Consider the following 230,686-nt stretch of genomic DNA (forward strand, 5'->3'; position numbering starts at 1 on the left):
GGAGGCGGAGGAGATGCCCGCCCTTTAACGTCCGAAGCTGCGGGCAGGGCGTTATGGCAAGGGCAGCTCCTGCTGCTGGTTGGCCAACATTCCCTCGTCGCCGCAGCACGGACACCATAACAGGGACGAGGCCGGGCGCAAGCGCTTTTCCATCCCAGCGCCATGTGCCGATCTGCCCCACCCCCGGCCTTCCACGGGCACGCTGAAGCCCGAGCCACGCCGCTCAAGGGCGAAAGGCCGTTTCCCAAGCGGGAGCCTCGGCTTTCCCCCTTGCCCGCCACGGCGCCACCGGCTTCGGACGCTTGCCGGTCAGGCTCGATGGGCGGGGCTGGTGGTGTTTGATGCGCAGCGTTCCACAAAGTGGTTGACGCATGCGTCATATGCATCTACACAAAGTGGACACAATAGCAAGGAGGCCACAACATGGCGAGAGACAAAACTGTAGCGGATGTGCTGGCGAGGCAGCTCGAGAGTTTGGCAAGTCTGGTCAGAAACATGCTGATCGACAACCCAAACCTGAAGGCCAAAGATTGGAACACTGAGCCGTACTATTTCCGTGAGTATCCGCGGACATCACAATTCGTACGTGAGGTGCTGGCAGGGCAAGCCAACACTATTCTCGATCGGGTGGACACAATTCAGGGGATCGTCGCCGACATGACGGGGGACATCGACCTGTACCTACCCGACCAACGATTGATGTCAAAAGCAGAACCAGCTTTGGACGCAGAGCTTCTTGAGGCTCTCACTTCGCTGTGGGCAGTCGTTGAGAAGGGCGCGAGCTACGAGGATTCGCACGCCATCGCGGGAAGGGTCAAGACTGTGCTCGCGAAAGCCACGGGCGAGGCCGCATGACCCCCGCCGTCAACTTCGACCCGATTCCACCCGCCGAGCTGAAGCCCATCGTGGATGCTTGGGGCGGGGTGGAGCCCTTTGCCCGCGTCATCCATGCGAAGCCCCGCACGGTGAAAGCCTGGCTCTACGACGAGCGGAAGCTGAAAGGCCCGGTCGCGTTGCTGGTTCGACAGCTTGGCTTCCCGCCCAATAAAAAGACGGGGGATGAACCCCGGCCAAACCTCAAACCTCAATCTAAGGAATCGACAATATGTCACTACATCAAATCGAAATCAACCGACTTTGCAAGTCCCCCTCGAACGTCCGCAAGACGAACCCGAAGGCCGCCCAGGAGGAGCTAAAAGCCAGCATCCTCGCGCACGGCCTCATGCAGAACCTGGTCGTGACCGACGCCGGTGACGGCAGCTACCACGTCATCGCCGGTGCCCGCCGCCTCGAAGCCCTGCAGGAGCTGGTAGCGGAAGGTAAGCTCAAAGGCGGCACCATCCCCTGCCAGATCGTGACCGAGGGCGACGCGGTCGAGATGAGCCTGGCCGAGAACACGGTGCGACAGGCGATGCACCCGGCGGATGAGTTCGAGGCATTCGCCGCGTTGTCCGACCAGGGCCAGACCGCCAGCCAGATCGCCGAGCGGTTCGGCAAGAGCGAGAAGCACGTCCTGCAGCGGCTCAAGCTGGGGCGTGTCGCGCCGGAGCTGGTGGAGGAATACCGGGCGGAGAACTTGAAGCTCGAGGTCCTGGAGGCTTTCACGATCACGGACGACCGGAAGAAGCAGCTCAAGGTCTACAAGCAGGCGAAAGACGGTTGGCAGATCCATCATCCGCGCGAGATCCGTGGCCTTCTGACAGAATCGACCACCAAGGCGGATAGCAAGCTCGCCAAGTTCGTGACACTCGAAGCCTACGAGGCGGCTGGCGGAACGACGAAGACCGACCTGTTCGGCGAGGACGTCTATCTGGAGGACACCGCTCTGCTCCACCGCCTGACCGGTGAAAAGTTGGAAGCCGAGGCCGAGGCGTTGCGGGCTGACGGTTGGGGGTGGGTGGAAGTGACGTTCGATGACGACTACAGCTTCACTCGCCGGTGCGGGCGGATCGAGGCCGTTCCGCTGGATGCGCCTGCCGAGTTGATGGCCGAACAGAAGGCTGTTGAAGCAGAGATCGAGGCCATCGAGCGGGAATGGGACGAAGCCGACGAGGATGACGACGCACTGCTCGATGCCATAAGTGAAAGGCGGAACGCGGCCGAAGCCCGCCAAGAGGCCATCGAAGCCAAGCTCGAATCCTTCGTCGACTTCCTGCCACTGGAGAAGAAGCTGGCCGGATGCTTCGTGTCCATCGGTTGGGGTGGCAAGCTCGACATCGAGAAAGGCCTGGTGAAACCCGAGGACAAGAAAGTGGTCGCCAAGGGCCAGCCCGATGCAGACGCAGACGACGAACCGGAAGACAAGCCCGGCCTCTCGCAGGCGCTGATCGACGACCTGAAGCGGTACCGGACGCAAGTGGCCCAGGTGGCGTTCGCCGAGAACCCGGCCATCGCCTTCGACCTGCTGGTCTTCACGGCCGCCAAAGCGGTTATCGGCAACAGTTCGATCTTCGACGGGCCTGACGTCCATTTTCGGGAAAATCATCTCCGGCCGAGCGTTGAGCCCGACACCGCCGCCACCGAACGGCTGGACGCCATCCGCGAGGCCCTGCCGCTGGCATGGCTTAAGGAGAAGACCGAGCCGCAGCAGTTCGCCGCCTTCCGCAAGCTCGCGGACGAGGACAAGCACCGGCTGATGGCCTACTGCACGGCGATGACCCTGCAGGCGAAGCTGGCGCCCGGCGAAGGCAAGCAGAAATCGGCCTACGACACGGCCCTCGGGCTCACGGGCGTGGACGTGGCCGGATATTGGCGGCCGACCGCTGCGAACTTCCTGAGTCGGATCAAGCGGGAGCAGTTGCTGGAGATTGGGCGGGAAGTGCTGATCCAGGGCGAATCATGGGCGATCGCCATGAAAGACGCCAAGAAAGCGGCTTTGGTTGCGGAGCTTGACGCGGCGTTCGCCAAGTCGGGCAACCCGGACACGCGGGATGCGATCCGGGAATGGCTGCCCGAGGGCATGGCCATCGCCAAGCCGGAGCCGGTGGCCGTGAAGGCGAAGAAGGGCAAGCAGGCGGCATAACATGAACCGGGCGGCGTGGAGAGCGTCGCCCACCACTCAGCAAGGAGGCGACACTATGGAAGACACGAAACACACACCGGGACCCTGGGCTTGGTTCGGCACAGCGTCCTGCGAGGATCTGTGGCTGGGCACTGCTCACAGTGGGCGCATCTACGTCATGGGATTCAAACGATGGGGCAGACAGGGGGCACAGCCGATCTTTCAGGTCAAAGGCAAAGGCATGGTTCCAGCCAAAGAGCTGGTGCAGTTTGAAGTCGGCAATCGCGAGGTTGTCGGCATGACTCAGGCGAAATCGGAGAGAAGTGTTTACCGCCACCATGTGCGAGGAATAGCTCATCCAGACGCCCGCTTGATTGCCGCAGCGCCGGAGCTGCTGGAAGCATTGGAGGATGTCTTGTCCAAGATAGAGCAAGCGAATTTGGGTCATATTCTTGGGAATACCAAAGGATATGCCGCCATCGCCAAAGCCAAGGGCAAAGCCGCCTGATGCTGGTGGGGCGGCTCCGATCGCCCCATTCAGCCAACTGACTCACAACCGGGCGGCCCGCTGTGCCGCCAAAACCAAGGAAGGAACGACCATGAATAAGGAATGCAGAAGTTGGCTACCGGAGTTCGGACAAGACAATGAATGCTGCGAAGGCAAGGTTATCGACGTTGACGTTTGGACGGAGCAAGGCTTTGGGGATATGGCATATCCGCCATGCCCGATCTGTTCCAAGTCGGATTTCGACAATCACATAAATGATCTGCTGGCCGACAACTGCCACGAGGATGCCGCAGCTTTGGTGCACGCTTCAAGAAATGCCATTGCCAGACTTGAGCAGGAACAAAGAGCGCGAGCTGCGAGAAAGGAACGACCATGACCATCACAAAAGAAACCCGCGACGCTCTCGAGCGGCTCCGAAAGGAGCAGGAAGCCCAAACCCGCAAGATACTGGAGCAGAAACGATGACCGATACAACCCTCGCCACCAGCCTCACGGCCACCATCGCCGATGCGTTCGGCTTGACCACGCCCGAGCGGGAGCATCTCGGCGGGCTATTACGGGAGGGGCTGGGGCAGGCTGAGCCCGCCACCCCCGGCGAGGCGGTGGAGGCAGTTAAGTTTCCAGTCATGAAAACGGGAAGGGTTGGTGAGCCTAGAACCATGATCCCGTGGGAGGTAGCAGAGAAAGCGTATGCCGTGTATTGCAAGCATGGTGGGAGTGGACAATCCATCAAAGGGGTTGCTGAGCGCGGCGGCTTCTATGAAGGGGAAATGGATAAATTCTATCCGGCGTGGCGGGAAGAGGCCGCACGCGCCGCCCTTCCTCTTATGCAGGAAAGTGAGGTTAATACGAACGGGTTGAAGCCATGCCCTATATGCAAGGCAACTCCTCGCCGCAATGGCCGAACTAACGCCGGTGGCGTTCTTTGCGCTCAAGCTAATCATCGCGTACAGACCTACGGCAGATCGCAAGAGGAGGCGGATGCGGAATGGAATCGCTTTACCCTTCCGGCTCAGCCAGCCCAGCCCGCCGTCAAGGAGATCCTGCGCGAATACTACAAGCGCATCGGGTACGGCCACTTGCACGATGAAACGCTCGACGCCCAGACCGACATGAAGCGGGTGGTGGAGTTGATCCTGAAAATCGCCCATGCCCCCGACGAGGTTGACAACCCCGCCCGGGACGGTCTACTGGTAGCGAAAGAGGATTCCGCTTCATGATTCAGACCGTCATCGAGATCATCCGCGCCACCCGGCTTGACCTCTCCACCGAGAAGCGTGCCCAAGCCGACCTCGAGCAAGCCTTCGTGAAAGCGGGGATCGCCTTCGAGCGGGAAGTCCACCTGACCCAGGCCGACATCATCGATTTCTTGGTGGAAGGACTCGGGATCGAACTCAAGGTGCGGCGGGACGGCAAGAAGACGATCTACAAGCAGCTCTGCCGCTACGCCCGCCACCCGCGCGTCGACCAGCTCCTGCTCGCCTCGAACCTGAGCATGGGCCTTCCGGCCGCGATCGAGGGCAAGGACGCGTATTTCGTGAAGCTGGGCGAGGCCTGGCTATGAGGGCATACGGCAGCGTCTCGCTCTCCCCCGACCAGACCGAGTGGATCATCACCCGCGCCGAGCCCCACATCTCCATCCGGCTGAAGCAGATCTTCCCCAGTATCCCGAAGGCCGCGGTGCCCCCGTACCGGTTGCCCCACAGCATCGTGACCGACACCGACCTCGACTGGTTCATGCAGCGCTACCCGCTGGAGATTTCCGAGGCAGACAAAGGAGCGCTCACGCTCGGCTGCGAGTCGCTCCGCCAGCGCCAGGCGGAGATGGAACGCATCCTAACGCCGGACTATGCCCCGACCGGCGGAGCCGCTCTCCGAGAAGGGCAGCAGCTCCGGCTCTACCAATGGCAGGCCATCGAGGTGCTGAGGCGTCGCGGCCGCCTGCTGCTCGGCGACGAGGGCGGCCTCGGGAAGACCTACACCGCCGCCGGCTTCATGGTCGCGGAGCCGGGGGCGTTGCCCGCGGCGGTCGTCTGCGACGCCCACATGCAGCGGCAGTGGAAGGAGAAGATCGAGGCGTTCACGCACCTGCGCGTCCACCTCATCAAGAAGGCCAGGCCCTACAGCCTGCCGCAGGCCGACGTGTACGTCTTCCGGATCAGCCAGGTCGGCGGTTGGGCGGACATCTTCGCCACGGGGTTCTTCAAGTCCGTCACCTACGACGAGCCCCAGTCGCTCCGCACCGGGGCCGGAACCGCGAAGGGGGCGGCCTGCAAGGTGCTCTCGGCGAACACGAACTACCATCTCGGGCTGACCGCCACGCCGATCTACAACTACGGCGACGAGATGTGGCATGTGATGCAGTTCATCGACGATACGGCCTTGGGGCAATGGCCGGAGTTCGAGAGGGAGTGGTGCGACGCGATCGGCAACGGCAAGTACCGGATCAAGGACCCGAAGGCCCTCGGCACTTACTTGCGCGAGCAGTACGTCATGCTCCGGCGGCTGAAAGGCGACGTCGGGCAGCAGCTCCCGCGCGTGTCCCGCGTGGTCGAGCACATCGACTACGACGAGAAGGCGGTCTCGGCGGTCGAAGACCTGGCACGGGCGCTGGCGATCAAGGCGACCACCGCGAGTTTCGTCGAGCGTGGGAACGCCGCGCGCGAGCTGGACATCATGATGCGGCAGACCACCGGCGTCGCCAAGGCGAAGACCGTGGCCGCGTTCGCCCGGATGATGGTCGAGGCGGGCGAGGCGGTGGTTTTGTGGGGCTGGCACCGCGACGTCTACGACATATGGAACGACGAGCTGGCCGACCTGAACCCCGCCATGTACACGGGCAGCGAGAGCGCCAGCCGGAAAGAGACGGCAAAGGCCCGGTTCCTCTCCGGCGAGACTAACGTACTGATCATGTCCCTCCGCAGCGGGGCGGGCGTCGACGGCCTGCAGCACCGCTGCGCCACGGGGATTTTCGGCGAGCTGGACTGGTCACCCGGGATCCACCAGCAATGCGTCTGGCGGCTTGACCGCGAGGGCCAGCAGAGCCCGGTCACGGTCTTCTTCCTCGTGACGGATGACGGCAGCGACCCGCCGATGATGGACGTGCTCGGAATCAAGGCGTCCGAGGCGCAGAACATCGTCGACCCGCACCTCGGCGTTGAGATCAAGGAAAACGATACCGGCCACCTGCGGAAGCTGGTCGAGCGGTACCTGGAGCGGAAGGCCGGGGCGGCGTGAGCTACGACCCACCCCGTCAGAAGTCCAGCAGCTCATACTTGGCGGGCTTGCGGAGCTGACTCTCGCTCCACCGCATGAATGCCGCCCGTACAAGCAGCAGGACCGCCCCGATCGCCAGGGCAATGGTGATCAGGATGCCGCCGGTTACGATCGTCGCAATGAAGCCTCCCGGCTCGTCATCGAGGCCAGCCGAATAGGCTTTCGTTCCTCCGAGAGCCGCGGACATGCCCATGCTCCCAGCGATGATATGAAGTACGGGCATAAGCTGCGAGACGGCAACGATCCACCCGCCGATCACCACGGCCCAACCTCCCTTCCGGGAAGCCGATACGGCCATGGCTCCGAGTGCGAGCATGAGCAGGATGGCCAGGATCATCCCGCCCTTTCCAGCCTTCTGCGTGAGCCCAGCGGCTAGAAACAAGGGCACGGGCAGGTTCGCGCAGAAGACGGCGATCCAGGCCACGATCATCGGCCCTTTTGATCGGGCAATCTTCCCGTCGGCCACGTCGCGGAAGTAGGGGTCGAGGGCCATGGTCAGTGCTCCGGCATGTCGGGGATGATGGGGCGATTCTAAGCTGGAGCCTCGTTGCTTTGCAATGCAAAGTGGCGATTTCCGTCGAGTTGCCTGTGGGTGCCAGAGCGAGGCTTGGTCCCCGTGGTCGTTGAAGCCGTCGTCGATCCGGAGTGACGTCTGGAGCCGCCAGCACTGTCCATGAGGTGCGGAGCGGCTAGAGCCCGCGACTGTGACCGCAAGTATTCACCAGCCACACGACACGCCTCCCTGCCCCGAAGCACGAACCTAGTAAGCCCGGTCAGCACGGCCATCAGGCAAGAGGTATCCACGGTACTCCCGCCTTGTCTGGAACGCGTCAGACGTCCTGGGAGGGCAGACTGGATCAGTCGCCGTGCCGGTAAAGCTGCCATGACGGTTTCCGCTGCGCGGACCCTCCGTCATTCGCTTGACCGTCGCAGAGCTCACGGCTGGCCCGATCCTGATCGCTGCCCACGGACGCAATGAGGCGTCCAGCAACAACACAGGAGATCATCATGAACACTCAACCCATCGGCATCTTACAGACCAGCTACACCGTATCGATCACCTTCGTCGACAAGCCGGACGACGCTTCACGGGCACGGCTGAAAAGCTCCGGATACCAGTTCGACCGAGGCCGCTGGTTTAAGAACCAGTCGGACAGCAAGCCGGTGACGCAAGAAGACATCATCGCCATCACGGCGGCGAACTAACCGACCGGGGGCCGGTGCGAGCCGGCCTCCAACTCGAATCAACTCCAAGGAAGGAACACCATCATGGCATCACCAGCTCACAGACTCAAAGACGGCTGCCTCTCCGTCGTCATCTGGAGGAACACCAGCCACAGCGGCTCGACTTATTACACCGCCAACCCAGTGCGATCCTACAAGCAGGGCGAAGAGACCTGGAAAGAGACCGACTCACTCAATGGAGACGACTTGCTCGCGATGGCCGAGCTTCTCCGCGAAGCCTACGCCTGGATCAGGATGCAAAAGCGGGCCGATGCGGCTGGCGTGAAGCAGGCCGCGAGGGTGACGGCACGGTAACCATTGACATTAACCGGGGCGGGTGCAAACTCGCCCCCAACATCAGGAGGATATATGCAAAACGACATCGACGACGAAACCCTGAAAGCGGCGATCATCGCCTGCCGGCCCTTCGTGTACCTGGAAGATCTGAAGAAGCGTGTTGCCGCTCATCTCGGCAGGCCGGAACTGTACACGGGAGAGCGTAACGAGTTCGGCATGCGGGTCTACCGAATCAGCGGCCGGATCGACCGCGAAGAGACGCAGGCGCGAATCGCCGGGATGGGCTTCAGGGAAGCCGACACCGAAATGCTCGAAAGCTTCGTGGGCCGTAAGGTGGAGATGCTGATGGGAGTGGGCGGCATCTTCGGGGAGCACATTCAGAAGGGCACGATCAAGCCGAATGGCCGGGGAGGTTACCTGTTTATTCCGAAGGGCAGCCGGACGAAGGGCTACGTCGCCACCTACCTGAGGCTGGAGACCGGCGACACGTCCGGGCTGGCCAGGTCGGTGATCGTCGTGCAGGAGGGGTGACCGCAGGCGTGGGGTGGCTCCGGTGGGGTCGCCCCGCATGACGCATAAAATAATGATTGCGTTAATAGGAATAGCGATGTAAAACAAAATTACAAACACAGCAAGGAGGCTGACATAATGACAAACACTAAACACACACCAGGGCCTTGGGAAATTTTGGCGCACAGTAATATGACCGTTGTTGCGGGACGAAGAGTTGTGGCAAGTTGCGGTGGATACTCTGACAATCAGAGATTCGAAGCGGTAGAGCTTGAAAATCATGCCAACGCCCGCCTGATCGCCGCAGCACCGGTCTTACTCGACGCCTGCCAGAACGCCTTCGATGCCTTGGAATCGGCAGTCGCTAGAGACCCGGAAGGGAATGAGGCGCGGGTGCTTAAACTTCTCCGCACTGCCATCTACACGGCGATACCCGCATGACCGAGCACAAACCCGGGCGCCCGACCTCCCCCTGCGCCAAGTGCGGAGGGAGCGACCGCTACGCAGGAGGCAACTGCAAGCCCTGCTACCGCGAGTATATGCGGGAGTACCGAAAGCGGTGGATCGCGAAACGGCGGCAGGCGATGAAGGCCGAGTCAGGCAGCTGACTTGGAGGAGACGCGCAAGCAATGGTGCCTGGCGATGGAGAACGATACAGAAGGGAGTTAGAATATTATGCCACAACCTGAACACCTCACAAAGCAACCCCGTGTTGTTATCACGAATCCTGTCATGGGGATTTACCTCGGCAACTGCCTCGGGCTGGGATTCTGGACGCTCTTGGATACCGCAGGCCAGCAGGAGGCAGTGACCTTTTCGAGCAAGCAGGAAGCCTTCAGCCACATACAAAGCTGGGATAGCGAGGATCGAGCCCTCGATTACCGTTGCGTCCAGGTGCCAACGCAACGGGAGTACGCAACCGTTTCCGAACTCGCGAAGGCGGGATTGACTCACCTTCTCGGCGACATGCTGGCGAATATTTCAGCTATAACAGCAACTGCATAAATGTCAGGATACCGGACGGAAAGAGAGGTGACATGTGGAGAAAAATACAAGGGGTCGAGAGCCTTGAAGAAGCGATCAAAGCCATTGCGAGCGGGGTAGCAAAATCCGTCAGGGCGACGGTGGAGTACGAGGGCCGGGAATACACGGCGACGTTCGAGCCCAAGATACCGGACGCAACGCCGGTACAGCCTGTAGCGAGCGCCCCGGCTTTACCATCCTCGTTCGACGCGATGCGGCTCTCGCGGGAGCTCGGAAGCCTTCTGCTTGGTCCCGAGGGGATGATGGCCGTCGACGAACTGCCCTGGCTCACCCTGCCGCCGGGCTACTCGTTCAAGGTGACGTTCCCGTTCAGCGGCGCGGCGGCGAGGTTCCGGGTGTGCAGGACTGACCAGCCGGAACGCATCATCAGCGTCTACCTCGACACCAGGGACGTGCTGGGTTACGTCGGCCAGCCTTACTGGGAGGCATACCCGATCGCTGGCGAGACCGCCCGGTTCCTGCTGGCCGAGTCGGAAGAACTGGTTGCGGCTATTGTTGGTGAGCTGGAGGGTGACGTGCCCTTGGGGGAGCCGGCTCCCGTTTGATCGCGGCCTCGCGTCAGCTCACGGACCGCTAGAAAGCTGAACCTCTTGCGTTCGGCAGCTCCTCTGATACGGCCCGTCGGAAGAGGCTGGCCGGATCGCCGCGGTTCTACTACGCTTGTCCCCGAGCCGCCCATAATCGGGCGGCATTCCCCCTCTTCTCTCCAGCTTGGGAGGACAACTCGTGGGCAAGTTCAAAGGACGGCGCGCCGCGATCTTCATCGCGGCAGGCCTGCTGATCGCGGTCATGCTCCAGGCCCGCGCCGAGGAGCCGAAACAGGCCGATGCCAAGCTGGCCAAGGATCTGATCGGGACCTGGACCCTGGAAGAGGCGAAGACGCCGGGCAGCCCGTCCGGGGTCGGCAGCCGACTCAAGTTCTTCACCGGCACCCACTGGATGATCACCCAGCCCGATCCCAAGACCGGCAAGGTCATCTTCCACCACGGCGGCCGCTACACGCTGGACGGCGACACCATGGCCGGGACCGTCGACTTCGCCAACGAGAACACGGCCGCGATGATCGGCCAGACGCACAAGTTCAAGATCAGCGTCGAGGGCGACGTCTACAAGCAGACCGGCCTGGATTCCGAGTTCACCGAGACTTGGAAGCGGGTGAAGTAACGTTCGTGATAGATGCGTGCAGCCGAAAGGCACCAGGGCCGGGGCGGCGTTTCAATGCCGTTCCGGCTCTGAGGCTGGGCGATACGCCGAGCTTCGAGCAATCCGCCCCGAAACCACCTCACCCAGCCCCATCGGACCCCGCAACCGGACAAATCTCCATCCCCCGGATCAGGCCGCGCTCGAACGTGAAGCGATGGCCCACCAGCTCATCGGCCAGCACAGCCCCGGCCAGGTCGCGCACCACCATGTGCACGTCGACCAGGATGCGGCCGTCGCCCTCCGGATGGAAGGCCACCGGCTCCACGTGGGGGTCGATCTCGCCCCATTGCTCGGCCCAGTAGGCACCCACAGCCTGCGGGCCCAGGACGGAGCCGCCCTTGAACGCGCGCGGCCAGGCCACGTCGTCGGTCATGAGGGCGACCGCGGCGTCGATGTCGCGCGCGTTGAAAGCCGCGTAGATCGCGTGGAGCAGGTCGATTTCGGGCGAGGGGTGGTCGGGCATGTTGGTGAAGGTTCTTTCCGTTCGGGGTGATTACCTGCTGGAGTCGGGCGTGGTGGTATTTTGAACGATGGCCTGATGCTCGCGACCCCGAACAGCATCTTCCTTGATTGACACAATGCCGAGCCGCGAGCCCAGCCATCCGCCGATCGACTGTCCACCCCGCTCACCTGCTCTTCTCGACATACCCTTCCTTGACCTTCTGAGCAATGATCTTGGCGGTCTCGGCGGCCGCCTTCTCGGGGCTGTCGAACGTCTTGGTCTTCGCCTGGCCGTTGGAGCCGAGCTTGCCCCACCGGGTCGTCATCTCGCTGCCCTCGCAGGCGACCTCCCAGAACTTGCCCGAGCCTTCACTGGTGAACTCGAAATAACGCTTCCCGGATGCCCCATCGGACGTTGAGGCAGGAGCGGATGCGCCCGCGGGGAGGACGTAGCCCGACCGGGGCGTGTCACGCTCGTCGTTCCAGATGAGATACGTGTCCTCACCGATCGTCGCGGCTCCACCTTCCAGGCCGTCGGCGAGATAGGCCAGGTACGCGGCGAGCCCGGCGGCTGCAAGGTTCTCCGGCCCGGTCTCGTGGCTGAAGTTGACCAGCTGCCCGACCTTGCCGCCCTCGGCCGGCGCCAGGTCGATCACCGTGTAGTCGCCGCCGCCGCTGTTCGTCAGCGGGATCCAATGAGGGTGGAAGTGGACATGCTGGATCGGTCCAACCGGCTCCATGTCGGGCTCGTCGAACTCCGTCTCGGCGAGGATCTCCTTCCACATCCGGACCTCCCCCTGCATTTGCTCGAGGGAGAGGTAGTCGCCCGAGGGGAAGAGCCGCATGACCCCGCTGCCGTCGTGGATCAGGTACGAAGCCCGCACGGCCTCGGGCAGTTCCAAGGCCAGGGCCCTCTCGGCCTCGGCAATGGCTTCGGGCGTCGCACCTGGGTGCATTTTCGCGGCCAGCGTCGGGGCGTTATTCTTCAGCCAGGCATCGATCCGCCGCCACGATGACTCGACCGAGGCCCGGACTTTCGGGTCGATCGACCGGTCGCCCGCCGGCTGCACCTCGACGCCCTCGGGCCGCAGGGGAAGCTTGGCGATGATCTTGGAGATGGGAGGCTTGCGCGGCTTCATCTTCCTCGGCTCGTCGGCGTTGGTGATGACCAGGCCCCCGCCGATTTCCTCCCAGGCTTCGGCCCATTCCTCAAGCCGAGCGGCTTCGTCATCGCGGCCATCCTCCTCTGCCTCTTCGGCCGCCTCACGAATGGCGCTCTCGATATCGGAGTGGAGGCGATTCGCCTGATTCAGAAGGCTGAAGAACGGCCGGGATGCCTGATTCAGCTCCTCCAAGGCGGCCTTGACCTTGGAGTTGTAGGCGTCGATCGCGGCGGCGTATACCGGTTCCTGCTTGGCGATGGCCTGCCGGAGCTCCTCAAACTTCGCCCGCTGGTCTTCGGTCAGCTCTTTCATCGTGAACCCCGGCCGCCTTGTCTCTGGGGAAACCGGCGACGATTCTGCCACGGGGGACGACGGGAGGCAATACGCTTAAAAGAATCGGCATTAATGTCTTAGGAGTGACGGAAAGTGCTTGATCCGAAGATTATTCGGCGCCATGCAGGAGGGGCGAGGCGATGATGCCTGGCGGAATGGAAAGGCTATATCGATGTTTTGGAGACGCAATAAGCCCTCAACACCACAACGGCCCGAACCGAAGTTCGAATTCCTTATCGGAACGATCCGGGTTTCTCAGTCTCCTGACGGTAAATGGCGTATCCAGCGATACGGGTTGCCTGTTCAGGCCGAGGAGCCTTACTACATTCCGGCATGGGCGGGAATCATCTGGCCGCCTGGCAATCAACGGGGTTTCGAGAGTGAGGAAGGCGCGATTGCTGCTTGGCATGCCTATGCAGCCCGTCAGAGCCAGCCCGACAGGATCCTCTTCATCCCTCGATCAGGGGAAAACGGAGCGGGGGCCGCATGACCCCTACCGAAGTCCGAGCTATCCGCGACCAGCTCGGCAGCACCAGGGCCATGGCCGCGCGGCTCCACGTCACCGAGCGGGCCGTGCAGCTCCAGATGAAGCGCGGCATCAAGCGTCGGTCGACCGCGGAGCAGGTGCGGGCGCTGTTGGAGACGCCCCGGTGAGGATCGTGTCCGAGGCCGAGTTCCATGCCCGCCTGGTCGAGGTGTTGGCCGCACTGCCCACAGCCGAGATTGGCGCATCACTTCGCCGGGTCGACCAACAGCGGCTTGAATTCTTTCATCTCCTGCTTGATGCCCGATAGGCGGGCCTGATCCGCCTGGGCCGAGGCGGGCGAGACATAGCCCTTCTTCTGCATCGCCCTGCTCCACTTGGCGCGTTCCTCGGCACGGGCGAGGTCGGATCGCAGCAAGGCCAGCCGCGTACGCTCGGCCACGATCATCTTCTGCCGTGCAACACCCAGGACAATGGCAAGCAATGCCAGGGCGAGCATTAGGTAGCGGATCGACAAACGTGGTGGCTTCATGATCGGCCTTTAGGCTTGGGTTATGCGCGGATCATGACCTGGCCCGATAATCCATTAGGTCGTGACCAAGCTCGCCGTGACTAGCGAGAAGCCGCGCGATGGTCTTCTTAAAGTGAAATAGCGTCAGCCGCATCTCTGCCGGCCCTGAAGGCTCGATTGGAAAGTGAGGCAAGGGCGATGCCTTCCTGCGGCACTCCACACTCCCGCGCCCCCTTATTTGCCCTGCTCGTAAATCATTTTGTAGCTAAACCGGACACCCCGATAGAAGCCTCGGTTCGTATGTTCCTGGACTGGTTTCCCGAAGTCTTCGGGTCGGAACAATTCAGTGATTTGATCAGTAACCTGAAGTATGCCAGCCAATCCTTCGCGCGTGATGAATAGAAACGTCGCCTCTTTCTCCGGGTTGTAGAGGCCGGTCTTCGGGTCGCGGTACATGAGATACTCGCCCGCCGGGCGGCTCAAGTCGGGCATATTACCGCTGCGAAGCCCGGATGCCATCATCCCGAATCCACTTTCATCTACCTGCCACGCGCGAAGACCGATGCCTCTGAGGGCGAAGTAAGCTCGGTCAGAACCCGGTGGCCGGTACTCCGCACCCTCCAGGTCGAATCCGCCTTTGGCCGCCCATGCGGCAACGGTTTCTGCTGCGGTTGTCTTAGCGTCCCCTAGTCCATCAGTCCATTTGGATTCCCGACCCGTATCGAGGTCCTTAAATGTCACCAAGTGGTCCAGGGGCTGAGGGGGGCCGATGATTACCCCGACCCAAGCGTTCGAGTCCCTGACCTTCTCGCCGGTCGGGAATAGCTGGCCAACTGGCGTTTCAGCCTTGGGCAGGGCGGCAAAGGTAGGCAAACCCACTTTGGAGAAGGCAGGATCATCCGTAAAATCCATCCAGGCCGTTTCCCACCAGTTGGCCCATCGCAGGGCCAGCTCGTGGAAAAGCTGACGCTGGAGTCGTCGCTGTAATTCGCCTCCGTCGAGGCTGATATGATTCAACTGATCCTCGCCGAACCGTTTGCCGGTTATCGCTTGCAAGGCGCCCATGATCTCGCGAAATGGCATCCCAAAGCTGAATTCATCACCCTCATCTTTCTTGCTCAAATCGTGGCGTTGCAGAAATTCGAGAAGTTTATCATTCGTCGTTTTAAGACCGTAATCGCTTCCCTCATCGACAAGCGTCCTTGGGATCGCCCGGATCAATGCCGGTACCGCCCGTGGGTCGCCTATCGCCCGAAGGGTAAATCCGAGCGCGCGGAGCGGCCGATTCTCGGTCGTGCGATCGAGTTCCTCGATCAGCGGCAAGACGGCAGGCTTCCCGATCGCCGCCAGATCTCGCATAGCCACACCCCATATATTCTCCCGGTCGATGTTCAAAGTTCGGAGGCTCTCGATCAACTGCCGGATTCGTTCGCGGTCCGCTGCATTCGCGGCCGGTTCTATTTGCTTTTCGAGAGCGACGGCGTTCGGGGCCGAGTTGTCGATTTTCCCCCGGAGGACCGGTACAGGCGTGTCCGAATCAGCCGCCTGTGACGTTAGGATCGCCCCGGCTACCGACAGGCTCCCGGCTGCTATGAGCATCGCTGCTAGAGACTTGACCATCACCATCTCCTTCAACGTGGATTGGACCAGCAGGCTGACCGCGGTCGGAATTGCCAGGGCGAGGCGTCCGGTCGCCAGCGCGGCCGTCGTTTCGATGAGTGCCAAAGGCGTGGTCGCCTGGAGTCCGGACAGGCCCAGCGTGCAAGTCGCCGGGGAATAGCCTCGCCTTGTCAGGCGTGAGCGCAAGATGTCGCGTGCCCTGCTCAGCCGGCTGCCAGCGGTGCCGTCGGCGCAGCCCATGCGGGACGCGGCCTCCTTGAGGGTGAGGCCCTCGAGCAAGCAGAGGATGACCGACTCCCGCAGCCTGACGGGAAGACGGCCGACTTCCTCATCGAGGACGCCTCGCAACTCAGCGATCTCGGCCGCATCTGGCGACTCGGAATACGGGCCGTCAGGGTCCGGCACGGCAAAGGAAGTCCGACCCCGGGCGGATCTGGCCCTCCCCGCGACGCGGCGGCTGACCCCATAGAGCCACCGGCCGAGCGAGTCCTGGACGCGAATCGCACCGGCGCGGCGGGCGAGCACGAGGAAGGTCGCCTGGAAGGCATCCTCGGCGGCCTGCTCGTCGCGGAGGATGCGGCGGCAAACTCCCAGCACCATCGGACCGTGGCGGGCCACGAGGGCGGCAAAGGCCATCTCGGCTGAGTCGCCACGCGACGAGATGAACCGCTCGACCAGTTGGGCGTCCGACATGCCCGCGACCGATCCCGAGCCGAACAGGACGCCGAGATGCCGCAATTGGTCGCCCGAATATCCGCTCGCCATGAACCGCTCCTCCAGTGATTCGCTCCATCCCTACCATGCGGCGAGCCGGCGATCTCTTCCGTGGATTCTTGAAAATCTGGCGGCGACTCCAAACCAAAACTACCGACCGGGCGTCTCCCCCGCGAGCGGGGGCCGGCGTGCTCCGGGTTCCGTCGCCCAGGCGGGCGACCGGCTGACGCCGCCTCCGCTTACCTGACGCGAACCAGGTGGCAGCCGCCCCCTCGCCTCCAAGGGGCAAGGCTGCGCTTCCGCTCCGACAATCTTCCCCTGCCGCTCTCGCGCCATTCCTCGCGGGCAAGATTCTCTCCGCTCCACCCCTGTTCCGGCTCACCCCCGGCCTTCGCCAGGCGGGCAGAAGTTCAGGCGTGCTACCCGCCGCTGAACTTCGCTATCAACAACCCACCTGAAAGGCCAGCACCATGAATTACAACGTTCAAAATCACATCGTCCACTGCAAGCGCGAGCCGTTCGACGTTTACATCGGGCGTCCGGGCAAATGGGGCAACCCGTTCTCAATCGGCAAAGACGGGACGCGAGAGCAGGTAATTGCTAAATACGAGGCGTGGCTCAAGCGTCAGTCTGGTCTGATGGCGGCATTGCCCGAGCTACGGGGCAAGGTGCTGGGATGCTGGTGCGCTCCGCAGGCGTGTCATGGCGACGTGTTGTCACGGCTGGCGAACGAGGGCGTGTTGATTTGCCGAGAGGCTGAAAGTGAGCCTGCCAGCGAAACCGTTTCCCTTTCCGGCTCAGCAACTTAACGCTTGCACGAAGGGGCGAGCGTGATACAACGAAAAGGCCGGGTGGACGCCCGGCCTCAACACATACAGCAAGGAAGCATTACCATGGGGCAACAGCAAAGCCAAGCGGTAAATTTCGTTTACAAAATGCCAGATGGAACGAAAGTTCCTGCCATTGACGTGCTGCTCAATCTGGATTCTCTTCCCGCCTATCAGGCTAAACGCGATACGAGCAGCGGGAAATCAAGGGTTGCGAAGAAATTAGCCGATTTTAGGCGAGTATGGGCTGGTATAAGTGCGAAGAAGCCGGGCGAACCATTCAGCTACGAGGAATGGCTTGAACATCGTTTCCATAACCACTCACCTTATTTCGATGCCGTCGCCGACACAGCCTCGATGGTTTGGTCTTGTGGAAATCGACTCATAAATCAGGATTTGGAGTCTGTGCGGGTGCGGGTCAGACTGCATAGGGAATATGAACGCCCTCACCCCATTCAGATCCACTACAAGTTCGATGTCGAGGTTGACGGCACATTTTTCGATTACTCGGAGCCTTGCGCAATCAGCCTATCGTCAGCGGAGATGGAACGCCTCACCGGGCTTTATGTCAAATGGGAGGTGGAGCAAGGTTACCACTTCGCCGACTACGCAGCTCGCGGGTTTCGTACATAAGGAAACGGCGGGGCATGCCACCCCGCCGCCACCCAAGTCAGCGATCTAACTCACCCCAAAAAATCCGTCGCGCGCTCGCGTCCCGCTCGCTCAACCCTTCTTCACATCAATCCGCATCGCCGCCACCGCGAACTCGTCGCCGTTCGCATCCATCGTCCCGCCCGCCCCCTTCTCCCTCAACCCATCCCGCTCGATCACCTGCCCAATCATCTGGGCCTTGATCCGCTTGTGCAACGCTCTCAAAGTCCCCCCTTCCCCGGCCTCCAGCGTCACCGTCACCAGGTCGCGTTTGACGAACACGATCACCAGCTTGCGGTAGTGCGGGAAGTCCGCCTCGACGTCGTCGATGAAGTGGTACGGGATCGAGAGCGACCGCCCGTTCTTCTGAACGAACTCGATGAACGCCTTCCGCTTGCCCTTGTCGAGCGAGACGCCCTCGCCGTCGTCTGCCCTGGGCACGGCCTCCAGTGGCCTCAGGTTTTCGACATGCCCCATCCCGTTATCGCTCGATGCCTTCCCGAGCAGCCTGTCGCGTGCGGAGCTCATGTTGCACCCCATCGGTTTGCGGTTGCCGCCAGAACGCCTTCTTCCTGACCAGGGACAGATGACGCTTCATCGCTTTGCCCCAGCCCGCGAGCAGCTTGGGCGTGGAGACCTTGACCGGCTTCTTCGCGCGCGGCTCCGACTCGCCCGGGGGACGCACGCCGGTAAACTCCCGCAGGATTTTGAGAGGATGCCCTGGCGGCAGTCCCTTCGCGTCGCCCGCGATCCGGAGCTTCTCGCCCGCCTCGTCGGCTTCTTTGACCATCGCGTGGAAGGCCGGGAAGGCGAGTTTCGCTGCGTCGGGCAGCTCGGGGGTTTTGTGCTTCTCCCAGACGATCCGGCCGCGGCGGGCGAAGTCGATGACCTCTGCTTCCATGTCGAGCGAGGCCTGCGTGGAGACCATGCCGTTGCCTTGGACCACGTCGGGCAGCTCGGGGAGTGCGGCCTTCAGGCCGGGCAGACTGACTTCGCCGACGCCCCGCTTGAGGGCCAGCGTCATGAGCCGCTCCTCGGTCACGCGGCTTTCGGCCTGGAGGAGGGTGTCGAGGGCGGCGGCGAGGTGATGGGCGTCTCTTTCCGGAAGCGAGGCCGGTACCGCCTCAACTGCCTTCCAATGCGTCTCGGCGATGGCGTTCAGCTCGTAAGCCGTGAGCTTGCCCTCCCATTCCTCCCGCAGCTTCGCCGGGTCAAGGGCGTCCCGCTTCTTCTCGCGGGTGAGCACGGCCAGGGCGGCACGGCCTTTGGGGCTCCTGATATGGGCGAGCCTGCCTTCCAGCTCTTTCAGCTTGGAGGTATCGGTCGTGCCCTTGATCTGTTCGCTCAGGGCCGCGCCCCGCAACGCCTGCTCCTTGTCGATGTCCCCACGTCTCGCTGACAGCTTGCGGCAGGCGGAGTCCGGCACGCCGACGATGCGAAAGTTGTCCTTTGTCGGCTCGGTCTGGTAGCCCCTCGCCCGCAGGCCCCTCGCCACCTCGTTGTGGAACGCAGCCGTGAGGAAGGCGGAACTCTCCACGACCGGTCGCATCTCGGGGGCGAACCATTTGCCCTTGAAGGAGACGGCGTTCAGGATCGTGTTGTGGATATGGTCGCCGGGGTCACGCCCTCGCGTGATGTCGTGGTAGAAGGGGGCGGAGAGCATCGAGCCGGTCTCGACCATGACGCCCCTGACCCGGGCAACCATCCGCTCCTCGGCCAGCTCCATAGTGGTGGCATTGGCTCCGGCGATCACCTCCCGGATCGAGTCGTCGGCGAGCGCCCGGAGCACGGCGGTGGGCTTGTTGACGCTCAGCGTGATGTCGTGGAGGCAGCGGCGGTTCACCCGCTCCTTCTGGGAGAGCTTCTCCCCCTTCGGCCCCCTGCCCCGGACGGCTTTCCGCCAGTCGGCCATGTCGGCAGGGCCGGACAGCCCGAGATTGGCGGCGTCTTTCCCCTGCCAGTCCCCCACCGTCTCCAGCTCAGAGCCCGCGTGCCCGTAATAGGCGATGCAGCCCTCGGCGCTGGTGCAGGCGGTGTAGTTCATCATGGGGTATAGGCTCCGGCGGGTCAGTCAGTTGACCGTCGGAATCCTACACATAAGCGCGGTTCGGGCAAGAATCAATTTCGGTGTACACCCTACGCGAGTCCGATCATTTCACCGTGGAAAGGCCTACCCGTCACGACCTTACACCGCCGTGGAAGAAGTCACCCGATTGAGGTAGGCGTATTCTCCAAAATGTTCCCTTGCCGCCGCGTTGTAGGCGCGCGCGGCATCCAATTCATCGACGAAAGTTCCAAGAAAGAGCCTCTTGCCGCGGGGGTAGCTAGGTGGCTTGATAACTGCTTTCCACCTGCCCGATTTTTTCTCTAGGTGCACCCCTTTGAATGATGAACTTCCGGCCTTCAGCCTCCGAAGGTTGCAATTATTCTGGGCAGTGGTGGCGATGCGAAGATTGGAGCGTCTGTTGTCCCTCGTGTAATTGTTACGGTGATCTACAACCAGTCCAGGAGGGCAGCTCGTAATATATCTATGATAACTGACCACTTTCCCGTTCACCGAGCCATGAGTATACGGCATTTGGTTTCTGTTCGTCTTGGCGACATACCATTTATGCTGGATGAACCATTCGAATCGATCCGTATCGATTATGGTAAATTCCCCCTTGGGTAGCAGCATACAGATCGACTCTCCCCAATCGACGCCCTCAAGGTCACGATCAAAGTCAAAGGCGGGCGGGAGCATCCGCTCAGTTGGTGATCTATCCCGATGACGAACACCGTTCCTGGCCTTTGGCTGTTTCGACCTTGCGGGCTCTCGTTTTGCAGCTAACTCCTCTCGCTTGACGGAAAGCGCCTGCCTTCTTTGCTCAGCCTCTTCGCTTACTGTTGGTTTTAGGTCCAGATGAAGAGGATTGACACAAAAGGCTGTATCGCAAATACGCCAAATTCGCCTCCCCTTTGGAATCGGGCCGTGCAGAAGCGTGAATGAAAATCGCGGCGCCGAATGGCTTTTGAACCCTATCGTGAATCGACCATGTCCTGATTCGTGTCGAACACCGATCCACACCCAGCAGTGTGTTCCCGGGTCAACACGATACAGCTGATGGAATCGACCTTCGGGGGTTCCCTGAGTGTACTGTTTTCTAGGCACGCCACCTGAAAGGCATTGTTGATAATGCCTATGGCAAAAATTACGCGCCTTATGCCTCACTCCACAACCATTTACACTACAGATTCTCATCTAAATTTGATAGCATAGACTTCTTACTTTCGCAAGGAACATTAGATGTGTAACTATTAAAAGCTTCGAGGTATCCGTTAGTTGAGGTGTTGAGACTTGAAAATCACCCGAAACACCGCCTCACCTGCTGCAAGTCAAGCGCCTCCGCATCAAGGCAGCGTCCTCTCCAGCAGGAGTGCCATAGACCACGCCATGGAGCCGACGAAGAGCATCACGAGCAACGCCGTGAGCTTCCGCGTCCAGGTGGTGCCGTCGCCCGAGAGGATGAGGCAGGAAGGCACGCAGGCCAGCAGGACGATTGCGAAGGCGAGGAGGACGTAATAGGCGAGGTGGGCCAAGTTCAGAACTCCCGGTAGCCGCGACGCTGCGCGATGATCGCCCGCTTCAGCTCCCAGAGGGATTCGCGCAGCTCCTCGATCGCGGCCTCGGCCGTCATGCCCTCGCCCGGGCCGAGCCGCACCCGGGTGAGCACGTCCGGCTCGGTGCCTTCGAGCAGGGTCACGGCGTTCATGGCCTGCGTGAGGATCGTCTTTGCCTGGGCCACGGGCGATAGGTCGTTGAGGGGGTGGACGGACATCAGCGGATTCCCGTCACCAGGCCGAGGGCGAGCCCGGCGGCGGAGCAGAAGGCGTAGAACCAGGCGAGGGCGCTCCGGTTGATGCCATTGCCGATCTGATTGCGGCCTGTCTGAAATGCCATGGCCTTATTTCCTGAAAAGGAACATTGAGGCCATCCAGGCGATAAGAACGAGCGCCAAGCCAACGAGAATCAGGGTTTCCGTGCCAATATCTGCCCCGAGGGTGTAATTCTTCGCCGCATAGGGCCCGCCTTGCGTGATCACGTTCTGTTTCATTTCTTCCTCCTTGGTTTGATCGCTGCAACCTGCTGTTCGCAGCCGGGGGTGGCGTGGCACTTGGCGAACACCTCACCCCAATCCGCATCATTAATCGCCTTCTCCGCTTCGTCCTCGGGAGAAAGCCGCTTTGGCTTCGCGTGCGCGGCCTTGACTGCCTTTGGAACGCCGGAATAGCCGGAGTCGGATTTTTGCTCCTCGGCGCCAATCTCCAGGGCCAGTAAACCTCCTGCAACGAACAGCACGCAGAGCATGGTGTTCCGGTCGCTCATGTGGAAGCTGAACGGCTTCTTGTCGTAGGGGCGGATTTTGGGATAGGTCTTTATCTTCCTGCTCATCGCCCCGCACTCCCCGCAACCCCGCGATGCCATCCCGTCATCCGGCTGGCGGTCTCCTCCGCCTGGTAGGTGATGGCCAGGTCGACCGAGAGCGCGATGATGATGGCGAGGAGCACGATATACGGCATCGCGTACCAGACCTCCTGCCAGGCGGTGCGGAAGGGCGAGAGCACGGGGCGGGCTTCGGCGTCGCCGGACTTTATTTCCCGCGGGGCGGGCGTGTAGTGCGTATGCATGATGACCTCCATGTAACTGTTGACAGCACTGTTTGTAGCATGCCATTATCTGGCGCGCAAGCATTAATTTGACAGAGGCGTCTAATGAACGATCAACCAAGCAGCCTGGAAGGGCTTCTCACGGCCGAGGAGGCGGCGAAGCTGTGCGGCTTCACCCGGAGCAACCTGTATTACTACCTGGAGGGCGATGACAAGCCGCCCAAGCGGATGTGGAACGGCCGGGTGTACTATGTGCGGGATCAGCTGGTCGCGTGGAACGAGCGGAGATTGGCGAGGCAAGGCTGAATGCCGCGACGCATCTATTCGCTTGCTTTCCGACGCCGATTGCGCTATGGAAGGCAAACCCCTCGCCGAGCCTTCCCCATGACATCATCGCACCCCTGGCCCCTCTCGGAAGTCACCCCCGAGGAGGCCGAGCAGATCCTGAAGCTCCCGCCCTCCTTCCGCGACAAGCGCATCGTGCGGCTCAAGGCCGACATCGCCAGCAAGGCGCACGAACGCCGCCAGAAGCTCCGCGCCATGGAGCCGGCCGCATGAAGGAGGATCCATTGCAGGTCGCCCGTGAATTCCTGCCCGGCTTCGACATCGCCACCAACACGATCGACGGCCGCTGGCACCCCCTCGACGAGATCATGCGCAAGACCAACCGGGCCATCGTCCGGCATAACCGCATCCAGCGCGAAATGGGCAAGCCCGAACGCCCGCAGGTGGCCCACAACCCGTCCTGGCTCTACGTCAGGCAATTGCCGGCGCGCTACGCGGAAGGGGCCGAGCCGCAAGTCGGGTGGGGCAACAACCGCATCCCGCAGATGGATTAGGGCATGACGAACCGGAGGATTGCCGCGTTGCAACGGAAGCGTGAGACGGTGCTGGCCATGAAGGAGGCGCGGAAGACGAATGCGGAGATCGCCGCCGCAGTCGCTATGAGCACGCCCTGGGTCAAGCAAACCTGGGCCGACCTGCGGAAGGTCGACCCCCGCGCGGCGGGGGTGAAGCCCTTGCGTGGCGGAAGCAGGCCGAGGCCTCCGCAGGTTGCCGAGTATCCGGCCGCGGCAAAACGGACCGCGCCGCGATGGGATTTCAGCCGCGAGAACCTCGACCTCCCGGGCGGCGAGGCGGCCCGATGAACTGCAACTGCCTCCGCTGCCGGATCTTCGACTTCCTCGACACGCCCGCCGAACTGTTGGCGATGGTCGCCGGGCTCTGGACCTGCGCCATGGCGTGGATCTGCGGGGTGGAGATCTACATGGACGAGGATGGGGGCGACTGAGATCACCATCCCCCGCTGGCATCCGGCGACGGTGAACCAGCTACTGGGCGGCCACTGGAGTAAGGGCCACCGCCTCAAGAAGCGCGACCGGCAGATGATCTGGGCTTACGCGCAAGGCAAGCCGAAGGCGACCGGCAAGCGGCTCGTGGAGCTGACGATCATCCTGAAGCCGAAGCAGCGGGGCTCCGATCCGGATGCGTTTTTTAAGAGCCTGGCCGATGCCCTCGTCCATGCGGGTCTGCTGAAGGATGACAACCGCCAGGGCGTGGAGCTGGCGCCGGTGGCCTACGAGCGGGGCACGGAGGCCGATTGGGGCACGCGGATACGGCTGACGGATATCAGCCCGCCTTGACCGAGTCAGTCGGCTGACTGGCCTCTCCGAACTCGTATCCGACGATCTCCCAGAACTTGCCCACCTTCTTCACCTCGATGTGGGTGGGCACCGGCAGCGACGGGGCCAGTTCCAACGCCTCGGCCACGGTGTTCGGCGTGCGCGAGCCTGGCATCCGCTTCGCCCACCACCAGGCCGCCTGCACGCGCAGCTGTCCGGAACGCTCGAAGTGGATCCATTCGGAATGGCTGGACACGCCGCAGAGATATTCCACCCGGAGCGAATCCCGCTTCCCCGCCTTGATGTGACGGTAATAGGCGACCTTGTAGACTTGCACCTTCTTGGGCTTTATCTGGGAGGAGAGGATCGCTGCTCCGCTGGCATTGGCGGAGAGGCTGGTCTGGTTGGCCGGGAACTCATGGTCGCATTCCGGGCAGGTGCGCAGGCCGGCGATGATCTCCGATTTGCATTCGGGGCACTCCTTCATCGGCGCGGCCGACTTCTCGCCCGGGGCACGCTTCTTCCTGTCGGCGATCTCGATCCGGTCCACCGGGCCCAGCGCCTCGACCACGCCGCCGAAGTCGAGCACCACGGCGTCCTTCTTGCCCTGGTGCGTACGCATCGCCCGGCCGCAGCACTGGATGTACAGCACCGGACTCCGCGTCGGTCGCATGAAGGCCAGGAGATCGATGGCCGGGTTGTTGAAGCCGGTCGTTAGCTGGGCCACGTTCACCAGGCATCGCAGTCCGTCGCCCTCGTAGGCCTTGAGGATGGCGTCCTGCTCCCCCGTCGAGAGCTTGCTGTGGACCGCCTCGCAGGTGATGCCGTGCTCGCGGATCACGTCGCGAATGTGCTCGGCGTGCTCGACCCCGGCCGCGAAGATCAGCCATTTCCGCCTGAGCCTCCCGTGCTCGACGATCTCGGCAACGCAGGCGCGCGTGATCTCGTCCTTGTCTACCGCCCTGGCGAGCTGGCCGGGCACGAAATCGCCGCCGCGCTCTGGGACGGAACTGGTGTCCATCTGCGTCTTCATGGGCGGGGTGAAGACCGGGCAGAGGTGGCCCTCCTCGATCAGCCGGGTCATCGGGATCTCGTAGGCGATGTCCGTGAACAGCGGATTATCGCCGCGATGGAGGAAGCCCTTGCCAGCGCGGAAGGGCGTGCCGGTGTACCCGATCACCTTGACGTGCGGGCTGGCCCGCCGGAGGTCGTCCAGGAACCGGCGGTACATGGTGTCGTTCTCCGGGCTGATCAGGTGGCATTCGTCCACGAGCACCAGGTCGATGGTGCCGCGAATCTCGAAGGCCCGCTTGTAAATGCTCTGGATGCCGGCATAGATCACCTGCCCGGATAAGTTCTTATGCCCCAGCTTGTCGCTATAAAAGGAGATGTCCGCCTCCGGCCACTGGCCGAGCAATTCGGCCGCATCCTGGGTGAGGAGCCGCGAATCGTGGGACAGGACGATGAACCGCGTGTCCGGGAACATCAGGCAGGCCCGGCGGATGAACTCGGCCATCAGCAGGCTCTTGCCCGCGCCGACCGGCGCGACGACCAGCGGGTTGCCCGATTTCTTCTCGAAGTAGTCGAACGTGGCTTGCGTGGCGAGCTCCTGATAATCCCTGAGAATCTTCACGCCGCCTCGCTATCGCCGACGAATTATAAAGCTATCGAGAAAAGCTCTCGCTTTATCGTCTATTTGGGGGATCAGCCGGGCGATTACGTCTTTAATTTCATCCAGATTGCCAGCTGCTTCAAGCTGCTTGCGCAACGTAAAACTGTCGTAGATTTTTCTGGCCTCAAACACACCGCATTCGAGCTCGGTTCTCAGTCCTTGGATGGCCATCGACCCGCAGCGTGGCGGATGCGAGTCGTTGACATCCCACCTGTTACCACAGTCGCAGACCATCTGGTCGCTCGCTTGATACGCTTTACATTCCATATTCCCTCTCATGCTTCGCTGTCAATGAACTCGCTTCCGTCTCTCATCCGGTACCGCACCCAGGAATCACCCGCGTCCAGCACTTCGCCCGCCACCAGGCCCGGGATGTAAAGATGGACCGGGCAACCCTCACGCTGGTCGTCGACCGTGAGCGGCTTGTCCCAGCGGGCGCAATGCCATCCCCCCTGCTCCACTGGCGTCGAATGAAGGCAGGTCCGGCAGTTGCGCAACGGCGGCACGTCGTCGTGGCAGATGCCGGTGAATTTGCAGTAGCGGCAATCCTCGCAGTCGGACGAGGAGCCGATGCGGATGGGCGGCTCGGACGCCTTGATGATCCGCTGGGCCTTGGCGCGGAGCTGCAGGGCGAAGGCCGTATCCGCCTCGGTGCGCAATCCCAGCCAGTCACGCCCCCCCGGAGTGGAAACAACGGTATAATGGCGAGTGAGGCCGCGATAATACATATAGAGTACGGCTTGCGCGTAATAGACCGGGTTCCACACCCGGAGGGCCGCCTTCTGGCCCACCTTGCGGATGATCGCCTTCAGCTCGTTGAACTTCTTCTCTCTTGTGGCCTTCACCTCCAGGATGTGGCGCGTCTTCGGCGCCTGGAGCAGGCCCAGGATCTCGCCGTCCTGGCCGCCGCTGAAATGCCCGTCGAGGTCGCGATGGCGGATCTGCTCCCCGGTGGCGGGGTCGCGGTCGACCACGGTGAGCTGGGACGCCAGCTTCAGCCTCGCGATCACCAGGTCTTCGGTGCGGTGCCCGTCGTCGAATAGCTTGAGCGTCTCGGCGTCGAAGGTCTCGCGCCAGGCCCAGCGGAACCGATAATAAAGCATGCGCGAGCAGGCCTCCCCGACGCTGGACATCCCGATATATCCGCGGGGCAGTTCCTTGAGCGACTCGGCCTCGAGGGCGCGATCGGCGGCATCGAGCGTGGGGTCGCGCTCGTCGGGGTTGGGGAGCTTTGCCATGGGCGATCGGCGCGGAGTTGCCCCCGCGCCTTTCCCTCTACGCGGCCGGCTTGCGCCAGGAGGGCCCGCCCGCCTGCGGCGCGGCCGACTGGCCCGCAGGTGCGTTGCCGGTTGCAGCGGCCGGTGCGGAAGCCCCGGGCTTGAGCTGGGCCTTGAACGCCTTCACGTCCACACCCGCCGGATAGTAGCCCGAGACCCGGTTACGCATCCGGTCGGAGTTCTTCTCCTTGCCGACATACATGTCGATCTGGACCTCCTTGCCGACGAGCTGCTGGTCGTCCTCGAGGACCGGGATGCCCGCCGCCTTGCCGAGCTTGCCGAGCTGCTCCAGCCCGATCCGCTGCGCCTCGGCGCTGGGGTTCATCAGGTTGAAGGTATCCCAGAACTTACGTCCGGCATGCTCCTGCGGGGCGGTGATGTCGAACTCCGCCTCCACATAGATTCCGTCCTTCTTGTTGGTTTCCTTCTGCTGCGCGCGGATGATGACCGCCGAGTAGACGCCGTTGGGGAGCGGGTCGCGGTTGCCCCCGGTGTTGTACTCGACGGTATTGGTATCGATAGCCTGGCCGATGAATGCCATGGTCTTTTCCTTTCTGTTTGTTGGGTGGGTGGTGGTTACGCTTCCGTTCCTTCGTCCGCCGGTGGCGGCGCGTCGGGCAGGAAACGCTTGAGGTAGGGGATGTGCTGCGCGAGCACCCCCCAGGTGTTGCCGTCGAGCGGTAGGCTCTCCGGCAATCCGTAGCGGTTCTTCGCGGCGAAGGCGGGCTTCTCCTGGGTATGCAGGGCACGCATCCCGCTCCCCACCGCCCGCTTCCTCGTCTGCTTGAACCCCATGTCTTCCTGCGTGACGCTGGTCTTGTAGTTCGCGAACAGCACGCAATCGCTGTGCTCCTGCATCAACGCGCCTGCGCCTTCGCCCTTCTTGTTGATGTGCAGCTTGATCGCATATCGGTCGTAGGCGTCGGTGTCGGGGGCCTCGAACCGCTTGACCGATGAGTGCGCCGTCTGGACGATCATCATCTGCTTGGCGTCGCGGATGGCGTTGATCCCGTCGATGTATTCGCGCCAGATCGCCAGCGCCATGTCGTACCCCTTGCCATAAGGGATGTCCTCGAGGGTATTCACGCGTTCCAGCTCGCACACGCGCTTCCAGATGAGCGGCTCCAGCCAGTCGAGCGAGTCCACCACCAGGGTGCTGAAGTCGTGCTCCTCGTTGATGAGCGAGTCCATCGCCTCGACGACCTGCTGATAGGAGCGAGCGAGCGGGAAGCTCGGCACGTCGATCACGCCCAGCCCATCCTCGGTGGGCAGGAAGATCGGGTCCGGCGCGCTGGAGCCGAAGCTGGTCTTTCCGATGCCCTGGACGCCGTAGATCAGGATGCGGGGGGGCGTGGCCGAGGCGCCGCGTTTAATGGAGGCCAATGATATTGCCATGATGATTACTCCTGCTTGGTTGCTTTGATTGAGAACTCGGCCAGTACGTTTTCGCCGCCCGGACTGCCGATGGGCCGCGTCGATTCAAGGCGGGCGTGGTAGATTCCCGCCGGTGCCTCAATGGATCTGCCGAAGTGCTTCCTCGCCGCGGCGATGGCCTGCCCGGTCGTCGTGGTAGCCAGGTTGGTGACGCCCACGAAGAAATCGCAATCACCCGCCGACTCGCGGGCGGAGATCGGCTTGTGGTCGCTGAACCGCACCCGGAACGGCGCATGACCGGGGCGGCCCACGGTGATGTATTTGGAGACCGTCCTCCGCGCCTCATACAGCGTGAGCGTATAGCCCTCCGCCATCATGACCTCGCAGAAGATGATCCACCGGGCCTTGCCGAATCCCGCGAGGATCGACCGCTTCGATCGCTTCGCCAGCAGGGGCGGGGTGACGATGTCATTGTTGGCCTTGCGATGCTTGTTTCGCATTGCTGCACTCCCTTCTATTCATTTCATTTCTGTGATGCAGCTTCCTGCTGCGATCCGGACATTAGATGCATAATAATTCAATGTCAACCCATTATTTCCCACTTGCTCCCATCAATAATTCGCATTATGGTTCGGCCATCCCGTTCTGAATAAAGAGGAGAATCATCATGCAAACCACCGCCGACGGCTTCGAGCCGCTGCTGACGCCCGCGCAGGTGTCGGAGATATTGAACGTCGACGTGCTCACGCTGAAGGCGTGGCGCACCGAGAAGCGGGGCCCCGGATGGGTCAAGCTAGGGGGTGTGCAGAACAGCCCGGTCCGCTACCCCAGTTCGCGGGTGGCGGAATACATCAGGGGCCTGCCCGAAAGCCCGTCCGAGTGACCGACCCGGACGAGAAGGAGCGCATCGCCCTGCTGGCCGGCGGGCGGATGGGCGGTGAATATCTCGACTCCCTCGGCGTCTCCGACCTGGCCGCCCTCGACGACGGCCGGTGGCTCCAGTTCCTCCGCTGCGTGGTCGGCGGCTACGCCGACGCCATGCACCAGTTCCACCTCGCAACCGACGGCCTCCCCGATGTCGCACCCCCGCTCTAGCAGCTTCTACCAGTCCTCATTCGGCAAGTTCATCGCCTGGCACCTCCAGTACGGGTTCGCCGTCTTCCCGATCCACGGGATCACCGCCGCCGGCAACTGTACCTGCCACAAGGGCGAAGCCTGCGGCCATCCGGGCAAGCACCCGTTCTCCGCGCACGGGTTCAAGGACGCGAGCAAGGACCCGGAGGTGATCGCCCGGCAGTTCGATTGCAGGGAGGACCTGAACGTCGGGATCGCCACCGGCAGGGGATCCGGCATCGTGGTCATCGACCTGGACGGCGAGGAGGGCGAGGCCAGCTGGCAGGGCATCACCGGCGCGCATCCCGGCTCGCCCCCGCCGCCCGGCATGGTGTTTCTCACCGGCAAGGGGCGGCACCTGCTCTTCCGCCACCCCGTCACGGCGGTCAAGAGCCGGCAGAAGCTGGCCGGGTACGAGGGGATCGACGTGCGGGCGGACGGCGGCTACATCGTTGCACCCCCCTCCACGCACCATTCGGGCCGGAAATACCGGGTGGACGGCGAGACCTACAAGCTCGGCATCCCGCACGCCCCGTCCTGGCTGCTCGCCATGCTGATGGCGGAGGCGCCCCGGAAGGAGCGGGAGGCGGACTATTCGGCGACCAGCGGCGCGGTGCCGCAGTGGGAGCCGGACGAGGTGCGGGCGATGCTCGACGCACTCGACCCCAGCATGGGCTACCAGGAGTGGATCGAGATCGGCATGGCGCTCCATTCGGGGGGCTTCCCGCTCTCGATGTGGGACGGCTGGAGCAGCCGGGGCCGCCAATACAAGCCGGGCTGCTGCGTCTCCCACTGGCGGAGCTTCAAGCCGGGCGGCATCACCATGGGGACGTTGGTGGAGCGGGCACGCTTGCGCGGCTGGAAGCCGCAGGCCATGGAGCGGGCCGAACGCGAACCGGCGGACATCGCTTGCGTCATGCCGCTGGTGGAGAAGGCGCGGGCCCGGTGGCTTGCGGAGAAGGCGGGGGAGGCGGGCGCCGACCCCGAGACCGGCGAGCTCCCGGGTGCAGAACATCCCGGACAGTTCGGCTTCGATCCGATGGATTTGCCCGGCATGATCGGCGACACGGTGCGCTGGATCGCCCGCCACGCCATCTACGAGCTGCCGGAGCTGGCCCTGCTCAATGCCCTGGCCTTCGCGGGGGCCTGCATGGGAAGGCGATACGCCTCGCCCATGGATACCCGCACCAACATCTACCTCGTCGGCGTCGATACCAGCGGCGGGGGGAAGGATTTCTCGCGCAAGATGATCCGCAAGCTGGCCGTCCGGTCGGGGCTCGGCACCTTCCTCGGCTCCAACGATATCCGCTCGGCATCAGGCCTGGCGCGCGACCTCGAGGGGAGGGCGAGCCAGCTGATGATGCTCGACGAGTTCGGCATGATGCTGCAGGCGCTGAACGACCCCAAGTCGCCGCCCTACCTGCGGGAAGTGACCAAGCTGATCATGATCTGCTACAGCGCCAGCAACAGCGGCCACGACCACGGCACCTACGGCGACGCCAAGCAGAAGCCGATCACGCTGAACGAGCCGAACCTGTGCATCTACGGCACGACCACGCTGTCCAGCTACGTGCCCGCCCTGAAGAAGAGCGCCGTGGAGAGCGGCAGCCTGAACCGGTTCATCGTCATCCCCAACACGGTGGAGGTCTTCGTCAAGCGGAACGTGCCGCCGGTCGACTTCCCGCAGCACCTGATCGAGGCCTGGGCCCGCCTGGAGCTCACCGCGGCCGACGGGCTGGGGGCGGGGAACTCCTGCCTCCTGACCGGCAAGCAGACGCTGGTGGAGTGGGGCGTCGGCGTGGAAGAGGAAGTCTACCAGATGCAGGTGGCCCAGCTGGAGAAGACGAAGAGGGGCGAGCCGCTCTGGGGGCGGTACGTCGAGAACGCGATCAAGGTGGCGATGATCTTCGCCGTGGCGCGCGACACGAGAGAGCCGGTGATCAGCATGGCGGACCTCGACCTCGGCAAGGCGATCGTGGGCCGTTCGGTGCGGTACATGGAGGAGCTGACGCGGGAGCACATGGCGGAGAACGAGCACGAGGCGAACGGCCACGAGATGCTCCGCTTTATCAAATCGCATGGCCGCAAGGGAGTCGGCCGGAGCGTCCTGCTCCGCCAGTTCCGAAAGCTGAAGCGCCGGGATATGGACGAACTGCTCGGGGCGCTCCTGGAACAGGGGGCGGTGGAGATCGTCGAGCCGGAGATGAAGCCTGCCAACCGGCCCCCCGTCCTCTACCGGGCGATTTGACGGGATTTTGGAGGGTGCCGGTGGGTAGTTCCCGGTCGGCAATCTTTGGCCAGACCCCGAGCAGGCGATTTTCGTCCCGGCCCAGACCCGGCGATATCTTTGGAAGCAAGTACCCGGCTTTGGAAGGAACTACCCGGGATTTTTTGTTGTTTTCCAACTGGTTGTGCATCAGCTTTTGACTTATGGCCTTATCGCCATAGCCAGACACCCATCCTGAAAAATCCTTTTATGGAAAATTTATACAGGGGTGACTGGTAGGCTGGCGGGAACTAACTAGATTACTATTATTTATAATATTATTATATTGTATTTATTATATTTATTGTCTTATTCTTCTAGATTGAGTTCCATCCAGTTCTTTCCAGGGCTAGGCCAGAAGTACCTTCCCAATAATGATTTAATTCACTTGATTTCTTGGATGCAATGGAATATAGCAATAAGGACGAACGGCAAGCGAAAGGGGTAATAATGACAAAAACGTGGAATTTGCCAATCGGCACACAACAAGACATACACTCGGAGGCGGCGGTGACATGTTTTGGGTTCCGTTCGCGGAATCGGCTGAGCAGGAGGGAATTGTCCGATGTCCTGAATTTGCCTTTCAACACGGTGGATGAGCTCGAGGATTTCCGATTCGGGAACGTTTCTTATGATATCGCGCACGGGATCATCAAGCACCTCTCTTGCGAGACTTCCGGCCTGACGGAATGCCTCGAACTCCGCCGGTTCTTGGCTTCGACCATGGCGGTAGATGAAACGCAAAATCACGCGAACGAGATGGTTGATTTTATATCGCGCCGGCCTGGCGGGGCTTGCCGGAGCGATCTTTTGCGGAGATTCCGCCGTCTGAACCGTGCTCAGCTTGATTTGGTATTAAACAGCTTAATCGACAAGGGATTGATTGAAGCTCTCGAATATGACCCGGCGACCATGTCGACGGGTGGAAGGCGCCCCGTCGTTTACCGTGGCGTTTCGCCTGTGCCCCGCTCATGAACGTACACGCCGCCCGCCCCGCCTGCTATCTCACCGCCGAGCCTGAGCCTCGCGATGCCGCTTTCCGCGAGCAGGCGATGTGGTGCTACACCACGATCGAAGAATCCCAGCGGCTCACCCCCGGATGCACCGGCTGCCGCAGGTTCAAGGAAGAACGCCAACCCGAAAGGACACACCCATGCTGATCACCATTCTCACCCTGGCCGCCATCCTCGCGGCCTTCGGCCTCCCCTACCTGAACCGCCAGCATAAGCGGCACATGGCCTCGCTCACACCGGAGGAGCGGGCCGAATACGACCGCGAACTCGAGGCCGATCTGTGCATGTGGTAGCGGCAATGAAGCTGCGCAGGATCAGGAAGCGAATCTGGAAGCTGCAGGGGATGCATTTCGTGTCCCGGCTGGAGGGCGGGAAGGAAGCCGGCGGCTATCACGTCATTCGCCATGGCTGGCTCACGCCGGTCGACAATCTGCTCGCGAAGATTCAGCGATACTGCCCCTGGGCGGGATAACTTTCCCATAAACGGGCGTTGACTATCCTGGGGCGAACGTGCTATGCATGGCAAACCCCTCCCGCATGAGCCGCCATGCCTCCCATCACTCTTCCCCTGCACTCCCCCAGCCTCTGCCCGCAAGCCGGGCCCTCCGCATGATCGAGGACGTCGTCTCCGACACCTGGCTGCAACGCCACAAGCTCCCCCGCCCCACCGCCCCGGGCCTCTACGAATCCGACACCGCGTGGATCCGGGTCGATTGCGCCCGGAGGATCACGCACGCGGCGAGCAAGGACCCGAGCCTGTTGTCCTGGATGCTCGCGAAGGGCCAGGTCGAGCCCCAGGCGGAATGGTACGGCAAGGTCTATCTCGACTGGCGCTCGGCCCACTACGCCAAGGCGGAGGCCGCACGCTACAGCGACGCGGGGTGCGGCGATCCCGACGCCTGGGGCAAGGAGGACCGGTACTGCAAGCTGCTCCGCGCCCTGAAGGCGAGCCAGGTCTTGCGCTACGTCAACATCGTCGTCGCCTCGCGGCCCCTGGACCGGGACCTGGATGCATTCGTGGACGACCCCTCGCCCTTCGTCGACGCCGTCGAATGGCTGATGGCCGCCATGCACCGGATCAACGAGGATGCGGATGCCGCGCTGGAAGCATCAAAAAAAGCTTGCGCGTAAAATTTCCATCTGATATTCTGCCTCTCGTAAGAGGATTCCGCGCGCCCGCAGATTGGGGCGACGAATCCGAGTGAAACCACCCGCGAGAGGCGGGATTTTTTGTATTTATGGCCAGCGAACTCACACCTAAACAGCAGCGATTTGTTGAAGAATACCTCATCGACCTGAATGCAAACCAGGCGGCGATTCGCGCCGGTTATGAGTTGCATTCCTGCGGGTCAGAGGTCGGGTTTTATGTTTACCTGCTCGTTGACAGCCGTAACGGGGAAATCTTCTATGTGGGGAAAGGTAAGGGCCAAAGATTCAAGGCTCATGAGCGTGAATGGCGGATGGCGAGGTATTTGAACACGGACAAATGCGATCGTATCGGTGAGATCGTCCGTGACGGCGGAAGGGTCATCGCTTACCGATTCGCGGAAGGGATGGACGAAATGACCGCCTTCGCCACCGAACGGCTGCTCATTAGCGGGATTGGCATTGATCGACTCACCAACGCGGCTCGCGGACAGGCGGCGGAAGCGGAGCGGTGTATAGAGCATGCCAAGCACTTGCTCACCCGGATCAAGAGCTTCGACCGGTGGATGGCGGAGAGGCCAAGGACTGATTTTGAGCAGTCGCTCTACCACGGCGTAGTAGAGGGCTACCGCGCTATCGCATCGGGTGAATGGCACCAACGATCGCAACAATTCGCCCACGCTCTCGGAGCGCGAGGTATCTAAATTAGATAAAAATAGATCATATGGCAAAAGGGACGAAGACGGGCGGCAGACGCAAGGGCAGCATCAACAAGAGCCGCGCCAAGATCATCGAGGGGGCCAAGCAGGGCGGCGAGATGCCGCTCGACTACATGCTCCGCGTGATGCGAGATCCCACCGCCGACGACAGCCGACGGGATGAGATGGCGAAGTCCGCCTCACCCTACTTCCACAGCAAGATGCCCACGGCTCTGGTCACGCCACCCGCCCCGACGGCCGTGATCAGCGAAGACGACGAGAGCCTGCTGAACCAATATCTCCATGGCCTGCATGACGAGGCCGACCAAGACTGAGGCGTTCGACGCCCTCCTGAGGACACGGCTCGCGGCCTTCACGCGCAAGGCCTTCTCCACGGTCGACCCGAGCACGCCCTACAGCCACAACTGGCACATCGACTTGATTGCGGAGTATCTCGAAGCCTGCACCAGGCGCGAGATCAAGCGGCTGATCATCAACATCCCGCCGCGGAACATGAAGAGCATCAGCGTCACGGTGGCGTGGCCCGCATGGCTCCTCGGGCTGAATCCGGCGGAACGCATCATCGCGGCGTCGTTCGCCTACAAGCTCTCTCTCAAGCTGTCCGTCGACACCCGGCTGATCATGGGCTCGGAATGGTACCGGCGGATATTTCCCGGCACCCAAATCTCCGGGGATACAGACACAAAGGAAAAATTCATCACCACCCGGCGGGGAATGCGCCTCACCAGCTCGGTGGACGGCTCCCCCATCGGGGAGGGTGGCGACTTCCTGATCGTGGACGATCCGCTCTCAGCGACGGCGGCGATTTCCGACACGCAACGCGAGGCCGCGAACGTCTGGTTCGACCAGGGGTTTTCCACCCGCCTCAACGACAAGAAGAACGGCGTCATCGTCCTGGTGATGCAACGGCTCCATACCAACGACCTGACCGGGCACCTGCTCGAGAAGGGCGGCTGGGAGCATCTGTGCCTGCCCGCCATCGCCGAGAAGAACGAGACGATCACCTTCGGGCGCGTCAGCGTGACCCGTAAGGAGGGAGAGGCGTTGCACCCCGGCCGCGAAGACCTGGAGGTGCTCGCCCGCCAGAAGATCGCGCTCGGTTCCTACGGATTCGCCGGCCAGTATCAGCAACGCCCCGCACCCGCCGAGGGCGGCATCTTCAAATCCGCCTGGCTCCGCCGCTTCCGCGAGCCGCAGGAGAAATACCTCCGGATCGTCCAGAGCTGGGACACGGCCTACAAGCCCGGCCAGCTCAACGACCCGAGCTGCTGCACCACCTGGGGCGAGAAGCCGGACGGCTTCGACCTGCTCCACGTCATGGTCAAGCGGCTGGAATACCCCGAGCTGAAGAACAAGCTGATCCTCCACGCCGCCGAGTGGCAGGCCGACGCGGTCCTGATCGAGGACAAGGCATCGGGCCAGAGCCTGATCCAGGACTTGCGGAGGGACACGCAACTGCCCGTCATCGCCATCCTGCCGAGGGGCGACAAGGAGACGCGGGCGAGCGCCGTGAGCGCGCTGGTGGAGGCCGGCAAGGTCTTCGTGCCCGAACAGGCCGCCTGGCTAACCGATTTCGAGATGGAACTGATGACTTTTCCGAACAGCGTGCATGACGACCAGGTGGATTCCCTGAGCCAGTTCCTGGAATGGTCCAAGGGCAAGCCCGCCGAATTTCGCATCCGCAGCCTCTGATGGCCTGGCCGTTCCGCACCAAGACCCAGAACCCGCCCGAGGAGAAGGCCCTCTCCATGGGCGGCTGGTATTTCGGGAGCCGCCTCCTCACGCCCGCCGCCGCCTCCTACGGCCGCCTGGCCAAGGAGGGATACGGCGAGAACTCGGTCGCTTTCGCCTGCGCCAACAAGATCGCCAGCTCCGCCGCTTCCGTCGAGCTGCACCTGTTCCGCAAGAAGAACGGCAAGACCGAACGGGTCGAGGAGTCGGAGCTGCTCACGCTGCTGGACCGGCCGAACCCGCTCCAGTCGGGGCGCGAGTTCCTCGGCCACCTGGCCAGCTATTTCGCCCTGTCGGGCAACGCCTACATCCACGGGGCCGCGGGCCTGAAGTCCAGGCCGAAAAGCCTCTACCTGCTCAGCCCCGGCCACGTCGAGGTCGAGGCGGGCCCCTACATGGGCATCCCCAAGGAATACGTCTACAAGCCCAACGCGAACACAAGGCTGGTCTACCCGGTGGACCAGCTCACCGCCCGCTCCGAGATCCTCCAGGTCAAGACGTTCAACCCGCTCTCGCCGTGGTACGGCATGGCGCCGATGGACGCGGCCGCACTCTCGATCGACCTGCACAACGCGGGCAACGTCTGGAATTACAGCCTGCTCAAGCAGGGCGCAAGGCCATCCGGCGCGTTGCTCATGAAGGGCGGCGACGGCAAGCCGGTCTCGCTCACCGAGGAGCAGTTCGCCCGCACCAAGCGGCAGGTCGACGAGCAGTTCTCTGGCTCCGGCAACGCCGGACGTCCCCTTCTCCTCGAAGGCGGGATGGAATGGCAGGAGATGAGCATGTCCCCCAAGGACGTGGATTTCCTCGAAGGCAAGCACTCCGCCGCCCGTGAGATCGCGCTGGCGTTCGGCGTGCCGCCGATGCTGCTCGGCATACCGGGCGACGCCACCTACTCGAACATGGCCGAGGCAAGGCTCGCGCTTTACACCGACACCGTGCTGCCGCTTTTGCAGCTGATCATCGGCGGCCTGAACCGCTGGCTGACCCCGCTCTACGGAGAGGGGCTCTACCTCTGGTACGACGAGGAGATGATCCCGGCCCTGGAGCCGCTGCGCAAGGATAAGAGCGAGCGGATCAACGCGGCGACCTACCTGACCATCGACGAGAAGCGTGCCGCGATGGGCTACGACGACTACGTGCCGACCGGCTCGCCCGGGGGCACCATCCTCGTGCCAACGAAGACGGTGCCGCTGGAGCGGGCGGGGAAGGAAAAGCCCAAGGAGCCGGATGAGCCGCCCGAGGACGCAGATTGAACAACACCCCGCCACCGTGCGGGGTTTTTTATTACCCACGGCAAGGATGCTGACATGGAACGCAAGGAATTCTTCATCGAGGGCCTGAAGGCCGAGGACGATGCCCGCACCGTCGAAGGCTACGGCTCGATCTTCGACAACGAGGACAGCTACGGCGACATCGTCATGCCGGGCGCGTTCGCCCGCTCGATCAAGTACCGCAAGCCCGCCATGCTCTGGCAGCACCGCTCCGACATGCCGGTCGGCGTGTGGGACCTGGTCGAGGAGCGAGGCAAGGGCCTGTTCCTGAAAGGCCCGATGCTCGACACCACGCTCGGCATCGACGCCTACAAGGCCGCCAAGGCGGGGGCGGTGACCGGTCTGTCCATCGGCTTCACCACCAAGCGCTACGAGATCGACGAGAAGAAGGGCGTGCGCAAGCTGCTCGAGGTCGAGCTGTACGAGGTCTCGCTGGTCACGTTCCCGGCCAACGAGAAGGCGAATATCACCCGCGTCAAGTCGGCCGACGGCACGCTCAAGACCGAGCGGGAGATCGAGGAATACCTCCGGGACGGAGGTCTGAGCTGGCGCGAGGCCAAGGCCTTCGTCGCCGGTGGTTACAAGGAGATCGCGGGTCGCCGGGACGGCGAGGGGCAGGACCTTGAGTTAATCAACCTGATGAACCAATTTAAATTATAGGTATTTTTATGGATTTGGAGACAAAAACGGCCATCGGCGAGGCGTTGAACGCGTTCGAGGGGGTCAAGACCGAGCTGCTGGGGATCAAGAAGCAGGCCGGAGACCTAGATGCCGAGACAAAGGGCCGCTTCGAGAAGATGGCGGCCGAGATCACCAAGGGCGTCGAGGCGAGCCTGAAGGCGGAAGCCAAGGCACGCGAGGCCGAGGAGGCCGTCAAGGCCCGCGACGCTGCGGACAAGATCCTCGAAGTCGAGCGCAAGGCGATGGAGGAAAAGATGGGGCTCCTCGAAGCCGCATTCAACCGCCCCCTCGCAGCGGCGCCGAGCTTCCAGGAAAAGACCCGCGAGGTGGCCCAGACCCGCAACAAGCTGTTCAACGCGTTCGCACGCCGCGACTTCGGCAACGAACAGGTCTACTTCGACCAGTTCCTGAAGAAGGAGATCCCCGACGAGGCCGAGCGCAAGGCGATGTCGGTCAACAGCGACCCGGACGGCGGCTACCTCGTCGACCCCGAGTATGGCGGGATCATCAAGACCTTCGAGTACGAGACCTCGCCGCTCCGCCAGGTGGCCCGCACCATCACCATCGGCACCGACGCGATCGAATGGGTGCTCGACAATGACCAGGCCGACGCCGGATGGGTGGCCGAGACCGCGCCACGCCCCGAGACCGGCACCCCCCGCCTGGGCGTGCTGACCATCCCGACGCACGAGATCTACGCCCAGCCGAAGGTGACGCAGAAGTTCCTCGACGACGCCAAGATCGACGTGGAATCCTGGCTCTCGGGCAAGGTGGCCGACATCTTCACCCGCAAGGAGAACACTGCGTTCATGGTGGGCGACGGCAACGGCAAGCCGCGGGGCTTCCTGACCTACAACGCCGGCACCGACCCGTCGCAGCGACAGATCCAGCAGATCAACAGCGGCAACGCCTCGAACTTCAACTGGCAGTCGCTGATCGCGCTCCAGTTCTCGCTCAAGGACCCCTACCAGGCGAACGCCTCGTTCATCCTGAACCGCACCGCCATGGGCGCCCTGCTCGCCACCGCCGGCAGCGACGGGCATCCGATCTACACCAGCGTGGTGGACCCGGCCAACGGCTACCTGCGCGAGCGGATCAACGGCAAGAAGGCCCTGTTCGCCAGCGACATGCCCGAGATGGCCGCGAATGCGCTCGTCGCCGCGTATGGCGACTTCCGCCGCGGTTACCTGATCGTCGACCGCATGGGTATCCGCGTGCTGCGCGATCCGTACACCGACAAGCCGTTCGTGAAGTTCTACACGACCAAGCGCGTCGGCGGCGAGGTGATCAACAGCGAGGCCATCAAGCTGCTGAAGGTCGCCGCGTAGTCCAACCCATCATGAGGGGGCGGCTCGCCCGCCGCCCCTTCCCCTATACCAAGGAGTTCCCCATGCCCAATCGCTCTTCCCTCGCCTTCAACACCGAGATCAAGCCGCTGCTGCTGCCCGCCAACCGGACGGCGACCGCGACCTCCGCCGCGCTCGATTTGCGCCATGCCGACGACGTGGCGCTCGTCTTCGTCGCCGGTGCGCCGGGCGACACGTTTTCCGGCTCCGTGAAGGCGGAATTCGAGGTGCAGGAGACCAACGACGACCCGACCGGCTCGCCCGTCTGGACCGCCGTGGCCAACGCCGACCTCACCTATTCCGAGGCGGGCACCAACGTCGGCACCGCCAAGGTGGTGGACGCCAACGGCAAGGCCAGCCTCGGCTACAAGGTGGGCTACAAGGGCTCGAAGCGGTGGATCCGCGTGATCGACCGCCGCACCGGCACCCAGTCCACCGGGACGCCGACAACCATCATCGCCCTGCTCGGCCGCCTGCGCGTCGGCCCCGCCGCATAACCACGGGAGGGGCGGCTCCGGCCGCCCTTCGCCCAACACACGAGGATCACCATGACCACCAAGAAGACTTACAAATTCCTGAAGCCCGCCCAGGGTGTGCGCGAGGGTGACGTCTACCCGACGAAATTCCAGAAGGACGACATCGCCGAGCTGGACGAATCCCTGGCCGAGCAGTTCTACCACCAGGCGGCGATCACCGAGGTCGCGCCCGGCTCCAAGGCCAACCCCGCCGACTCCCGCGAGACCAAAATCTCCGGCCCGGCGGAGTCCAAGGAAGGCGAGGCGGGCGTGCCCACCTCCACCCAGCACATCGAGGAGCTGAACAGCGTGGCGCGTGACCATTACGGCCTCGACACCGACACCACGATGTCCCGCTCCGAACTGAAGCAGGCCGTGGATGAGGCGGGCGCGGGCAATGACGTCGATCTGCCCAAGTCCGAAGCCGAGCCGCTCACCACGCAGAACGCGACCAAGCCCAAGAACAAGAAGTAATGCCCCTCCGCCACGCGCAGACCGTCATCATCCCCCCGGCCATCGAGCCGGTCTCGGTGGCGGAGATGCGGGCGTACGCGAAGATCGTCGACGTCGTCGCCGACTCCGCCATCGCCGATCTCATCGCGACGGCCCGCGCGGCGGCGGAGCTCTACACCGGCCGGGCGTTCATCACGCAAACGATCCGCATGACCCTGCTCGGCTGCTCAGCCGGCAGGGCCCCGTGGTTCCCCGGCCATTTCCAGCTCCCGGTCGATTATTTCGACGGGGCATTCCCCGATTGCCTCGCGCTCCCCACCGAGCCGGTGCAGTCGGTCACCTCGATCACCACCTTCGACGGCTCGAATGTCGGGACGATCTACCCGCCCGCCAATTACGGCCTGTTCGGCAACCGCATCGCGCTGAACGCCGGGTATTACTGGCCGTCTCCTTTGCGCATCCATTCCCCCGCCGAGATCGTGTACGTCGCGGGCTACGGCGACATGCCCCAGGACGTGCCCGCACCCATCCGCATGGCGATCAAGATCCAGGCCCGCGGCATGTTCGATTCGGACTCGGGCGGCAAGGTGAAGATGTATAAGGCCGGCGACGGCACCATCGAATATTTCGAGGGCGGGGGAGACGTGAGCACCACGGTTGCCTCGCTCCTCGCCCCCTACCGCATCATCCGGCTCTGATGTCCGCGTCGATCCCGAGCCTGCCCTTCCTGTTCCCCCGGACGATCACGATCCGCCGCCAGCAGGACGACGACTCCCCTGGCGAGCAGGTCTACAGCGGCCTGCTGGAGTCCAAGGAAGATGTCATCGCATCGAACATCCCGGCGCGCATCCAGTCCGATCGCCAGGGCGGCACGCCCGAGGCCAAGCTCCCGGCCGACGCCGCGGGCCAGAGCATCTGGAAGATCATCTTCAAGGCCGACCGCGGCCTGGTCCGGACGCGCGACATCATCGTCGACGACCTGGGGCAACGCTACCAGGTGATCTCGCCCTACTGGGGGCCGCTGGTCACCACCTGCAGGGTGCAAATACTGGAGACGTAACGTGGCCGATTTACATCACGTCGAATCGGCCCTGGTCTCGCTCGTCACGCAGATCGCCTATCCCGAAGGCACGGCCAGCCCATCGGTCGCGGGCGTGCCCGTCAAGGTCCACAGGGGCTGGCCGATCCCGGCCCAGCTCGACAAGGATTTGAAGGCCGGCAAGGTCACCGTCTCGGTCTATCCGCAGGCAGCCGAGAAGCGCACCACCCGGTACGCGCGGGAATGGCAGCAGCTGAGCGTCCCGGAGATCACGCTGGCGGCCACGGCCACCGAAAACGGCATCACCTTCGCCGGCACCCCGGCCAGCCCGCTCAACGCGGCGGCGCGGGTCAACGGCATCGACTACATCTATGCGGTCCAGCCGGGCGACAGCTTAAGCAACATCGCCACCGGCCTGGCCTCGCTCATTGACCCGGACCTGAACGCCACCAGCGCCGGGCCAAGCATCACAATTGCCGGCGCGCACAAAATCGACGCCCGCATCGGCGGGGTCGGCAAGATCATCCGCGAGATCCGCAGGCAGAAACGCACCTTCCAGGTCACCTGCTGGTGCGCCACGCCCGCCGCGCGCGACGAGGCGGCCGAGGCCATCGACATCGGCCTGGCGGACATCGACTACCTGCTCCTGCCCGACGGCTCGTCCGGGCGGCTGCTCTACGAGCGCAGCCACGTCATGGACGGCTCGCAGGCCGAGGGGCTCTACCGCCGCGACCTGTTCTACTCGGTGGAATACGCCACCACCCAGGCGCAGGACGCCGCGCAGATCGTGGCCCCCCTGCTCCGCATGCGCGACGCGGCCGGTGCCGTGCCGCAAGACACCGTGGCGATCGAGGACGACGGCTCGCTGCTCACCGAATCGGGGGATTTGCTCCTGTTCGACGCCCTCCGCGCGGCCAGCATCCGGCTCGAATCCGGCGCCTATATGCTGCTGGAGAATGGCGGGCGGCTCCTGCTTGATCCGGCCATCCCGCACGATGCCAGCCTCCAACTGGAGCTGGGCAGCTTCCTGCTCCTGGAGAGCGGCGCTCGCCTGCTGCTCGGCTCTATCCCGGGCGCAACCGGCAGGATCACGCTCGAATCCGGCGGCAGCCTCCTCACCGAGGCCGGGATGGCGCTCGCGCTCGACGGCTACTTCCCGGCGATCCCGGCCGTGCCGCTGTTCGCGATCCGCACGGAGATGGGCGGACGCCTGCTCGCCGAAGACAGTTCTCAACTATCACTTTGAAGGTTCGAAGATGGCCGATACCAAGATCTCCTCGCTGACCGTGACCAACTCGCTGACGGGCGCCGAGCTCGTGCCGATGGTGAAGGACGGCGTGACCGTGGCCAGCACGACGGCGCAGATCGCGACCCTGGCGCCGGACTCGGGCGTGACCCCAGGCAGCTACACCAACGCGAATATCACGGTCAACGACAAGGGGCAGGTCACCGCGGCGGCAAGCGGAACCGGCGGAGGGGGCGGCGGGATCACGGCCTTGACGGGGGATGTGAGCGGCAGCGGCACGGGATCGGTTTCCGTGACGGTGACGAAGATCAACGGGCAGACGCCCGCGGCGGTGTCCATCAGCGGCTCTTATAACGATTTGAACAATAAGCCGACGCTCGCGGCAGTTGCGACGACCGGCGCTTATGCCGACCTGTCCGGGAAGCCGGTGCTGGCCACCGTGGCAAACTCCGGGCAGTATGCCGACCTGTCGGGCAAACCCACGCTTGGCACCGCCGCCGCCCTTGCAGCCGGTTCCGCGAACGGCGTTGCGACGTTGGATGGCAGCGGCAAGATCCCCAATTCGCAAATCCCCTCTTCGCTCCTCGACGGCCTCCACTACGCGGGGCTCTGGAACGCCAATTCCAACACGCCCGCCCTTTCGTCCGGCGCAGGCACGGCCAATACCATGTATAAAGTCAGCGTGGCCGGGACGACCGCCCTGGACGGCATCTCCCAATGGGATGCGGGCGATTACGCCCTGTACGACGGCACCGCATGGGGCAAGGTGGATGGCCCCGGCTCCGAGGTGACCTCCGTGGCCGGACGAACCGGCAACGTGACGTTAACCGTGGCGGATATCACGGGTACGCTGCCGGTGACGAAGGGCGGCACGGGGAAGGCAACGCTCGGCTCGGGCAAGATCATCGCGGGGAACGGCACATCCGCCGTGGCCGAGCTGACGGCGGGCGACAATCTGGCGGTGACCTCCACCACCATCAACACGGTGAATCGCCCGAAACGACTCCAGATCGTCGGCACCAAGGGCGGCATCCCCAACTCTGCGCGCACCGGAACAACCGGAGGCAGGAGCGACACCCGCATCGAATCCCGGATGAAGATATTTAATAACAACCCATCGGTGAGCATCGCATCGCTCAGGGTTGGCGTTTTCGGCTACACCATGATCCCGGCAGCAGCCCCGGCGGCCTTGGCCGCCGACATGACGGCGGAAGCGGCGCTCGAATTGGTGAGCCCCTCCATCGTCAAATCCTTCTACTTCGGCAGCAGCCGCATCGGGAACGTGCCTTCCGGCATCCCGCTGATGCTCAGCGACCCCCATGTGTTCGAGTTGCCCCCGGCAACCTCCGCCAATGTTGCCTCTGGCGCTAATGCGGCATTCCTGCGGGCGGGATTCACGGTGGCCAGTTCCGCCAGCAACCTGCCCACGGACGCTAATACTCAGGCCAGCACCGACAATGCCGTGGTATCGGCCAACTCGGCTTCTCAGGTATTGGCCACGGGAGCGCTAGGACTCGGGTCGACCCCCGGCATCAACGTGATACCGCCAAAGCTCCTCATGCTGGGCATCCCATCGTCCGCAGTCCCGGCCTTCCTCATCTTCGGGGATAGCATCGCCACCGAAACAGCAGACACATATAACGCGACCGGCGACATCGCATATATTGCCCGCGCCATATCCTCGGCTGGCTACTATTACGCCAAGGAGACGGTGGGTTCCGACAGGTATTCCTTCAGCCTGCAAACGACCGGGCCGGAGAAGGTGGCGCTGGTGCAATACGCAACGGACATCATCGACGAGATGGGCGTCAACGATTACGCCAATGGCGCGAGCATCACCAGCCTCAAAACATGGAGCCTTGAACTTTGGGGCAGGTGGAAGCGCATCAGCGGGCCATACGGCAAACCCCCGCGCATCCACAAATGCTCGCTGACCGAGATAACATCCAGCAGCAATAGCTATGTTGACCCCGCCGGGCAGACCATCCCATACGGAGCGGGCAACGCACGCCAGCTCTACAACACCTGGGTCGCATCCATTGCCGGCCAGAAAATTGACCCGGTTACCGGCAACCTCGATCCTACCAATGGCGTGGTTTTGCTTGACGGATTCATCGACGTGCGTCCTGCGTTCGAAGACCCGCTCAATCCCGGAAAGTGGGTTACCAACGGCACCGCCAACTACGCAACCAATGACGGCATCCACCCGAAACCGGCACTGCACGCCGCGGCCGCCGCCATCGTCCTGGCTTATATCCAGGCGAATATCACAGGAGTTTGAGGAGAGCATCATGACGAAACACATCACCGTCGTACATCACAAGGCCATCGGCAATTTCGGGGTCACCCATGTTTCGGGCAAAGGCTACAAGGACATCATCCGCACCCTCTCCGGCGATTACCCCGGCCTGAAGGCGACGGGAATGACCGGCAAGCAGACCGTCATGGATATCGGCGACCCCAACTGGCACGTCGAAGTCATCGAGATTCCCGCGGATGCAACGGAACTGCGGATCGGCTTCGATGGCGAGAAATTCCTGCTCGATGACGAACAATCCACCACGGTGGCAATACCTCGTTGAGATGATCTATCCCGCCCCATCGCCCACCCCATCCACCCACCAGGAGTAACGCCACATGACCATCGTCCAGCAGGGGGCCATCAACACCACCGCCCAGCTCGTGCCCGATCTGCTCGTCCAGATCGTCCCGCCCTCCAACTACCTGCTCAACGGCGTGCCCACCAACGTGCTCGGTATCGTCGGCACGGGCACCTGGGGGCCGGTCAACAGCCCGACCGACGCCTCGGGCGTGACGGATGGCACCCAGCTCTTCGGCAGGCCGCAGGTGCGCAAATACGACCTCATGACCGCCGTGGCGGCTGCGGCACTCCAGGGGGCGAATGCCTTCAAGCTGGTGCGCGTGACCGACGGCACCGACACGGCCGCGTCGGGCAATCTGGCGCAGGGCGGCGTGGGGAGCGCCACGGTGGCGGCGGGCGGCTCCGGCTACTCGGTCGGCAACCAGATCAATCTCGCGGGCGGCGCGGTGCTGACCGTCGCCACGGTGTCTTCCGGTGCGGTGACGGGCGTGACGGTGACCACCCCCGGCTCCTACGGCACCCCTCCGGCCAACCCGGTGCCGCAATCCAGCACCAGCGGCTCGGGCACGGGGGCGACGTTCAACCTCACCTTCCCCACCGGCCTCACGCTCAACGCGAAATACACCGGAACCACCGGCAATGCGCTGGTCGCAACCTTAAACGTAGGCTCGGCGGCCAACAGCTACAAGCTGACCGTGTCGCTGCCCGGACTGCTGCCAGAGGTCTACGACAACATCACCGGCTCCGGCAACGCGCTCTACCAGGCCATCGCCGCCGCCGTGAACCTGGGCGCGAACACGCTTCGGGGCAAGTCGGAGATCGTCACCGCCTCGGCGGGCGCGGCCACGGGCGCACCGGCACCCTCCACCATCGCCTTCTCGGGCGGTACGGACGGCGCGACCACCATCACCTCGGCCACGCTCGTCGGCCAGGACATCATCCCCCGCAAGGGCATGTATGCGTTGCGCGCGACCGGCGCCAGCGTCGCCATGCTCGCCGACGCGGACGATTCGACGCAGTGGACGCTCCAGCAGGCGTTCGGGCTCTCCGAGGGCATCTACATGATCGCCACCAGCCCGGCCGGCGACACGATCTCCAATTTCGCCGCCACCATCGCCTCCGCCGGGATCGACGGCTATTCCGCCAAGGTGATGTTCGGCGACTGGGTCTACATCAACGACAACGTGAACGGCGTGACGCGGCTGATCTCGCCCCAGGGCTTCGAGGCGGGCAAGCTCGCGGCTTTATCGCCCGAGCAGTCCAGCCTGAACAAGCCGCTGAACGGGATCGTCGCCACCCAGAAGACGTTCGCCAACCAGAAATACAGCGGTGCCGAGCTGCAGGCGCTGGCCCTGGCCCGCGCCGACCTGATCACCAACCCGGCGCCCGGCGGCAGCTACTTCGCCGCCCGATTCGGCCGCAACAGCTCCAGCAACGCGGTGATCCACGGCGACAACTATACGCGGATGACCAACTACATCGCCTCGACGCTCAACGCGGGCATGGGGATTTACATCGGCCAGCTCCAGAGCGACACCACCCGCCAGCGCGCCAAGGCCACGATCGACAACTTCCTTCAAGCGATGTACGAGCAGGGGATGATCGAGGACTGGCAGGTGATCCTGGACAAGTCGAACAACCCGCCCAACCGGGTGGCGCTGGGCTACATGCAGGCGGACGTGAAGGTGCGGTATCTGTCAATCATCGAGTATTTCATCTGCAACTTGGAAAGTGGACAGAGCGTGCAGATCACCCGCTCCAACGCCCAGCCCGCCGCTTAAACCCATAAGGAGACCCCGCGATGCCAGTTAATTCCTTCACCATCGGCAAGGACATCAGCTTCACGCTGGTCACGTCCAAGGGCACGCTCGTCATCGACGGGCTGACCGAATACTCGATCAAGCCGAAGAATACCATCCTCAATCACAAGGACCTGAACGGCGAGCAGGAGCACGGCGTCATCCCCGACGGCTGGGACATCTCGATCAAGCTCGACCGCAAGAACCCCGCCCTCGATAACTACTTCGCCCAGGCCGAGGCCGACTACTACGCCGGGATCAATAACCCGGCGGGCACCATCATCGAATCGATCCAGGAGAAGAACGGTTCGGTCAGCCAGTTCCGCTACACCAAGGTCATCGTCGTGTTCGACGATGCCGGGGGCTACAAGGGCGACTCCCTCGTCCCCCAGTCCCTGATGTGCCACGCAACCCGCAGGATCAAGGTAGCATAAATGCCGAAAGTCACATTCCAGCCCCACCCGGAGGCCGAGACCCCGTCGCAATCCATCGTCAAGGCCGCGAACCAGGTCCTGACCGTCACCGATGCGCTTGGTCGAGAAATAGGCATCCGCAAGCTGAACGCGCTGGACCGGATCAAGATGTTCGAGGTCGTAGGCTCGGAGAACAGCAGCAATCAGGCCTACATGATCTACGCCAGCGCCGCCTGCCATGCGGCCAGCATCGACGGAGAGGCCGTATCCCGCCCGGCCACCCGGCTCCAGCTCGAAGCGTTGGTCAAGCGGCTTGACGAGGAGGGCATCGAGGCCATCCTGGGCGGGCTGCAGGAGCAGTATGCGGCGAAGGAAGCCGCCGGAGAATGACGCCGGAGATCGACAAGATCAGGGCGCTGGTCGAGAACGGCGAGCTGAACAACCGGCTCTACCTGGTCAAGAACAACGTCGATTTCGATGTGGCCTTCTCGCTCGAGGACCACCAGGTCACGGCCTGGGCCATCATCTTCGGCCGGATGGACGGCGGGGAATGGGACTGGGCATCAATGTCCTGGAAAACAGACAGATGAGTTCGTTCAGCTCCCTTGGGCATCTGGCCGCCCATTTCGCCGAGATCGCCTTGAAGCAGCATGAGATGGAGCACCACGCCCTCGAGAAAGTCGGCAAACTGGTCGAGAAACGCGCCAAGGCGAAGATCGGCGAGTACCAGGACGAGGCCGGGCCGTTCATCGCGTGGCCGGAGCTGGCGGATTTCACCAAAGAGGATCGCCTCAGGCAGGGGTTCAGCGAGAACGACCCCCTGCTCCGCACCGGGGCCATGCGCGACAGCATCGGGCACCAGGTCGCGGGCAGCGAGGTGCATGTCGGCTCCAACAGCGACATCGCCGTCTACCAGGAACTGGGCACGAGCAAGATCCCGCCCCGCTCCTTCCTCGGCGGCGCGGCGGTCGACGAGACCAAGAGAATCAGGGAAATCATCGGCGAGGAGGCGGTCGCCTCGCTCGTGGGGGAGAAAGTGTTCGGCGGGAAGATGAAGATCGATGTTTGACGCCTACAAGGTCGGGATCACCGTCGCGCTGACCAACAAGGTCAGCCAGGGGCTGATGCTGATCGGCCGCGACCTGGCCAAGACCGACGCGCAGGCGCTCAAGCTAAAGACGACGCTCAACCAGATCAAGCTGCTCGGCGTCGGCGGCGCCATTCTCGGCACGGCGGGCTATGCCGGGCTGCACGCCCTGGGCAAGACGCTCGAAGCCGCGAAGGAATACCAGCAGGCGCTGGGGCAGTTCAAGGCCATCGGCCTGGGCGACGCCATCAACAAGGACGCGGACAAGTTCGCTCGCGGCAGCTCCGTCATCGGGGCTTCCGCCACCGACCTGATCCGCACCACCCGCGACCTGCACACGGCGCTCGGCGATTATGACATGGCCAAGCAGCTCGCCCCGCAGGTGGCCCAGATGAAATTCGCCAACGAGGCGGTATTCGGCGCAAAGGGGATGGATTTCGGCCATGCACAACTCCAGGCCATGGAGAAGATCATCGAGATGAAGGGTGGCTTCCACGGCCCTGCCGAGTTCATGAAGCAAGCCGACATGATGCAAAAGGTCATATCGGCAACCGGCGGCATGGTGAAGCCCTCCGATTACCTCGCCTTCATCAAGACATCCGGCGTGTCGGGCAGGTTGCTCGATAACGAAAGCTTCTATTACGCCATGGAGCCCCTGATCCAGGAGATGGGAGGGAATCGCGTCGGAACCGGCACCATGAGCGCGTATAATAACCTCGCACAAGGGCGCTCTACGGTCAGGGCGGCCAAGGAGATGATGAAATATGGCCTGCTGGATCCCAGCATGGTCGAGTACAACAAGATCGGCACTATCAAACAAATTCGTCCCGGCGCGTTGAAGGGCATGGATGAATACACCTCCAATCCCTACGGATGGATGCAGCACACGCTGATACCCGCGTTGGCGTCGAAGGGCGTGACGTCCGAGAAGGACGTGCTCAACGCGATGGGCGCCATCTTCGGCAACCGCACCGGCTCCAGCCTGTTCAGCCTGATGTACCTCCAGCAGGAGAAGATCGAGAAGAACATGGGCATCAGCAAAGGGGCCATGGACACGCGCCAGCTCTACGCCCTCGCCCTCAAGACGCCCGACGGTGCGGAGAAGGCCCTCGGTGCGGCATGGGCCAACCTCAAGATTGCCATGGGAGAAAGCCTCTGGCCGATCATCATCCCCGGCATCAACAAGCTGGCGGACGGGTTGCGCTCGCTCGGCCAATGGGTCAACCGGCATCCTGTGCGTTTCGACTACCTGATCAAGGGATTCGCGGGGCTTTCGGCTGCTCTGGCCTTCGGGGGCGTGGTGCTCACGCTCGCCGCGGGATTCAAGGCCATGGGGCTTGCCCTTGGTGTGGCGGGCGGGACCGGTGGCGTCGTCGGCTCCATCGGGGCATTAGCCTTGAAACTGGGGCTCCTGAGCACCGCCGCATTGGCCGTGCTAGCCATCGTTGAGCATCAGAAAGTAGCGAATGAAATCGACGACTTCGCGCCGGGCATCGGCGACTGGTGGAATAAGGAAACGTCGAATATGCCGGAAGGATGGCTCAGGCGAGTGGTGCGTGGCGAGGGGACGAGCGCCGTACCGCCGCCATCCAAGAATGCTCAGGCAACCATCGAAGTGCAAGTGAAAGATCCGCATCAATTGGCCAGCGTTGTGACGCAAGTGCAATCCAAGTCCGCAAGCCGCCCCATGTCGAGCCCCGGCAGCTTCGATGGCCGGATGACCCCGATGTGGGGCGGCTTCTGATGCCCATCACCCTCACGCTCGGCGACGTCAGCTTCCGTGGCTTCGAAATCCCGGAGAGCATCGACTTCGGCGGCGAGCAGGCGCTCGTCGTCCACAAATTGCCCGGCGGCGCGCGCACCATCGACGCCATGGGCCGCGACGACCGGGAAATCCCCTGGTCGGGCCGGTTCCGGGGCTTCGACGCCGAGTCCCGCGCGAAACAGCTGGACGCCTACCGCATCGCGGGCGAGCCGCTCACCCTGACGTGGGGCGGGTTCCGCTACCGGGTGGTGGTGCGCTCGTTCGAGGCGAAATTCCACCAGCCGTTCGAGATCACGTATTCGATCACCGTCTGCGTCGCCGGCGACGACCTCAACCCGCCCCCTCCCCCGCCCGCCCTGAGCGATGACCAGATCGTGGACAATGACCTGCAAACCTGCTCGGAGATTAGCGAGGATATCGACGATCCGGAGGTCAAGGCCTCGGTCGGGAAGCTGTCGCGCAATACGAACCCGGACTTTTCCACCTTCGACGCCAATATGAAAGCGTACACGACGAACCTCGCCCTGACGGCCACCGGGGAGTCACAAGCCCGGACCGAGTCATCCCTGCCCGGCCTCGGCTCTTTCCTGCCCGGCGGCGATCCGCAAGACATCGCCGCCGGCCTGGGATCGCTCGCCCACGGCTTCGACCAGCTCAAAGACGTCCACCAGCTCAAGAGCGTGCTGGGCCAGGCCGCGAAGAATCTGGCCGTCTCCATCGGGCCGATCAAGACAACGACTTATGGCGGATAGCCAGCCCTGCCAGGCGTCGAGCCTGCTGGGGCGGATGGGGAAAAATCTGGGAGGGTGACTGCATGTGTCTTTGACTTTGCTGCACATCAGGCGTAGGGTGTGCTGCAAATTCCGAAGGAGCTGGAGTGTGAGTCTTTGCGATAACTGTTACAGCCCTGGCTCATGTTGCAAAAGCCTGCGACTCATCAGCGAAAACCCTGAAACAGGGGAGTTATACCCGAGGACTTTCTGGGACGATTCTTCCATAGATGAACAGACCAAGGATTGGGCGAACTTTCCGTTCACTCCCAATGAAAAGCTCAACACGTATACAGAAGAAGGATCAGGGCGAACCTACAGCGAGTGGAATTACAATTGCCGCAACCTTCTGCCATCGGGCAGGTGCGGCGATTACGAAAATCGCCCGGAGCTTTGCCGCATCTATGAACCTGCCAGCGATGGGCTTTGCGTTCACTATCAGGGCGCGGAAGGAACCGGCGAGGGTTTGTAAGCCGGATCTGTTGTTAATCTCATTTTGAACAGGCACTTCATTCATGAAAACCATAGCAGTCGGCGGGGGCAATCTGTACCAGATCGCGCTCCAGGAGCTTTCGGATGCAACCCAGTGGAACCGCATCGCCGAGGCCAATGGCCTGATCGACCCGGTCATCACGGGCATCATGACGCTCAAAATACCCCCGGTGGACAAGGACGCGGGCGGCGGGGTCTATGCCGCTTAGCCCCGCCCATCCCGGGGGCATCGTCCGCAAGCCGCGCCCGGAAGTCGCCGTGAACGGCGTGAGGCTGCCCGCCAGTGCCGTCATCTCCGTCGAGGTCACCAACTCCAGCCACTTCACCGCCGATACCTACCGCGTCCACCTCTCCATCTCCGGCCTGCCTCCTGCCTTTGGACCGGCCTACTGGGCGGAATCGCAGGATGACCTGGTCTCGGTCGCCGTTTCCATCGACGGCGGAATCCCGCAGCAGCTGATCCTCGGCCAGGTGGACGACGCGGAGATCGACCTGGTGGGCCGCACCATCTCCCTCACGGGCCGCGACCTGTCCAGCCGCTTCCTCGACGCGAAGACCGCCGAGAAGTTCCAGAACCTGACCGCCTCGGACATCGCCCTGCAGCTCTCGCTCCGCCAGGGCCTCGACGCGGACGTGGTGGCGACCTCCGCGCGGGCGGGCACCTACTACGAAATCGACCACGCGGTGCTCACCCGCGAACAGACCGAGTGGGACCTGCTCGTCTACCTCGCCGAGAGGGAGGGCTTCGACGTCTGGGTTTCGGGCACCACGCTCCATTTCCGGCCCGCCCCGGTCGAGGCCAGCACCCCCTATGTCCTGTTCTGGTCGGAGCCAAACGCCTTGGATGGCGGCACCTTCGCCAGCAACGCCACCGATATCCGCCTGCAGCGATCGCAGACCCTGGCCAAGGACATCATCGTGATCGTCCGCAGCTGGAACCAGAAGCAGCAGAAGGGCTTCAGCGAGAAGGCCAGCGCCTCCCAGGCGAAGGGCCAGCGGCGCGGCGGCAAGGCGCAAGTCTACACCTTCATCCGGCCGAACCTCACGCCAGACCAGGCGCTCGCCTTGGCAAAATCCCTCGCCGAGCAGATCACCCGGCACGAGCGGCTGCTCTCGGCCAGCCTGCCGGCCGACAACATCCTGTCCACCCGCACCATGGTGCAGCTGGTGGGCACGAATACCGCCTTCGACCAGCTCTATTACCCGGACACCGTGACCCGCCGCCTTTCGATGCAGGAGGGCTACCGCATGGAGCTGCGGGCGAAGAACCACTCCACGCTCAGCGACGTCGCCCTATGATGCACGAGATGCTCAACATCGCCCGGCGCGAGGCGGAGCGGGTGATGGCGCAGCGCTCCGGCGTGCGCATCGGCGTGGTGACCGGCTACGACCCGGAGAATTACTGCGCCAAGGTGGAGATCCAGCCCGAGCGGGTCGAGACCGGCTGGCTGCCGATCAGCACGCCGTGGAGCGGAAACGGATGGGGCGAATACTGCCCCCCGACCCCGGGCGACGTGGTGGACGTGCATTTCCAGGAGGGCGGCAAGGAGGCCGGGTTCATCGGCAACCGCCACTACGGCGACCGGTTCCGGCCATTGGCCGTGCCCTCCGGCGAACGCTGGACGGTGCACCAGTCGGGCAGCTGCCTGAAGTTCCACAACGACGGCAGCGTGGAGATCTCCTCTCCGACGCGGATCGCATCGACCGCGCCCCGCTGGGACCACACGGGCGAGTTCAACGCGACGAGCTTCTATGCGCAAGGCGTCTCCGCCATCGCCGACGGCACCTACCGCACGGGGCTCGGGCTCTCGCAGGACGGATATATCACGACCAAGGGCGGCATGATCGTCGCCATCATCGAGGCGCAATGACCACGCTAAAGACATATATCGACGAGATCCCGGAGATGATACCCACGTCGGTGGACCAGCTGGAAGGCGTCGGGGCGCTGGCGAAGATGAACTCCGTCAGCCTGTCCGGCGCGGCGATCACCGGGACCCTGCCGCCGTCGAAGCTGAGGAATTTCACCGGGGATGTGACGGGTTCCGGCTATAACCTCACCCTGTCCAGCAGCGGGGTCACGCCGGGGACATATACCAACGCCACCCTGACCGTGGACGAGAAGGGGCGGGTCACCTTCGCCTCCGGCGGTTCATCCGGCGCAGTCGCCAGCGTATTTGGGCGCACCGGGGCGGTCACCCCGCAATCCGGCGATTATTCCATCGGGCAGATCACCGGAGCCGGGGCGCTTGCATCGCTCGGAAGCATCGACCTGGGCGGAGAGAACGCCACCGGGACGCTCGCGGCCGCGCGATTGGGCGGCTTCACGGGGGATGTGTCCAGTTCGGGCTACGCGGTCACCATCGCCGCCAATAAGGTCACCTATGGGAAGATCCAGCAGGCTTCCGGCGGCACATTGCTCGGAAACCCCACGGGATCGGCCGCCAATGTCCAGGAAATCGCCATAGGGGCCGGGCTGGCCTTCTCCGGCTCTACGCTAGCCGCCACCGGCACGCCGACCGTGGAAGTGACCACCTCGCCCTACCAGATGGCGCCGAACACCCGCTACATCGTCAACATGCCCACCCTCTGCACCCTCATCCTGCCCACCACGGCGGCGCAAGGTTCATCCATCCTGATCGACGGCAAGGGCGCTGGCGGGTGGAAGGTGGCGCAGAATGCGGGTCAGGCCATCCACACCTATTCCGACACCACGACCGGCACGGCCGGCTCGCTCTCCTCCTCGTCCCGCTACGACAACGTGGTGCTGGTCTGCATCACCGCCAACACCGAATTCGAGGCGACGGCGCGCAACGGCAGCCTGGTGATCACATGACCCAGTTCCTGCTCGCCACGCCCAACGGGATCGTCTTCCGCAACAACGACGCGGTGAGGGTCTCGAATACCGCGCTCGAGACCACGCTCCTCGCCGGGCAGCTCTCGGCCGGGATGCTGTCGATGAACAACCGGGTCAAGTTCACCCTCATCTGCTCCCTGAGCACCGCCGCCCTGCTCCCGGGAACCCTGACAATCCGGGTGAAATACGGCTCGGGCGTCCTGACGCTCGGCGGCGGGGCGCTGGCATTGCTGGGAGGTGCGACTAATACGCCGTTCAAGGTGACGGGGCGCATCGCCAACAAGGCGAACGCCGCCAGCCAGATCGCTTACGGGGAGATCACGCAGGCATCCGGGGGGCTGACCTTATCGCAGCCGGTCAGCCAGCAGGTCGCCAATTTCTCGGTGGATTCCACCCTTACGCAGAATGTGGCCATCACCGCCCAGTTCAGCCTGGCGTCCGCGTCCAACATCCTCACCGTGCAGGATTTCGAGATGGAGATCAGCTGATGCCCGACGCCGCGCACTACTTCAGCTACGACCTGGCGCTCTCCGCCACCGGCGACCTGCTGGTCGCGGACGGCCTGGAAGAGAGCAAGCAGCGCGTCCTCCGCAGGCTGCTCACCAACATCCGCGACTACCTCTGGCAGCCGGGATACGGCGCTGGGCTGCCGTCCTACATCGGCCAGCTCCTCGACGAGGCGGAGCTGGGGGCCCTCATCAAGGCGCAGATGTACCTGGAGGCGAGCGTTTCGCACGATCCTGAGCCGGTCGTCACCTTGCGCGCCATCCCCAACGGGATCTCCGCCCAGATCCGCTACACGGTGGCCGCGACCGGGCAGGGTGCCTACCTGAATTTCGACGTAACCCCAGACAACGGATAGCGGATGGCCCTGACCACCTACAATTTCACCCGGCTGGTCTCGAACATCGCCACCGCCATGCAGGCCTCCGCGTCCGCCTCGCTCGATTTCACGCCCGGCTCGGTGCTCCGCGCCCTCTGCGAGGCGATCTCCGGCACCGTCCTCTGGCTCCAGGCGATTATCCTCCAGCTGCTCACGCTCACCCGGGCGGCGACCAGCAAGAATGCCGACCTCGACAGCTGGATGGCCGATTACGATTTCACCCGGCTCCCGGCGAGCTATGCCACCGGGCAGGTGACGTTCTCCCGGTTCACGCCCACCCAGCAGGCGGTGGTGCCGATCAACGCCTCGGTGCAGACGGCGGACGGCTCGCGGCGCTTCTTCGTCACGCTCGACGCCGGTAACCCGGCCTACAATCCCTCGCTCGGCGGGTATGTGCTGGGGGCGGGGATCGCCTCGGTTTCCGTGCCGGTGCAGGCCGTGGACGCGGGCATCGGCGGGAATGTGCTTGCCGGCTCGATCGCCGTGCTCTCCACCCCCATCCCCGGCGTGGACACGGTGGCCAACGGCGTGGCCTTCGCCAACGGCATCGACGCCGAGTCCGACCCGGCTTACCGCGCCCGCTTCGTGCTCTACCTGGCCTCGCTCTCCAAGGCCACCAAGACCGCGATCCGATACGCCGTCACCAGCTTGCGCCAGGGGCTCGCCCTGACCATCACCGAGAATTACGACTACGCGGGCAATTACCGCCCGGCCAGTTTCTACGTGGTGGTCGATGATGGCACCGGCTACCCCTCCTCCGACCTCCTGACGAATGCCGGGAACGCCATCGAGGCGGTGCGGGCGGATGGCATCACCTTCGCCGTGTTCGCGCCCGCCGTGGCGACGGCCAATGTCGGCGTGACGGTCGCGACCGCCCCGGGCTACGATCACAACGACGTGGTGGGCGCCGTCGGCACGGCGCTCACCCGGTTCATCAACGCCCTGCCGCTGGCCACCGGCCTGCCCTACACGCGGCTGGCCAGCGTGATCTACGGCGTGCCCGGCGTGGTCAACGCCTCGAGCATCCTGCTCAACGGCGGCACCGCCGACCTGGCCGCGGACCAGAAGACCAAGGTGCGCGCCGGCACCATCACGGTCGCCTGACGATGGCGATCGGCGACAAGAACGACTTCCTCTCCCGCATCAAGGCCCTGCTGCCTCGCGGCTGGTTCGGCGACGAGACCCCGATCCTCGACGCCGTGCTCTCGGGCATCGGCAAGGCGCTGGCGGACGTCTACGGCCTGATCGGATATGCCCGGCTGCAAACCCGCATCGCCTCCGCGACGGACGGCTTCCTCGACCTGGTCTCGCTCGACTTCTTCGGCGACACCCTGCCCCGGCGCAACGGCGAGTCGGACGGCGCGTTCCGGCAGCGGATCAAGGCCCAGCTGCTCCTGGAGAAGGGCACCCGCCGCGGCCTGGTCCGCGCGCTGGAGATCCTCACCGGCCGCACGCCGCTCGTCTTCGAACCCGCCCGCCCCGCCGACACAGGCGGCTACAACGCCGGGGTCATGGGCTACAACCTGGCCGGGGCCTACGGCTCGCTCGCCCTGCCCGCGCAAATCTTCGTCACCGCCTACCGCCCGATGGGCGCGGGCGTACCGAACGTCGCCGGATACGGGGACCCGCAAGGGGCCTACAACACCGGCAGCCAGGTCCAGTACGCGAGCCGCGACATGATCGCGGGCGCCGTCACGGACGAGGACATCTACAAGGCCATCGACGGCGTGATGCCCGCGGGCACGACCGCGTGGAGCCGGATACTCAGTTAACCCCAACCCACAAGGATTTCCATGGTCGATAGACGCATCATCTACCCGGGTTCCATCCCGCTCGACACCGACCAGCTCCAGCAGAGCCAGGACACGATGGTCGCGCTGGGCTACCTGGCGCAGGCCATCCTCGGCGTCTCCACGTTTGTGGACGGCCTGGCCTGCATCCCCACCACCCCGGCCAGCCTCGGCGTGCTGGTGACCACAGGCTCCATCTACGCTTTGCAGAACCTCGAGTCATCCTCGTACGGCAGCCTGGCGGCGGACACCACGCACCAGATCGTCAAGCAGGGGATCATCAAGGGGGATACCGCGTTTTCCTGCCCCGCGCCCGCCACCTCCGGGCAATCCGTGGTCTACCTGGTGCAGGCGCAGTACCAGAACATCGACGGCGGCTCGACAGTCCTGCCCTATTACAACGCGGCCAACCCTTCCGTGCCCTACAGCGGCCCGGCCAACAGCGGCACCGCACAGAACACGGTGCGCCGCGGCGTTTGCGTGCTCAACCTGAAGGTGGGGGTGGCGGCCACCACGGGGACGCAGGCCACGCCGACGCCGGACGCGGGCTATACCGCCCTCTATGCCATCACGGTGGCCAACGGGCAGAGTACCGTGACCAGCGGAAACATCGTGCGCGTGGCGGGCGCGCCGTTCCTGGACAACAAGCTCGCCGTCCTGGCACCGCTGGCCAGCCCTGCGTTCACGGGCACGCCGACAGCCCCCACGCCCGCCTTGGGCGACCTGTCCACCCTGATCGCCACCACGGCGTTCGTGAAGAATTTGAGCGCCAGCTCGCTCACTTCGCCCGGCTATCAGAAATTCCCGAACGGGCTCATCATGCAATTCGGGACGGCCTTCTCGGTAGCGGCGGGCAACCACGTGGATGTCACCTACGCGGTCGCCTTCCCCACGGCATTCCTCGGCGGGTTCACCACCGCCCTGATCGATTCGGATTCGACCAGCGGCAGCTTCAGCACCGGCTTCAGCAACACGCTCCTGAACCCGAAGACGCAGGCATCGATCCGCAACCTGAGCCCCAGCGGCTCCTTCAACATCTCCTATCTAGCACTCGGGTATTAATATGATCTATTTTTCCAAGGCGACCGGCGGATTCTACCGCGACGACATCCACAGCGAGATCCCCGGGGACCGGGTGGAGATCACCGAGGAGCAGCACCTGGCACTCCTGAAGGCGAATTCGGAAGGCAAGGTGATCCGGGGCGATGAGGAAGGGTTTCCCGTCGCCGTCGAACCCGCTAAGCGGCCGAAGACGACGCGGCAGCAGATCGCGGAGCTGGAGGCGGCGATCACCCCGCGCCGCATGAGGGAGGCCGTCATGGGGACGGACGGCGGATGGCTCAAGGCGCAGGAAGGCAAGATCGCGGCCTTGCGCAAGAGGCCGAAGCCCGAATCCGCTTCCAAATAGAAATGAACACGTGATATATTGTACCGGAACGACATGGAGAGCCCCCACGCAATGGAACAGACCGACCTCTCCAACATCATCTACCGCCTCGATCAGGTGGAGAGGATGCAGAACGCCCATACCGCGCAGAATGTGGAGATCCGCGTCGAGCTAGGGAGCGTGAAGACGGAACTCGGCGGCGTGAGGGAGCAGGCCAAGGCGCACAGCGAGGCGAGCACCAAGGCCATCGCCGAGCTGAAGCAGCAGTTCACCGACACGCTCGTGACGACCCAGACGCTGATCGCCAACACCGGCAGGGAATTGCAGCTCTCCATCGACAAGATCATCTCCGCCCTCGACCTGGACAAGGACGCGAACGCCGGGCGGTCGCTCCGCAGCAACCTGGATTTCCTGAGCAGCTTGAGGGCCGGGCACCAGGACACGATCACCTGGACGAAGCGCGGCCTGATCACCCTCATCCTGACGGGGGTGGGTACGATCATCATCATCGGCGCCAAGAAGGCGTTGACCCAATGAGCACCAGCCATGGAGGGGGCCGACCCATGACAATCACCAAGAAACGCGCCGGTACCAAGCGGTGAGGACGAACGAGGCGGGGCTCGCCCTCATCAAACGGTTCGAGGGGTTCCGGTCCAGGCCCTATAAGTGCCCGGCCGGCGTCTGGACGATCGGGTACGGGCACACGCGAGGCGTCACAGCCCGCACACCCCCGGCCACGATGGAGCAGGCGGAGGAGTTCCTTCGCCTTGACCTGGCCGATTCCGAGCGGATCGTGGGCAATTTCACCCGCGCCGTCCTGAACGAGAATGAATTCTCGGCCCTGGCCAGCCTGTGCTTCAATATCGGCTCGGGAAATTACCTCAAATCCACTCTCCTGGCCAAGCTCAACGGCGGCGACCGCATTGGCGCGGCAAATGAGTTCCCCCGCTGGAACCGGTCGAACGGGGCCATTCTCCCGGGGCTCGTGAGCAGGCGCGCCGCCGAGCGTGAACTCTTCCTCCGGCCGGTCGCATGACGGGCCGCTGGCGGGAGTTCATCGAGGACGACGACGGGCGCGGCAGCTCCACCCGGCTGTCCATGGTCTACGGGATCGCGGTCGGCAGCTTCGTGGTCGTCTGGCTGACCGTCCACGCCACCCTCAGCAACGACATCTTCCTCACCTTCATGCTCGCCAGCGGCGGCGTCTACGGCTTCGGCAAATGGCGCGAGAGCCTGGTGCAGCAGGAGCAGATCAAGGCCGATTCGCCCAATCCTCCGCCGGTCATCGTGCCCCCGGTCGCGGCGCCGGGCCCGACCACCGTGATCCAGGTGGGGCCGGGCAAGCCGGAGGCGGTGAAGGACCTGAACGTGAAGGCGGAGGGCGATCTGAACGTCACCACGCTGGGAGAGAATCGATGATGCTCCGCATCCTGGGCTGGGCGTGGGGCAATCGCATACTCGTGCTTGCCTGTGCGGCCATCGGGGTCGTCTACTTCCTCGGCAGGCACCACGGGGGCGTCGCCGTGCAGGCCCGGTGGGACATTGACAGGCCATTGGAGGAAGCCCGCATTCGCAAGGAAGAACGCGAGCATTGCGCGAAGAATCAGAAAATCACGGAGGAAACCAGCCATGGCTACCAGGAGAAGCTTACGGATCTCAACGCTCGCTACGATGCTGCTATTAAACGCCTGCGCACGGGATCAACCCCAGCCCGCGTGCCAACTCCCCCCGCTCCCGACGGACGTGATGCAACCGCCGGAGGTGACGGACTTCCTGAATCCGGTGGAGCGGCTGATCTACTCGCCCTCGCCCGAGCCGCCGACAAGCAGACGGCCCAACTGATCGCCTGCCAGGGGTTCATCAGGAGGACGTGGGATTCCAGATAGATACTTTATACGCCCCGAGCTACCGTGATGTTACCGCCTGAAAGCGGCCACCATCAGAATGGAGATCGCCATGACCGACACCAACAAAACCAAGGAAAACACCGGCAACGAAACCCAGGTCACCAACCCCCTGCCCGCAGGCCAGGTGCAGCGTGTGGATGGAAACGGCGACAACGCCGGGACCATCGACACCAACGACACCACAAAGCAGTAGCTTCCGACGTCAAATCGAGATAATAAAGGGCGGGCCTCCGGGCTCGCCCATCTTTTTGCGTTCAGGAATATGAACCTCTCCCCCGACCAGATCAACGGACTCGCCCGCAAGACCGACGACAAGAAAATGTCCATGGTGCTGACCGGCATCTCGGTCGCCATGGTAGCGATGATGGCCCTCAAGGAGTTCCACGGCCTGATGCGCGAGGTGAACCGGCAGGAATGGGACGAGATGCACCGGGAGCGCGGGCGGGGGCGTTAGTCTTCCAGTTCGACCTTTGTGCCGTCCGGCAGCTCGACAATGCCCGCATCGGCGTTCACCGTTTTTATGTACTCGAACAATCCGTGTGGATCGTTGTCGCCCTCGATCACCAGCTTCAAGATATCGCGTGTCCAATTGATGGGGCAGGTGTGTTCCTCGTACAGAAACTGCTTGCTCTTGACATCGCCGCCATACGCCATCGCTTTCACAATCAGGTAGAGCGGGTGCTGTTGCGGAGGCATCACCAACACGTCGAATACGGGAATATCCCTCTGGCTGTCGTCCACTTCAAGTTCGATATCATTGGGCGAGTTGATCCTGCCAGTGAATACCGCGCCGCAATCGTCGCAATGCCACGGACCAAAGTTGTACGGTATGCGGCCGCCGAACAGGTGACAGACCCTGTACTCCGAGATGCCGCACGCCGGACATTTGATGTAGATGTGCTTGATGATTGCGGCTTGCATTCGGCGATCATAGCACGGAAATTGGTTCGCGCAAGCTCTCATATTCCGAGGGGAGGAAGCGTCAGGCCCGCAACGAGTCGATGGCCTTCCAGACGTCCGCCCTGCCCCGCTCGTATTCGGCGGCCATGTCGGCGGCGGTGTAAGCGGCGGCCTTGATCGGGAAGAATGCGGGCAAATTGTTGACGCTGACGGTCGCCTTGCCCGACGGGGAGTTGATGGTGACCACATCGTTGTAGCCCGTGCCCAGCCTCACCTTGTTCACCGAGTCGTAGATCGGCTCCTCGCGCCACATGACCAGCCCATACTCGCCCTCATCCATCTGATACAGGAAGTATTTGTGCGAGGGCTTCAGGCCTTCAAGCGTCACTTCCAGCGGTTTGCAATCAACCTTCTTGGCCTCCCTGAAGACATCCGCGATATTCTTCAACGCGATCGCCGACGGCTTGGCCGAATAATCCGAGCGGTACAGTCCCCAGTTCTTCTCCTTGTCCGCGTCCCCGGTCTTCTGGTCGAACAGCTCGAAGATCCCCAGCAGCGGGTATCCCATGGGGAGGAACGAGCAGACGGCCTGCGCCAGGTAGATGGCCTGCGCCTCCTCGCTGACGCCGCTCTGCGTCGTGTCCAGCTTCGCCGGGGTGGTGTGGTAGCCGAACTCGGTATGTGCGACCGGTTTCGTTCCCGTGAGCTTCGCCAACCCGCCGATGTGGTCGAGGCCGAAGGACGGAGTCTGCTTGTTCTGGGGGTAGGTGTGGGCGTTGAGCAGGTCGCAGGCGTCCGACATGTCGCCCAGATCGTCGTAATGCCCCTCCGCATCCTCCCAGCCCGCCCCGAGGCTCATGTTGATCACCGGGAGCTTGCCCTTCCACCCAGCGTACATCTCACGCTGGAGGGCTTGCGTGCGCGCGATGCTGTTGGGCGTGAAATATTGCTTCCCGTCCACGATGTACTTCCCCGTGGCGTAGTCGCTGTCCTCCTCGTTGCCGCCCTCGAGGTAGGCGAGCAGCCCGGCCTTGTGGAGGGCGGTCGTGTTCCGGTAGGACTGGAGCATCCACTCCACCTGCCCCTGCATCTGGTAGGCGATGAACCGGTTCCCGCAGGCTGCGGCCACGTCCGCCCAGAGCTTCACGCTCGACGGCTCGTAGCAGCAATCGCGGTGGAGGGGGAAGCCCAACTCCTTGGCGCAGGCGATGGCCTTGGCGCGATCGGCGGTGTAGGGGGTGTTGGCGAAATCCCAGTGGGTGTTCACGGCGAGGCCGTGATAGAGGTCGTAGGCCGAAAAAGCTTGCATGATACGCCGCCCGAGTTGTTCGGGGCGGATGGTAGCACGCGGGGCTGAAAGCGCAAGGGTTTTCGGGGGGCGGAGCGGGCACCGGCCCTACCGCGTCATGATCCGCTCGGATAGGATGGGCTCGCCAAGCGCATAGAGTACCCGGGCGAGGTTACCCCATGGACTCGATCGTGATCGTGATCGTGCCGATCTTCATCGGCATCGTGGCCTTCGCCATCCTGCTGCAAATCCTGAGGGGCCTCGCCGGGTGGATGCACAACAACAGCCTGCCCCGGCTCGACGTGCCCGCCCGCGTGATCGCCAAACGCGAGGAGGTCAGGAGCCTGGGCCCGCATTCCCATCACCACGTCAGGACCCGATACCACGCCACGTTCGAGCTCGACGACGGGCGTCGCTTCGAGTTCCCCATGGATGGGAGGGAATATGGCGTGCTCATGCAAGGAGACGAGGGCACGCTCAGCTATCAGGGCACGAGGTACCACGGGTTCCAGAGGTGAATTGGCGCGATAGGAATGGTCCCTCGCCCTACACCGCAACCACGCACTCCGGCCCGTCATACTTCGGACTGTTGACCGCCTTGCCGACCGGGTAGCCCATCATCAACTCGGGCGGCAAGGGCTTCAAAAGCCCCATCAGCTTGTCGGGCGTGGCCTTGGGATCGAGCCACGCCTGGTAATCCTCGCGTTGCAGGATCACCGGCATCCGGCCGTGCGCCACCTCGACCACCTCGTTCGCCGTCGTGGTGATCAGCGCGCAGGTCTCCAGCTCGTCGTGCCACGAGTCCCAGATGCCCGCGAAGGCGAACGGGCCGCCGTCCTTGAGGCGGAAGTGGTGCGGCACTTTGGGCGGGCCCGGGGCCCACTCATAGAAACCGTCCGCCGGCATCAGGCACCGCTTGTGCCGGAATGAGCCCCGGTAGGCGCTACTGGTCGCCACCGTCTCGCACCGGGCGTTGATGTTCGAGAACTTGACCGTCGGCTCTTTCGACCAGCCCGGCACGAAGCCCCACTTCAGGATCTTCACCGCGTCCGCCGTGATCGCGGGGACCGGCTGGGACGGGGCGATGTTGAAGCGGTGGAGTTCGGGCAGGTCGACGCCGAAATGCTCGTCCAGCTCGGCTTTCGGGGTTTTCAGGGTATAGCGGCCGCACATGGGTGTCTCCTGTCCTTGTCGTTTGGGAGCATTTCACCAGAAGGAAGAGCCGGCGGCGAGATGACTTTGTGCCCGCTAGAACCGGCTCTTCGACCAGACCCCGTGGGCATAGGCGGGTGGGCACTTCGTAATCCTGATCCCGTTCTCCACGACCACGGTCGTCTTGCCGAGCGTCTCGTAGCTCTTCAGCATCCGGTACATGGCGTGGCAATCACCTACGGATCGGCGGACTTTCCTCGCGATGACCTGCGTCACGCCATCTTCGCCGGCCAGTTCCAGGAGCTTCGCCTTCTCATCCTCGGTCCATGGCCTACGCCGATCCCTCAAGCCCCGCTTGCCGTCGGCAGCGGGGCTTAGGCTTCCCCCGATGCTGCCGCTGCCTCCTTGCCCGCGATCCGTTCCCTGACTTCCCTGACCTTCCGATCGATGAACACATCCAGCTCGGCCACCGTCACATCGTAGTCACCGGCGATCTTCTCGCGCTTGCTGCCCTTCCCCAGCATCTCCCGGATGTCCGGCCAATCGCTATCGTGCAGCTGGTTATCCTCGCGCTTGCCCGCCCAGCCGGGATGGTCGATCGTCAGGCGATGGGGCAGTGGTGACTCGACCAGGGGCGTTGGCTTGGCGAGAGATACCCGGGGCAAATCCGGCTCACTGGCTTGCTCGCTCGACTTGCCGTTCTTGACGATGACCGGCCGGGGTTCCGGCACGATCGGCTTCACGGCAGGCTCTCCCCCGCCGCGTCGTTGCATAAGCCCGGCAGCCTGCCTGGCCCGCATTCTCTCCGCGGCCGCAGCGCGAGCTGCCTGCGACCATTCCTGGCGTTTCTTCTTCGTCGATTTGTCCGCGGGCAGGTTCGCCCTGGCTTCGAGGAAGGCATCGATTTTGGCCTGGTCCGACAATTCTTCGCGGGCCGCGAGGGGCTCCTCCGCTGGCTCAGGTTCAGGCGCGAGTTCGATGGCAGGCGACGGTACTATCTCTGGATAAACGATCTCTCGCGATGGCTCGATCGAAACCACCTGCTCGGCAGGAGCCGGGAGCGATTCGACCCGTGCCATCAACTTCTCCGCAGCCTCGGTGACGAGCCGGACGGCTTCGAGGGCATCGGATGCGAGAGTGCTTTGAGTTGCGGCGGCGTACAGCGCATCCGCGGCGACGATGATCTCCGACGGGGCGTTCTGCCCGGCGAGGTATCCCTTCAGGATTCCATAGTGAAAGACGGGCACGGCAACAGCATTCATAATTCCTCGCAAACACACCCTGGCGCAGCCGCCGCTGATTGTTTGCGACAGACCGGCGGCGGCCGCATAAGGGCACTGATGGTGAAGGATGTGGCCTGTCGCATCCCCCGACCATAGCGACCCGATCTGTTCGCGCAAGCATTCTTTTCGCTTGCAATGCTTGCATTATGCAATTATCTTCCCCGCCACCAGGGCAGCCATGCCAGGCCGGAATCAACCGCAACTGCATATCGAGGCGAAGAGATGAAAAACAAGATGAACGACCTGAACGACCACCTCTTCGCCCAGCTCGAGCGCCTGAGCGACGAAAACCTCGGCCAGGAGGGACTGGAGCGGGAAGTCCAGCGCACCACCTCGATCGTGAGCGTCAGCGAGCAGATCATCAACAACGCGCAGGTGGCTTTGAATGCAGCGGGGTTGATGGCGAAACACGGGGTCGGAAATTGGGAGAACGTGCTGCCCAGCGTTGAGGGCAAGCCGAAGCCTCGCGCGATTCCCAATTACAGCGACGAGGAAGCGTAGGTGGGCAAGGCGATTGCCTACTCCGATCGAGAACTGGCCTGGATCGAGCGACACCGCACCCTGCCGCGCAAGGAGGCCCACGAGCTCTTCTGCCGGGAGTTCGACCGCGCCGACGTGACGCCCGATCTCTACAAGGCGCTATGCACCCGCAAGGGCTGGTCGACGGGCCGCACCGGGCGGATCGAGAAAGGCAACGTGCCCTGCAACAAGGGCAAGAAGTGCGAGCCCGGCAAGGGCGGCAACCACCCGAATGCGCGAAAGTCGCAGTTCAGGAAGGGGCAGGAGCCGCACAACACGCACTACCTCGGCCACGAACGGGTGAGCAAGGACGGCTACGTCGAGATCAGCATCGACGAGGTGAACCCGCACACCGGGTACGGGCGTCGCTACGAGTTGAAGCACAAATACCTCTGGGAGCAGCTGAACGGCAAGGTGCCCGAGGGGATGTGCCTCAAAAATCTGGACGGCAACCGCCAGAACACCGACCCGGCCAACTGGGTGCCCGTACCGCGAGGGGCATTGCCCTTCCTGAACGGCCATCGCGGATACGACTACGACCAGATGCCGGATGAGTTGAAGCCCGCCGTCCTGGCCCTGGCAAAAGTGAAGCACGCGAAAAGCAAAGCAGCGAAGAAGGCGAAAGTACGATGACCCCCACCGAAAACCTGAATGAGGTCGCCACGCGGCTGAACGACCCGCACGGGCGCGGCGGCAAGACCCGCCTTGCCCGCCTCCTGAAATGGGACTACAGCACGCTCTGGCGTAAGCTGAACGGCAAGTCGGCCACCACCCATGCCGACATCACGGCGGCGAAGGCAGCCGCAGCGAAGGCCAACCGCAAGCGCAGCGGGGCGCGGTGACCAAATACGATTCCCACGTCGAACGCGTGCTCGCCTCGCGCGCCAACAGGCCGTCGCGTCACCAGTCGATGCTGCCGATGTTCGGCGAGCCGCCGCCTCCCAGCTTCATCCACCTGGTCGAGCCGGCTCATCCTGCCCCTCCCGAATCCACCCCGCCGGGGCCTTCCTCCGCGACCGTACCTCCCCAGCCGTCCGCATCAAGCTTGCAGCCGGGGCCCCTCGCCCCAGCTTCGCTTGACACGCCCGTCGCTGCGTCGGTTGATCGCTCCGGCGTAAGGCCCCCGCTGGCGGGGCTTCGAACGACAGGAGCACCCATGGAAACACCACCCACCTCAACCGGCGAGAAGGCCAAGGCCCGCGACATCATCGCGGCCATCCGCACGCTGAAAACGCTCGAATCCGAACACCGACCGGCCACTACCGATGAACGGGACATACTCGCCCGCTTCGGCGGCTTCGGCCCGGTCGCCCTCTCCATCTTCCCCGACCCGGTCACCGGCCGTTACAAGGACGGTTGGCAGGCCATCGGCGAGGATCTGAAGGGGCTGCTCACGCCCGAGGAGTACGACTCGGCCAAGCGGACCACCTTCTCGCAGTTCTTCACCGCCCCCGTGGCGATGGAGGCCATGCACGAAGCCCTGGCACGGCTGGGAGTTCCGGCTAATGGCGTGGTGTTGGAGCCCGGTTGTGGAAATGGCCGGTTCATGACCGGCAAACACCGCTATATCGGAGTGGAGCTTGATTCGATCTCCGGCCGGATCGCCAGGCTGCTGCACCCGGAGGCCGACATACGGATAGAGAACTTCCGAGATACCAAACTGCCTCCATTGGACGCGGTGATCGGCAATGTCCCGTTTGCGGACGTGAAGATTGACTTCCAGGGCGACAAGCTTTCGCTCCACGACTACTTCATCGCCAAGTCAGTCGACTCACTCAAGCCCGGCGGCGTGCTGGCGGTGGTCACCTCGCACTACACGATGGACAAGCAGAACGCGGCCGCCCGCGAGAGGCTCGCCGCCCAGGCCGACTTCCTGGGGGCAATCCGTCTGCCATCCGACGCCTTCAAGGCGGAAGGGACGGGCGTCACGACCGACATCCTGTTCCTCCGGAAGCGGGCGCCCGGCCAGGAGCCGAACCACGCCGATCCGGAATGGCTGGAAACCTCCGTGCTCGGAATCCAAGGGGCCGATCTGCCGGTGAACCGCTACTTCTGCAACCACCACGAGATGGTGCTCGGGGACTGGAGCCGCAAGGACACGCTCTACGGCTCGGGATTCTCGGTGAAGCCGGTGGGCGACCTGGGCGAGCAGCTGCGGGCGGCCGTGACGAGGTTGCCGGGGGTCGTCCAGACCGAGGCCGAGCGGGCGAATCCGCCACCCAAGACTTTCCAAGAACCGCCCAAGCAAAGCATTTTACTTCAAGCGGTTAATCCTGATATTCGCCCAACACCCGCCTTCACGCCCCCTCCCCCGCTCCGCCACATCGCCGAGGGCTCGTTCTTCGTCGGCGACGACAAGGTCGTCCGCCAGATGGAAGGCGGCCGGTCCGAGCCCGTCACCTACGGCGGCACCCTGCTCCGGTCCGACGGCACCATGACCGGCAAGCGGATCGCGGCCCTGATCTCCTTGCGGGACGGGGCGCGCCGCGTCCTCCAGTCCCAGAACGAGGGCTGGCCGGAGGAGAACCGCGAGGCCGCACGCCGCGAGCTGAACCGCACCTACGACCGCTTCGTGGCCAGCTACGGCCCGGTCAACAAGACCACATTCTCGGAGACCAAGGACGGCACGCAGATCCGGCGCATGCCCAACCTGGCCAAGTTCCGCGAAGACCCGGACGCGATGCTGGTGATGAGCCTCGAGGAATACGACGAGGCGACCGGCCTGGCCGAGAAGGCCGCCATCATGAAGAAGGACGTGGTGGGTCCGAAGCCGCCCGTCACGCGGGTCGCGTCCGCCGAGGAGGGCCTGCTGGTCTCGCTCAACGAGCGCGGCTGCGTGGATATCGGCTTCATCGCCGGGCTATACGGCCAGCCGGGGGCGATCGTCCTCAGCGAGCTGGGCGACCTGATCTACAGCGACCCGGTGACCAGGGAGCGCCAGACCGCCGATGCATATCTTTCGGGCAACGTCCGCGAGAAGCTCAAGATCGCCGAGGCGGCGGGGCCCGCCTACGCGGACAACGTGGCGGCGCTCCGCCAGGTGCAGCCGGAGGACGTGCTGCCCGGCGACATCGACGCCAATCTCGGGGCGCCGTGGATCCCGGCCAGCGACATCCGGAAGTTCGCGGGCGAGCTGTTCAACGTGCCGCCCGAGGCGTTCCAGATCGGCCACCTGAAGAAGGACGCCGTGTGGAGCGTGGAGCCGGATTACCGGGCACTCAGCTCGGTGGCGGCCACGGCGGACTACGGCACCTCGCGGATCAACGGCACCGAGCTGCTCGGGCTCGCCCTCAACCTCAAGACGCCGGTCATCTACGACACCGTGCGGGGCGCGCATGGCGACGAGCGGGTGCTGAACCCGACCGAGACGCAGGCCGCCCGCGAGAAGCAGAAGCTGATCAAGGAGAAGTTCAAGTCCTGGATCTTCTCCGACCCCGACCGGACCGAGCGGCTGGTGCGGGATTACAACGACACCTACAACAATTTGCGGCCCCGGCTGTTCGACGGCTCGCACCTGGATTTCCCGGGGATGAGCAGGCAGATCGAATTGCGGCCGCACCAGAAGGACGGCGTCTGGCGGTGCATGACCGGCGGGAATACGCTGCTGGCGCACGTGGTCGGGGCCGGCAAGACCGGGGCTGCCGTCGCCGCCGGGATGAAAATGAAGCAGGCCGGGCTGATCAAGAAGCCATTGTACGTGGTCCCGAATCATTGCCTGGAGCAATTCGGCCGCGAGTTCATGCATTGGTACCCGAACGCCAAGGTCCTGATCGCAACCAAGGAGGATTTCACGAAGGAGCGGCGGAAGGCGCTGACCGCCAAGATCGCCACCGGCGACTGGGACGGCATCGTCGTCACCCATTCCGGATTCGAGCGGATCGGCATGAGCCGGGACTTCCAGGAGCGGTTCTTGCGCGAGCAGATCGCCGAATACGAATCTTTGCTGGTCGACAAGGCCTCGCACGGCCGCAACATCATCAAGACGCTGGAGAAGCAGAAGGCCAATCGCGAGGAGAAGCTGAAAAGCCTGCTGGCCGAGGACAAGAAGGACGACGGGCTGGTCTTCGACGAGCTGGGCGTGGACCAGGTCTTCATCGACGAGGCGCACTACTTCAAGAACCTCGAGACGCCCACCAAGATGGACCGGGTGGCCGGCATCCAGACCGGGGGTTCGGAACGCGCGTTCGACCTCTACATGAAGGCCCGCTACCTCGATGAGGAGCGTCCCGGCCGCGGCGTGGTCTTCATGACCGGCACGCCGATTTCGAACACGATGGTCGAGATGTACACCAACCAGCGGTTCCTCGATCTTGAGGGCTTGCGCTCACGCGGCATCGACCATTTCGACGCCTGGGCGGCCTCGTTCGGCGAAGTCGTCGACACGATGGAGATCTCTCCGGACGGTGCCTCACTCCGGCCCCGCAGCCGCTTCGCCAAGTTCGTGAACCTGCCCGAGCTGGTGCAGATGTTCCGGGCCTTCGCCGACGTGCAGACGGCGGACATGCTCGACCTGCCCCGCCCGGCGCTCGAAGGCGGCAAGCCGCAGACGGTGGCCTGCCCGATGTCGGACGAGCAGGCGGAGCTGCAGGCCGGGCTGATCGAGCGGTACGACAAGCTTCGCAGCCAGAAGGTCGACCCCCGCGAGGACAATGCGCTCGCGATCACCACCGACGGCCGCAAGCTGGCCCTGGACGGCCGCATGCTCCAGCCCGGCCCGGACTTCCCCGGCTCGAAGATCAACGCGCTGGTGGCCAACGTCGCCCGCATCTGGGAGCGGACGGCCGACACACGCGGCACGCAGATGATCTTCTCGGACATGGGCGTGAACCCGACGCCCTGGGGCTTCTCGGCCTATGACGAGGTAGCCAGGAAGCTCGAGGAACGAGGCATCCCCCGCCACCAGATCGCCAACATCGGCGATGCCGACACCGACGCCAAGAAGCAGGCGTTGTTCGAGAAGGTCCGGCAGGGGACGGTGCGGGTGCTGATCGGTTCGACGGCCAAGATGGGCACCGGCACCAACGTCCAGAAGCGGCTGGTGGCGCTGCACCACCTGGACGCGCCGTGGAAACCCGCCGAGGTCGAGCAGCGCGAGGGCCGCATCCTCCGGCAGGGCAACCAGAACAAGGAGGTGGCGATCTACCGCTACGTCACGGAAGGGTCGTTCGACGCCTTCATGTGGCAGGCGTTGGAGACCAAGGCGAGGTTCATCGCCCAGGTGATGAGCGGCGACTGCGCGGTCAGGAAGGCCGAGGATATCGGCGGGCAGGAACTCAGCTACGCGGAGGTGAAGGCGATCGCTTCCGGGAACCCGGCGGTGCTGACCCTGGCCGAGACCGACGCCGAGCTGCAACGCCTGGCGATCCTGCGGAAGAACCACCACGACGAGCAGTACCTGGCGCGGCGGAACCTCCGCGACCTGCCGGACGACATCCGGCGGCTGAACAAGCGGCTGGACGGGCTGACGCAAGACATGGCGACGATGGCCGCGAACGACGGCACGCCATCGCAGGAGGCGGTCGCCAAGCGCATGGGCCAGATGCCCGAGAAGGTGAGCGAGGCCTACCGGACGAAACTCGGCACCTACCGGGGGCTGGAATGCGGGCTGATCCTGCACCCGCTCGGCGGCATGGAGGTCTACCTGGACGGGGCGACGCGGTGCCGCGAGACCCTGATGCGGGACAATCCGGGGCCGCGAGCGGTCCTGAACGCCCTGGCGCGGGTGGCCGACGACTACGAGGATTGCTGCCGCCGGAACCGGGCCGAGATCGCCCTCAAGGAAGGGCAGTTGCACGACTACGAGACCAGGCTGGGCAAGCCCTTCGAGCACGAGGCGTACCAGAGTCGGTTGGCCGACTTGCGGGACGAGCTGAAGCTGGCCCTGTCGGAGCACGCGCCAGAAGGCGGCCGGAGCACGAAGGAGATCGCGGAAGCGATTGGGAAGCTGCGGGAATCGGTCACGGTCGAGGCGGCGCCGGAGCGGGTCGCGAGGAAGGCGGCACGGGCGGAGGTGCCGGTGACGGCACGGATTCGGGCGAGGAGGGTGGAGCCACAGGAGAAGGTGGCGGAATCGGAGGCGGTGGCGCCCACGGCCGAGGTTATCGCGTTGCCGGTCCCGGCGGAAGTGCCCGCTGCGCCCCCTGCCCCGCCGGTCATGCCCGCCATGTACCAGGATCGGGCACCGGAGCACGCGCAGCGGGTGAGCCAGAGGCGGCGGGCGGATGGGGCGCAGCTCAGGTTGTTCTAGGCTGCTCGTTCCAATACCCGGTTGCGATAAACGCCCGCGACGAGCGATTCCGCGAAAGCCCTGTCGGGATGCTCGGGGAGCGTCGAAATCCGCTGACACTCCCCGAGCCTTTCGAGCCCGGCCTCGAGCAATTCGGCCACCTGCTTGTATGGAAGCTCGCCCTTGCGGATCTGGAGCAGCAGCCCGGCCTCCGGGCGCGGATAGCTGATCGAGTGCGTCAGGAGCAATTCCTCGGCCTCCCGGCAGACGCGGGTGGCGTGCATCATCGCCTTCCAGTCCACGCCTTCGTTCTTCTCGGCGAGCAACGCCCGCTGGCCGTACTCGTCGAACAGGTGCTTGTAGACCTTGTGGGCTTCCTTGACCGTGACGTGCTCCTGGACCTTGCGGCTGCAGACGTCGAGCATCCTGACCTTGAGTTCCGGCCGGGCGCGCAGGCTATCCTCGACGATCTGCATGTGCTGGAACTCGGGATTCGCCGCCAGCGCCTCGATGTCGTGCCAGTGGTCTTTGAGCTTGGCCTGCGAGCCGTTCGCTTCCATCAGCCGGGCGAAGAGGGTCATGGCCGCCCGGGAGGAGGCGACTCTGCTTCCCTTCACGCCGTACTTGTTGGCTTGCTGGCGGCAGTAGCCCGCGAAAGCAGAGACCCCGCGATGGAGGAACCGGGCCTTGTTCTCGCGGATCAGCTCCCATTCCGGGCTGGATTCGATGATCCAGCGGTCGGGCGTGAACAGCATGGTCAGCGCGACGGTCTGCCCTTCGAGCAGCAGCTTCAGGTACTGCTGGAGCGAGAACGACTCGAAATCGACGTCATCCGCCGTGTTCTTTTGCGCGGAGTCGAGCTTCGTCCGCACGTTGATCGTATTCTTCGGCCGCTGGAGCAGGATGTCCAGGCCATCAGGCAGGTGGACGGCCTTGAAGTCCTGGTCGCTGGAGGGGACGTTGGTGCCGTAGACGTGGCTGCCGAATTGCATTTTGACGAGGGTTTTCACGCGACCTCCTCCAGCACTCGGTTCATCGCATAAGACGGCTGGTAGCCGGGCAGGACGTTCCCGGTGGGGCGGATCGCGCGGAAGATCGTCTCCCTTGTCCGGCCGGTCAGCAGTTCGCCATCATTCTTGCGGTAAGGGAAAACGAACCGCCTCGCATCTTCCGGGATCGTCGCCAGCCGGAGCCCGACCTCCTTATCTGACAGGTCAGCGAGGGCATTGGCCGCCGCGCGTACAGAGCCGAGCAAACGGTCGAGCCGTTCCTGCAACGCCCCGATGATCGCGTCGAAATCCGCCCAGAACTCCTCCGGAAGCTGCCGTCTCAGCTCCTCCAGGTCATCGCCTGCCGCCATGGCCTCCCACATCGCCAGCGGCGTCACGCGAGACACCAGCCGGTGGATGCGGCAATACTCGTCGCCCTTGACCTTGAGCCGCAGCCCGTCGTCGAATCGCAGGACGAACCCTTCCTCCGAGCCCGGCAGTTCCCTCGCCGTGGCGAGCAACTCGGACATGGCGTTGAAGGCGAACCGCCTGGCGATGTCCCAGCCCAGCTTGAGGGCAAGCATCGCCAGCTCGTTGTAGTCCAGTTCCGAGCCATCCTCGCGGTAGGCGCCGAGCAGCGTCAGCCCTGCCTTCTGGTAGTGGACGACGATCCGGTTCTCGGGGTAGATGGCCTCGGCCAGGTAGGTCGTGCCCGGTACCAGCGGCGAGAGGTCGAACCGCGAGATCCATGCCTTCGCCCACTTCGCCTGGTCGGAGGCGAGGCTGCCCTTGGTGGCGCACCGCCACTCGCCGCCGTGGTGGAAGATGATGATCAGGCTGCCGTCCATCTTTTCGTAGACCTCGAACGGCAGGTCGGGGATTGAATCCGCCCGCTCGCCGACGTTGAAGAACTTCGGGAAGGGCGTGGCGACAACTCTCTTCTCAACCGGGTCGAGGATGATCCCTCGCGCGAGCATGGTCATGTCGTTCCAGTTCCGCTCGTACACGGCCGCTTTCGAGTAGCAGAACAGGCTCAGGCCGTCGCTGCCGATGTTCTCGTTCACGTCGCCGACGGACTTGGCGATTTTCAGGCCGTTCCACAGCTCGTCGAAGGTTAGGCTTCTAGCGGGATGGGTCATGACGCCCTCCGCAGGTCGGTCACGACCACGTTGGGCTGCTTGTCGCCGGCCAGGATGTCCTTGATCTGGGAGCCGAAGGTCTGGGCGTGCTTCTGGAGCAGGGCTGGTGTCCGCCATCCGGCGTCCCGCTCCTTCTCTCCCATGGGGCGGTCGATCACCAGGTAGCGGACATCACCCCCACCGGCCAACGTGACGCACGCGAGACGGTCCTTGCGCTTGAGATTGGTGGCGTCCACGACGGCGGGGATGCCGTGCGTGATGCGGGCTTTGACGACCGCGTGGAGGGCGGCGAAAACGTCATCGTTCCGAGACTGGTCGTGCGTATCGCCGAGAAGGTCGGCGCGGAACTGGTCGCTGCTCACGACGTGCGATGGGTGGATGCCGAAGGTCCCGGCGACGGGAGACGTGAGGAAAGTCGTCTTGCCAGCCCCGCTGGGCCCGACCATGAGCGTCAACAGCCCCTTTTTGGCCGTGACGGGGTCCTCCTCCCAGTCGCGGAACTGGAGGCAGGTGAGGCCGCGCTCGCGCCACATGGTTACGACGCTCGGGCGGTCATCGATGACGCAGAGAATCTCGTGCCCTTCGGCAAGGATGGCGTCCAGCAACTCCGACTTGACTATGAAGTCCTGGCGGTAGTCGCCATCCCTCCGCATGAGGAGCTCGTCGAACGGCACCTCATGCTTCACGAGCCAGGAAACGGTCTGCCCGTAGACCTTGTCCGAGCGACCGGAAACGAGCAGCACCTTGTAGCCCTGCCGATGGAGTGCGACCGCCAGGTCGCGGATCGGCTCGATCAGCGTGTCCTGGCCGCACTCAGCAAAGAACGCGTCCCAGTTATGGGAGCCGTTTTTGATGTGATGGAGACGATGAGACAGGTCGGCGAGCGTGCCGTCGAGGTCGAAAATTACTGCTTTGGTCACTATCCCTCTCAGTCACCCCCTCAGCGTAACCGCCGCATGGCGATTTGCGACCGACCGGCAGCGGTTACGCTGAGAAGATGATGCATGGGGATATCGTCGGTCGCGGAAAGACCATAGCAGGGTTCAAGGTTCGCGCAAGCGAAAAGTGATGGTCCGTGTGGCAGGATTCGAACCTGCGTGATCTTGGCCCCAAACCAAGCGACTGACCTCTAGCCTACACACGGATATCGATGAAATGAAATTGGCACTCCCGCTCGGATTTGAACCGAGGATTGCGGAGTTGGAGGCCGCCGTGTTACCGGGCTACACCACAGGAGCGTGGCGCGTCACCAGCCGGCAGCGGGAGTCGGTCGGGGAGATGGGGAAGGCAAAATGGTAGCGGAAGCCGGAATTGCACCGGCGGTCTGAAGGTTATGAGCCTCCCGAGATACTACTTCTCCATTCCGCATCAATATGTCCATGCGACCAACGATACAGCGATCTCAGCTTTTGCGCAACCACTTTGTTGACCAAACTCAATCCTGGGTTAAGCTTGGGGAAACGCACGCCTCTCCCCGGAGCAGCCCCATGGCCAAGAAGAAGCCCAAGCCCGCCGAGCCGGTCGAGCCGGAAGAGATCAGCCAGGAAGTGCCGGAAACCGAGCCCGAGTTCAACACGGACGACGACATCGAGGCCGAACTGGAAGAGGCCAAGTCCCCCGCGAAGGCCATGAACAAGTCGCAGGCCGCCCGTTCCGCCATCGACGCAGGCTACGAGAAGCCCGGCCCGGCCGTCGAGTACATCAAGGCCGAGTTCGGGATCGACATGAACCCGCAGCACTTCAGCGCCATCAAATCGAACTACAAGAAGAAGCAAGGCGACGCACCCGCCGAGACGCCGGCACCCAAGCGGGCGGCTTCCCCTGCCCCGGCGGCAAAATCTGCTGCCGGAGCTGGCGACCCCGGCCTGCTGACCGACCTGGCGGCCGTCAAGCATCTGGTCGAGCGGCTGGGTGCCGAGCAGGTCCGGCAGATTGTCGGGCTGTTCGAGTAACGGGAGGCGCGGGCAGGGATGCCTTTTCTCTGGCCAAGCCCCATATTTCGGCCTATCCTCCTCGAATGTTCCGCATCGCACTCGCCCTGCTCCTGCTCATCACCTCCCCTGCCATGGCGGCCGACTACCCCGCGCGTTGAGTGCGTGACCGACGGCGACGGTAGTGACTCGGCAATGCAACCGAGATTTCCGGCATCACGCACAGGCCAATGCCTCACGTTGGGACGCCACGGGCGACACTACCGCCCGCGCCAGAATTATTCTGGCCGCCGCATGGTCACGATCGATGACGCACCCGCAATCGCACCGATGGGTGCGCTCCGAAAGCGTCTTTTTGGCGACCGCACCGCAATTAGGGCAGGTCTGGCTCGTACCTGCAGCCTTGACTTCAACAAGCTCGCGACCGGCCCATGCTGCCTTGTACGCGAGGTAATTTTTCAAGATTGACCATCCGGCGTCGTTCACGCCTTTGGCGAGCATGCCAGAGGACAACCCTTTCACATTCAGCTTCTCCACTGCTATCAGATCGTTCTCCCGAACTAATTTTGCACTTGTTTGGTGCAAGTGGGTCTTGCGACTGTTGGCGATTTTAGCGTGAAGCCACGTAACGCTTGCTTTAACCTTCTTCCGGCGATTGCTGCCTTTTTTGCAACGTGACAAAGCCCGCTGTCGTCGCCTCAGCTCCTTCTCCGCTCGTTTGGTGTGGCGTGGATTGGCAATCGCTTCTCCGGTTGAGAGCGTGGCCAACGTGGTTAGCCCCACGTCGATACCGACCTGCTGACCGGTGGCCGGGAGCGGCTGCACGGGGACACGGTACTGGAGGCAGACGTACCAGCCCTTATGGCCACGCGTGAATGTGCAACTCAGCGGCTTTCCTTTTGGCAAAGGCCGGTGCAGGTGGATACGGAGTGAGCCGGGGAGCCCCTTGAATCGGATTCGGCCTTCGCGGAGGGTGATGCCGGAGAATTCGGAGAAGCCAAACGATTGCCATCGGCCTTTGCCACGAAAACGAGGATGCCCAGCTTTTCCTCCCCTATTTTTAACTCTGCGGAAGAATGCCTGATAAGAGTCATCTAACTGTTTAAGTGTCCAACGCTGAAGATTCAGAGGAATTCCCGCAAAGCACTCGAACTTACGAAGTTCAGTAAGTTCTTTGAATTGCTCGTTCTTGTTCGGTGTTCTTCCAGTCTTTCGGTAGCAGTCAATCCGCTCCATAAGGGCAGCATTGTAGAGCACACGCTGGCTCTCTATGATTTCCTCTAAAGTCCAGTGTTGCCGCCGGTTGGGCAGCAATCGGAACTTGTAAGTTAAGACAATGGTGCTATCTTCAGCGTCAGCCATGCGAGGTGAGCTCTCGTTGTTGGTCAGGGGCGGCGGGCGTTGGTAGCGCCTTGCCACTCCGCAATTAATATATTAAATAAATACTATACGCAATGACAATGCTGCCAAGCATGCTATTTCTCTTGCTTTATTTTCTTATTCCGGCAGCAGGATTATGCGAAACGTTTAAAGCTCGCGTAATTCACCTCAGCGACGGCGACACGCTCACCGTGCTCAGGGATGGCAAAACGCAGGTGAAAGTCCGGCTGCACGGGGTGGACGCACCAGAAACCGGCCAGCCGTTCGGGAGCCGGGCGAAGCAGGCAGCTTCGGAGCTGGCGTACGGCAAGCAGGTGACGATCCGCGAGGTGGATAGGGACCGGTATGGCCGGACGGTGGCGGAGGTGACCTTGCCGGATGGGCGGGTGATGGGGCGGGAACTTACTGGCCTCGGATGGGCTTGGTGGTACCGGGAATACGCTCCGGCCGATCAGGCGCTGGCCCGGCTGGAAAGCGAGGCACGAGCGGCCAGGCGTGGGCTATGGGCTGACCCGAACCCGGTGCCGCCCTGGGACTGGAGGAAAGGCCGTGGCGTTCCGTTCACGGCGGAGGTGGTGGGGAACCGGCGGAGCCACGTCTACCACCTGCCGCATTGCCGAGGGGAGGCGTCGATGAAGACTGAGAACCGGGTGGCGTTCAAGACGGCGGCGGAGGCTGAAGAGCGGGGGTATCGGCGGGCGGGGGATTGCCATATCCGTGACAGAACGAATACTGTCAAACTTTTGAAGCCGAACCTACGGGAGCGGTTTCATAGTGAATCAAATCTTCGAGCATTATCTTAGCACTTGAAGGGTTGATTGTAAGACCGTTACTTTTACACCAAGACACATGTATCGTTTGACTTGTAATTTCAACTCCTGGAGATGCGCCGCGATTCGCTAACATCAATGGCAAGCTCGATGGACTAGCAGGAGTACGCTTGGTCGTTGTCGCATAAACATTCCACCCGTTAAGCATATAGTCCTTTAAAACCTCTCGGTCTGGCAAAGCGCGTCGGGTTCCAGCAGAAGCAATAGCGGCTTCGGGCCCGGATCCAGGCCGCTTCGTCAGGCAGACACTGTTCACATGGGATTTGATCGACCCATGATGGGGGATTTTAATTACATCAAAAGCTGGGTCAACTCCATCTTCCATCGCATAAGTCTTCCAGTATGCTATTGCTCTTTCCAGGCCAATATTGCCCGAATCTGCGCCCAAGAGCATGTTGAACACTTGCCCATCCTGCTTGACAGTAAGCACTATTACAAGAGATAATTCATTAGCAATAGGCCTGGCGCTTGCGTTGGTCGCAAGTTTCCTTAAATCATCCGATATAATACGCCGCCTGTCTCGCGGATCTGGGCCTATCGGAATGAAATTAATGATGTCCCGTAGGCCGCTAGGATATAACGGTATAGAGCGAGCGGCAAGTGATTGCCAATTGATTTGCTCGGCACGGTCTAGATCGGCCAGTTTTTGTTGTAATGTTTCATATTCATTATCTCCAGTCGGTTTATTTTTCATTAGATGCTTGGCGTCTAACGCATTCAGCCCAGTGTCTATATAATACCCAAGCCTTTCACCTCTAGCTAAAATTCTTTCTAAGACGGATTGCATTCCATGGTAATGATCATAATCGGGATGAGTTTGAAATATAAAATCAAAGGTTTTGATGCCTAGATGATCACAAAATTTAAAAAATCTATTACGTATGCCGTCTCTCTCTGGAAGGCAACAATCTATTAAGCCCCATCGATTGCGCGGCAATTCGACAAGTATCGTATCCCCGTGGCCGCAGTTGAACAAATGCAAATTAATCTTAATAAGACTAGAATTCTGTCGGGCCGTCGAGAGCTTTCCTACGGAAGTTGCTTGACTCGTCATGTAAATCTGGCTCCTGATCCAGTAATTCTGCACGGTCGTTCTGCACTTCCGCAACTATCACAAATACTGCCAGCCTGGCACCTACTTCTGGCAAGCGAGAATCCAGGAACTGATTCTTTTCGTAGACCTGCTCAACATAACTACCATCTATGAAATAGAGTACAGAAATTTTTTCTTCATACATATCTTCGATTGTCCCCTCATACGATTGGGACATACGAACACGAGATCCAGGGCGGGATACGAACGCAGAAAGAAGACAATCGTTAGTCTTTGCGCGGTCATTGAGCGAATCAATTAGCTTGTCGACTGTTCGCTGCAATTCTACGCAATGCGATTGAATTTGATCAAACTTTTGTGTTTCTCTAGCTACGGCCCTACGCAATTCTGCAACGCTCTGCCGCAGTTCTGCATTGCGTGTTTGAAGGAATTGATTCTGAGTTTTGAGTTTGTCGCATTCTTCTCTCAAAGACTCAAGAAGCCTGTCTTTATCGCTTTTGTTTTCACTTTCATGATGGGCAACAGAATGATCAGGCGAATGTTGCTGAAGCGATTTGCCATGATGTGGAAACGACCAAACCACATGATTGTGATAGTCGCTTTTCCAGGTAATGAAATCAGCTTTTTTTGATTGACTTTTAAGTAGGAGTTCTTGCTTGTCAGGGAGTTGAAGTAGATACAATTCGAAAATTTTATAAAGATCCTCTGCGGAGAGATCGGCAATATCCTTATCGGCGACCAGCTCTCTTGGGCTCAAGTACATTGCATTCAAATCCTTTGACATCATTCTTCGCCACTCTGAAGGTCCATGTCTTTAAGGAGACGCTGCTTCGCATCGCTCAATCTTTTTATCAGCATGTCGATGTCCGAGAGATCGCATTCGAGTTCGAAGTTAGATGCATGGCCGCCGTCTGCTCCCTCGAAAGGGAGAAAGTAGTATCCATAGTAAGGCGACTCCCCTCGGGAGCCATCTGTGTAGCGAAGCCTCAGTCGCAAAAAAGCATCTGTAACCCTCCTGCCTCGATACGAATCTTCTCGCTCGCAAACTATTTCATAATCAACTTCTTCAATGCATGCCCCAGTAGCGGTAGAAAGTCGCCAACCTCTTTGCCTCATGGCCTCTGTGATAATCCTGCTTGTTACAATCTCGATTTTTGGTCGAACTTGTCTGCGAAATTCTTCGATCTGAGGATGGGGCTTTTTCCGATAATCCTCGATATAGTATCTTTCCAGAAACTCTAGGGATGCGTCATTGTCTGGAATTCGCAATGCGGTTGAGATCAACTGTCTAATCTCATTTTTTGCTATCCTTGACACCTCTACATCAATGGCGACATCGTTGGCTCGCCTGCTGAATTCAGCCCTAAAATCTTCCTCTTCGCCAACCAGTTTGATTGCGCCACGACGATTAAGGAACAGCAGGATTTTGCCGGAATCTCGAAGTTCAACTATTGCATCCACGGCCGCTTCAAAACGGTCTAGTGGCAGACCGAAAGCTTCAATCGTGGTATTTTCTTCGGTTCCTTCTGCCACGACTCACCTACCCATCTTTAAAGCTCGGAGTAAACCGATTGCGGGAACATTGGGACAGGGCCTATTCGGGCACTCCGGCACCCGAGGCTAGCACGAGTAAATCTCCCTCGCAAAGGAACTTCCGAAATCGTACCCTCTGATTTCTCGAATCATCGCAGAAACTTTTTCAACCCCCATCGGATTTTGCCACAGGATGCCAGGTTTTGTATCTTGCCTAGATCGCGACCCCACAATCCTCTTTGGACAATCGATTCTAAGCAAATCAGGAAAGTTCGGCCATCCTGTTTCCTTTGAACCTGTGAAGGCTCAGAAGTAGAGGCGCTGACCATTCTCCGGCATAACTCGCTAAGGCGTCATGGTTTAGAACACCGGGTTCTTTAGGTTCCCAATCAACTCCTCCACCGTCGGCCGAATCCTCCGCGTCCCGTCCAGCCAGCAGTAGACCGTCCGTGGCTTGGCCTTGATGCGGGCGGCGAATTTCTCGACGCCGCCCCACGCGATCACGATCGGCCGGAGCTCTTCCGGCGTCACCGGGCCAGACCCTTCCGGTTGTGGATCACCGACGACGCCAGCGCCAGCAGGATGAATCCGACGCCCGCGAGCCCCGTCACGATTTCCGAGACGTGGTACACCGTGCTGACCAGCATCAGGATGGCGAGGGCACCGATCCCGTAATGGGCCCCGTGCTCCAGGTAGATGAACTCGCTCAGCGTCCCGCCGCGCACCAGCCGGACGGTCAGGGTGCGGATGACCGCCGCGCCGATCCCCAGGCCGATCATGATGACGACGATGTTGTTGGACATGGCGAAGGCCCCCACCACCCCGTCCAGCGAGAAGCTGGCGTCGAGCACCTCCAGGTAGATGAAGGCGGCCAGCCCCCCCTTCCCCGACACGCAGGCCGTCGGGTCGTCCCCGCAGGTGCCCATCAGGCCGTTCACGAACAGGTAGCAGAGCAGGCCGAGCATCCCCGGCACCAGCGAGGCCGTGGGCAGGCAGAGGATCACGGCCAGGGCAATGGCGATCGCCGCCGCCTCGATCCGCCCGACCATGACGAGGTGGCGTTCGAGCGGACCGATCCAGTGGGTCTCCTTGCCGGCGTCCAGGAGGAAGCCGAGGAAGACCATCAGGAGGAAGATGCCGCCGAAGGACGCGATGGCGACGTGCGAGGAGGCGAGTTGCCTGCCGTATTCCTCGGGATCGCCGATCGCCATCCGGGCGACTTCGCCCATGCCCATGCCCCCGGCGACCGAGACGATGACCACGGGGAGCACGAGCCTCATGCCGAACACGGCGATCAGGATGCCCCAGGTCAGGAACCGCCTCTGCCATACGAGGCTCATGTTGCGCAAGACGGTGGCATTCACGACCGCGTTATCAAAGCTGAGCGAGACTTCCATCACCGCTAGGAGGAGGACGGGGAGCAGGTACTGGGTCACTTATTGATCCACTTCACGAATTTGATGGCCCAGTAGACAATCAGCCCGATGGACAGGATTAACAAAAGATCGATCATCATTTCTGCCGCCCCCTCTCTGGTAGTATTTTTATTCCCGCCCTTTCAATCGCTTCAGCAAAGGGCATTACTTCTCCATTATATTCAGCCATTTTTGTATTCCTTCTGTTCCTGGATTGTTCGGTTCGAGTACCCCATTTACAATTGCCGGGCTCATAGTTCCCATTCGTGTCGATCCGCTCCAAGCTATGCTGAGGGGTCGGCCTCGGCCCCATATCTAGAATGAAATTTTCGATTGAGTTTGCCCATCTATCGCAAACGGTAATTCCCCGTCCTCCATAGTTTTTATAGTTTGACAAGCTCTCATTAGAACACCGCGCCACCATGTGCGACCACGATTTATAGCCCGAAACAAGCGACATGCTGTGCTTTCTGCTGCGTTTGGATAGCATCTCTCGGGCTAAGCAGCCACAACTTTTTGCGCTCCCGTTTCTCAGATTTGCTACCACGGACACACACTGGCGACCACAATCGCACCTACATGACCAATAAGCAGCTCGTGCTCTTCCGGACGTCTGTCCTACATAATTGAGCGCCACCAGTCTGCCAAATCGTTGCCCTGCGATATCAATAAAGCGGGGGTGTGTTGGTTTAGGTGGAAGTTCCTCCATGCTAACTATCTCTTGCATTCATTCCCCAGCTGACTCAAAGGCATGCAAAACAATCCGCCATCCTTACCGTCCGCGTCCACGAAGCAGACCGCGTCGTATCCGTCGGGGCGGCAGATGGAGTAGACGCCGGTGATGGTCACCATGCGCCGGAAGCCGCCATCCCCGATGGAGAGGGAGAGGGAGAGCACCGCCACCAGGGAGATGATGGCCACGAAAGCAATGAGCGCGAGCTTCATGGCGTTACGCCGTCATCCGGCGGATCTTGTCGACGACATCCTTCTCCGATTTGGAGAAATCGCCGTCCGCGTTGGCGATCTGGGTCGCGATGCCGATGACGCGGATGCGGGCGATCTTGTCCCGGATCACGGAGACCTTGTCGTAGAGGACTTCCTCCGCCAGCTGCTTGTCGGCGTTGATCAGGTTGACGTCGCTGTCGAAGTGCGAGCGGATGGCCTTCTGATTGAAGCCGCGGAGGGACTCATGGCTTGTTATCGCCTTGAAGGCGGCCTCCTTCTCCGCTTCGGAGATGTTCCCGTCGGCGGCGGCCACCAGGACCGACGCGGCCACCACGGCCTTCAGCTCCTCCTCATTGACGAGGGCTTCGAATTTCTCTTTGGCCTTGCTGATGGCCTTACCAAGTGCTGCGAACATAAAATTTCCAATTCTCTGAGGGGTGAATGGGGCGGGGGCCGGTGCCCCCGCCCTTTGATTTACGCGGCGACGGACAGGCCGTAGCGGGTGGCCAATGCGCCGAGCTCTCCGGCTTCGGGGGCGCCAACCGCCACGAAGTTCCAGTCGGAGCCCTCGCGGACCAGCTTGCCCAGCACGAAGGTCGCGCCGTCCAAATCTGAGGTGATCTTGTAGTTGGCGAGCTCCTGCTGGTTTTCCGCGTTCACGATGCGGATGAACGCATTGTCCAGATCCTTCAGGCTCTGGCCTTTCTGAGCCGCCTGGTAGATCGAGGCGACGAACACGATCTCGGAGATGTGCGCGGGCACGGTCTGCAGGTTCACGTCGATCACCTCGTCGTCGCCATCGCCGTCGCCGGTCAGGTTGTCGCCGCGGCTGGAAACGGACTTGCAGCCGGAAACCTTGCCTCCGAAGTAGACGAAATCGCCCTTGCCCTGCAGCTTGCCGTTGGCGTCGAGCAGGAACGCGGCCAGGTCGAGGTCCATCGAGTTGCCGTCCTGCTTGGCATCCCAGCCCGCGCCGGCGAACACCTTGGTCAGCCCTGGGGCCTTCTTGGTCAGCGAGATGCTCTCGCCTTTGGTCATTGAAATTGTGTCGGACATGATGTAGTCTCCATAATGGTTGTTTTAATGAACATGCTGAGTGCTAGTCAGTACGCCATCCATAGAGCCATCCGGGGATTCGCGCAAGGGGTTTTTTGCGCGTTGCGCACAATCCCCCGGACGCATGGCCGATTGCACGAGCGTGCGGGATGGCCTATGGTCGGCCCATGACCGAGAAGCCACCCACAGACCCCGCCTTACACGCCGTCGATTTTTCGCAACGCTACGCCGAGGACTTGGAGATCGCCACCGGGCAGGCGATGATCGACCTCGGCCTCACGCGCGACCAGATGGGCGCGAAGGACTGGACGCGCGGGGGCGAGCACCACACGTTCTACCCGGAAGAATCCTCGGGCGGCACCGTCTCGCCCGACGGGCGGATCATGCTCGATTCCGGGATCATGAACCCGGAGCTGATGGCGGACGGATACGACGAGGCCACCCAGGAGCTCTGGAGGCGCACTCGGCTGCCGGACCGCATCAAGGCGACCATCGCCCACGAGCTGGCCGAGCATGAGACGGGGAGCCATGAAGGGGCATTGGTGGCCGCGCCGGACACGGAGCTGCCGGTCGGCCCGCACGCCAAGCGGCTGCTGGAGAGCATGAGGGATGGGTGGAGAGGGAGGTAGGTTGCGGGCGATGCCTCAAGGGCTATCGCTTGGCATTGCGTCGCGCGTCTGTACCAGCGACCACTACCCACCTACCGGCCACGTACAGCGTTGAGCCGGATTCTTTTCATCGGTTGGTGTCTAAACCACCACGCCGCAACCTTCACGCATCCTATCACCCTTTCACGAACGCGCAAGCCAATTCCGTCGGGCGGTAGGCGCCCTCATCCCCGCGCGCGAACGAGTGGAGCGGCTCCATCAGCCCGGCCGCCACCAGTTCCCGGTAGAGCGGACGGGTCTCTTCCGTGACCGCCACGTACTCGCGGTTCATCCGGCGGCGGATCAGCATTTCGGCGGCGGGCGAGATCGTGATCGTTTCCGGCATGGCGGCCTCCTTGGTAGGGGCATCGTACCTGGTCATTCCGGTTCCGGCGAGCCGAGATCGCCCAGCCGCCAGCTGCGTGGTAAGAATTTGGTAAGGATATTGGCGATGCGACCCCAATCCGGCTACAATCACCGCAGACCGATGCCTAGCGATAAACCCAATGTTTGCAGACGGTTTAAGTGCGATCCCAACGCGAGTCAAGTACCACTCTCATGGCAGGCCCTCCGGTCTCAAAATCCGGTGGGCTAACACCCGTGTCGGTTCGAGTCCGACCTTCGGTACTTCGAAGACGCCGCCCTCCAGTTCATGGTGGGCGGCGTCTTCTTCTTTGTCGGGCAACGACTTGCGTCGCCCAGGCGTTCGTGGTTCCTCGTCATCCTCGTCGCTAGCCTGGGGCCCCCCGAGTGCCGTGTGATGACGGTCGGTGCCGGGTCTCTCCACAAGCCTCCCCACAAGCCGGGCCTCCCGGATTGCCTGCTCCAATCCTTCCTTGTCGTACTTGGCGTATCCCCGAACGCCCAGATCCGAAGCCTCCCGTCGGAGTTGTCGGATGGTCGGCTCGTGCCCCGGCGAGGGGGCCTGGCCCGGCCTGTCCTCCCCGATCAGATCGCCCCGTGGCCGATCGGAAACGCCGTCGGCCTGGGGCGTTCGCCCATCCCTGAGGGACGGGAGCGGGGGCAGCTTCTCGACCGCCTCGGCCAGGTGAGTGTCCTTCCGCAGCTTGGCGTAGACGCCCATCGTCAGATTGATGTCCGAATGACGGGCGAGGTCCTGGGTGAACTTCGGCGAGACACCGGCGATCACGAGGTTGGTCGTGAAGGTTCCCCTCAGCGAGTGGAAGTCGGCCACCAACCCGTCATGATCGACGTAGGGAAGGCCCGCCCCTTCGAGGTCGGCCCTCATCATCTCGGCGGTCAGCTTGCCCCTGACCGGGAACAGCGGCTCCTGCTCGGCGAGGTCCGCCTTGGTGTCCTCGATCCAGCGGCGGATCATGTCGGCGACGTCTTTCCTCAGGGGCAACTCCTCCTCCTTCCGTCGCTTCGAGATCGTGGACTTGACCCTCATGCTCGGCGGATCGGCCACGAAGTTGAACGATCGCTTCGTGACCGAGCCGATCTCGTTCCGTCGGTAGCCCGTGTAGGAGGCAACGATGTACAGGACTGCCCGGTCCGGGCCGCTCATCCCCTCGACAACCGGGCCTCGGCCAGCCGCCTCCAGCAGGCGTGCGAATTCCTCGGGGGACAGCGGGCGTCGGACCCGACGGCGGTCGGTCTCCGGGTCCATCATGGAGATCTTACCGGCGGGGTCGTAATCGGTGCGGCGGTCCTCGACCAACCATCTGGTGAAAATCTTGAAGGCTCGCAGGTAGTGATTGCGGGTGGAGATGCTCCTCCCGGACCTCCGCAATCCCCCGAGGACGTCGCTGATCTTGCTGGGGGCTATGTCCTGGATGAAGATCATCCCGGATTTGTCGAGGATGGAGCGGATGCGGGACATGGTGAGCTTGACGTGGGCCTCGGTGTCCTCACGATTGCGTAGCTCCTTCTCGAAATCCCCGAGGTGATCGTCGAGCGGCGTGGCCTGATGTTTCTTGAAGGGGTTCACGATCCCAACGATGGCCAACTCGACCTCACGTTCTCTCTCCCTCAGCAGTTGCTCGGTCGCCGTCTTGTCCCTGAATCCGGGCTCCTTGCGACGGTTGCCCTTCTCGTCGGTGAACTCGATGTACCAGCGGGCCGTCTTGCGAGTCACCCGCCGTCCCGTCGTCTTATCCGATTTCGTGTATGTTGGCTTATAGACGGAGCCCATGATCGGTGCCCTTCGAGTTGGATGTTCATGTTTTGACAATAAGCCAAGCGTTCGAGATTACGTTCATCTCTGCCTGGGCCTCTTCGCCTTGATGACGCCCCATATCTTCTGGTTCGGGCAGCCCAGGGCGATCCAGTCGAGGATCTCGGACCGTCCCCAACGGATCAACTTCGGCCCAAGCTCGATCGGCTCCGGGAGCTTGCCGCTGCTCCGCATACGCCAGAGGACACGCTCGGAGACATTAAGCCTGACGGCGAGGTCCTGGACCGTGAAGAGCCAGGGCTCCTCGTGTCTGGACCAGGAGTCGAATTCGGTCTCGGTGATCCTGATCGAGTCGTCCCCCAGGCGATGAACCGGCAACCCTCTGGCCACCATCGCCTCGAAATCCGCCTCGCCCATAGTGAAGAGGTTGCAGAACTCATCCTTCGTCCATACTTGCCCTACCCCCTTGCGGCCAAACGGCCTGGTGAACTCCAGTGTCTCTCCTTCCCTGAGCAGATAGTTCTCCGGGACGAAGCGGCCTCCGACCTTGCCGGGGGCGTTGGGGGCGATGTTGAAGAGGCCGGACAGTTCGTGGCGAACTCGACCTACATGCTGCCCCCCGAGCGGAAGGACGTCTTCGTTCGCCCCGTGAATGATACGGACCAGGCCCAGCTCGGAGTCCGGGACGTCGAGGCGTTTCCGGGAAGCGATCATGCGTTCGGCATGTGCCACCGCCTCTTCAGGGCTTGCGAATCCCGACTCGAACAGATTCAAGGGTGGTCGGGGTCTTGCGGAAGGTTGAATGGTCATCCTTCGATGCTCCTGTATAGGCGAACACGACGTGCGACGATGTTTAACCAAGGATTGAGGACGTGGCCTGCGGGAACCACGGATCGCCTTTGTCTCCAGAACGTCCGCATGGTAGTGAGCGAAGTCAATGTTGTAAAATTGCCTGGCGGCATGCCCGTTTTGGGCTGCGTGGGCATCAAGTCACGAGCGGCGAGCGACTGGACAGATCCGAGGACGCTCCACCTCATGAGCGACCGTCACGACCACCCCATCACCGACGGCATCCGCCGGGCGATACGTGACGATGGCCGAACCCCGTTCGAACTTGCCAAGCTGGCGAACATCGGCCCGCAGCAGCTTTATCGGTTCTTGAACGGGAAGCGGGGGCTCTCCCTGGAGGTTCTGGACAAGCTGGCTGTCGTCGTCGGGGCCGAGGTCCGCAAGGTAGGCGAGGTCGTGCAGGTTTCATCGACCATCACCGTTCCCGTCGAGGCCCCCGTCTCAACCGTTCCTAACCCCGGCGGCCTGCTCCTACGCAGTCCCGGATTAAGCCCTTTCGTACGTGGGAAGCCGGGGGTGATACGGGCTTCGGCTGCGGCCCCCGGCACCAGACCGATCACCGCCACCATGCGTGAGGAGGCGATGTCGGGCGGCTCTCGGCGTCCCGACCACGGCCAGGCTCGGCGTGCGGGCCAACGGAGACGAATGCAGATCGAAGGCTTGGGGCCTGGCGTGCTGGAGTTCTACCTGAAACTGGACCGCAAGGACCGCCCGCCCTACTACAAATTGCTCGACGCCATGTTCGGCTACGATCTACCCGGCCCTCATTCTCGTGGGTGGTACAGGAGGGCTGATGGGATACAGGAGATCGTCCTGAAGAGGCCCGAGGTCATCTCGTGGCTCTGGGACCTCCCGCCCGAACGGAGAGTCACGGCTTCCAGGGCATTGGACCCGGAGGCCGTCCCCGAGGATGAGGCATCGTTCAGGCGGTGGGCCGAAGCGCTGGAGCCGTAGTAGAGAGGAACTTGTCGAGTCGCCTGACGTACTCCCGGTGGGCGTCCCGAATACGTCTCCTGGCGATCTCGTACGCTTCGTCCCACGGCTAGAACCCCAGGTAGTAGCGGTCGTTCAGCAGGGCCATCTTGCAGGTCGTCCCCGTCCCGGCCATCACGTCCAAGCAGAGGTCGCCTGGATTCGAAAACGGCAGGATCAGATCGGCGGCCATCACCTCCGGGATGACCCCGCCGTGGCCCCACACGTCATTGTCCTTCGTGCTCTTGTTGTTCCCGACGCCGTAGGGCCACACGTCCGTCCTGACGCCCTCGTCGGCGACGGTCATGGAGGCACGCTCGATGAGCGTCCCGCCCCGGCCCCTATGTTTCATGGTGTTCATACGCCCCGGTTGGCGGTTGGGCCGATCGACCAGGAGGTTGACCGTGCGGGCCGCCCCTTCGCCAGGACGAGTCCGAGCGAGACCGTCCGGCTGTAATGCCGTGGGCACCTCCTTGCGTTGTCGCTGACGAGGTAGATGGTCTGATAGGGGCGGAAGCCAAGGCTGCGGAAATTCCGTCTCTGCTCGTCTGCGGTGCCCGACTCGTCGCCGTCACGGATCTGGTCCTGGACGACCCAGCAGACGATTCCGCCGTGCATCATGACCCGCCATAGCTCGTCGGCGATGGGCCGGAAGGTGTCGAAGTCCCAGCCGACGTCCTCTAGTCACGCATGTCGTCGTAGGGGGGAGACTTCAAGGAGAAGGGGATGCTGTCGCCCGGAAGCGACCGCATCCCCGTGACCGCATCGGTCAGGAGGATGGCGTTCTTAATCACACCGCCACCCCTTCCTTGGCCCCGGCCCGAAGTCCCTCGATCAGGGCGGCGGCCCGGTCCAGCAGGTCCACGAGGTTGGCCTCGACTGGGCGGATCTCCTCCAGGGCTCGGACGACCTTGAGGAGCAGGTCCCTGGGCGAGGGCGGGACCGGCGGGACTTCGATGGCGTCGGCGACGAGCGGCTTCTCGCTCGGGGCGATGTTCAACTGCTGCCGAGCCCCGGGACGGCTGCCCTGCCCGGACTCGTCGAGGTGAGGGACCGCCCAGGTCTCCGCTTCTGGCGTCGTGATGGCGACCGGCCTGGGTGAGACCACGACCGGACCCGGCGTCGGCTTTTCGGCGGGCGGCGCCAGAATCCCCAGGTCCCGGAGGGCCTCGGTCTTGCACTTCCAGGTGTCCAAGTTTTCGAATGCCGTCCGCTCGAAGAACTTGCGGGCGTGGCCCGCCGTCGTCGGGTTAACGTCGATCTCCTTCAAGCACCTCATCCAGGTGTTGGAGACGTTGTGCCGCTTGTACAAATAGCTGAGGGCCTCCCCGAGACGCCAGAAGTCGTCCATGAGCCGCCGCTGCCGGTTCTTGAGGGCGGTCGTGTGGCCCTCGACCGCCCGGCTATACTTCCTGGCGGCCTCGATCAGGGCAACGTCGGTGGATGATTCGGAGACGGGCTCGGCGACGGGAAGGAAGATTTCCATGATCCTATTCTCCTGGGTTAGGTGTCTGGGAGGGCGTTGCAAGCCTCTCGCATACCCCAGGGAGGTCCGATTCATGCCCTTCTCGGTAGAGCCCAGTGGCCAAAATATCAGGATATGCGGCCTGCACTTCGTTTGAACGGTGATGAAATGGCGGCTTGGGGGACCTTCTCAGTGCCCATTCTAAAGGGTAGCCCCGAGAATCTCCCCCAAGACCGACCCCGGCACCAACGCCAGGCACGCTAGCCAGGCATCCCCAAGCCCCGGCTCCTGGTCGAGCAGGCCCGCTGCCCGGTCGCCATCTACGCCGACCTCGCCAAACCGCCGCAGGGCTGCCAGCCGCAACACCCAAGTCACGACGCCACCCAGATCCTCGCCACTCGGCACGATCGACCTGAGAATGCGACGGGCAACCGCCCGGAACGCCCTGTTGACGACTCCGGCCTCGTTGCCAGGTCCGCCTGGATGGGCGTCGATCTCGGTCCCGAACTCGGCCCGCAGCGCCTCGGCGATCCCCAAGATCAGCCCAACCTCGACCGTTCGCTCGAATGCCTCGTAGCCCACCATGATCGCCCCCCTGATGGATCAGGGTACGGCCCGTTCCGGTCTCCCGGAAGACGGGCCATACGCCGGACCGCAGGGTGGTTGGAGGCATGCGGCAGGTCGGCGGGGATGAGACGTGAGACTTCGGTCCGATGGCTTCGACGGCCTCGGACGGTGAAATTTGAGGGTCCTGGGAGCGGCGACGTCGATGGTGACGTCGCTGTCCTTATCAGGTCAAGAGCCCGAGGCGGGCTTTTCGTTGAAGGGGGCGAACAGGTCGGCCAGCGAGACTCCCAGGGTGGCGGCGACCTTGGCGATGTTTTCCAGGCTGATGTTCTGCTCGCCCCGTTCGATGGACCCGATGTAGGTGCGATGCAGGCCCGCCTCGTCGGCGAACGCCTCCTGCGACAAACCCCGCTCGTTGCGGAGTTGCCGGACCCGGAGCCCGAATTGTTTCTGGATCTCACCCTTGAGCATGGGGCGAGTCTATGGTGGTGCCTCCTTCGACTCGACAGACTTCGAATAGACAGTCAATAACTAGCGAACTCGCCACTCCGATTGTATCTTTGGAACCCAACGATGACGCCGGATGTGGCTGCCTCATCGGGCCGGTTTCCCCGGCGATGGGGCCGCCGGTTGAATCGATGATGAGCACGACGAGGTGAACGAGATGGGCGAAGAGCCGAAGGACTCCGTGGATGGGCCCTTGGGCAAGGCGAGACGAATGGCCGACGACGCCCTGGCCTATGCCCGGTCCGACGAGGCCAGGGCCAAGCTCGCCGAGGCCAGGAAGAAGGCCGCCGAGGTCGGAGGGGCGGCATCCGCCGGGGCGAAGGACCTACTGAAGAAGACGGGCGAAGCGGCTTCCCAAATTAAGGAGAAGGCCGACGAATTCTCGAAGTCAGAGAAAGCTCAAGAGATCCGATCGGGGGCCAAAGCTCAGTGGGACCGGTCCAGATCGATCACGGTCCGGGGCACCCCTTGGATGGATTCGCCATACGTCGTCGCCGTGTTGTTGTTTCTGTTCTTCCCCCTCGGCCTGTATCTGCTCTGGAAGCATCCGGCCTGGTCCAAGACGAGGAAGACGGCTTGGACGGCGACTTGGGCCGGGCTGATGGTCTTCAGCCTGCACGGCTCGACCAGTGACCGGTCAGTACGCAAGGACCTGGATGGAGAGGGTGATGGACGGCTGGCTGCCACGAACCAAGATCTGCCTCAAGGGACCACCGAGATCGCATCGGCTGAGGCCGAGGATGGACTGACTGTCAGGGGCCGAGAGGATGCCTCCACTCACACGGGCATTGGGCTGCAACCGGCCCTTGCCACCTGGGTCAAGGGTGATCGTGGCTACTTGGCCGGACCACCGCTTCGCTCCTTCGATTCCAACGTCACCTACTTGGCCGAGGAGAACGGGTGGGACGAGATGATCGAGGCCGAGAGGTCCGGGGACATGGAGAGGCTGGCTACGCTCTGCGGCGAGCACAAGGTCTTCCGAGCGCCCTGGGGCTCTCAGGTCGAGATCCTGGAAGCCGGGGGAGAGAAGCTCCTGGTCAGGACTGGGAATCAAGAGGAAGGCTTCATCCAACCGGCATTCCTCACGAAAGAGCCGCCTGAGATCAATAAAGCTCCACGGACCTTCTACGATCAGGCGATGCACGTCGCCTCGGACACAATGGTGTTGACCGAGGACTACTTCCCCCACCGGCCAGGGTTCGAGAAGAACTTCCTGAGCGAGATCCTGATGCCGGACGGCACGATGATCAAGAACTGGTCAACGGAAACCCAGGGCGCCAATGGCACGATCGAGACCAAGAACCTCAGAACTAACGTCGTGAACGAGGAAGGCGAAGAGTCGGCCCTGGAGAGGACGCTGCCGCAGCCGAAATTTCCCGATCGGTATCGCCTCAAGGGAGGATACGTCGAGGTCGGGGATCACCCCACCAACGAGGAGATGATCACCTGGCATCGGGTCCTGAAGCTTGGGGCGAAGAAGGGAGATCGGTGGAAACAAACGCTCGGCAGGTATGTCGAGGAAGAATACACGGTGCTCAACTTCACGACGTCCGGCTCGGGTCGGAATGCGGAGCCATGTGCGATCATCGAGAGGAGGCGGACGACCCACACTGATAAAGGATTCATATCGCAATCCATCACACAGTTCGACTACGTCATGGGTACCGGTATCACTCACTCGGTAACTAACATGCAGATCGGAGATCGGCCTATGCGGACCACGGCGACCACGAAGTTGCTGATGTCGAGGACAACAAAGCCGTAGGCCACTACATAGGATGCACCTGGCGACCGCACGACATCGAAGTCTTCGGTTCGCACCCTTCGACCACAACCACAGAGCGATTCTCCACAAATCTTCAAAATACGAAGAATCGGCCAATGAGAATGGCGGGGCCGTCGCCCGGCCCCGCCATGTTCCGTCGTTCAGTCCATTCGCACCCGGACCACGGTTCGATTCAGGTTGCGGTCTCGCCAAGCCCGCAACTTCTTCGCCTGTTTCTCGGGTCCAGATGTGGTCAAATTCCAAAGCTCATGCCAGCCAGCCCCAGGCGTCCCAAGGGTTTTGGCATTGAGGTCGGTGATGCCGAGGTAGACCCCACCGTCAATTTTGGCGGCGAAGGCATAAGTCGAGCGTGCCCACCAACCGTAGCTACTGGCGACCAATCCCCCGTGGCCGTAGGACCAATAGCCGTTCTCGGCGTCCCGACACCGCCCAACAATTCGGTTGATATCCCCCGAATCGAGTCTGCGGACACGCCGCCTGCCGTTGGCCCGTGCGAGGAGCGAATCGATCGTCGGCACGGGGATGACAGGTATCGGAGAGCCGTAGAGCCTTCCCCATGGCCCGATGACGATACCCTTGATGCGTTCTTTGAAGCCCACGACTAAATCCTTAGGATTGATGGGCTTCATGCCCCGAACTCGTCGTCCAACCGTGGCGACGTGCGGTGGGTGGGTTGACGATCTCGTCGTTCAGGGGCGTCGGGCGAGGTAATCCTCGACAGCCTTCAGCCCTTCCTGATCGGTCTCATGCCGGTGCCCCAACTCGTCCGGCACGAAGAAGGCACGCCAGGTCCCGTCGTCGGATTGGGCGAGGTAGTACACGCCGTCCTCGATACGGAGGGCGTAGGAGTACGTCGCCTGGTCGAAGGTCCAGACCGGCATGGTCAAACCTCCTGGGCGAGCAGGGACTCGATCTTCTTGAGCTTCCTCTCGGCGAGGCGTTTCTCCTGCCTCAGACGCTCCTCCTCGGCCTTGAGGCGTTCGATCTCGGCCTTGTCCGCCTCGATCGTCTGTTGATACTTGAGCCTGGCGCTCTCAAGGGCCTCCCTTCGATCCCGGAAGATCGGCTCACCCCTGATGGGCTCGATGGTCTTTTCGGGGGTGATAATCCGCTTGCCCTTGACCTCCTTGATCGGCAGCCACCTGGCGTCGATGACGTCCGGGTCGTCACCATCCAGGATCTCCCAGACGTAGCCGAGATCACTACCATGAGGCCGCTTGGCCGCCTCATGCAGTCCCGCCTCGGCCCTGGCGGCGGCGAGCTTGCCGATGCAGCCGGGGCAGTTGACGTCCGCCTCGTCGCCCAGCGGAGGTGCCCCGGACCCGTGGCCGAGATCCCAATGGACACGACACTGCGGCGTCCAGCCTCGCTGGCCCTTGCGGACGGCATGGACAATCGGCAGGCCCCCGCCGCCCGGCTCCGACCAGATTCGGAATCCGAAGATTTCGCCATCTTGAGACTCGGGCCTGCCGCCTTGGAGTCCCTTCTTCTTCGCATCGGCCTTCGAAGCCGAAAGCCCCTCGGTGGCCTTCTTTGCAGCCCGCCTCTCCTTGGCGAGTGCGAGGGCGTCGGTGATTTTGATATCCTGGATTTCGGTAGGGTCTTGGAACTCCTCGAAGAGCATCCGCCAGTTGTGGTCGTGGACCGTGGGCAACCCGGCCTCCTCCAGGAGCCTCGTCCAGGTCCCGAACGGGGCGGTCCGACGGGCCTCTGTGAGGAGCCTTCCCGCCTCCCAGTAGTGCTCCGCCTTCTTCTTCTTAACTGCGGCGATTTGGGATTTGAGGGCCGCCTCCTTGCCCTCGGCGTCCTCGGCCTTCTGGACCTCCGAGACGGCCTGGCCCAGCAGCTTCCTGGCCCTGGCCTCGTCAGCGGCCCTGACGACCTGCTTGTCGGACTTCTTCGATTCTGGAAGGTTTCGCTGTTCGGACATGATAGGACTCCTCGTTCATGGGGAGAGGCAGGCGCATACCGTGGGCGCACCCCGCCCGGACCCGGACTGAAAGCCGTCCGGTGAGGCTTGAAACGGACTGCGAACGACTTGACCACGAGCCCAGAAGGCTCGTTGGGGCCCCGGGACCTCACCGGCCCGGCTCGCCCTGAGGGAGAGGGGAACAGGCCCCTATGTGACCTCGTGCTCTCCGGGCAAATGGATGAGCCCGGCGGCCTTGCTGACTATGTCGAGCCCGTGATGAGTAGCGGTGAAGACTGGTCGCCGTCGCCTCACCGACAGAAACATTGTTACGAAGCGAGGGGAGTTTGTAACGCAAGCCAGGAATTGGCAGTCGGCGAACGAGATATTTTGGATTGAATTAGCGCAAGTCGCAGGCAATAAAGAAGTAAAAATCAGGGCTTTAAATGTGGAAGATGGTCGTCAAATACCAAAATGTCGGGAAATCATCCCTGGTCATGGAGTGCCGGATGTTGTAAAGCGGAATTCCGAGAGAGACCGTCAGGCAAAAGCCAAACGAGATGAACGAGTTGGGTAAAAAACAGGAATTCCGAGGCGAGGCCCCGATGGAAAAATATGCATAGACTACCAACCCGGCAGGTCTCACACCGCAAAGCACCAGGGAAATCCCAGTTGAGGAGTGAAAACAGGGGAAGCGGTCGGAATCCGGCGAGAGTTGAGACCGGCCTCTGCTTATGCAACCGGGGCGATCCGGTTCGCCCTTGCTTCCCCGGAAGTCAATAGAGAAGAGGCATCGATGCCGTCCGTCGGAAGATACTCGTCTCGATCTAGGCCAGCAGATGGTGTCGAAGACGATCCTGGTGACGTTCACTGACATCTACTGAGACTGGTAGAATGACCCCATCCTGTATCGGAACGTGGCCTCTCCTTCTCTGACCGGGCGCACACTGGGAGGGTGGAATGGGCACTAAACCGATCGCCCCGAAACCTCTCCTGTGGGCGTTTCCCATGCAAAATCTCGATTGGGCGAGACTTGGGACTTGCGATGGCTTATGTGTATGTCGTGAGTCGCTGGAGGACGGGCGAAGAGCAAGCGAAACGGCCAGGGGGATTTCCCTGGCCGTTCGCCGATCGAAACGTGTTTTGGATGGTGGCGATCGGTTACGACGCCATCGACAACGACGCTTCAATGCCCGTGTCCGAGCCGCCCGAGTCCAGAGCGGTCTCCCGGGACGTCATCGACAGGGTGATGATCTCCTGGCCTTGTTCGCCACCGGAAGCCTCCACGAGGGGCAGCACCTCTGCCACACCACGAAAGTCATCCCCGGCCTTCGCCTTCTTCGGCCTGCCCCTCCTCACCCCGCCGGTCGTCCCGTCGGCACCCTCAGTCTTGCTCTTGCTGGCCGAGGGCTTCGGGGCGGCCTTGGCGGCCTTCCTCATCTTCAACTCGACGGCCTGCTCCGACGGCTGAGCGGCTCTCTTCCGGGGCGGCATCTTCGGCCTCGCCGCCACGACCGAGTTTGCCGCCTCAAGGGCCTTCAGGTCGGCGACCACCCGGAAGTATGATGCCCTCGACTTGCCGGTCAGGGCCAAGTAGCGCTGTACCCTCCGATCCTCGGAGGTATAACTTTTGTCCGCCCTCAGGTCCCTCACGATCTGCAACTCATCGGGGAGGGCAATCTTCTCCTCGACCCACGCCTTCCAGTCGTCGCCGAGCCCACGCTCCCTCATCGCAGAGGCGCCGAGATAGAGGCGCTGGGAGGGCTTGAAGATGCGATCGAGTCGATCACCGATGTAATCGTAGACTCGCTTGTCCCTGAACCAACTCCCCACCTGCCGATGGACCTCGACCGATGGCGGGGCGAATCGGACGACCATCCCCCGGTCCTCCAGCGCTCCGACATTCTCATCCACGGTATCCCACCGGTTGATGATCAGGGCAATCTTGCTCTTCGTGTCGAATTCTCGTGGGACGTTCTCACGCTCCAGGTCCCGGTTCGAAGTTGCCCAGTAGATCCGGCGGGTCTCCTCGGTGTTGCAGAGGTTCTTCAGCAGTTTGACGATCATCTGGTCTCGGCAGAGGTGGTCCACGTCGTCGAGGACGAACGTCCGGTCCTTGTGGGCATGGAGTTCCCGGTAAAGCTGGAACGCCGAGACATGAGACTCGATCCATCGGGCACCGGCGTCGTCCGAGGTGTTGATCTTCGGCAAAGCCTCGGCCATCGTCCTGGACTTGCCCAGGCCCCCGCTGCCCACCACGATCAGGCAGGGCCAGGTCCCGTCGGCGAAATGGCGGCAGTAGTCACGGAGCTTCTCGTACGTATGCAGTGCAAACATGATGCAAACCTTGGTGATATGAGACCTGATATTGGCTAACATTTCCGAGTTTCAGGTCTTGCCTGGCTCGACATTGAGCTTAGGGGACAATTAGGCCCAAATCGCAGAAAGTCAAACGGACAAACGAAGAAATTTCTATATGCGACGTCGAATATTGCTGCGGGTCGATTACGAACAAAAAATTAAAACTCAAGATTATTATGTTAAATAATTTATCCTAAACTCTATTTAGACAAAGGAGTCACTCAATGGAAAATCATTACACACAGGTTGACGTCTCCAAAGCGGCCCGGACTTCCGAATCATATTTGAGTTAATGCATACGAAAGGGGCTCGTCCACGGCCCCTCGCATCAGATCGGTCTGCGGAGGTATTACGACCAGGAGTCCAGGGATCGGATCGTGAAATGGTTCGAGGGCCGGAGGCGAGAAAAGATCGCCTCCCTGGAGGCGAAGCAGGCGGGCGATGCTGGGGTGCGGGGAGGGGACGAATGACGATGTTGAGGAACAAATTCCCGGCGTGGTGCTGCCTATGCGGGAGGCCGACTCCTCCGGGAGAAGGAGTCCTGCTCGGCAAGGACCCCTACTTGCGACGGTGGAGGACCCGTTGCCACGCCTGCGATGAGCGGCTGACTTGCAGCGTCCTACGGCCCTCGGTCCCCGGCTTCTTTGACCAGGAGATTGGTGACGAAGCCTGGTGATCCGGCAAGTACTACCGAGCCGGACTCGTCGTGTTCGAATCCGCATCACCGCCTCCATCGGTCTATCGCAATCGACGAATGAACTCGTCGAATCACAGCGGGGCACCCATCCGATGGCTACGGCGACGTGATCAAGACAACTTTGTTGGCCGTCGTTCGACTATTGAATCGTTCCAATAACAAGTGAGGCCGGGGCTGTTGCCCCGGCCTCCTTCGCATTCCTCAGGAGATCACCATTGTCCAATAAAAGTATAGGCCACGCCAAGAAGCCACCCAGGAAGCAGTACGTCGAGCCCTTCTTTGGGTATGCCCAACCCACGAAGGAGCAGGACAAGTTTCCCGAGCACTGGGAACAGTACCGGCGGACGTTCGTCCTTCCCGCAGACTGGGCGAAGTTCGACCTCAAGGTAGGAGATGGCATCTGGATGCGGGCGAAGGGCACGCAGAAGAAAGGCGGCGAGGTCGTCAAGAAGTGGGACCGTCCACTGGCCTCAGCCGACCTTGAGCTAGAAAGGCACCTGTCCCGCCCCCACGACCGCCCCCGACCCTACCAATGGCTGGGCGTCTACGGCCACGACACCCTCGACAAATATTGCATCGACCTCGACAACCACGCCCACAAGGATAACGACTACATCGACCGCTACGGTCGTGTAATCCGACTCGGTGGCCTGGACCCCGAATACCTCTCACGGGTCCGGCGTCTCTGGGCAGCATTGCCGCCGCTCCCCACGGTCGTCGTCACGTCCAGTCGCTCCCTCGGCCTCCAGGTCTGGCAGCATTTGCCGGAGCGATATGACGCCCCAAGAACGCATCGCAATGTTACGGCCCACCTGGAGGGAAACGGGCTGCCCGGCATCGAGGTTCACCCCATCTACAACGACGACGGGAAGTCATGCCGGTGTTGCCGACTACCTTTCGGCGACGGCAGTTACTCGCTCACGAATGAGGGCCTCATCCGCCCCTGGCACCGCCAACTTGATCATTTCATCATCCCGACGCCATTACCCTCTTTTGGCCGGGTCGTCGCCATGCTGGTGGGCCTGCTCCGAGAGCAGTACGAGCACGTTCGCCATAGGCGGGACGACCTCGACCGGCAACTCGTTGTCCTGAAGGATTGGATCACGTCAGGATGCCCCGATGTGGCCGAGGAACCCGAGCCCAGGAAGAAACCGGCTGAGAAACGAGCGGCGAAAGTCTCCCAGAAGCGTGATCCTGCCGCCGACGACCTGAAGCTGTTGCCCAGACAAGTGGCGGTCTACAGGCTGGCGACGGTGGGCCTCATGCCCAAGCTGCTCAAATGGTCCCTGTACACCCTGGCGAAACATCTCGTCCTGATCGAGCGGGTCCCGCATGACATGGCCTTCGGTGTCCTGGAGCGATGGTGCCTGGACAAGCACAACGGCAACAGTTCACGCATCGAGGGCGGCGGGCCGCTTTCGAAGGACGTATCGTCCCTGATCGGCTGGTCGCTCAAGAAGGCGGTTGCCCTGGAGGGTGAGATCGTCTCCAGGACTTATTCGAAGCCATTGCGGGTCAGGCACCTCGTCACGGGGGAGGGGGAACCGAATCGCTATGGCCCGCCAGGGCCTCTTCCTGAGTATTCCCCCCACACACATACCTCCCCCCTTTCTATGTGCCCCCCATCACAGGGGGGCGCTCCGAAGAATTTCCAGGAGATGGGGGAGGAGTACGGCGAGCGGATCAAGGCCCTGGTCGGTCGGGGATATTTCGACAAGCCGCTCCTTCCCGAGATCGAGGACAACATCAACAAGACCGGGACGAACGCCCTGCCGTTCCTGAGGAGGGTGGCGAACTACCTGAAGGAGAAGGGCGGCTCGGCCCGGATTAGCCGGGAGTTGTTCACAATCTTCTACGGCGGCAATTCGAACAAGCAGATCGACAAGTACAAGGCCATAGCGAAAGGCGTCGGCCTATTCCAGAAGACCGACGGCTACCGGATCGGCAAGAGATCGACGGAGTACACCCTGATGGTGGACGAGTCTCGTGGTGGCAACCCGTACGACTCCCCGGACGAGGCCGAGGGACTTTGACGGCCATGCCCTCGATGGACCGTAGTCCATCGTGAGGTTGGCCAGTTAAGGCTTACACCTGGTCTTGCCCCCGTCGGGCAGCCCTGTGGAACTTCCACGGCTTCCAGTCACATAAGGAAACGCTAGTCTCAACTCCACGGTTATCCCGGATGCTTCGCCGGGCCGTCGGTGTATCCATGCGATCGACCACGGCGTCATCCCCGGCAGCCCCTCGTGTGGTCCCCGTCCCCTTTCCCCTCCGACACGACGGATGGCCTATCCTCATGGACCCCGGCCCCGAGCCTGGAAGCATGTTCCGGGGAGGGTTGCTGCACAGAAAATAAATATCATGCATGGCTGCGTGTGTTTAATTTCTTCGGAATCCGAAGATTCGTCTGCGTGCGGGCTCCCTCGTGCGGTCCCACCGATGGCCGAGGGTCGAGGTGAGGAGGAAGGATTCGGAGACTCTTCCCCCGGCATGGAAGAGCCTGGCAACCGGCTGGAGTGCATGACTGCCAACTCCCTGGGGGTTGATAATCAACCGTCTCCAGGAGGTCCACCGTGACCAGGATCGTGCCCCGGCTCGTCTGCGTGCGATTCGGGCGATTCGTGATCGTCGAGCGTGACGAACGCCGCAGGAGTCGGTATTGGACGGGCTCCGCTTGGTCTGCAAGGCTCCGGGAGGCTCGGCTTTACCACGACGTCGAGGACGTCAACCGAGTTATTAGCTCCCGGTTCGAGCCCCCGCCATTTTGGAATTGAGGAGGGATCAAGGTGGCCGACAAGTTCGCCTCGTTGTTCGTGATCCTGGTCGGCGGAAGCCTGCTCGCCGGGCTCATCGGCATGCTGATGCCCCTCATCTTATTCTGCCTGGGCTTTGGCCTGGCTGTTCTGGGTTTCTACCTCTTGGCAATTCTGCTCGGGCGAATCTTCGCCTGACCTCTTCGCCCTGTATTTTGATGACCGCCCAGCAGTTGGAGGCCGACCTTGTCGTGGCGCTGTTATGCCCAAACGGGGGTCCCTGGCCCATCCTCGATGCAAGCCCTCGCTCCGTCTGAATCATGCCCGTAGGGCACCGATCGCCCTGGGATGTGTCGAGAACCCGACCACCCAGGAGCCGGTAATGGCCGCTTCCAACGACCTCCGTCGCAAGATCACCGCCGACATCATCGAGGCCCTCCAGGCGGGTGGCTTGCCGCCCTGGAGGATGCCCTGGAACACCCACGAGAATGGTCGGGGCCTACCGACCAACGTGGACTCGGAGAGGCCCTACTCTGGCCTCAACCCGCTGTTATTAACCCTCCACCGTCGTCGCCTCAATCTCACGTCGAAGTGGTACGGAACGTTTTCGCAATGGAAGTCTCTCGGGTGCGGCGTCAAGGCTCGCCCGCCCGAAGTGGAGCCGGGCCGGTGGGGCTGCCAGATCGTCTACTTCAAGCCGCTGACCAAGGTCGAGAAGACCAAGACCGGCGAGGAGAAGGAGGTCAATATCCCCCTACTGAGGACCTACACCGTCTTCTCGGCGGATCAGGTCGATGGTGCCGAACGCTGGCGGGTCCCGGACGAGCCCGAGACGCTCGCCCTACCGTCCTACGGCCCCGCCGACGAGGCCATCGCCTCAACCGGGGCGAAGATCGCCTACGGCCACACCAGAGCGTATTACAGGCCGGGGGACGACTCCATCGGGATGCCGAACCGCTCGGCATTCCCCGAGATCAAGGAGTTTTACGGCACCCTACTCCACGAGCTTGCCCACTGGAGCGAACCACGCACCGACTGGAAGGGGGACTATGCCCAGGGCGAACTCCGGGCCGAGATCGCCTCGGCGTTCCTCATGGCCGAACTGGGCGTTCCCCAGTGCGACGACCTGACCAACGTCAACGCCTACCTTGCGGCCTGGCTCAATGCCTTGAAGAACGACGTCAACTACATCTTCAGGGCGAGTGCGGCGGCAAACAAGGCGGCCACTTATATTCTGTCCTTCTCTCGCCCCAAGGAGCCTGAGACCGTCTTGATGGATGAGGCTGTTATGGCCTGAACAACGATGGCGGCGGGCCGAAACCCGCCGCCATCTCCCTGCCTTGCCCGTAATCCTGCCAGGACCCTGGCCGGTGTCGCTCGACCTCACCGCCAGCCAAGAGATCCTCATGCCCACCGACAAGATCACCGCCTCGTGCAAGCTCAACGGCCATGACTTGACCGATGTCCCGGTCATCAACCCCGGCGGCTGGTTCGGCAAGGCGTGGTTGATAGAGATCGGTGGCTCCTACACGCCCTTGTTCCTCGTCGTCGAGGCCGACTCGATCTCGGACGCCATCGATGAACTGAGCGACGATAAGACCTACGGCCACCAGATCCACGTCCCCGACGCCGACCTGGGCGATTACCCGGAGGACGAGCGCCACTTCGACGGCTCGGGGCGGGTCGTCGACCTCGATCACGTCCTGGTCCACGGCCATGAACGGGCCGACCTGCCGTTCCCGGTTCGCTACCAGGGCGATGGTCTGCCCGAGGAGGGCATCGACCCTCGGAAGTATGACGATCGGGATGAGCAGTGACCCCACTGGCCGTAACGGCAACGCATGTTTTGTGGAAGTGCTTGCCCTTCCCACCCAGAGGCCGGAGTGCCTCACGCTTGCCGTGATCACCGGCTGAGCCCAGGAGGAGGGCGGCGGGAGCAACCTGCCGCCGTCTTCCTGGCTTGCACGCAAGGCTGCTTGGACCCTGGGGATCGTGACGAGACACGATTCTCAGTGAGGCTCAGATGAGCGACACGATCGTCGAACCCGTTGGCGTAGATGAATTCCTCGCTGCTTACGTTACGGCTGCCCTCTGGAGCAGCACGGACGACTCTGACGACTCCGGCGGCGAACCGCTCGACAAGAACCACGACGAGAGCGACATCGCCCCCGAGACGCTTGCCAAGATGCGAGCCGACTGTGCAGCCTTTCTAGCCCACAAGCTCGGCGGTCGGTTGATCTCGATCGCCGAGCGGCTCGAAGCGGAAGGGGCGTGGTCTCTACCCGCCGGGGCGGACTGCACGGTCCTGGAGTACGCCGGTCACGATTTTTGGTTGACCAGGAACGGCCACGGGTGCGGATTTTGGGACGGAGATTGGCCCAAGGGGATCGCCGAGGGCCTAGACAAGCTCGCTCACGAGTTCGGGGAATTCGATCTCTGCATCGGCGACGACGGCCTTATCCACGGCTGTTAACCGAGACGGGGCGAGTCGCATAGACTCGCCTTATTCCTCACGATTTGGGCAAGGCTGCCAACTCCCTGCTGGTCATCGCCCGGACGACGGGCCTCCACCCCTTGAGGAACAAATCCGATGGCGTTCACGGCTTCGACCGGCGACCACAAGGTCACACGCAGCGACATCTTCCTCGTCGATCCGAGGGCGTTGGTTGTCGATTGGGCGAAGAACCTCAGCCGCAACGGCGAAGAGCCGCCGGTCGATGAAGCCCTCATCGAGTTGGCGAGGGACATGATGCCCAAGCGGGGCCAAGGCGTTGGAGAAGAAGGCACGTCGGGCCAGTTGAACCCGATCCTCACCCGCCCGCTCCCGGACCGTCGCCTCGAAGTCGTCGGGGGTTTCCGCCGCATGCGAGCCGCCCTTTGGCTGATCGAGAGCGGCGCTTGCCCCGATTTCCGTGTGAAATACGTCGTCAGCCGCCTCTCCGACGCCGAGGCCGCCCTCGTCAACCTCTCGGAGAACCTCCAGCGTGAGGACCCCAAGCCAATCCAAATGGCCCATGCGATCCGGTGTCTTGTCGAGGATTATGGGTTCGGCCTCAAGCAGGTCGCAGGCCGCTTGAAGAAGTCGGATGCCTGGTGCCGCAACCTGCTCGACCTCGTGATGCTGCCCGGCAAGGTCCAGGCGAGCGTGGCCAGCGGACAAACGACGGTGGCCGCCGCCCTCGAACTTGTCAAAACGCCGTCGAACCAGCAGGTCGAGGTCTTCGAGGCCCTCGTCAACGGCGGCGAGAGGATCACCGCCGCCAAGGTCCGCCAGAGACGGCAGGAGACTCATGAAGCAACCGGGGCTGGCGATCCCGTCTCACGGACTCTCAAGCAGATCAAGGCATTCCTGTTGGGCAAGACCGGCCACGGCGACCCCGGCTATCGCCTCGCCACCCACATGCTTCATTTCCTTTCGGGCAAGCTGTCGGAAGAAGGGATGGATAAGGCTTGGTCCCAAGCCTTTGCTGAGCCCACCGGGCAGCGGCGAACCGGCTGAGATCGGAGGTCGGGGGGTGGAAGAGCCCCCCGCACACAATCTTGTCGCCCACTGCTTAAATGCGATGACCCTGGAGGCCAGCACGTCAACTCGGCCCCGGAGGGAGTTCAACAATGTTGAAGACGACATTGGCCGGGGACATTCACGACCACCGGCCTAATGCCACGGCCCATCACCCTGCCTTCCGCTCTGGCCGAGAGCATGACCGAGCCCACCGCTGCGATGGCTGCGGCGAGGCGAAGCCCGAGATCGATCTCTGGGCCGAGGACGACGAGACGGGCGAGGAGCTTTGGCTCTGCCTGGCCTGCGGCGACTGGTAAGCCCGCTCGACGCTTTATCGGATTCCCAATACGACCATCACACCCAACACGAGCAACACGATGATCACGATCCAGACCTCATGCCCCAGATTTTCGCTCGGCCAGATTGTCGCCACGCCCGGAGCCCTCGAAGCCATCAGAGCCAGCGGCCAAAGCCTCGAACTCTTCCTCGGTGCCCACCTGGAGGGCTACTGGGGCGACGAGCTTTGCGACGAGGATCGGGCTCTCAACGACAAGGCCCTGATCGACGGCTCACGGCTGCTTTCGGCTTACTCGACGCTCCGGGGCGAGCGGCTCTGGATCATCACCGAGGCCGTGGGCGATAACGGACGGCGAGCCTCGACTTGCATCTTGCTCCCTGAGGAATATTGAGTCGGCGGCTCCGCAACCCTGCGGAGCCTTCACGTCTTGTAGGCAACACTGCCAAGGCCCTGGAAATGAGGCTGTTGAGAGGATGAGCGGCAAAAAATCCTAATCCTCGGGAGAAGATCGAGATGACAAGCGAGACGACTGAAGCACCCACCCTCGGCCTGGACCTCGATGGCTGCATCGACGAGGCCCCGGACTTTTTCTCGACCCTCTCGAAGGTCTGGCCTGGCAAGGTTATCGTCGTGACGTTCAGGGACGACGAGCCGAAAGCCGAGGCGGATCTTGCTCGCTTCGGTATACGATACGACAACCTCGTCCTGGTTGAACGACTGGAAGCAAAGGCCGGGGTAATCGTCGAGAACGGAATCTCCGTCTACGTCGATGACCAGCCTGAGGCCCTGAAGAATATCCCGCCGACGGTCGCCGTTCTGTTGATGCGGAATGGTGGGAATTTCGATCCGCAGGACAGACTTTGGACACTTTCTGGCAGGACGGGGAAGCTGACCTGAGGAGTTCACAGGCAGGCGAGGCGGCTTCGGGTCGAGACCAGTGGCATTTCGGTAAACCGGTTAATTATTCGTTGATCTCCCTGCGGCCATCGATCCTGGCCCCCCTGATAGCCACTTCAGCCCCAACCCGATTTGTGGGTCCCTCCGTGGATGATTCTGGGTACTCCTGCGAGGGACCGGGCCTTCAGAGCAGAACCGGGTTCCATCCGGGCGATGGCGGGTCCCCCGGATTATCTGAGTGGTCTCCATCGACCCTGGTGTCGATTCCTTCGTCTTGGGCAATCGAGCGGCAGAGTGACCCATGACCCCCTTCATCGCCCTCTCCTGGGACTCCGGCGAGATGGACGCCACAAGGTCGGCGGGCGTGACTGCAGTCCCCCGCCTCTTGGACCGCTCGATCGCCCTTCTCGTATCCGTCACGCCGGGAGTGGCGAGATTCGGGACCGATGTCTGCGTCACCCGAAGGGGATCGGAAGTGGCAGATTGCATCGCCTCAAGGAACTCGCCGAAGGACATCATGCGGCACCTCGCAGGCCCTCGCCCTCAACTTGGGGGGCGGGTTGCTCATCGAGTGGAAGGACGTGCCCCCAGGTTCGACCATGTACGACGGACCTGATGTTGCTCTCGCTGACGTGGAAACGTGCGGCCAGTTGGACGACCCTGGCCCCATCGGCCCGGAGCCTGCGGATCTCGATCACGTCGGCCTCGGTCAGCTTGGCCTTGAGCGCTTCGCCCCTGGCCTTCGTCCCGTGCTTCACGGCATCGTCGCTGTTGGTCTGGTGGGTGCCCCAGTAGAGGTTCAGGATGTCATTGTTCAACCTGTCCCCATCCCTGTGGCAGGCGATTTTTCCGGCGGGGCCAGGCCCCACGAACGCCTCCAAGACGAGGCGATGGATGCGGCGGATGGCTTTCTGCCCTCCAGGCGCAGGTAAGTTTACGGTGCAATAGCCGTCACGGTAGATCGGCATCAGTGGCAACCACGTCTCGGTAGGCAGCCGGTAACGGCCCCGTCGGACCCAGCAGGACTCAACGTGCCCTCGGCGGCTGATACGATACCCCGGAAATCCTTCGATTGATTTGTAGTAGTCGTTCATGCCCGTATATATGCACCGGGGCGGCGATTTTACGCAACCTTCAGAGATCATGCTGAACTTTGCTTACGGAATAAAATGCCGCAATTTAAATACACTATAATATTCATATTTTTTAATCGATGAGGCCGCACGGCGGTTCCACCCCCACACCCTAACGAAAATCAAACCGACCAAGTTGCACAAGCCGGTGGCGCCGTTTCCCCGCTCCCAGGCAATTGCTTCCGCCGATTTTTTCCCAAGGCGGTGTTGACAGGAGGCCGGGCTGGAGATCACCATCGAACTTGCTAGGTCGGGTCGCCGTGACCTTACCACCTTTGGGGCCGCTCAGCGCCCTTTCAAAGGAGCGAGTGCGATGTTTCAGCATGCCTTGGTGGCGGGGCTCGTGGGGCTTTCGTTCCCCACGCCCCACAAGCGTGACCGTGCGCTCATCAACCTCATCGACGAGTTGAAGAAGCGCCAGTACAAGAGCGGCACGCTCCCCGACGAACTGGAAGACGCTCGCTTCAACGGGTTCGTCTCCCGTGACCTGCTGGTCCGCCTGTCGAAATGGTGCAACTTCGACGGCAGCGGCGAGGCCGTCGCCCGCAAGATCAGTCGTGTCTGGTTCCGTGAGAGCGGCGAGGTTTTCTACCCGCCAGTGCGGCTGGTCGAAGGACCCCGTGACACGCCCATCCCCGACGCTCACCTCATCTATCGTGAGTGGACCGAGCGGGTGATCGTCGCTTGGGGCCAGACCCCATCGACGGATCCGGCGATCGTGGCCGCCCTGCTGACACCCATCGTCTGAGGAGAGCCCCATGTTGCTGGCGGACCTGTTCGCCGACCGCTACTCGATGATCGAGCCCGAGTTCGAGGGCAATGCCGTCGATCTCTGGTTTGATGACAACCTCATCGCCACCATCGTCTAGGACGACGACGCCATCGTGATCTACGAGCACGACGGCGGCGATGACTCGGAGTGGATGGACGACTTCGGCGACAACGACGAGACCGTCCCCAAAGCCAAGATCGAGGCGGCCCTGGAATGGGTCGATGAGATTGTGGCCCGCCGCTGCCTCGGCAACTGGGTCGGCGAATGGTGGAAACTCAACTGAGGCGACGGGGGCGTTCTCACGCCCCCGTTTTCGCTTCGGTCAGCAGTGTGAGGACGAATCAACCCATCCCCCTGGCGAGGTAGTCGCCCTTCGAGCCCTCGTCTATCTTGAGGTAGAGCCTGCCGCCGAAAACGATGGCGAAGATCGTCTCCCGCCAGTAGAACGCATGCCCCCGAACAAGGGCCGGGCCGTGACCTCCCCCGGGGGCCAGCCGGTCGATGACCTACCCCTCGAAGCGTTCTCCCTCCATCACCATCTCCTTCCGTATCATCCGGCCCCAGTCCTCGACTCCAACGCCGTCCTGAGCGGGCAACCCTCCCCGACGACTTCACCACGGCGATACCATCCCAACAAATCCTGCGACCTCCGAGCGAGCATCCGCCGGACCTCCCGCCGCTTCCCCTTGACCCTGGGGATCGCCATGTTGTCAAAGCCGGTGGTCCGGTGCCGCATCCAGGCGATCACAGCGGCCTCGGCCCGCTCCTCGACTGGGATTCGTTCCGTCCTGGCGACCGTGCCGCTGCCGACGGGCGTGGCGTGCTCGGTCACGGCACGGGCCAGCCGCTCGGCGAGGTCGGAGTGGGCGGGGTGGAACGCCAGGAAGGCCACCACCGCCCCGTGGAAGTCCTCAACGTGCTCAGTCTGGGCCTCCTCACGCCGTCAGGAGGCCGCCACCTGCTTCTTGATGATCCCTCGCTGGAACGCTCCGCCTCCCGTTCGGCCCGAATCCGCTCGATGGTCGCCGACGCCCACACGCCATTGGAGAACATCCTCCGGCCCACCTTCTCCTGCACTACCCAGTGGTCCCCAGCTGCTTTCACCCTTCGGGTCAGCCCGGCGTCTCCCGGCGGAAGGAGCGCCCAGCCCTCCGGTGCGGTGAGGACCAAGCCGTCGGCGGCCCGGACGGTGTTCGGGGCCGGGCCTGGGGAGAGCAACCTGTCGTCCATGACTTCCTCGTATAGCAAACGAGCCACTCGCATGCCCGGTCCGCACCACCACGGACCCGCCGAGATCATAACCTCTCCGGCCCGAGGCGGCACCCGGATCGAGTTGACACGTCAGGATCCCGTTCTAGCTTGCCAGGTGAGGCATTCGAGTATTGAAGGTGAAGGAGCACAGGATGGAAGTCCACTTGAGGTCCTTGGTGCCGGGCGGCATCCGGGCGGTGACGTTTCGCAACGGCGTGCGGCGGTCGGTGATCTACCTGGGCATGGACGCCGTGGCCTACGAGCAGGTGGCCCCACCGGCAGACGAGTCGCCGACGGACTTCGACGAGGAAACCGAGACGCCCGCCCGGTGGGGGCCGTTCGCCGGGTGGTATCAGATCCCCAGGGTGGGCACGGCGGCGGTCTATGGGGCCGTGGTCGAGGCTGAATCGCTGGCCCTTGCCTGAGACGATGAAGGGCGGCGATCCTGGACCTCCTCCACGTAGGCGAGGAACTCCGGGTACGACTCGAACTCGTGACGCAATCCCGGCCAGCCGGAGCGGTAGAGCGGGCGTCGGAGGGTCCATTCGAGTTCCCGTCGCCAGAGGCCCCAGACCTCGGGGGCCAGGTAGCCGGTCCTCATGAGGTGGAATTCCTCCGAGCAGAGGTTCAGGTAGCGAAGCAGGCAGAGCTTGATCCGGTCCCGGTCCTTGGGATCGACCTCATCCAGGGGAAGCTCCAGGAGCGTGGTGCGGAAGTCGATCGGGCAGTCCGCCATGAGCCGCTCGTAGCGGTCGGTGTAGGCCAGATAGACCTGGGCATTCATCTGCTTGCGGAAGCTGCTCGTGGCGAAGCGGATGTTCCAGATCGTGAAGCCGAGGATCACCACGCCCGTGAGGTTGACGGCGACCTGCGAGAGGTCGAGGAAGGTCTTCAGGTCCATCTGATGCCTCGATCGATTGCGTTATCGACCCGCCCGAACCCCTTCGATCGGACGATGCGGTCGATGCCTTGTGGGGGCCGTGAATCCCCGAGTTCGGTCGGCCCTTCCTCATGGGCAACTGGATTCAGTCCGGCATCCTGACGTTGCAGTACCCGAACAGCAGGTGGAAGACGTCGCCGACGAGGGTCATCCGCAGGCCAGCAGGTCGCTTGTGCTGGTCGTACCAGGACTGCAGGTCCCTCAGGAGTTCACGCACCGTCACCCAGTAGATCCGCTTCTGCATCAGGGCCGCCGCAACCTCCCTGCGGATGCCATCGTCGAGGGCGTGGACGACGAACACCCGGTCGAAGTCCTCGGTCGTGAACAGGTCACGGGCGACCTCGAAGTGCTGCTGCTTCAGCATCGAGAAGCGGGCCTTGTGGGCGCTGGCCGCCGGGATAAATGTTCCATCTCCCAGGGCCGCCAGGTCCTCTCGGAGCCGTTTTCCGAAGTCCCGTCCCGAAGGGTCGAAGTCGTGCTCGTCCTTGGCCTCGACGATGAGTCTCGGTCCGACAAACTCACCAGTCGGGAGCAGGAATTTCTGGAGATCGGGTCGCAAGGCCACGAAGTCAATGTCGGACAGGTTGTAGGGGACGGGGACCGGGACCGACTCCTTCATCAGACAGCCCCGGCATGCCTCCAGCCAGAACCGGACCAGTTCGCTCATCGCATTCTGTCGGGCGGCCATCGCTCGCTCCTCACCACGACCAAATCCCGTCGATGTTGTTGAGTAGTTCGATGATCAGACCTCCGACCTCAAGAGGGCGCTTGGGGCGGCGTCTCGTCTCGGGATGACCCGGTCCTAATCTCACGGACGAGCCATCGCAGGGCTTCGAGCAATCCGGTCGTGGCGGCCCCGTCTGCCAGCACGGCGAGCGGAATACTGGGCAACCCCAGCATACGGTCTTCGGGGATGCTGACGCCGGGGAGGGCGTTGAGACGACGCAGCAGTTCCGCCCGCCTCTCCACGGAGTCGAAGGGGACCTTGTTCACCAGGAACTTCATCTGGAGGATCAGATGGCCCGAAGTCCTCAGGGAGATTGGGTTGAACTTCACCCCGCCGTGGTGGATCGCCGGGATGAACGAGCAGCCCCGTTGCGTTTTCCAGAAGCCCGGCTCAAGCCCCTCCGCATCGGACCAGTCCAGTATCGCCCGGACCGCAGATTCCTCGGCCCTCCGACCCTGGGCGAGTAGGTCCTCGATGAAGGCGGCCCGATCGATCGTGGGGTATGCCGAGGGACCTCCCGCCTTCTTCTGCTGGGCCGCCGCTGTCTGCCCGAGGACCCTGGGGACCAGGGTCTTCATCCCCTGCCCGACGAATTGCTTAATCTCCACGGCCAGCACTTCGGCGGGGTCCATCTGCTCGTTGAGGAACTCCACAATTCGGCGCAATTCCGACGGTATCTCGTCGGCGACGAACAGCATGCGAACCCTTCCGGCCTGGAGGTTCGTCTTGACCCGTTGCCAGAATTCAGCGGGGTCGCCCTCGTCCCCGATGAGAGCGACAAGTTCCGCCTCGGGATCAGCCCGGCGGACGGCGCAGGTGGCCTCGAACCTCGCCCGGACCTCCTCGACCGGCCAATAGACGACGGCGTTGGCGGCGTAGTCGAGCATCTGGCCGACGACCTCACGGCGGATGCGTGTGTCGGTGCTCCGCTTGACCTCGATGAGGGTCGGGATGGCATCCTGGTCGAGGAAGAGGTGGTCGAGGGACCATCGCCCGGAGCCGTCCGCCTCGCCAGGCACGCCCATCTCCCTGGAGACGAGCACCCATCGCCTCGGCTGGACGGGGTCGATCTGGTCGCCGGAGAGCAGGTTGGGATAGCGCCCGAGGAGGCTCTGGAGCAGGTCCTCGGAGTCGTACGGCGACTCACGCATCTCAAGCAAATCGCCACCGTCCTGGATCAGATAGATTGCGCTCACGCATTTGATCCTGATATTCGAGAGCCGGACAATCGACTGCCTGGTCGTACCGGATACTGGAACTGGTCACTCAACCGCCCGGCATCCGGTCGGGAGCGGACCCGCCGTTGGGCTCGGCACGGTCCCGTTCATCCCTTCGGGCGTTATCTGGCAACTGTAGCGTTCGCCTTCCCGCCCCACGCCGCCACCCGCACCCCGTCACGATCCCCCTCCCACAGCGGCGTCGTGCAGGTCCGCAGCAGCAGGTTCTTCCACAACTGCGAGTTCAGGAAAACCTCCTCGTCCGGGCTGAAGACCGAGAAGATACTTCGGCTGGCCACCAGGATCATCTTCCGCTTCGCCCGGCTCAACGCCACGGTCAGCCGCCGGGGGTCGAGCAGGAAGTCGCTCGATGCCAAGAGGTAGCCCCGGTCGCTCTCGGTGGCGCCGACCACGATCACCGACCGCTCCCCGCCCTGGAACCGCTCCACCGTGTCGATGGCCGATCGCTTCGGCAGCCCGCTCGCCGGATCTAGGATGCTCAACTCGGGGAGGGCCTGCTGCAACGCCGCCCGCTGGGCACGGTGCGGCACCACGACACCCATCCCCTCCACGGCGTCCAGGCCATACCGGGCCGGGTCCGCAAGCGTGCGGAGGATCGGCTCGATGAGTGCCTGCTCGAACGGGTTCCGCACCTGGCTGCCCGCCTCGTCGTGGACCAGGACCACCAGCGGGTACTCGGGGTCCAGCACGGCCCGGATCAGGTCGTCCTCGCTCGGGTGGGCCGCCAGCACGGCCCGCTTCTTCGAGTGGTATTCGATCCCGTCGTGCCTGTAGACTTCGTGCCGGAGGAACTCGGCCATCGCCCCGTGCAACCGGAAGCTCTCTGCGTACCGGATCATGGGCGGCGACTGGGGCATCGCCCGCAGGGTGTCGAACAGACTGGCATAGACCCGATACTCCCCGAAGGTCCGGCGACCCTCCGTGTCCCAATCGTGCTTGACGATCGGCGGCATCTGGCGGTGGTCGCCGACGACCAGCAGCGGGGCGTCCCCGGTCATGGGCAGGGCCGCCATGATCGCCTCGGGCAGGTTCATCTGGGATGACTCGTCCAGCACGAGGAGGTCGCAGAGTTCGTGGCCGAAGATCCCATCCGACCACTTCTTTTTGATCATGCTGTACGTGCCTCCGGGCGTGATGCCCACGACCGCCCACGACTCGCCCAGGATCAGGTCGGCATTCTTCGGCTGCTTGGGTCCCTTCTCGGCGTCCTTGACCAGGGGGATGATCCCCTCGGGCTGCGGATCGTTGGGGGCCACCCGGAATAGGGGCACGTCGAGCAGGCGGGCGTCGAAATGGCTGCGGAAGAGGTCCGGTTCCTTCCCCCAGAGTTCAACCAACTTCTCCCGGACAACCAGCATGTTCTTGAGCAGGACGTCCGTGGCCGCATGCGTCTTGCATGAGATGAAAGCCCGGAAGGGCCGCTCTTCTCGCATCGCCCCCTGGAGCCGGGCGAACACGGCGAAGGCGGTTGAGTACGATTTTCCCGTACCTGGCGGCCCTTGGACCAAAAGGATCGGCGTCCGGGCGTGTCCGCCGACCAGTTGCCGCTTGCCGACCTCGAAGTCGTGCAGGTGCCCGGCGGCATGGAAGGCGTCCAGGCCCGCCAGGAACTCCATCTGTCCGGGCGAGCCGCCCTCGTCGCCCGGTGCGGGCGGATGGGCCAGCCGGTCGTGGAGCACGTTGGGCTGGCCCGAGCACAGCCCCTCGACCACCTCCTTGCACCAGAACGACATCCACTCGTTCGGGCAGGAGTCGAGCGTGTAAAGTGTGCCTTCTTCCAGGGGTCGGTTGGAGGACGGGAAGACGTAGGGCTTCGACCAGTCCCCGCCTCGGGAGTCCTGCAACTCGACGATAGCGAAGGCTTCGGTGATCCTGCCCTCCTCATCCTTCACGGCCTCGATGCGGACCAGATTGACCCGCTGGCCGTAGAGCATTTGCTTGGGCGTGGGCGTGAACTCGCTCCGCTCGGCCTCGGGCAGGCGTTCATCCACGGCCCAGCGCCGGTAGAGCACCAGGAACTCGCCGTCACGCAGCCGGGACAGCAGAAGGGCCTCGTGCAGGTCGCAGTCGATCCCGTGGCATTCGACCCGCAGGCGAAACCTCAGCCCATCCAGCGACCACCGGCACTCGTCGGCCTGCTTCCCGGCCAGGCGGAACTTCTTGCCGGGGTTCTGCTCCTGATACGCCGTGGCGTATTCCTCACGCTTGAGACGCCGCCGCTCGTTCTCCCGGTTCTGAGCGGCCACCCCCTGCTCCTGGTCGGCCTCGCAGTACCGCACCAGCAGGGACTCGCCCATCAGCACCCGACGTTCCGGCGGGGCATGGCGGATCTTCTTCCAGTCGGCCAGGGTGACGAACCGCTCGATGGTGACGAACTCATGCAGGGCATGGGCGAGGTCCGGGGCCTTGTCCACGTAGCGGGCCAGGTCCGGTAGGACGAACGGCGTCTTCTCGGTGTTCGGGTTGCCCGAGATCGAGGAGGTGACGTGCTCCAGGGCCTCCAGCCGCCTCTCCTGGAAGGCCAGGAGGATCTCGGTCGTCACGGCCCGGAAGTCGGCGAACTCGTCGCCTCGGCCCTCCCTGGGCGGCGGCAACTGGCCCCAGGCGGCGTAGGCGTACTCCAGCGGGATCGAACTGGCGAACCGGGACCGCCTGGTGAACCATTCCGACTGGCCGTCGATGTCGAGCTTGCCCAGGTAGTCGAACATCCGAGCGTGGAAGAGCTTGCGGAACGGATAGGGCTCGCCCCAGTCGAACTTCAGGAACGTCGCCAGCGAATGCAGCGATTGGCACGTCATCGGGAAGTTCTTTGAGGTGCGGACTTCTTCGTCCAGGTAGCTGGCGACGGGGGAGTCGAAGGCGGCGACCTGGGTGAGGAAGTCGTAGAGCGGCGGGGTGGCCCGGAGGATCGGGGGGAAGTTGCGGGCCAGCGCCTCCAGCACGAGCCGCTGCTCGTGGCGGTCGAAGAAGACGACGTGGACCGGGGCCGACTTCTTCTCGCCAGGCGGCGAGCCGCTGATCGCCAGGTCCACGACGGCCCGGACGAGTTCACGGGTCCAGGCCACGAACAGGTCCCGCTCCTTGGCCGCCGTGTCCGGCGGCCCGTCCGTCACATGGATGATGCACCGCCTGCCGACCGGCCCCCCGTCCCGGCAGGCGACGACCAGGGCACTCAGCAGGTAGATCCGGTCTTCGAGGTAGTCGTGCTGGGCGTCGAGGTAGATGCGGACAAGGTTCGGGTTGAGGCCGGGCCGGGAGACCGGCAGCGAACTGTTCCCCTTTCCGGGGATGTAGCCAAGGGACTGGGTGCCGTCCTTGCGGACCGCCTTGCGAAAGCTCCTGGCCCGGTGGACCAGTTCGTCGATCCGGGGGCCGACCGGCCAGGTGGCGGCCAGTCGCTTGACCAGGGCTTCCCGCCCGGGTGCGGGGACCAGTTCCTTGGAGGCACCCCCGTCGGCGGATGGGGCGAAGTCCTTCAGGGTGGCGAGGGACCGGACCGTCGAGACCCCGGCCCGCCGCAGGGCCTCCTTGTCGGTCCCGCTCAGGTACGGCAGCAGCGAGAGGTCGTCCCGCTCGGCGCTCCACTTCATGCAGAACTCGCCGTACAAGCAGCCGTCGCACTTGAATGATAGGCAATAGGGTAGGTCGTCGAAGGAGATCCTTGCGATGCGGCGGGCCGTGGAATCCGCCCCGAGCACCAAGTCGTGGACCGATTGGATGTAGGCTACCTGATCCGCCACGACTTCCAGCAAGGCGTCTTCCAACCCGAAAACGGTCCTGGCGGCTTCCCGCAGCGGCCCGATCTCGGCCTGCTCCTCGGGCGTGGGCTCGGCGGGCGGGCGGAAGAGGATGGCCGTCTGGAGGGGATCGTGGGCGACTTCGCCATCCCGGAAGATCCGCCCGATCATCAGGCCGTAGAAGGCGACCTGGAGGCGGTGCTCGACCTTGACCTCGGCGGTGCTCTTCATGTCGGCGACCAGGACTTGCAGGATGCCGTCAGGTGTCCTTTCCAGCCGGAGCAAGTCCACATCCCCCCGGAGACGCCAGCCGTCGATCTCGGCCTCCAAGCGGGGCTGGAACTGGAGGATCGACTCGCCCGGTTTTAAGGAGCGGGCCTCGGCGAGGACTTCCTCGTTGTTCTCGGGCCGGTTGTGGGCCTGGGAGGCCCTGGCGGCGTAGTGGACGCTGCGGGACCGTCCGGCGAGAGATACCTCGACCTTCTCTTCGAAGTCGTGGCCCGAGAGCGAGAGCAGCGGAGTCATCCGTTGCGGGACGACGCCGAAGGGCTCCATGAAGTCCTGACCGGCCCGTTCCGCTAGGCGGAACCGCAGGAACCGCTCGCACTGCTCCAGGCCGACAAACTGCGAGACGTCCGTCGGCGTCAGCCGCAGCGGGCGGTCGACGGGGAAGACGGGCAGCGAGACGGATCTGACCGGCATGATTCTTCGCCCCATTCGTCGAGGGTGTCATCGATCCGTGATCTGGTCAGCTTCACGCCACGGAGGAGGGGATAAGGATGGCTTCTCGACCGGAATTCTCGGCTCGTCCCTCTCAACGGGGATCGATCACACGTCCATCCCCGCACCGTTCACCCGGAGCCATCTCTTGCGGTCCCGGTAATCGGGGAGGATCTTATCCACCTCGTTCCAGAACGCTCGGGTGTGATTCGGGAAGCGGAGGTGGGCGAGTTCGTGGACGACGATGTAGTCCAGCACGGTCGGCGGGGCCATCATGCACTTCCAGTGGAAGTTCAAGTTCCCGGCTGGCGAGCAGGAAGCCCAGCGGTTTTTCAGGTCGAACACCTTCACCGCCTTCGCAGCCACGCCCATCTTCGATTCATAGATGCCCACCCGCTTCGGCAGTCGTTCCAGCCCCTTCCGCCTGTAGAACTCCTCGAACGTCGCCGTGAAGTCCCCCTCGGACGGGAGCTTGCCACGCCGAAGATGGCAGAAGTAACCGTTCTTCAAGATGAGGGGCTGATCCTGGTCATCGACGAGCCGGAGCCGATAGGACCGCCCGAGGTATGGGAAACCCTCGCCGTTGACGAACGCCCGCTGCACCCTCGACGAGTTGAGGTCGTGCCACTCGGCGAGGCTCTTGTAGATCCAGGGCCGCTTGCTCTCGATCAGCGACTCGACCTGCATCTCGGAGAGGCTGGAGGGGACGAGCACCGACACCTGGCCGTCCCGCTCGACGTAGATGCTGGCGGTCTTCCGGTCGCTCCGGGCGACCTTGTACGTGATGTCCTTGTAGGTCCGGGTCATGACAGGATGTCCCGGTGCCGGATCTTGGCGAGGGCGGCGACCTCGGTGACGATACGGTCGCAGTCCTCGATTATCTCGTCGATCCCGGTCAGCAGCAGCAGGTCCGACAGGGCACCCTTGAGCTTGTCCACCTCGTAACCGTTCGCCCAGAAGTTGATGATGCCGATGTCCCTTCGGAAGAGCCCGACCATCGCCCGAACGGCGTCCTTCAGGGAGTCGTCGCTCCCGCTCGGCACCACGGACCCGAAGGCGATCTGGCCGATCAGGTCGTAGAACGGGGCCTCCTTGGTCGAGAGCCCAGAGACGGCTTCACGACGACCGGCCTCGACCTCCTGCCGCAGCCCGGACAGTCCCAGGAAGAGTTGGTCCCACTCCTCCTTGTGCTGGAGGATCAGGGCTTCGAGCTTCTCGCTGAGCTTCTGATAGAGGGCGGGGTCCTCCTCGAAGTGGACCTTCAGGTGCTTGCGGATGGCGTGCTCCATCTCGCTCGCCTTGGCCTTCGACGACCTGTTCCCTTCGACCTCCGTGATGAAACCGGGCGAGAATAGCTCGACGGGCGGGATCTTCGGGTTGATCCCGAGGCTGACGAGGTGTTCGTTGATCAGTTTTCGCACCTTCTCCCCCACGCCCGAGATGTCGAGCGACTCGTCCTTGTAACGCTGACGCACCTGGGCGAGCACGAAACCGAATCGCCGGGCCGGGATCTTGTAGGGCGTGGCCGCAGGGTTCGGCAGGATGACGTCCATGCTCTGGTAGAACTTCTTCAGGTAGACCTCAAAATCGGCCCGGACCTTGATATCCTCCAGCAACTCGACGGCCCGCTCCAGCGTCTCGTGATTCCGCTTCGAGTCCGTGATCGTCTGCCGGACGAACTCTTCGATCTCCCCCACGCCTTGGTCGGCGAACAACTGGATCAGACGTCGGAACCGGCTCTCCAGGACCGGGATTTCGCTGGCGACTTCCTTCATCGCCCCAAGGACGTCCTCCCGGTCATCCTCGTCGGCGTAGATCGTCAAGGCTTCCTTCAGGTGGCTGGCGAGGCCGATGTAATCGACGACGTAGCCCCGGTTCTTCCCCTTGGCGACCCGGTTCACCCTGGCGATCGTCTGGAGCAGGTTGTGCTCCTGGACCCGCTTGTCGATGTACATGACCTGCTCGATCGGGGCGTCGAAGCCGGTCAGCAGCATGTCGCAGACGATCAGGAAGGCGATCCCGGTCTCCGGCACGTCCTCGTCGAGCTTCTTCTTGAAGTTGTCCACGGCCTTGGCTTCCCTCGAAGCCTTCCTGGCCTCGGTGATAACGGCCTTCTCGTTCGTGCCCTCGGACGAGACGACGACCGCCGATCTCAGGAACCCGAGCCGTCCGATGAGTTCCTCGTCACGGTAGCCCTCCAGATCGTCATCCCCGAGCCCTTCCACCTGGCCGGATCGGACCGGCTTGGCCTCTTCCTCCTTCAGGCGGGCGGCGAGGGCACGGTCGATGTACGTCTTGTAGTGGACCGCCGCCATCTTCGACGAGCAGACGACCTGGGCCTTGAAGCCGTTGGGCAGGATGTTCTCGACGTAGTGTTCGACCAGATCCTCGGCGATCTCCTCGATCCTGCTCTCGGCTTCGAGGATGTCGCCCCTCGTGCCGTACTTCTTCTTGATTTCCAGGATCTCCTCGTCGGTGCGTTCCCTGAAGAGGTCCTCGAACACCCGTCGCTCCCGCCGGGCCTGATCCCTCACCATTTCGACGTTTGCCTCTTTCCGCATCTGGGCCGTGATGTGCTTCTCCACGAACTCGTCGTAGCTCGTGTCGAACTCGTGCTTGTCCTTGAGTGCGGTGTCCGCCGTCCGCCCCTCGTAGAGGATCTGGACCGTCGCCCCGTCGGCCACGGCTTCGTGCAGCTTGTACTTGTCGATGTAGGACCCGAACCGTTGCACGGTCTTCTTCGTGTGCCGGTCGGTGATCAGGGGCGTCCCGGTGAACGCCAGCCGGGTCGCATTGGGGAAGGCTTCGAAGAGGTTGTCGCTGAAGCTCCCCTCGGGGTCGCTCGACTGGGTGCGATGGGCCTCGTCGATCATCACCAGGATGCGTTCGGACGGGTTCACGACCCCGAACTGTTCGTAGGTCGGCATCCCTCCGAGGGCACCGGCGAGGTATCCGGGGACGTCCTTGTCGGTCCCCTCCCGGAACTTGTGGACCATCACCATGTTCAAGTTCGATGATCGGCTCGCCAGCTTCGTCCTGAGGTCGTCCGTGCTCCCGATGTACGTGACCTTCTCGCCGGTCAGGGTGGCCGTCTCGCCGAGTTGCTCTTCCAGGTCGGTGCGGTCGTTGACCATGACGACCTTGTAATCCTTCAGGTCCTCGCAGGTCCGCAACTTACGGACGATGAAGACCATCGTCAGCGACTTGCCCGACCCTTGGGTGTGCCAGACGACCCCCGACCTCTCTCCAGGCGTCTCCTCCGTCCGCAGCCGCTCGACGATCTTCCTCGTCGCCCGGTATTGCTGGTAGCGGCAGGCCACCTTGACCCGGACCTTGTTGATCTCCATGAAGATCGTGCAGTGGCGGGTGATGTCGAGCAGGATCTCCGGGGCCAGCATCCCCTGGACGAGCTTCTCCTGAGCCCGCTCCTTACCCAGCGGGGGCGTATAGGCCCGGTACTCCTCCGGGTAGATGTCGTTCCAGGGTGCGAAGAACTCCTCCTCGGTGGAGGTGATCGTGCCGTAGTCGGCCTTCTCGCCGGTCGTGCGGACGAGCAACTGGTTGTAGTGGAAGAGGCGGGGCTCGCCCTCCCGGAGCCCGGCCCGCCGTGTCTCCTCCCGCTGCTCGCTGTACCGCATCAGTTGCAGGAAGCACTCGTGGAGCGGGTTGGCCGTGACGGCGGTGGCGTCCTTGCATTCGACGACGACGAAAGGCAGGCCGTTGACGAACAGCACGATGTCCGGGCAGATGAAGTTCTTGACCTGCCCCGGCGTGTCGATGCGGAACTGGTTGACGGCGAGGAACTCGTTCCGCCGCCAGTCCCGCCAGTCGATCAGCGTGACCTCCGGGTACTCCTCACCGGTCACTTCGTTGCGGTCCACCGTCGTCTTGAAGAGCCGCCTGAGGGCCTCCTCGTTGGCCTCCAGGAGGTCCTTGCCCGGATACCCGGCCAGTTCTTCGTGCAGGTCGTCCAGTTGCTTCTCGGTCAGCCATCCCCGGCCATCGGAGAGGATGTTCAGTGCCCTCACGGCCCGCTTGAAGTCGTCCCTGAGGACGCACTCCCGGAAGCCCGCCCGGCGGCTCCGGGCCGGGTCGGTCGGGACGCCGACGCCCTGGTCGATGACGGTCCATCCCAGGGCGGACAACTGGTCGAGGAATGGCTTCTCGACGATGCTGCGTTCTGACATGCTCAGCCACCCCGCAGAGTCTTATGCCCCTGGATCGTCAGTTGCCGTTCCTGATGCTTGCTTCTCGGCTTCTCGGGGATCGTCAGGGCGACCATCCCCCGGTCTTCGAGACGGGCCAGGGCCTTGCGGAGGCTGCCCGTGATCGCCTGATGCCCGAGGTCCGACGCCAGGCCCGACGTGCTCCTCGGCCCGTCTTTCAACGCTCGGAGGATACGCCACTCCGTCTCGGTCAGGTCTTGGACCCCATCTTGGACCCCATCTTGGACCCCATCTTGGACCCCGCCGGTATTCCTGCGAGGCCCATGTTCGGGGTGGAAATCGGGGTGGATCGGTAGTTCCACCAGGAAGTATGTGCGATCCTTATCCGTCTCGAAGCGGGGTGGGGGTGAGCCGTTCTGATGCATCGCCTCCCGCATCGTGGGGATGCCCGTGCATCGGCCCTCGGTGAGGTCCAGTTCCTTGAGGAATTCCCCGATCCGGCGGTTCCGGTAGCGTCGGGCGATGATCCGACCGACCTGGAGGGCCTTGATCTTGATCGACGGGTCGAGGCCGGGATAGCTCACGATCTCGATCCCGTCGGGGTTGACCCGAACCTCGATCGGCTCCCGCTGCTCATAGCTGCGATGATACACGGCGTTGACCAGGGCCTCTTCGAGGGCCGAGAACGGGTAGTTGAAGAACCGCTTCGCCTCGGCACGGTCGGGGAGCTTTACCACCCGCTCTTCGAGCACCCGATTCTTCAGGTAGACGAACGCATCTCGCAACTGGTGGTGGAGCGGACCCTGGAAAATCTTCTCGTCGAGGTTCCCCCCGGCGACCCCCTCGGGGAAGCGGACAACCTCGATCTGCGTCCCCGGAAAAAAGCTCTCGGGGGCGTCGTTGAAAAACATCAGGCCCACATTGCGGGGCTTGATGGATTCGTCGCCCCCATCCACGATGTTCATGTTCCGGCCCAGGTCGGCGAGCGGCATCTTCGAAGAACTGGCGTACAGGTCACTCTTGATCTCTCGCAAGAACGAGCGGATCAATGATGGACGCAGGTCGTCCAGGTCAGCCCGATGGTTCATCCGGTCGTCGAAGGGCACGGTGGCTGTCAGGCTCAAGAGTTCTCGGAGGTGCTCCCCCTTGGCCTCGACGGTGCTGGAGTAGCGCCGGATGTAGTGGCGTGGCTCCTTGAGCTTGGCCGTGACCTCCTTGGGGACCTGGTAGGGGCGGTTCTGCCCTCCCGGTGCCCAGAGCACGACGAGATTCCGACCCTGGAACTGCTCGATGCTCAAGATGGGGAAGTAGGGCGGCTGGATCTGGTTACAGTAGCCCAGGAGTTCCCGCTGGATCTTGTCCAGTTGGGTCGAGGGGATACCCTTCGGCGGGAAGATCGGCTGGCCGTCGTCGTCGCAGTCCTGGCCGATGACGACGTAGCCGCCCCCCAGGTTCTCGAAGTCGTTGGCGAAGGCGCAGAGCGTCCGCAGAATGGGGTCAGGGTTCCAGCCCGCCTTATATTCGATCCGGTCCCCCTCGACCGTCCGCTGCCGGAGCAGGTCTTCGAGGTTCAGGGGCAGCTTGCTACTCATCAACGACCTCGTTGTCCTCTGCATCCGAGAGAATGGCTTGGAGGGTCGCTTCATCGGGAGTCGCCCGGAACCCGAAGAGCAGCCCGACAAGCTCCCTGGTCGTGGAGACCCTGCGAAAACGGCCCTTTGGGATCACTCTGATTCTCGGGCGCTCCAACTTGACGCCCTTGGTCGCTTTCGCATGCTTTGCCACCTTCAGATCGACGATCGGCGGCAGAGGATGCCCCGCTTCACCGCCGAAGAAGAGGTAGGAGAGCCGAATGCGGCGTGTCGCACGATCCTCGTCCCGGACCACCCAGACGACGCAGCCGCCCGGCTTCCCGGAGAGGGCCAGGTTCACGTTCTGTCCCTTGGACTGGGCTTCGGGCTTCGAGGTCTTCAACTGAACGTGCCGCATCACGCCGTTGCACTCGAATACGACGTCATAGCCCGAGGCATCAACCTCGGATCTCAGGACCTCAACAGTCTCACCGAAAGCATAGAAAACTTCCTGGAGGACCTCCGAAATGAAGACGTGCTCGACCAGGCTTTCAATAAACGAGGACTTGAGGTAACTGTCGTCGGCAGTGCTCACGAGAGACTCATCCTTTCGGAGTCAGGCTACTCATCGTCGCCCCCGTTCCCGCCCGCCGCCGCCGTCTGGATCGCCTTGAGCGTGGTGCCGTCCTTGTCCTTCCACTCGATCCGCCCGTTGGCCGAGCGGCCCAGGACGACGCCCGCCGCCGTGGAGGGGGACTCGAAGGCGTGATCGTCGGCGATGACGTCGTGCTGGCCTTGGGCCACGATGACCTTCTGGTCCCGCAGGTCCTTTCTCAGCGTGCTGAGGTACTGGTGGATGGACGGGACCTCGGACTTCACGACCTGCGAACCCTTGACGACGACGAACCCCTTGGCGTCCTCGTACCCCGTCGCCTTGATCCCCTTCGATTCGAGGAAGAGGTGGCGGGCCGGTCTCCGGGGGGCCTCGATCTTCTCGAAGACGTTCAGGCCCAGCAGGGGGAAGATGCTCAGCATGTCGAGCAGGAAACTCTCGACGTCGGCGACCTCGGCTTCGGAGAGGGTCGGCGGCAGCGACGGCTGGGCGTTGTCGAGCTTGCACTGCTTGGCGGCCCTGGCACGCTCCAGGAGCCGGGCTTCCAGGTGCTTGACGTGGGCCTTGTTCAGGTTGTTGTCCTTCGCCACGAAGAACACCGCCCAGTTCCAGAAGTCCTTCTTGCTGAAGTGCGGGTTGAGGCGGCTCTTGACCGGATCGCCCTCGCCCACGTACAGCGTCGGTAGGCTGCTTGCCTCGGTCGTGCCGAAGAGGATGTAGACGCCGGTCCTGTCGAACTCGGGCCGGACGACCGACTGCCGGTAGATGGTGCGGTTGAATACGACGCCCAGGCCCGTCCAGTTCGACTTCTCGACGAGCCGCAGGCCGTCCGGGTCGCCGTCGGGGACGAAGATGCGGATCGAGAACGGTCGCTGGAGATCCTTAGTCATGGGCGGCCTCCTCGGCGGGGTCTACGTGGACCCGAACCTTGCCGGTGAGGAGGTCTTGCATGAGGCCGATCTTGATTAGCTGCCATTGATGCTTGGCGTTTTGTTCCCGATATATTTGATGCTCGACGGAACGGAGGCTCTCAACAATCCGACGTTGTTCGAGCAGAGGTGGCAATACTAACTGGCATTCGACTAAATCACGAGTATAAACTGCTGCAACGCTAGTTGTGCCAGTAGCAATTCTCTTGAACTGAGCCCACCCCTTCTGGGTTTCGAAGAAGTATCCAGCGTAAAAGTCATCCAAGTCACTCGTGAATTTGATTCTCATTATGTTCGAGTTAAATGCGCAAGCAGGAAGATCAAGACGCCAGACGGCTGATTTGCCGACAAGCTCCAAAGTGTTCCTGGTGTTGAAAAGAAAGTCTCCGTGCTGCAAAAGGAAGGGCCTTGCCTGGTCTGCTGACGACGCACTCAAAAACTCCAGCTTCCCAAAAGAAAAACCACCTTTAGTCAGGTTGCCCATTTTCAGGAGAGGTAAGCCGTCGCCTTGTGGATTGCCCAATAGATTGGTCCCAAGTTGCATACTTCGAATGATGTCGCCGAGTCGTAGCTTTTTCCATCCTATTGGATACCAGCCGAGTATCGTTTCATAATAGAGGCTCGGGGCTTCGGCGTGGGGAGGACGCAGTTGGCCGTGCTCGTCCACGCCACGGGTGAAGAGGTCGTGCATCATCCCCTGTTTGACCGCCTGATACTTGGCAATCAGGGCTTCCGTCTTCTCGATCAGGTTGTCGAGGGTCGTCAGAATCTTGCCGATCTTCTTCTGTGCCGCTGGAGACGGGAGCTTGACTCGAACCCTCTCGAAATCCTTGTAATAGAGCCGTAGGCGGTCATCAACGACCCCGAAAGAAAGGCGTTTGAACTGGGCGACCGTCCCCTCGTAGGTGAGGAGGTACTCAGAAAACCTCGGGTCCATGCCGTTCAGGGGACGGACCACGACGTAGGCGGGGCTAACTAGGCAATCCTCTTCGGCGAGGCTACAGACGCCCTGCCACATCCGCATCATGTTGTAGGCGAGTTCGCCGGAACGCACGAGGCGATGTTCTTCGTCGCCGAGGTTCGTCTCGACCCTGCGCTCGTCCTGGTTCCTCGGGACCAGCCCCCGCCCCATCGAGAGCGACATCACCGGGAGCCCGGCCCGGCCCCGGTCGTGGCTCTGTGCGAAAAGCTCCTTGAGGGCCTTCTCGGGCAAGGGATGGTCCTTGGCTTCTGGCTCTTGATTACTCATAGCCCAACTCCTTCAGGAACCCATCGAGTTGGGCCGCCTCCCTGTCCCTCTCCGCAAGGATCTGCCTGGCCGTGACCTCATACTTGGCCCAGAGGTTCTCGACGGAGGCGACTAGGCCCCGCTGGTACTGCCGCAGGTATTCGTCGAACTGCTCGGTCAGCACCCGCCGGAACCGGGCGAGGATCAACACCTTGGCCTCGGCCTCGGTGATCCTGGCCCGAGCCGCCGCCACGAGGTCGTCCTTGGCTTTTTCGGAAGCCCGCATGTTGGCCCGGAGGGTCCTGAGTTCGACTTCCAGGGCCGTATGGCGTGACAACTGCTCGTCGATCTCGTGAAGACGCCGGAGCCTGTCCTGGGCGTCCGCCTCGTCATCGCTGGCCTCAGTGCGAAGCTCCTGTGGGTCGAACAGGGGCGACCGGCTCCGCTCGGCACGGAGGGCGTCGGCCCGGCGTTCCTTGACCTTCTTCTTGGTGTCCTTGACCTCGGCGTTCAGGGCCTTCCGCTCTTCCTTGAGCGACTGGACGAGCGATTTCGGCAGGAAGCCGCCATCGGTGTCGGCCTCGTCCGGTACGGCGTCGTCCTCCTCGGCCTCGGTTGCGGCGGCGAAGAGGGCTTCGAGTTCGGCGATGCGGGTGCGGTCGGCCTCGATCCGTTCCAGGACATCGGGGAACTGCGACCGCAGAATGTCTTCCTCGGGGATCAGTTCGGCGTTCCATCCGTTGGCGGCGACCGACTTCAGGTCGCCTGCGAGCGTGTTCATGAACCCGGCGAAGGCCCCACGGACCTTGTTGCCGTCGAGCACGCCCTGGGGCACGAGCGACTCGGCGATGGTCCCCAGGAATCGTCGCCGGAGATCGTAGACGTTCCTCGTCCTGGGCAGATCGCCGATCGCCGTGACGCTCTGGTCCCACCACCGCCCCAGGCCCTCGTGGAAGGCGGCGTGCCTGGCGATCGTGCCGGGGGCCGTCTCGATGAGGGGCTTGATGGAGCCTTTGCCGGGGATGGCGGGGGTGAAGTCGAGGTAGCGGTCATCCCTGGGCTGGAAAAGCAGGTCCCTGACCCCGGCGTAGTTGTCGAAGTAGCCTTGCAAGGCGTTGACCTCGACGGCGGGGATGCCGCCGTGGAGGTGAGCCCGGACGTCGTGCGGCTCGGGGGGAGGGCTGTTATCGACGTAGCGCCGGATGTTGAGGTTGAAGTCCTCCCGACCCAGTTCTTCGTGGGGGACGGGTCGGCTGTACTTCTCGACCGTCAGCCTGTGGCGGTAGACGTGGGTGATCTTCTCGATGTCCTCGGGCCGGAGCGAGTTCTGGTTCTTGCCCTCCCTGAACTCCCGATCGGCGTTGATGAAGAAGACGTCCTTCCTCTGGCTGGCCCCGTCCTTGTTGATGACCAGGACGCAGGCCGGGATGCCGGTGCCGTAGAACAGGCCGGGGGGCAGCCCGATGACGGCTTCGAGCCAACCCTCCTCAATGAATCGCTTCCGGCACTCCCGCTCGGCCCCGCCCCGGAACAGGACGCCGTGCGGCATCACGCACGCCAGCTTCCCGTCCGATTTCAGCACGGAGACCATGTGCTGGACGAACATGAGGTCGGCCTTCTTGCCCGACTCGGGCATGAAGACGTGGAAGCGGTCGGCGAACCTCATGTCCTTCTTCGTGTAGTTCTGCGAGAACGGCGGGTTGGCGATGACCCGATCGAACCTTCGAAGTTCGCCGGTGGGGGCGAGGTGCTGGGGGTCCTTGAGCGTGTCCCCCTGGCGGATGTCGGACGAGTTGACCCCGTGCAGGATCATGTTCATCTTGCAGATGGCCCAGGTCCCGCCGTTGTCCTCTTGCCCCGACAGGGCGAGGTCCCTGGAGTCGCCCCCGACCTCCTCGACGTACCCCCTCGACTGGATCAGCATGCCCCCGGAGCCGACGGTGGGGTCGTTGATCGCCATCCCCTCGGCGGGCTCGATGATCAGCACGAGCAGCCGGGCGACCTCGGCGGGGGTGTAGAACTCGCCCCCCTTCTTCCCGGCGCTGTCGGCGAAGTACTTGATCAGATATTCGTAGGCCGCACCGAGGAGATCGGGGAACTCGAAGCTCTCGTTGCGGAGGGGGATCTCCTCGAAGTGCTGGATGAAGGCCGAGAGGGTGGCGTCCTCCATCGTCCGCTGGCCGACCTTGCGGTTGAAGTTGATCCCCTTGAGGACGTCCTGGAGCGTGTTCGGGTTGGCGTCCTCGATGGCGGCGAGGGCCTTGTTCAGCCCGGAGCCGACCGAGGTCTTCAGGTGCCGGATCTGGTCCCACCGGGCCTCGGGCGGTACGAAGAAGTTGTACTTGTCGGGGTTGGCTAACTGCTTGTCGATCAGGTCGGCCCGGAGCCCCCTGGTGAGGTAGTCGGCCCGCAGCGCCTCCATGTCCTGCTCGAACTGGTCGCTCAGCCGCTTCAGGAAGAGCATCCCGAAGATGTATTCCTTGAACTCCGAGGCGTCCATCTTGCCCCGGAGGATGTCGCACGCCTTGAACAGCAAGGTCTCCAGCTTGGCGAGCGTCAGCTTGGCGCGCTTCCTCCCGGAGCGTACATCCAAAACCCCGGTCGCATCACCCTTCGACAGGACAACATCGCTTGCCATTTACATCTCCGCTGACCGTCCCGGACGTTGATGCACGTCGCCCATGCCCGAATGAATTCTTCGAAAAGTGCAATCAATCTTCACTGATCTAAGGTGAAGTCGATGCGATTCGGTTTTCTGGCTGCAAGAGGGCCATTATGCGCCCTTTCACCTTCCTGGCATCGATCCAGACTTCTCGGCGTCCCAGGCGTTTCCCGCCGGAGTGCTCCCACGAGCCGAGGTCTTCCCGGCCCGATGCTTCCAAGGCATCCTCGTCTCGGTGCAGCCGGTGGATGACCGAGGACTCGGGAATCCGCATGTTCGTGACGATGGTCAAGTTGGCCGCCCGTGCGGCGGCGTTCGGGACGACCTGGACGGCCCGCAACCGGGCCTCGGGCCGGGCGTCCTCGAAGAGCCACTGCGAACCCTGACTGATCTCACGGTGGTCCTCGGCCTTGTGGCCCAGGGACGCTTCGAGGTACACGACCGCCGTGGCCGTCCTCCGGTGGCATGCGAACAGGGTGGACTGGAAGCTGGCGTCGGGGAAGTGCCGCCGACGGACCGATTCCACAACCTCGAAGTGCAACCGTGACCGGCCCGACATCTCGGAATCGAACGCCGGTCCGAGGATCGGTTCGTAGAAGCCGACCCTGGCGGCGATCTCGTCCATCAACCGTTCGAGCGGGTCGTGAGATGCCCTAAACACTGGCGTTTTCACCTCGCCGTTCCCGACCAGGAAGTGGGCGACCTCATGCCAACGGGTGAAGAACCGACGTGCCCCCTTCTCTCCCCGACAGTCGATGATGGCGACGAGTCGGTCCGGGGCGTCGGTGGCCGCCTTGCTGCGGCGGTAGGTGGCACCGAACGTCGAGCCGTCCAAGTCGTGCTTGAGGAACCTGAAGACGCCCTCCCCGAGCTTCACGTACTTCTCGATCAGGGCATCGAGGTCCTCGTCGCTCCAGACGTCCTCGAAGACCATCCGCAGGCGGCTGGCGACGACCGCCTCAAGATGATCTATGGACGCCACCGGCCCGTCCTCTTGCACCCATCGACCGACCCTCAGCAGGCAATGGCCCACGATGGCATCGACGTGGGACCCACATCCCGATAGGCCCAACTCGGCGGCGAGGGCGCCGACTTCGGGTTCCTGATCAAGGCGGCTCATTCGAGGAACTCCTTCACGGCCTCGTAAAACTTCTGCCAGTCCACCTTCTCCGTGCCGCCCTTCTTCGAGACGCTCCGATGGGCGACGATCTGCTGGTGCATCTCCAGCAGGGTGAGGGCCTGGCGGAACGACAGGCCCGCCTTCGCAGCGAAGGAAGCCAGGTTGGCCGGGATCTGCACCTCGGTGGCGACCGGTCCCGGCTCCTCGCCGGACATGAGATAGTCCAGGGACAGGCTCAGCACCCGACCGAGGTCGAGAAGTTTGTCCGCACCGATGCTCCGCTTGCCGTTCTCCAGGTCGGACAAGAAGCTCTTGCTGATACCGGCCTTCTCGGCCAGTACGTCCTGCGTCCAGCTTAACTCCAGCCGCCTTCGACGGATGCGTTCTCCGACCGATTGCATCTTCGTGTTCACGTTGGCCTCCGACGAAACCATACCCCATCGGCGTGTCCGCAGCAAGGGGAAGTCACGGCTTGCAAGAAGTTTGACTTCTTGGATAGCGGACCTTAGGATTCGATCATGCCCTTAACCGGCCCTCTACGATGAGCAAGTCTTCACGGGACGGGCCAACCTTGCGGGCCGGTCCCGCCCCATTTCCCCGGTGGAGATCCCGCCCGATGCTCGGAGCCGCCCCGACCGAGACGGTCATCTTCTTCTCCGAGCACTTCCGCCTGGAGCGGGGCCAGGATGAACTCGACTTCGTTGACATCCCGGTCAGCACCGACGTGCCGCTCTACGTCGATCCGTACGCCTTCAAGGTCGGGACCGACCTCTGGTCGATCGAGTGCAACAACCTCGTCGTCGATTTCTTCCAGAGCGTCGTGGATAGCATCCGGGCCGAGGACCACGGGCGGGCCAGGCTGCTGCTGAGCAACCTGCACGAACCCGACATAACCCACCTGGGCCAGTCTAGGGGCCGCCCGAGGGGGCGGGGCATCGGCGGGGAGCAGGCGATCGACCTCTACGAGCGCCTGAAGCAGAGCAAGGCGGCCAGGTCCGGCGTCCTCCGGGACTTGAACGACTGCGAGTTGATGATCCCCGGCATCGGCCACGACAAGGTTTCCGACATCACCATCAACATCGTCCGACGCCGACTCGTCTGGTTCACGGAGCTTCAGTGCCGAATCCACAAGATCCCGTCCCGGCGGGTCCAGGCCGGGGCTTCCTGGGACCCTGCCCTGGGGGACTGGAAGAATGGCTACGGTAATTTACCCATCTACGACGGCATCCCGGTGCTCCTCGTCCCTAAGCTGAGCATCCGCTACCATCCCGCCTCGGACCATCAGGAGTATTACCACATGTTCGTGCTCGAATACCTCCAGTAGGAGAACCTGAACACGAACTCGTCGCTCGTGCAACTCCTGAGGAATGGAAAACGCCGGGTCACGAAGAAGTCGCTCGAAGAGCTATTTCCCTGCGACAAGGAGTTCCTGTTCGAGTTCTCGCAGGAGCATCCCGAGGTGCTCAAGCATTACAAGGACTCTTTGCCGGTCAAGGACTCCCCGATCAGTGACGAGGAGATCGGCCAAGTGTACCTGAAGGAGTTCGGGCGACTCCCCGGCTCGATGACCATCAACCACATGACGATCAATACGGGAGATCAAATTGTGAAGAACATCGTACATGGCGACAACATCGGCGGCGTGGTCGGCTCCGGCACCGTGAACGCCAGGGATATCTCGGTCTACAAGGATCACGTCGAGGGCTCGCAGACGCTCGACCAAGAGGCGAAAAGACTCTTGTTGGAAGCCCGGTCCGGCCTGGATGGTCTCAACCTGCCGGTCGCCGACAAGCATGACGTGGCCGACAACCTGGGAAAGTTGACGGCGGAAATCGAAAGCCACGCAAAGGAGGGCGGGCTGATCAAACGGTATTATGAGCGGGTCAAGGAGGTCGCCCCGACCGTCGCCTCGATTCTTGCAAGTATCAAGGACGTAGCCGAGTTCATTCAAGCTATCTCGTGAGTTGAGAAGAACAAGTTAACCTTTTGGCTCATGATGGATTCCGGGGTGGTGGTCTATCCGTGTCGGACATAACTCCATGCAGTAAAACAACTTGTTCGCTCAGTGCGAGCATTAGGCCATGGGGTCGGAAACCTCGCTCTTGAAAGTGGTTATGACGAAAACAACAAACCACCACCCCGAAATCCATCATGAGCCAACCTTTTTTCGGTGTACTCAACCAGGTCCCGGAGTCGGCATCGACTTGGACGAGAACAACCGGATGTACAACTCAGGAGCAATCTCACGAAGATCGAGGGGCCGTCGGCGGTCGCACTCGCTCAAGACCACGCCTGTCGGGCCACTTCGCCGTCGCCGAGGAGGGCCGCCTGCGGCTCGTCCCGCTCCCGACCTGACCGATCCCCGTAGCGAGAGGCCCAGGAAGCAGCGTGTCTACCACCTTCAAGCAGCACGTCGCCCCGTTCAACGCTCAACGGCTGGAGGCGATCAGCCGCATCCTGGGCGACACCGAAGGCAACCTGACCGGCCCGGAGATCGGCTACCTGCTCCGGGACAGCCGCATTCCCGACTGCTCGCCCGATATGACCAAGCGGAAGCGCCTGCTCAACGCCTTCGTCACGATCCAGAACGAGCAGCAGGTCGGCAACCACATCACCATCTTCATCAAGCGGTCGATGGACCCGGCCCGGTACGTCGAGAACCCCACCGTCTTCCACGCCCGCCGGAACCGGCTGAACACCGTGTTGGCCCTCTGCGGGATGACCCTCGGCGAGGACGGCCAGATCCGCAAGGCCGACGCCGCCCGGACCATCGACCAGGCCCTCGAACGGGCCAACCGCCTCCACGCCGCCCTCGTCCAGCGTGCCGTCCACGCCGACGTCCTGAGGTTCTGCAACGCCGAGATTCTCCAGCAAGACTACTTCCACGCCGTCTTCGAGGCGATGAAGAGCATCACGTCGAAGATCCGGGGCCTCTCGGGAACGACCGGGGATGGCGTCGAACTGGTTTACACCGCCTTCGGCATGAGGTATGGCCCGCCCCTGGTCGCCATCAACAGGCTGGACACCGAGAGCTTGGAGGGAGAGCAGCGGGGCTTTATGAACCTCCTGAAGGGCCTGTACGGCACCATCCGCAACCCGCTGGCCCACAACCCCAGGCTCGAATGGGACATGACCGAGCAGGACGCCCTCGACATTCTGACGACGATCTCGTTGGTCCATAGGAAGCTGGACTTGGCGTACCGCTACCGACCCTGAGGTTCGACGAAGCTCGTACAAAGTGCCATAAGCAGGCGAGGCAAAGATCACGGCTGAGGGAGAGCTAAGACGTGGACCTGTTTCTCGACACCAACATCTGGCTCTCGTTTTACCACTACTCGAACGATGACCTTGAAGAGTTGCGGAAGCTCGTCGTCCTGATCGAGAAGGAAAAGGTAACGCTCCATGTTACCGATCAGGTCGTGGACGAATTCTGGCGGAACCGGAACGCCAAGTTCAACGACGCCATTAAGAAATTCAAGGCGGACAGGCTGAACGACCAGTTCCCCCAACTCTGCAAGGACTACGAAGAGCCGTATGAGCAGATGAGAGTTGCGATCCGCCGGTACAACGAAGCCAAGGGCCTCTTGCTCCGCAGGCTCACCGAGGACTTCGGCAAAGAGAAGCTCAAGGCCGACGCCGTGATCAAGGAGTTGTTCGCCAAGGCAAAGATGAATGTGGCGTCCCAGGCCGTCATCACCAGGGCGTTCTGGCGTCACCGGCGTGGGAACCCGCCGGGCAAGAAGGACTCGCTTGGCGATGCAATCAACTGGGAGTGCCTGCTCGAACATGTCGAGGACGGGCATGACCTCTCCCTGATCGCCGAAGACGTGGACTATCGGATGGAGGGCAGCGACGACGAGTTCTCGCCGTTCCTCGAACGGGAGTGGTCCAGCAAGAAGAAGGGTAAGGTCAAGTATTACAGGCGGCTGTCGGCATTCTTCAACGAGAAATTCCCGCAGATCAAGCTCGCCACCGAGCTTGAGAAAGAGATCCTGATCAAGGACCTGGCGAAGAGCCCGACCTTCAAGGCCACGAGGAGGACGCTCAGGGGCTTGTCCCAGGTTGATGACCTGACCGACGACCAGGCGTGTGAGATCCTCGAAGCCGCCTTGGACAACAATCAGGTCTACTGGATCGCCGAAGAGCCCGGCGTCCGTTCAATCCTGACGAAGCTCCTGGCCCTGCATAGGTCCGCACTCGATGCGGATCGTGTGGAAGAATTCGATAGGTTATACGCCAAGGAGAAGTCCCCGGAGATGCCGGAACCCGCCGTCGATTATGGCCCCGATCTCCAAGAAGGCGAATCTACTGATCCGTCGAAGAGGCCGGAAATTCCCCACCCCAGTGTCGCCCCCGACGATGATGATGAGATCCCATTCTGACCAATCCGCACCTCCTCCCGATGCAGATCCTCTTCCTCCACGGCTGGCACTCGGTCCCAGGTGGCGTAAAGCCATCCTACCTGATCAGGCACGGCCACGAGGTCATTAACCCGGCCCTCTCGGACGACGACTGGGACCAGGCCGTCCGCACCGCCCAGGCCGAGTACGACCGGCACCGCCCCGACTTGATCGTCGGCTCCTCCCGTGGCGGCGCCGTGGCGGTGTATGTCGAGTCGGGCTCGACCCCGCTGGTCCTCCTCTGCCCGGCATGAAAGCGCTGGGGCAAGGTCACGACCGTCAAGCCGGGCACGGTGGTCCTGCACAGCGAGGCCGACGACGTGATCCCGATCGCCGACAGCCTGGAGTTGGTACGGGCCAGCGGACTGCCCGAGTCGGCCCTGGTCGTCGTCGGCACCGACCACCGCCTGGCCGAGCCAGAATCTCTGACGCAGAGGTTGGAAGCATGCGACTAACAATATTGCACTCGACTCGACTCGACTCGACGGCTGATGGCGATCAATCTCATGGCGGATTCCGCCGGGTGATGCATGCGACGGGGGCCAAATTCATCGAATTCGTTACTTTGCGCCCGGATTCGCCTGCTTTGAATTCGGGGCGATGGGGGTCGTATGCGGCGACTGGGGCAGTGTAGGCTTTGCTTTTAACTGTGGAACCGAATCATCCTGGACGGGAAGGGTGACAGCGTGCCTCCCTGGTAATTTTGAATCGTTTTGGGAAGCAAGCGTGGATCGGTTGGAAACCTGTGTTACAAGGACAATGCCGATTATAGAGACCCCCAAATGGAATAAAATCCATAGGACAAAGAGTGGAATTTTTTCGATAAACCGATTCAAGCGTTTAGTATTGTGCTTTGCGATTCCTTGTTGAATTAGACCAAGAATTGGCGTGGGAGTTCCTGCAACTGACAACCTTTGCTCGATTTCGTTTCGTAAAGCCCCAGCAATCCGCCAGTGAAATCGAAACCTTTCGTAATGTTTAAGACTAAACACGGCCCCGAAAATTCCGAGTAAGATCAGGAACACGGGCAAGGAATACCCGATTTGATCTAAGGGCTTGTTTGCTACAAAAGCCAAGATCGCTCCCTCAATCACCAGTATAAAGTTCCCGATGTTGGACCGTTGGGTCTCCTGATGACGCCCCTGCTCGTAATGTTCCTTGCAAAAATTTCAGAGGATTTCGAGATCATCTTTCATTGTGGGCGTCCTTAAACGGTGAGAAATGATGGTTGGGTTGCAACCCTGATCTTCTTCCCAAGTACCACTCGCACGCCATGCAGGCCAACCGTTCATGTTCTAAAGGGTTGAAAGCCAAGACTCCACCTCCTCGGTGGACGGCTTCTCCTTTGACATTAACAATGTCTCGCCATCGAAGGGTGATGGAGGGCGTAGCTCCAAAGTAGATAAGCGGTCTTCACCACTGCCGAAGTACTTGAACAAACGTAAGAGTATTTCAAAAATGTTTGATTGGCAGTCGTGTATGCTGAATATTTGTACTAACTCGAGGTTGGGGATTGGTACTTTGGTTTGCCCTTTGAATGTTTTGAATTTCTCTACGAAACGGTATCTGTATTGAATGTCGATTAATTTCTCAAGCGAATTGAGTCTGTCGATCTGGTCTCTCAGGGCGATTAGAGTCTCTTGAAGTGGGCCCACTTGGTATTTGTCGTCCTCGGGATTAAAATCCAAAAACTCCCCTGATGATAACGCCTCATTCAAAAAGTGGACTGCCAGTCGGTCTCCTGCTTTTGCGCCAATCAGGCAAAATATCGCTAGATTTGACAGCGAATTGCCCTTGTAGATCGATGTGTCATCGACCCCACCCTTCAATTGGCTGCGAGCCGCACTGGTCCACATATATTGAGGCGTTGGGACTCCTTTTACTTTGCCGAGTAGGGCCTTGATGTTCCCAAGTAGCTCATGGCGAAGGTTGGCCGCCAGAGTAATCCTTCGCACGCTGTAATTAATATTGAAAGCAACCTTAAGAGAATCTATTATGTCTCTAAAATTTGCAAATGTGTGAACCCAATTTCCCGCCGGAAAGGCTGATTCCCCCTTGATCGCTGCTTTCATTTCGTCCGCTCTGCTTATCTCACGCAAGAAGTCGAAAAGATCCTTGGGGTCATTGATCGCCTTGCTCGGGTGATTTGGTAACTCTGCGATGATGGGATTGTCTAGTTCCAAATTCTGCGAAGACTCTCTTTGAAGAAAATCACTTAGAGCCTTCCTGTCTTCCTTGATGTCCCAGATCTCTTGCCTGACAAAGGTCAAAATTTTTAGACGCCCCTCAGTCAATTTTCGATATGCGGTTCTATATTCCAGCCTTGTAATGCTAATCCGCTGCTTCTGGTCGAACCATCCGCCAACCCGTCCACCAACCAACAAAATGAAGTAGTCGGCCATCTCAATGGCTTGAATGCAGGCGTCGTAGGAGTTTTGGTCTGGCAGCTTCGGAAAATCATTAAACTCAGAAAGGAAAACCTCATAATCTAGCTCTTCCAGCCAATACTTAATTGCGGATCGCAAGTCACGAAAGTCGTAAATTGTTGAAGATATGAAAATTTTTGGTTTACCAGAAGCCATATGACTATTCCAGAGTTTATCGAGGAGGAAAATTCGTCCGAGGCGGTCCTCTGATTTTCGCTTTAGCCGAATGTGAAAACGAGGATTGCGCCGACTTTAAACGATATGTATATTTATGAACTTATAATGATATGCCTCCGTTTACCTGAGGTTTGGGAGTGGGTGCGATGTTTGTCAAATTGTCGTCCCGTTCCCAGATGCGGTCAAGCACCCACCCGGCCATCTCCGTTTGCCCTGGAGGCAAATCTTACTCTTGTAAGACTTTTCTGACCAGTAGAGCCTCGCCGCCGTCCCGCCCAACACCTTCGCCTGGTTCTCATCGGAGAGGTCGGCCAGGAAGGAGCGAGCACGCTCTCGGTACGCCCGATAGCTCGACCCGGTGGCCCCGGCGCCGAACCCGCCGCCGTAGATCAACCGGTCGGGGCCGAACCGCCTCACGAGGTTCTTGACGACCGGCCCCACGTCCCGGTGGGGGTACTCCTCCCGCCTTTGCAGTGACGAGAGCTTAATGACCGTGTTGGTGAGCTTGGCCCAGCCGAGCACCAAGGTGTACTCCTGCGGGCTGCCCTGGAACGGCCTGCCCAGGTGGTCGATGATCACCGTCGTCTCGGGGAACTCCTTGATCAGCGGCTCGAAGCCGGGGGCATACCGGGGCTCGAAGTGGATCTGGACCGCCAGGCCGAGGTCGCCGATGTGCTTCCACAACGCCCGCAACTCGGGCTTGCCGAACAGGGGCAGGCGGTCCGGGGCATAGGCGTGGATGCGGGCGGCGATGATCCTGCCCTTGTGCTTCCTGACCAGGGCGCTCATGCGGTCGAGCGAGCCGGGCCGATCGGCGAAGAACAGACAGGTCCCCTTAAGCTTTCCCCGCCCGACCTCCAGGCAGTGCTCCAGGTAGCGATGGTCATCCCCGTAGGGCTCGGGGTGGACGACCACGGCATTGTCCACGCCCGCCTCGGCCATGCACTTCAGCAGGTGCTCGGGCGTGGCCGGTTGATCCGGCTGATACGGCCCATCGGGGTCGTAGGGGAACCTGGCGTCGTCCTTGCGTGCGAAGCAGTGCAGGTGGGTATCGATCACGGGGACACACCGATCATCGGCCATCGCCCACGATTGGCTCGATGCATGCATCGCTCCCGAGATGGCGGCCTGGAGGAAGTGGCGTCGATGCATGGCGTCGGCCTCCCGGACGGATGGTGCCATTCGCACCGTCACTAGGGCCGGGGGCAAGTCGTGGCGACGACCTCGACTGCAGGTCCTCGCACGGCGTTACCCACCCTCAAATCGATGTGGCCCCACTTGGCTCCGTATCAATTTTGGCCCAGGCTACCAGGGAGGTAAGCTGGGCGCATGGGTATTCGCCCCGACAAGTGAAAATAAAAGGGCTGGTCGCCGGAGGGCATCGCCCGTGACAGGCCCGCCTTCCTCCTTTGCATCAACCTTTTTGTCGCATGCTCGTCATCACGGGAGCAACTTCACGAAAGTCCCCGCCGATGACCTCCCTCGATCAGAGTCATCACCGCCTCCTTCAGGAATAAGGGCAAGTCAGGCCATGCCTCGATGACTCGTCGCAGACTCATGTCCGAACAGGCTCCACAAGCCGCAATCGTGTCATCTTCGAAGTTCTCATCCTGTATGGACTTCTGGCATTCCGCTGCCGGACTCAAAATCCGGTGGGCTAACACCCGTGTCGGTTCGAGTCCGACCTTCGGTACTCAAGATTTGCGGCAGAATGAAGGGTCGTCTTGCCAGAGGCTTACCAAAGCCTTCGGTCAGACGACCCTCGTCGCATTGGGGGCATGGCCCGTCCCTGGAGACTCATGCTGACGGCCCGCTCGAAGTCATGACCCTGGGCGGCATCAGGGTCCACCTCAAGCGTCTGTCGGCCACCCTCGGAAGGGCGTCACCGCTTGGGAAACTTCGCCCTGCCCGGCCTGCAAGCCGTCGTCGAACGACGGGCCAAGGCCGAGGGCCTCCGGGGCAAGTTGTCCCCCGTGACGGTCGGGACGGCGCCCTCAATCCGGTCGAGCGAGGTCGTCGAGGATGGCCCCCAGTCGTTGTTTCTCGCCCTGGCCGAGCGGGAGCAGCGGGGCCCGGAGCGGACCCGCATCCACGCCGAGCCATTCCAGGCCGGCCGCGATCGTGCGGGGCAGCCCTCCCGCCACGATGCACTGCAGGAGCGGGAGCTGGCGATAGAAGGCGCGGCGGGCTGCGGCAAGGTCCTTCCGGACCATCGCGGCCTCGTACAATTCGAGGTTCAGGCCCGGGATCAGGTTGGGGGCCGCCGTGCACCAGCCCCGCGCCCCGGCCGCGAACGCGGCGAGGGCCAAGGGATTGGAACCGTTGAAGAAGGCGACCTCGTCGCCCGCCAGCTGCATCAGCCGCTGCATCCGACCGACGTCCCCGGTGCTCTCTTTGACCATCGTGACGTTGGGGATCTCCAGCAGCCGCGCGATCAACTCGGGCGTCATGTCGATGCCGCCGGTCGCCGGGTTGTTGTAGGCCATCACCGGGATCGAAATGGCCCGGGCCACGGCGTCGTAGTGGCCGATGACCTCCGCGTCGGTGAGCTTCCAGTAGCTCATCGGGATGACCATCACCGCCGACGCCCCGGCCCTTTCGGCGAACCGGGCGTGGTGCACGGTGCGCTCGGTCGTCAGGGCCGACACGCCGACGAGCGTCGGGACCCGGCCGCCGATGTGCGACAGGGTGGCCTCGGCGACCGCCTCCCGTTCGTCGTCGGAGAGGTATGGTAAGACCCCGGTGCTCCCCAGCGGGGCGATCCCGTGCACGCCGCCCGCGAGCAGGCGGTCCAGGAGTACCCGGAGCTTGGGGAGGTCCACCGCCCCATCCGCCCGGAAGGGCGTGATGGGATAGGCGATGATTCCCTCGAAGGGGACGTCGCGCGACATCAATGGGCCTCCCCGGGGCCGGGGGCCGGTTCGCTCTTTTTCTGGGCCTCCTCGCGGAGGGCGATGCCGCCGAGGTTCTGGAGCAGCGGGGCGTTCTCGCACGCCAGGTAGCGGGCCACGCCGGATTCGGCCGTGTTGGTGTGCCGGTGCCAGGCCCAGACCGGGATGTAGAGGGCGTCGCCGGCCTTCCACTCGACCCGGCGGCCCTGGATCTCGCTGTGGCCCTGCCCTTCCAGGACGTACAGCACCGTCTCGTAGGTGTGCCGGTGCATGTTCGACGACTGGCCTGGGTCGAGCCAGCCGATCGTCATGCTGATGCAGTGGGTCGGCAGGTCGACGAAGAAGACCGGGTGCTTGCGCTGGGCGGAGTAATCGCCGTGGCGGCCGGCCGACTCGACCCCCTCGTGGATCAGGCGGTCGGGGATCTCGACCCGCGGGCTCGGCGGGGTCTTGTCGAAGTCGGCGGACTGGTACTTCGTCGGCCGGGTCTCGTGCGTCGTGCTCATGGATCGCCTCCTCGGGTCTGGCGTGCGGGTTCCGGGAGTCCGGGGGTTACTTCAGGGCGGAGAGGTCCGCCCCGTGGTTGATGTGGAAGACCCCGCCGTCGATGACGAGGGCGGGCACGGACACCACCCCGGCCCGCTCGGCCTCGGCGACCCGGTCGCGGGACTCACCGAGGTGGACGACCTCGACCTCGAACCGGGCCGGGTCGAGGGACTCGGCGATGCTCCGCTCGGCGGAGACGCAGACGGGGCAGCCGGCGTGATAGTAGATGGCCTTGGTCATGATCCTGCTCCTGGTCCGGTCGGGGTGATCGCACGCCGCAGGGCCCGTCACCGATGGCCCCTGCGGAGGGCCGAAGTTGTTGACGGGGGTATCCTAGACCCCTAGCCTTGATAGGTCCAAGACCCATTTGTGATGGGTTTGATAGGTGAAATCGATCAGGATCTCCCGTATGGAACTCCGCCACCTGCGCTACTTCCTCGCGGTCTGCGAGGACGAGCACGTGACCCGGGCGGCGGAACGGCTCGACGTGTCGCAGCCGACGCTGTCGCAGCAGATCCGCCAGTTGGAGGACGAGGTCGGGGCCCCGCTGTTCGAGCGGATCGGCCGGCGGCTGCGGCTGGCCTCGGCCGGGGAGATCTTCCGCGAGCACGCCCGGCGGGCCCTGCGGGAGATGGAGGATGCCGTGGTCGCCATCCGGGAGCTGGAAGGGCTGAGGCGGGGCCGGGTCGTGGTCGGCACGGTCCAGACCGCCAACGTCTACCTGATCCCCGGGGCGGTTGCGCGGCTGACCGCGGCCCATCCCGGCCTGTTCGTCCGCGTCGAGGAGTTGTCGGCCGGCGAGATCGCCGAGCGGCTCGCCGCCGGCCGCATCGACCTCGGCATCTCGTTCGCGCCGGCCGATCCGTCGGAGGTCGAGGCCGAGGACCTGTTCGACGAGGAACTGGTCCTCGTCGTGCCGGACGGCCATCGCCTGGCGAGGCGGAAGCGGGTGGGGGCCGGGTCGCTGGAGGGGGAGCGGCTCGTCTTGATGTCGGCCGGGTTCAGCACCCGCCGTCTCGTCGACGAATATCTGGAAGGGTCGAAGGCGAGGCCCGTGATCGCCGTCGAGATGAACTCGATCGAGGGGATCCTGGCGACGGTCCGCAGCAGCGGGGCGGCGACCATCCTGCCGGCCCTGGCGCTGGGCGAGGGCGTCGGCGGGCTGCGATCCGTGGGCCTGGACGGCCCGACGCCCCGGCGCACCGTCTCGCTGCTCTGGCGGCGGGGGGCCTACCGCAGCCACGCCGCCCGGGCGTTCGCGGCGGAGGTCGCCCGGTTCCGCGGCCGGCCCCCGGGACGGGTCGCCCGGGCCGATGAGCCTGAAGGCTGAGGGCGAGCCGGGGCGATCACCGGGTCCGGGGCCGGAGGCTCGCGGCGAAGACGGCCAGGGGGCCGGCGAGCATCAGTCCGCAGGCGAGGCAGACCCCGCCCCAGCCCCGCCCGGACCACGCCATCCCGCCGATCAAGGAGCCCACCCCGGCCCCGACGCAGCACGAGACCATGTACACGGTATTGAGCCGGTTCTGGGCGCCGGGCCTCAGCGAGTAGATCCGGGCCTGGTTGGAGACGTGCGTCATCTGCATCCCGAGGTCGAGCAGGATGACGCCGGCCACGATCCCGCCCAGGTGGGCCCGGCCGGCCCAGAGCACGGCGAACGACACGAGCATGACGGCCAGCCCCAGCCCCGCCATCAGCCCCGGGTCCGTCCGGTCCGCCAGCTTGCCGACCGCCGACGCGGCCAGCACGCCGACCACGCCCACCAGCCCGAACAGCCCCACGACCCCGCTCCCGTAGCGGAACGGGTCCCCGGCGAGGTGGAACGCGAGCGTCGACCAGAACGCCAGGAACACCCCGAACGTCGCCGCACCGTAGAGGCATGCCCGACGCAGCGCGGGCTCGTCCCGGACCAGTTCCCCGAGCGACCGGAGCAGTTGCCCGTAGGTCAACCCGGCGTCGCCCTCGTCCCGGGGCAGCGTCCGGCGCAGGACCACCAGCAGCGCGACCGAGAGGGCGGCGGCGATCCCGTACATCGCCCGCCAGCCGAACTGCTCCCCGACGAGGCCGCTGACGGCGCGGGAGAGCAGGACGCCGACCAGCAGCCCCCCCTGCACCGTCCCCACCACCCGTCCCCGCTCCCCGGGCGGGGCGAGATGGGCGGCGAACGGCAGGAGCAACTGCGGGGTGATCGTCGTCACGCCCAGAACGAAGCTGGCGATCGCCAGCAGTCCCAGGGTCGGCGCGGCCGCCATCGCGACCAGCGAGACCACCACCGCCGCCAGCATCCACAACACCAGGCTACGCCGCTCGACCCGGTCGCCCAGCGGGGCGATCAGGAGCAGGCCGAGGGCGTACCCGATCTGGGGGAGGGCCGGGATGTGGCCGACGCTCCCCTCCGGGACGTGCAGGCTGCCGGCGATCTGGGGGAGCAGCGGCTGGACGTAGTGGAGGTTGGCCACGGTCACGCCACACCCGACGGCCATCACGGCGGTGGTCCGCCGGGTCAGCCGCGGGGCGACCGTTGCCTCCGCTCCGGATTCGATGATCGCGATCGGACTGCCCCCGGGAAGTCGTGTGCTTGAAACGAGATGATCCGCCCGCGAGCGAGAAGCCGACGTCACCGGTTGGTCGAATCGATCGGCCGTGGCGGAACGCCCTCGACCGTGATCCGGATCGGCTTGATGGTGCCGTCCTCGGCGAACTCCATCCGGTCGATGCAGGTGACGCGGGCATTGGCGTCGGTCTCGCCGCGCGGGCGTCGGTGGTAGATGGCGTAGTATTCGTCCGTGCCCGGCACCCGGATCACCGAGTGGTGGCCGGCGCCGGTGGCGATGGCGGGGTCCTGCTTCAGGACCTTGCCGACGCGGCGGAACGGGCCGAATGGGGAGTCGCCGATCGCGTAGGCCACGCTGTAGTTGGGGCCGGTCCAGCCCCCTTCGGACCACATGAAGTAGTACTTGCCGTTGCGGATGAACATGCACGGCCCCTCGACGTAGTTCTCCGGCGTGATCTCGCGGAAGGTCGACCCGTCGGCGAACGGGACGAAGCCGGTGAAGTCGTCGTTCAGCCGGGCGATGTTGCAGTGCCGCCAGCCGCCGTAGATCAGGTAGTGGGCGCCGTCGGCGTCCTTGAAGACGAACTGGTCGATCGGCTGGGCGCCGTTGTGGAACCGGTCGACCAGAGGCTTGCCGAGGTGGTCGCGATAGGGGCCTTCGGGCGCGTCGGCGACGGCCACGCCGATGCCGCCGACCTCCCGGTCGTTCTGGATGTCGTTGGCGCCGAAGAACAGGTAGTACTTCCCCCCCTTCTCGATCACCGAGGGGGCCCACATGGCCCGCCTGGCCCAGGTCACCTTGCCGGTGTCGAGGATGCGCGGGTGCTTTTGCCAGGTGACGAGATCTTGCGACGAGAAGGCGTCGAAGAAGACCTGATCGCGGTACGGGGCGGAGTAGGTCGGGTAGATCCAGTAGGTCCGGCCGAAGATCACCGCCTCGGGGTCGGCGTAGTGGCCGCTCAGGATCGGGTTGCCCGAGGTCTTCGCCGGCCCGTCGGCGGACGCGAAGCCGGCCAGGAGGAGCAGTCCGGGCACGAGGAGGCGGCAGGTCCGGTACATCATGGGGAGATTCAGGCCCGGGTGGTCGGGACGGGACGCCGCGGGGGGGCCGGCGGCACGCGGCGTCGGCCATTATCCCAGACGACGGGAAAGCTCGACAAGGATCGGCCCGCCCGGGTCAACCGCCGGCGTCCTTCCTCGGGCGGCGGAGGAACGCGCGGGCGGCCTCCAGGAACCGCTCGCGGCCGAAGTCGAGGTCGATCATCGGCGCCGGGTAGCCGGCGGGCGGTTTGGCGGCCTTCCAGGGCCGGTGGATCGACTTGCCCGGCAGCCCGGCCAGTTCGGGCACCCACTCGCGGACGTAGTCCCCCTTCGGGTCGAACTTTTCGCCCTGCGACACCGGGTTCAGCACCCGGAAGTAGGGCGAGGCGTCGTAGCCGCAGCCGGCCACCCATTGCCAGTTGCCGATGTTCTGTGCCGAGTCGCCGCACAGGAGCAGGCCCCGGAAGATCGCCTCGCCGACCCGCCAGTCGATCAGGAGGTGCTTGGTCAGGAACGACGCGGTCACCAGCCGCGCCCGGTTGTGCATGAACCCGGTGGCCCGGAGCTGCCTCATCCCGGCGTCGACCATCGGGAAGCCGGTCATCCCCTCCTCCCAGCGTCTGGCCTCCGCCGGGTCGTCCCGCCAGGGGAAGCCGCGCCACGGCTCCTTGAACTCCAGGGTCGCCCCCTCGGGGTGGTGGTCCAGGGCCTCGGCGTTGAAGTCCCACCAGGCGAGTTCCGACCGCCACTTGCTGTCGTGCGACCGATGGACGGCCACGCGGGGCCCGAGCGCCCCGATGTTGAAGTACATGCTCAGGTGCGACGTGCTGGGCCTCCGGGCCGGGAAGTCGCGGGCCACGGGGTAGCCTTCCTCGCCGTGGCGGAGGAACGACTCCAGCCGGGCCAGGGCCGCCCGCTCGCCGGCCTCCGGCAGGGGGATGTCGCTCGCGACGTCGGGGATGGTGCCGCGGGCGATCTGCCGGGGGACGGGCGGCAGATCGGACGGGGTCGGGGCCAGTTTGGGCTTCGGCAGCGACAGCCACTTGCGGCCATACGGCCCGAAGACGGTGTAGCGGCCGCCCGAGTTGGTCCGGACCTCGCCGGGCGGGTGGGTGTACTGGCCGGGGTGGGCGTGGACCTCGACGCCCGCCTCGCGCAGGACGCGGTCGGCGGCCTCGTCGCGCTCGCGGGCGTAGGGGGTGTGGTTGCGGATGTAGTGGGCATGGGTGAGCTTGGCCTCCCCGGCGAGCCGGCCGAGGACCTCATGCGGGACGCCCTCGCGGACGATCAGGTCGGAGCCCAGCGCCCGGTACGACTCGCGGAGGGCCCGGACGTTCTCCAGGAACCACGCCTGACGCCGCGGGGTGGTGGTGGGCCGCCCGAAGATGATCGGGTCGATGATGACCAGGGGAAGGACCGTCTCGCCCGACCGCGCGGCGGCGTCCAGGGCGGGGTGGTCGTGGGTCCGCAGTTCGGTTCGGTGCCAGACCAGGTGCATGAAGGAACTCGTCCGGATCGACGGGATCGGCGGCCCGCGACCGGGTCGCCGCGAGATTGTAGGCGCACGTCAACGATCGTTGCACCAAACCGGACCCGAAGGAGCGGCCCGAGAATGCTGCGCTTTCGAGAACTGTCCTGCTCCTCGTCCACCCGGTGGTCACGTCGAGCGAACCCGATCCCCGGGACGATGGTTGGGATGGCCAACGCGCGGCCGTGAATTCCGGGACGGACGCGTGGTATCCGCGTTCGCCCGTCATTTCGAACCGCCCGGGATTCGCCGACTCCTGGTCAAGGGTCTCTCGCCCGGATCAGAGCGACCGGAGGAAGGCGGCCAGGTCGGCGGCCTCCTCGGGCGAGGTCGCGGCGTCGCGGGGGTGCCGGAACTTGACGAAGACCTCCTCCAGGGTCTTCGCCCGGCCGTCGTGGAAGTACGTCCCGCGCACGCCGGCCTCCAGCAACGAGGGCGGGTTGAATTTGCGGTGTCCCGCCTCGTCGGCCAACCCGACGTCGTAGCTCCCCGCCGAGGTGTAGTTGGGCGGCGCGTGGCACTCGCCGCAGCGGCGGGCGAGGAAGAACCCCCGGCCGCGTTCCACCGCGTCGGCCGCCGCGACCGACGCTGTGGGCCGGGTGGTCGGCAGCGAGCCGAGGTAGGCCACCAGCGCGTCGACCTGATCGTCCGAGGGCGACGGGCCGCGCATGGTCGTCTCGATCGACTTGCGGACCTGATCTTCGAGCCGGTCGCTCGACCCGGTCCAGTTCCAGGGTCCCGTCGCCCCCACGCCCCGGAGCGACGGGACCCGCTTGGGGGTGCCGAACGAGTCGTCCCCCTGCGTGTCGGCCAGCAGCCCATTGGTGTGGCCGTCGGTGTGGCAGCTGTGGCAGCTCATCCAGCCGTCATGCGACAGCCGCGCGTCGCGGAACAGGCGCTCGCCGAGCGCGACCGGGGTGGGCCGGGGCCGGTCCCCCAGCGGGATCGTCCGGACCCGCGCGCCGGTCGCGAGGTCCACGACGGAGATCGTGTCGTCGAACCCGTCGGCGACGTAACCGGCCGCTCCCTTGGGGTCGATCGCCACGGCCGAGGGCCCGCCGCCGACGGCGGCCCGCCGCATTTCCGACCACGGGTCGCGGCCGAGCGCGACCTCGCCCACGCCGCCGAGCGCGACCAGGACGTCGCCCGACCGGCCGAAGGCGAGGCCCGAGGGGTCGCCGGCCGCGTCCCCCGGACCGCCGAGGTCGCGGAGGATGCCGCCCCGCAGCAGGTCGGCGTCGGTGCCGGCCGTCGTCACGGCGTCGACCCGCAGGAAACGGAGGTGGTTGTTGATCAGGGAGCCCCAGTGGACATCCTCGAAGCTGGACCGGGCCAGGCGGTGGAGCGTCTGATGCGCCACGGCGAGCGACCGGCCATCGGGCGACGTCGCGAGCCCCCGGATGTTGTGCGCGGGGAGGGTGCGGATCGATTCGAGCGTGCCCGGCGACGGGTCGATCACGGCGAGTTTGCCGCCGAACCCGTCGGCGACGACGAGGCGCGACCCGTCGCGGACCAGGGCCATCTCGCGAGGGGCGAACGGCAGCTCGATCGCGCAGGAAACCTTCATCACGGGCGACTCTTCTCCCGCGCCCCGCGTGAGGTCGACCAGCGTCACCCGCCTCGCCCCGTTCGAGGTGACGGCGCATCGCGATCCGTCGCCCCAGGCGAGCAGACGGACCGGGTCGGTCCCCACCGCGAGCCGGCCGATGACCCGGGCCGATTCGTCCCGCCACTCCAGCAGGAGCAGGACGTCCGCCCCCCGATCGACCGCGAGCAGGTGGCGGCCGTCGGGGAGCGCGGCGACGTCGGCGAGGCTGCGGCCGACGTCGTGCTCGGCGACGACCCTCGCCCCCGCGGGGTCGACGACCGAAAGGCTACCGCTGTCCCGATTCGCCACGAACAGCCGGGAGCCGTCGGGCGAGAAGGCCAGCGCGACCGGATGTCTCGACCGGGTCGCTGCCGGTTCCTCCGCCGTCAGACCGCCGCCGACCTGCGGGCCGGCCCAGGCCACCAACGCCAGGATCGCCGCGACGTGCTGGACGCCGGTCGCGAAGACACCGATCCGCCCGGTTCCGGCCATGTCTCTCACCTCGATACGCGGGAATCCGATGGATCAGGGGCCGGCCGGCTTGAGATCCCGGGCGAGACGCCCGAGGGCCTTCGCCACGAATGGATCGATCCTGGGGTCATCCGACGCCACGTCGACCCGTCCGATCGGGCCATGGCCGAGGTGCACGATCGGGAGGTCCGGGGAGATCCCATCCTGGGCGTCGAACGGCTCGAATCGCGAGAGCCGCCCCATCTCCGATCTCCGTCGCGTCGGGCCGGCGAGCGGGCGTCCGTCGCCCCGCTCCAGGCGGCCGGTCGTCATCCGCAACCACCACCCGCCGCCCGGGAGCGCCACCGTCGACTGCACCTCGGTATCGGCGCCGGTCGGCGTGCCGACGACCACGGCCCGATGGTTGTCCTGCAGCGCGGCGCACAGCCACACGGCCGCCCCCGTCGTCGTGCGGTCGGCGATCACGGCCAGGGGCAGGTCGCGGAACAGGGCGTCGGGCTCCGCCTCGTAGGCCTCGACCGAGTCGCCGGTGCGGACTCGCCCGATCGTCCCGCCGTCGAGCAGGCTGTCGGCAAGGAGTACGGTGGGATGGAGCCCGGGCTGGGAGACCCCCCGCAAGTCGAGGATCAGGGCGCGGACCCCCTCGGCTTCGAGGCGGGGGGCGACCTGCCGGAGTTCCTGGGGCGTGCTCCCCGAGATGGAATCGAGCCTCAGGTATCCGATCGCGTCGGGGCCGTCGATGCGGAAGGCCCAGCCGCCGTCGGGCCGCTTGCGGACGCCCATGACCGTCTCGCGGGGCAGCCGCCCCCGGGTCATGGTCAGCGTGCGGGCCTCGGTCGATGCCTTGCCGCGGAGCCGGACGACGACGTCGGTCCCCTCCGCCCCGCGGAGCCGATCGATCGTCTCGGCGAGGGGGATGCCCAGGGTGGAGACGCCATCGATCTCCTCGATCCGGTCATCGTTGCGGGCGCCGGCGCGATCGGCGGGCCCGCCCTCGAGAACCTTCGCGATCACCGGCCGCTTCTCCGCCACGTCGTAGGCGATGGCGATCTGGACGCCGACGTAGAGGTTCCCCTCGATCTGCTCGGCAACCCGCAGCTCCTTGTCGGAGAGGAGCGAGGCGCCGGGGATCCCCGAGAGCATGCCCCGGAGCAAGGCATCTTCGAGGGCGCCGGCCTTCAGGTCCACCGCGGAGGAGCGGGGCCAGGCCTCGACGAGCAGGGCGGCGAGTGGCTCGGGGGTCGCGATCGCGGAAGCCCGCCGAGCCAGGTCGGCCGGATGGGGGACGCCGGCCGCGAGGTACACGGCCCTGAGCCCGTCGAGGAACATCTGCTGCCGTGCCGGCGGGTCGATCTGGCGCGATAGGACCGCATCGGCGATCGCCTCGGCACGCCGGGCGAGATCGGCCGGGGGCGGCGCGAGATCGGCGGGGGCGGCCGCGGCGCCGAAGGGTGCGAATGCCCAGCCCAAGGCCACGAGGAGCGATCGACGCATCACGTTCCCCTCCGAAGTTGGATCTCGCCCGGGTTCGTTTCGACACGAGTTTACTCGGGCCAGATGCCGATGTCACGCCGGGCCCCCGAGGCCCTGGGCCGCACGGGGCCGGGAGCCGGTCGCCATCAGTCGAATTTGCGGGCCATTCGGGCCTTCGGCCTGGCATCACCCGGGCGGGTGGTCCGGTCCTGGCGGCGGCCCCGTCCGGCCGTGGCGGGGCGATCGGGCCGTTCCGGGGTGCGGGGGAAGGGTGCCGCCGAGGGGCGTTGGGCCGCGCCGATCATGGTGCCGGGCGAGGGCCTGGCGGCGTGGATCGAGGGGCATGTCCGGGGGCGATCCCGGACGAGGTCGCCTCGGGCGGCGCCTGCGCCCCGCCGGCCGATTCAGATGGGCCCATCGACCGCCCTCCCCCCAGGCGAGCGGTGAGGCGAGGCCGGGCCGCCGATGCCTATCCTTCGGCAAGCCGCCAGGGTAGGACTCGGGCCGCCGGGCCGGGATGAGCCCCCGAGATGGATGGACCGAGTTCGCCATCGGACCGACGCATCGGGGCCGGCCCGCGATACCGGCACGCTCCATCGCTCCTCGTGTGGACGACGCGTCCACCGTGGCATTAAACTCCTCATCCGGTGGGGGGTCGTTAATTGGGCCGATCCTGAAAGATCGTATCGTGTTGGGCGGAGCCTCTCCTATGGACCGATTCCCGACGACTCGCTGGACCCTGGTCTCGGCCGCGGCCGACCCCGGGTCTCCCGGATCGAAGGCGGCCCTCGAAGAATTGTGCATCGCTTACTGGTATCCGGTCTACGCCATGATCCGGGGACGCGGCTACACGCCGGAGGATGCGAGCGATCTCTCGCAGGAATATTTCATCAGGATCCTCGACGGCCGACTGATGCGGGCCGCCGATCGCGGCCGGGGCCGCTTCCGCTCCCTCCTCCGGAAAGACTGTGCCTACTTCCTCGCCGACCACTCCGACCGCCTGCGCAGCGTCAAACATGGCGGGGGGGCGGCCTTCCTGCCGATCGACGACGCCGAGAGGAGATTCTCGCAGGAGTTGAGCCTCGACCTGGACCCGGAGCGACTCTTCGATCGCGCCTGGGCCGTGTCCCTCCTGGGCCGGGCCTTCGACCGCCTGGAGCGGCAGGAGGTCGATGCCGGGCGGGGGGACAGCTTCGATCGCCTCAAGGCGTCGTTGACGGAAGGCATGCGGTCCAGGCCCTATGCGGAACTCGCCGCGGAGGCGGGGACCACGGTGGCCGCCGTCCAGGCGGCGATCGTCCGGCTCCGTCGCAGGTATCGGGAGGCGTTGCGGAGCGAGGTGGCCTCGACCCTCGCCTCCCCGACGGACGCGGAGATCGACGAGGAAATCCGCACGATGCTCGAACTGCTCTCGTCGGATTGACCGCGCGAGTCAGGTCGGCCGGAATATCCCTTATAAAGCTGTAGAGGGATGGGGTCACGATCCCCGCCTCGCACGAGGGTGATTATGATCGCTTCCGGCCACGGCCCATCTTGCCCGAACCTCTCGCTGCCCGGCTCGCCCCTGGATCTGTGCCCCACCTGCCTGATGGCGATCGGGCTGGCCGCGCACGATGATACCGGGGATTCGGCCCCGAGCTTCGAGCATCGCGGGCCGTCGGCCACGCCGCTGCTCGTCCTCGAGCCGATCGCCCACGGGGGCTCGGCCCGCGTCTACCGGGCGCGGGACCAGCGGCTCGGGCGTGACCTGGCCATCAAGGTGTTGAGGCCGCCGTACCGCGAGCGCCCCGAGATGCTCCGCCGGTTCATCGCGGAGGCCCGGATCATCGGGACGCTCCAGCACCCGGGGATCGTCCCGATCTACGAGCTGGGGCGTTGCGACGACGAACTCCCCTACATCGCGATGAAGCTCGTCGAGGGGCAGACGCTGGCGGAATTCATGCGCCCGACCCCGGCCTCCGAGCCGGAGCGTCCGCGTCTCCTGGGCGTCTTCCTCCAGGTCTGCCGGGCCGTCGCCTATGCCCATTCCCGCCGGGTGATCCACCGGGACCTGAAGCCGTCGAATATCCTGCTGGGCCCCTTCGGGGAGGTCCACGTCACGGACTGGGGGCTGGCCAAGGTCCTCGGCGAAGGCGGGGGGCCGGCCAACATCGGATCGCCGGGCGGGCAGGAGGCCGGCGCCCATGACCCCGCCGAATCGCGATTCGGGGCGGTCCTGGGGACGCCTTCCTACATGTCCCCCGAGCAGGCATCCGGCGACCCCTGCCGGATCGACGAGCGGTCCGACGTCTTCAGCCTGGGCTCCATCCTCTGCGAGATCTTGACCGGACGCCCGGCCTACGAAGGGGCGTCGTCGATCGAGGTGCTGAAGCGTTCGGCGGAGGGGGACCTCTCGGGCACGATCGCAAGGCTCGGGGCGAGCGGGGCGGACCCCGGGCTCGTGGCCCTGGCGTGCGACTGCCTGGAGCCGGATCCTTCGCGTCGCCCCCCCGACGCCTCGGTCGTCGCGGATCGCTTGCAAGCTTATCTGGACTCGGTGGGAGAGCGACTCCGGGTCGCCGAGCTGGCGCGGGCCAAGGCCGATGCCCGCGCCGCCGAGGAACAGGCACGACGGCGCCTGACCACCGCCCTGGTCGTCGCGGTCCTGTCATTGTTGGTGACCGTCGGCGCCGGACTCGGCGTCGTCGCGAGGCGTCGCCAGGTCAACAGGGACCGCGTGGCGACGGCGTTGGGCCGGGTCGAGGCCCTCCGCGACGCGGCGAAAGCGGACCCGGATGGCCGACCGGAGCGGTGGGAGGTCGCCATGGCGGCCGCCCGGGAGGCGTCCGATCTGCTGGAGCAGGAGGCCGATCCCGGATCTCTCCGGCGCCTGAGGGGGATCTCCGACGAGATCGGACGCGGCCTCGATGCGACCCGGGCGGACGCGGTCCTGGTCCGGCAGCTCGACCGGATCCGCTGCCACGACGGCCTCGTCAACCTCCCGGCCATCGATTCCGACTACAGGGACGCATTCCGGGACGCCGGCATCGACCTCGACTCCGGGGATCCGGAGGACATCGGCCGGGCGGTGGGCCGTCGCCCCGCGATCACGGCGAAGGCCATCGCCGCGGCCCTGGACGACTGGGCCATCATCCGGAGGCAACTGGCCCATCGCCGCCCGGGCGTGCTCGACCCGGGCGATGCGGGATGGGAGCGGCCGCTGCTCGCCGCCCGGGCCTCGGATCCCGACGATTGGACCAACGCCGTCCGCGATGCGTTCGCCCGGCAGGATGAGGCTTCCCTGGTCCGCCTGGCCTCCGACCCGCGGCTGGATGCCCGGACGGCGACCGGCCTCTGCTTGCTGGGGCGGGTGCTCACCGGCGCGACGCGCGGGGCGCGGGAGGACCTGCTGGCCCACAGCCTGGCCGTGCTCAAATCGGCCCGACGGGTCTACCCCGACGACTTCTGGATCAACCTCACGCTGGCGATCCGGCTCCAGCAGGCCGATTCGGCCGACCTGAGGAGGCAATCGCTCCAGTTCGCGGCGGCCGCGGTCGCCGTCCGGCCGAAGTCCGCCCCGGCCCACGTCGTCCTGGGCCGGGGCCTCAGGGAGAATGGCGACCACGAGGGGGCTGCCTCCGAACTGGAGGCGGCCGTCCGCCTGCGCCCGCTGGATTACTACGTCAGATTCAACCTCGGCAACAACCTCCTGGATCGCAACCAACCGGAGCGGGGGGAGATCGAGCTGCGCGAGTCGGTGCGCCTGAAGCCGGACTGCGGCGATTGCCGCGTCCATCTCGGATACGCCCTGGCGATCCAGGGCAAGATCGAGCCGGCGATCGAGGCGTATCGGGAGGTCCTGCGGCGCGAGCCGGGCTACGACTATGCCCAGGACATGCTCAGGAATCTGCTCGTGGGGCTCGGCCGTTCGGAGGAGGCCGAGGCCCTGGCCCGCGAGGTCGCGAGGACCCGCCCCGGGCCGGCCGCCCGCGTCTCGCTCGGCGAGATCCTCCGCCTCGCGGACCCCGCCAGCGAGGAGGCCGAGGGGGAGTTCAAGGGGGCCCTGGACCTCGACCCGTCCAATGGAGACGCTGCGAAAGGGCTGGTCTCCGTCCTGCTCGCCCGCGGGCAGGCGTCGGCCGCCATCGCCGTGCTCGATGATCTGGCGATGGGAAAGGTGCGGGATGCGGGCGCGGTGGGCCGGCTGGCCCGCCTCCGGGACCTGGCGACGCGGGCCGACGCGATGCATATCCCGATCGCCCGGGAGGAGATCCCTCGCGACGTGGACCTGTGCCTCGATCTCGCCGCCGTCTTCCGGGATCGGCGCGATCACGACTCCGCGGGCCGGCTCTTCGCGGCCGCCCTGGAGGATCACCCCGAATTGATCGAGGACCACTGGCATACGGTCCCCTTCGACGCCGCCTGCAATGCCGTCCTCGCCGCGACCACGATGGAGGGGGACGCCCCCCGGATCTTCGCCATGCGCGAGGAGTCTCGTCGCAAGGCGCTCGGCTTGCTCCGGGCCGACATGGAGACCTGGAGGAAACAACTCGACGCGAGGACGCCCCAATGCCGATTCCACGTCGCCCGATGCATCGCGCGGTGGACGTCGACCCGCGACCTTTCGAGCGTGAGGGGATCCGAGGCGCTGGGCCGGTTATCGCCGTCCGAACGCCGGGAGTGGGAAGCCCTCTGGGAGGACGTCCGCGCCCTGTCCCGACGCGTGGGCGAGATCGATTTCAGGGACACCAAATGAGGCAGCCGGGCCGTTGGATATCTATGGGTGAGAAGATCATGAACATGTGGTGCCTTGAGTCCGCCATCGGATTTCCCGGTGGGCCTGTTCGCAACTTGAGCCTGGTTGGAGGTATCGAGCATGGGCACGATGCTGGAGAAGGTCGGGAGTCTCGAACTCGCCACCCGACTGCGGACCATCCGGGTCGAATGTTTCGGCGAAGCCGGCGTGCCGGACCTCGCCGACAGGATCGGCATCCCGCCGCAGACTTGGGACAATTACGAGTACGGGGTCACGATCCCCGGGTCCGTCCTGCTCGGCTTCCTGGCGATAACATGCACGGAGCCGATGTGGCTGATGACCGGAGATGGGCCCCGTTATCGCTCCTTGCCCCTGGAAACATCCCGCTCTGGCTGGAGATGACATCGCGATCGCGGGGAGCAGGGCGGATGGGATTCACCGGAATCTAACCCCGTCACCGCAGGCGTGCGGCGGCGTCCTGTGCCGAGCGAACGACGTGCATGCGATTCGACTGCCATGGGCATTGATATGGCGGCTGTGCGGCGATATGGAATGCGATTTTATTGGATAGCAGGTATGGATTGTGACCGTTAATGCTTGGTGAATTTGTGTGCGTGTGTAATCTGGATTGTGCCGTGTGTGTGGTGCGCTGTTAAGCGGCGAATTGCCCCTCCCAGGGCACGTCCCGACGGCGATGAAGCCGTCTTGCGCCGATGATACTCCCGGCCTCCCGGGGCGATGGGGACCACCGGGATGGCCAGCGTCGGCCGGCCATCCCGGTGGAACTTCGCCTTCGTGGAAGTGCCAAGGATATCCTTCGGGATGTCGAGAACTGGTATGAACAAGAAATCTTCCAATGGCGAGTTCGCATCGCCCGAATTCGCGTTTTATGGTGACCCTGTCATGGCCTATATGCCTGGCCCATTCGGCCCGTCGACTCATCGTGGGGGCGGCGCCCTCCCCGCCGGATCGAAGCACCAGAGAAGGATCACTCGACCACCATGAGCCGTAAACACCGTGATCCGAGCCCCGTCGCCCGCCGCCCCCGGAACCGGTCGAGATCCATCTCGCTCCGCGAGCCGCTGACCAGGCTCGAATCCCGACTCATGCCGGCAGTAATCACCCCATTCTCCGTGCGGTTCGGGACGAATGCCAACGGCGACATCGCCTTCGTCGCCAACACGCTGATGACCGCCCCGGACCGCGAGTCGGGCGCGGCCAACGCCCGGGCGGGGGTGGGGACGAAGCTCAACAATAACGACTTCTCGATGGCCTACGTGGACATCGATTCGGACGCCTCGACGTTCAACTCCAGCCGGGCCGACCTGGCCCTCCCCCGGGGCGCCACGGTCCTGTTCGCGGGGCTGTACTGGGGGGCGGAATCGTCGTCGGCGAACCGGAACCGGGTGCTCTTCCAGACGCCCGGTTCGGCGGGCTACACGACCGTGACGGGCTCGATCGTCGGGTCTCAGAGCACGGGTGACTACCATGCCTTCGCCGACGTGACCGCGGCCGTCCGCGCGGCGGGGGTCGGCACCTACGGGGTGGCCAACGTCCAGGCGAACATCGGCGCGGACAAGGAGGCCGGGTGGTCGATGGTGATCGCCTACGGCGACCCGTCGGCCCCGCCCCGCAACCTGACGGTCTTCGACGGCTTCGCCGTGGTCGACACCAAGACGCCCAACGTCACGATCCCGATCAGCGGGTTCAAGGCCCCGCTCTCCGGCGCGGTCAAGGCGAGCCTCGGATTCATCACCTACGAGGGGGATCGGGGCTACAACGGCGACGCCCTCAAGTTCAACGGGTCGACCCTGTCGGATGCCCAGAACCCGGCCGACAACTTCCTCAACAGCACGATCAGCAACCGGGGGGTGCCGGTCACCACGCGGAGCCCGAACTATGCCAACCAGTTCGGCCTGGACGCCGACATCATCGCCACCAGCGGCCTGATCGCCAACGGGGCGACCTCGGCCACGATCAACCTGACCACCGACAACGAGACCTACTACCCGGGCGTGGTGACGACGGCCATCGACCTCTACGCGCCGGTCGTCGAGGCCACCAAGACCGTGGCCGACCTGAACGGCGGCGTCGTCTCCCCGGGTGACGTCCTGGAATACACCGATACGGTGCGGATCACCTCCGGCGAGGCCGGCACCAACGTCGTGCTGTCGATCCCGCTGCCGGACGGCACACGCTACGTCCCCGGGTCCCTAGCCATCGGCTCCGGGGCGAACGCCGGTCCCAAGACCGACGCGGCCGGGGACGACCAGGCCGACTACCAGATGGCCACCGGCCGGCTCACCGTGCGGCTCGGCACCGGGGCGACCTCATCGGCCGGCGGGACGATCGCCGTCGGCGGTTCCACGACGGTCACCTACCGCGTCATCGTCGCCGAGACGACGCCCGACAACACGGTGATCGCCGCCCAGTCCGCGATCAGCCTGTCCGGCCAGTCCACCGGGGCGAGCCTCTCGGCCAGCACCAGCGTCTCGTCGGTGACGGTGATCGAGGCGGCCGACCTGTCCCTCAGCCAGACGGCGAGCAATCTCACCCCGAACGTCGGCGACCTGGTCACGCTGGCGATCGACCTGGCCAACAACAACCCCAACCTGGCGGGCGGCGTGGTCGTCAACGACCTGCTGCCGACGGGCCTCGTCTATCAGTCGGCGACCGCCACCGTCGGGTCATACAACCCGCTCACCGGCGTCTGGACGGTCGGCACGCTCGACGGCGCGGCGCGGCTGACGATCGTGGCCCGCGTCGTGGCGACCTCGGCGGTCGTCAACACCGCCACGATCGCCGCCTCGGGGCGTCCCGACCTGGTCCCGGCGAACAACACCAGCCAGCTGACCATCACCCCGCTCCGGGCCGACCTGGGCCTGACCAAGGCCGTCGGCGACAATCGGCCCTATGTCGGCCAGAGGGTCACCTTCGTCACCACGCTGACCAACCTGGGCCCGGACGCCTCGGCCAACGTCGTGATCTCGGACCGGCTCCCGGCCGGCTTCTCGCTGGTCTCGGCCGTGGCGAGCGTGGGGACGTACGACCCGGCCACGGGCCGTTGGACCATCGCCACGATCGGCGGCACGCCGGCCACCCTGACCCTCACGGCCGACGTCACCTCGGCCTCGGCGTCGATCGCCACGGCGACGGTGCTGTCGGCGTCGACGTACGACCCGACGCCCGCGAACAACACGGCGTCGGTCGCGGTGACCCCCCGGACGGTCGACCTCGCCGTCGCCAAGACGGTCGACAAGCCCCGGCCCAACGTCGGCGACGTGGTCGTGCTGACCACCCGCGTGTCCAACGGCGGGACGGGCGCGGCCACGGGCGTCCGGCTCCTGTCGGCGGCGGGGTCCGGGCTCACGATCCTGTCCGCGGTCGCGGGCCAGGGGACCTTCGATACCGCCACGGGCGTGTGGGTCGTGGGCGGGCTCGCCTCGGAATCCGAGGCCGTCCTCCGGGTCACCGCGCGGGTGGACTCGCCCGACGCCATCGCCAGCGCCGCCGGCATCTCCCAGGCCGACCAGCCCGACATCGCCCCGAACAACGACGCCGCGTCGGTCGGCATCGTCCCGCAGAAGGCGGATCTCGCCACCACCCAGGCGGTGAGCAACGCCGCCCCGCTCGTCGGGGATGAGGTCGACTTCACCATCACCCTGGGCAACGCCGGCCCCGACGCCGCCACCAACGTGCGGGTGCGGGACGTCTTGCCCGCCGGACTCCTCTTCCTGTCGGCGACGCCGACCCTGGGGAACTACGACCCGACGACCGGCATGTGGACGGCCGGCACGGTCCCCTCGGGGACGCTGAACTACCTGACGATCCGGGCCCGGGTCACCGCCCCGGCGGCCACGACCAACACGGCGTCGATCTTCGCCAGCGACCAGTACGACCCGAATCCGGCGAACAACGCGGCCACCGCGACGAGCACCCCGCAGCAGGCCGACCTGTCGCTGGCCTCCGCCTTCGACCAGGCCCGGCCCAACGTCAACGCCGTGGTCCAGTACCGGGTGACCGTGACGGCCCCCGGCCCCGGCACCGCGACCGGCGTGGCGATCTCCGCCCCCCTGCCCGGCGGCCTCGCCTTCATCTCGGCGATCCCCGAAGCCGGGACCTACGATCAGGCCACCGGCACCTGGACGGTCGGCACGGTCGCCCCCGGCACGCCGATCACCCTGACGATCCTGGGCCAGGTCGTCGGCATCGGCTCCATCGCCGCCTCGGCCTCGATCTCCGGCCTCGACCAGTTCGACCCGTCCGCCTCCAACAATACCGCCGTGGCGTCGCTCACGACGCAGCGTTCCGACCTGGCGGTCGCCTCCGTGCTCTCCGACGCGACGCCCAACGTGGGCGACACGATCACCCTCCGCGTGACCGTGACCAACGCCGGCGACGACCCCGCCACCAACGTCGCGATCGCCAACAGCCTCCCGGCGGGCCTGACCCTGGCGACCGCCCAGGGACCCGGCACCTACGACCTCGCCACCGGCACCTGGGCCGTCGGGACGATCGCGCCGGGCGGGGAGGCGACCCTGGTCCTCCGGCTGTCGGTCGTCGCCCCGACCTCCGGCGACGTGGTGGCCTCGGTCCAGGGCGTGGACCAGTATGACCCGGTGAAGGCCAACAACAACGCGTCGACCTTCCTCGTCACGCGGCAGGCCGGCCTGTCGTTGGGGGCCTCGGTCGATCAGGCGAGGCCGAATGTCGGCGACCTGGTCACGTTCGTGGTGACCCTCAACAACTCCGGGCCGGACGCCTCGACCGGGGCCCGGATCGCGGCGGCGCTCCCGGCCGGGCTGCGGTTCCAGGACGCGACCCCCTCGCAGGGGACCTACTCCGCCCGGACCGGCACCTGGTCGGTCGGGACGCTGGCGGGCGAGGGCTCGGCCTCGCTGACGATCCGGGCGATCGTGACCGGCGGCGACCCCGCGACCCTGGCGGCCTCGATCCTGGGCGCCGACCAGTTCGACCCGGCGGCCGCCGACGACGTCGCCTCGGCCACCGTCACCCCGCTGCGGTCCGACCTCGTGCTGACGGTCGGGGCCTACCCGGCCCAACCCATCGTGGGCGAGGCCATCTCCTTCCTCGTCCGGGTGAGGAACTTCGGCCCCGACGACGCCACCAACGTCCGCATCGCCACCTCGGTCCCGGTCGAGCTGGTCCTCCTCATGGAAGAGGTCGGCCTGGGGACCTACGACCGGGCCACGGGCGTGTGGACCATCCCCTCGGTCGTGTTCGGCGACGAGGTCACGATGGTCATCACCTACGAGGGCGCGGCCCCGTCCCCCGCCGACTTCGCGGCCGCGATCGTCGCCTCGGACCAATTCGACCCCACCCCGGAGGACCGCTCCGGATCGGCGGTCATCACCCCCGCCCGGGCCGACCTGGGCCTCGCGGCCGCGGTCGACGTGCCCAACCCCGGCGCGAACCAGGTCGTCACCTTCACGTTCACCCTGACCAACTTCGGCCCCGACGCGGCCACGGGGGCCTCGGTGGCCGTCCCGATCCCGGCCGGCTATGCCTTCGTCGACTCCTCGGCGATCGGCGGGTCTTATAACTCGGAGACCGGCCTCTGGACGGTCGGGAACGTCATCCCGGGCACCCCGGCGGTGCTGACCCTCCGGGCCCGGGTGGTGTCGGTCGCCCCACCGCCGCTGACGGCCACGATCGCCGGGGCCAATCAGGCCGACCCGGCGCCGGGCAACGACGCGGCCTCGGCCTTCGTCCGCCCGAGGCGGGTCGACCTCGTGGTCGGCAACGTCGTCAGCGACCCGATCCCCAACGTCGGGGACACCATCACCCTGACGATCAGCGTGTTCAACTCCGGCCCCGACGCCGCCACGGGCGTCGTCCTGAAGGATATCCTGCCGGCCGGCCTCGCGTACACCTCGTCCGCCGGCCAGGGGGCGTATGACTCCGCCACCGGCCTCTGGACGGTGGGCTCGGTGGCCCCGGGCGACGAGGCCACCCTGACGCTGACCGTGATCGTCACCGATCCCGACGCGATGATCAATCGGGCCGAGGTCCAGGCCGTCGACCAGTTCGACGTCGCGTCGGCCAACGACGCGGCCGAGACCTCGATCGAGCCGCAGCAGGCCGAGCTTCGCCTGACGAACCGGGTGGACGACCCGTCCCCGCTGGTGGGCGATGTCGTCACCTTCACCGTCTCGCTCAAGAACCTCGGCATCGACGCGACCACCGGGGTCGTCGTGGCCGTCCCCCTGCCGGCCGGCCTGTCGTTCGTCTCCGCCTCGGCCGGCCTCGGCACCTACGACTCGGAGACCGGACTCTGGACGGTCGGCACGCTCGCCTCGGGCGATTCGGCGGTGCTGATCCTTCGTGTGCTCGTCGCCGAGCCCGGGGCGGCGACCGTCGTCGCGACGATCGACGAGGCCGACCAGTTCGACCCGAACCCCAACGACAACGAGGCCGGGGCGACGATCGAGCCCCAGTCGTCCGACGTCGGCCTGTCCTTCGCGATCGACGCCGAGCGGCCCGACGTGGGCGCCGTCATCACCGTCACCCTCGACCTCCGGAATCGCGGAGGCGACGAGGCGACCGGGGTCCGGGTCGGCGTCCCGCTGCCCGCCGGGCTGGCGTACGTGGCGGACACCCCCGACCTCGGCTCCTTCGACGCCGCCACCGGCACATGGACCGTGGGCACGCTGGCCGCGGGCTCTTCGACCCGCCTCACCCTGCGGCTTCGGGTCGTCTCGGCCGACCCGATCCCGATCAAGGCGACCGTCGTCGCCCTCGACCAGTCCGATCCGGTCGCGGACGATAACGCGATCTCGGCCGTCGTCACGCCCCGGTTCGCCGACCTCGGCCTCGCCATGACGGCGGACGACGTCACGCCCGACGTCGGCGACGTCGTGACGTTCACTCTTGTCCTCTCCAACTCCGGCCCCGACGCCGCCTCCGGCGTCCGCGTGGCGGATGCGTTGCCGTCCGGCCTGGTATTCGACTCCGCCGCGCCCGGGCAGGGCACGTTCGACCCGGCCACCGGAACCTGGCAGGTGGGCACCCTGGCGTCGGGCTCGTCGGCGACCCTCGTCCTCCGCGCCCGGGTCGCTTCCCCCTCGCCGATCACGTACACGGCCACGATCGCCCCGTCCGACCGGTTCGACCCCGACGCCACCAATGGCACCCGCTCGGTCACCCTCACGCCGAAGCAGGCCGACCTGTCGGTGTCGATCGTCTCGACCGAGGCCCGGCCCAACGTGGGAGATGAGGTCGTCCTGACGATCACGGTCGCCAACGATGGCCCGGACGACGCCAACAACGCGTCCCTGCTGGTTGCCCTGCCCGCCGGGCTGGAGCCGATCTTCGCGTCCCCCGCCCAGGGGACGTTCTCCGCTTCCTCGGGCCTCTGGTCGGTCGGCACCGTCCCGGCGGGTGCGACCTTGACCCTCCAGGTCCGCGCCCGGGTCGTCGCGGCGGGCACGCAGGTCGCCACGGTCGGCATCGACTCGGCCGACGAGTTCGACCCGTCGGCGGCGAACGACGGCGCGAGCGTCTCCATCACGCCGCAGGTCGCCGACCTGTCGGTGGCCGCCTCCGTCGACAACGACCGGCCCAACGTCGGCGATACGGTGACGATCGCCGTGACCGTAAGCAACACCGGCCCCGATGCCGCCTCCGGCATCCGGATCGACGCCATCCTCCCCGCCGGGCTCGTCTACGTCTCGGACACCGCCGATGGCGGGTCCTACGACGCGATCTCCGGGGCCTGGACCCTGGGGACGCTCGCCCCCGGCGCCTCCCGGACCTTGCGGGTCGTGGCCCGGGTCGCCGAGGCCGGCTCGATCACCCCGACGGCCTCGGTCGCCCTCGTCGACCAGTTCGACCCGACGGAAGCGAACGACGCGAGCACCGCCACGATCATCCCCCAGCAGGCCGACCTGGGCTTGTTGGCCGTCGTGGACAACGCCCGGCCCAACGTCGGCGACCTGGTGACCTTCACGATGACCCTGACCGACTCGGGCCCGGATCCTGCCGCCGGGGTCCGCGTCCTCGGACTCCTGCCGGCCGGCCTGTCGTTCGTCTCGGCCGACCCCGACGGGGGGGCCTATGACCCGATCACCGGCACCTGGACGGTGGGCGTGGCCCAGCCCGGGACGCCGAGGGTGTTGCGGCTGGTCGCCCGCGTCGTTTCCGCCGCCCCGGCGACCCTGTCGGCGCGGATCCTCGGGGCCGATCAGTTCGACCCGGAGCCGGGCAACGACGCCGCGATCGCGTCGATCACCCCCCAGCAGGCCGACCTGTCCGTGACGACCTCGGTGGACGTCGCCCGGCCCGACGCCGGGACGCTCGTGACGATCACCGTGACCGTCTCCAACTCGGGGCCCGACGCCGCGACCGGCGTCCGCGTCGCGGCCTTGCTCCCCGCCGGGCTCGCCTTCGTCTCGGCCGAGCCCGACGCCGGGACCTACGACCAGGCCACCGGCACCTGGGCCGTCGGCGGGGTCGACTCCGAGACCCCCCGGGTCCTGCGGATCGTCGCCCGGGTGGAGGCCCCCGGCCCGTTCGCCCCGACGGCCTCGATCGCGGGGGTCGACCAGTCCGACCCGACGTCGGAGGGGAACACGGGATCGACCACGATCGCCCCCCGCCTGGCCGACCTGTCCCTGGCGGCCTCGGTGGACGCGCCCAGCGCCAACGTCGGCGACCTGGTGACCTTCACCGTGACCGTCGCCAACGCGGGGCCCGATTCCGCCTCGGGCGTCCGGGTGGTCGCCGCCTTGCCCGCCGGCCTGGAGTACGTCTCGTCGTCCTCCGACGGCGAGTCCTACGACCCGGCGACCGGCACCTGGCTCGTCGGCGGGATCAGTTCCGAGGCGCCCAGGACGCTGCGGATCGTCGCCCGGGTGGCCTCGCCGGGGCGCCGGACCTTCACGGCGACGGTCGCCCAACTCGGCCAGTTCGACCCGACGGCCGCGAACAACTCCGCCTCGGTCGCCGTCACGCCGCCGACGGCCGACCTGTCCGTGTCCACGACGGTGGACAACGCCCGGCCCAACGTCGGCGACCTGGTCACGATCACGGTCACGCTGACCGACGTCGGCGCCCCGGCGACCGGCGTCGCGGTCTCGGCCGCCTTGCCCGCCGGGCTGGCGTTCGTCTCGGCGACGCCCGATGCCGGGACCTACGACCCGGCCACCGGCACCTGGACGGCCGGCACGGTCAACCCCTCGTCCCCGAGGGTGCTGCGGCTGGTCGCCCGGGTGGTCGCGCCGGGTGTCGTCTCGCCCTCGGCCTCGGTCCTGGCGGTCGACCAGTTCGACCCGACCCCCGGCAACAATGCGGGTTCGACGACGGTCGCCCCCCGGAAGGCCCACCTCACCCTGACACAGTCCGTCGACAACCCCGCGCCGAATGCCGGCGAGGTGGTGACCATCACCCTGACGCTGACCAACGCCGGGCCGGACCCCGCCACGAACGTCTCGATCCTCAGCCTGCTGCCCGAGGGGCTGGAACTCGTCTCGGCCGAGGCCGGCGCGGGCGGATTCGACCCGGCCACCGGCCTCTGGTCGATCGCCTCGGTCGAGCCCGGGGCGCCGTTGACGCTGCAGGTCCGGGCGCGGGTCGCCCGGGCGGGGGCGGCGACCATCACGTCCCGGATCCGATCCAGCGACCAGCATGACCCCAGCCCGGACGGGCGGGAGGCCTCGACCACGGTCGCCCCGCGCGGGGTCGACCTGTCGGTCCGGGTCGAGGGGCTGCCGCCGACGATCGTGGTCGGCCAGCGGATCGACCTCCGCGTGATCGCCTCCAACCGAGGGCCCGACGGCGCGACCGGGGTGCGGATCCCGATCGCCCTGCCGCCCGGCTTCCGCCTGGTCTCGGCCGTGCCCGGCCAGGGGAGCTACGACGCGGCCTCGGGCGTCTGGCTGGCCGGGCCGATCCCCGCGGGCGGCTCGGCGGTGCTGGCCCTGGCGATCGAGGCGATCGCGGCCGGGGATCAGGCACTCTCCGCCGGGCCGGTCGGCTCCGACCAGTTCGACGCCTCGGCGGCGGACGACGTCGCCCGATCCGGGATCGTCGCGACCCCGGCCGCCCCGGCGGCGGGCACGTCGAGCCTCGGCGGACGGATCTTCGACGACCTCGACGGCGACGGGGTCCAGGACCCCGGCGAGTCGGGCCGGGCCGGCGTCCCGGTCGTCCTGGAGGGGACGGACGCGGAGGGCAACCCGGTCCGCCTGGTGGCCATCACGGCCGACGACGGCTCGTACTTCTTCGTCGGGCTCCGCGCCGGTGTGTACTCGCTGGTCCTCGGGGCGGGCGACGGCTCGCCGGGCGTCGTCGGCAGCCTGGGCGGCCGGGCGACGGGCGGCCGGATCGACGGGATTGTGCTCGGCGAGGGGGACGCGGGCGTGGGATACGCCTTCGCCGCCGCGTCGGCCGCCAGGCCGCCGGTCGGGCCATCGGCACCGCCCGCCGGTCGAGTGGCCGGCGTGGTCTATCTGGACCGCAACCGCAACGGCGTGTACGACCCGGGGCTGGACTTCGGCATCGCCACGATCCGCGTCATCCTCACCGGCGTCGACGACCAGGGGAGGACAATCCGGATCGCGACGACCACCGACGCGACCGGGGCGTATCAATTCGAGGGGCTCCGGCCCGGCACCTACTCGGTCCAGGACGGCCGCACTCGCTTCTTCCGCGTCATCCCGGCCGTCGGAAGCTCGCGGGCCAGGGTCTCCTCCCAAGCGGTGGCGGCGGTCGCCGTCGAGGCGGGCGTCACCTCCCAGGTCGACTTCGCCAAGATGCCGGTCGCCGGCTGCCGGCTCATCCCGCTCATGGGACCGGGCGGTATCAAACGCCCCGTGCCCCGCGGCCCGCTCTTCCAACGGTTCTTCCCCACCGTGTCCGGCACCCTGCTCTCGCGGTCGGCGCTCCGGGTCGGCAATGTCCGACGGGCCGCGGCCGATCGCGGGCTCGGGCCCGGCACGGCATGAATCCTCGACGGGGACTGCCGTCGCGGTCGCCGCCCCAAGGCGGGCGGATGACCGCGACGCACCCCGAGATGACGATGCCATTCGGAGGGTCGAGGCTGGCCGGGGTCCATTCCCGTCCAGCCTCGACCCTTTGCCTGATAAAACGATTTGACGAAAATCGACGATCCGTCGATAATCGGGCCATGGGAACCACGGCGCGGAAACAGAAGGAAGTGTCCAACCGCGAGCAGATGCTCCTGGACGTCGCGCGCCGGATGCTGATCGAGCAGGGTTTTGCCGGCCTGACGATGGACCGCCTGGCCGAGGCCACCGAATATTCCAAGGGGACGATCTACCAGCACTTCTCCACCAAGGAAGATCTGGTCGCGGCCCTGGCGGTCCAGAGTTGCCAGCAGAGGCTCGACCTCTTCGGGCGAGCGACCCGTTTCGACGGCGTCCCGCGTGCCCGGCTGATGGGGCTGCTGGTCGCCGACGAACTGTTCGCGAAGCTCCACCCGCACCATTTCCGCTCCGAGATGGTGATCCGGATGGCCGACCTGGACGATCGGGCCTCCGCGGCGCGGCGGGATGCCCTGGGCGACATGGAGGGGCGGTGCCTCGACCTCGTCACCGGGCTGGTACGCGATGCGATCGCCGGCGGCGACCTTTCCCTGCAGCCGCCGCAACGTCCCGAAGGGGTCTCGTTCGCCCTCGTCTCGCTGGCCCTGGGCACCCAGATCGTCCTGCTGAACTTCGACTCGCTGGTCGAGCGGTTGGGGATCGACGAACCGTTCGCCGCCATGGGGCGCAGCCTGATCGCCCTGCTCGATGGCCTCGGCTGGCGGCCCCTGTCCTCGGAATTCGACTACGCCGGCGCCCGTGGCCGGATCATCCGCGAGGTCTTTGCCGATGAATGCCGCGCCGCCGGGATCGCCTGAACGGGCGTCTTTTTTTGCGCCGAAATCGACGAATCGTCGGAAAGCGACGAAAGGATTTGTCGTCGTCGCGGTACTGGTCGCCCTGATCCTGGTGGGCCGGGGCCGCCTGGCCGCGCTGGCGGAGTCCCATAAGGTGAAGATCGTCCCGCCGGAGCCCCCCTCGGTGCGGCTGGTGCCGGTGGCCGACGAGGTAGTGGCTTCGGGCACGTCGTATAGCGCGGTGGTCCGGGAGTTCCGCAAGGCCGAGCTTTCCTTCCGGGTCGGGGGGACGGTCGAGTCGCTGCTCCAGGTGGCCGGGCCGGGCGGCGGGATGCGCGACGTCCACGCGGGGGACCGGGTCGAGAAGGGGACGGTCCTGGCGCGGCTGGACCCGGCCGACCATCGCCGCGACCGGGCCATCGCCGCCGAGCGGCTGGCCGCGGCCGAGGGGCGGCTCGTCCAGGCGGAAGCCGACGCCGGACTGGCCCGGCTCGACCATGGCCGGATCGAACGCCTGGTGGCGCGGAACTCGGCGACCAGCTCGGACCTGGACAACGCCCGGGCCCGGCTGCACACCTCGGCCGCCGCCGTCGTGGTCGCCCGACGCGAGGTCGAGGGGGCCCGGGCCGGGCTCCAGCAGGCAGACGCCAACCTCGACTACTGCATGCTGGCGGCCCCGTTCGACGGGGCGACGGTTGCCGCGAGGGCGATCGAGACCTACGAGCGGGTCGCCGCCCACCAGGCGGCGTTCACCCTCCTGGACCTGTCGCGGGTGGTCATCGGCTTCGGAGTGCCCGACACGCTGGTCGGGCGGCTCGCCATCGGCCAGCCGATCGTCGTCACGGCCGACGCCCTGGCCGGCGAGACCTTCGACGGCGTGATCTACAAGATCGGCTCGACGGCCGACGAGCGGACCCGGTCCTACCCGGTCGAGGTCCGCATCGACGACCCGCGCGGCCTCCGCCCCGGGATGGTGGCCACGGCCCACTTCCGACGCGAGCGGAAGGCCCGCCTGCTGCCGCTCACCGCGATCACCGTCGACAACCCCGACCGCCATCCCGCCGTCTACCGGGTGGCCCGCGAGGACGGCCGCGACGTCGCCCGACAGGTGCCGGTGGCGTTCGACGACGTCCTGGACAACCGGGTCGTCCTCCGGATGGACTCCGAGGGGCCCGATCGCGGGCTCCATGCCGGCGACCGCGTGGTCGCCACCGGCGTCCATCGCCTCCGCGACGGCGAGCCCGTCCACGTCGCGGACTGAACCGCGCGGCCTCCACTCGACGACTTCCGATCGATCGGCAACGGCCCGGGACGCCCCGGGCCCCGGGGAACTGGCATGACGGTCTCGCAGTACTTCGTCTACAAGAGGCCGATCGCCTGGACGCTCCTGCTCTTCACGATGGTGGGCGGCGCCGCCGCGTACCGCGCGATGCCGCAGCGGCAGGACCCGGTGATCCAGGTCCGCAGCGGCCTGGTCACCACCCCCTACCCCGGCGCCAATCCGGTCGAGGTGGAGCAGGAGGTCAGCCGCAAGGTCGAGAAGAGGCTGGCCGAGAACCCGGCCGTGGAGCACGTCCGGTCGACCAATCGGCAGGGGATCTCGTTCGTGTTCGTGGACCTCTACGACACGACCCGCGATGCCGAGGCGGTCTGGCAGGACCTGGACAACAAGCTGGCCTCGATGGGCGATCTGCCCAGCGTCGACGGGGCTCCGGTCCGCCCGGTCCTCGACAAGGATTTCGGCGACACCGTGGCCATCATGCTCACGCTGTCGAGCCCGCCGGTCAGCGACCTGGAGTTCGAGCGTCGGGCCGCCGTGATCGCCGCCCGCCTGGAAGAGGTCCGGGCCGGCCGCCCCCAGGCGGCGCGGGGCCGGCGCTTCAGCGGCGTCCTGGTCCACCCGTCGACCGTCGATCCCGCGCTGATCGAGCGGCTCGGGCGATCGTGCCTGGATCACCTGGCGGGTCGAGGATATGCCGAGGACGGCGTCTCGCTGGGCCTGCTCGGCGCCTCGGCCATCGACTTCCGCCTGCCCGAGGGCCGCGACCCGGCCGCGCTCCGGGCCGAGGTCGAGCGCTGGCAGGCCCAGGCCATCGGCGTCGGCCTGGGGCACCCCGACATCTGGCCGGGCGTCCTGGTCGAGGATCCCGCGGGGCTGGCGGCGGAGTTGAAGCGACGCTGCCAGGCCGAGCCGGGCGGGGTCGCCCGTTATAGCTACGAGGAGCTGCATCGGTTCGCCGACACGATCCAGGACCGGCTCCGCCAGTCGACCAAGGTCGGCAAGGTCGAGCAGCTCGGGGTCGTCTCCGAGGCGATCTACCTCTACTTCAGCAACCGCCGCCTGGGCCCCTACGGCCTGGAATTGCCCGACCTGGCCGCACGCTTGCAGCAGAGGAACATCAACCAGGCGGGGGGCACCGTCGAGTTGCCCCGGCAAAACCTGGCGGTGAAGCCCAGCGGGAAGCTCGCCGGGGAGAAGGAGATCGGCGACCTGGTGGTCGACACCCGCGACGGGGCGCCGCTCTATCTCCGCGACCTCGTCGAAATCGTTCGGGGCTACGAGGATCCGCCCCGGGTCCTCAACTTCCGCACCATCAAGGCCGACGCCGACCACTCGCCCACGGCGGGCCACGCGGAGGCTTCCCCACCGGCCGACCACGGCCACGGCGCGAAGCCCGCGCCGTCGGGGCCGACGCGGGCCTGGACGACGCGGGCGATCACGCTGGCCATCCGCCAGGTCAAGGGGACGCAGATCGCCGAGTTCAGCCGCGAGGTCGACGCCGGGCTGGCCTCGCTCTCCGGCATCCTGCCCGACGACCTGCGGATCGAGCGGACCAGCGACGAGCCCGAGCGGGTCCGCTTCAAGATCCACGAGTTCAACGACTGCCTGATGGAGGCGGTCGTCATCGTCGTGTTCATCTCGCTGGTGTTCATGGAGTGGCGCAGTGCCCTGATCATCGCCCTGTCGATCCCGATCACCCTGGCGATGACCTTCCTGTTCTGCGCCCTGCTGGGCGTGGACCTCCAGCAGATCTCGATCGCGGCCCTGATCATCGCCCTGGGACTCCTGGTGGACGATCCGGTGGTGGCCGGCGACGCGATCAACCGCGAGCTGGCACACGGGGTCCCGCGCGACGTGGCGGCGTGGCTCGGCCCGCAGAAGCTGTCGCGGGCGATCCTCTATGCCACCGTGACCAACTGCGCCGCGTTCCTGCCCCTGCTGGTCGTCAGCGGCGGGGTGGGCGAGTTCATCTGGTCCCTGCCGGTGGTCGTCACCGCCTCGCTGGTGGCCAGCCGATTGGTCTCGATGACGTTCATCCCGCTGCTGGGGTATTACCTGCTCAAGGGGCAGGCCGGCCTGGAGGCGGGGCTGGGCGACGGCCAGGGGCGGGGGTCGCGGTTCGCCCGGATCTACAACGGCTTCTCGGAGGTCTGCCTGGACCACAAGTGGGCGTCGCTGGCGGTCTGCCTGGCCGCCCTGGCGGCGGGGTTGAGCCTTCTGCCGCTGCTGGGGACCAACCTGTTCCCCAAGGATTTGCACTCGGCGTTCACGGTCAACCTCTACCTGCCCGAAGGGTCGTCGATCCGCGAGACCAAGGGGGAGGCGATGGCGGCGATCGAGGCGATCGAGGCGATCGTCGGCCCCGACGTCGAGGCGTACACCACGTTCGTGGGGGCGGGGGGCCCCCGGTTCTGGCTGTCGATCGTCCCCGAGCAGCCCACCCCGGGCTATGCCCAGGTGATGGTCCACACCCGCGACAAGCACCGCACCTACGCCGTGGCCGAGGCCCTGAAGCGACAGCTCCCGCCCCGGCTGACGGTCGCGCGGGTCCACGTCCAGGCCCTGGAGTCGGGCCCGCCGATCGGCATCCCGGTGCAACTCCGCGTGATGGGGCCGGATGTCGCCACGATCCGCCGCTTGGGCGAGCAGGTCAAGGGATTCATGCGCGAGTTCCCCGGCGCCGAGAACGTCCAGGACGACTGGGACCCGGAGGCCCTCCAGATCGCCCTGCGGGTCGACCCCGACCGCGCCAACATCGCCGGGGTGTCGCATCAGGACGTCGCCGCCCTGATGAGCGGCGCGCTGTCCGGCTACACGGCCACGGCGATCCGCGAGCGCGACCGCCTGATCCCGGTCCTGTTCAAGCTCCGGCCCGACGAGCGGAGCCGGATGGAGGACATGAAGACGCTGAACGTGGTCGGGTCGCGCAACGGCGCCCGGGTCCCGCTCGATCAGATCAGCACCTTCACGCCCGAGTTCGTCGCCCCCAAGATCGGCCGCCGCGACAACGAACGCTGCATGACCGTGAAGTGCGACGTGGCCCCGGGGCTGCTGGCCGACGTCGTATATACCCACGTCGAGGCGAGGCTGGCCGAGGCCATCAAGGCCTGGCCGCCCGGCTACCACTTCCAGATCGGCGGCGAGAAGGAGGAGCAATCCAAGGGGTTCGGCTCCCTGATGATCGCCATGTTCGTGTCGACCGGGATGATCTACCTGGCGTTGATCCTCCAGTTCAACAGCCTGACCAAGCCGTTGGTGGTGTTCGCGGCGGTCCCGTTCGGGATGATCGGCGGGCTGATGGGGCTGATCGTCTTCGGCGTGCCGCTGGGATTCTTCGCCCTGCTGGGGGTGTCGTCCCTGATCGGGGTCATCATCAGCCATGTGATCGTGCTGTTCGAGTACATCGAGGAGGCCCACGAGCGGGGCGAGCCGGTGCGCCGGGCGGTGATCGACGCGGCGCTGGTGAGGCTCCGCCCGGTGTTGGTCACGGTGCTGGCCACCGTGGGCGGGCTGATCCCTCTGGCGGTCAAGGGGGGCCCGTTGTGGGAACCCCTCTGCTATGTGCAGATCATGGGGCTGCTGATCGCCACCCTGGTGACCAAGGTGGTCGTGCCGGTGCTCTACGTCCTGTTCGTGGAAGATTTCAAGCTGATCCGATGGGCCGCTCCGGGCGAGCATGCCGCCGAGGGCCCGCCCCCGGAGTACGCCGGCGCCGGGCGGAGCCATCACGATCTGCCTATCTCGATACCCCAGCCGATCTGATGCGATCCCGACCGCATCGCGGGCCAGGAATCATGGGATGATTCGCAATCGCATCTTTGCCGGATGATCGGGGGATTCGATAGGCCTCCGGAGGCCGACGGAGCGCCCTGAGTGTTGGTCGGTCCGCCATCTCGACACGCCGGCGGCTGGCGGCCAGGCCCTGGAAGTCACCGGGTGGCTGGGGACTGACCCGTTCCCGCTCGGCTGGCCCATCTGGTATGAGAGTCATTCTCGCCCGCGAGGGCGGGAGGACTTTCGACGGGGCGCGTCCGATCGGATCAGCCGCAAGATCCATGAGGTCGACGCCGGACCGGCCCGGGGGGACGGCCAGCCCGGTCGCCGGGCTCATGGGCCTCGATGGTCACCGATCCCCGAACCCGCACTCATCCCCCGCCGGACCGGGGTTCGGGGGCTGGTCGGCCCCCGGGGACGCCGGAAGCGGATCGCGAAGCTCGGCGGATGCCAGGCCACGACGCCATCCCATCGCCACGATCTCTGAGGCATGATCATGAACCGCATCTGGAAGTCCAGGCTGACGATCATCCGTTTCGCGGCCATCGCGGCCGCCCTCGTCCTCGTCCTCGCCGGCCCGGCCTCCGCCCAGCACCCTGCGGCGGTCCGCCACAAGACCGTGAAGGTCGGCGACCTCGACATCTTCTACCGCGAGGCCGGCCCGAGGGATGCCCCCGCCATCCTCCTGCTCCACGGCTTCCCGACCAGCTCGCAGATGTTCCGCAACCTGATCCCGGCGCTGGCGGATCGGTATCATGTCGTCGCCCCGGACTACCCCGGCTACGGCCACAGCTCGATGCCGGCCCACGACACGTTTGCCTATACCTTCGACAACCTGGCCCGGGTGATCGATGAGTTCACGGAGAAGGTCGGCCTGACGAAATACGCCCTCTACGTCCAGGACTACGGGGCGCCCATCGGCTACCGGCTGGCGGTCAAGCACCCCGAACGGATCACCGCCATCGTGGTCCAGAACGGCAACGCCTACGACGAGGGGCTGGACAACGACTTCTGGAAACCCATCAAGGCATACTGGAAGGAGCCCGGGAGCCGGGAGAAGCGGGACGCCATCCGCAACCTCGTCACCTACGAAGCGACCAAATGGCAGTACCTGACCGGGGTGAAGGACCCGGAACTGGTGAGCCCCGACGGCGCGGCCCACGACCAGTTCCTCCTCGACCGCAAGGGCAACGACGAGATCCAGCTCGACCTGTTCCTGAGCTACGGCAGCAACCCGCCGCTCTACCCGAGCTGGCAGGCGTATTTCCGCGAGCATCGGCCCCCGATGCTGATCGCCTGGGGGAAGAACGACCAGATCTTCCCGCCCGCCGGGGCCGAGCCGTACAAACGCGACCTCAAGACCTTGGAGTATCACCTCATCGACGCCGGCCACTTCGCCCTGGAGACCAACGGGGAGGAGATCGCCGGGCTGATGAGGGACTTTCTCGGCAAGCACGCCAAGAAATGACCGGGAGACGGGGCTCCGCGACGGGCCTCCCGTCCGGATGACGCCGCCCTGATGGGGTTCGTCACGGCTTCGCGTCCCGGCCGATCCCGCCTGCTCGCGCGGCGCCCCAGGGCCACGACCGACCGGAGGGCCAGGCCCGAGGTCGGCGAGATCGGGCGCCTCTCGGATGATTGGATAACTTTGTCTTGAGTTCCGGGATGGTCCTTGTATCCTGGGGCTCAAGATCCAAATATTCATGGGGATTGCCTGCATCCCGTCGGCATGGGTGCAGGGTTGCGCGTAGGGCCCGGACGGGCTTCCGGCGCGAGGAGCCGGCCGATCGGCCCCGGCCGGACGAGGCCCTTGCTCACGCGATCCGCCCCGTTTCGACGCCCGAGGAGCATCCCCATGAGCACGCCGCCCCGCCGCCCGATGTCGGTCTCGCCGCTCTGGATGCAGTCGGCGATCCTGACGTTGATCTTCGGCTTCGCGATCCTGGGGTATGCGGGGGTCCGCACGTTCCGGGAGTCGGCCCCGGTCCCGGCCAAGATCGTCGATGAGCGGGGCCGGGTCCTCTTCGACCGTGCGCAGATCGTCCAGGGGCAGGAGCATTTCCTGACCTACGGCCTGATGCAGTACGGGACGGTGTACGGCCACGGGGCCTACCTCGGGCCCGACTTCACCGCCAGCTACCTCCACCGGGCGGCGGCCCACATGATCGAGCTTTACGGGGGCGACGATGCGGCACGCGAGCGCACCCGGCGCGAGCTTCAGGCCAACCGCTACGACCCGGCCACCGGCGTGCTGACCTGGACCGACGGACAGGTTTCGGCCTTCGAGGACAACCTAAAGTGGCTCCGCGAGTCGTTCCTGGACCGCGAGTCCAGCGGGGCGGGCCTCAAGCCCCACCTGATCCCCGACCCCGAGGCGTCCCGGCAGGTCGCCGGCTTCATCGCCTGGACCGCCTGGACCGCCGCCGCACGCCGGCCCGACAAGGACTACTCCTACACCAACAACTGGCCGCCCGACGACCTGGTGGGCAACACGCTCACGGGCGAAGCGATCATGTGGAGCGCCATGTCTTTGGTGGCCCTGCTGGGCGGGATTGGGATCATCCTGGGCGTCTACGGCCGATTCGGCCGGACGATCGGCTGGCACGAGTCCGAGGAGCGGCGCATCCGGTTCCTGCCCCCCGCCGAGGTCGCCCTGACCCCGGCGCAGCGGGTCACGGCCTGGTTCTTCCTGGTCGTGGCGGCGCTGTTCGTGCTCCAGAATCTGGTGGGCGGGGCGACGGTCCACTACATGGTGGAGGCGTCGGGCTTCTTCGGCATCGACCTGCCGCGGCTCCTGCCCTACAACCTGTCGCGGATGTGGCACCTGCAGATGGCCATCTTCTTCGTGGCCACGGCCTACCTGGCGGCCGGCATCTTCCTGGCCCCCCTGATCGCCGGGCGCGAGCCGAAGGGCCAGGGCTGGCTGTCGGCGATCCTGCTGGGGGCCCTGGCCATCGTCGTGTTCGGCAGCCTGGGCGGCGAACTGCTGAGCATCCACGGCTACCTGTCGCTGGCCATGCGTCCGATCCTCGGGGCGCAGGGGATGGAGTACATCGACCTCGGCCGGTTCTGGATGATCCTCCTGATCGTCGGGATGCTCCTCTGGCTGGTCATCATCTACCGGGGGCTGCGGCCCCGCCTGGCGGTCGAGAGCCGGGGGAACCTGCCGTGGCTGTTCCTCTACAGTTCGCTGTCGATCCCGGCGTTCTATGCGGTCGGCCTCCTGGCGCACACCAAGGGGACGTTCGCCATGGCCGATTTCTGGCGGTTCTGGGTCGTCCACCTCTGGGTCGAGGACTTCCTGGAGCTGTTCACCACGATGCTGGTGGCCAGCATCTTCGTGCTGCTGGGGATCGTCTCCGAGCGGTTCGCCACCCGCCTGATCTACTTCGACGTGATCCTGTACTCGGTGGGCGGCGTGGTCGGCACGATGCACCACAGCTACTTCAGCGGCGGCCCGGCGATCCAGATGGCCCTGGGGGCGTTCTTCTCGGCGGCCGAGGTCATCCCGCTGACGCTGCTGACGGTCGAGGCGTGGTCGTTCCTCCAACTCGGGACGAGGCAGATGGGCGGGGCCGCCGGATTCCCGCACCGCTGGGCGGTCCTGTTCCTGGTCTCGGTCGGGTTCTGGAATTTCCTGGGCGCCGGGGTGTTCGGGTTCCTGATCAACCTGCCGGTGGTCAGCTACTACGAGATCGGCACGCTCCTGACCTCCAACCACGGCCACGCGGCGTTCATGGGGGTCTACGGGATGCTGGCGCTGGCCCTGCTCTGCTTCTGCACCCGCTACCTGGCCCGGCCCGAGGACTGGAACGACCGGCTGATCGGGTATGCCTTCTGGGCGACCAACATCGGCCTGATGATGATGATCCTGGGCCACCTGTTCCCGCTGGGCGTCCTCCAGTTGGGGGACGTGGTGACCAACGGCTACTGGCACGCGCGGACGGAGTGGTTCCGCAACCATCCGTGGCTCTCGTGGGCCCGGTTGCCGGGCGACGCGATCTTCATGACGGGGTCGTTCGCGATCCTCTGGCATAGCTTTGTCGTGGTCATAAGGCCCCGCATCGCGCCGGCCCCGCGCGATCCCGGAGGCGCGACGCTTCAGGCCGCGTTGTTCGCCGAGGATCGGCCGGGGGCCGCCCCGCCCGAAGCGTGACCGGACCGGGAGGCCGCCGACCATGCCGCCGTTCGCCGGATGGGACCGATCGATCGACCTACCCCTCGTCCTCCTGCTGGGCTACCTGGCGGCGTTGTGGGCCGGGGGCTGGGCGCTGGAGGTCGCGGCGCGGGCCCACTTCCGCAAGGCCCAGGGCTTCGCCCACGAGGGGTTCGACTACGATTCGCTGCACGACCGCTACGAATGCCCGCAGGGGGAGCTGCTCACCCTGCAAACCTTCGACGACCGCGACAAGCTGGCCATCTACAAGGCCCCGGCGCCGACCTGCAATGCTTGCGTCCTCAAGGCGTTCTGCACCCCCCACGACGAGGGCCGCCGCGTCTACCGCTCTCTGGCCGAGTTCCACGAGACCGACGTCGGACTGTTCCACCGCCGGCTCTCCCTGCTCATCCTGGCGATCGCCTCGCTGTTCGCCCTCGGCGGGATGGTCGCCTGGTGGGGCCGTCCCGGCGAGCCCTTTCTCCTCGTCGCCCTGATCATCAGCGTCCTGCTGCTGTGGCGGGATCTCTTCGGCGAAACGCGGGCGGGGGGCGATGCCGGCGGTCCCGCCCGCATCGGGCCGCGCTGAACAACGACCGCCCATGCTCGGCCCCCGACCGGGTCCCGAATCGATCCCCCCCGGCCCCGCATGGCGGACGGATCCTCCCAAACCGGCGATCCGGCCCGCGCGGGAGGGGAAAGGGACGAGAGCATCCCCAAATCGCCATCCGGGCGTTACCATCCGGTATGAATACATCAGAACCGGGTGGGCGGCGTCCGATTTCCACCAATCCGCCGGGGACGGCGACGGAAGTTCGGGAGGCGTGGCATGCGGTCCCCGCCGCCGAGGTCGCGGCCCGCCTGGGGACGGACGACCGCCGGGGGCTGGGCGAGGACGAGGCCGCCGCCCGCCTCCGGCAGCACGGGCCCAATACGATCTCCGCGGCACCGGAGCGGTCGCCGCTGTCGATCTTCGTGGCCCAGTTCCACGGCCTGATGGTGCTGCTGCTATTCACGGCCACCGCGGTGTCCCTGATCCTGGGCGAGTTCGTCGAGGCGATCGCGATCCTGATCGTCATCCTCCTGAATGCGATCATCGGCTTCCTGACGGAGTGGCGTGCCGAGCAGGCCCTGACGGCGTTGCAGAAGCAGGCCGTGGCCGTGGCCCAGGTCGTCCGGGGCGGGGTGCAGAAGGAAGTCCCCGCGGCCGATCTGGTGACCGGGGACGTCGTGATCGTCGCGGCCGGGGAGCGGGTGCCCGCCGACGGCCGGGTGGTCGAGGCGGCCCGCCTGCTGATCGAGGAGGCCGCCCTGACCGGCGAATCGATCGCCGTGGCCAAGGCGACCGACCTGATCGCCGACCCCGGCGCGCCGTTGGGCGACCGGAAGAACATGGCCTTCATGGGCACGACGATCACCGACGGCCGGGGTCGGCTGATCGTCACGGCCACCGGGGCGCGGACCGAGATGGGCAAGATCGGCGCCCTGATCGACGCGGCCGGCAAGCAGGATACCCCCCTGGAGCGGAAGCTCGCCGGGCTCGGCCAGGCGCTGGTCGTGATCGTGCTGGCCCTCTGCGCGGTGATCGTCCTGGCCGGCTACCTGCGGGGCATCCCCTTCCTGCCCATGCTGGAGATCGGCATCTCGCTGGCCATCGCCGCCGTGCCCGAGGGCCTGCCCGCCGTCACGACGATGACGCTGGCCGTGGGCATGCAGCGCATGGCCCGCATGAGGGCGCTGGTCCGCCGGCTCCCCGCCGTCGAGACGCTCGGCTCGACCACGGTCATCTGCACCGACAAGACGGGCACCCTGACCGAGAACCAGATGACCGCGAGCGTCCTGGTCCTGGACGGGCAAAGGGTCGAGGTCACGGGCACCGGATACGCCCCGGAGGGGGAGTTCCGCCGGGGCGATCGGGCCGTGACCCCCGATGAGGACGGGCTCCTGCGGCTGGCCCTGCGGGTCGGCGCCCTTTGCAATGATGCCAGGATCGAGCGGCGCGATGGCCAGGCCGCCGTGCTCGGCGACCCGACCGAGGGGGCCCTGATCGTCGCGGCGGCCAAGGGGGGCATGCCCAAGGAGGGCCTGGAGCAGGACTACCCCAGGATCGGCGAGATCCCGTTCGACAGCACGTCGAAACGGATGGTCACGGTCCATCGGACCCCCGATGGCCGGGCGGTGGCCTACCTCAAGGGCGCGGCCGGCGCCGTGCTCGACGCCTGCCGATCCGAGGCGGGCGCGGATGGCCCCCGGCCGCTTTCCGAGGGGGGCCGCCGCAAGGTCCTGGATGACAACGACGGGCTGGCGGCCGCCGCCCTGCGGGTCCTGGCCCTGGCCTGCCGGGACCTGCCCGATGGGCACGGCGAGGAGGACCTGGGCTGCGATTTCACCTTCGCCGGGCTGGTCGGCATGATCGACCCGCTCCGCGAGGAGGCCCGGGACGCGATCGCCACCTGCCGGGGGGCGGGCATCCGCACCGTGATGATCACCGGCGACCAGCCGGCGACGGCCGCCGAGATCGCCCGCCAGCTCGGCATGGACCGGGACGCGAGCGGCCACCCGCTGAAGGTCGTCCATGCCCGCGAACTGGAGGGGCTGGACGACGCCGGCTGGGAGCGCGTCGCCACCGAGGCGGCCGTCTTCGCCCGGGTGTCGCCCGAGCACAAGCTGCGGATCGTCGAGGCGTTGCGGCGGCGCCGCGAGGTCGTCGCCATGACGGGCGACGGCGTCAACGACGCCCCCGCCCTGAAGGCGGCCGACATCGGCATCGCCATGGGGATCCAGGGGACCGAGGTCGCCAAGGAGTCGGCGGCCATGATCGTCACCGACGACAACTTCGCCACGATCGTCGGGGCCGTCGAGCAGGGCCGGATCATCTATGCCAACGTCCTCCGGTTCGTCTATTACCTCCTGTCGTGCAACCTCGCCGAGATCCTGGTCGTCTTCGTCGCGATCATGATCGGCTGGCCGATGCCGCTGGGGACCCTGCAGATCCTCTGGCTGAACCTGATCACCGACGTCTTCCCGGCGATGGCCCTGGCCATGGAGCCCTCGGCCCCCGACATGATGAAGAGCCCGCCCCGCGACCCCGAGGAGCCGCTGATCAACCGGCGATCCGGCGTGGTGGTCGCATGGCAGGGGCTGACCCTCGCGGCGGTGACCCTCGCGGCCTTCGCGATGGGCCTCCGCTGGCACGGCGGCGAGGGCACCGGCCTGCGCCAGGCGTCGACGATGGCGTTCATGACGCTCGCCCTGGCCCAGGTCGCGCACGCCTTCAACGTGCGGTCGCGGCGGGGGTCGGCGTTCACCCGCCGGCTGTTCACGAACGGGTGGCTGTGGGGCGCCGTGGTCGTGTGCGTGGCCCTCCAGGTGCTCGCCGGCACCGTTCCCCTGCTCCGGCGCGTCCTTCACACCGCCCCGCCCAGCTCCTCGGACTGGGCCGTCATCGGCGCCTGCTCGCTGGCCCCCGTCGTCGTCGTGGAACTGGTCAAGCTCGTCCAGAGGTGGTCGGGGCCGTCCTCCGCCCATCGGGGCCATCGCCCCGAATGAACCCGCGTCGGGGGGGCGGCCCGGGGTTCGCGGACCGGACGGCCAGGCTCGCCCCCTCGGCCCGACGCCGAGGCCGTCACGACGGAGGTTGCGCACCGCGATGGCGAAGACGTGGGATGAAGGCCCGGCCTCGGCGATCCTGATCGGCTCGGCCGCCCTGCTGGCCGTCGGGATGGGGCGGCACGGCTCGGCGAGCTGGCTGGAGGCCGCCTCGTTCGTCACCGGGGCCGCCTGCGTCTGGCTGACGGTCCGCGAGAACATCTGGAACTTCCCGATCGGCCTGGTCAACGTGGCCACCTTCGCGATCGTCTTCCTCCGCGCCGGGCTCCTCGCCGACGCGGCGTTGCAGGTCGTCTACCTGGCCCTGGGCGTCCGGGGCTGGTATCTCTGGCGGCATGGCGGGCGTGGGGGGGCCCGGCTCCACGTCACGCGGGCCGGTCGGGGCGAGTTGGTGGGGCTGGCGGCCGCGGTCGTCGTGCTCACCGGGCTGCTCTGGTTGGTCCTCCGGCGCGTCGGAGGATCGGCCTCGTTCTGGGACGCCCTGACGACCTCGATCAGCCTCGGGTCGCAATGGCTGCTGAACCGGAAGCGGCTGGAAAGCTGGGCGGGCTGGATCGTGGTCGACGCGATCTACATCCCTCTCTACATCTCGAAGTCGCTCCACCTGACGGCGGTGTTGTATGCGGTCTTCCTGGGCCTGGCGGTCCTGGGGCTGCGGCGATGGCACGAGAACTGGACGGCCCACCGGGGCGAGGCAGGTCTCCCCGGGACCTCATCCCGCGTGGAGGCCGCGACGTGACACTCGGGTTCATCGTCGGCAAGTTCTACCCGCCGCACCGGGGCCACAAGTTCCTGATCGACGCGGCGCGGCGGCAGGTAGACCACCTGATCGTGATGGTCGCCCATCATCCGTCCCAGCGGATCCCGGGCGAGATGCGCAAGGCGTGGCTGGAGCGGATCCACCCCGATTGCGACATCCGCCTGGTGCCCGACGAACTGGAGGACGACAGCCGGCAATGGGCGGATTTCACGGTCCGCTACCTCGGCCGCGCCCCGGACGTCGTCTTCACCAGCGAGGACTACGGCTGGAAGTATGCCGAGTTCATGGGGTCGCGGCACGTCATGATCGACCGCGAGCGCTCGGCCGTGCCGATCTCGGGCACGAAGATCCGCTCCGCCCCGCTCGACCACCTGGACTGGCTGGAGCCCTGCGTGCGGGCCTATTTCGTGCGCCGGGTGGTGCTGGTCGGGGCCGAGTCGACGGGCAAGACGACCCTGGCGCAGCTCCTGGCCCGGCACTTCGACACGGCGTGGGTCCCGGAATACGGCCGCGAGCACTGGGAACGGAAGGTCGCCGGCCTGACGATGGACGACCCGCCCCCGGCCTGGACGCCCGACGAGTTCGTCCACATCGCCCGCGAGCAGCAGGCACGCGAGGATGCCCTCGCCGGGGTCGCAAACCGGGTGCTCATCTGCGACACCAACGCCTTCGCCACCGGCACCTGGTTCGAGCGTTACCATCAGCGCCGCCATCCCGAAGTGGATGCCATCGGGGCACGCGACAAGGTCGACCTCTACCTGATCCCGACGCCGGACGTCCCGTTCGTCCAGGATGGCTTCCGCGATGGGGAGGCGATCCGCGGCTGGATGCACGAGCGGTTCGTCGAGCAACTGGCCGGCGGGCCGATTCCGGTGTGCATCCTTCGGGGTTCCTACGACGAACGGCTCTCGGCCGCCATCGAGGCGGTGGAGGCAATCCTTGGGAGGCCCTGGATCGACGGCGCATGACCCTGCGACGCCGACCGTCGTCCGCGATGAGGCCGGGTTCGGGTCCGGGCCGTCGTCACTCGGCGGGGAAGACGCGGGCCTCGGCGAGGGATTCCACCTTGCGGGCGAGCTTGCCGAGGCTGCCGGATCGGGCCACGACGAGCACCTGGCCCGGGAGCTGGACCTTCGGCACCAGGGCCTTGACCAGCGAGGCGTCGCGTTCGGCGTCGGCGAACCCCCACCGGCCCGGCACGGACCGCACGGCCAGGACGAACAGGGGCCGATCGGGGAAGTGCCGCACCGCCTTCCGCGCCAGCCACGCGACGGTGAGATCCTTCTGCGAGGCCAGCACGGCCACCAGCGCGCGGAGCGGCTCGTCGGCGAGGGCGTGCGGCAGGAAGGCGTCGCCCGGGCCGACGACGGAGCGTTCGGCGCGGGCCTTCTCGACCTCGGCCTCGTGGCGATCGAGCCGGTCGCGGGCATCGCGCTGGAGGTCGGCGCGGCCGGTGCCCCGATGGTGGACCTCCAGCGCCCGGCAGGCCGCCGGCGTCCATTGCTCATCCCCCGCGGCGGCGACGTCCCAAAGCAGCCGCTCCCCATCGGCGTCCCCCCGGCCCAAAAGGTGGTGGCCCAGCAGGACGCTCGCCCCCGGATGGGACGGGGATCGTTCCAGCACGGCGCGGAGGAGCGGTTCGGCGGCCTCCGGCCCCCGCAGGTCGAAGGCCTCGCGGGCGGTCCCCCAGAGCCGGGCGAGGTCCTCGGGCGGGCGGGCGTCGTCGGCGGGCGTCGGGTCGGGGGCGGCGGGCCGACGCCGGGCCTCGGCCACCGCCCGGCGGTGGCGCTCGCGCCAGGCGGCCCGCTCCGCATCCCTCCATCCCTCGGATTGCTCGCGGACGATCCGGTCGCGGTCGGGGCCCAGGAGGTCGGCCGCGGACGGCGACGACTGTCCGGGCGGGAAGGCCAGGGCGAGGACCTCCGGCTCCGGCCGGCCGAGGGCGATGGCACGATCGAAGAACGCGGGATGGGTCTCGTCGCGGGACGTCCGTCGGGCCAGGGCCCGCTCGGCCCGCCGGGCCATCTCGGCCGCCGGCGGCGGGGCGAGCAGGGCGTCGCGGAGTTGATCGAGGACGTCCGCCGGGGGCTCGGGCGCGACGAGGGCGCCCCGATGCAGGTCGGGCCAGAAGCACTCGGCCAGCCAAGCCCCCCGGCATTCCAGCCGCCACAGCGCCGAGGCCAGGGTCTCGGCCCCGGCGACTTCGGCCGCGATCCGATCGGCGTGATACTCGTGGTGGCGCGAGAGCACCAGGGACCGGGCCTGGAGCCTCGGCCAGTACCAGCCCACGAACCGCGAGGCCGCCCACCGCGCCCCCTTCGAAGCGGCCCCGGCATCGGGCTTGTTGAGCCTGTCGAACAGCGTCGCCCACATCCGGTGCAGCCGGTGGATCCGGGCGCCTCCCCGCCCGTGGCGGGCCGAGAGGTGCACGAACTCGTGGGCCAGCACGGCCCGGAACTCGGCCGGGGAGAGGGCCAGGAGCAGAGGCAGGCCGACCTCCAGGACCGTGCGAGGCCAGCCGAACACGCCCAGCCTCGCGACCTCGCTCACCCCCGCGTTGAAATCCAGGGAGATCCGCACCTCGTCGAACCGGCGGCATCCCAGCTCGCGGCGGAGGTCATCGAGCAGGCCGGCGAGCCCGGGGGCCTCGCCAGGGCCGAGGGCGCGGCCGTCGGGGGTCGGGGGTTCGAGCAGGAGGAACAGCCCGGCCTGCGCGATCGCATACAGGGCGAGCCCCACGCCGATGGCGAGGAAGGCCAGCCCTCCGGGCGGCTCGATCACGACGCCGAGGGCGAACGCCGCCCCCGCCAGCCCGGAGAGGAAGGTCAGCCACGCCGCCACGACCGCCACGCCCAGCCGCACCCAGGCGGTCGTCGATCGTTCGAGCGCCTCGGGCCGATCCCGGTAGCGCTCGTCGATTCGCCGCAGCAGTTCGTGGAACTCGGCGCGGTTCATGGGTTCGCCGGCCCCTCCGCGCCGATCGCACGCCTCACCAGCAGGTAGGGCGGCAGCCGGAGGACGTTGAACCGCGCGGCCGCCTCGCGGTATCCGGCCGCCTGATCGGGGAATCGGCTGGCCAGGATGGCGAGGAGCAACGCCTTGTCGCCCGGCCGGAAGAAGATGCGGTCGATCCGGTCGAGCGGCGTCGGGGCATCGGCCCGGAGGATGGCCGCGGCCTTGCGGTTGTCGTCGGTGGCGGCGTCGAGGATGGCCGCGGCCTTCTCCCTCCACGAAGCGGCCCCCTCGGCGTCGCCTTCCAGGGCCAGCCCGAGCGAGACCGCGGCCAGCGTCCAGGGGTCTTCCTCCTTCTCGGTCGCCGGCTCGGCGGCCGCTTCGGCGGCCCGGCCCATCGCCGCCAACGACTGGACGCGGACGAGATGGAGGCCGGGGGCGGATCCGCCGGGGGATCCGGCGGCGTCCTCGGGGCGGCCGGCCTGGTAGAGCGCGAACCCCCGGATCGCCGAGCCGAGCGTCCCCTGGATCGGGGCGGGCAGCCGGATCAGCCAGGCGGCGAGTTCGGGCTCGATCGCCCCGGGTTGGCCCGAGGCGGCCAGCGCATCGAACAGGAAGGTCGCCACCTGCGGGTCGAGCGGGTTGGAGGAGAGCACGCCGCGATACTCGCCTACCAGCTCCCCGGACTGCCCCAGCGCCATCCGGGCCGCGTGGATGGCCCGCAACAACGGCGGCTCGTCCATGCCGAGCCCCCGAGCCTTCTGCAACGCATCGAGGGCTTCGTCCCACCGGCCCAGGTTCAGGTCGTGCATCCCCAGGGCCATGACGGGCCAGGCGAGCTTCGGGTCGGCGGCCGACGCCCGGCGGTAGAAGTCCAGGGATCGATCCGGGTCCGGGTCGATCCGGCCCCGGAGGTAAAGCAAGGCGCCGTTCTCCGGCTCCTGCGCGATCAGGGCGTCGTACTCGGCGATCATCCGCCCCTGGCCGCCGTCGTGGTCGGCCATGTTCTGATAGGCGCGATGCCACGAGACCGACACCGGACGTCGGGCCAGGCCGGCCTTGAAGAACGCCTCGGCGCGGGCCCGATCGGTCCGGAACGTCTCGTTCGCGTAGGCGTCGATGAGGTCGTCGTCCGGGTCGCGGCGGAGCCGGCCCTCGGCGAAGTTCAGGGCCGAGGCCCGGTCCCCCTCCACGACCGCGCGGAACGCGCCGACGTCCTGGCCCCGGACCCGGAGGACGGCGATCTTCTCCACCGTCTTGTTCTTGTTCCGGCCCTTGATGCGGAGCTGATCGGGCGGGTCGGAGAAGGGATAGTCCACGTGCGGCAGGGCCACGAACGGCCGGCCGATGATGAGGGTGGATTCCGGGGGCTGGGGGATCGACGCGTAGATCACCCGGACCTGTTCGAGCACGGCCTCGCCGCCCGGGTTCAGGCACCAGAACGGCGAATGGGTCCAGCGCTCGAAGAACCCGGACCCCAGCTCGACCTCGTGCGTCTCCTCGACCGGGCCGGCGAGTTGCAGGCGGTGGCGGCCCTCGGCCACGACGATCTGGCCCCCGTCGCCCACGGCGACGGGCGGACTCCCGTCGACCGAGATCCGGACCGGCTCCACGCCCGCGTACGCGACCCGGATCGTCCGGTGCCGGCGGATATACTCGTTGCTGACCAGCAGCCCGACCGCCGCCAGCATCAGCGCGGCGACGAGCCCGGCCAGGGTCCTCTGATTCTTGGAGTAGGGCGAGCCCTCGGCGCGGAACAGGCCGCGCAGCGAATGCCGCCGGGGTGGCAGGATCGATTCGGCCCGCCGGACCGACCGCTCCGCCTTGCGCACCAGGGCGCGGAACTCGGGCAACTGGCCGACGTGGGGCGCCTCTCGCACGAGGGCGGCGGCGAGATCCAGCGCCTCCTCGTGCCGGCCCGCCTCCTGGAAGCTCTGGGCCAGCGAGAAGAGCACCCCGAGGTCGTGCTGCCGGCCGGCCCCCGGTTCTTCGAGGAAATCGAGCAGGCGCCGGGCCTCGTCGAGTTCGCCGTGGGCCATCTTCCAGGAGGCCACGCCGGCCCGGGCCTCGGGCAGGTCCGGCTCCAGCGCCAGCGCCTCCTCGTTGAGCCGGGCCATCTCGTCGAACGAGGCGACCTGCCGGAGGTGGTCCGCCAGGGCCGCGCGGAGCCGGGCATCGTCCGGGAAGCGGTCGAGCACCTGGCCTCGCAATTCGGCCGCCTGCTCATGCTCGTGGAAGGCCAGGAGTTGCGCGTGGGCGACCAGCGCCGCCTCGGGGGACGCTTCCCGGCGGTACTGCTCCAGGCTGCCCGAGACCTGGAGCTGCCGGGCCTGCTCATACTTGGCCGCGTCCGCCACCATGTGCCGCTGGCACGACGGGCACGAGTCGATGATCCTCTTGCGGCCCAGGGGGATGATCGGGATGAAGACGACGACGAACCAGAGCCGCGTATCGTAGGACTCCAGATTCCCGACCCGGTGGCAGGACCGGCATGGGGCGGTCCGCGTGGATCGGTTCTTCTTGCCGTAATAGTGCGTCCCGATCCCGTTGTAGGTCGTGGGCATCGCTTCGTTTCTCGATGGCGTGGCGGGCTCGATCGCGCATGGGCCGGCCCATGATAGTGCATGGGCCCGTTCCGATCGACATCCGCCTGCATGCCTGATGCAAGTTCGCCACAAACATCAGCGAGTGATCGCAATGCGTCCCCCGATCCTGTCGCCGACCCGATCCGGGCGGGCCCTTCGCCGACGCAGTCGAGCCCACGGCCCGGGCTCGTCCTCGCGGAGATGCCGGGACGCCGGCCGCAGGACGGGAGTCGACTCGCCCGGCGCGGCCATCGCAGGGCGCTTGCCAAAGGTCCCTGGAAAACCGATGATGGTTCTTGAAATGAGGGAAGCGACCGCCTTCAATCACCCCCCCCGAAATAACCCCCGACTGACCGATGGAGCCTGCCGGGCCTGGCGGGCTGATTCACCCACCGCGGCATCGAGCCTCCATGCCATGATGATCCTGTTCGTCCTCCTCGTCGGCATGGCCCCCCGGCCCGATGACGGCCCGGGGCGGGCCATCGATTACATGGCCGAGGTCAAGCCAATGCTGGCCCGGCAGTGCGTCTCGTGCCACGGCGCCGAGAAGCCGAGGGGCGGGCTGCGGCTGGACACCGCCGCCGCGGCGATCAAGGGGGGGCGGGGCGGCCCGTCGGTCATCCCCGGCAACGCCGAGGACAGCCCCCTCTACACGGCCGTGATCAGCGAGGACGACGGCGAGCGGATGCCGCTCAAACGCCCGCCCCTGACGGCCGACGAGGCGGCGATCCTCCGGGCCTGGATCGACTCCGGCGCGAAGTCGCCTGCGGACGAGGCCCCCACCCCGCCCCCGCCGCCCCACTGGGCGTTCATCGCCCCGGCCCGCCCGGCGGTGCCGGAGGTCGCGGATCCGTCGTGGCCCCGCAACCCGATCGACCGGTTCATCGCCGCCCGGCTCGACCGCGACGGAATCCGGCCGTCGCCCGAGGCCGATCGCGTCACGCTGGCCCGCCGCCTGAGCCTCGACCTGATCGGCCTGCCGCCGACGCCGGAGGAGGTCGACGCGTTCGTCCGGGACGAGACGCCCGAGGCCTATGAACGACTGGTCGATCGCCTGCTGGCCTCGCCCCATTACGGCGAGCGCTGGGGGCGGCAATGGCTGGACATGGCCCGCTATGCCGACTCCAACGGCTACAGCATCGACGCCCCCCGCCAGATCTGGCCTTACCGCGACTGGGTGATCGACGCGTTCAACCGCGACTTTCCGTTCGACCAATTCGTGGTGGACCAGATCGCCGGCGACCTCCGCCCGGACGCCTCGATCGGCCAGCGGATCGCCACCGGGTTCCACCGCAACACCCAGATCAACCAGGAAGGCGGGATCGACCCCGAGCAGTTCCGGGTGGAATCGATCATCGACCGGGTCAACACCACGGGCACCGTCTTCCTGGGCCTGACCGTCGGCTGCGCCCAGTGCCACGACCACAAGTACGACCCGATCTCGCAGAAGGACTACTACTCCCTCTACGCCTTCTTCAACGACGACGACGAGCCCGACCTCCCGGTGGCCACGCCCGAGGAGGTCGCCCGCCGGGATGAGTTCCTCAAGAAGGCCGACGCCTACCTCGACGAGGCCCGGCGCAACAAGCCCGAGCTGTCTGAAGCCCAGAAGGCCTGGGAGGCGAGCCTGGACATGGCCGGCCGCCAGAAGCAGTCGCAGGAGGTGCGGGCCGCCTTCGACATCCCGTTCGAGCAGCGGGACGACGCCCAGCAGCGGGTCGTGTTCGCCGCGTTCGTGGACCAGGCCCCGGCCGCGAAGTCGCAGAAGCAGGCCGTCGCTAAGATCAAGAAGGCGGCCCCGCCGATCGTCTCGACGATGGTCCTGCGCCGGCGATCCGAGCCCCGCGACACCCGCCTGCTCGTCGGCGGCGACTTCACTCGGCTCGGCGACCCGGTCGGCCCGGGCACGCCCAAGGTCCTGCCCGCCCTGAAGGCGTCGGCCCCCCGGCCGGGCCGGATGGACCTGGCGAACTGGCTGGTCGACCCCGCCAACCCCCTGACGGCCCGCGTCGCGGTCAACCGGATGTGGCAGGAGCATTTCGGGCGGGGCCTGGTGGAGACGGAGAACGACTTCGGCACCCAGGGCAGCCCGCCCAGCCACCCCGCCCTGCTCGACTGGCTGGCGACCGAGTTCGTCGCCTCGGGCTGGAGCCAGAAGGCGATCCACCGGCTGATCGTCACCTCGGCCGCCTACCGCCAGTCGTCGCGGGCCCGGCCCGACCTGGCGGTCCTCGACCCGATCAACCTCCTCCTGGCCCGGCAGTCGCGGCTGCGGGTCGACGCGGAACTGGTGCGCGACGCCGCCCTGACCGCCAGCGGGCTGCTGAGCCGGAAGGTCGGCGGCCCGAGCGTCTTCCCGCCCCAGCCCGACGGCGTGATGACCCTGGGCCAGATGCGCCGGGAGTGGAAGCCCGACGACGGACCGGACCGCTATCGTCGGGGCCTCTACACCTACTTCTGGAGGGCGACGCCCCACCCCCTCCTGATGGTCTTCGACGCCCCCGACGCGACGCGATCGTGCACCCGCCGGCCCCGGTCGAACACGCCGCTGCAGGCGCTCACGCTCCTGAACGACCCGGCCTTCATCGAGTTCGCCCGGGCCCTGGCCGATCGCGTGATCCGCGAGGCCCCGGCCGACGACGCGGCCCGCATCGACCGGGCGTTCCGCCTCTGCCTGGCCCGGGATCCTTCGGAATCGGAGGCGGGCCGGCTCGCCGCGTTGCTGGACCAGGGCAAGGCCGACTCCCCCGAGCGCGACGCCTGGACGGCGGTCGCGCGGGTCCTGCTCAACCTGGACGAATTCATCACCCGCGAATGAGCGTCGATCGCCCCTGAATCCCTCCCTCCCGGATGGTGACCGCCATGAGCCCCGACGACCTCCTGCTGCACCGGACGCGACGGCACTTCTTCCGCGACTGCGGCGTCGGCCTGGGCGCGATGGCGCTGGCGTCTTTGGGCGACCCGGCGCGGGCCCTCGGGGCCGGTCCGGCCGCGTCGACCAACCCCCTGGCGCCGAAGCCCGGCCACTTCGCCCCCCGGGCCAGGAGCGTGATCTTCCTGTTCATGGCCGGGGGCCCGAGCCAGCTCGAACTGTTCGACCCCAAGCCGGAGTTGCAGCAGAGGCACGACCAGCCGATCCCGGACTCGTTCATCGCCGGCAAGCGGTTCGCCTTCATGGACTCATCGTTCAAGGGCAAGCCGAAGCTGCTGGCGACCAAGCGGAAGTTCGCCCAGCACGGGAGTTCGGGGGCCTGGGTCTCGGAGTGCCTGCCCGAGACGGCCAAGGTGGTGGACGACCTCACGTTCATCAAGTCGATGGCCACCGAGCCGATCAACCACGCCCCGGCCAAGCTGTTCTTCAACACCGGGGCGAGCCAGTTCGGCCGCCCGAGCATAGGGGCCTGGGTCACCTACGGGATCGGCAGCGAGTCCCAGGACCTGCCCGGGTTCGTGGTGCTCCAGTCGGGCCCGCGCGGGCCTCGCGGCGGTGCGGTGAACTGGGGGAGCGGGTTCCTGCCGTCGACCTACCAGGGCGTCCCGTTCCGCAACGGGGCCGAGCCGATCCTGGACCTGGCCAGCCCCGCCGGGATCGACGCCACCCGCCAGCGGCGGGCCCTGGACGCGATCCGCGACCTCAACGCCGAAAGGCTCGCCTCCACCGGCGACCCCGAGATCGCCACCCGGATCGCCTCGTATGAGATGGCCTATCGGATGCAGTCGAGCGCCCCGGAGTTGATCGACCTCGCCGGCGAATCGAAAGAGACCCTCGACCTCTACGGCGCCGACCCGAGCAAGCCCTCGTTCGCGAACAACTGCCTGCTGGCCCGCCGCCTGGTGGAGCGCGGGGTGCGGTTCGTCCAGCTTTATCACACCAACTGGGACCACCACGGCGGCCCCGGCGAGGACCTCGGGCCCGACCTCGACAAGGTCTGCCGCGACGTCGACCGCGGCTCCGCCGCGCTGGTCATGGACCTCAAGCGCCGCGGCCTCCTGGACGACACGCTGGTGGTCTGGGGCGGGGAGTTCGGCCGGACCCCGATGGGCGAGGCCCGCGAGCACATCGGCCGCAACCACCACGTCGACGCCTACACCATGTGGCTCGCCGGCGGCGGGACCAAGCCTGGCATCACCGTCGGTGCCACCGACGAATTCGGCTTCGGCCCGATCGAGGACCGCGTCCACGTCCACGACCTCCAGGCCACCATCCTCCACCTTCTCGGCATCGAGCACACCAAGCTCACCTACCGCTTCCAGGGCCGCGACTTCCGGCTCACCGACGTGGAAGGCGAGGTTGTGCGGAAGATCCTGGCCTGAGCCGGATCGGCGGGCCTGGGATACGCGGCTGGGCGGCCAGGGAGTGGCGTAATCGGTATTCGGGCACATCTCACTTCAGCTTCGTCCACGCGATCTTCTCCATCACCTTGACGATCTCTTTCTCGACCTCACCGAGTCCCTTCGGGGCGGCATCGGCGTAGTTGCTGACCTTCTTGGTCGCCTTCCCCCGCTTGACCGAGGTGATGTACGTCGGGAGGTCGGAGATCGGTGCCGTGTAGGCTTCCTTGAGATCGAAGAATTTCACCTCCGCGAGGAGCCTGGCCAGCCTGTCGAAATCCTCCTTGCTGACTTTGCCTCTGTACTTGCCATGACGCTCAACGTATTCCTCGCCCAGGTACTCGGCCGTCCCATCCGAGCGAAGGACGATCACGTCGACGGGGCAGGTCCCGAAGCAAGGCGTTCGCTCAAGCGTGATCTCAGCGATCGGCTCATCGGCGGCGGTGAGGGCCAAGGCGAGCAGCAGCAGGGCTTGCATGGCAGAGGCTCCGTTTGTGGGATGGGATGCCTCAGTCTAAACGGATGAAGAAGGAATTGCTTGGACGTCACGGCATGACGCAGCGGGATCCTTGGGCGTGTCCCGAACCAATTCCCAAGTCCTTTCGATCCCAGGGGCTCGCAACGACCCGGCGGCACGGACAGAATGTTGGGGAGCAAAAGCGAGGCCCCCGCCCACGATTGAGCCGAGAGGAGCGAGACCATGGGGACGGATCGGAGAGGTTTCCTCAGGAATGCCGGCCTCGCGGGGGCATCGTTCGGCCTGCTAGGCGAAACGGTGCAGGCAGGGGCCCCGGACGAGCCGCCCCGGCGTCGTCGACCGATCGGTGTGTCGACCTATTCGTTCTGGCAGTTTCGCGGCGAGCGGCTCGGGATCGAGGCCTGCATCGATAAGGCCGCCGCGATGGGATTCGACGGCGTCGAGATCCTCCACGTCCAGATGCAGGACGAATCCAACGCGGCGATCCAGCGGATCAAGGCCCGCGCCCATTCCCTCGGGCTGGCGCTGATGGGATTCTCGACGCATCAAGGGTTCGTCTCGCCCGACGCCGACCTCCGCCGCACCAACGTCCAGAAGACGCTCTACCAGATCGAACTGGCCCATCGGCTGGGCATCCCCGCCATGCGGATCAACACCGGGCGGTGGGGCACGATCAAGTCGTTCGACGACTTCATGGCCAAGAAAGGCATCGAGCCGGCGCTAGAAGGGCACACCGAGGAGGAGGCGTTCGGCTGGGCCATCGGGTCGATCGAGAAGCTATTGCCGAGGGCGGAGGAGTGCGGCGTCGTCCTCGGCCTGGAGAACCACTGGGGGCTCGGCCGGACCGCCGAGGGGGTGTTGCGGATCGTCGAGGCGATCAAGTCGCCCTGGCTCCAGATGACCCTGGACACCGGCAACTTCCTGGAGCGGCCCTACGAGCAGATGGAGCAGATGGCATCCTCCAAGGTGCCGATCTCGCTGGTGCAGGCGAAGACGTATTCCGGGGGCGGCCGGTGGTACACGCTGGATCTCGACTACGCCCGGATCGAGGCGATCCTCAAGGCGGCCAACTACCGGGGCTGGATCTCGCTGGAGTTCGAGGGCAGCGAGGATGCCGAGACCGGCGTGCCCAAAAGCCTGGCCATGCTGAGGCAGCATCTCTCCTGAACGTCGCATCGCATGGGTTTGAACGGATCGGAAATCGGCGATGGATGAGGCAGGACCCCGGGCCGCCGGCCGCGAGGGTGGTCTCGCGGGCGGGCGGCAACGGGTTCTTTTCAATATTCCGATGAATCATCGCCCGGGCTGACGCGGGGCCGCCCGGCCCGGCCGCGTCAGCGGGAGAGGCGGTCGAGGATGTTGCGGGTGATCCGCTCGACGACCTCGTCGCCGCCCCGGAGGCCGTGGGCCCAGTCGGTCGAGCCGGTGGTCACCACGGTCCCGCCCCGGGTGTAGGTGCCGAGCACCGCCGCGCCTCCGGCGGGGGCGCCGGAGGGGTCGCGCGGGAATCGGTCGTACCAGAGGGCGTCGTCGGGGTGCCAGCGGGTGGGGCAGGTGGCCAGGATCGTGAAGCCCTCGGGGGTGCCGTCGCGATGGGTGGGGACGGGCAGGCCGTCCCGGATCTCGAACTCGCAGCCGTCGCATTCGTAGCCGACGACCGTGTGCTTGCCGCCGAACTCCGCGCCCCGCTCCAGCTTCGTCCCTTCGAAAATCCAGTGGTCGGGCCGATGGGCCGTGTAGGCCCCCTTCCCGTCCATGTACTGGCCGTGGCTCAGGTGGTAGCCGCCGTGGAGGAACCCCACGCCGGTGAGCCGATTCTCGGGCCGGTCGACCAGGTGGTGGCTCCAGAGCGTCGAGAGGAGCCGATGGTCGCCCTTCGGGAAGAGCGGATCCTGGGCGTAAATCTGCTTCCAACTGGTCAGGGCCCGGCCGTGATCCTCGCTCCGCACCTGCCAGCAGCAGGTGTTGCCGCTGAAGAAGGCGACGTTGCCGCCCCGGCCGATGTAGGCCTCCAGGTTGTCGCGCATCGGGGCTGACCAGTATTCGTCGTGGCCCACGCTGAGGACGAGCTTCGGGCGGTCGAGCAAGTCGGGGTGGGCTTCCAGGTCGCCGTTGGCGCAGTAGTCGAACGCGTACCCGTTCCGCTCGGCCCAGGCGACGAAGGGAAGCTCCCAGTTGCGGAAATCCCCGGCCATCGGGCGGTCGAACGAGACGCGATGCCCCTGGAGCCCGCCGCGGCCATTGTAGGCATAGAGGCTGCCGCCGCCCCAGTTGTTGTAGGCGTTGTAGGTGTTGGTGGAGAGCTGGAGCAGGATCGGCGACGCCTTCTCCGGGCCCGGCGCCCGGACGATGAAGAACAGGTCGACCTCGGCCGTCCTCCGGCCCCGCCCGACGTGCTTGCCCCCGTTGTCGGCCACGCGCAGGCGGACGTTGTAGTAGCCCGAGGCCCAGTCGGCGGGCACCGCGATCCGGTGCGACGCCGGCCAGCGGCAGCCGTGCGACGAGGCGTCCTCCGGGATCGGGTGGGGGCCGCCCGGCAGGCCGGACTTCGCGTAGACGACCTTCGCCTCGGCACCGAGGCGGGAGATCTCCATCGCGTAGGAGGCGGCGGGGGTCGAGACGTGGAAGGCGATTTCCTCGCCGGCCCGGTAGCTGAGCCGGTCCGTGTAGCCCTCCACGGTCAGGGGGGGCGGGTCGTCGCCGGCCTTGGCCGGGGCCGCGGCGGACGCGAGGAGGAGCAGGCAGGCGTGGCGTCGGATCATGGCGGGCGGATCGGTTCGGGAGGAGGGTCGCGCGATCGGGCCCCGCGGCCGTCCTCGCGCCACCTGGCCCGAGGGTCGCCCGGCCGCCGGGCGAATGCAACCCTCCGGGCCGGCGACCTCCCCGATTTGGGCGGGACCCCGGATCGGCCCGCCGTTCGCACATGAACCGAATGCGATGTGCGAGGCTCTTGGGCCGCAACCGGCGGTCAGTCCCGGGGGGATTCGATGGCTTTCAACGCCTGGTTCGTCGTCATCGGGTCGCTCCTGATCCTGATGGCCCTGGCCGGCTCGACCCTGAAGCGGCTGCCGTTGTCCTCGGCGATGCTCTACCTGGCGGCCGGCCTGGCGCTGGGCCCGCGCGGGTTCGGGCTGATCGACCTCGACCCGATCGGGCACTCCGGGTTCGTCGAGCGGTTCACCGAGGTCGCCGTGCTCGTCTCGCTGTTCTCGGCCGGGTTGAAGCTCCGGACCCCGCTGGATGACGAGCGGTGGCGGCTGCCGTTCCGGCTGGCGTCCGCCTCGATGATGCTCACCGTCGCGATGATCGCGCTGGTCGGCCACGCCTGGCTCGGCCTGCCCGCGGGGGCGGCGGTGCTGCTGGGGGCGATTCTGGCGCCGACCGACCCGGTGCTCGCCTCCGACGTCCAGGTGACCAGCACCAGCGACCGGGACCGGGTCCGTTTCAGCCTGACCGGCGAGGCGGGCCTGAACGACGGCACGGCCTTCCCGTTCGTCGTGCTCGGGCTGGGCCTCATGGGCCACCACCCGCTCGGGGATTGGGGATGGCGCTGGCTGGCCGTCGACGTGGCGTGGGCGGTCGTCGCCGGGCTGGGGATCGGCGCGGTGCTCGGCTCCCTGATCGGCCGGCTCGTGCTCCACCTGCGTCGCACCCACAAAGAGGCGGTCGGCCTGGACGACTTCCTGGCCCTGGGCCTGGTCTCGCTCACCTATGGGCTGGCCCTGCTGGCCCACTCCTACGGCTTCCTGGCGGTCTTCGCCGCCGGGATCGCCCTGAGGCGGGTGGAGCGGAGCCAGGGCGGCGAGCAGGCCCCCCACGACGTGATCGCCGGTGCCCTGGCCGGCGAGGAGACGGCGACGCACCCGGAAAAGGCCCCGGCCTACATGGCCGAGACCGTCCTGGGCTTCAGCGAGCAGTTGGAGCGGATCCTGGAAGTGGCCGTCGTCCTCCTGCTGGGCGGGATGCTGCTGCGGGCGTCCTGGCCCCGCGAGGCGATCTGGTTCGTCCCCCTGCTCTTCCTGATCCTCCGGCCGGCCGCGGTCCTGCTGGGGCTGGTCGGATCCTCGGCGATGCCGTTCCAGCGATTCCACATGGCATGGTTCGGCATCCGCGGGATCGGCTCGCTGTATTACCTCGCCTATGCGATCCAGCACGGCGTCCCGCACGAACTGGCGGCGCGGCTCACGTCGCTGGTCTTCGCGACGGTGGCCGCCTCGATCGTGGTGCACGGCATCTCGGTGACCCCGCTCATGGGCCGCTACGGCCGGATCATGGACGAGCGGCGGCGTCGGAAGGCGTCCGCCTGAGCCCGGGCGGTCCCCCCTCGATCCGGCCGGATGCGCGTGAGATGATCGCGACGGCGATGGCCTTCCCGCGTCCCGAGGTCGATCCCATGCCCGCGACCGGCCCCTTCCGTCGGTTCGAGCCGTTCCTGGCCCTGGCCTACCTGGCGGGGCTCGCGGCCCTGTCCGTGCAACTCCAGGGGCCGCCCGCCGTCGAGCCCGCGACCGCGCCGGCCGATCGGTTCTCGGCCGAGCGGGCGATGACGCATGTCGACGCGATCGCCGCCCGGCCGCATCCGATGGGCTCCCCCGAGGCGGCTTCGGTGCGCAATTACCTCCGGGCCGAACTGCAATCGCTCGGGCTGGAGGTCCGGACGCAAACGGACGACAAAATCCCGGGCGAGAACCTCATCGCCGTCCGCCCCGGATCCCGGCCCGGCGGCAAGGCCGTGATGCTCGCGGCGCATTCCGACTCGGTCACGGAGGGGCCGGGGGCCGGGGACGACGCGGCCGGGGTGGCGGCCATCCTGGAGGCGGTCCGGGCCCTGGGCTCGGGGCCGCCGATCGCCAACGACCTGATCGTCCTGCTCACCGACGGCGAGGAGCGGGGCCTGCTCGGGGCGCAGGTCTTCGCGAAGGATCAGGCGTGGGTCGATCGCGTCGGGCTGGTCCTGAACTTCGAGGGTCGGGGCAATCGCGGCCCGTCCTACATGTTCGAGACCAGCGAGGGGAACGGCCGCCTGATCCGCGAGTTCGCCCGCGCGGCCCCGCACCCGATGGCCACGTCGCTGGCCTACGCCGTGTATCAACGCATGCCCAACAGCACCGACCTGACCATCTTCAAGGAGCATGGCCTGCCCGGGCTGAACTTCGCCTTCGTGGACGGCGTGGAGCATTATCACCGGCCGACCGACACGCCCGCGAACCTCGACCGCCGGAGCCTCCAGCATCACGGGTCGTACGCCCTGGCCCTGGCGCGGCACTTCGGCAACCTCGACCTCGGCGGCTTCGCCCCCGAGCCCGACGCGATCTACTTCCACGCCTTCGGGCCGCACCTGGTCGTGTATCCGGCGTCGTGGGCCTGGCCGCTGGCGATCGCCGCGGTCGTCGCGTTCGCGGCCGTCGTCGGGTGGGGTCTGCATCGCGGGCGGCTGTCGGCCCGGGGGCTCGCGGCCGGGTTGGCCATCAGCCTGTTCGCGATCGCGGCCGCGACGGTCGTCCCCTATGGCCTGTGGCGGATCATCCAGCCCTGGCGGACCCCCGTGCCGGGCAAGCACTACACCGGCAGCCCGCAGGTCGCCTGGGGCCTGGCGGCCGTCGGGCTCCTCGCCGCCCTGGCGACGTTGTGGCCCGGCCGGGGACGCGCCTCGGTCGCCGATCGGGCCCTGGGCGGGCTGGCCTGGTGGCTGGTGCTCCTGATCGCCGTCACGGCGGCCCTGCCCGGGGGGAGCTACCTGTTCCTCGGGCCGTTCGCGTTGGGCCTGATCGGGGTCGCCGCGACCGTGGCCCGGCCCGGGCTCGCGGGGCCCGGGGCCTATCTCGGCGCGATCGCCGCGTTGGGCCTGGTCCCGCCGACCGTGCAATCGCTGTGCGTGGCGTTGGGGCCGAGCCTGCCGTTCGCGGCGGCCCCCCTGGCGGGCCTCCTCGTCGTCGGGATCTGGCCCGTGGTGGCGAGGATCCTCCCGGCCGGAACCCCGACCGCCCGCGATCCGGCGATGCCGATGGGAAAAATGGGTTGATTCCTCGCGCGGGAGCGATTACTTTGCAATGCAAAGAGCGATGGGCCCCCGGCACCTCAGGGCGAACGCGATGGAACTCCACGAGGCGCTTCGGCAGATCTCCGACATCCGCAGCCAGATGGCCCGGGCCGAGGTCTATCGCGGCTTCCGGTCGCTGACGGTCGCCGGGTCGGGCGTGCTTGCGCTGCTGGCCGCGGCGTCCCAGCCGCACTGGGTGCCGTCTCCGGAAGTGGAGCTGGAACGATATCTCGGGCTGTGGGTCGGCGTGGCCGCCGTCGGGTTGGCGGCGGCGGGCTTCGAGATGGCGCGGAAGGCCCGGCGCGACGGCGCGGGGCTGGCGCGGCGGTCGTCGCTGGTGGCGGCCGAGCAGTTCTTGCCATGCGTCTTCGTCGGGGGTCTGCTCACGCTCTGCATCGCCCGGGGCGCGCCTCATGTCGCGTGGATGCTGCCCGGGCTGTGGGCGCTGGTCTTCAGCCTCGGCATCTTCGCGTCGCGGCGGCTCCTGCCCCGGTCGGTCGTGTGGGTCGGCGTCCATTACGTCCTGAGCGGATGCGCCTGCCTGATGGCGGGGCCGGGCCCGAACTGGCTCGCCCCCTGGCAGATGGCCCTCACCTTCGGCGTCGGCCAACTGCTGGGGGCGGCGATCCTGTACTGGAACCTGGAGCGGGCCGATGCCACGCAAGGATAAGCCGACGGGGCAACCGACGGGGGCCGAGGGCCGGTTCTCCTACGAGGGGCTGGACCGCGTCATGCACGAGCGGGCCCGGCTGGGCATCCTGGCCTCGCTGGCCGCCCACGCCGACGGGCTCCTGTTCAACGACCTGAAGCAGCTCTGCTCCCTGACCGACGGCAACCTGAGCCGGCACATGGCCGTGCTCGGCGAGGCGGGGATGGTCGAGGTCGAGAAGGGGGACTCGGGACCCCGCCCGCAGACCAAGTATCGCCTCACCGCCGAGGGGCGGCGGCGATTCGCCGACTACATCGGCGTCCTGGAGAAGGTCATCGCCGACGCCCAGGCCGAGGTCCGGCCCGAGGCCGGGCGGGCGCGGCTCCCGGGCGGCCTGTCCACCGCGTGAGCCGGGACCTTTTTTTGCCTGTTCGCTTTGCAATGCAAAGCATTTGCCTTCGTGGAGCGAGCCGATCGTGAAGATCATCCGTGCCGAGGAGATGGGGATGTGCTTCGGGGTGAGGGATGCCCTGAAGATCGCCGGCGCGGTCCGCGACCCGTCGCGGGTCACGATCCACGGCGAGCTGGTCCACAACCCAGAGGTGACCCGGAGGCTTGCCGACGCGGGCTTCCGCCAGGCGCCCGAAGGGGATCGGGATCCGCCCGCAGAGACCCCGCTCGTCCTGATCACGGCGCATGGCGTGAGCGAAGCGGAGCGAAAGCGACTGGAGTCCGCCGGAAAGACGCTGATCGACGCAACCTGCCCGCTGGTTCGCCGCGTCCACGAGGCTGCTCAGGAATTGGCGGCCGAGGGCCGGCACGTCCTGCTGATCGGCAAGCCCGGCCATGTCGAGGTGCGGGGCATCGCGGAGGACCTGGAGCGGTGCGACGTGATCGGCGGCGTGGCCGAGGTCCGGGCCTACGCGTCCGGGAGGTTGGGGATCGTCTGCCAGACGACCATGCCGCCCGACGTGGTGGACCACGTCCACGCGCGGATCCGCCTCCTGAATCCGGAGGCCGACATCCGCATGGTCGACACGGTTTGCCTGCCGACCCGGCTCCGGCAGCGGGCGATGTTCGACCTGCTGGGGCGGGTGGATGCCGTGGTCGTGGTGGGCGGCCGCAACTCCAACAACACGAGGCGGCTGGTCGAGCTTTGCCGGCAGCATCGGGTCCCCGCGCACCACGTCGAGTCCGCGGCCGACCTGGACCCGGCGTGGTTCGAGGGGTTCGCCGAGGTCGGCCTGACCGCGGGCACCTCGACGCTGGACGAGACGATCGATGAGGTCCAACGGGCCCTGGAGCGGATCGGGATGAACTCGCATGAGGAGGCGCGATCGTGAAGAAGGCCACACGGATGCCGCGGGCGATGCGTGTCGCACCGCCGCTCGACCCTTCGCGGGGGATCGGGCCGGTGCGGAGGCGCTGGGCGTTGCTGATCAACCCGTTCTATGCCAAGGACCCGCATTCCAGCTTCGGCAAGCACGTGCTGACGCCGTCGCTGGCCCTGACCAGCATCGCCGCCAGCACGCCCGAGGATTGGGAGGTGAGCTACTGGGACGAGAACCTCCTCCAGGGACCGCCCCCGGCCGACCCGATGCCCCAGGTCGTCGGCATCACGGTCCACCTGACCTTCGCCGAGAGGGCGTATGAGCTGGCGAGGTGGTATCGCGATCGCGGCGCCGTCGTGGTGCTGGGCGGGCTGCACGTGACCTCCTGCCCCGACGAGGTCGCCGGGCACGCCGATGCCCTGGCGATCGGCGACGGCGTCCAACTCTGGGGTCGGATCCTCCGGGACGTGGAGGCGGGCCGGCTGGAGGCGGTCTACCGCTCGGACTTCCGCAGGCCCTACCGCGACGACCCCGCCCCGCGCCGGGACCTGCTGGATCGGGACGCGTTCCTCACGACCACCAGCCTGATCGCCACCCGGGGCTGCCACAACCGGTGCGACTTCTGCTACCTGTCGACCAGGGGGCTGCACATGCCCTACCTGATGCGCGACCCCGGCCAGATCGTCGAGGAATTCCGCCGCGACGGCCGGCCCTATGGCGTGTTCGTGGACAACAACCTGGGCTCCCGGCCCGAATACCTGAGGCAACTCTGCCTCGCGTTGCGGCCCCTGGAGAAGATCTGGAGCGCCGCCGTCAGCATCGACGTGGCCGACGACCCGTCGCTGGTGCGCGAGATGGCGCTGGCCGGCTGCACCGGCGTCTTCATCGGTTTCGAGTCGCTGCAGGACGACAATCTCGATGCCGCCGGGAAGAAGGGCCCGAGGTCGGCCGACTATGCCCGCAGGGTGGAGCTGTTCCATCGCAACGGCATCCAGGTCAACGGGAGCTTCGTCCTGGGCTTCGACCACGACCGGGCGGACATCTTCGAGCGGACGGTCCGATGGGTCGAGGAGAACCGCCTGGAATGCGCCACGTTCCACATCCTGACCCCCTACCCGGGCACGCCGCTCTTCGCCCGGATGGAGGCCGAGGGCCGGATCCTGCACCGCGATTGGGGCAAGTACGACACGGGGCACGTCGTCTTCCGGCCGAACCACCTGACCGCCGAGCAACTCGCCGAGGGCTACGCCTGGTGCTACCGGCGGCTGTTCTCGCACGCGTCGATCTGGCGGCGGAGGCCCCGGGATTGGCGGGCCGTCCCCGCCTACCTGGCGATGTCCTACCTCTACAAAAGGTCGAACCGGCTCTGGGAATTCCTGATCCGCCATCGCCTGACCGCCCGGGCCTGGCGTCCTCTGGTGGAGTTCACCCGGCGGAGGCACCTGCGGTTCCGGCGCGAGCTGGAACGGGGCGACGCCGGAGTGCGGCGCCGCTGCGGCGCCGTGGTCTCGGCCGGCGTCTGACGCCGTTGACGTCGAGTTTTTTGGGTCGTTCCGATTATCATGGAACCGGCGGCCCGCGAGCGGCACTTCCTGGGTGGAGTGCCCGGCGCGGGCGGGAGTGCGTCGCAACTTGCGGCGGCCCTGTCGCCAGGCCCATCGAGGACGGTTCCCGACGAAGATGCTGCCGCACCCGGCCCGCCGAACCCTGGTCGCCCTCCTGCTGGCCCTGCAAGCGACCCTGTCGTTTTGCGGGCCGGGGCACCATGCCGGACCTTCGGTCGCGGCGGGGGCCTCGCGCGATCCGGGCGAGCACGCCCCCGGTATGGATCGGGCCACGGATCCGCACTGCCCGATCTGCGACTACCTGTGCCACGTCGGCCTGCTCCCGGCCGAACGCCCGCCGGCCTTGATCCACCGGGTGGAGACGGCGGGCTTCCGGCCCGACCGGACGCCGGATGCCGCTCCGCCCCCCTGCCCGTCCCGCCCGCGCGCACCGCCGAGCTTCGACGCGATCTGATCCCTCGTCCCGGACCCGGCCTCGCCCCTTTCCCGGGCGGATGGCGGCGGCATCTCCCCGCCGATCGGGCGACGCCCTCGGCGTCGCACCGGCCTGGGTCCGGTCCCACCCATCCCTGATGAGACGATCGCGTCTCCGGCTGCGCCGCCCTCGCGGACTCGCGACGGCGTGAGGACGGCGCCCACGTTCCCCGGCACGCGCCGGGGGCGGCGAGGTGGTATTGCATGCAACTGCGCACCGAGATCCCGCAGCACGGCCTGGGTTTCGAGATGTTCCCCGATGAGGCCCGCGACCGCGAGCGGTGCCCGGCCTGCGGGGTGGGGGTGTCCTTCCCGCTCGGGGGCCGCGCGGGCGGCGACGGCGGCCGGGCCGCGGGAGGGTGGAATGTGGGCCCCGGGGCGAGGCGGGAGGGGCACGACCCCGAGTTCGACCGGTTCGCCGGGACGGTGCGGCCGGTCGTCGGCCAGCTCGTGCGGGTGGCCCGGCGCATCCTCGACTGCGACGACCTGGCCTGGGAGGCGGTCCAGGAGGCCCTGCTCGGCCTCTGGCAAAGGGACGACCAGCCGCCCAACCCCCGGGCCTGGCTGGTCCGGTCGGTCGTCCATCGCAGCTTACACCTGAGGCGGACGCTCCGCCGCCGCCGCGATCACGAGGCGAAGGCCAGCCGGGTCCGCCCGGAGTCGAGCGATCGCGACGACCCGCTCCGCCGGGTCCTGGCGGAGGAGGCGCGGGAGAAGCTGCGCGACGCCCTCGCCCGCCTGGCGGACAAGCATCGCGACGTGATCGTCCTGCACATGTGGGAAGGGCTCGACTACGAGACCATCGCCGACCGGCTCCAGGTCCCCATCGGCACCGTCCGGTCCCGCCTCAACCGGGCCCGCGAGGCGTTGCGTGCCTCATTGGACCGCGAGATCCGGGCGCAAGAATAGCCGGGCGTCGCGGGGGATGCCGGCCCGCATCGGCCTCACGCCCGGCCCGCCGGTCGTGCCTCGAGGGGCCGGGTCGTGGCGGGCCTCGATCGCGGCCGGGGCCCGGGTTACTTGACGAGCGGCTTGAGGCTCAGGGTCGCCGTCACCGCGCCGCCGATGGGGCTCGGCGCCTTGATGGTGCGGATCTGATTCTCGCCGAACTCGAACGTGACGGTCCCGCCGCGCTGGAAGCCCCGGAAGGCCCCGGTCCCCTTGACCGACTTGACCGTGGTGACGAACCGGCCGTTGGGGACCTCGTCGAAGCCGCCGGTCCCGGTCAGCTGGATCTTGACCTGGCCCCGGGCGTTGGTCAGCGTCAGCGTGCCGCTGACATCGTCCGACCCGGCCATCCGGAATCCGCCCAACTCCAGCGATCCGCTCATCCTGACCTTGCCCAGCCCGTTGACCCGGCCGGTCCCGTTCACGCGGACCTGCAGGGGGGCGTCGGCGGCGCGGTTATCCTCGGGGGCGGCGTACTTGCCCTTGACCGTGTTGGCGATCGCCAGGGCGGGCGTCGTCCCGCTGCGGTCCGACAGGATGTGGACCTCGCCCGGGTCGGGGGCCGGCGTCCCGGGTTCGGGCAGCATGGTGAGCTGGGCCGTCTCGGGGGCCGGGGCGCCCGCGACGCTGAGGAGATTCCTGGATTCCAGGTCGGTCGATTCGGGGCGGAATGCGCGAGATTTGCGGTTCATGATCGGCTCCATCTGAGGTCGAGGCAACGTCCATTTTGCCCACCGGGTTGCGATCGTCCCCGAAAACATCCGGGAAGGCTAGTGCGATCGCCGGGACGTTGCCGCTTCCCCCTCGCCCTATCAAGGTCGTATTACTCCGACCATCCCGGCCTCGATCGGGAGGAACAATCCGCCAGGTCCCCCGCGAGGGCAGGATCTCCCATCTTTCCCGCCTTCGCCCGATCATCCCGAAGACCTGACCACCCCTTTTCGCCTCATTGGAGAAGGGCCGTCAGGCCCGGAGGCCCGGCCCAACGCCGGCCCCCGGCGGCCGATCGCCGGTGACGCATGGCCGACATTTGTGCTTCCTTCCCCCCGCATCTCCGACTAGACTTGGACGTGTTGAAAATATGAAAAAATCGGGGGTTGGATTGCCCCTCCCGTCGCGGGCCGGCCGCGATCGTCCGCCGGAATTCCCCGCCCTTGCGGATCTCGCCGACGCCCGATCCCGGGACCCCGGATCGAGGACCGGAGACGCTGCGGGGCGTGGGCGGCCGAACTGACAGGACGAGTGGACGTTCCCATGGACTTCCGGTCCGGATCCATCCCCGAGACATTGCCGCTCGAGATCCGGCGCCTCGTCGTCTTCACCTGCCAGCGGTTCGAGTGGGAATGGAAGATCGGCGGGCATCCCGCGATCGAGCCCCGGCTGACGGGCCTCTCCCCGGGGGAGCGGCCGGTGGTCCTGACGGCCCTGATCGCCCTGGAGGCGCGGCTGAGAGCGGCGGCCGGCGACCGCCCTACGCTCGCCGAATATGCCGGGCGATTCCCCGACGACGCCGGGGCCATCGAGGCGGCCTTCGCCTCGATCGACCGCCCGCCCGATCCCCCCGCGCCGGGCGGCGAGGAGGGCGTGGCCGCGTCGATGGATCGCACGGAACTGACCTCGACCCGGTCCGGCACCCAGGAGCCGACGCTGAAGGGGGGCGAGCCCGGAGCGGGGGCCGACGCGACCATCCGCCGACTGGGGCGGTATGAGGTGCTGAGGGTCCTGGGCAAGGGGAGCTTCGGCAGGGTCTACCTGGCCCGCGACGGGGAACTGGGCCGGGAGGTCGCCATCAAGGTGCCGACGGCCCAGGCGCTGGCCAGGCCGGGCCAACTCGAGGCGCTGCTGGCGGAGGCCCGCCTGGCGGCCAGCCTGAGGCATCCGGCCATCGTCGGCGTCTACGACGTGGGCCGGGACGGCGACGGCACGGCGTTCATCGTCCTCGAATACGTCGAGGGGGTGACCCTCGCCGCCCTGCTGAAGGAAGGCCGGGTCGACCCGGTCCGCCTGGCCGGGCTGGTCGCCCGGATCGCCGAGGCCGTCCACCTGGCGCACAAGGCCGGCATGGTCCACCGCGACCTCAAGCCGTCCAACATCATGATCGGCGGCGATGGCGAGCCCCGGGTCGCCGACTTCGGCCTGGCGATCACCGAGTCCGGCCAGTACAGCCTGGCCGGGGAGGTCGCCGGCACCCCGACCCACATGGCCCCGGAGCAGGTGCGGGGCGAGACGCATCGGCTCGACGGCCGCACCGACGTCTGGGCCCTGGGGGTCATCCTGTACCAGGCCCTGGTCCGCCGCCTCCCGTTCTCCGGGCTCGATTCCGCGTCGCTGTTCGACGAGATCCTCCATCGCGATCCCAGGCCGCCCCGCCAGATCGACGACGCGATCCCCAAGGAACTGGAGCGGATCTGCCTGAAATGCCTGTCCAAGCGGATGAATGACCGCTACTCCTCGGCCGTCGACCTGGCCGACGACCTGCACGCCTGGCTGGTCAGCATCCGCCCCCGCCTGGCGGCGGCCGGCCCGGCGGCGCCCGCGGCCCCCGCCTCCCCTGCCCCGGGCGAGCCCGCGACGCAGGTCGTGCCCAAGGGGCTGCGGTCCTTCGATCGGGAGGACGCTGAGTTCTTCCTGGACCTCCTGCCCGGGCCCCGGGATCGGCACGGGCTGCCCGAGTCGATCCGGTTCTGGAAGAGCCGGATCGAGGATCGCGACGGGGCCGCCGCCTTCAACGTCGGCCTCCTCTACGGGCCGACCGGCTGCGGCAAATCGTCGTTCATCAAGGCCGGGCTCCTCCCCCAGCTCGGCCCGGAGATCCGGACGATCTACCTGGAGGCCTCGCCCAGCCGGACCGAGGCCCGGCTGCTCGCCCTGCTCCGCCGCGAGGAGCCGGACCTCCCCGCGGGCCTCGGCCTCGCCGGCGCGGCCGCCGCCCTCCGCGAGCGGCTGGCGGTGGCGCCCGGACGCAAGATCCTCCTCGTCATCGACCAGTTCGAACAGTGGCTCCACCACGCCCCGGGCGATCCCGATCCCGAGCTCCTGCGCGCCCTCCGCCAGTGCGACGGGCTCGGCCTGCAGGCCCTGCTCCTGGTCCGCGACGACTTCTGGATGGCCGTGACTCGGTTCCTCCACGACCTGGAAGTCCCCCTGGTCGAGGGGGCGAACTCGGCGGCCGTCGAGCTGTTCGACAAGACCCATGCCTCCCGGGTCCTCGCCAACCTCGGCCGGGCCTACGGCCGGCTGCCCGACCTCCCGGCCGACCCGGGGCCGGAGGCGACCCGGTTCCTCGACGAGGCGATCGCGGAGCTGGCCGACGCGGAGGAGCGGGTCATCCCGATCCGGCTGATCCTGCTGGCCGAGATGGTCCGATACCGGCCCTGGGCCCCGAAGACCCTCCGCACGCTGGGGGGCATCGAGGGGATCGGCGTCACCTACCTCGAAGAGACCTTCGGCGAGCGGTCGGCCCGGCTGGCGCACCGCCCCCACCTCCGGGCCGCGATGGCCGTCCTCAAGGCCCTGCTCCCCGCGCCCCCGTCCAACCTCAAGGGGGCCCGGCAGACCCGGCGGGCCCTCCAGGAGGCGGCCGGCCTGGAAGGACGCCCCGAGGAGTTCGACGCCCTGATGGGCATCCTCGACCACGAACTCCGCATGGTCACCCCGGTGGACTCCCTGGGCGTGGACCTCGTGGCGTCGGGCGTGTCGGGCCCGGGCGCCGAGGGGAGCTACCAGCTCACCCACGATTACCTCGTGCCTCCCCTGCGGCAGTGGCTCACGCACAAGCAGCGCGAGACCCGGGCCGGCCGGGCGGAGATCCGGCTCGCCGAGCGGGCCCAGCTCTGGGCCAACAAGCCCGAACGCAAGCAGCTGCCGAGCTGGTGGGAATGGCTCGCCATCTCGGCCCTGACCTCGCACGCGGCCTGGTCGCCCCCCGAGCGCAAGCTGATGCAGGCGGCATCACGCTTCCACGCCCGGAGGGCCCTGGCCCTGGCCTCCGCGGCCCTGGTCGCCCTGGCCGGCTGGCTCTTCATCGCGCACCGGAATTCCCGGGCGGCGGCCAGGGACCGGGCGCTGGAGCAGGTCCGCCAGCTCTGGAACATCGACGTGCGCTTCCTCCCCCGCCATCTCGACGAGATGGAAGAACTCCCGGAGGGATGGCGGGCCTGGGTCGAGGAGCGTCTGGAGCGGGCGGACGTGACGCCCGAGGAGAGGGCCCGCGGCCTCCTCGCCCTGGCCCGGCGGCGGCCGGTCGGCATCGATTTGCTCGCGGGCCGGCTCCTGGAAGCCCGCGAGGCGGAGCGCCGGGTGATCCGGGATGAACTCTGGCGGTGGCGGGATCGGCTGGCCCCGCTCCTCTGGCGGGCCTTCTCGGACGGCCGGCCGGGGGGGCAGAAGGCGCTCGCGGCGGCCTCCGCTCTGGCTGTCTACGACCCCGGCGGGTCGCAGTGGGACCTGGCCGCGAAGGCCACGGTCCGGGACCTGATCGCCCAGGATCCCCTGTCGGTGATCTCCTGGGTCGAGGACCTCCGCCCGGCCCGCGAGCGGCTGCGCCCGGCCCTGATCGCCGCCTTCGACGACCCGGACATCGACGAGTCGCGGAGGCCGCTGGTCGCCAGCATCCTCGCCGACTTCGCGGCGGCCGACCCCTCCTACCTCGACCCCGCCACGCTCGCCGACCTGCTCATGGGGGCCGGCCGGGCGCAGTTCCCGATCCTTTTGCCGCTCGCCTCCCGATCCGGGCCCGGCCTGCTCGCCCGCCTCGAAGGCGTCCTGGGCCAGGCCATCCCGCTCGCCCCCGGGCCCGAACGCGACCGGCTCATCGCCCGGAAGGCGAACGCGGCGATGGCCCAGTCGGTGCTGGGGCGGGGGGAGGGGATCTGGCCCCTGCTCCGGCAAGCCGAGGACCCCGGCCTCCGCACCCGCCTGATCGGCCGCATCGGCCCCTCCCTCCTGGGCCGGGAGGCCCTGATGGGCCGCTTCGCGACGGAGGAGGACCCATCGGTGCGGCAGTCGATCCTCCTGACGCTGGATGCCTATCGGCCCGGGCTGGATCCGGCCGAGCGGGACCGGCTCGTCGGGACGCTCCGCTCGATCTTCGAAACGGACCCCGACGGCGGCGTGCACGGGGCCGCCGAGTGGTTGCTCGTCCGCTGGGGGCACGGCCAGTCGGTCCGGGAGGCCCGGGAGCGGCTGGCCGGGCAACCGCCCGGGCCGAGGCGTTGGTTCATCACGAAGCGGCTCCACACGATGCTCATCATCGACCCGCCCGGGGCCTTCTCGATCGGGTCGCCCGACCACGAGGTCGGGAGGGACAAGAAAGAGCAGCTGCGCCAGGCGACGATCGACCACCGCTTCGCCATCAGCGCCCACGAGGTGACGCTCGAGGAGTACCGCGCCTTCTCGGCCGAATCGACGGTCGAGAAGAAGGTCACCCCGGAGGCCGACTGCCCGGTGAATTTCACCCGGTGGTACGACGCCGCGCGGTATTGCCGGTGGGCCGGCGAGCAGGAGGAGGGAAACCCGGAGGCCGACCTCTGCTATCCCCCGATTTCCGAGATCGGGCCGGGCATGAAGCTCCCCGAGGGCTATCTCCGCAAGGGCGGCTATCGCCTCCCCACCGAGGTGGAGTGGGAATATGTGGCCCGGGCCGGGTCGGCGACCCGCTGGTCCTTCGGCGAATCCGAGGCGGACCTCGACCTGTTTGCCTGGACCTCGCGGAACTCCGACGAGCACACCTGGCCCGTGGGCCGGCTCCGGCCGAATCCGTTCGGCCTGTTCGACATCTACGGCAACGTCAACGAGTGGTGCGACGCCGGCATCGCCGACCGGGACGTCGATCAGGTCAAGATCGCGATCCGGGGGGGCAACTATCGCGACACCCCGAAATTCCTCCGCTCGGCCATGCTGACGAAGACCTCCCCGATGAATCACCTGAGCACCGACGGCTTCCGCATCGTGAAACCGCTCCCGGATCCCACCCCGGACCGCGCCGGCCCCGAGACCCCCACCCCCCCCTGATCGTCGAATCGGAGACCGGATCGTGATGACGATGTACCAGGCCGTTGTCGGCGCCTCCGCGGTCGTCTCGGCGGTCCTGCTGGGCCTGATCCTGCGGGAACTCGCCCGCATCCACCGGACCCTGGCCAAACTCCTCGTGCGCCGTTCGCCCGAACGGGGCTCGAGCCACGGGCGCCACCCGGCCGAGCCGGGGATGATGGCCTCGCCGGCCGGCTTCGCCATCTACGTCTATCGCGACGGCCGATGGGAGATCGAGTCCGACCTGAGCACGCCCGGCTTCGAACCCTCGCCCCCCACGATCCCCGGCGCCTACGCGGGCCAGGTCATCAAGAAGGAATCGCGCCCGGTGCGCGACCCGTGACCCCCCCGGCCCCGCCCGCCCGGTCGGTCGATCGGTGCATTCACCGGCGGCGGATCGCGACGGCCCCGGGCGCGGACCTCGCCCATTGCGGCGTGGTCGCGCGGATCATGGGGCTGGCCGCGGACGCCACGGGCCCCGTGGGCCGCGATGCCTGCGAGGCCTGCTGCCGCAGCCTGGCGGCCGGGGATGACCTGAACCCCGTGGTCGCGTCGCTGGTCCATGAGGCCGCTGGGGCGATCCTCCGCGCCGGCGGGGTGCCGGGGTGCGACGCCTCCCGGGCCCGGGAGCTGCGGGCGCGGGTCGCCGGCCACCTCGGTGTCGTCCACCCGGGGCTCGATGATCGGATCTTCCCGCCCGAGGCGGCCCCGATCGATGCGGGGCCGGGCCCGTCCGCGCCGGCGCCCTGCTGGGGCGTCGGGGTCCTCACCGCCCCCCGGGCCGTGCCGACGCTGGGGCCGACGCTCCGGAGCCTGGCCGCATCGGGCTTCGGCCCGGCCCACATCTTCGCCGAGCCCGGGTCGCACCTGCCGCCCGAGGTCGAGGGGCATCGCCTCGAAGTCCACGGCCGACGCCTGGGGAACTTCTCGAACTTCTATAACGCCCTGGCCACCCTCTACCGCCTCGATCGAGCCGCCGATCGCATCGCCATCTTCCAGGACGACATCCGCGCCGCCGTCGGGCTGAAGGACTGGTGCGATGCGCAGCTTTGGCCCGAGGGGGCCGGAATCGTCTCCCTGTTCACCCCCTGGATCCACAGCGATCGCCGCCCGGGCTGGCGGCGGCTCTCGCCCGGCTACTCGCGCGTCTTCGGCGGCCAGGCCATGGTCTTCCGCCGCGACGTCGTCGAGGCCTTCCTGGCCGACCCGCAGGTCCTCCGCGAGGTCCGGGTCGGCCGCCGCGGCGAGGATGCCCTGGTCAGCGGGTGGGCGGCCCGGCGCGGGCTGGAGGTCGCCTACCACACCCCCTCCCCGGTCCAGCACGTTGGCTTCGTCTCGTCGATCTACGCCAACGGGCCCGACCCCAGGATCACCGCCGACGCCGTCGATCATGTGGACGAGATCCCCCGATGGACCCCACCCCCGCGGCGGCCCGGGACGGTGGGCCTGATCGGCTGGAGCGCCCCGACCGGCCTCGGCTACCAGAACGCCGACCTCGCCAGGAACCTCGGCGTCGCCCGCTGGCTCGTCCCCATCCACCCGACCCACCATGCCAGGGTCGCCCCGGACGTGGGGTGCCGCGTCGATTACGCCCCGCTCGACGCCCCGGACCGCACGATCCAGGGCTGGTTGCGCGGGCTGGACTGGGTCCTGTTCGTCGAGCGTCCCTACCTGCCGAGGTGCGCCCGGCTGGCCCGGGGGATGAGCGTCAGCGTCGCTTGCGTCCCGAACTGGGAATGGCTCCATCCCCGGGCCGACTGGCTGAATTATGTCGATCTGATGCTCTGTCCCACCCGCCACACCTATGACCTGATCCTCGACTGGAAGGCGCGATACGGATATGGATGGGACGCGGTTTACGTCCCGTGGCCGGTGGATGTCGACGCCTTCCGCTTCCGCCAGCGTCTGCGGTGCGATCGCTACGTCTTCGCGAACGGGTGGGGAGGCGGGCCGACGACCCGGCTCGACGGCACCCCCACGCCCTATCGGCGCAAGGGGATCGAGCTGATCGCGGAGGCGGCGCGGATCGCGCCCCGGCTCCGGTTCCTCGTCTATTCCCAGCAGGAGGGGCTGCCGAAGCTGCCGGCGAACGTGGAGCTGAGGCCGCCGCCCGCCGATCATCGGCGGCTCTATGCCGAGGGGGACGTCTGCGTCCAGCCCAGCCACTACGAGGGGCTCGGCCTCCAGCTCCTGGAATGCCAGGCCGCCGGGATGCCCCTGGTCACGACGGATGCCCCGCCGATGAACGAGCAACATCCCTGGGCCGCGATCCCCGTCGCCGGGACGGAGGTCGTCCGCTGCGCCCACGACCTGCCGATCACCTCGCAGCTGATCGACCCCGAGGCCCTGGCCCGCCTCCTGTGCGACCGGATGGGGGCCGACATCTCCGGGGCGAGCCGGGCGGCCCGCGCCTTCATCGAGCGGGAACACTCGTGGGGACGGGCCAGGGCCACCCTGCGGGAGGCCCTGGTCGCTCTCTGATCTGCGGATTCGTCGCTCAGAACTCGCGGTCGACGACGATGCCCGGCTGGGGCCAGGGGTAGTGGCCGAGCTTGGCATCGACCTGGAGCGGCGCGGGGCCGTCGATGACGAGCTGGTCGACGGTCGGGGCGAACTCGTGCGGGCAGTTGAGCATCTCGTCGAAGGTGACGACCTTGCCGGTGTGGGCGGCCATCCGGCCCATCGAGGTGACCAGGCTGGCCTCGGCGCCCCGCTTGACCTCGTTGTAGGGCTTGTCCTCGCGGATCGCGGCGATCAGGTGGTCCCACTCCAGCTGGTAGGGGTTGGCCTCGGGCTGCTTGTAGGCCCAGACCACCTGGTCCTTGGTCATCTTCTGGCCCTTGAAGATCCGCGAGCGGGCCGGGGTGTGGCCGCTCTGCGAGATCACGGCCGAGCCCTTGGTGCCGTGGACGTAGCTGGCGAACTCGTGCTTGCAGCCGGTGATGACCCGGCCTTCCAGCATCATCTTGGCGCCGTCGTCGAACGAGTACTCGACCGAGTAGGTGTCGAAGTTCTGATCGATGAAGTTGTCGCGGTAGGTCCGGGCCCCGGTGCCCGAGGCCATCACCGGCCAGGCGTCCTTCATCCAGCAGCATTCGTCGATGTTGTGGATCAGGAAGTCGCTGTAGCAGCCGCCGCTGGCCCAGAGGAAGCCGTGGAACCTCTGGATCTGGTACATCAGCTCGCTGATCCCCTCCGGCTTCGGCTCCACCAGGGCGGTGCCGACCGGCTGGGTCTGGCGATAGGCACGGAGCAGGACGATGTCGCCGATCTCGCCGTCCTGGATCCGCTTGTGCAGCTCGGTGCGGGCGTCGCAGTGGCGGCACATCAGGCCGACGCCGACCTTGAGGTTCTTCTCGGCGGCCTTCTCGCCCAGGGCGAGCATCCGGCGGGTGCTCGGGCCGTCGACGGTGAGCGGCTTCTCCATGAACACGTTCAGCCCGCGCTCGATCGCGTAGGCGAACTGGACCCAGCGGAACGCCGGGGGCGTGGCCATGATGGCGATGTCGCCGGGCTTCAGGCAGTCCATCGCCTTCTTGAAGGCGTCGAAGCCGACGAACCGGCGGTCCTCGGGGACGTCGATCTTGTCGCTGCACTCGTCGGAGATGGCGGCGTGGCTGGCCTCCAGGCGATCCTTGAACACGTCGGCCATCGCCACCAGCTTCAGCGGGCCGCCCTTGGCGGTCAGGGCGTTGATCGCCGCGCCCGCGCCCCGGCCCCCGCAGCCGATCAGGGCGACGCGGATCGTGTTGTCCTCGCCCGCGTGGACCGACGGGATGGCCACGCCCGCCAGGGCCGAGGCGGCCGCCACCTGGCCGGACGTCTTCAGGAAATCGCGGCGCGTGCCGCCATTCTTGGGCTCGGTCATCGAGACGGCTCCTCGGGATCGCGGGATCGGGGATTCGGGGGCGGGTGGGGTGCCAGGGGGCTGGTCTAGCCCAGGGTAATCGGCCGGGCGGTGCGCGTCCAGCGCTTTGATCCGGCCGATCCCGGGCCCGCCCCCCTCGATCGCCGGGCCGGCAGGAGGACGTCGGCGGGGCGACGCCGGCCCGCGATGGGCCGACGCCGCCCCGGACTCCCCGGGGGATCTCGCTCAGTTGAGCCGGTCGGTGGCCTTCTTGGTGGTGGAGACGTTGGGGGCGTTGTAGAAGAACCAGTTCCGGCCCGATCCGGCCATCAGGCCGTTGGGGTACTTGGAGTTGGGCGTGACCCGGATCCGGGCGTTGACCGCCGTCGAGCCGCTCGCCTTCCAGTCGGTCAGGACCTTGCGGAAGGTGTCGCCGGGCTGGGCCAGGGTCGCCGACCCGTCGATCAGGATGTTGTGGCCGTTGCCGAGCCGGATGGTGTGCTTGCCGAGGCCGCCCACGACGAGGTTGGCCCCGTTGCCCGCCGACACGTCGTTGTTGCCGGACCCCTCGACGACCACGTTGTCGCCGTGGCCGAGGCGGATGTTGTTGTTGCCGTCCCCGGCGGTCACGGTGTTGTTGCCGTTGCCCGAGGACAGGTCGTTGTTGCCGTCGCCCAGCGAGATGGTGTTGTTGCCGTGGCCCAGGGCGACCGTGTCGTTGCCGCGGCCCAGCGTCAGGGCCACGTCGCCGTTGCCGGCCCTGACGTAGTTGTTGCCGTGGCCCGCGACGATCGACTTGGCCCCGTCGCCGACCTGGATGTTGTCGTTGCCGTCGCCGACGACGATCGCATCGATCCCGTTGCCGGTCTTGATGTAGTTGTTGCCGTGGCCCATGACGACGGCGTTGTTGCCGTTGCCGGCGACGAAGGTGTCGTTGCCGTCGCCCATGGCCACGGTGTTGTTGCCGTCGCCGACGAACACCTGGTTGTTGCCCTGGCCGAGCGAGAACGCGTGGTCGCCGTTGCCGAACTGGTAGTAGGACGACGTCCCGGCGGCATCCCTGGCCGTGACCGACTTGGATCCCGACCCGCCGAAGACCTGGTTGCTCCCGGCCCCGAAGGTGAACGCGTCGTTGCCGTTGGCGGCCTTGATGTAGCTGTTGCCGTCGCCCTGGGCGACGGTCAGCGACAGCGTGAGGTTGCCGCCGAGCTGGAAGTTGTCGTTGCCGTCGTGGCCGAGGATCGTGATCGACGTGAACGCCTGATTGAACGTCCTGGAGATCCAGGCGTTGTTGAGCGTGGCGCCGATGGTCAGGCCGGTGGTGCCGTCGGACTTCGGCCCGGCCGCGTTGATCGACGCATAATCACTGGTGTTGGCCCCGACGATCAGCAGGGTGGTGCCCACCGCATAGGCCCCGGGCCCGTAGGTGGCCGGTGTGATCGGGGCCGCCGTGCTGCCCAGGAAGTTGCCGTCACCGGCGTAGGTCGCGGAGACGGCGTTGGTGCCGGCCGGGAGCGAAGCGGACAGGGTGGCGACCCCATTGGAGTTGACAGGGACCGGGGCACCCAGGTTCGCCCCGTTCAGCTTGAACTGGACCAGGGTGCCGGCCGGGATGGACAGGCCGGGCAGACCCGTCGCGACGGTGGCGGTCAGCGTGATGGCCTGGCCGGCGGCCCCGGGCGTGGCGGCCACGGAGGTCGTGGTCGCCCGCTTGGCCACCATGAAGGCGACCGGGGCGGAGCGGGCCGCCTCGTGGTTGCCGTCCCCGGCGAACGAGGCGACGACCTGGTAGCTGCCCGCGTCGGTCGGGGCCCCGGCCAGCGGCGAGGCCAGCGCGGCGTCCGTCCCGGCGTAGTAGGTCAGGGTCGCCCCCCCCAGCGACGCCCCGCCGACGCCGAACGCCCGGCCGATCGCCGATCGGTACGGCGTGCCGTCGTAGGTGCTGCCCGGTGCGGACAGGGTGAAGGTCGGCGTGGACCTGGCGATCGCGATCGTCCGGGTGGCCAGCACGCTCACCCCGCCGTCCTTGTCGGTCGCCTTCAGCGTCACGGTGAAGGTGCCGGCCGACGCGTAGGCGTGGGCCGCGGTCCGGGAGGAGGCGTCGGCGAAGGTCTCGCCGGTGCCGTCGCCCCAGTCCACCACCAGCCGGAAGCCGGCGGCGGCGTCGATCGCCGACGGGTCGGCGGCCGAGAAGGTGAACGACCGGGCCTGGCCGATCGCCCCGGCCGAGTCGCCGGAGATCGCGGCGGTCGGTGCCAGGTTGTTGACGATGACGTCGCGTGTCGAGGCGAGGCTGATGGCCCCATCCTTGTCCGCCACCACGACCCGGATCGTGTACCGGCCGCCGCTGGCGGCCCCGGCCGGGTTGTCGAGGTAGGCGTGGGCCGGCGCGGTGAAGCCCATGACCCCGGCCGCCAGGGTGATCTGGGTCGGGTCCGAGCCGTCGCCCCAGTCGACCGTCACGGTGTGGCCGTCGGCGACGCCGGGGTCGGCGATCGTGCCGGAGAGCGAGACCGATCCGCCCTCGTTGATGGTGGTGGCATTCAGGTTAAGCGAGGCGATCGTCGGGGCGACGTTGCGGACCTGGATCGTGGCCGAGTCGTAGGAGACGGCCCCCTGGTCGTCGGTCACCCGGACCCGCACCGTCACCGTGGTCGGGCCGTCGAGGTGGGCGGCCGAGAAGATCGGGTTCGGCCCGGCGGCGTCGGCGAACCGTCCGTCCCCGGTGAAGTCCCAGGCGTAGGTCAGCGTCGAGGCCGCCTGATCGGGGTCGGACGACCCGGCCAGGGCGTCGAGCCGGACCGCGCCCCCCTCGTCGACCGAGTACGACCCGCCGGCCGAGGCGATCGGGGGCTCGTTGAGCACCGGCAGCGTCTGCGAGGCTTCCGCCACACCGCCGTCGCCGTCGTCGACCGTCAGCCGGATGCCATACGTGCCGGGCTGGGTCGGGGTGAACGCGGCCTGGGGGCCGGTCAGCGTGGCGAACCGGGCCCCGGACGGCGTGGTGATCGTCCAGGTGTAGGCGAGCGGGTCGGCCGGGCCGGCCGGGTCGGTCGCGAAGGCCGACAGGAGGACCGGGACGCCGATCGAGGCCGACGTCGGCACGATGAACCGCTGGAGGGTCGGGTCCAGGTTGGCCACGACCACCGAGGCGGACCGGCTGGCCGAGCCGTTGGGCGTGCGGGCGACCACCGAGACCAGGTAGGTGCCGTCGTCGGGGGGCAGGAACGAGGCGTCGGCCCCCGTGCCCGAGACCGCCACGGCCTTCCCGTCGGGGCCGGTCACCGTCCACTCGTAGGAGAACGTCCCGCCCAGGTCGTCGGTCGCCAGGGCGGACAGGCTCACGGCCGATGCCTCGACCGACCCGTCCGGGGCCTGGAGCGGGGCCAGCGTGATCGGCGACGCCTGGACCGCCAGGGTCCCGGACCGGGTCCGGGTCCCGCCGTCGGTGTCGTCGACCGTCAGGGTGATCGCATAGGTCCCGGCCAGGGTCGGGACAAACGAAGCCAACGGTCCGGACAGGTCGAACGCCGGGCCGGTCGGCGGGGTGATGGTCCAGCGATAGGCGAGCTTGGCGAGGTCGGCCGGGACGTCGGCGGCCGAGGCCGAGAGATCGGCCCGGAAGCCGACGTAGCCCGACGTCGGGATCGACGCGGCGGAGATCGTCGGGTCCAGGTTGGCGACCCGGATCGTCGCGGTGCTGGCCGCCGAGGCGAGACCGTCCTTGTCGGTGGCCGTGGCCGTGAGGGTGTAGGACCCGTCGTCGGCGAAGGCGAACGCGAGCGTCCGCCCCTGATCCGGGAACGACCAGGTGGTCCCGTCGGGGCCGGTCACCGTCCAGTCGTAGCGGAGCGAGGACCGGTCGGCGGCCACGTCGGAGGCGGGGTCGACCGAGAAGGTGGCGGACTGCCCTTCGCCGATCGCCCCGGCCGGGACCGCGATCGGGCCGAGCGTCGGGGCCAGGTTGGCCACGACGATGGTGCCCAGGCCCTGCGAGGCGGAGCCGCCGAAGGCGTCGGTCACGACCAACTCGACCGAGTACGTCCCGTTATCGGCCGGGACGAACCGCGGCGACGGTCCCGTGAGCACGGTCTTCGCGCCGAAGGCGTCGGTCAGGGTCCAGGCATAGCTCAGCGGGTCCTGGGCCCCGCCCGGGTCGGCGGCGGTCGCGGACAGGGGGATGGCCACCCCTTCGAAGCCGGAGCCGGGGACCGAGGTGGCCGCGATCGTCGGGGCGACGTTGGCGACGGCGACCGTCGCGGAGGCGAGGATCGACTGGCCCCCCGGGTTGGTCACCGTGACCGAGACCGCGTAGGTCCCGGGGATCGAGTAGGCGTAGTCGACCGTCGGGCCGGACAGGAAGGTTGCCACGCCGTTGGGGTCGAGGACCTTCCAGGCATAGGCGAGGTCGGAGTCCCCGCCCGGGTCGGTGGCGGCGACCCGGAAGGTGGCCTGGCCCCCTTGCAGCCCGGAGGAGGGCACGACCAGGCCGCCCGCCGCGATCGCGGGGCCGGGGTTGATCACGTCGATCGGCGCCGATCGCGCGGTCGTCAGGCCGAACGAGTCGGCGACGACGAGCCGGACGATGTAACGGCCGCCCCGGGGCGTGAACCGGGCCGAGGCCCCCGAGAGGGTCCGGGTCGTCCCGGTCGCCTGCTCGGTGACCGTCCAGGTGTAGGTGATCGGGTCGGCCGCCCCGCCGACGTCGCTGGCCGACGCGGCCAGCTCGATCGCCAGGCCGGCCACGCCATCGGTCGGGACGTCGAAGGCGTCGATCGTCGGGGCGACGTCGGCCACCTCGACGGCCCACGCGTAGCGGCTCGACCCGCCCCGTCCATCGTCCACGATCAAGGCGATCGTGTAGGAGCCGGGGACGGAGGGGGTGAAGGTGTTGCCGTTGCGGACGGCGGTCTGGACCGCGACCGGGAAGTCCGGCCCGACCGGCTCGATGACGGAGGGGGTGCCCGGCAGGGCGATCTCCACGCCATCGGGGCCGGTGACGGTCCAGGCGAAGGTCAGCGGTTTGGAGCCGGTGGCCACCGAGGTCGCCACCGCCTCGAATTCGAGCGGAGAGCCCTGCGGCCCGGCCTGCGGGATCGCGCCCAGCGACTCGACGAGCGTCGGGGCCGCGTTCCGGACCGACACGTTGAGGGTGTTCGACAGGGAGCCCGCGGCGTTGATGTAGGTCCCCTCGTTGTCGGTCAGCGCCGTGATGGTGACCGGGAAGCTCGCCGCCGGGAAGGCGGTCCAGCTGTAGGTGTGGGTCGGGGCCGTGACGTCGCCGCCGAAGGTCTCGACGGTCCCGTCGCCCCAGTCCACCGTGTAGGCCGCGACGCGGTCGCTGCCCGGGTCGGTGACCACGACGTTGAGCTTCAGCGAGCCGGGCTCCCCTTCGACCACGTCCGCGCCGACCTGCGAGATCGCCACCGTCGGCCGGACGTCGGAGACGGCCACGGTGGCCGTCGCGGTCACGTCGCCGCTGTTGGTGGTCGCCGTGACCGTGATCGTGTAGGGGGTGCCGTCGGCCTGGTTGTTGAGGTAGCGGTGCGACTGGACGAACGACAGGTTCTCATTGGCGACCACCTCGGACTGGCCGTCGCCGTAGTCGAACCGCCACGAGGTGACCGCCACGCCGGGGCCGGCGAGGGTCGGGGTGATCGAGGCGATGCCCCCTTCCAGGATGGCCGTCGGGGACGACAGGCTCAGCGTCGGGGCGACCGGCGTGACCTCGTAGGAGATGGTCAGGATGGTGTCGAGTCCGCTCGACGACCGCAGGATCGCCCGGACGACCTTGGCCCCGGGGGTGGCCAGGAAGCGGTCGGGGATGGCCACCTCGGCCGTGGCCTGGACCCCGGCCGCGTCGATCGTGCCGTCGTTGTCGAAGTCATAGTCGACGGTGAGCGAGGGGGAGGCGCCCGGGGCCGGGTCGACGCGGTCGGTGATGCCCAGCCGGATGGGACCGCCGATGATCCCCTGGGGCACCGATGCAAGGCTCGCCGTCAGGGTGCCGGACGGGGCGACGGCCAGGACCGTCAACGGGGCCGAGGCCGAGGCCGTGCCCGATCCGTAGGTCCCGGAGACTTCCAGGGTGTAGTCGCCCGCGGCGACGATCCCCAGGTCGGCCCAGGCGACCGACAGGCTGGCCGTCTTCGGCGCGAGGGTCTTGATCACCTGGCCCGCCCGGCGGATCGTCCAGGTGTAGCTGGAGGCCGGGGCGTTGGCGATCGCGGCGGCCGCCAGGGTCGAGCCGGCCTTCAGGGTGTAGCCCGGCTCCAGGGCCAGGGTGCCCGCACCGGCCTGGGCCACGATCGTCGTCCGGATCGTGGTGGAGATGGTCCCCTGGATGGCGGTCACGGTGATCTCGTAGCTGCCGGCGGCCGTGTAGACGTGGCCGGCCGAGGCGGCCGTGCTCCCGTAGGTGGTGACGCCCGATTTGTCGCCCCAGTCGACCGTCCACGAGGTGACCGGGTCCGTCCCCGGGTCCGTGGCCGAGAGCGGGATCGTGAAGGCCAGGCCCAGGATCGCGGGCCCGGCCGGCGGGGTGATCGTCGGCACCGTGTTGGCGAGCACCAGCGACGCGGCGGCGTCGGCCGACGCCTGGTAGACCTGGCCGTTGAACTGCTGGGTGTTCTGCGTGGTGGTGGCCCGCACGGCGATGGGGTAGGTGCCTCGGGTCCGGATCCCCAGGGCCTGGAGCTGCGCCCAGGTCAGCGCGACCTCCCGGCCGGCGGCGTCATTGAACAGGCCGTCGCCGTCGAGGTCCCAGGCGTAGGTGACCCCGGCCAGGTTCGCCCCGTCGGAGGCGGACAGCTTGATGCCCCCGCCCTCGGCGATGGCGTTGCCCGGGATCTCCGGCGCGATGACCACCGACGGCCGGGGCGGTGTGGACACGAAGACCTGCTCGATCCCGGTGCCGTGGTTCATGTCCTTGAACGTGACCGTCCCCCTCCCGCTCAGGGTCACCTGGCCCTTGGTGACCGGCCCGGCGGTGACCGTGGCCCCGTCGCCGTTGTAGAGCAGGATCGGGCCCGAAACCGAGTTGGACGCCTCGTTCCTGGCGAGCCGGCCGTTGACCGCGACCGACGAGCCGGAGGCGAGCCCCTGCCCGGCCACCTGGATCACGTCGACCGCGGTCCCCGGCTGGTCGGCGATGATCGTGACCGCCGAGCCGGCGGCCAGGTTCTGGATGCCGAAGGTGTCGGCCCCGGCGCCGCCGGAGGCGTTGAGTTTGCCGCCGGACGTGCGGGCGACGGCCTGGTTGACCAGCAGCTCGTTGGTGCCCGAGCCGAACGCGACGGAGGTGGACGCCCCGGACCCGCCCAGGTCGAACAGGTTGACGACGTCGCCCCCGTCGCCGGTGTCGATCGTCAGCGGGGTCGTGGCCGGGGCCAGGTTGACCCGGATGGTGTCGGCCGCCGAGCCCCCCTTGACCGTCACGGCCGAGATCTGGGCGTCGAACGAGGTCAGATACCGGGTCGGGGTGGGGACCGCCGACTCGCTGATGTCCAGCAGGCTGATCCCCCCGGGACCGCCGGCCCGGCCGGAGCCGCTGGAGGCGATCAGCACGGAGCCGGCCACCGCCAGGTTGGTCGGCTGGGCGATGCCGTTGGCCCCCCGGCCGTCGCGGAGCAATTGCATGAAGGAGAGCGACCCGTTCGAGCGGGCATAGGCGGCGATCGTGCCGCCCGTCTTGCCGGCCACGAAAACGTATCGCCCGTCGCCGCTGACCGCCACGTCCGAGGCCCCGTCCAGCCCCTGGGCGTTGCCCTGCCCGTTGGCATAGGTCTCGGCGAGCGTGAGCGAGGAACTGCCGGCCGTCAGGCGGTACAGGACCCCCGAGGCGGCCGAACTCGACGCGTAGATGTCGGTCCCGGCGAAGGCCAGCCCGGTGATGCCCGCGGGCAGGGCGAGCCCGAATCCGCCGGACAGGTCCGACGCGTAGGAGGTCAGCGATTTGGTCGACGACCCGGCCGGCGTGCCGTAGGCATACAGGCGGCCGTCGTGGAACCGGAGCAGGTCGGCGGCGAAGCCGATCGAGGCCGTCGGGTCGGCGGAATCCAGCAAGCCACTTCGCGTCAGGCGGTAGGCGAAGATCCGGCTCGCCCCGGCGACGTACAGCACCTTCCCGTCGGCCGACACCGCGATGGCCTTCGCCCCGGCGAAGTTCGCCAGCGTCTTCGTCTCGCTCCGGGCCTTCCCGGTGAAGATCGTCAGCGTCCCGGAGGCGAGGACATAGCCGTAAGAAGTCGTGCCCCTCTGCGACGCGGCGACCAGAGCCGGGCCGGACAGCCCGGTGACCCCGGCCAACCCGTTGAAGAAGGTCGTCCAGAGCTGCGTCGTCAGGTCGTAGATCGCGACCGCATTGTCGGCCGGCGACACGGCGTAGACGAGGTTCCCGCCCGGGGCGGCCGCCATCGCCTGGAGCCCCGAGATCGTCAGGCCGTAGCTCTGGCCCTGGACGACCGCCGAGGTGGCCGTCGCGGCGAGCGTGCTCACGGAGAGCGGGATCGCGAGAATCGCGTTCGAAGACGACGCGGCCGCGAAGATCGCCGATGACGACACGGACAGGTCCGCCACGCCGGCCAGCGGGAGGCCGTTCGAAGCGCCGATGGATGTCGGGGTGCCGTCGGGCACGCCGTTGTTCAGGCCGATCAGGTAGATCGCGCCGGCTCCGGCCGCGGCGATCGCCAGCCGATCGCCATTGGTGCCGTATCGGACGATGTCGGCGCCATTGTTCACCCCACCGGCGGCGGCATACTGGATCGTCCTTTCGTGCCGGATGCTACCGGATGTGGTGTCGATCGAGACGGTGACGAGGGTGCCCCGCGACGTGGCGACGTAGAGGACCGAGTTGTCCGCCGAGGCGACGACCGCCGAGGCCCCGGCGAGGTCGTATGCATTGAAGCCGTTGTTGATGATCGTCGACGCATTGAAGACCGTCGCCTCGCCCGCGGCGGAGAGAGTCATGATCCCCAGCTTGGTCTCGGTCGAGGAGACGGCATAGACCCGGCCGTTGGCGGTGGCCACGTCGCTCACGCTGAGGAGGCCGACCCCTTCGGTATTCGTGACCTTGATCTTCGCGAAGTCGATCGAGAGGTAGTCGTCCTCCAGCGAGTAGGCGGCCGGGATCGTGGCGACCTTGCCCGTGCCGTTCATCAGGAAGATGGTCTTGCCGTCGGCGCTGAGCTGGATCCGGGTGGCGTCGTTGAGCTTGCCGGCCAGGGAGTAGCTGAAACGCCGGCTGTACTGCCCGCCCTGGGCGTTGTAGGTGCGGAGGTAGGTGGTCGTCCCGTCCCGGCTCTTCTCCAGGGCGATCCAGTCGGACGAGACGCCCCGCACCGGCTCGCGGTAGGCCACCATGTAGAGGGGGACGGCGTCGTCCTCGGTGTTGAACATCGTGACGATATTGCCGCCGTCGTCATGCAGGCTATAGCCGCCGTACTGGCCCGCCTCCGAGTAGGCCGCGATGTAGCTCAGGTAGGTGTCCCGCGGCGAGTACCGGACCATGGCGACCGGGCCGGTGAAGCGATAGATGCTGCCGGCCTGGTGGGTGCTCCGGAACTCGTAGGTCATGAACCCGGCGGAGTTGACGGCATAGCCGAGGATCTCGGACGACCCGGAATCGTTGCGCGGGCAGCTGAAGAGGAGGTAGGTCAGGGTGCCGTTGGGCCCCGAGGCGAGGTCCATCGACTGGATGTTCAGGGTGTCCTGATGGTACTGGCCGACCTGGTAGAAACGCCCGGCCGTCGCGTCGTACTTGTAGGACGTGATGATCTTCCCGTCGAAGCCCAGCACGATCAGGACCTGGAGGGAGTCCAGGTACTTGAAGACGCGGCCGGACTGCGTGGTCGTGTCCGCTTTCGCCCCGGAGACCCGTACGAGCTCGCCGAGCTTGACGAACTTGAGCGGATCGTTGTCGCCCGGGATCCGGTAGTAGGACAGGACTTGGGACGCGGGGTCGTAGGAGAGCAGCAGGGTGCCGTCGGCGCTGGCCTGGACCTGGGTGCCGGCCCGGATCACGAGCCCGTCGGCGTTGTTGTTGACCGCGAGCTTCGCGATCAACCCGGCGGTCGGGCTGATCTGGTAGACCGTCACCTTGCCGGCCGAATCGGGCACGAAGGCCTGGGTCGAATCGGCGGAGAAGCTGAGGCGCCCGGCCCCGGCCGCGATCGCCGTCGATACGCGGGACGTGAGGGCCCCGTTGGCGGCGTCGCGGGCGAAGGAGTAGGCATTGCGGGCCCCGTTGGTCACGCCCGCCTCGACGGCGATGACCGTCTTCCCGTCGGGGCTGATCGCCACCTGGCCGATCGTCCGAAATCCGGCGACCGACGTCGGGTTGTCGGCGACGCCCGCGTCCCCGTCCACCGCGTAGATATAGAGTCGCGGGGCGTTCCCGGGGCCGCCGGCGACGTACAGATGCTTGCCGTCGGGAGAGACCGCCAGGGCCGTCGGGCTCCCCTCGGTCAGCGCGATCGAGCGGATGTAGGCCAGGGCGCCGGTGGCCGGGTTGCGGCGGAAGGCGGCGAACGTCGAGTCGGTGCCGCTCGCGAACGAGAGGACGCCGTCGGGCGTGGAAGCGACCGACTTCGCCCCGTCTAGCCCCTGGACGGTGCCGGTGAAGGCCGGCGGGGACGCCGGGCTCGTCGGGTTCTGGGACAGGACGACCGAGCCCTGGGAGACGGTGATCACGCTGCCGTCGATCACGGCGTTGATCGGCCGATTGTCCCCGCCCGACACGACCAGCGTGTCCTTGCTCGACCTCCCGCCGCGGAAGGAGACCCGCCCGGCGCCGCTGCTGTCGGTGATGTGCAGGCCATTGGCCTTGAGGGACGACCCGTCCACGGACCAGGCGACCGTCGCGGGGTTGGCGGAGGCGTCCACCGCCAGGGTTTCCACCCGGGGGTTGATCGCGGCGAAGAGGTTCGCCGTCGGGGTGCCCGCCACTTTCAGCTGGACCGTGTCGGTCCCGCTCTCGCCGTCGATGACGTAGGCTCCCGGGCTGCCCCCGGCCGCGGTGACGGTCACCGCGTCGTCGCCGGCCCCGCCGCGGAGCAGGAAGCTCGGCAAGGCATGCGTCGCCGGCACGTTGATGGCGAACGCATCGTTGCCCGAGCCGAGGGCCAGCTCCACCTTCTCGACCTTGTCGGCCGGGTCCAGGTTGACCGTCAGCGTGCCCAGGGCGAGCGTGGTGAACGAGCCGACGGCCTGCAGGCTGCCCGAAAGCGCCGCCGTCGCGCCCGAGGCGTCGACGACCAGCGTGTCCGACAGGTCGCCACCCTCGAACCTCACGGTCCCGGCGGCCGTCCCCGGCGTGATCTCCATCCGGTCGGCGCCCCCCAGCCCCCGGAAGGTCAGGTTGCCCAGGCCGCCCGAGGCGATCACGGTGTCCTCGTTGCTGTTGCCGGTGATCAGGGTGGTGGCGACCTGGCCGCCGGCCAGGTTCACCCGGTTCCGGCCCAGGCCCAGGAGGAGGTTCAGGACGGAGAACGTGCCATCGGCGTAGGTGATCGCCCCCGGCTGGCTGGGGCCGGTGATGGCACGCCCGCCGATCGTCCGCGTCCGGTCCAGCTGGGTCGTCGAACCGTCGAGGATCAGGGTGTTGTTCGGCGATGCGGCGCCCGCCGAGGAGAAGGCGAGGGCCCGGGTGACCGAGTCGATCGTGGACAGGGTGCCGCCGATGGTGACGGTGTTGGCCTTCGATCCCAGGCGGATCGCCGTGGCCTGGTTGACCCTGGCGATCCGCAGGGTGGTGCCGTCCCCCTCGCCCAGGGTGAAGCTGGCCGGCCCGGAGATCGCCGTCACGTCGAGCACGGTCTTTGCGCCCGACGAGAGGACGCCGTCATCCAGCGTCCAGTCGACCCGGCCCGTGGCCGTGCTGAGGAAGGTCGCCGCCTCGATCCCGGCGCCGGCCGTCACCGGGGCGACGCCGTTCGGGAGGCCCGGGGTCGTCACGGCCAGGGTGTCGGCCCCGGCCCCGCCGTCGACCGTGATCGCGGCGGCGCCCGAGGTGACGTTGATGGTGTCGTTGCCCAGCCCGCCCTTGTAGAGGATCGACTTCGCCCCGGACAGGGACAGGGCCGCCCCCGACCGGCCCGACAGGGCCAGCGAGGTCGAGGTCAGCGTGGCCGTCCGGCCGCCCCCGTCGTTCGAGTTGTCGAAGATCACCGCGTCCACGCCGCTCGTCGTCACCGGGCCGACCTGGCTCAGCCGCCCCTTGCCGATGGTCGCGAGGGCGCCCGACCCCGACGCGGCGGTGATGGTGGTGAGGTCGGAGCCGGTCGCCTCCAGGAGGGCGGAGGCCGTCCCCGCCAGGTGGATGTTCAGCGGGCCGGAGGTGGACTGGACGGTCGCCCGCCCGCCGGAGGCCAGGACGATGTTGGTCGTGCCGATGGTCGACTGGACCGCGATCCGGGCCGACGCCGCGGCGGTGGCGATCCCGACCGTCTTGACGTTGGTCAACGCCGTGAGCAGCGAGGGCGAACCAACCAGCTCGTTCACGGCGGAGTAGATCTGGGCGGCGGTCAGGGTCGCGAACTGGAAGTCCCCGGCGCCGATCAGGAAGTTGGCGACGTTGGACCCGGCCCCGCCGTCGATCACCGCCCCGCCGATCGGCAGGTTGAACGTATCGTCATCCCGCTCGCCGTTCAGGGCCAGCCCGGCGACCAGGCCGGCGACGTTGAAGGTGTCGGCCCCGTCCCCGGCGTTGATGACGACCCGGTCGGACGAGCCCGGGCGGCGGGCGAGGACCGTCAACGAAGTCGCGCCGCCCCGGTTCCAGGTCGCCGAGATGTCGCCGCCGGTGGTGCCGACGTCGAAGGTGTCGGCCTGCGCCGTGCCGACGATCGTCACCGAGTCGGCCGCAGCGTCGTCGATCAGGGTCTCGACGCCGCCCGTGGCCGAGGCGGCCTGGGCCGAGAATCGGCTGAGGTCGAGATCGAGCGAGGCGAGGCCGGTCGCGGCGACCGCCGCGGCCATCACGGTGACCGAGTCCGCCCCGCCCCTGCCCAGGAGCTTGAGCCCCTCCAGCCCGGAGGCGGACAGCGTCTCGCCGTTGGCGGTGACCAGGAGGTTCGCCCCGCTGCCATTCAGGGTGAAGGCGTCGTTGCCGGCGCTGCCGTCGACGATCAGCGTGTCGTTGCCTTCGCCGCCGCTGATCGACGAGGTCCCGGAGCCGGCGACCCAGCGAATCGTGTCGTCTCCGCCGTTGCCGGCCAGCGTGTTGCCGGCGCCGGCGGCGAACAGGGTGTCCGCCCCCCGGCCGCCCAGCAGGGTCGAGCCCGCCCCTTCGCTCTGGAGGATGCTGTCTTCATGGCTGCCCGAGGCGTCGAAGAGGACCGACCGGGTCGACTCGTTGAAGAACCGGGACCGGCCTTGTCCCTTGATGTAGACCGGCATCGCCTGGTCGGGCCGGTAGGTCCCGTAGGAGGACCGGATCAGCAGCTGGTCGCGGCCCTCGCCGAAGTCCGCGACGATCGACATGACGTTGTCGAAGGTCTGGGTCACGCCGAACGCCGAGACCTGGATCATCTCGCCGCGGAGGGAGCCCTTGCCGACCGACTCGATGGTGTAGGCCTCGTCTTCCTTGCCGGGGGCGTAGGCCCGGCTCGACCCGAGCGCCCCGACGTTCAGGAACAACGCCCCGCTGAACGGGTTGAAGGTGGCCAGGTTGGGCGCAGCCGAGGCGTCGAGGACCAGGTAGCCGATGGTGAAGTCGACGTCCTTGCCGACCCCGAGCACCTCGATCCTGGCGTGGGCGGTGATCTCGCCGGTCTGCCCATCCCCCGGGCCGTAGCCGTCGTAGTCGATGTCGACATCGACCCCGCCCACCGTGACGCCGAAGGCGCGGACCCGGCCGTAGGCCTCGCCGCCGAAGTCGAGCGGGACCGTGGGCGTCCTCTTGATGAAGAATCTGGCCCCGGCGAAGATCCCGTAGTCGCTGGTGCCCAGCGACAGGTCGCCGGCCATGCGGAGGTCGATGTAGCCCCGGCTGTCGAACGATCCCGAGGCGCTCACCGTCAGGACGTTGAGGAAGTTGCCCGACAGGTTGCCCGCGACGCTGAAGTAGGGCTGCTGGGTCGCGTTGTCCCGGGCGAACACGATGTTGACCGACCCGCCGAGCGAGAAGGCGTTGAGGACCTTCACCGACGCGTTGTTGACCTGGATCTGGACCATGTAGGTCGCCGGCCGGGTGTCGATCTTCAGCCGGAGCGACCCGCCGACCTCGAACAATCCGGGGACGCCGATCGTCCCGCCGTTGCCCAGCGACAGCGCCGTGTCCAGGACGAACCCATTCCAGTTCGACGGCAGCCCGTAGAAGATCGAGGCCGTGCCCGACACGGTCAGCGCCGGGATCTTGGCGATGCTGATCTGGCCGTCGACCGCCAGGCTGATCGACGCGGCCCCGACCAGGAGCTGGAAGCTGCCGCCGACCGACAGTTCGCCCAGCTGGAGCGAGCCGGCCGCGTAGATCGCCCCGGACCGGGGGGCGATCTCCGGGCTGGAGAAGTTGCCCGCCGTGAAGTTGAGCCTCTGCTTCTGCGAGGTCGTGTTGATCCCGAAGTAGGTGACCGTGTCGGCCCCGAAGCCGATGTTGTTGCCCGGCAGGGTCAGCTTCGTCTGCACGCCGAGGCCGCCGAAGAACCCGCCGGGCCCGAACGAGAGGACGCCGGTGACCTCGGAATCGAGGATGTTGCCGGCATACGGGATCTTGATCTTCGCCGTCGCGTCCACGGTCATCTGGAAGGCCCCGGCGGCGGCCAGGACCTGGAAGCTCCCGGTCAACTCGAACGTATCCAGGAGCGTGAGCTTGACGTCGGTCATCCCGTCGACATGGTTCGGGTTGCCGAACCGGAGGGCGAAATAGGGCCCGGCCGGCAGCGGCTTGTCGGTCAGGAGGTCGACCGCGGCACCGGGGACGGTGATCGAATCGTCGTTCAGGGCGGGCAGGCTGATCGAGCTGGCGTCCGGGGCGTTGCGCAGCCGGTTCAGGGTGTCGATCGTGTCGCGGAGCCGCTCGGGGATCACATAGGTGAAATCCTTCCCGAAGGTGTTGAGCAGCAGCTGGACCGAGCCCGTGGCCTGGAACACGCCGGGCACGTCACGCCGGATCGCCAGGTCGACCCGGGCGGCGATCTTGGGCAGGAGTTGCTTCTGGCCGTTATGGACCGCGCCAATGTCGCGGATCGCCACCAGCCCCTGCCCGTCCAGATCCAAGAGGTCGAACTTCTGGCCGCTGATCGTCAGGCCCACGTCGAGCTTGCCGGCGACGAACAGGTCGATGTCCACGCCGCCGTCCGCGCGGACGGTGGGATCGGCGGACGGCTTGCCGCCGGGGGTGTCGACCGAGATCCTCGCCGCAAACGCCCCGACGAAGGCCACGGTCGCCCCGAAACCGAGGACCGAGTTGCCGAAGATCAGGGTGCCGGTGCCCTGGATCTCCAGGGTCTGGGGGGCGATCTTGAACGTCTCGGCCTCGCGGCCCGGCAGTTTCAGGGTCACGTCCCGGTTGAACTGCGCCGTGTTCAGGACGATCAGCAGGTCGGCCTGGGCGGTGGACATCCCGGCATCGCGCAGGAACGACAGCCCCGGCGAGTTGGCGTCGAAGTTCAGCTCGGCGGCCCCGTAGACCTCCAGGTCCTTCCCGGCCTCCTTCCGGAAGATCAGCACGCCCGCGGCGGAGACGAGGTCGCCGGCCTCGATGACCCCCTGGATCGACAGGCTGCCCGACAGGTCGAGCCGGACCTCGGTGCTCTGCGTGCTGTTCTTGACCGTCAGCTTCAGCTGGGCGTAGCCGCCGCTTACCCCGGCCTCGCCGCCCAGCACCAGCGCGGCGGTGTCGGGCAGGCCGACCACGGCCTGCCCCAGCATGTTGAACTCGAACGAGTCGAGCTTCGACGCCGGGACGAACAGCGGGTTGACCAGGTTGCCCTGGGCGTCGCGGAACGAGAACGTCATCACCCCCTTCAGGGTCACCAGCGCCGGCCTGCCGTCCTCCGGCTTGGGCATCTGGGCCAGGAACAGGAGCTTGAGCGGGGTGTTGGGATAGGCCTGGCCGATCGACGACAGGTCGCCGAACATCTTGACGTCGGCCGTGACGCTATCGCCCAGCGTCATGGCCCCGACGATCAGGAACTTGCCGTCGGTCGTGAGGATGATGTCGACGTCGGCCCGGAACGCCTTCTCGCTCAGGTAGGTGTCGAACAGCGAGGCCCCCGCCTCGATCCGCATCACGTCGTTCATCTGGGAGAACGAGGCCCCGCCGCCCGACACCGCCAGCGCGGCCGACGACCCGGCGCCCCAGGTGGAGATGAAGAACGTGTTGGACCCGTCCACCACCTTCCACACCGCCGGGGCGTCGCCCCCCTGGATCTGGGCGATCTGGGCCGAGGAACTCAGCACGATGCTCTTCGCGGCGAACTCGGCGACCAGCGCGGCGGGCACCGCGCGCAGATTGGTGCCGCTGCCGAGGGCATCGGCCTTCACCGTCCCGAGCTTGAACCGGGCCTGCGACACGTCCAGCGTGTTGGCGTCGACACGTCGCACGAAGAAGACCGAGCCCGAATGCTCGATCATCCACAGCGATCCGGCCGTCAGGACGGTCACCTTCGCCGGGTCGGCGGCGTCGGTCGCCGTGTGGTTGTTCTGCCGGAACGCATCGTCGGCGAAGCCCCCGGCGGCCAAGCTGCCCGAGTTCAGCTCGGCCACGATCTTCGGCGCGTTCAGGACGATGCTGAAGATCCGGCTGCCGGCGGAGACCTGGTTGACCACCTGCTGCCGGAGCATCTTCTCCCACTGGTTGGCGTCGAGCTTGGAGGTGGGCTGGAAGATCGGGGCATTCAATTCGGCCGGGTCGGTCGGCACGGGCAGAGGGGTCGCGTTGAAGCTGATCCCGCCGTGGAAGTTGCCCAGGGCCAGGCCCGACTGCGGGTCCAGGATCACCGTGGCGTCGGCCCCGAGGTAGGCGGACAGCAGCCCCTTCTCGCTGAAGCCCACCATGATGTTGGCGCCGATGCCGGCGAACTCGAACCCCGCCTTGATCCCCCCGTAGAACACGGCGCTGGTGTAATTCTTGGCGTCGTCGGGCAGGATGTTGCTGAGCACGTCGAGCTTGATGATCCCGGCGATCACCGCCCCCTCGATCTTGCCGCCGAACAGGTTGCCCGTGGCCGCGACCGAGAACCCCTGGAGGCCGACGATCGGGAACTTGCCGTCGCCCAGCAGGCCGGGATCGATCACCATCGACTGGACGCCGCCCTCCAGCTTCACCGGGCCGAAGTTCCCCTTCACACCGGCCGAAACGTCGATCAGGAAGCGCTTCGGATCGGCCCGGAAGTCGTCCCACTTCACGCCGACCGACCGGAGCTGGAACGGCAGGTAGCTGGGCAGCTTGAGCTTGGAGCCGACCGACCCGTCGAACGCGGCCCCGACCGACAGCGTCTTCGGCCCGGTCACCGTGGCGTCGGCGCCGATGGTCAGCCCGCCCGCCGTGCCCGTCAATGTCAGCCCCGCGGACTGGACGCTGACCGTGGCCGTCGCCGTTCCCAGGGCCAGCACGGTGTCGGAGTCCTTGGCCAGCGGCGAGAAGGCCACGTCCGAGGCGCTGAAAGCCACCATCGTCCCGACGCTGGCCGTGACCGACCCCGCCTCCAGGGCGAAGTTGCTCACCGAGCCGGCGGCGTCGAATTCGATCGAGGCCGAGACGTCCGAGCCCTCGGCGCGGATCGCGCTCGTCTCATTGCCGACCGTGAAGCTCTCCGCCCCGACCTGGAAACCGCCCAGCGAGACGCCCGTCGACTTGCTGAAGCTGAAGTTGCCCAGCGTCACATAAGGCTTGACGATCGTGATCCGGGAGCCGACCTTCACCCCCGCCTCGCTGGTGTTGCGGACGGTCCCCCGCTCGAAGGCGAAACCGTCGGTGCGGACCACCAGCGCCGGGTTGCTGCTGCTGGTGGTGAACTCCCCCTGGAGGTTCAACGCCGGGACGGTGACCGAGACCGAGTTCGCCGCGAAGATCTGCTGCGGGCCCGATAGGGCGGGATCGTAGCCGATCGCCAGCCCGGAGGCGCTGGCCTCCAGCACCTTGGGCACGACCAGGTCGAACGTGTCGGCCACCAGCGAGAACGCGCCGGGGGCCGAGAAGGTCGTGATCTTGCCCGTGCCGTCGGCGGTCCCCCGGATCCGGAACGATCCGGCCAGCCCCTCGGCCGACGCGTTCATCGCGCCCGCCCCCGCCGACCCGGCGGCGCCATCCTTCTTGAACGCGAGCGACGCCGACTCGGCCGACAGGCCGACGTCGATGCTCAGGCCGCCCGGGCCGAACGCCAGGCCCGACAGCACCGGGGACACCGCCTGGAGGCTGATCGGCCCCAGCGACGCCGACTTGGAGACGGCCGTGGCCGGGTAGTTCCCCTGCCCGGCCGGGGTCGGCTGGCCGGTGGGCAGCAGGGCGAAGCTGCCCGCCGTGAAGCTGCCGGCCGCCATCGCGAAGCCGGCCGCCCCCAGGGTGAAGCTCGCCGAGTCGCTCCCCAGCGAGATCGCCCGCGTCGACCCGGCATACAGATCCACGCCGACCTGCCGGGCCGCGAGCGAAAGGCCGCCGTCGGCCGTCGTCATCCGGAACGACCCCCCGACCCGCGCCACCGTGCTTGAAGTCCCGTTCACGCGGAAATCCGCGTTCCCCGCCACGTCCACGACGTTCGATCCGTCGGCGAACGCCAGCACGACGTCCCTGTTCGCCAGCGGGATCGTCCGGCCGACTGCTTGCCCGGTCTGGTTGACCTCGAAGCTCAGGCCGGCCGTCGCGGTCAGGTTCAGGCCGGCCAGGCCGACCACGCCGACCGAATCGGCGGAGCCGGCCGACCGGATCGCCCCGGCGGGCCCGGTCGGCAGCAGGGCGAACGCCCCGTCGGCGTTGGAGAGCGTCACGCCCTGCGTCGTGCCGAACTGGAGCGAGGCGCCGGCGGCGACGACCCGGACGCCGCCGGTGGCGGAGAACTCGCTCAGGGTGAACGTCCCCTGGATCGACTGGCCGCCGACGTCCATCGTCCCGGCGATCGACGACGACCCCGCCTGGCCGTCCGGGGCCCGGAAGAAGTTCGTCAGCTTCTGGCCGTCGGCGGCCGTCGCGCCGGTGAACTTCACCGGGTTATTGACCCCGAACAGGCTGACCGTCGAGGCCCCGATGACCTGGGCGGCCAGCCCCCCCGCGAGCATCTCGCGCCGTTCCAGGGGCTCGAAGAGCAGCCTCCGACCCAGATTGGCGGTCTGACGGCGATCGGCCAAGCGGCGACGCTTGCGGCTCATGGTGCATTCTCGGGGGGTGTCGGTCGTCGGTGCGAATCATTGGGGATTGGTCGTCGGCGGCGCGGGCCGAGCCGGTCGGCCACGGCGCGCAGGCTCGGCGGCCGGGCGGAGGGGGGCACGCCCCGCCGCCCGGTCGAGCGGATTCGTGATCCGCGGTCGCCTCGTCAGCGGACGATGGTCATCGCGGCGCGGGCCGATGGGTCCCGTCCGCGATCCCGCGTCGGGATCGGGGCGGACGGCCTCGTCGCCGGCCCTCCGCGCGTGGGCTGCTCCGGTGGTGCGTCATGGCAAGCATCTTCGCTCGTTCATCGGGGTGTCCGACCGGGGGGGCGTCGCACGGCCCCTCCCGTCCACACCATGAATGACCATCCCCGGCGGGACCGGACAGAATCGCTCGCGGATTTCCGAGATCGGTGCCGCGGGGGCCCTCCGGGCTCAGGGTTCGGTGAAGGCAGGCGGGGCCCGCCAGAGGCGGATGGTCCCATCCAGGCTGGCCGAGGCGAGCGTGCCCGAGTCCGGGGAGAAGGCGACGGCCTTCACGTTCTCCGTGTGGCCGGACAGCGTCGTCTCCAGGAGGCCGGTGGCCACGTCCCAGATCTTGATCGTCCGGTCGCGGCTGGCCGACGCGACGATCCGGCCGTCGGGCGAGAAGGCGACGCACGGGACCGCCCCGCCATGACCTCGGAGTTCGCGGTGGCGGCCCGTGGCGACGTCCCAGATCCAGGCGGACCCGTTGGCCATCCCCACCGCCAGGGACTTGCCATCGGGCGAGAACGAGAGCGGCCCGATCGACTCCGGGACCCCCCGGCCGATCAGGCGTCGCACCCTGGTCCAGCGTTTCGTGTCCCAGAGATCCACCCCGACTTCCCAGTCGCCGACCGCCATCTGCGAACCGTCCGGCGAGAACCCGAGCGACCTGACCATCGGCCCGCCCCGGGGCAGGGCGTGGATCAGCCGGAGGTCGCGAGCGTCGCGAATCTGGACCTCGCCCTCCGATGCGGTGGTCGCCACGATCGACCCGTCGGGCGAATGGGCGACGGTCGTGTAGACCCCCAGCGAGGTCCCCGCCCGGGTCCGCGTGAGCAGGTCGCTCGATGCGGAATCCCGCAGCTCCAGCCTGCCGTCGGCCAGGCCGATGCAGAGGGCCTGCCGACCGCCGGGCGAGAGCGAGATGGGGACGCTGTAGGACGGCTGGGGGACCGCGAGCCGGATTTCCCGGTCCAGCCGGCCGGTGGCGGCGTCCCAGACCCGGATCATCCGATCTCGGCCCGATGAGACGATCTGCTTCCCGCCGGGCATCCAGGCCAGATAATCCAGCCCGCCCCGATGGGCCTGGATCAGGTCCGGGGGCTGGGGGCTGGCCATGTCCCAGAGGACCGTCGTTCCGTCGATCCCGGCCGAGGCCAGCCTCGATCCGTCCTCCGACCAGTCCAGGCAATAGGCGGCGCCGATGTGGCCCATCAGGGTCTCCCGCTTCGCCCCGGTGGCGGCATCCCACACGATTACCGTGCTATCCAGGCTGGTCGAGGCCAGGGTCGTGCCGTCGGGGGAATAGGCCAGGCTCCACGGGGGCAACTCGTGCCCCCGCAGGACTTCCGGTCGGATCTCGGACCGGACCAGGTCCCACAGGCGGATCGTCTGATCCTGGAGGCCGACGGCCAGCGTCTTCCCGTCGGGCGAGAAGGCCAGCGAACGGACCGTGGACCGGGGGCCCGCGAGCCGCCCGCGCAGGCTCCCGGTCGCCGCGTCCTGGAGGACGATGGTCCCGTCCTCTTCCCCCAATGCGACCACCGAGGAGTCGGGCGAGAAATTCGCGGCGTACATCTTCCTGGCCAGGATGGGCAGGCGTTCCGGAGGGGCCTTGCAGGCCGGGTCGTATCGGGTGACCTGGCCGTCCATCGAGATCGCGATCAGCCGGGAGCCGTCGGCGAGGAACCGGAGTCCGCGGGCCAGCGCGGGATTCGGCCCCGGCTCGAATCGGGCCCGGAGCGTCCCGGTCCCCGCGTCCCAGATCGAGAGCGGGCCCCGACCGCCACGCGCCGCGATCAGCGACCCGTCGGGCGAGAAGGCCAGCCCGCACGTGTCGCGGAAGTCGTCCACGGGGAGCTTGAGCCGGACGCGGCCGGTCCGCGCGTCCCGGATCAGCAGGGTCCGGTCCTCGCACAGGGTCGCCAGGGTGTTGCTGTCCCGGGGCGAGAACTCGACGGCCTGGATCGAGCGGGTGGGCCCTTCCAGGGTGCCCACGATCCGGGGCGAGTGGGACCGGGACCACCAGTGCCGCCAGGAGAACCCGCGGAATTCGCGGTTCTCCGGCCCCCGCCGATAGGGATCGAGCAGCTCGATCATCCGGCCGAGGTTGAGCATCTCGTAGGCCTGGGCCGCGAGGTTCATCCGGCTC

203 protein-coding genes, 4 tRNA genes and 1 pseudogene (1 of these 208 only partly in view) are annotated in these 230,686 nt (G+C 66.0%); 123 read left to right on the top strand and 85 right to left on the bottom strand.

The features are described from left to right. Positions 1–423: 423 nt before the first annotated feature. From TA3x_RS02025 to TA3x_RS02055, 7 genes are all read left to right on the top strand, one after another. The gene (locus TA3x_RS02025) at positions 424–855 is read left to right on the top strand and encodes a hypothetical protein (RefSeq protein ID WP_435018431.1); all 432 of its coding nucleotides are present in this window, start codon (positions 424–426) and stop codon (positions 853–855) included. Positions 856–1,105: 250 nt separating this feature from the next. Continuing rightward, positions 1,106–3,022, top strand: a complete 1,917-nt coding sequence (locus tag TA3x_RS02030; protein WP_435018432.1) for a ParB/RepB/Spo0J family partition protein — start codon at positions 1,106–1,108, stop codon at positions 3,020–3,022. A gap of 55 nt (positions 3,023–3,077) precedes the next feature. Further along, on the top strand, positions 3,078–3,509 hold the full coding sequence (locus TA3x_RS02035; RefSeq protein WP_435018433.1) for a hypothetical protein: 432 nt from the start codon (positions 3,078–3,080) through the stop codon (positions 3,507–3,509). Between the two features lie 91 nt (positions 3,510–3,600). Beyond that, the gene (locus tag TA3x_RS02040; protein ID WP_435018434.1) at positions 3,601–3,885 is read left to right on the top strand and encodes a hypothetical protein; all 285 of its coding nucleotides are present in this window, start codon (positions 3,601–3,603) and stop codon (positions 3,883–3,885) included. An 85-nt stretch (positions 3,886–3,970) separates the two neighbouring features. Then, complete coding sequence (locus tag TA3x_RS02045) at positions 3,971–4,729, top strand: hypothetical protein (protein ID WP_435018435.1); 759 nt, start codon at positions 3,971–3,973, stop codon at positions 4,727–4,729. Continuing rightward, a complete protein-coding gene (locus TA3x_RS02050) occupies positions 4,726–5,073 on the top strand; it encodes a hypothetical protein (RefSeq protein WP_435018436.1) in 348 nt (115 codons plus the stop codon). The genes TA3x_RS02045 and TA3x_RS02050 overlap by 4 nt, the downstream gene beginning before the upstream one ends. Continuing rightward, the gene (locus tag TA3x_RS02055) at positions 5,070–6,746 is read left to right on the top strand and encodes an SNF2-related protein (RefSeq protein WP_435018437.1); all 1,677 of its coding nucleotides are present in this window, start codon (positions 5,070–5,072) and stop codon (positions 6,744–6,746) included. Before TA3x_RS02050 ends, TA3x_RS02055 begins: the two co-directional genes overlap by 4 nt. A 16-nt stretch (positions 6,747–6,762) precedes the next feature. Here TA3x_RS02055 and TA3x_RS02060 read toward each other — a convergent pair whose 3' ends face one another. After that, positions 6,763–7,278, bottom strand: a complete 516-nt coding sequence (locus tag TA3x_RS02060) for a hypothetical protein (RefSeq protein WP_435018438.1) — start codon at positions 7,276–7,278, stop codon at positions 6,763–6,765. 515 nt (positions 7,279–7,793) lie between these two features. On the opposite strand from TA3x_RS02060, the gene TA3x_RS02065 reads away from it, so the two are divergent. From TA3x_RS02065 to TA3x_RS02090, 6 genes are all read left to right on the top strand, one after another. Further along, on the top strand, positions 7,794–7,991 hold the full coding sequence (locus tag TA3x_RS02065) for a hypothetical protein (protein WP_435018439.1): 198 nt from the start codon (positions 7,794–7,796) through the stop codon (positions 7,989–7,991). A 63-nt stretch (positions 7,992–8,054) separates the two neighbouring features. Further along, a complete protein-coding gene (locus TA3x_RS02070; RefSeq protein WP_435018440.1) occupies positions 8,055–8,324 on the top strand; it encodes a hypothetical protein in 270 nt (89 codons plus the stop codon). 54 nt (positions 8,325–8,378) lie between these two features. Next, on the top strand, positions 8,379–8,837 hold the full coding sequence (locus TA3x_RS02075) for a hypothetical protein (RefSeq protein WP_435018441.1): 459 nt from the start codon (positions 8,379–8,381) through the stop codon (positions 8,835–8,837). Positions 8,838–9,491: 654 nt separating this feature from the next. Next, positions 9,492–9,821 (top strand): hypothetical protein, encoded by a 330-nt coding sequence (locus TA3x_RS02080; RefSeq protein WP_435018442.1) that lies wholly within the window; start codon positions 9,492–9,494, stop codon positions 9,819–9,821. 32 nt (positions 9,822–9,853) lie between these two features. After that, positions 9,854–10,405: a hypothetical protein gene (locus TA3x_RS02085; protein WP_435018443.1), complete on the top strand. Its 552-nt coding sequence runs from the start codon at positions 9,854–9,856 to the stop codon at positions 10,403–10,405. Positions 10,406–10,586: 181 nt separating this feature from the next. Continuing rightward, positions 10,587–11,024 carry a hypothetical protein gene (locus tag TA3x_RS02090; RefSeq protein WP_435018444.1) on the top strand — a complete coding sequence of 146 codons (438 nt, stop codon included), beginning with the start codon at positions 10,587–10,589 and terminating at the stop codon, positions 11,022–11,024. A gap of 118 nt (positions 11,025–11,142) precedes the next feature. Here the strand turns inward: TA3x_RS02090 and TA3x_RS02095 are convergent, their stop codons facing one another. Then, entirely contained in the window at positions 11,143–11,526 is a 384-nt protein-coding gene (locus TA3x_RS02095; protein WP_435018445.1) for a nuclear transport factor 2 family protein, read from the bottom strand. A 163-nt stretch (positions 11,527–11,689) separates the two neighbouring features. After that, a complete protein-coding gene (locus tag TA3x_RS02100; protein ID WP_435018446.1) occupies positions 11,690–12,979 on the bottom strand; it encodes a WGR domain-containing protein in 1,290 nt (429 codons plus the stop codon). Positions 12,980–13,486: 507 nt separating this feature from the next. Between TA3x_RS02100 and TA3x_RS02105 the strand changes: the two genes are divergently transcribed. Next, positions 13,487–13,654: a hypothetical protein gene (locus TA3x_RS02105; protein WP_435018447.1), complete on the top strand. Its 168-nt coding sequence runs from the start codon at positions 13,487–13,489 to the stop codon at positions 13,652–13,654. Between the two features lie 77 nt (positions 13,655–13,731). Here TA3x_RS02105 and TA3x_RS02110 read toward each other — a convergent pair whose 3' ends face one another. Both TA3x_RS02110 and TA3x_RS02115 read right to left on the bottom strand, forming a co-directional pair. After that, positions 13,732–14,016 carry a hypothetical protein gene (locus TA3x_RS02110; protein WP_435018448.1) on the bottom strand — a complete coding sequence of 95 codons (285 nt, stop codon included), beginning with the start codon at positions 14,014–14,016 and terminating at the stop codon, positions 13,732–13,734. A gap of 213 nt (positions 14,017–14,229) precedes the next feature. Then, a complete protein-coding gene (locus TA3x_RS02115; RefSeq protein WP_435018449.1) occupies positions 14,230–16,380 on the bottom strand; it encodes an RNA polymerase sigma factor in 2,151 nt (716 codons plus the stop codon). A gap of 419 nt (positions 16,381–16,799) precedes the next feature. Between TA3x_RS02115 and TA3x_RS02120 the strand changes: the two genes are divergently transcribed. Further along, entirely contained in the window at positions 16,800–17,138 is a 339-nt protein-coding gene (locus TA3x_RS02120) for a DUF4326 domain-containing protein (protein WP_435018450.1), read from the top strand. 84 nt (positions 17,139–17,222) lie between these two features. Next, a complete protein-coding gene (locus tag TA3x_RS02125; protein WP_435018451.1) occupies positions 17,223–17,789 on the top strand; it encodes a hypothetical protein in 567 nt (188 codons plus the stop codon). Between the two features lie 90 nt (positions 17,790–17,879). On the opposite strand, the gene TA3x_RS02130 is transcribed toward TA3x_RS02125, so the two are convergent. The 9 genes from TA3x_RS02130 to TA3x_RS02170 all read right to left on the bottom strand — a co-directional run bounded on the left by TA3x_RS02130 (position 17,880) and on the right by TA3x_RS02170 (position 22,475). Then, positions 17,880–18,284, bottom strand: a complete 405-nt coding sequence (locus TA3x_RS02130; RefSeq protein WP_435018452.1) for a hypothetical protein — start codon at positions 18,282–18,284, stop codon at positions 17,880–17,882. Between the two features lie 4 nt (positions 18,285–18,288). Continuing rightward, entirely contained in the window at positions 18,289–19,854 is a 1,566-nt protein-coding gene (gene mobF / locus TA3x_RS02135; protein WP_435018453.1) for a MobF family relaxase, read from the bottom strand. A gap of 138 nt (positions 19,855–19,992) precedes the next feature. After that, positions 19,993–20,484 (bottom strand): HNH endonuclease, encoded by a 492-nt coding sequence (locus tag TA3x_RS02140; protein WP_435018454.1) that lies wholly within the window; start codon positions 20,482–20,484, stop codon positions 19,993–19,995. A 713-nt stretch (positions 20,485–21,197) separates the two neighbouring features. Further along, the gene (locus TA3x_RS02145) at positions 21,198–21,386 is read right to left on the bottom strand and encodes a hypothetical protein (protein ID WP_435018455.1); all 189 of its coding nucleotides are present in this window, start codon (positions 21,384–21,386) and stop codon (positions 21,198–21,200) included. Positions 21,387–21,388: 2 nt separating this feature from the next. Next, entirely contained in the window at positions 21,389–21,625 is a 237-nt protein-coding gene (locus tag TA3x_RS02150) for a hypothetical protein (RefSeq protein WP_435018456.1), read from the bottom strand. Beyond that, positions 21,625–21,747 (bottom strand): hypothetical protein, encoded by a 123-nt coding sequence (locus tag TA3x_RS02155; RefSeq protein WP_435018457.1) that lies wholly within the window; start codon positions 21,745–21,747, stop codon positions 21,625–21,627. Before TA3x_RS02155 ends, TA3x_RS02150 begins: the two co-directional genes overlap by 1 nt. A gap of 4 nt (positions 21,748–21,751) precedes the next feature. Next, positions 21,752–21,901 (bottom strand): hypothetical protein, encoded by a 150-nt coding sequence (locus TA3x_RS02160; protein WP_435018458.1) that lies wholly within the window; start codon positions 21,899–21,901, stop codon positions 21,752–21,754. Then, positions 21,898–22,239 (bottom strand): hypothetical protein, encoded by a 342-nt coding sequence (locus tag TA3x_RS02165; protein WP_435018459.1) that lies wholly within the window; start codon positions 22,237–22,239, stop codon positions 21,898–21,900. Before TA3x_RS02165 ends, TA3x_RS02160 begins: the two co-directional genes overlap by 4 nt. Continuing rightward, a complete protein-coding gene (locus TA3x_RS02170; protein WP_435018460.1) occupies positions 22,236–22,475 on the bottom strand; it encodes a hypothetical protein in 240 nt (79 codons plus the stop codon). Before TA3x_RS02170 ends, TA3x_RS02165 begins: the two co-directional genes overlap by 4 nt. An 84-nt stretch (positions 22,476–22,559) precedes the next feature. Between TA3x_RS02170 and TA3x_RS02175 the strand changes: the two genes are divergently transcribed. The 6 genes from TA3x_RS02175 to TA3x_RS02200 all read left to right on the top strand — a co-directional run bounded on the left by TA3x_RS02175 (position 22,560) and on the right by TA3x_RS02200 (position 24,097). After that, entirely contained in the window at positions 22,560–22,760 is a 201-nt protein-coding gene (locus TA3x_RS02175) for a hypothetical protein (RefSeq protein ID WP_435018461.1), read from the top strand. A gap of 78 nt (positions 22,761–22,838) precedes the next feature. Next, entirely contained in the window at positions 22,839–23,012 is a 174-nt protein-coding gene (locus TA3x_RS02180) for a hypothetical protein (RefSeq protein WP_435018462.1), read from the top strand. After that, positions 23,009–23,293 carry a hypothetical protein gene (locus TA3x_RS02185; RefSeq protein WP_435018463.1) on the top strand — a complete coding sequence of 95 codons (285 nt, stop codon included), beginning with the start codon at positions 23,009–23,011 and terminating at the stop codon, positions 23,291–23,293. The genes TA3x_RS02180 and TA3x_RS02185 overlap by 4 nt, the downstream gene beginning before the upstream one ends. A gap of 27 nt (positions 23,294–23,320) precedes the next feature. Further along, entirely contained in the window at positions 23,321–23,602 is a 282-nt protein-coding gene (locus TA3x_RS02190; protein WP_435018464.1) for a hypothetical protein, read from the top strand. Then, a complete protein-coding gene (locus tag TA3x_RS02195; RefSeq protein WP_435018465.1) occupies positions 23,599–23,745 on the top strand; it encodes a hypothetical protein in 147 nt (48 codons plus the stop codon). The genes TA3x_RS02190 and TA3x_RS02195 overlap by 4 nt, the downstream gene beginning before the upstream one ends. After that, positions 23,732–24,097, top strand: coding sequence for a hypothetical protein (locus TA3x_RS02200; protein WP_435018466.1), 366 nt, complete (start codon positions 23,732–23,734; stop codon positions 24,095–24,097). Before TA3x_RS02195 ends, TA3x_RS02200 begins: the two co-directional genes overlap by 14 nt. Here the strand turns inward: TA3x_RS02200 and TA3x_RS02205 are convergent. The 5 genes from TA3x_RS02205 to TA3x_RS02225 all read right to left on the bottom strand — a co-directional run bounded on the left by TA3x_RS02205 (position 24,084) and on the right by TA3x_RS02225 (position 28,899). After that, positions 24,084–25,709, bottom strand: coding sequence for a DEAD/DEAH box helicase family protein (locus tag TA3x_RS02205; protein WP_435018467.1), 1,626 nt, complete (start codon positions 25,707–25,709; stop codon positions 24,084–24,086). The two genes, TA3x_RS02200 and TA3x_RS02205, sit on opposite strands and share 14 nt — an antisense overlap. A gap of 314 nt (positions 25,710–26,023) precedes the next feature. Next, a complete protein-coding gene (locus TA3x_RS02210) occupies positions 26,024–26,986 on the bottom strand; it encodes an oxidoreductase (RefSeq protein ID WP_435018468.1) in 963 nt (320 codons plus the stop codon). A 37-nt stretch (positions 26,987–27,023) separates the two neighbouring features. After that, complete coding sequence (locus TA3x_RS02215; protein WP_435018469.1) at positions 27,024–27,566, bottom strand: DUF669 domain-containing protein; 543 nt, start codon at positions 27,564–27,566, stop codon at positions 27,024–27,026. Between the two features lie 35 nt (positions 27,567–27,601). Beyond that, a complete protein-coding gene (locus tag TA3x_RS02220) occupies positions 27,602–28,420 on the bottom strand; it encodes an ATP-binding protein (RefSeq protein ID WP_435018470.1) in 819 nt (272 codons plus the stop codon). A gap of 5 nt (positions 28,421–28,425) precedes the next feature. Beyond that, positions 28,426–28,899, bottom strand: coding sequence for a hypothetical protein (locus tag TA3x_RS02225; protein ID WP_435018471.1), 474 nt, complete (start codon positions 28,897–28,899; stop codon positions 28,426–28,428). 167 nt (positions 28,900–29,066) lie between these two features. On the opposite strand from TA3x_RS02225, the gene TA3x_RS02230 reads away from it, so the two are divergent. From TA3x_RS02230 to TA3x_RS02445, 44 genes are all read left to right on the top strand, one after another. Then, complete coding sequence (locus tag TA3x_RS02230; RefSeq protein WP_435018472.1) at positions 29,067–29,282, top strand: helix-turn-helix domain-containing protein; 216 nt, start codon at positions 29,067–29,069, stop codon at positions 29,280–29,282. Next, the gene (locus TA3x_RS02235; RefSeq protein ID WP_435018473.1) at positions 29,279–29,494 is read left to right on the top strand and encodes a DUF6511 domain-containing protein; all 216 of its coding nucleotides are present in this window, start codon (positions 29,279–29,281) and stop codon (positions 29,492–29,494) included. Before TA3x_RS02230 ends, TA3x_RS02235 begins: the two co-directional genes overlap by 4 nt. Beyond that, positions 29,475–31,760 carry a bifunctional DNA primase/polymerase gene (locus TA3x_RS02240; RefSeq protein WP_435018474.1) on the top strand — a complete coding sequence of 762 codons (2,286 nt, stop codon included), beginning with the start codon at positions 29,475–29,477 and terminating at the stop codon, positions 31,758–31,760. Before TA3x_RS02235 ends, TA3x_RS02240 begins: the two co-directional genes overlap by 20 nt. A gap of 576 nt (positions 31,761–32,336) precedes the next feature. Further along, a complete protein-coding gene (locus TA3x_RS02245) occupies positions 32,337–32,753 on the top strand; it encodes a hypothetical protein (RefSeq protein WP_435018475.1) in 417 nt (138 codons plus the stop codon). Between the two features lie 178 nt (positions 32,754–32,931). Beyond that, positions 32,932–33,084, top strand: a complete 153-nt coding sequence (locus tag TA3x_RS02250; RefSeq protein ID WP_435018476.1) for a hypothetical protein — start codon at positions 32,932–32,934, stop codon at positions 33,082–33,084. Positions 33,085–33,089: 5 nt separating this feature from the next. Then, on the top strand, positions 33,090–33,263 hold the full coding sequence (locus TA3x_RS02255) for a hypothetical protein (protein ID WP_435018477.1): 174 nt from the start codon (positions 33,090–33,092) through the stop codon (positions 33,261–33,263). A gap of 137 nt (positions 33,264–33,400) precedes the next feature. Then, on the top strand, positions 33,401–33,922 hold the full coding sequence (locus TA3x_RS02260) for a hypothetical protein (RefSeq protein WP_435018478.1): 522 nt from the start codon (positions 33,401–33,403) through the stop codon (positions 33,920–33,922). A 107-nt stretch (positions 33,923–34,029) separates the two neighbouring features. Continuing rightward, the gene (locus TA3x_RS02265) at positions 34,030–34,641 is read left to right on the top strand and encodes an LEM-3-like GIY-YIG domain-containing protein (RefSeq protein ID WP_435018479.1); all 612 of its coding nucleotides are present in this window, start codon (positions 34,030–34,032) and stop codon (positions 34,639–34,641) included. A 20-nt stretch (positions 34,642–34,661) separates the two neighbouring features. Then, positions 34,662–34,970, top strand: a complete 309-nt coding sequence (locus TA3x_RS02270; protein WP_435018480.1) for a hypothetical protein — start codon at positions 34,662–34,664, stop codon at positions 34,968–34,970. After that, a complete protein-coding gene (terL, locus tag TA3x_RS02275; RefSeq protein WP_435018481.1) occupies positions 34,939–36,348 on the top strand; it encodes a phage terminase large subunit in 1,410 nt (469 codons plus the stop codon). The genes TA3x_RS02270 and terL overlap by 32 nt, the downstream gene beginning before the upstream one ends. After that, positions 36,348–37,643, top strand: a complete 1,296-nt coding sequence (locus TA3x_RS02280) for a phage portal protein (RefSeq protein ID WP_435018482.1) — start codon at positions 36,348–36,350, stop codon at positions 37,641–37,643. The genes terL and TA3x_RS02280 overlap by 1 nt, the downstream gene beginning before the upstream one ends. Positions 37,644–37,697: 54 nt before the next feature. Further along, complete coding sequence (locus tag TA3x_RS02285; RefSeq protein WP_435018483.1) at positions 37,698–38,321, top strand: HK97 family phage prohead protease; 624 nt, start codon at positions 37,698–37,700, stop codon at positions 38,319–38,321. Positions 38,322–38,329: 8 nt separating this feature from the next. Then, positions 38,330–39,670 carry a phage major capsid protein gene (locus TA3x_RS02290; RefSeq protein ID WP_435018484.1) on the top strand — a complete coding sequence of 447 codons (1,341 nt, stop codon included), beginning with the start codon at positions 38,330–38,332 and terminating at the stop codon, positions 39,668–39,670. Between the two features lie 62 nt (positions 39,671–39,732). Further along, the gene (locus TA3x_RS02295; RefSeq protein WP_435018485.1) at positions 39,733–40,185 is read left to right on the top strand and encodes a hypothetical protein; all 453 of its coding nucleotides are present in this window, start codon (positions 39,733–39,735) and stop codon (positions 40,183–40,185) included. A gap of 51 nt (positions 40,186–40,236) precedes the next feature. Further along, positions 40,237–40,677: a hypothetical protein gene (locus TA3x_RS02300; RefSeq protein ID WP_435018486.1), complete on the top strand. Its 441-nt coding sequence runs from the start codon at positions 40,237–40,239 to the stop codon at positions 40,675–40,677. Continuing rightward, positions 40,677–41,354, top strand: a complete 678-nt coding sequence (locus TA3x_RS02305; RefSeq protein ID WP_435018487.1) for a head-tail connector protein — start codon at positions 40,677–40,679, stop codon at positions 41,352–41,354. The genes TA3x_RS02300 and TA3x_RS02305 overlap by 1 nt, the downstream gene beginning before the upstream one ends. Further along, entirely contained in the window at positions 41,354–41,716 is a 363-nt protein-coding gene (locus tag TA3x_RS02310; RefSeq protein ID WP_435018488.1) for a hypothetical protein, read from the top strand. The genes TA3x_RS02305 and TA3x_RS02310 overlap by 1 nt, the downstream gene beginning before the upstream one ends. Position 41,717: 1 nt before the next feature. Next, positions 41,718–42,941 (top strand): hypothetical protein, encoded by a 1,224-nt coding sequence (locus tag TA3x_RS02315; RefSeq protein ID WP_435018489.1) that lies wholly within the window; start codon positions 41,718–41,720, stop codon positions 42,939–42,941. Positions 42,942–42,951: 10 nt separating this feature from the next. Then, entirely contained in the window at positions 42,952–45,222 is a 2,271-nt protein-coding gene (locus TA3x_RS02320; protein WP_435018490.1) for a hypothetical protein, read from the top strand. Positions 45,223–45,232: 10 nt separating this feature from the next. Then, positions 45,233–45,523 carry a hypothetical protein gene (locus TA3x_RS02325; RefSeq protein WP_435018491.1) on the top strand — a complete coding sequence of 97 codons (291 nt, stop codon included), beginning with the start codon at positions 45,233–45,235 and terminating at the stop codon, positions 45,521–45,523. Between the two features lie 55 nt (positions 45,524–45,578). Then, positions 45,579–47,324: a phage tail protein gene (locus TA3x_RS02330; protein ID WP_435018492.1), complete on the top strand. Its 1,746-nt coding sequence runs from the start codon at positions 45,579–45,581 to the stop codon at positions 47,322–47,324. 20 nt (positions 47,325–47,344) lie between these two features. Continuing rightward, positions 47,345–47,776 carry a hypothetical protein gene (locus TA3x_RS02335; RefSeq protein ID WP_435018493.1) on the top strand — a complete coding sequence of 144 codons (432 nt, stop codon included), beginning with the start codon at positions 47,345–47,347 and terminating at the stop codon, positions 47,774–47,776. Beyond that, the gene (locus TA3x_RS02340) at positions 47,777–48,145 is read left to right on the top strand and encodes a hypothetical protein (protein ID WP_435018494.1); all 369 of its coding nucleotides are present in this window, start codon (positions 47,777–47,779) and stop codon (positions 48,143–48,145) included. Continuing rightward, the gene (locus TA3x_RS02345) at positions 48,142–48,345 is read left to right on the top strand and encodes a hypothetical protein (RefSeq protein WP_435018495.1); all 204 of its coding nucleotides are present in this window, start codon (positions 48,142–48,144) and stop codon (positions 48,343–48,345) included. The genes TA3x_RS02340 and TA3x_RS02345 overlap by 4 nt, the downstream gene beginning before the upstream one ends. Then, complete coding sequence (locus TA3x_RS02350; protein WP_435018496.1) at positions 48,306–48,824, top strand: HK97-gp10 family putative phage morphogenesis protein; 519 nt, start codon at positions 48,306–48,308, stop codon at positions 48,822–48,824. The genes TA3x_RS02345 and TA3x_RS02350 overlap by 40 nt, the downstream gene beginning before the upstream one ends. Next, positions 48,817–50,586 (top strand): phage tail tape measure protein, encoded by a 1,770-nt coding sequence (locus TA3x_RS02355; protein ID WP_435018497.1) that lies wholly within the window; start codon positions 48,817–48,819, stop codon positions 50,584–50,586. Before TA3x_RS02350 ends, TA3x_RS02355 begins: the two co-directional genes overlap by 8 nt. Then, positions 50,586–51,359: a hypothetical protein gene (locus TA3x_RS02360; RefSeq protein WP_435018498.1), complete on the top strand. Its 774-nt coding sequence runs from the start codon at positions 50,586–50,588 to the stop codon at positions 51,357–51,359. The genes TA3x_RS02355 and TA3x_RS02360 overlap by 1 nt, the downstream gene beginning before the upstream one ends. Before the next feature lie 127 nt (positions 51,360–51,486). Then, complete coding sequence (locus TA3x_RS02365) at positions 51,487–51,849, top strand: YkgJ family cysteine cluster protein (protein ID WP_435018499.1); 363 nt, start codon at positions 51,487–51,489, stop codon at positions 51,847–51,849. 43 nt (positions 51,850–51,892) lie between these two features. Further along, on the top strand, positions 51,893–52,078 hold the full coding sequence (locus TA3x_RS02370) for a hypothetical protein (protein ID WP_435018500.1): 186 nt from the start codon (positions 51,893–51,895) through the stop codon (positions 52,076–52,078). Then, positions 52,068–53,168, top strand: coding sequence for a phage late control D family protein (locus TA3x_RS02375; RefSeq protein WP_435018501.1), 1,101 nt, complete (start codon positions 52,068–52,070; stop codon positions 53,166–53,168). Before TA3x_RS02370 ends, TA3x_RS02375 begins: the two co-directional genes overlap by 11 nt. Next, positions 53,165–53,740, top strand: coding sequence for a phage baseplate assembly protein V (locus tag TA3x_RS02380; protein WP_435018502.1), 576 nt, complete (start codon positions 53,165–53,167; stop codon positions 53,738–53,740). The genes TA3x_RS02375 and TA3x_RS02380 overlap by 4 nt, the downstream gene beginning before the upstream one ends. Beyond that, on the top strand, positions 53,737–54,705 hold the full coding sequence (locus tag TA3x_RS02385; protein WP_435018503.1) for a hypothetical protein: 969 nt from the start codon (positions 53,737–53,739) through the stop codon (positions 54,703–54,705). The genes TA3x_RS02380 and TA3x_RS02385 overlap by 4 nt, the downstream gene beginning before the upstream one ends. Further along, positions 54,702–55,214 (top strand): hypothetical protein, encoded by a 513-nt coding sequence (locus tag TA3x_RS02390; RefSeq protein WP_435018504.1) that lies wholly within the window; start codon positions 54,702–54,704, stop codon positions 55,212–55,214. Before TA3x_RS02385 ends, TA3x_RS02390 begins: the two co-directional genes overlap by 4 nt. Beyond that, entirely contained in the window at positions 55,214–55,588 is a 375-nt protein-coding gene (locus tag TA3x_RS02395) for a phage tail protein (protein ID WP_435018505.1), read from the top strand. Before TA3x_RS02390 ends, TA3x_RS02395 begins: the two co-directional genes overlap by 1 nt. A 3-nt stretch (positions 55,589–55,591) precedes the next feature. Beyond that, positions 55,592–56,713 (top strand): baseplate J/gp47 family protein, encoded by a 1,122-nt coding sequence (locus TA3x_RS02400; protein ID WP_435018506.1) that lies wholly within the window; start codon positions 55,592–55,594, stop codon positions 56,711–56,713. Between the two features lie 2 nt (positions 56,714–56,715). Further along, entirely contained in the window at positions 56,716–57,381 is a 666-nt protein-coding gene (locus tag TA3x_RS02405) for a hypothetical protein (protein WP_435018507.1), read from the top strand. Between the two features lie 21 nt (positions 57,382–57,402). Continuing rightward, positions 57,403–58,461, top strand: coding sequence for a gp53-like domain-containing protein (locus TA3x_RS02410; RefSeq protein WP_435018508.1), 1,059 nt, complete (start codon positions 57,403–57,405; stop codon positions 58,459–58,461). 1 nt (position 58,462) lies between these two features. Continuing rightward, the gene (locus TA3x_RS02415; protein WP_435018509.1) at positions 58,463–58,807 is read left to right on the top strand and encodes a hypothetical protein; all 345 of its coding nucleotides are present in this window, start codon (positions 58,463–58,465) and stop codon (positions 58,805–58,807) included. A 51-nt stretch (positions 58,808–58,858) separates the two neighbouring features. Beyond that, positions 58,859–59,323 carry a hypothetical protein gene (locus TA3x_RS02420; RefSeq protein WP_435018510.1) on the top strand — a complete coding sequence of 155 codons (465 nt, stop codon included), beginning with the start codon at positions 58,859–58,861 and terminating at the stop codon, positions 59,321–59,323. A 61-nt stretch (positions 59,324–59,384) separates the two neighbouring features. Beyond that, complete coding sequence (locus TA3x_RS02425; RefSeq protein ID WP_435018511.1) at positions 59,385–59,822, top strand: lysozyme; 438 nt, start codon at positions 59,385–59,387, stop codon at positions 59,820–59,822. Then, on the top strand, positions 59,819–60,205 hold the full coding sequence (locus TA3x_RS02430; RefSeq protein ID WP_435018512.1) for a hypothetical protein: 387 nt from the start codon (positions 59,819–59,821) through the stop codon (positions 60,203–60,205). Before TA3x_RS02425 ends, TA3x_RS02430 begins: the two co-directional genes overlap by 4 nt. Then, positions 60,202–60,672, top strand: a complete 471-nt coding sequence (locus TA3x_RS02435; RefSeq protein WP_435018513.1) for a hypothetical protein — start codon at positions 60,202–60,204, stop codon at positions 60,670–60,672. The genes TA3x_RS02430 and TA3x_RS02435 overlap by 4 nt, the downstream gene beginning before the upstream one ends. A 70-nt stretch (positions 60,673–60,742) precedes the next feature. Continuing rightward, positions 60,743–60,886 carry a hypothetical protein gene (locus TA3x_RS02440; protein ID WP_435018514.1) on the top strand — a complete coding sequence of 48 codons (144 nt, stop codon included), beginning with the start codon at positions 60,743–60,745 and terminating at the stop codon, positions 60,884–60,886. Between the two features lie 69 nt (positions 60,887–60,955). Beyond that, positions 60,956–61,147: a hypothetical protein gene (locus tag TA3x_RS02445; RefSeq protein WP_435018515.1), complete on the top strand. Its 192-nt coding sequence runs from the start codon at positions 60,956–60,958 to the stop codon at positions 61,145–61,147. On the opposite strand, the gene TA3x_RS02450 is transcribed toward TA3x_RS02445, so the two are convergent. Both TA3x_RS02450 and TA3x_RS02455 read right to left on the bottom strand, forming a co-directional pair. Beyond that, positions 61,144–61,614 carry a hypothetical protein gene (locus TA3x_RS02450; RefSeq protein WP_435018516.1) on the bottom strand — a complete coding sequence of 157 codons (471 nt, stop codon included), beginning with the start codon at positions 61,612–61,614 and terminating at the stop codon, positions 61,144–61,146. The genes TA3x_RS02445 and TA3x_RS02450 overlap by 4 nt on opposite strands. A 61-nt stretch (positions 61,615–61,675) precedes the next feature. After that, positions 61,676–62,902, bottom strand: coding sequence for a hypothetical protein (locus tag TA3x_RS02455; RefSeq protein WP_435018517.1), 1,227 nt, complete (start codon positions 62,900–62,902; stop codon positions 61,676–61,678). A gap of 158 nt (positions 62,903–63,060) precedes the next feature. Between TA3x_RS02455 and TA3x_RS02460 the strand changes: the two genes are divergently transcribed. Beyond that, positions 63,061–63,399: a DUF2500 domain-containing protein gene (locus TA3x_RS02460; RefSeq protein ID WP_435018518.1), complete on the top strand. Its 339-nt coding sequence runs from the start codon at positions 63,061–63,063 to the stop codon at positions 63,397–63,399. Positions 63,400–63,427: 28 nt separating this feature from the next. Here the strand turns inward: TA3x_RS02460 and TA3x_RS02465 are convergent, their stop codons facing one another. The 3 genes from TA3x_RS02465 to TA3x_RS02475 all read right to left on the bottom strand — a co-directional run bounded on the left by TA3x_RS02465 (position 63,428) and on the right by TA3x_RS02475 (position 65,433). After that, complete coding sequence (locus tag TA3x_RS02465; protein ID WP_435018519.1) at positions 63,428–64,054, bottom strand: SOS response-associated peptidase; 627 nt, start codon at positions 64,052–64,054, stop codon at positions 63,428–63,430. Between the two features lie 75 nt (positions 64,055–64,129). Next, positions 64,130–64,381 (bottom strand): hypothetical protein, encoded by a 252-nt coding sequence (locus tag TA3x_RS02470; protein ID WP_435018520.1) that lies wholly within the window; start codon positions 64,379–64,381, stop codon positions 64,130–64,132. 26 nt (positions 64,382–64,407) lie between these two features. Beyond that, positions 64,408–65,433: a hypothetical protein gene (locus TA3x_RS02475; protein WP_435018521.1), complete on the bottom strand. Its 1,026-nt coding sequence runs from the start codon at positions 65,431–65,433 to the stop codon at positions 64,408–64,410. 117 nt (positions 65,434–65,550) lie between these two features. Here TA3x_RS02475 and TA3x_RS02480 point away from each other — a divergent pair, with 117 nt between their 5' ends. The 4 genes from TA3x_RS02480 to TA3x_RS02495 all read left to right on the top strand — a co-directional run bounded on the left by TA3x_RS02480 (position 65,551) and on the right by TA3x_RS02495 (position 72,082). After that, positions 65,551–65,817, top strand: a complete 267-nt coding sequence (locus tag TA3x_RS02480; protein ID WP_435018522.1) for a hypothetical protein — start codon at positions 65,551–65,553, stop codon at positions 65,815–65,817. Then, positions 65,818–66,468: an HNH endonuclease gene (locus tag TA3x_RS02485; protein ID WP_435018523.1), complete on the top strand. Its 651-nt coding sequence runs from the start codon at positions 65,818–65,820 to the stop codon at positions 66,466–66,468. Next, entirely contained in the window at positions 66,465–66,677 is a 213-nt protein-coding gene (locus TA3x_RS02490) for a hypothetical protein (RefSeq protein ID WP_435018524.1), read from the top strand. Before TA3x_RS02485 ends, TA3x_RS02490 begins: the two co-directional genes overlap by 4 nt. Before the next feature lie 314 nt (positions 66,678–66,991). Further along, positions 66,992–72,082 (top strand): helicase-related protein, encoded by a 5,091-nt coding sequence (locus tag TA3x_RS02495; RefSeq protein ID WP_435018525.1) that lies wholly within the window; start codon positions 66,992–66,994, stop codon positions 72,080–72,082. On the opposite strand, the gene TA3x_RS02500 is transcribed toward TA3x_RS02495, so the two are convergent. The 6 genes from TA3x_RS02500 to TA3x_RS02525 form a co-directional block, all read right to left on the bottom strand. After that, positions 72,079–73,071 (bottom strand): DNA polymerase beta superfamily protein, encoded by a 993-nt coding sequence (locus TA3x_RS02500; RefSeq protein WP_435018526.1) that lies wholly within the window; start codon positions 73,069–73,071, stop codon positions 72,079–72,081. The genes TA3x_RS02495 and TA3x_RS02500 overlap by 4 nt on opposite strands. Further along, positions 73,068–74,189 (bottom strand): T4 RnlA family RNA ligase, encoded by a 1,122-nt coding sequence (locus tag TA3x_RS02505; protein WP_435018527.1) that lies wholly within the window; start codon positions 74,187–74,189, stop codon positions 73,068–73,070. The genes TA3x_RS02500 and TA3x_RS02505 overlap by 4 nt, the downstream gene beginning before the upstream one ends. Continuing rightward, positions 74,186–75,109, bottom strand: a complete 924-nt coding sequence (locus TA3x_RS02510) for an AAA family ATPase (protein WP_435018528.1) — start codon at positions 75,107–75,109, stop codon at positions 74,186–74,188. Before TA3x_RS02510 ends, TA3x_RS02505 begins: the two co-directional genes overlap by 4 nt. Before the next feature lie 149 nt (positions 75,110–75,258). After that, positions 75,259–75,333: transfer RNA gene (locus tag TA3x_RS02515), tRNA-Pro, on the bottom strand. Between the two features lie 18 nt (positions 75,334–75,351). Further along, positions 75,352–75,427 (bottom strand) — tRNA-Trp (locus TA3x_RS02520). Positions 75,428–75,482: 55 nt separating this feature from the next. After that, a tRNA-Met gene (locus TA3x_RS02525) sits at positions 75,483–75,557 on the bottom strand. Between the two features lie 119 nt (positions 75,558–75,676). Here TA3x_RS02525 and TA3x_RS02530 point away from each other — a divergent pair. Then, positions 75,677–76,141 carry a hypothetical protein gene (locus TA3x_RS02530; RefSeq protein ID WP_435018529.1) on the top strand — a complete coding sequence of 155 codons (465 nt, stop codon included), beginning with the start codon at positions 75,677–75,679 and terminating at the stop codon, positions 76,139–76,141. Between the two features lie 195 nt (positions 76,142–76,336). Here the strand turns inward: TA3x_RS02530 and TA3x_RS02535 are convergent, their stop codons facing one another. Continuing rightward, positions 76,337–77,482, bottom strand: coding sequence for an RNA-guided endonuclease InsQ/TnpB family protein (locus TA3x_RS02535; RefSeq protein ID WP_435018530.1), 1,146 nt, complete (start codon positions 77,480–77,482; stop codon positions 76,337–76,339). Between the two features lie 110 nt (positions 77,483–77,592). Between TA3x_RS02535 and TA3x_RS02540 the strand changes: the two genes are divergently transcribed. Beyond that, the gene (locus TA3x_RS02540) at positions 77,593–78,303 is read left to right on the top strand and encodes a thermonuclease family protein (protein ID WP_435018531.1); all 711 of its coding nucleotides are present in this window, start codon (positions 77,593–77,595) and stop codon (positions 78,301–78,303) included. Here TA3x_RS02540 and TA3x_RS02545 read toward each other — a convergent pair. The 8 genes from TA3x_RS02545 to TA3x_RS02580 all read right to left on the bottom strand — a co-directional run bounded on the left by TA3x_RS02545 (position 78,236) and on the right by TA3x_RS02580 (position 84,333). Then, positions 78,236–79,384: a hypothetical protein gene (locus tag TA3x_RS02545; RefSeq protein ID WP_435018532.1), complete on the bottom strand. Its 1,149-nt coding sequence runs from the start codon at positions 79,382–79,384 to the stop codon at positions 78,236–78,238. The two genes, TA3x_RS02540 and TA3x_RS02545, sit on opposite strands and share 68 nt — an antisense overlap. Beyond that, on the bottom strand, positions 79,329–80,147 hold the full coding sequence (locus TA3x_RS02550; protein ID WP_435018533.1) for a hypothetical protein: 819 nt from the start codon (positions 80,145–80,147) through the stop codon (positions 79,329–79,331). Before TA3x_RS02550 ends, TA3x_RS02545 begins: the two co-directional genes overlap by 56 nt. Positions 80,148–80,167: 20 nt before the next feature. Further along, complete coding sequence (locus TA3x_RS02555; RefSeq protein ID WP_435018534.1) at positions 80,168–80,917, bottom strand: hypothetical protein; 750 nt, start codon at positions 80,915–80,917, stop codon at positions 80,168–80,170. Positions 80,918–81,277: 360 nt separating this feature from the next. Continuing rightward, complete coding sequence (locus tag TA3x_RS02560; RefSeq protein ID WP_435018535.1) at positions 81,278–81,448, bottom strand: hypothetical protein; 171 nt, start codon at positions 81,446–81,448, stop codon at positions 81,278–81,280. After that, on the bottom strand, positions 81,445–82,353 hold the full coding sequence (locus TA3x_RS02565) for a DUF475 domain-containing protein (RefSeq protein WP_435018536.1): 909 nt from the start codon (positions 82,351–82,353) through the stop codon (positions 81,445–81,447). The genes TA3x_RS02560 and TA3x_RS02565 overlap by 4 nt, the downstream gene beginning before the upstream one ends. Before the next feature lie 693 nt (positions 82,354–83,046). After that, complete coding sequence (locus tag TA3x_RS02570) at positions 83,047–83,277, bottom strand: hypothetical protein (protein ID WP_435018537.1); 231 nt, start codon at positions 83,275–83,277, stop codon at positions 83,047–83,049. Between the two features lie 4 nt (positions 83,278–83,281). After that, positions 83,282–83,692, bottom strand: coding sequence for a TerB family tellurite resistance protein (locus tag TA3x_RS02575; protein ID WP_435018538.1), 411 nt, complete (start codon positions 83,690–83,692; stop codon positions 83,282–83,284). A gap of 59 nt (positions 83,693–83,751) precedes the next feature. Then, complete coding sequence (locus TA3x_RS02580) at positions 83,752–84,333, bottom strand: TerD family protein (RefSeq protein WP_435018539.1); 582 nt, start codon at positions 84,331–84,333, stop codon at positions 83,752–83,754. Between the two features lie 149 nt (positions 84,334–84,482). On the opposite strand from TA3x_RS02580, the gene TA3x_RS02585 reads away from it, so the two are divergent. Beyond that, entirely contained in the window at positions 84,483–84,962 is a 480-nt protein-coding gene (locus tag TA3x_RS02585; protein ID WP_435018540.1) for a hypothetical protein, read from the top strand. A 154-nt stretch (positions 84,963–85,116) separates the two neighbouring features. Here TA3x_RS02585 and TA3x_RS02590 read toward each other — a convergent pair whose 3' ends face one another. From TA3x_RS02590 to TA3x_RS02600, 3 genes are all read right to left on the bottom strand, one after another. Beyond that, complete coding sequence (locus TA3x_RS02590) at positions 85,117–85,326, bottom strand: hypothetical protein (protein ID WP_435018541.1); 210 nt, start codon at positions 85,324–85,326, stop codon at positions 85,117–85,119. 210 nt (positions 85,327–85,536) lie between these two features. Continuing rightward, a complete protein-coding gene (locus TA3x_RS02595; protein ID WP_435018542.1) occupies positions 85,537–87,135 on the bottom strand; it encodes a tyrosine-type recombinase/integrase in 1,599 nt (532 codons plus the stop codon). A gap of 63 nt (positions 87,136–87,198) precedes the next feature. Continuing rightward, positions 87,199–87,927, bottom strand: a complete 729-nt coding sequence (locus TA3x_RS02600) for a helix-turn-helix transcriptional regulator (RefSeq protein ID WP_435018543.1) — start codon at positions 87,925–87,927, stop codon at positions 87,199–87,201. A gap of 225 nt (positions 87,928–88,152) precedes the next feature. On the opposite strand from TA3x_RS02600, the gene TA3x_RS02605 reads away from it, so the two are divergent. Continuing rightward, positions 88,153–88,920 (top strand): helix-turn-helix domain-containing protein, encoded by a 768-nt coding sequence (locus tag TA3x_RS02605; RefSeq protein ID WP_435018544.1) that lies wholly within the window; start codon positions 88,153–88,155, stop codon positions 88,918–88,920. A gap of 88 nt (positions 88,921–89,008) precedes the next feature. Here TA3x_RS02605 and TA3x_RS02610 read toward each other — a convergent pair whose 3' ends face one another. The 5 genes from TA3x_RS02610 to TA3x_RS02630 form a co-directional block, all read right to left on the bottom strand. Continuing rightward, positions 89,009–89,290 (bottom strand): DNA methyltransferase, encoded by a 282-nt coding sequence (locus TA3x_RS02610; protein ID WP_435018545.1) that lies wholly within the window; start codon positions 89,288–89,290, stop codon positions 89,009–89,011. 5 nt (positions 89,291–89,295) lie between these two features. After that, the gene (locus TA3x_RS02615; protein WP_435018546.1) at positions 89,296–89,559 is read right to left on the bottom strand and encodes a hypothetical protein; all 264 of its coding nucleotides are present in this window, start codon (positions 89,557–89,559) and stop codon (positions 89,296–89,298) included. A 169-nt stretch (positions 89,560–89,728) separates the two neighbouring features. Further along, positions 89,729–90,424 (bottom strand): hypothetical protein, encoded by a 696-nt coding sequence (locus tag TA3x_RS02620; RefSeq protein ID WP_435018547.1) that lies wholly within the window; start codon positions 90,422–90,424, stop codon positions 89,729–89,731. Positions 90,425–90,604: 180 nt separating this feature from the next. Continuing rightward, on the bottom strand, positions 90,605–90,988 hold the full coding sequence (locus TA3x_RS02625; RefSeq protein ID WP_435018548.1) for a hypothetical protein: 384 nt from the start codon (positions 90,986–90,988) through the stop codon (positions 90,605–90,607). A gap of 210 nt (positions 90,989–91,198) precedes the next feature. Then, entirely contained in the window at positions 91,199–91,441 is a 243-nt protein-coding gene (locus TA3x_RS02630; protein ID WP_435018549.1) for a helix-turn-helix domain-containing protein, read from the bottom strand. A gap of 184 nt (positions 91,442–91,625) precedes the next feature. On the opposite strand from TA3x_RS02630, the gene TA3x_RS02635 reads away from it, so the two are divergent. Continuing rightward, on the top strand, positions 91,626–93,242 hold the full coding sequence (locus tag TA3x_RS02635) for a hypothetical protein (protein ID WP_435018550.1): 1,617 nt from the start codon (positions 91,626–91,628) through the stop codon (positions 93,240–93,242). Positions 93,243–93,403: 161 nt separating this feature from the next. Here the strand turns inward: TA3x_RS02635 and TA3x_RS02640 are convergent, their stop codons facing one another. The 4 genes from TA3x_RS02640 to TA3x_RS02655 form a co-directional block, all read right to left on the bottom strand. Next, a complete protein-coding gene (locus TA3x_RS02640; protein WP_435018551.1) occupies positions 93,404–93,892 on the bottom strand; it encodes a hypothetical protein in 489 nt (162 codons plus the stop codon). A 60-nt stretch (positions 93,893–93,952) separates the two neighbouring features. Next, positions 93,953–94,144, bottom strand: coding sequence for a hypothetical protein (locus TA3x_RS02645; protein WP_435018552.1), 192 nt, complete (start codon positions 94,142–94,144; stop codon positions 93,953–93,955). A 2-nt stretch (positions 94,145–94,146) separates the two neighbouring features. Then, positions 94,147–95,193 carry a hypothetical protein gene (locus tag TA3x_RS02650; RefSeq protein ID WP_435018553.1) on the bottom strand — a complete coding sequence of 349 codons (1,047 nt, stop codon included), beginning with the start codon at positions 95,191–95,193 and terminating at the stop codon, positions 94,147–94,149. A 1,140-nt stretch (positions 95,194–96,333) separates the two neighbouring features. Beyond that, on the bottom strand, positions 96,334–97,509 hold the full coding sequence (locus TA3x_RS02655) for a hypothetical protein (protein WP_435018554.1): 1,176 nt from the start codon (positions 97,507–97,509) through the stop codon (positions 96,334–96,336). A gap of 936 nt (positions 97,510–98,445) precedes the next feature. On the opposite strand from TA3x_RS02655, the gene TA3x_RS02660 reads away from it, so the two are divergent. The 9 genes from TA3x_RS02660 to TA3x_RS02700 all read left to right on the top strand — a co-directional run bounded on the left by TA3x_RS02660 (position 98,446) and on the right by TA3x_RS02700 (position 105,680). Then, on the top strand, positions 98,446–100,263 hold the full coding sequence (locus tag TA3x_RS02660; RefSeq protein ID WP_435018555.1) for a hypothetical protein: 1,818 nt from the start codon (positions 98,446–98,448) through the stop codon (positions 100,261–100,263). A gap of 753 nt (positions 100,264–101,016) precedes the next feature. After that, positions 101,017–101,181, top strand: coding sequence for a hypothetical protein (locus TA3x_RS02665; RefSeq protein ID WP_435018556.1), 165 nt, complete (start codon positions 101,017–101,019; stop codon positions 101,179–101,181). A gap of 184 nt (positions 101,182–101,365) precedes the next feature. Then, the gene (locus TA3x_RS02670) at positions 101,366–102,280 is read left to right on the top strand and encodes an ArdC family protein (protein ID WP_435018557.1); all 915 of its coding nucleotides are present in this window, start codon (positions 101,366–101,368) and stop codon (positions 102,278–102,280) included. A 73-nt stretch (positions 102,281–102,353) separates the two neighbouring features. Further along, positions 102,354–102,800 carry a hypothetical protein gene (locus TA3x_RS02675; RefSeq protein ID WP_435018558.1) on the top strand — a complete coding sequence of 149 codons (447 nt, stop codon included), beginning with the start codon at positions 102,354–102,356 and terminating at the stop codon, positions 102,798–102,800. A 206-nt stretch (positions 102,801–103,006) separates the two neighbouring features. Beyond that, entirely contained in the window at positions 103,007–103,456 is a 450-nt protein-coding gene (locus TA3x_RS02680; RefSeq protein ID WP_435018559.1) for a hypothetical protein, read from the top strand. Between the two features lie 117 nt (positions 103,457–103,573). Then, entirely contained in the window at positions 103,574–104,482 is a 909-nt protein-coding gene (locus TA3x_RS02685) for a ParB/RepB/Spo0J family partition protein (RefSeq protein ID WP_435018560.1), read from the top strand. 113 nt (positions 104,483–104,595) lie between these two features. Continuing rightward, positions 104,596–104,802 carry a hypothetical protein gene (locus TA3x_RS02690; protein WP_435018561.1) on the top strand — a complete coding sequence of 69 codons (207 nt, stop codon included), beginning with the start codon at positions 104,596–104,598 and terminating at the stop codon, positions 104,800–104,802. Positions 104,803–104,862: 60 nt separating this feature from the next. Further along, the gene (locus tag TA3x_RS02695; RefSeq protein WP_435018562.1) at positions 104,863–105,174 is read left to right on the top strand and encodes a hypothetical protein; all 312 of its coding nucleotides are present in this window, start codon (positions 104,863–104,865) and stop codon (positions 105,172–105,174) included. 122 nt (positions 105,175–105,296) lie between these two features. Beyond that, a complete protein-coding gene (locus TA3x_RS02700) occupies positions 105,297–105,680 on the top strand; it encodes a hypothetical protein (protein ID WP_435018563.1) in 384 nt (127 codons plus the stop codon). A gap of 515 nt (positions 105,681–106,195) precedes the next feature. Here the strand turns inward: TA3x_RS02700 and TA3x_RS02705 are convergent. Next, positions 106,196–106,825 carry an HNH endonuclease gene (locus TA3x_RS02705; RefSeq protein ID WP_435018564.1) on the bottom strand — a complete coding sequence of 210 codons (630 nt, stop codon included), beginning with the start codon at positions 106,823–106,825 and terminating at the stop codon, positions 106,196–106,198. A gap of 301 nt (positions 106,826–107,126) precedes the next feature. Between TA3x_RS02705 and TA3x_RS02710 the strand changes: the two genes are divergently transcribed. Both TA3x_RS02710 and TA3x_RS02715 read left to right on the top strand, forming a co-directional pair. Next, entirely contained in the window at positions 107,127–107,561 is a 435-nt protein-coding gene (locus TA3x_RS02710) for a hypothetical protein (protein WP_435018565.1), read from the top strand. A 136-nt stretch (positions 107,562–107,697) separates the two neighbouring features. Next, positions 107,698–107,868 carry a hypothetical protein gene (locus TA3x_RS02715; protein WP_435018566.1) on the top strand — a complete coding sequence of 57 codons (171 nt, stop codon included), beginning with the start codon at positions 107,698–107,700 and terminating at the stop codon, positions 107,866–107,868. 58 nt (positions 107,869–107,926) lie between these two features. On the opposite strand, the gene TA3x_RS02720 is transcribed toward TA3x_RS02715, so the two are convergent. Continuing rightward, complete coding sequence (locus TA3x_RS02720) at positions 107,927–108,088, bottom strand: TfoX/Sxy family protein (RefSeq protein WP_435022275.1); 162 nt, start codon at positions 108,086–108,088, stop codon at positions 107,927–107,929. 47 nt (positions 108,089–108,135) lie between these two features. After that, positions 108,136–108,815: pseudogene (locus TA3x_RS02725) on the bottom strand (DUF2293 domain-containing protein). A 173-nt stretch (positions 108,816–108,988) separates the two neighbouring features. Here TA3x_RS02725 and TA3x_RS02730 point away from each other — a divergent pair. Next, positions 108,989–109,261: a hypothetical protein gene (locus tag TA3x_RS02730; protein WP_435018567.1), complete on the top strand. Its 273-nt coding sequence runs from the start codon at positions 108,989–108,991 to the stop codon at positions 109,259–109,261. Here TA3x_RS02730 and TA3x_RS02735 read toward each other — a convergent pair. The 13 genes from TA3x_RS02735 to TA3x_RS02795 form a co-directional block, all read right to left on the bottom strand. Beyond that, the gene (locus TA3x_RS02735; protein WP_435018568.1) at positions 109,219–109,737 is read right to left on the bottom strand and encodes a hypothetical protein; all 519 of its coding nucleotides are present in this window, start codon (positions 109,735–109,737) and stop codon (positions 109,219–109,221) included. The genes TA3x_RS02730 and TA3x_RS02735 overlap by 43 nt on opposite strands. Before the next feature lie 124 nt (positions 109,738–109,861). Further along, complete coding sequence (locus TA3x_RS02740; RefSeq protein WP_435018569.1) at positions 109,862–110,464, bottom strand: hypothetical protein; 603 nt, start codon at positions 110,462–110,464, stop codon at positions 109,862–109,864. 68 nt (positions 110,465–110,532) lie between these two features. After that, positions 110,533–111,699, bottom strand: a complete 1,167-nt coding sequence (locus TA3x_RS02745) for a hypothetical protein (RefSeq protein WP_435018570.1) — start codon at positions 111,697–111,699, stop codon at positions 110,533–110,535. Between the two features lie 143 nt (positions 111,700–111,842). Next, a complete protein-coding gene (locus TA3x_RS02750; protein WP_435018571.1) occupies positions 111,843–116,180 on the bottom strand; it encodes an AAA domain-containing protein in 4,338 nt (1,445 codons plus the stop codon). 126 nt (positions 116,181–116,306) lie between these two features. Next, positions 116,307–117,005, bottom strand: coding sequence for a M48 family metallopeptidase (locus TA3x_RS02755; protein ID WP_435018572.1), 699 nt, complete (start codon positions 117,003–117,005; stop codon positions 116,307–116,309). Next, complete coding sequence (locus TA3x_RS02760) at positions 117,002–120,385, bottom strand: type I restriction endonuclease subunit R (protein WP_435018573.1); 3,384 nt, start codon at positions 120,383–120,385, stop codon at positions 117,002–117,004. The genes TA3x_RS02755 and TA3x_RS02760 overlap by 4 nt, the downstream gene beginning before the upstream one ends. Positions 120,386–120,387: 2 nt before the next feature. Next, positions 120,388–121,956, bottom strand: a complete 1,569-nt coding sequence (locus TA3x_RS02765) for an ATP-binding protein (RefSeq protein WP_435018574.1) — start codon at positions 121,954–121,956, stop codon at positions 120,388–120,390. Continuing rightward, the gene (locus TA3x_RS02770; RefSeq protein WP_435018575.1) at positions 121,949–122,530 is read right to left on the bottom strand and encodes a hypothetical protein; all 582 of its coding nucleotides are present in this window, start codon (positions 122,528–122,530) and stop codon (positions 121,949–121,951) included. Before TA3x_RS02770 ends, TA3x_RS02765 begins: the two co-directional genes overlap by 8 nt. Before the next feature lie 26 nt (positions 122,531–122,556). Next, positions 122,557–123,438 carry a GIY-YIG nuclease family protein gene (locus TA3x_RS02775; RefSeq protein ID WP_435018576.1) on the bottom strand — a complete coding sequence of 294 codons (882 nt, stop codon included), beginning with the start codon at positions 123,436–123,438 and terminating at the stop codon, positions 122,557–122,559. After that, on the bottom strand, positions 123,431–124,726 hold the full coding sequence (locus tag TA3x_RS02780; RefSeq protein ID WP_435018577.1) for a restriction endonuclease subunit S: 1,296 nt from the start codon (positions 124,724–124,726) through the stop codon (positions 123,431–123,433). The genes TA3x_RS02775 and TA3x_RS02780 overlap by 8 nt, the downstream gene beginning before the upstream one ends. After that, the gene (locus TA3x_RS02785) at positions 124,719–127,343 is read right to left on the bottom strand and encodes an N-6 DNA methylase (RefSeq protein WP_435018578.1); all 2,625 of its coding nucleotides are present in this window, start codon (positions 127,341–127,343) and stop codon (positions 124,719–124,721) included. Before TA3x_RS02785 ends, TA3x_RS02780 begins: the two co-directional genes overlap by 8 nt. An 88-nt stretch (positions 127,344–127,431) precedes the next feature. After that, positions 127,432–128,487, bottom strand: a complete 1,056-nt coding sequence (locus TA3x_RS02790) for a hypothetical protein (RefSeq protein ID WP_435018579.1) — start codon at positions 128,485–128,487, stop codon at positions 127,432–127,434. Next, positions 128,484–128,900: a helix-turn-helix domain-containing protein gene (locus TA3x_RS02795; RefSeq protein ID WP_435018580.1), complete on the bottom strand. Its 417-nt coding sequence runs from the start codon at positions 128,898–128,900 to the stop codon at positions 128,484–128,486. Before TA3x_RS02795 ends, TA3x_RS02790 begins: the two co-directional genes overlap by 4 nt. A gap of 203 nt (positions 128,901–129,103) precedes the next feature. Between TA3x_RS02795 and TA3x_RS02800 the strand changes: the two genes are divergently transcribed. The 6 genes from TA3x_RS02800 to TA3x_RS02825 all read left to right on the top strand — a co-directional run bounded on the left by TA3x_RS02800 (position 129,104) and on the right by TA3x_RS02825 (position 133,342). After that, positions 129,104–129,811, top strand: a complete 708-nt coding sequence (locus tag TA3x_RS02800; RefSeq protein WP_435018581.1) for a hypothetical protein — start codon at positions 129,104–129,106, stop codon at positions 129,809–129,811. A gap of 27 nt (positions 129,812–129,838) precedes the next feature. Then, complete coding sequence (locus TA3x_RS02805) at positions 129,839–130,450, top strand: hypothetical protein (RefSeq protein WP_435018582.1); 612 nt, start codon at positions 129,839–129,841, stop codon at positions 130,448–130,450. A 425-nt stretch (positions 130,451–130,875) separates the two neighbouring features. Further along, positions 130,876–131,703, top strand: a complete 828-nt coding sequence (locus TA3x_RS02810; RefSeq protein ID WP_435018583.1) for a TIGR02391 family protein — start codon at positions 130,876–130,878, stop codon at positions 131,701–131,703. Between the two features lie 71 nt (positions 131,704–131,774). After that, entirely contained in the window at positions 131,775–132,869 is a 1,095-nt protein-coding gene (locus tag TA3x_RS02815) for a PIN domain-containing protein (protein WP_435018584.1), read from the top strand. A 20-nt stretch (positions 132,870–132,889) separates the two neighbouring features. Next, positions 132,890–133,141, top strand: coding sequence for a hypothetical protein (locus tag TA3x_RS02820; protein ID WP_435018585.1), 252 nt, complete (start codon positions 132,890–132,892; stop codon positions 133,139–133,141). Positions 133,142–133,180: 39 nt separating this feature from the next. Beyond that, on the top strand, positions 133,181–133,342 hold the full coding sequence (locus TA3x_RS02825) for a hypothetical protein (protein WP_435018586.1): 162 nt from the start codon (positions 133,181–133,183) through the stop codon (positions 133,340–133,342). 840 nt (positions 133,343–134,182) lie between these two features. On the opposite strand, the gene TA3x_RS02830 is transcribed toward TA3x_RS02825, so the two are convergent. Both TA3x_RS02830 and TA3x_RS02835 read right to left on the bottom strand, forming a co-directional pair. Next, a complete protein-coding gene (locus tag TA3x_RS02830; protein ID WP_435018587.1) occupies positions 134,183–135,469 on the bottom strand; it encodes a DUF4062 domain-containing protein in 1,287 nt (428 codons plus the stop codon). A gap of 174 nt (positions 135,470–135,643) precedes the next feature. Further along, positions 135,644–136,642 (bottom strand): amidohydrolase family protein, encoded by a 999-nt coding sequence (locus TA3x_RS02835; protein WP_435018588.1) that lies wholly within the window; start codon positions 136,640–136,642, stop codon positions 135,644–135,646. A 426-nt stretch (positions 136,643–137,068) separates the two neighbouring features. Here TA3x_RS02835 and TA3x_RS02840 point away from each other — a divergent pair. Next, a tRNA-OTHER gene (locus TA3x_RS02840) sits at positions 137,069–137,183 on the top strand. Between the two features lie 301 nt (positions 137,184–137,484). Here TA3x_RS02840 and TA3x_RS02845 read toward each other — a convergent pair. The 3 genes from TA3x_RS02845 to TA3x_RS02855 are packed head-to-tail and all read right to left on the bottom strand — an operon-like array spanning position 137,485 to position 139,167. Further along, positions 137,485–138,381 (bottom strand): dihydrodipicolinate synthase family protein, encoded by an 897-nt coding sequence (locus tag TA3x_RS02845; RefSeq protein WP_435018589.1) that lies wholly within the window; start codon positions 138,379–138,381, stop codon positions 137,485–137,487. Then, positions 138,381–138,887: a cupin domain-containing protein gene (locus TA3x_RS02850; RefSeq protein ID WP_435018590.1), complete on the bottom strand. Its 507-nt coding sequence runs from the start codon at positions 138,885–138,887 to the stop codon at positions 138,381–138,383. Before TA3x_RS02850 ends, TA3x_RS02845 begins: the two co-directional genes overlap by 1 nt. 46 nt (positions 138,888–138,933) lie before the next feature. Next, on the bottom strand, positions 138,934–139,167 hold the full coding sequence (locus TA3x_RS02855) for a glutaredoxin family protein (RefSeq protein WP_435018591.1): 234 nt from the start codon (positions 139,165–139,167) through the stop codon (positions 138,934–138,936). 169 nt (positions 139,168–139,336) lie between these two features. Here TA3x_RS02855 and cynR point away from each other — a divergent pair, with 169 nt between their 5' ends. After that, positions 139,337–140,257, top strand: a complete 921-nt coding sequence (gene cynR, locus TA3x_RS02860; RefSeq protein WP_435018592.1) for a transcriptional regulator CynR — start codon at positions 139,337–139,339, stop codon at positions 140,255–140,257. Between the two features lie 16 nt (positions 140,258–140,273). Here the strand turns inward: cynR and TA3x_RS02865 are convergent, their stop codons facing one another. The 5 genes from TA3x_RS02865 to TA3x_RS02885 all read right to left on the bottom strand — a co-directional run bounded on the left by TA3x_RS02865 (position 140,274) and on the right by TA3x_RS02885 (position 147,600). After that, on the bottom strand, positions 140,274–141,407 hold the full coding sequence (locus TA3x_RS02865; RefSeq protein ID WP_435018593.1) for an MFS transporter: 1,134 nt from the start codon (positions 141,405–141,407) through the stop codon (positions 140,274–140,276). 134 nt (positions 141,408–141,541) lie between these two features. Further along, complete coding sequence (locus tag TA3x_RS02870) at positions 141,542–142,537, bottom strand: glycoside hydrolase family 43 protein (protein ID WP_435022277.1); 996 nt, start codon at positions 142,535–142,537, stop codon at positions 141,542–141,544. A gap of 118 nt (positions 142,538–142,655) precedes the next feature. Continuing rightward, positions 142,656–144,017, bottom strand: coding sequence for a cryptochrome/photolyase family protein (locus TA3x_RS02875; protein WP_435018594.1), 1,362 nt, complete (start codon positions 144,015–144,017; stop codon positions 142,656–142,658). Positions 144,018–144,327: 310 nt separating this feature from the next. After that, positions 144,328–146,127, bottom strand: a complete 1,800-nt coding sequence (locus TA3x_RS02880; RefSeq protein WP_435018595.1) for a cytochrome c peroxidase — start codon at positions 146,125–146,127, stop codon at positions 144,328–144,330. A 33-nt stretch (positions 146,128–146,160) separates the two neighbouring features. Next, entirely contained in the window at positions 146,161–147,600 is a 1,440-nt protein-coding gene (locus tag TA3x_RS02885; protein WP_435018596.1) for a S41 family peptidase, read from the bottom strand. 688 nt (positions 147,601–148,288) lie between these two features. On the opposite strand from TA3x_RS02885, the gene TA3x_RS02890 reads away from it, so the two are divergent. From TA3x_RS02890 to TA3x_RS02950, 13 genes are all read left to right on the top strand, one after another. Then, positions 148,289–149,002 (top strand): RNA polymerase sigma factor, encoded by a 714-nt coding sequence (locus TA3x_RS02890; protein WP_435018597.1) that lies wholly within the window; start codon positions 148,289–148,291, stop codon positions 149,000–149,002. Positions 149,003–149,086: 84 nt separating this feature from the next. Beyond that, on the top strand, positions 149,087–152,314 hold the full coding sequence (locus TA3x_RS02895) for a protein kinase domain-containing protein (protein ID WP_435018598.1): 3,228 nt from the start codon (positions 149,087–149,089) through the stop codon (positions 152,312–152,314). Positions 152,315–152,434: 120 nt separating this feature from the next. Beyond that, positions 152,435–152,716: a hypothetical protein gene (locus TA3x_RS02900; protein ID WP_435018599.1), complete on the top strand. Its 282-nt coding sequence runs from the start codon at positions 152,435–152,437 to the stop codon at positions 152,714–152,716. Between the two features lie 599 nt (positions 152,717–153,315). Continuing rightward, the gene (locus TA3x_RS02905) at positions 153,316–163,278 is read left to right on the top strand and encodes an SdrD B-like domain-containing protein (protein WP_435018600.1); all 9,963 of its coding nucleotides are present in this window, start codon (positions 153,316–153,318) and stop codon (positions 163,276–163,278) included. 182 nt (positions 163,279–163,460) lie between these two features. After that, positions 163,461–164,195, top strand: a complete 735-nt coding sequence (locus TA3x_RS02910; RefSeq protein WP_435018601.1) for a TetR/AcrR family transcriptional regulator — start codon at positions 163,461–163,463, stop codon at positions 164,193–164,195. A gap of 133 nt (positions 164,196–164,328) precedes the next feature. Beyond that, positions 164,329–165,435, top strand: coding sequence for an efflux RND transporter periplasmic adaptor subunit (locus TA3x_RS02915; RefSeq protein WP_435018602.1), 1,107 nt, complete (start codon positions 164,329–164,331; stop codon positions 165,433–165,435). A 75-nt stretch (positions 165,436–165,510) separates the two neighbouring features. Beyond that, positions 165,511–169,218, top strand: coding sequence for an efflux RND transporter permease subunit (locus tag TA3x_RS02920; protein WP_435018603.1), 3,708 nt, complete (start codon positions 165,511–165,513; stop codon positions 169,216–169,218). Positions 169,219–169,726: 508 nt separating this feature from the next. Beyond that, on the top strand, positions 169,727–170,698 hold the full coding sequence (locus tag TA3x_RS02925; RefSeq protein WP_435022279.1) for an alpha/beta fold hydrolase: 972 nt from the start codon (positions 169,727–169,729) through the stop codon (positions 170,696–170,698). Positions 170,699–171,085: 387 nt separating this feature from the next. Further along, positions 171,086–173,386, top strand: coding sequence for a nitric-oxide reductase large subunit (locus tag TA3x_RS02930; protein ID WP_435018604.1), 2,301 nt, complete (start codon positions 171,086–171,088; stop codon positions 173,384–173,386). Positions 173,387–173,408: 22 nt separating this feature from the next. Next, positions 173,409–173,975 (top strand): hypothetical protein, encoded by a 567-nt coding sequence (locus tag TA3x_RS02935; protein ID WP_435018605.1) that lies wholly within the window; start codon positions 173,409–173,411, stop codon positions 173,973–173,975. A 158-nt stretch (positions 173,976–174,133) separates the two neighbouring features. Beyond that, entirely contained in the window at positions 174,134–176,935 is a 2,802-nt protein-coding gene (locus TA3x_RS02940) for a cation-translocating P-type ATPase (RefSeq protein ID WP_435018606.1), read from the top strand. A 100-nt stretch (positions 176,936–177,035) separates the two neighbouring features. Next, positions 177,036–177,734 (top strand): nicotinamide riboside transporter PnuC, encoded by a 699-nt coding sequence (gene pnuC, locus TA3x_RS02945; RefSeq protein WP_435018607.1) that lies wholly within the window; start codon positions 177,036–177,038, stop codon positions 177,732–177,734. Continuing rightward, a complete protein-coding gene (locus TA3x_RS02950; RefSeq protein WP_435018608.1) occupies positions 177,731–178,723 on the top strand; it encodes an AAA family ATPase in 993 nt (330 codons plus the stop codon). The genes pnuC and TA3x_RS02950 overlap by 4 nt, the downstream gene beginning before the upstream one ends. 55 nt (positions 178,724–178,778) lie before the next feature. Here TA3x_RS02950 and TA3x_RS02955 read toward each other — a convergent pair whose 3' ends face one another. Together TA3x_RS02955 and TA3x_RS02960 are read right to left on the bottom strand one after the other, a co-directional pair. After that, a complete protein-coding gene (locus TA3x_RS02955) occupies positions 178,779–180,710 on the bottom strand; it encodes a M48 family metalloprotease (RefSeq protein WP_435018609.1) in 1,932 nt (643 codons plus the stop codon). Further along, positions 180,707–183,271, bottom strand: a complete 2,565-nt coding sequence (locus tag TA3x_RS02960) for a hypothetical protein (protein WP_435018610.1) — start codon at positions 183,269–183,271, stop codon at positions 180,707–180,709. The genes TA3x_RS02955 and TA3x_RS02960 overlap by 4 nt, the downstream gene beginning before the upstream one ends. 436 nt (positions 183,272–183,707) lie before the next feature. On the opposite strand from TA3x_RS02960, the gene TA3x_RS02965 reads away from it, so the two are divergent. Beyond that, positions 183,708–186,110, top strand: coding sequence for a PSD1 and planctomycete cytochrome C domain-containing protein (locus tag TA3x_RS02965; RefSeq protein WP_435018611.1), 2,403 nt, complete (start codon positions 183,708–183,710; stop codon positions 186,108–186,110). 44 nt (positions 186,111–186,154) lie between these two features. Beyond that, positions 186,155–187,606 carry a DUF1501 domain-containing protein gene (locus TA3x_RS02970; RefSeq protein ID WP_435018612.1) on the top strand — a complete coding sequence of 484 codons (1,452 nt, stop codon included), beginning with the start codon at positions 186,155–186,157 and terminating at the stop codon, positions 187,604–187,606. Between the two features lie 70 nt (positions 187,607–187,676). Here TA3x_RS02970 and TA3x_RS02975 read toward each other — a convergent pair whose 3' ends face one another. Next, positions 187,677–188,102 (bottom strand): DUF6438 domain-containing protein, encoded by a 426-nt coding sequence (locus TA3x_RS02975; RefSeq protein WP_435018613.1) that lies wholly within the window; start codon positions 188,100–188,102, stop codon positions 187,677–187,679. Between the two features lie 222 nt (positions 188,103–188,324). Between TA3x_RS02975 and TA3x_RS02980 the strand changes: the two genes are divergently transcribed. Next, positions 188,325–189,269: a sugar phosphate isomerase/epimerase family protein gene (locus tag TA3x_RS02980; RefSeq protein WP_435018614.1), complete on the top strand. Its 945-nt coding sequence runs from the start codon at positions 188,325–188,327 to the stop codon at positions 189,267–189,269. Between the two features lie 167 nt (positions 189,270–189,436). Here TA3x_RS02980 and TA3x_RS02985 read toward each other — a convergent pair whose 3' ends face one another. Beyond that, entirely contained in the window at positions 189,437–190,864 is a 1,428-nt protein-coding gene (locus tag TA3x_RS02985) for a N,N-dimethylformamidase beta subunit family domain-containing protein (protein WP_435018615.1), read from the bottom strand. A gap of 225 nt (positions 190,865–191,089) precedes the next feature. Between TA3x_RS02985 and TA3x_RS02990 the strand changes: the two genes are divergently transcribed. From TA3x_RS02990 to TA3x_RS03025, 8 genes are all read left to right on the top strand, one after another. Continuing rightward, positions 191,090–192,409 carry a cation:proton antiporter gene (locus tag TA3x_RS02990; protein ID WP_435018616.1) on the top strand — a complete coding sequence of 440 codons (1,320 nt, stop codon included), beginning with the start codon at positions 191,090–191,092 and terminating at the stop codon, positions 192,407–192,409. 41 nt (positions 192,410–192,450) lie between these two features. Beyond that, the gene (locus tag TA3x_RS02995; RefSeq protein ID WP_435018617.1) at positions 192,451–194,124 is read left to right on the top strand and encodes a M28 family peptidase; all 1,674 of its coding nucleotides are present in this window, start codon (positions 192,451–192,453) and stop codon (positions 194,122–194,124) included. Positions 194,125–194,152: 28 nt separating this feature from the next. After that, positions 194,153–194,812 carry a hypothetical protein gene (locus TA3x_RS03000; protein ID WP_435018618.1) on the top strand — a complete coding sequence of 220 codons (660 nt, stop codon included), beginning with the start codon at positions 194,153–194,155 and terminating at the stop codon, positions 194,810–194,812. Continuing rightward, positions 194,796–195,200 carry a transcriptional regulator gene (locus tag TA3x_RS03005; protein WP_435018619.1) on the top strand — a complete coding sequence of 135 codons (405 nt, stop codon included), beginning with the start codon at positions 194,796–194,798 and terminating at the stop codon, positions 195,198–195,200. The genes TA3x_RS03000 and TA3x_RS03005 overlap by 17 nt, the downstream gene beginning before the upstream one ends. Before the next feature lie 67 nt (positions 195,201–195,267). Continuing rightward, positions 195,268–196,134 carry a 4-hydroxy-3-methylbut-2-enyl diphosphate reductase gene (gene ispH, locus TA3x_RS03010; protein WP_435018620.1) on the top strand — a complete coding sequence of 289 codons (867 nt, stop codon included), beginning with the start codon at positions 195,268–195,270 and terminating at the stop codon, positions 196,132–196,134. A 26-nt stretch (positions 196,135–196,160) separates the two neighbouring features. Beyond that, on the top strand, positions 196,161–197,645 hold the full coding sequence (locus TA3x_RS03015) for a B12-binding domain-containing radical SAM protein (RefSeq protein WP_435018621.1): 1,485 nt from the start codon (positions 196,161–196,163) through the stop codon (positions 197,643–197,645). A 157-nt stretch (positions 197,646–197,802) separates the two neighbouring features. Continuing rightward, positions 197,803–198,141: a hypothetical protein gene (locus TA3x_RS03020; RefSeq protein ID WP_435018622.1), complete on the top strand. Its 339-nt coding sequence runs from the start codon at positions 197,803–197,805 to the stop codon at positions 198,139–198,141. A gap of 224 nt (positions 198,142–198,365) precedes the next feature. After that, positions 198,366–199,070 carry an RNA polymerase sigma factor gene (locus TA3x_RS03025; RefSeq protein WP_435018623.1) on the top strand — a complete coding sequence of 235 codons (705 nt, stop codon included), beginning with the start codon at positions 198,366–198,368 and terminating at the stop codon, positions 199,068–199,070. Positions 199,071–199,177: 107 nt separating this feature from the next. On the opposite strand, the gene TA3x_RS03030 is transcribed toward TA3x_RS03025, so the two are convergent. Then, positions 199,178–199,801, bottom strand: coding sequence for a hypothetical protein (locus tag TA3x_RS03030; protein ID WP_435018624.1), 624 nt, complete (start codon positions 199,799–199,801; stop codon positions 199,178–199,180). A 562-nt stretch (positions 199,802–200,363) separates the two neighbouring features. On the opposite strand from TA3x_RS03030, the gene TA3x_RS03035 reads away from it, so the two are divergent. The 3 genes from TA3x_RS03035 to TA3x_RS03045 are packed head-to-tail and all read left to right on the top strand — an operon-like array spanning position 200,364 to position 207,620. Next, positions 200,364–205,121, top strand: coding sequence for a protein kinase domain-containing protein (locus TA3x_RS03035; RefSeq protein WP_435018625.1), 4,758 nt, complete (start codon positions 200,364–200,366; stop codon positions 205,119–205,121). A gap of 31 nt (positions 205,122–205,152) precedes the next feature. Then, a complete protein-coding gene (locus TA3x_RS03040) occupies positions 205,153–205,482 on the top strand; it encodes a hypothetical protein (RefSeq protein WP_435018626.1) in 330 nt (109 codons plus the stop codon). Then, positions 205,479–207,620: a glycosyltransferase gene (locus tag TA3x_RS03045; protein ID WP_435018627.1), complete on the top strand. Its 2,142-nt coding sequence runs from the start codon at positions 205,479–205,481 to the stop codon at positions 207,618–207,620. Before TA3x_RS03040 ends, TA3x_RS03045 begins: the two co-directional genes overlap by 4 nt. A 16-nt stretch (positions 207,621–207,636) precedes the next feature. Here the strand turns inward: TA3x_RS03045 and TA3x_RS03050 are convergent, their stop codons facing one another. The 3 genes from TA3x_RS03050 to TA3x_RS03060 form a co-directional block, all read right to left on the bottom strand. Further along, complete coding sequence (locus TA3x_RS03050; RefSeq protein ID WP_435018628.1) at positions 207,637–209,007, bottom strand: Gfo/Idh/MocA family protein; 1,371 nt, start codon at positions 209,005–209,007, stop codon at positions 207,637–207,639. Between the two features lie 225 nt (positions 209,008–209,232). Then, positions 209,233–228,288 (bottom strand): PKD domain-containing protein, encoded by a 19,056-nt coding sequence (locus tag TA3x_RS03055; protein ID WP_435018629.1) that lies wholly within the window; start codon positions 228,286–228,288, stop codon positions 209,233–209,235. Positions 228,289–228,723: 435 nt separating this feature from the next. Further along, positions 228,724–230,686: the 3' portion of a protein kinase domain-containing protein gene (locus TA3x_RS03060; RefSeq protein ID WP_435018630.1), read on the bottom strand. The gene runs 1,406 nt beyond the window's last position; 1,963 of the gene's 3,369 nt are visible here — the last part of the coding sequence; its start codon lies off the right edge, out of view — the gene reads right to left on this strand; the stop codon is at positions 228,724–228,726.

This window comes from Tundrisphaera macrotermitis (assembly GCF_051175315.1).
Lineage (GTDB): Bacteria > Planctomycetota > Planctomycetia > Isosphaerales > Isosphaeraceae > Tundrisphaera.

What these genes read in the sequence shown, in the direction of transcription:
- TA3x_RS02025 (WP_435018431.1), top strand. Translation starts at nt 424, where the DNA reads ATGGCGAGAGACAAAACTGTAGCGGATGTGCTGGCGAGGCAGCTCGAG.
- TA3x_RS02030 (WP_435018432.1), top strand. Translation starts at nt 1,106, where the DNA reads ATGTCACTACATCAAATCGAAATCAACCGACTTTGCAAGTCCCCCTCG.
- TA3x_RS02035 (WP_435018433.1), top strand. Translation starts at nt 3,078, where the DNA reads ATGGAAGACACGAAACACACACCGGGACCCTGGGCTTGGTTCGGCACA.
- TA3x_RS02040 (WP_435018434.1), top strand. Translation starts at nt 3,601, where the DNA reads ATGAATAAGGAATGCAGAAGTTGGCTACCGGAGTTCGGACAAGACAAT.
- TA3x_RS02045 (WP_435018435.1), top strand. Translation starts at nt 3,971, where the DNA reads ATGACCGATACAACCCTCGCCACCAGCCTCACGGCCACCATCGCCGAT.
- TA3x_RS02050 (WP_435018436.1), top strand. Translation starts at nt 4,726, where the DNA reads ATGATTCAGACCGTCATCGAGATCATCCGCGCCACCCGGCTTGACCTC.
- TA3x_RS02055 (WP_435018437.1), top strand. Translation starts at nt 5,070, where the DNA reads ATGAGGGCATACGGCAGCGTCTCGCTCTCCCCCGACCAGACCGAGTGG.
- TA3x_RS02060 (WP_435018438.1), bottom strand. Translation starts at nt 7,278, where the DNA reads ATGGCCCTCGACCCCTACTTCCGCGACGTGGCCGACGGGAAGATTGCC.
- TA3x_RS02065 (WP_435018439.1), top strand. Translation starts at nt 7,794, where the DNA reads ATGAACACTCAACCCATCGGCATCTTACAGACCAGCTACACCGTATCG.
- TA3x_RS02070 (WP_435018440.1), top strand. Translation starts at nt 8,055, where the DNA reads ATGGCATCACCAGCTCACAGACTCAAAGACGGCTGCCTCTCCGTCGTC.
- TA3x_RS02075 (WP_435018441.1), top strand. Translation starts at nt 8,379, where the DNA reads ATGCAAAACGACATCGACGACGAAACCCTGAAAGCGGCGATCATCGCC.
- TA3x_RS02080 (WP_435018442.1), top strand. Translation starts at nt 9,492, where the DNA reads ATGCCACAACCTGAACACCTCACAAAGCAACCCCGTGTTGTTATCACG.
- TA3x_RS02085 (WP_435018443.1), top strand. Translation starts at nt 9,854, where the DNA reads ATGTGGAGAAAAATACAAGGGGTCGAGAGCCTTGAAGAAGCGATCAAA.
- TA3x_RS02095 (WP_435018445.1), bottom strand. Translation starts at nt 11,526, where the DNA reads ATGCCCGACCACCCCTCGCCCGAAATCGACCTGCTCCACGCGATCTAC.
- TA3x_RS02100 (WP_435018446.1), bottom strand. Translation starts at nt 12,979, where the DNA reads ATGAAAGAGCTGACCGAAGACCAGCGGGCGAAGTTTGAGGAGCTCCGG.
- TA3x_RS02105 (WP_435018447.1), top strand. Translation starts at nt 13,487, where the DNA reads ATGACCCCTACCGAAGTCCGAGCTATCCGCGACCAGCTCGGCAGCACC.
- TA3x_RS02110 (WP_435018448.1), bottom strand. Translation starts at nt 14,016, where the DNA reads ATGAAGCCACCACGTTTGTCGATCCGCTACCTAATGCTCGCCCTGGCA.
- TA3x_RS02115 (WP_435018449.1), bottom strand. Translation starts at nt 16,380, where the DNA reads ATGGCGAGCGGATATTCGGGCGACCAATTGCGGCATCTCGGCGTCCTG.
- TA3x_RS02120 (WP_435018450.1), top strand. Translation starts at nt 16,800, where the DNA reads ATGAATTACAACGTTCAAAATCACATCGTCCACTGCAAGCGCGAGCCG.
- TA3x_RS02125 (WP_435018451.1), top strand. Translation starts at nt 17,223, where the DNA reads ATGGGGCAACAGCAAAGCCAAGCGGTAAATTTCGTTTACAAAATGCCA.
- TA3x_RS02130 (WP_435018452.1), bottom strand. Translation starts at nt 18,284, where the DNA reads ATGGGGCATGTCGAAAACCTGAGGCCACTGGAGGCCGTGCCCAGGGCA.
- mobF (WP_435018453.1), bottom strand. Translation starts at nt 19,854, where the DNA reads ATGATGAACTACACCGCCTGCACCAGCGCCGAGGGCTGCATCGCCTAT.
- TA3x_RS02140 (WP_435018454.1), bottom strand. Translation starts at nt 20,484, where the DNA reads ATGCTGCTACCCAAGGGGGAATTTACCATAATCGATACGGATCGATTC.
- TA3x_RS02150 (WP_435018456.1), bottom strand. Translation starts at nt 21,625, where the DNA reads ATGTCCGTCCACCCCCTCAACGACCTATCGCCCGTGGCCCAGGCAAAG.
- TA3x_RS02155 (WP_435018457.1), bottom strand. Translation starts at nt 21,747, where the DNA reads ATGGCATTTCAGACAGGCCGCAATCAGATCGGCAATGGCATCAACCGG.
- TA3x_RS02160 (WP_435018458.1), bottom strand. Translation starts at nt 21,901, where the DNA reads ATGAAACAGAACGTGATCACGCAAGGCGGGCCCTATGCGGCGAAGAAT.
- TA3x_RS02165 (WP_435018459.1), bottom strand. Translation starts at nt 22,239, where the DNA reads ATGAGCAGGAAGATAAAGACCTATCCCAAAATCCGCCCCTACGACAAG.
- TA3x_RS02170 (WP_435018460.1), bottom strand. Translation starts at nt 22,475, where the DNA reads ATGCATACGCACTACACGCCCGCCCCGCGGGAAATAAAGTCCGGCGAC.
- TA3x_RS02175 (WP_435018461.1), top strand. Translation starts at nt 22,560, where the DNA reads ATGAACGATCAACCAAGCAGCCTGGAAGGGCTTCTCACGGCCGAGGAG.
- TA3x_RS02180 (WP_435018462.1), top strand. Translation starts at nt 22,839, where the DNA reads ATGACATCATCGCACCCCTGGCCCCTCTCGGAAGTCACCCCCGAGGAG.
- TA3x_RS02185 (WP_435018463.1), top strand. Translation starts at nt 23,009, where the DNA reads ATGAAGGAGGATCCATTGCAGGTCGCCCGTGAATTCCTGCCCGGCTTC.
- TA3x_RS02195 (WP_435018465.1), top strand. Translation starts at nt 23,599, where the DNA reads ATGAACTGCAACTGCCTCCGCTGCCGGATCTTCGACTTCCTCGACACG.
- TA3x_RS02200 (WP_435018466.1), top strand. Translation starts at nt 23,732, where the DNA reads ATGGGGGCGACTGAGATCACCATCCCCCGCTGGCATCCGGCGACGGTG.
- TA3x_RS02210 (WP_435018468.1), bottom strand. Translation starts at nt 26,986, where the DNA reads ATGGCAAAGCTCCCCAACCCCGACGAGCGCGACCCCACGCTCGATGCC.
- TA3x_RS02215 (WP_435018469.1), bottom strand. Translation starts at nt 27,566, where the DNA reads ATGGCATTCATCGGCCAGGCTATCGATACCAATACCGTCGAGTACAAC.
- TA3x_RS02220 (WP_435018470.1), bottom strand. Translation starts at nt 28,420, where the DNA reads ATGGCAATATCATTGGCCTCCATTAAACGCGGCGCCTCGGCCACGCCC.
- TA3x_RS02225 (WP_435018471.1), bottom strand. Translation starts at nt 28,899, where the DNA reads ATGCGAAACAAGCATCGCAAGGCCAACAATGACATCGTCACCCCGCCC.
- TA3x_RS02230 (WP_435018472.1), top strand. Translation starts at nt 29,067, where the DNA reads ATGCAAACCACCGCCGACGGCTTCGAGCCGCTGCTGACGCCCGCGCAG.
- TA3x_RS02240 (WP_435018474.1), top strand. Translation starts at nt 29,475, where the DNA reads ATGTCGCACCCCCGCTCTAGCAGCTTCTACCAGTCCTCATTCGGCAAG.
- TA3x_RS02250 (WP_435018476.1), top strand. Translation starts at nt 32,932, where the DNA reads ATGCTGATCACCATTCTCACCCTGGCCGCCATCCTCGCGGCCTTCGGC.
- TA3x_RS02255 (WP_435018477.1), top strand. Translation starts at nt 33,090, where the DNA reads ATGAAGCTGCGCAGGATCAGGAAGCGAATCTGGAAGCTGCAGGGGATG.
- TA3x_RS02260 (WP_435018478.1), top strand. Translation starts at nt 33,401, where the DNA reads ATGATCGAGGACGTCGTCTCCGACACCTGGCTGCAACGCCACAAGCTC.
- TA3x_RS02265 (WP_435018479.1), top strand. Translation starts at nt 34,030, where the DNA reads ATGGCCAGCGAACTCACACCTAAACAGCAGCGATTTGTTGAAGAATAC.
- TA3x_RS02270 (WP_435018480.1), top strand. Translation starts at nt 34,662, where the DNA reads ATGGCAAAAGGGACGAAGACGGGCGGCAGACGCAAGGGCAGCATCAAC.
- terL (WP_435018481.1), top strand. Translation starts at nt 34,939, where the DNA reads ATGGCCTGCATGACGAGGCCGACCAAGACTGAGGCGTTCGACGCCCTC.
- TA3x_RS02280 (WP_435018482.1), top strand. Translation starts at nt 36,348, where the DNA reads ATGGCCTGGCCGTTCCGCACCAAGACCCAGAACCCGCCCGAGGAGAAG.
- TA3x_RS02285 (WP_435018483.1), top strand. Translation starts at nt 37,698, where the DNA reads ATGGAACGCAAGGAATTCTTCATCGAGGGCCTGAAGGCCGAGGACGAT.
- TA3x_RS02290 (WP_435018484.1), top strand. Translation starts at nt 38,330, where the DNA reads ATGGATTTGGAGACAAAAACGGCCATCGGCGAGGCGTTGAACGCGTTC.
- TA3x_RS02295 (WP_435018485.1), top strand. Translation starts at nt 39,733, where the DNA reads ATGCCCAATCGCTCTTCCCTCGCCTTCAACACCGAGATCAAGCCGCTG.
- TA3x_RS02300 (WP_435018486.1), top strand. Translation starts at nt 40,237, where the DNA reads ATGACCACCAAGAAGACTTACAAATTCCTGAAGCCCGCCCAGGGTGTG.
- TA3x_RS02305 (WP_435018487.1), top strand. Translation starts at nt 40,677, where the DNA reads ATGCCCCTCCGCCACGCGCAGACCGTCATCATCCCCCCGGCCATCGAG.
- TA3x_RS02310 (WP_435018488.1), top strand. Translation starts at nt 41,354, where the DNA reads ATGTCCGCGTCGATCCCGAGCCTGCCCTTCCTGTTCCCCCGGACGATC.
- TA3x_RS02320 (WP_435018490.1), top strand. Translation starts at nt 42,952, where the DNA reads ATGGCCGATACCAAGATCTCCTCGCTGACCGTGACCAACTCGCTGACG.
- TA3x_RS02325 (WP_435018491.1), top strand. Translation starts at nt 45,233, where the DNA reads ATGACGAAACACATCACCGTCGTACATCACAAGGCCATCGGCAATTTC.
- TA3x_RS02330 (WP_435018492.1), top strand. Translation starts at nt 45,579, where the DNA reads ATGACCATCGTCCAGCAGGGGGCCATCAACACCACCGCCCAGCTCGTG.
- TA3x_RS02335 (WP_435018493.1), top strand. Translation starts at nt 47,345, where the DNA reads ATGCCAGTTAATTCCTTCACCATCGGCAAGGACATCAGCTTCACGCTG.
- TA3x_RS02340 (WP_435018494.1), top strand. Translation starts at nt 47,777, where the DNA reads ATGCCGAAAGTCACATTCCAGCCCCACCCGGAGGCCGAGACCCCGTCG.
- TA3x_RS02345 (WP_435018495.1), top strand. Translation starts at nt 48,142, where the DNA reads ATGACGCCGGAGATCGACAAGATCAGGGCGCTGGTCGAGAACGGCGAG.
- TA3x_RS02350 (WP_435018496.1), top strand. Translation starts at nt 48,306, where the DNA reads ATGGGACTGGGCATCAATGTCCTGGAAAACAGACAGATGAGTTCGTTC.
- TA3x_RS02355 (WP_435018497.1), top strand. Translation starts at nt 48,817, where the DNA reads ATGTTTGACGCCTACAAGGTCGGGATCACCGTCGCGCTGACCAACAAG.
- TA3x_RS02360 (WP_435018498.1), top strand. Translation starts at nt 50,586, where the DNA reads ATGCCCATCACCCTCACGCTCGGCGACGTCAGCTTCCGTGGCTTCGAA.
- TA3x_RS02370 (WP_435018500.1), top strand. Translation starts at nt 51,893, where the DNA reads ATGAAAACCATAGCAGTCGGCGGGGGCAATCTGTACCAGATCGCGCTC.
- TA3x_RS02375 (WP_435018501.1), top strand. Translation starts at nt 52,068, where the DNA reads ATGCCGCTTAGCCCCGCCCATCCCGGGGGCATCGTCCGCAAGCCGCGC.
- TA3x_RS02380 (WP_435018502.1), top strand. Translation starts at nt 53,165, where the DNA reads ATGATGCACGAGATGCTCAACATCGCCCGGCGCGAGGCGGAGCGGGTG.
- TA3x_RS02385 (WP_435018503.1), top strand. Translation starts at nt 53,737, where the DNA reads ATGACCACGCTAAAGACATATATCGACGAGATCCCGGAGATGATACCC.
- TA3x_RS02390 (WP_435018504.1), top strand. Translation starts at nt 54,702, where the DNA reads ATGACCCAGTTCCTGCTCGCCACGCCCAACGGGATCGTCTTCCGCAAC.
- TA3x_RS02395 (WP_435018505.1), top strand. Translation starts at nt 55,214, where the DNA reads ATGCCCGACGCCGCGCACTACTTCAGCTACGACCTGGCGCTCTCCGCC.
- TA3x_RS02400 (WP_435018506.1), top strand. Translation starts at nt 55,592, where the DNA reads ATGGCCCTGACCACCTACAATTTCACCCGGCTGGTCTCGAACATCGCC.
- TA3x_RS02405 (WP_435018507.1), top strand. Translation starts at nt 56,716, where the DNA reads ATGGCGATCGGCGACAAGAACGACTTCCTCTCCCGCATCAAGGCCCTG.
- TA3x_RS02410 (WP_435018508.1), top strand. Translation starts at nt 57,403, where the DNA reads ATGGTCGATAGACGCATCATCTACCCGGGTTCCATCCCGCTCGACACC.
- TA3x_RS02415 (WP_435018509.1), top strand. Translation starts at nt 58,463, where the DNA reads ATGATCTATTTTTCCAAGGCGACCGGCGGATTCTACCGCGACGACATC.
- TA3x_RS02420 (WP_435018510.1), top strand. Translation starts at nt 58,859, where the DNA reads ATGGAACAGACCGACCTCTCCAACATCATCTACCGCCTCGATCAGGTG.
- TA3x_RS02430 (WP_435018512.1), top strand. Translation starts at nt 59,819, where the DNA reads ATGACGGGCCGCTGGCGGGAGTTCATCGAGGACGACGACGGGCGCGGC.
- TA3x_RS02435 (WP_435018513.1), top strand. Translation starts at nt 60,202, where the DNA reads ATGATGCTCCGCATCCTGGGCTGGGCGTGGGGCAATCGCATACTCGTG.
- TA3x_RS02440 (WP_435018514.1), top strand. Translation starts at nt 60,743, where the DNA reads ATGACCGACACCAACAAAACCAAGGAAAACACCGGCAACGAAACCCAG.
- TA3x_RS02445 (WP_435018515.1), top strand. Translation starts at nt 60,956, where the DNA reads ATGAACCTCTCCCCCGACCAGATCAACGGACTCGCCCGCAAGACCGAC.
- TA3x_RS02450 (WP_435018516.1), bottom strand. Translation starts at nt 61,614, where the DNA reads ATGCAAGCCGCAATCATCAAGCACATCTACATCAAATGTCCGGCGTGC.
- TA3x_RS02455 (WP_435018517.1), bottom strand. Translation starts at nt 62,902, where the DNA reads ATGCAAGCTTTTTCGGCCTACGACCTCTATCACGGCCTCGCCGTGAAC.
- TA3x_RS02460 (WP_435018518.1), top strand. Translation starts at nt 63,061, where the DNA reads ATGGACTCGATCGTGATCGTGATCGTGCCGATCTTCATCGGCATCGTG.
- TA3x_RS02465 (WP_435018519.1), bottom strand. Translation starts at nt 64,054, where the DNA reads ATGTGCGGCCGCTATACCCTGAAAACCCCGAAAGCCGAGCTGGACGAG.
- TA3x_RS02480 (WP_435018522.1), top strand. Translation starts at nt 65,551, where the DNA reads ATGAACGACCTGAACGACCACCTCTTCGCCCAGCTCGAGCGCCTGAGC.
- TA3x_RS02490 (WP_435018524.1), top strand. Translation starts at nt 66,465, where the DNA reads ATGACCCCCACCGAAAACCTGAATGAGGTCGCCACGCGGCTGAACGAC.
- TA3x_RS02495 (WP_435018525.1), top strand. Translation starts at nt 66,992, where the DNA reads ATGGAAACACCACCCACCTCAACCGGCGAGAAGGCCAAGGCCCGCGAC.
- TA3x_RS02505 (WP_435018527.1), bottom strand. Translation starts at nt 74,189, where the DNA reads ATGACCCATCCCGCTAGAAGCCTAACCTTCGACGAGCTGTGGAACGGC.
- TA3x_RS02530 (WP_435018529.1), top strand. Translation starts at nt 75,677, where the DNA reads ATGGCCAAGAAGAAGCCCAAGCCCGCCGAGCCGGTCGAGCCGGAAGAG.
- TA3x_RS02535 (WP_435018530.1), bottom strand. Translation starts at nt 77,482, where the DNA reads ATGGCTGACGCTGAAGATAGCACCATTGTCTTAACTTACAAGTTCCGA.
- TA3x_RS02540 (WP_435018531.1), top strand. Translation starts at nt 77,593, where the DNA reads ATGCTATTTCTCTTGCTTTATTTTCTTATTCCGGCAGCAGGATTATGC.
- TA3x_RS02545 (WP_435018532.1), bottom strand. Translation starts at nt 79,384, where the DNA reads ATGACGAGTCAAGCAACTTCCGTAGGAAAGCTCTCGACGGCCCGACAG.
- TA3x_RS02550 (WP_435018533.1), bottom strand. Translation starts at nt 80,147, where the DNA reads ATGTACTTGAGCCCAAGAGAGCTGGTCGCCGATAAGGATATTGCCGAT.
- TA3x_RS02570 (WP_435018537.1), bottom strand. Translation starts at nt 83,277, where the DNA reads ATGAAGCTCGCGCTCATTGCTTTCGTGGCCATCATCTCCCTGGTGGCG.
- TA3x_RS02575 (WP_435018538.1), bottom strand. Translation starts at nt 83,692, where the DNA reads ATGTTCGCAGCACTTGGTAAGGCCATCAGCAAGGCCAAAGAGAAATTC.
- TA3x_RS02580 (WP_435018539.1), bottom strand. Translation starts at nt 84,333, where the DNA reads ATGTCCGACACAATTTCAATGACCAAAGGCGAGAGCATCTCGCTGACC.
- TA3x_RS02585 (WP_435018540.1), top strand. Translation starts at nt 84,483, where the DNA reads ATGGCCTATGGTCGGCCCATGACCGAGAAGCCACCCACAGACCCCGCC.
- TA3x_RS02590 (WP_435018541.1), bottom strand. Translation starts at nt 85,326, where the DNA reads ATGCCGGAAACGATCACGATCTCGCCCGCCGCCGAAATGCTGATCCGC.
- TA3x_RS02595 (WP_435018542.1), bottom strand. Translation starts at nt 87,135, where the DNA reads ATGGGCTCCGTCTATAAGCCAACATACACGAAATCGGATAAGACGACG.
- TA3x_RS02600 (WP_435018543.1), bottom strand. Translation starts at nt 87,927, where the DNA reads ATGACCATTCAACCTTCCGCAAGACCCCGACCACCCTTGAATCTGTTC.
- TA3x_RS02605 (WP_435018544.1), top strand. Translation starts at nt 88,153, where the DNA reads ATGAGCGACCGTCACGACCACCCCATCACCGACGGCATCCGCCGGGCG.
- TA3x_RS02610 (WP_435018545.1), bottom strand. Translation starts at nt 89,290, where the DNA reads ATGAAACATAGGGGCCGGGGCGGGACGCTCATCGAGCGTGCCTCCATG.
- TA3x_RS02615 (WP_435018546.1), bottom strand. Translation starts at nt 89,559, where the DNA reads ATGATGCACGGCGGAATCGTCTGCTGGGTCGTCCAGGACCAGATCCGT.
- TA3x_RS02620 (WP_435018547.1), bottom strand. Translation starts at nt 90,424, where the DNA reads ATGGAAATCTTCCTTCCCGTCGCCGAGCCCGTCTCCGAATCATCCACC.
- TA3x_RS02625 (WP_435018548.1), bottom strand. Translation starts at nt 90,988, where the DNA reads ATGGTGGGCTACGAGGCATTCGAGCGAACGGTCGAGGTTGGGCTGATC.
- TA3x_RS02630 (WP_435018549.1), bottom strand. Translation starts at nt 91,441, where the DNA reads ATGCTCAAGGGTGAGATCCAGAAACAATTCGGGCTCCGGGTCCGGCAA.
- TA3x_RS02640 (WP_435018551.1), bottom strand. Translation starts at nt 93,892, where the DNA reads ATGAAGCCCATCAATCCTAAGGATTTAGTCGTGGGCTTCAAAGAACGC.
- TA3x_RS02645 (WP_435018552.1), bottom strand. Translation starts at nt 94,144, where the DNA reads ATGCCGGTCTGGACCTTCGACCAGGCGACGTACTCCTACGCCCTCCGT.
- TA3x_RS02650 (WP_435018553.1), bottom strand. Translation starts at nt 95,193, where the DNA reads ATGTCCGAACAGCGAAACCTTCCAGAATCGAAGAAGTCCGACAAGCAG.
- TA3x_RS02655 (WP_435018554.1), bottom strand. Translation starts at nt 97,509, where the DNA reads ATGTTTGCACTGCATACGTACGAGAAGCTCCGTGACTACTGCCGCCAT.
- TA3x_RS02670 (WP_435018557.1), top strand. Translation starts at nt 101,366, where the DNA reads ATGGCCGCTTCCAACGACCTCCGTCGCAAGATCACCGCCGACATCATC.
- TA3x_RS02680 (WP_435018559.1), top strand. Translation starts at nt 103,007, where the DNA reads ATGAGCGACACGATCGTCGAACCCGTTGGCGTAGATGAATTCCTCGCT.
- TA3x_RS02685 (WP_435018560.1), top strand. Translation starts at nt 103,574, where the DNA reads ATGGCGTTCACGGCTTCGACCGGCGACCACAAGGTCACACGCAGCGAC.
- TA3x_RS02690 (WP_435018561.1), top strand. Translation starts at nt 104,596, where the DNA reads ATGTTGAAGACGACATTGGCCGGGGACATTCACGACCACCGGCCTAAT.
- TA3x_RS02695 (WP_435018562.1), top strand. Translation starts at nt 104,863, where the DNA reads ATGATCACGATCCAGACCTCATGCCCCAGATTTTCGCTCGGCCAGATT.
- TA3x_RS02700 (WP_435018563.1), top strand. Translation starts at nt 105,297, where the DNA reads ATGACAAGCGAGACGACTGAAGCACCCACCCTCGGCCTGGACCTCGAT.
- TA3x_RS02705 (WP_435018564.1), bottom strand. Translation starts at nt 106,825, where the DNA reads ATGATCTCTGAAGGTTGCGTAAAATCGCCGCCCCGGTGCATATATACG.
- TA3x_RS02710 (WP_435018565.1), top strand. Translation starts at nt 107,127, where the DNA reads ATGTTTCAGCATGCCTTGGTGGCGGGGCTCGTGGGGCTTTCGTTCCCC.
- TA3x_RS02730 (WP_435018567.1), top strand. Translation starts at nt 108,989, where the DNA reads ATGGAAGTCCACTTGAGGTCCTTGGTGCCGGGCGGCATCCGGGCGGTG.
- TA3x_RS02735 (WP_435018568.1), bottom strand. Translation starts at nt 109,737, where the DNA reads ATGGACCTGAAGACCTTCCTCGACCTCTCGCAGGTCGCCGTCAACCTC.
- TA3x_RS02740 (WP_435018569.1), bottom strand. Translation starts at nt 110,464, where the DNA reads ATGGCCGCCCGACAGAATGCGATGAGCGAACTGGTCCGGTTCTGGCTG.
- TA3x_RS02750 (WP_435018571.1), bottom strand. Translation starts at nt 116,180, where the DNA reads ATGCCGGTCAGATCCGTCTCGCTGCCCGTCTTCCCCGTCGACCGCCCG.
- TA3x_RS02755 (WP_435018572.1), bottom strand. Translation starts at nt 117,005, where the DNA reads ATGACCCGGACCTACAAGGACATCACGTACAAGGTCGCCCGGAGCGAC.
- TA3x_RS02760 (WP_435018573.1), bottom strand. Translation starts at nt 120,385, where the DNA reads ATGTCAGAACGCAGCATCGTCGAGAAGCCATTCCTCGACCAGTTGTCC.
- TA3x_RS02765 (WP_435018574.1), bottom strand. Translation starts at nt 121,956, where the DNA reads ATGAGTAGCAAGCTGCCCCTGAACCTCGAAGACCTGCTCCGGCAGCGG.
- TA3x_RS02775 (WP_435018576.1), bottom strand. Translation starts at nt 123,438, where the DNA reads ATGACTAAGGATCTCCAGCGACCGTTCTCGATCCGCATCTTCGTCCCC.
- TA3x_RS02780 (WP_435018577.1), bottom strand. Translation starts at nt 124,726, where the DNA reads ATGAGTAATCAAGAGCCAGAAGCCAAGGACCATCCCTTGCCCGAGAAG.
- TA3x_RS02785 (WP_435018578.1), bottom strand. Translation starts at nt 127,343, where the DNA reads ATGGCAAGCGATGTTGTCCTGTCGAAGGGTGATGCGACCGGGGTTTTG.
- TA3x_RS02790 (WP_435018579.1), bottom strand. Translation starts at nt 128,487, where the DNA reads ATGAGCCGCCTTGATCAGGAACCCGAAGTCGGCGCCCTCGCCGCCGAG.
- TA3x_RS02800 (WP_435018581.1), top strand. Translation starts at nt 129,104, where the DNA reads ATGCTCGGAGCCGCCCCGACCGAGACGGTCATCTTCTTCTCCGAGCAC.
- TA3x_RS02820 (WP_435018585.1), top strand. Translation starts at nt 132,890, where the DNA reads ATGCAGATCCTCTTCCTCCACGGCTGGCACTCGGTCCCAGGTGGCGTA.
- TA3x_RS02830 (WP_435018587.1), bottom strand. Translation starts at nt 135,469, where the DNA reads ATGGCTTCTGGTAAACCAAAAATTTTCATATCTTCAACAATTTACGAC.
- TA3x_RS02835 (WP_435018588.1), bottom strand. Translation starts at nt 136,642, where the DNA reads ATGCATCGACGCCACTTCCTCCAGGCCGCCATCTCGGGAGCGATGCAT.
- TA3x_RS02845 (WP_435018589.1), bottom strand. Translation starts at nt 138,381, where the DNA reads ATGTCGCGCGACGTCCCCTTCGAGGGAATCATCGCCTATCCCATCACG.
- TA3x_RS02850 (WP_435018590.1), bottom strand. Translation starts at nt 138,887, where the DNA reads ATGAGCACGACGCACGAGACCCGGCCGACGAAGTACCAGTCCGCCGAC.
- TA3x_RS02855 (WP_435018591.1), bottom strand. Translation starts at nt 139,167, where the DNA reads ATGACCAAGGCCATCTACTATCACGCCGGCTGCCCCGTCTGCGTCTCC.
- cynR (WP_435018592.1), top strand. Translation starts at nt 139,337, where the DNA reads ATGGAACTCCGCCACCTGCGCTACTTCCTCGCGGTCTGCGAGGACGAG.
- TA3x_RS02865 (WP_435018593.1), bottom strand. Translation starts at nt 141,407, where the DNA reads ATGGCCGTCGGGTGTGGCGTGACCGTGGCCAACCTCCACTACGTCCAG.
- TA3x_RS02870 (WP_435022277.1), bottom strand. Translation starts at nt 142,537, where the DNA reads ATGTACCGGACCTGCCGCCTCCTCGTGCCCGGACTGCTCCTCCTGGCC.
- TA3x_RS02875 (WP_435018594.1), bottom strand. Translation starts at nt 144,017, where the DNA reads ATGCACCTGGTCTGGCACCGAACCGAACTGCGGACCCACGACCACCCC.
- TA3x_RS02880 (WP_435018595.1), bottom strand. Translation starts at nt 146,127, where the DNA reads ATGGCCGGAACCGGGCGGATCGGTGTCTTCGCGACCGGCGTCCAGCAC.
- TA3x_RS02885 (WP_435018596.1), bottom strand. Translation starts at nt 147,600, where the DNA reads ATGCGTCGATCGCTCCTCGTGGCCTTGGGCTGGGCATTCGCACCCTTC.
- TA3x_RS02890 (WP_435018597.1), top strand. Translation starts at nt 148,289, where the DNA reads ATGGACCGATTCCCGACGACTCGCTGGACCCTGGTCTCGGCCGCGGCC.
- TA3x_RS02895 (WP_435018598.1), top strand. Translation starts at nt 149,087, where the DNA reads ATGATCGCTTCCGGCCACGGCCCATCTTGCCCGAACCTCTCGCTGCCC.
- TA3x_RS02900 (WP_435018599.1), top strand. Translation starts at nt 152,435, where the DNA reads ATGGGCACGATGCTGGAGAAGGTCGGGAGTCTCGAACTCGCCACCCGA.
- TA3x_RS02905 (WP_435018600.1), top strand. Translation starts at nt 153,316, where the DNA reads ATGAGCCGTAAACACCGTGATCCGAGCCCCGTCGCCCGCCGCCCCCGG.
- TA3x_RS02910 (WP_435018601.1), top strand. Translation starts at nt 163,461, where the DNA reads ATGGGAACCACGGCGCGGAAACAGAAGGAAGTGTCCAACCGCGAGCAG.
- TA3x_RS02920 (WP_435018603.1), top strand. Translation starts at nt 165,511, where the DNA reads ATGACGGTCTCGCAGTACTTCGTCTACAAGAGGCCGATCGCCTGGACG.
- TA3x_RS02925 (WP_435022279.1), top strand. Translation starts at nt 169,727, where the DNA reads ATGAACCGCATCTGGAAGTCCAGGCTGACGATCATCCGTTTCGCGGCC.
- TA3x_RS02930 (WP_435018604.1), top strand. Translation starts at nt 171,086, where the DNA reads ATGAGCACGCCGCCCCGCCGCCCGATGTCGGTCTCGCCGCTCTGGATG.
- TA3x_RS02935 (WP_435018605.1), top strand. Translation starts at nt 173,409, where the DNA reads ATGCCGCCGTTCGCCGGATGGGACCGATCGATCGACCTACCCCTCGTC.
- TA3x_RS02940 (WP_435018606.1), top strand. Translation starts at nt 174,134, where the DNA reads ATGAATACATCAGAACCGGGTGGGCGGCGTCCGATTTCCACCAATCCG.
- pnuC (WP_435018607.1), top strand. Translation starts at nt 177,036, where the DNA reads ATGGCGAAGACGTGGGATGAAGGCCCGGCCTCGGCGATCCTGATCGGC.
- TA3x_RS02955 (WP_435018609.1), bottom strand. Translation starts at nt 180,710, where the DNA reads ATGAACCGCGCCGAGTTCCACGAACTGCTGCGGCGAATCGACGAGCGC.
- TA3x_RS02960 (WP_435018610.1), bottom strand. Translation starts at nt 183,271, where the DNA reads ATGCCCACGACCTACAACGGGATCGGGACGCACTATTACGGCAAGAAG.
- TA3x_RS02965 (WP_435018611.1), top strand. Translation starts at nt 183,708, where the DNA reads ATGATGATCCTGTTCGTCCTCCTCGTCGGCATGGCCCCCCGGCCCGAT.
- TA3x_RS02970 (WP_435018612.1), top strand. Translation starts at nt 186,155, where the DNA reads ATGAGCCCCGACGACCTCCTGCTGCACCGGACGCGACGGCACTTCTTC.
- TA3x_RS02975 (WP_435018613.1), bottom strand. Translation starts at nt 188,102, where the DNA reads ATGCAAGCCCTGCTGCTGCTCGCCTTGGCCCTCACCGCCGCCGATGAG.
- TA3x_RS02980 (WP_435018614.1), top strand. Translation starts at nt 188,325, where the DNA reads ATGGGGACGGATCGGAGAGGTTTCCTCAGGAATGCCGGCCTCGCGGGG.
- TA3x_RS02985 (WP_435018615.1), bottom strand. Translation starts at nt 190,864, where the DNA reads ATGATCCGACGCCACGCCTGCCTGCTCCTCCTCGCGTCCGCCGCGGCC.
- TA3x_RS02990 (WP_435018616.1), top strand. Translation starts at nt 191,090, where the DNA reads ATGGCTTTCAACGCCTGGTTCGTCGTCATCGGGTCGCTCCTGATCCTG.
- TA3x_RS02995 (WP_435018617.1), top strand. Translation starts at nt 192,451, where the DNA reads ATGATCGCGACGGCGATGGCCTTCCCGCGTCCCGAGGTCGATCCCATG.
- TA3x_RS03000 (WP_435018618.1), top strand. Translation starts at nt 194,153, where the DNA reads ATGCAAAGAGCGATGGGCCCCCGGCACCTCAGGGCGAACGCGATGGAA.
- TA3x_RS03005 (WP_435018619.1), top strand. Translation starts at nt 194,796, where the DNA reads ATGCCACGCAAGGATAAGCCGACGGGGCAACCGACGGGGGCCGAGGGC.
- TA3x_RS03015 (WP_435018621.1), top strand. Translation starts at nt 196,161, where the DNA reads ATGCGTGTCGCACCGCCGCTCGACCCTTCGCGGGGGATCGGGCCGGTG.
- TA3x_RS03020 (WP_435018622.1), top strand. Translation starts at nt 197,803, where the DNA reads ATGCTGCCGCACCCGGCCCGCCGAACCCTGGTCGCCCTCCTGCTGGCC.
- TA3x_RS03025 (WP_435018623.1), top strand. Translation starts at nt 198,366, where the DNA reads ATGCAACTGCGCACCGAGATCCCGCAGCACGGCCTGGGTTTCGAGATG.
- TA3x_RS03030 (WP_435018624.1), bottom strand. Translation starts at nt 199,801, where the DNA reads ATGAACCGCAAATCTCGCGCATTCCGCCCCGAATCGACCGACCTGGAA.
- TA3x_RS03035 (WP_435018625.1), top strand. Translation starts at nt 200,364, where the DNA reads ATGGACTTCCGGTCCGGATCCATCCCCGAGACATTGCCGCTCGAGATC.
- TA3x_RS03040 (WP_435018626.1), top strand. Translation starts at nt 205,153, where the DNA reads ATGTACCAGGCCGTTGTCGGCGCCTCCGCGGTCGTCTCGGCGGTCCTG.
- TA3x_RS03050 (WP_435018628.1), bottom strand. Translation starts at nt 209,007, where the DNA reads ATGACCGAGCCCAAGAATGGCGGCACGCGCCGCGATTTCCTGAAGACG.
- TA3x_RS03055 (WP_435018629.1), bottom strand. Translation starts at nt 228,288, where the DNA reads ATGAGCCGCAAGCGTCGCCGCTTGGCCGATCGCCGTCAGACCGCCAAT.